The organism is Herminiimonas sp. GW821-FHT09C12, from assembly GCF_059416385.1.
Genome location: NZ_JBWKPC010000002.1, coordinates 1,266,428 through 1,454,819 on the forward strand (window position 1 = coordinate 1,266,428; position 188,392 = coordinate 1,454,819).

Consider the following 188,392-nt stretch of genomic DNA (forward strand, 5'->3'; position numbering starts at 1 on the left):
CCCGCAATATCGATCCCTTTTTTGCCGTCATCAAAAGTAGCAATGACCTTGCCTTCTGCCGGCCACATCCAGGCAACGCTGTCATCATCTACCGCAGCAGGCGCAGCATCTACCGTTTTTTCAGCAGGCGTTGCTGCCTTTGGCGCAGTTGCTGGCGCTGCCGCTACAGCACCTTCTGGTTTCTGCAATTCTGCCAAAGTGCTATCGGAGTAAGGACGCTTCTCTCCACGAGGGGTGTTTTTATTGCTTGCTGTGCTAGCGGCGAGTGCTGACAGCGGCCGGCTTTCTACGCCGGAGGACACAGCCACAGCACCGGTTTGCGCACCACCGCTACGGGCGGAAGCTGCATCAGGTGGAGCTACACGCAAGACTTGCCCTACCTTGATATCGTTTGGGTTGGCAAGATTATTCCAGGCAACAATTTCACTGTAACTTTGACCGAAATCCAGCGCGATACGATATAGCGTATCGCCCTTCTTCACTGTGTAAGTCGTACGATCTTCAGCAACTGCTTTGGAAGAAGTAGCACCACCTATCCTGCGTTCGCTGACAGGAGCGGAATTGTGTGTTGTGCTGCAGGCGGTGAGCAAACCGACCAGCGATATCAAAAATATCTGTCGAATTTTTTTCATTCTCATTACGTTCAATTGTTCTTTAGCGATGTTCGTGAGTTGGAGATTAAGTTACGGTACCTGGACGGAGCGGCACAAAATGGCAATCCTCCAGCGTCGAACTCTTCCATTCAAATTTGCTGACGCGTTCTATCAGTTGCAAAACCTGATGACGCTCGCCAACCGGGGCGACCAAACGCCCACCTATAGTCATTTGTTCCAATAAAGCCTGCGGCACTTCGAGTCCAGCCGCAGCCAAAATGATGCCATCAAACGGTGCTGCTTGGGGCAGACCAAGCATACCATCTCCGTAATGCAAGCGGATATTTGCCACACGCATAGGCCGCAAGTTGGATTTCGCCAACTCATGCAAACCCTTGATGCGTTCGATTGAATACACTTCCTTGGCAACCAAGGACAGCACGGCAGCCTGATAACCGCAACCGGTACCGATTTCCAGCACGTGATTGAGTACGCCACCGTTACTATTGTTCCGCATCACTTCAATCATTCTCGCGACAATATAGGGCTGCGAAATCGTCTGATGATAACCAATTGGCAACGAAGCATCGATATAAGCCTGACTTGCCAGCGCCGGTTCCATGAATAAATGTCGTTGCACAGCCTCCATCGCCGCCAGCACTTTACTGTCCTTCACACCCTGCTTCGCTACGCGTGCCACCATCGCCTTGCGCACAGCTTCCGATGCCAGTGGCGTTGGCCTGTCCGCTGGAACTGGCGTAGTGCCAGCCTTGCGCGGCGCATCAACGGCCCGCGTAGGTGTCACCGGACGTTTGCCATGTTGCGAGGCATTCAGTGTTGCCGTTTGCGGTGTTGCGACTCTGCCTGAAGTAGTGCTGGCAGTACGACTTACCTCGCTTCGTGTACCGTTACGAGGTGACTTCTCTGCAATGGAGGAGAGTGAAAGCGGGAAGCGCTTGCTTTTATCGGTCATGCCAAAACCTTCTTCAAGGCTTCCAATTGTGCGGTATGCGTCAAATCGATCTGCAATGGCGTAATCGATACATGACCTAGTGCTGTCGCGTGAAAATCAGTTCCTTCGCCCGCATCCTTTTGTCCGCCACATGGGCCTATCCAGAATATCTCGCGTCCGTGTGGATCTTGTGTCTTGATCACGGCTTCCGATTGGTGGCGCTTGCCAAGCCGGGTCGCCACCGGCGGCTTCAGTTGCTCGTAAGGCAAGTTGGGAATATTGACGTTGAGCAGAAAATGCTTGGAAAACGACTCCAAACGTCGTTCAACAATATCGCGTGCGACACGCGCCGCAGCATCGATCTCTGCCCAGCCTTTATTGACTTGGGAAAACGCAATCGACGGGATACCGAACAAAAAGCCTTCAGTCGCCGCTGCCACCGTACCGGAATACAGTGTGTCGTCGCCCATGTTTTGTCCCTGATTAATACCAGAAACAATCAAGTCAGGTGGCGATGACATGATCCCGGTCAATGCGATGTGCACGCAGTCGGATGGCGTGCCGTTGATGAAATAAAACCCGTTCGATGCCTGATAGACAGAAAGCGGGCGATCAAGTGTGAGGGAATTGGAACTGCCGGAACGATTGCTGTCTGGTGCCACGACAACGATGTCGGCGATAGCTGCCATCGCATCGGCGAGGGCAATCAACCCAGGTGCCAGGTAGCCGTCATCGTTACTGATAAGGATTTTCATGGATGAATTTTACCTGAAGCAAGACCGCCTGCTGAATAAGCTTGCATGCTACGCAAGATAAATATCTGTCCCAGCAACATGCTCGACTTCTCATCTTTTGAGAGGTAAGACGCTGCGGAATTTCTATTTTTCTGCGCTAGCCTCGGCGTCAATCGACGCAAAAAACTCTTGCACCACATTGAGTTCGCGCGTTCTCTTGAATGGCGGCAGACTTTGCCAAATCCGTTTGCCATAAGGCTTGGAAATCAGGCGTGGATCACAAATCATCAACACGCCCTTATCTCTTTCATCTCGAATCAGGCGTCCTGCACCCTGCTTCAGATTGATGATTGCCGCCGGTAATTGATGATGCATAAAACCGTTCATGCCCTTGCGTTCCAGCGCCTCGATACGCGCGGCTAACACCGGATCGTCCGGTGGTGAAAATGGCAATTTGTCGATAATCACGACAGAAAGCGCATCGCCACGTACGTCGACACCTTCCCAGAAGCTCTGGCTACCAATCAGTACGGCATTACCGGCGGCACGGAAGCGATCCAGCAATTCAGTACGCCCGGCTTCGCCTTGCACCATGAGCGGAAACGGCAATTTGCGACGTTCGAATTCTTCACGCAAACGCTCAGCGGCACGATTCACCGCACGTATCGTTGTACACAACAAGAACGCACCACCGCCAGCAGCTTCAATCACGGGCAAGGCGGCATCGATCACGGCATCGGTGTAGTCGGGTGAGTTCGGTTGCGGCAAGCTGGTCGGCACATACAGCAAACCTTGTTCGCCATATTCAAACGGACTCGGCCACGAATGAGCAGGTTCGTTCCACAAACCCATTTGTGCACTGTAATGATTGAAGTCGTTTTTCACCGCCAATGTGGCTGAAGTGAAAATCCAGGTACGCGGTACGCCTTCGCGCTGCTTGTTGAAGATCGGCGCAATCGAGAGTGGTGTTTGATGTAATTGCAGAGAAGAAGAGAAAGCTTCAACCCACAGCACACTCTCCTGTCCAATGATCACTTCCGCGGTTGTCGGTTTATTCCATGCATCCAGCCGCGTCGCCAGCTCAATGGCACGTACACGGCATTGTTCGATAGTCTCGGCACGCTCGGCTTGCTTTTGCAAAACCGAAATCATGCTGTCTAACTCTTCCTTCAAGGTTTCCAATGCTGGGAAGAACGCGCTGGAAGGTGCGATCTGACTTACCGACAGACGTACGATATCTTGCGGGAAAGTCAGGCGTAAATCACGCGCTGCGCGTTCCACCGGCGTCACCGTGCCAGCCCAGTCCGCACCATCGCGCGCATGCGACAAACCTTCTGCCAGCACATCACGGCACAGTTCCAGCACTTGCGAGGTCGAAATCGTCTCGCCAAAAAACAGCGTTGCGGTCTCCGGCAGCTGATGCGCCTCATCGAAAATAATCGTATTGGCAGAAGGCAGCAACTCGGCTACGCCGGTATCCTTCAATGCCACGTCGGCAAAGAACAGATGATGATTGACGACGACGACATCGGCCTGCTGCGCTTCCTTACGCGCCTTCATCACAAAGCAATCTTGGTAATACTGACACTCTGCGCCCATACAGGTATCGCGGGTCGAGGTAACCAGATTCCACACCAAAGCAGTTTCCGGGACTTTCGATAGTTCAGCCTTGTCGCCTGAACTTGTGGTTTTCATGAAGCGTGAAATTTCACGCAAATAACCTACATCATCACGCGACGTTAGACGACCATTTTGCAGCGTACGCTCAAGATGAAAGTGGCAAACGTAATTCGCGCGCCCTTTCAGCAAGGCGACAGAAACCGGTGCGTTCAAGGCTTTACGTACACTAGGGATATCGCGCAAGTAAAGCTGATCCTGCAAGTTTTTGGTACCGGTCGAAACAATCACCTTGCCGCCCCATAGCAACGCTGGCACCAGATAGGCAAAGGTTTTGCCGGTGCCGGTGCCGGCTTCTGCGATCAGGGTATTTTGATTAACGATGGCATTGGCAATCGCCTTCGCCATCTCGGTCTGCGATTGCCGCGGACGAAAACCACCCACCGCATGACCTAAGGGGCTATTAACACCAAACAGCTGATCGATCTCGGCATCGTGTGTGGCGGGTACAGGCAATGCAGAAGGTTCGTCGATCAAAATAACTATCTTGGAGTAGGCGTTAGGGTAGAGAAATCTATGCAGAACAAGGTCTGCATAGTGAGGGAATGCGTTTATGCAGGGATATCCGGAATTAATTGCATTTTAAGCAAGGTGATATTGTCCTTCAGCTGCAATTTCCGTTTTTTCAAACGGCGCAATTGTAACTCCTCATGACGTCCATCATGAATCAAGGTTTCGATCACGGCATCCAGATCCCGATGCTCGACTTCCAGTTCGACAATACGTTGGTAAAGAATATCGTGCTGAGAGTTCATAGTCATATTGTCATCTTTATCGATGGAGTAAGCCAATTACATAGCGAGATAAAGCAAAGTATTCACAAAAAATGCTGATCGCCCTTCAGCACAAAGACACCATCGAATTTATTGAGTTAATGCCACTTATTCTGCCGAAACCCAATTGTAAAAAATTCTTACAATTTTAAAGGTTCTCATTTAACTTCCTGCGGACTGTGCATGCAATAATCAAACGCAACGATTCCTACCCGCAAGTTTAATCCACTAAGACGCATGCGCCAATACGAGATACAAGCAGGAACAGGTCAGCATATCGGTGACCGCGAAGAACAACAAGATAGAACCGCATTGTTCGGCGCACCCAAAGCACCTGGCTATATGTTAGCCGTCATTGCCGACGGCATGGGCGGTTTATCCGGTGGTGCGTTAGCGGCAGAGCAAGTTGTGCGTAGCGCGCAACAGATTTTCGAGCGTTTTTCCCCGCTCACCGATACCGTAGAAGGCATACTGCAGACTATCGCGCAAGAAGCCGATACCGTCATCAAGCTGTCAGCGATGTCGTCCGACAAGAAGCCGCATAGTACAGTCGTCCTGCTCATCATCACGCCACAAAACAGTGCAATCTGGGCCCATGCGGGCGATTCTCGCCTCTATTACTTCGATGGACCAAACTGCGGCAAGCGCACCATAGACCATACATACCGCGAACAATTAAAGACTGAAAACAAGCTGGACGAAGAAAAGGCGAAAGATCCTTTGCTGGCCAATCTCTTAGTCAACGTTTTGGGCAGCAGCACGAATGAATTCAAGCTCAGTATGAACAGACGTGACGGCTTGAAAGTTGGTGATTCCTTCCTCCTCTGTACCGACGGACTGTGGCAATACTTCAGCGATGCGGAATTAGGTGCTGCCATTGCGATGAACACCCCTCGCAAGGCATCTGAAATGTTGATCGCCAACGCACGTAAACGTGCAGCCGGCAGCAAGGCAGACAATTGCACGCTGGCCATCGTCAAACTCGTCAAGCCGACCAAGGAAGTCAAAGACTATACGATCAAGAAGATGCGAAGCGCAGTCTGAGAAATTGAAACCCGACGGATTCAAAATATGCATGACCCGCTTGACGGAAGCTACTACTAGCCGTTACGGTCTGATTAATTGGGAAACACAATCAGCAGACCTTGCATCGCCACGCATCAAGCGGCAGCTGAAAAACATCATCAGCCAGTATTTTTTCAGCGCCACTCGCATTTCGTCGCCATTTGAAAAGATCATGCATTGAAAAAAATATTTCCTTCCCAGTTCAACTTCGACAGCTTGCGTGTGCGCTTGCTGGTCTTGGTATTGCTCGCCATTGTGCCGCCCGTCATCTTGACCGTATATGGCGCATGGAAGGAACGCCAGCAAGCCGTTCGCATGGCAGAAGACAACCTCCAGCAATTGACACAATTAGCAGCTACCAGCGAAGCTCGCTCAATTGAAGGTGCCCGACAATTACTCACCGTGCTGTCCGTCGTGCCTGAGCTGCGTGGCAGCTCCAAGGCTTGCAGCCAGTTTCTCGAAACCATCCTTAAAAAGAATGAGGGCTACGTCAATTTCGGCCTGATTCAATTGAATGGCGACGTTAGCTGCAGCGCCCTGCCACTCACCGAAAAAATCAATCTGGGCGATCGTCCGCATTTCCAACGCGCAGTTCGTAATCGCACATTCTCCGCCGGTGATTACGTCCTCGGTCGTACGGCTCGCAAGCACACCATCAATCTGACTTATCCAATTTTTAATAACGCTGGCGAAGTGCAATCCGTCATCTTTGCCGCCCTCGATTTGAGTGTGCTGGATCGATTTGTCAGCGATATCGAATTGCCAGCCGGCGCCGTGTTGGTCACTGCCGACAGCAATGGCACCATCATCGCAAGACGGCCTAATCCCGAACAATGGATAGGAACGCGCACACCACAAACGTTATTCGACGTGATGATCAAAGTTGGTTTCGGCACCTCTGCCCTCACCGACTCTGACGGCATTACGCGACTACATGCCTTCGCTCCCGTTGGCACCAACAATATTTCCAACTTCAAGGTCAGCATAGGTATACCTATCGACGATATCGTCGCACCTGCGAACCATTTGCAGATGATGGAACTGATTACGTTGGCCATCATTGCACTACTCGCACTATTGGCTGCCTGGTTTGTCGGTGACGTCATCATCTTGCGTCGAGTTAAAGCTCTAGTCCGCACCGCAGATCAGATCGCAGCAGGCAATCTGCAGGCACGCACCGGCATCAAATACGGCAAGGAAGAGATCAGCCAATTAGCGCAAGCATTCGACAGCATGGTGATATCGCTGCAACAGCATGAAACAGAACGTGAGCAATCAAAAGCCATTCTGTTTGCAGAGAAAGAACGTGCGCAAGTCACATTGGAATCGATTGCCGATGCGGTTATCACCACCGACAATTTAGGCAATATCGAATACATGAATCCGGTCGCCGAATCACTGACCGGCTGGACCAAAGCTGAGGCAGAAGGCTTGCCATCCACACGCGTCTTCAAGATCATCAACGGCCACACGCGCGAACCAGTGCCGAATCCAGTGGAACTGGTATTCGAACAGCAAAGCAATGTGGAATTGATTAAAGACACTGTTCTACTCAGCCGCAACGGTATTGAATATGCAGTTGAAGATTCTGCCGCACCGATACGCAATCGCGAAGGCGAAATCATAGGCGTCGTCCTGGTTTTCCACGATGTCAGCGATTCGCGCAAGCTTGCTATCCAGCTATCGCACCAAGCTGCACACGATCCTTTGACCGGCCTGTTTAATCGCCGTGAATTCGAACGGCGTTTGGAAGTAGCGATTGATACTCTGGGGCGTCAAACCAAACAACATGCGCTGCTGTATATGGATCTGGATCAATTCAAGATCGTCAACGATACCTGCGGCCATAGTTCCGGCGATGAATTGCTGCGACAAATCACCGCATTGTTGCAACCACTAGTACGTGACAGCGATACGCTAGCGCGTCTGGGTGGCGATGAGTTCGGCGCCTTCCTTGAGAATTGCACGCCCGAATCAGCAGTCCGTATTGCCGAAAAATTGCGTCAAACAATTTGTGATTTCCATTTTGTCTGGCAAGACAAAATCTTCCCTATTGGCGTCAGCATCGGCTTGGTCAATTTCAACAGCAATGCACTATCCTTGCCTGACTTGCTCAGTGCTGCTGATACGGCATGTTATGTCGCAAAAGATACCGGCCGTAATCGCGTCCATATCTACCGCGCAGAAGATCATCAGCCAGCAGTCAAGCAAGGCGAAATAAAATGGAATGAGCGTATTCAAAAAGCATTTGAAAACGACAGCTTCCGCCTGTTCTCACACGAGATCGTCAACATCCGTCCTGGCAAGAAAGATTTCTTCTTTGACGAATTGCGTCTCTATATGGCTGACGATTCCGGCAAGTTGATTCCAACTTCGGCTTTCATTCCAGCGGCGGAACGCTATCACTTCATGCCGACCATCGATCGCTGGGTGATACGCACCGTGTTTGCACGACAAGCGGCTGCAGTATTGAAATCAGACGGCACTAGCCTGCATGTTCTTCTGATCAAAATATCCGGCACCTCACTCGACGATGAGAGCTTCGTCGACTTTGTACGCGAACAATTCATACATTTCGCTCTGCCTTATGACTCGATTTGTTTTGCGATGGCAGAAACAACGGCCATCACCAATCTAACCCGTGCGTTGAGTTTTATCGATACATTGAAACCGCTTGGTTGCCGCTTTGCATTGGATGATTTCGGTAGCGGCATGTCCTCATTCGCCTATCTCAAACATCTCGATGTGGACTTCCTGAAGATTGATGGCAGCTACATCAAAGGTATGGAAAGTGACCCGGTCGATTTTGCCAAGATAGAAGCGATACAACACATTAGTAATGTGATGGGTATCAAAACCATCGCACCCAACGTTGATGATGAAGCGACTCTGAACAAGCTGAAAAGCGTAGGCATAGGCTACGTGCAAAGCAGTACAGTCAATACCAAGAAATCGTTTTACCCACCTGCAGCCGACTAGAAAAACCAGCGCCCATAAAAAATCCTGTACGAAGGCAGCGTAATCGCATGCTTCTGTACAGGATGATCGTTACATCGAACCAGATTCGGACGATTCACGCGTCCATTTATTTTCTGGAAAACAAAAAACCCAAGACTAGACCAAGACCAGCCGATATGGTCACAGCACGCCATGGATTTTGATTTACAAAATCGTCAGTCGTGACAGCGACTTCCTTGGTCTTTTTCGCTGCAACGGAAGGCATCTCTTTTGCCTTGGTCAATGCAGAGTCAAGAAATTCGACGTATTTCTTACTCATCTCACCCGATTTATGAAGCGCTAGTTCCTTAGCCTCATGTGCCAATTCCTTTGCGTCCTTGGACAAGGTTTTCAAGTCATGATTAACACTATCTACTTTCGACTCCATGTTCGGCTCCTAAAAATTGAATTGAATTCGATCTGAGTATTCCCTGCGATAACACCTCGCCTCACCTACACAAGACGATTACGTCACTGTTACGTGTATGCGATCACGCAAATTTTTCATCACTTCATGATTTTGAATAACACCTTGATACTGACGCTCGACCACAGTGCGTACATCAAGCGGCAAATCCTTCTCCAGCGCGCGGCGATAACTCTTGAGAGCCACATCTTCGCCACGTTCGCATTCATTCATAATGGTTTCATCGTCTTTACCCATCAACGATGATTTGATATCTATCCAGCGGCGATGCAAAGTACCGCCTAGATTGCTTTTTGTTTCAAGATTGCCACCGCGCGCAGTCACCAATGTCTTCAGTTCCTGGCCAGCGGCACTACAACCAGCTGCAAGCGTTAGAAATGACTGCTTCAATTGACTGTCACCAATATCTTCCGCGCAGGTTTTAAAGCCCTCTTCACCGTCTTTACATGTCTCGATTAGATCGTTGAGAGTTGAAATTACATCATCTTTCATCATCATTCCTTTCAGAAAACATCACGCCCAACCCTCATGTTTTCTTCACAAGAGCCGTAGAAGGTTCTGTCCAGCCTTATTTCGACAGCAAATTGACGTCACCAATCCATCCAGTTGTAGAAATATTTTCTTCATCGGGAACACCGAAATATTCGGTATGAGGCAGGTGCGAATTTGAGAATATGAAGGAAAGCCGCGCATGACTCTGTTCGGCAACGCACATTAACGCCGATGTATTCAAGCCATGTCAGTTATTCTCAGCTTCATATCAATTTCATTCAGGACAATGAAGTTTTGACACCTGAAAATTCAGGTTTCTGTTCGGCAAGGTACAATGCTGCCAAGCATTGTGTAGTCTGGGCAATTGATTAAGAAGCATTGCCAGCACCAATATTCTTGCCTTCAAGACGACAAGAATGATCGAAATACCAATTCAAGATTCATTAGCCAAATGAACATAGTGCGGTGACTGTTGAGCTCCTCAGCAAAGAGTCATGCTGAATGACACATTAAGAAACCTTGCAAATATCGCATCAAAACAGTCTGCCTGATTAAATAAATAAAGCCTTTTTATGCTGACCGCACATTACGATTCATTACTAGTCTCGATTTCGATACTGGTCGCCATCCTCGCCTCATATACCGCACTGGATATGGCAGGAAGAATCAATTCTACGTCCGAAAAAAGTGCCACCTGGTGGCTCGCCGGCGGTGCGACTGCGATGGGCATAGGCATTTGGTCCATGCATTTCATCGGCATGCTGTCGTTCAATCTTCCCATCCCGCTTGGATACGATCTCGGCATCACCTTTCTGTCGCTGCTGATTGCCATCGTTGCTTCTGGATTTGCCTTATGGCGCATCAGCCAACCCCAACTCCCAATAACGCAATTGGCGGGCAGCGCCATATTGATGGGTATTGCCATTGCATCCATGCACTACACCGGCATGGCTGCGATGCAGATGGAACCTGGCATCGAATACGACCCGCTGCTTTTTACTTTGTCAGTCGTCATCGCCATTACTGCTTCTGGTGCTGCCTTGTGGATTGCATTCCTGCTGCGCCGAAATACACCGCACGTCAAACGTTCACGTGCAATGGCTGCAATTGTCATGGGTATTGCCATCATCGGCATGCACTACACCGGCATGGCTGCAGCAAACTTCCCTATCGGCAGCATTTGTAGCGCAGCTAGAGAAGGCGTCGGCCCTGGCTGGCTGGCAATAGTCGTGATAGTCGTGACGCTGGCGGTACTGGCGATTGCTTTGCTGACCTCTGTCCTCGATGCTCGACTGGAATCGCAAACAGGAAAATTGGTCAAGTCACTGGCTCTGGCCAATCAGGAATTGACCAAGCAGGCATTGCAAGACAATCTGACCAAATTACCGAACCGCACTCTGCTGGAAGACCGACTGGATCAAATGTTGCACAAAGCCGTGCGCGAGCAAGGTCGCTTTGCCGTGATGTTTATCGATCTCGATGGATTCAAGGCTATCAATGATTCGCTTGGGCATCACATAGGCGATCTGTTACTGGTTGACGTCGCACAACGCATACGCAATAGCATCAGAGCGCAAGATACGGCTGCTCGTTTAGGTGGCGATGAGTTCGTCATGCTGATTGAAGTGAGCGAGCCAGAAGATGCTGCTTCAGTCGCAGACAAATTGTGCGGCATGCTCAACCAGCCTTTCCAGATCTCTCAATACAATCTGGGCATATCAGCCAGCATCGGCATTGCGGTTTATCCGGAAGATGGCAAGACGCGCCACGATCTGCTCATACACGCAGATGCGGCCATGTACCACACTAAAAGCACGGGACGAAACGGCTATCATTTTTTTGAAACGTCGATGAATACCAATGCGCATAATCAACTGCAATTGATACAGGATTTGCGCGCAGCATTGGAGCACAAGGAATTCTGTCTGCACTACCAACCCAAGTTCAATACGTCTGACGGTCTGGTCATTGGTGCAGAAGCACTGCTGCGTTGGCAGCATCCGGTGCGCGGCATGATTGCGCCCGGCGACTTTATCAGTCTGGCTGAAAAAACCGGATTGATTGTGCCGATCGGCGAATGGGTGCTGGATGAAGCTTGTCGCCAAATGCGCACATGGTATGACCAAGGCTATAAGCACTGGAAGATCGCAGTTAATTTATCGTCCGTGCAGTTCAGCAACGACAATTTGATTGAGCTCGTACAGACGACCTTGAAGCGCAACAACTTGCCCGCCACTTGCCTGATGCTGGAAGTAACAGAATCAACAGCCATGCACAATGTAGAAGCCAGTCTGACGATTCTGGAGAAGCTGGTTAGCTTGGGTGTCGAAATTTCCATCGACGATTTCGGCACTGGTTATTCCAGCCTGCTGTACCTGAAGCGTTTGCCGGCAACCGAGTTGAAGATTGATCGCGGTTTCATCAGTGATCTCGCACATGGAACAGATGATGCCTCCATCGTTTCTGCCATCGTTGCATTAGGCCGATCACTCAATCTGCGCATCGTTGCGGAAGGTGTAGAGACTGGGAAGCAGCAGGAATATCTGACCACACTGGGATGTGACACCCTGCAAGGCTATTTCATGGGACGTCCTGTAGGCTCAGAACAGTTCATGGCCGCCATCCATGCAGCCGAAGTTCTGCAAGCAAATCCTGGCTCAATACCAAATCCCAATATCCATGGCATGCAAGCTATCTGATTCTCATTTTACGCAGTAGGCAAGAGCGAGCTGATCTGGCAATCGCGCACTGTAATGCCATGACTCATGCAAGAACATGTATTGCGATAAATCCTGGCTCCGCCCGATATCGGCGGCAATCGCTTCAGGCAGAACAGGAATCCAGGCCACAATGGCTACCGCTGCCATTGTGGTAAATAGAACGAGCATAACGGCCGCCAGGAGAAGATGGAAGATATGCGAATTATTTGCATGACTCATATAGCCTCCATTTACAAATCCAGCCCGGATTGATTACGCTTATTGCGATAAGAAGGGCTGACTATATGGGTGCCTTTAGCTTGCAGTCTGTACGCTTTCTCACTTAATCAACCAACTTATTCTCCTGCACCAATACTGGTTAACGAGCACACAAACAAAAAGGCCTTGCTTCTCAGCAAGGCCTTTTTAACTTGAAACGAATCGCAGCAATTACAACTGAGGATTCAATTTCTCGATTTTCGAGTGCAGTTTATTCAATGCAGAAATATAGGCTTTAGCCGATGCAACCACGATATCCAGATCCGCACCAACGCCATTCACGATACGTCCAGCTTTAGACAAACGCATCGTTACTTCACCTTGTGACTCGGTGCCCGTAGTAATGGCATTGACTGAAAACAAGAGCAATTCAGCACCGCTGGCGACTTTGGATTCAATCGCGTTCACGATAGCATCGACAGGACCATTGCCCTCGCCTTTGCAGCTCTCTTCTTTACCATCTACTGTAAAGACGACATTCGCCGCAGGCTTAACGCCGGTTGCTGATTGCTGCGACAAGGATACGAAGCTGTAGTATTCCTTTTCATGCGAATGCTGTTCATCGGACACCAAGGCCATGATGTCTTCATCGAAAATATCTGATTTGCGATCAGCCAATTCCTTGAAGCGCACAAAAGCGGCATCCATGTCTGCACCGGAATCCAAGGTGATACCCAGCTCGTCCAGACGTTGCTTGAATGCATTACGACCGGACAATTTGCCCAACACTATCTTGTTGGTCGCCCAGCCCACATCTTCCGCACGCATGATTTCATAGGTATCACGCGCTTTCAGCACGCCATCCTGATGAATGCCGGAAGCATGTGCAAATGCATTCGCACCAACCACCGATTTATTCGGCTGTACTGCAAAACCTGTGATCTGCGATACCAGTTTGGATGTCGGCACGATCTGCGTGGTATCGATACCAACTTCCAGATTGAAGTGATCCTTGCGGGTGCGTACGGCCATGACGATTTCTTCCAGCGCGGTGTTACCCGCACGTTCGCCCAAACCGTTGATCGTGCATTCGACCTGACGTGCACCACCTATCATCACACCAGCCAGTGAATTCGCTACCGCCATGCCGAGATCGTTGTGGCAGTGCACGGACCATACGGCCTTGTCCGAGTTCGGAATGCGTTCACGCAAGGTCTTCAACATATTGCCGTACAAACCAGGCACGCCATAACCGACCGTATCGGCAAAGTTGATCGTGGTTGCGCCTTCCTTGATGACCGCTTCAATCACGCGGCACAGGAAGTCTATATCCGAACGGCTGCCGTCTTCCGGGCTGAATTCAACATCGTCCGTAAAGTTACGCGCGTAACGCACCGCCATCTTGGCTTGTTCAAAAACCTGATCCGGCGTCATGCGCAATTTCTTCTCCATGTGCAAAGGAGAAGTCGCGAGGAAAGTATGAATACGCTTTCTTTCAGCCGGTGCCAGCGCTTCCGCCGCACGTGCAATATCCTTGTCATTGGCGCGCGACAGAGAACAAATCGTCGCGTCCTTGATGATGCCGGAAATCGCATGTATGGATTCGAAATCGCCTTGCGAAGCCGCCGCAAAACCAGCTTCGATAATATCGACCTTCAAACGCTCGAGCTGTCTGGCAATACGGATTTTTTCATCCTTCGTCATCGATGCGCCGGGCGATTGTTCACCGTCACGCAAAGTCGTGTCGAAAATGATGAGTTTGTTTGATGGATTAGCAGACATGTTTTATTCCTTGGGAATTGCTCTGTTTAAATCGTTTTACTAATCTTCCGCGGCAGCAAAAACACGGAAGAGATACAACGTAATCAATGATCGTCGTGCGGCTCAATTTCTGTTTGCACGATGCTGCTCACCGGCTTGCCTTTAGCCATGCGCCAGAAGTAGACACAGTAGCCTGACAAGCCATACAACACGAACAAACCGAACAGCACTTTAGGCGGATCGCTCGATATCGCCACGAAAGCCAGAACAATCAGGAAGATACCTATGAACGGTACCGACTTACGGAAATTGATGTCCTTGAAGCTGTAGAAGGGAACATTCGTCACCATCGTCAAGCCAGCATACAAGGTGATACCCCATGCGATCCAGCTCAGATCAGGACCGGCAAAACCAAGATCCTGCATCAACCAGATGAAACCGGCAACCAGAGCTGCTGCTGCCGGGCTAGGCAAACCCTGAAAGTAACGTTTATCGACGACAGCAATATTGGTATTGAAACGCGCCAGTCGCAAGGCGCCGCCAGCGCAATAAACAAATGCAGCTAACCAGCCCAACTTGCCCATGTCTTGCAAGGCCCAGACATACACCACCAAGGCCGGTGCAGCGCCGAAGGAAACCATGTCAGCCAGGCTATCGTATTGCGCACCGAATTCGCTCTGTGTATTCGTCAGGCGTGCTACACGGCCATCCACTGCATCCAGCACCATCGCGGCAAAAATCGCGATCGCTGCATAGTCAAATTTTTGGCTCATCGCCATCACGATGGCATAGAACCCGCAAAACAATCCGGCGGTCGTAAATGCATTCGGTAACAGATAGATACCGCGCCGACGCAAGGTTGGTCTCGGCATGGTGGTATCACCTAAATCCTGCTGCAGGATTTGGTTGCTGCGCGCAAGCCTTCCCAGCGGACGGACCTTGGTAAAAGGGGCTTTGCTATTTTTCGCTTTTCGACGATTGAAACTTGACATGCGAATCCCGTTTTCAGGTAGCTGTGTGGGTGGAAGATCAGGAGTCGTAGTGTATCAGACGGGCAATGCAACCGGCAGGCAGTGCTTGCAAACATGTCGTAAATCTTGCCTAAAACAGAGGCGGAAATGACAACGCCGCTGCATGAGCAAGCGGCGTATGAACAGATTTTATGTTGCGGCACACCATCGGTGCCGTATTGAAGCAAATACGCCTCAATACGACATCAGACTTTTAACGGAATTTGACTTTTCCCACGACGCGCATGGTCAAGGTTGTTTCGCCCGGTTCAAAGCTAGGTTCTTCAACTGGAGCCGCATCTGCCGCCATCGCTGAACGCATCATCATTTTTGGTGCAGCAGCTTCCTGCGCATAATTGCCGGAACCTTCGAAATCAACCGTATCCAGCACCGCATCTGAAGGATTGCGGCCCATTGCACGTGCAATCGACGCGATACGCTCAGTCAGGTTTTTATACGTTGCATCGATACGTTGTGCATCCAGTTTTTTGGCAGTGGCATCGGTCAGACCGAATTGCAGACCGCTCAATGCCAATACGCCTTGTGCAGTGGCGACCGTTTTTGGCAGGGCGCTCAGATTAGTGGTCTTTACTTCCAGATACTGGCCGACGCGCCAGCTGGTAGGTTGACGTACCTTGTTGCTTTGACGTGGCTGATCTTCCGGATAAACGGCATAGGTGTAATAGCCACGTGTCGTCAGAACTGCTTGCGGATCTGCTTTTCTGACGATGTCCATGCCCTGCTTCATTTTTTGATTCACGCGCGAAGCTGCGGCTGATTTGTCCTTGTCCTGCTCCTCAACGAGCAAGGTCAGTTGCGCTTGGTCATTCGGATGTTTGACTTCACCGTAAGCGGGAACGACCACCAAGGTGCCGCTGGTTTGCAAAGGTGTTTGTGCAAAAGATGTCGCGCTCGCGGCAACACAGCTTAAAGCGAGGAAAAGATTTTTGAATCGTGACATTGGATATCTCCCAAAAACGTAAAAGAAAGGCAAGCTGGCAGTTCGACAGCAAGCTTATTTGCTAAGTTCTTTCTGAATGGCAATCGTCACACTTTATTACAACATCTATAAACGAAAAAAGCCACGCTAGTGCGTGGCTTTTAATTCGAGCGCGACATGTGCTTGCAAGCACATGTCGCGCTCAGCTTAGGCTTTACAAACCTTAGTTCTTGGTTTGGTCGACCAATTTGTTTTTTGCGATCCAAGGCATCATAGCGCGCAGTTTTGCGCCAACTTGTTCGATTTGATGCTCGGAATTCAAACGACGACGGGAGATCAACGTAGGTGCGCCAGCCTTGTTTTCAAGGATGAAGCTCTTCGCGTATTCGCCGGTTTGAATGTCTTTCAGGCATTGGCGCATTGCATTTTTGGTGTCTTCGGTCACGATGCGTGGGCCGGTGACGTATTCGCCGTATTCTGCATTGTTCGAGATCGAGTAGTTCATGTTGGCGATGCCGCCTTCATAGATCAGATCGACGATCAATTTCAGTTCGTGCAAGCATTCGAAGTAAGCCATTTCCGGAGCGTAACCAGCTTCGGTCAATGTTTCGAAACCAGCTTTGATCAGTTCAACCGCGCCACCGCACAGAACAGCTTGTTCGCCGAACAAGTCGGTTTCTGTTTCTTCACGGAAGTTGGTTTCGATGATGCCGGCACGGCCACCGCCGTTAGCCATTGAGTACGACAAAGCGATGTCGCGTGCGACGCCGGATTTGTCCTGGTACACAGCGATCAGGTGAGGAACGCCGCCGCCTTGTGCGTAAGTACCGCGCACTGTGTGGCCTGGCGCTTTAGGAGCAACCATGATCACGTCCAAGTCAGCGCGTGGCACGACTTGACCGTAATGCACGTTGAAGCCGTGGGCGAATGCCAACACTGCACCTTGTTTTGCGTGTGGAGCGATGTTTTCGTTGTAAACCTGCGCGATGTTTTCATCAGGCAGCAAGATCATGATGACGTCAGCTGCTTTAACTGCATCGTTGACTTCAGCAACGTTCAGACCGGCTTTCGCTACTTTGTCCCATGAAGCGCCACCTTTACGCAGACCGACTGTCACTTTGACGCCAGAATCGTTCAAGTTTTGCGCGTGTGCGTGACCTTGCGAACCGTAACCGATGATGGCAACGTTTTTACCTTTGATCAGCGACAGATCACAATCTTTATCGTAGAAAACTTTCATGATGTTCCTAAATTGATGTTGTTGGTGTGAATGAACTACTTAAACTTTGAGTATGCGTTCGCCGCGACCGATACCGGAGCCGCCCGTACGGACAGTTTCCAGAATCGCCGTGCGATCGATCGAATCGATAAACGCGTCGAGCTTGGTTTTGTTACCGGTCAACTCGATGGTGTAAGTCTTGTCCGTGACGTCAATGATGCGACCGCGGAAGATATCCGCAGTACGTTTCATCTCTTCACGTTCCTTGCCGACTGCACGTATCTTGATGAGCATGAGCTCACGTTCGATAAACGCACCTTCGGTCAGATCGACTACTTTCACCACTTCGATCAAACGGTTCAAATGCTTGGTGATTTGCTCAATCACATCGTCCGAGCCGCTGGTGACAATCGTCATCCGCGACAAGGTTGCATCTTCGGTTGGGGCCACGGTCAACGTTTCAATGTTGTAACCACGCGCGGAGAACAGACCAACTACGCGCGACAAGGCACCCGCTTCATTTTCCAGTAAAACAGAAACGATATGGCGCATCACAGATCCTCCGAACCCAACAGCATATCAGTCAAACCCTTGCCCGCCTTGACCATAGGCCAGACGTTTTCGGTTTGATCCGTAATGAAATTCATGAATACCAAACGGTCTTTCATGTCGAACGCTTCTTTCAATGCGCCATCGACATCAGCCGGATTTTCGATCTTCATACCGACGTGACCGTAAGACTCAACCAGCTTGTTAAAGTCTGGCAAGGAATCCATATACGACTCGGAGTAACGTGAACCATATTCCAGCTGCTGCCACTGACGAACCATACCGAGGAAGCGATTGTTCAGCAGAATGATTTTCGGTGTCAGGTGATATTGCTTGCAAGTCGCCAGTTCTTGAATACACATCTGGATTGATGCTTCGCCAGTGATACAGGCAACGGTCGCATCCGGATTGGCCATCTGCACGCCCATGGCGTACGGCAAGCCAACGCCCATGGTGCCCAAGCCACCGGAATTGATCCAGCGACGTGGTTTATCGAATGGATAGTATTGTGCCGCCCACATTTGATGCTGACCGACGTCCGAGGTAATGAAGGCATCGCCTTTGGTGATGTCCCAGACTTTCTGGATCACTGATTGCGGCTTGATCACTTCAGTCGAATCGGCAAACTTCAGGCAATCGCGCGCACGCCATTCATTGATCTGCTTCCACCATGCGGACAGCGCAACGCTGTTCGGCTTGGCTTCGGCAGCATCCAGTTGTGCCAGCAATTCAACCAGCACTTCCTTGACGTTGCCAACGATAGGAATATCAACCTTGACGCGTTTCGAAATCGACGATGGATCGATATCGATATGAATAATTTTGCGTGGATTCGACGAAAAATGTTTTGGATTGCCGATCACACGGTCATCGAAGCGCGCACCGATCGCGATCATCACGTCGGAGTGCTGCATAGCCATATTGGCTTCGTAAGTGCCGTGCATACCAGGCATACCGACAAACTTGTCGCTCGATGCTTTATATGCGCCCAAACCCATCAAGGTGTTGGTGCATGGGTAACCGAGTTTGTCGACCAGACGATTCAGCTCTTCGGATGCATTGGCCAAAATCACGCCGCCGCCGGTATAAATCATCGGACGTTCGGCTTGCAGCAACAATTGCACCGCTTTGCGGATTTGACCGGAATGGCCTTTGTCGACAGGTTTGTACGAGCGCATTTCGACTTCTTTTGGATATTCGAAAACGCACTTGTGCATCGTGATGTCTTTAGGGATGTCGATCAACACCGGACCTGGACGACCAGTGGTAGCGATGTAGAAAGCCTTCTTCATCGTCGCCGCAAGATCTTTGACATCCTTGACGAGGAAATTGTGTTTGACACACGGACGGGTAATCCCGACCGTATCGCATTCCTGGAACGCATCCAGACCAATCGCGTGCGAAGGCACTTGACCGGAAATGATGATCATAGGAATGGAGTCCATATACGCAGTAGCCAAACCAGTGACAGCATTGGTTACACCTGGACCTGAGGTCACAAGGCAAACGCCGACTTTATTGGAGCTACGAGAATATGCGTCAGCAGCATGCACGGCAGCCTGTTCGTGGCGTACCAGGATGTGCTGGAATTTGCTGTGGCTGAAGATCGCGTCGTAGATATACAGCACTGCGCCACCAGGATAGCCGAACACATGTTCAACACCTTCTTCGGCCAGGCAACGTACGACGATTTCTGCGCCGGTGATTTCTTCACCGATTTTATTACTGTTAACTGCGGTAGTACTTGCGTCTGAGGTCATGCTAACGTCCTTTCAAGGTCCATTGGAAATTGATCGGATGCTCTCTCCTGATAAAACCGCTCAATGCGACAGTGCTTAGGCATTCCTTTTTTGTGCGGTCACGCCAATTCGTCACACATCTGTGAATGTGTTTCAAAAAGACGCTTAACGCGACTCGTTCAGCCAGAGGTTCTGCAGCAATATGCGAATTTCTCGCGCTTGTGGCGCGGGTTAGAGCAAACAGCTTTCAAATTTTTGAAGCGCGTCTCTTAACAAAGCTGCATCATGCGCAACATGCTAAAAGACCATGGGTACCCTTTGAGATGGTAAGGGGAACGATACGTTACTGCGTTGCACAATTCTGGTCAAGCTAAATTCCAGAAAAGCTGTTTGGAATCAAGGATTTTGCGCAAAAAGTACCCGCAAACGAGGCTTTTTTGCTAGCATGCCTGCTGTTTACAAACGTGATCGTCGAATAATTGTTGAGACATCTCATCCCGAAACATCTTCGGCAGCGTTCTCTCGAATGCGCTGCATCCAATGGCAACTGATAAAGAACTTTCGGATTTTCTTGAAGATGTAGAACGCCGCGCTTTCAAGCAGGCGGTGTACGCAGTTCGCAAAGAAGAATCGGCGCTGGATATAGTCCAGGATGCCATGATCAAACTCGCTGAAAAATACGGTGACAAGCCGGCAGCTGAGTTGCCCATGCTATTTCAGCGCATCTTGCAAAACACCATCCGCGATTATTTCCGCCGCGAAAAGGTCCGCTCCTCATGGATCAGCCTGTTCTCCAGCTTCGGCAACAAGCAGGAAGACCAGGAAAATTTCGATGCGATGGACATGATAGAGGCGGAAGAAGGCAGCTACGGTGCCGAGACCGGTTTGGGCAAGCTGGAGCGCAAGCAAGTACTCGAATTTATCGAGCATGAAGTACAAAATCTCCCCTCACGTCAACGAGAAGCCTTCCTGATGCGTTATTGGCAGGATCTGAACGTGGCAGAAACCGCCGCCATCATGGGATGCTCCGAAGGAAGTGTGAAAACACACTGCTCTCGCGCGACGCACGCTCTGGCCCAGGCGCTGAAAGCCAAAGGAATCTACTTATGAACACCAAAGACCTGAATCTCGCTTACAAATTGAGCCATGCGCTGGACGAAAGCTCGAACAATGTATCGGCAAAAACCGCCGAACGTCTGGCATCTGCGCGCAAGATAGCGTTATCACATAAAAAACAAGAGTCCAAGGCGACCGTATTCGTGCCGCAGGCTGCGCTCGCTGGCCATAGCAGCACGTCCTCACATAACAACCTCTGGGCCTGGTTAGGCCGCATGGGCTTGGCCGTACCGCTGGCCGCCCTGGTGTTTGGTTTGATAGGTATCTATCAATTTGAACAACATCAACAAATCATCGATTCCGCTTCCATCGATGCCGAAGTATTAACTGATGATTTGCCGCTGTCCGCCTATCTGGACCATGGTTTTGATGCATTTCTAGCAAAAGGGGATAAATAGGCATGAAGGTATGGACTTTTCCCCTGGATATACCTCATCTCGGGAAAATCGCTACATCCCTAGCAGTCTTGTCTCTTGCATTCAGTGGTGCAATACAGGCAATGCCGGCTGACGCACCTGCGCCACCAGTGCACACACCGGCACTGGCTGTCGCTGTGCCTCCAGCCAAACCGACTGCCAAACCCATCCCGGCAACCAAAACCAGCGGCAATAAATCCGATTGGAACAAGTTAAGCCCTGCGCAAAAAACCGCTCTGGCACCACTGGCTGGCGATTGGAACAAGCTCGATTCCTTCCGCCGAGAAAAATGGCTGGAACTGGCCAATAGATTCACCACCATGTCGCCTAGCGACCAGGAACGCATGCAAGAACGCATGCGTGAATGGGTCAAGCTGACGCCTGACCAACGGCGTCTTGCCCGCGAAAACTATAACCGGGCAAAAAAACTCAACGCCGAGCAAAGAACCAAGCAATGGGAAGAGTACCAACAACTCTCTGACGAAAAGAAAAAACAGTTGGCAGAAACTTCGCCACCTAAAAAACGCATAGTGAATCCACCACGCCCGCCTATCGGCAAGAATTCTGCGCAAGCGCAAGTAAAAGCACCATCAAAACCGATACCGACAAAACAACCGTTACCGCGCGCAGAAGCGATTCAGCCGTCTTTGCCTATACCAACGCCCATACAAGCACCTGCTCCGACTCCTTCTCCTGCGCCTTGATTCTGACTCCATGCAATGCAATTGAATAATTCAGATACGCCTACAATCAAACGCCGTTTGACCACCATGATTTACGAAGGTGTGCTGTTATTTGGCGTCGTGGCGATTGCCGGCTTATTGTTCTCAACGATTTTTCAACAACGCAATGCCCTCTATCTGCGGCATGCCTTGCAGTACTGGCTGTTTTTTGTAGTAGGTGCTTATTTCGTCTGGTTCTGGATACACAGTGGCCAAACCTTACCAATGAAAACCTGGCGTATCCGCCTCGTTACGATAGATGGCTATCCATTGGGCTTTAAACACGCTGTGGCACGTTATTTCCTTGCTTGGCTATGGTTCTTGCCAGGGCTGGCAATCGCATGGGCACTGGACGCCAAAATGTGGACCGCGGTTGCCATTGTTCTTGCCAATGTCGCCGCCTGGTCCCTCGCCGCGTACATCCATCCAAGTCGACAGTTTTTACATGATCGGATCGCAGGTACCAAACTGATCCAAGTCAGCAAGACTCCATAAGAAATGCCATCAACGCCAGCTATATTGCTGGCGTGCTTTCATCACACCGCTCCGCGCTTCGCCTTCATCTCCATCCCCTCGTCATAAATAAAAATGTGAATCTTGTCCATTCACTGTAGTCCAAGTGGTATGTTGATTATTACAACTATAATTGCTTGTAATTTCAGTATTCATCTTGATCGACGGGCCATGCCTGACATGGCATTTTTGTTTAACCAAAAAGCGGAGAAGTCACATGGTAAAGAAACTGAAAAAAACAACTAAATCAGGCAGCAAACAATTGACTGACGGCGTACACGCATCAGCCCAGCAAATCTGGCAAGCCGGTCTGGAAGCATTTGCCAAGACGCAGCAAGAAGGCGAAAAAGTACTCGCCAAGCTGGCAAAGAAAGGTAGCAGCCTGCACAAGCGCACGCGGAAAATGGCTGAAAACAAAGTGGCTGATGTCTCAGATGGTTTGCTCAAACTCAGCAATAACGTAGGCAAACAGGCGTCCAGCTCATGGGACAAACTGGAGCAGCTGATCGAAAACACAGTTGCCAACTCCCTCAATCATTTTGGTGTCTCAACAAAAAAAGAACTGGAAGCACTGCATAAGCGCATCGATACACTGACCAAAAAAGGTGCTGCAGCCGTCGGAGCAAAAAAACCGACAACGAAAAAGACAGCAGGCAAAAAAGTGGCAGCCAAGAAAACGGTGGCAAAGAAAGCCGTCGCGAAAAAGGTAGCGGCCAAACCAGCAGCAAAAAAAGCGCCAGCTAAGAAAGCACCGGCCAAGAAAGCCGCAGCGAAAAAACCTACTGCACGCAAAGCTGCAGTAAAAACCGCTTAACGTTTAATCCTGGCTCATCTCTCGTACCGCAGGGTTTGCGCCTGGCGCAAACCCGCTCCCCACAGCATCAACATACTCATTCCTTACTCCTTGCTTCGAAAATGAAATCTCTTTGTGTTTATTGTGGCTCTTCCTATGGAGCCAAACCGGTGTACGCCGAAGCTGCGCGCGCGCTGGCAAAAGAAATGGTCGATCGTCAAATCACGTTGGTGTACGGCGGCGGCAATGTCGGCTTGATGGGCACCATCGCTAATGAAATACTTCGTTTGGGCGGTGAAGCAACCGGTGTGATCCCGCAAGCCTTGATGGACAAGGAAGTCGGACACACGCAATTAACCCATTTGCACGTTGTTAAAGACATGCATGAGCGTAAAGCCATGATGGCGGAACTGTCGGATGGATTTGTTGCGATGCCCGGCGGGATAGGTACGCTGGAAGAACTATTCGAAATTCTCACCTGGTCACAACTCGGCTTTCATGAAAAACCGATAGGTGTCTTGAACGTAGATGGTTTCTACGATGGTCTGATCGCCTTCTTACAAAACCAGGTCGCACAAGGTTTTGTCAAAGCCAATCAAGCCGAATTGATGATGCATGAGAAGAATGCATCGGAACTGCTATATCGCTTGCAGAATTTTGTGCCGCAACCAAGTACCAAAGTACTGGATGCGCTCGCTGCCAAGACTTTATTGCCTTAACAACGAGCGTAGATTAACGTCAAGCGACGTCCAACGCTTGACGGAAATCTTCTACCAAATCGACTGTATCTTCGATACCTATCGAGACCCGAATCAGCGATTCTGCAATCCCCATGCTGGCACGACGTTCCGCACCCATTTCATAAAAAATGGTGTGCGCGACCGGAATCACCAGCGTGCGGGTATCACCCAGATTGCTGGCAGACACGCCCAGTTGCAGACGGTTCAGATAATCAAAGCAATCGATGCCATCCTTCAATTCGAAGCTGAACAAGCTGCCGTAGGCACGGAACAATTCCGTCGAAATTGCGTGTTGTGGATGCGATTTCAAGCCGGGATAATACACCGCTGCAACACGCTCATCAGCTTCCAGCATTTGCGCTACTGCCAGTGCATTTGCGCATTCCCTATCGAGACGCAAGGCCATCGTCTCTGAACCGACTGCCAGATGATGCGCTGCTTCCGGTCCTAATGAAGCACCAAAATCGCGCAAGGCTTTAGCACGTATTTGCGCCATGCCCCATTGTGCTGTTGGATAGCGTTTGTAGGTATCCAGAATATTCGGGAAACGCGACCAGTCGTACAAACCGGTATCAGTCAGACTGCCGCCCAACGCATTGCCGTGACCGCCTATCGATTTGGTCAGCGCATTGATGACGATGCTGGCACCAACTGCTTTAGGGCGGAACAAATACGGCGAAGTCATCGTGTTATCGACGATATAGACGATGCCGCGTTCCGCGCATAACTTGCCGATGCGCGCCAGATCCGCAACCTGCGTACGCGGATTGGCGATGGTTTCAACGAAGACGATGCGTGTATTTGGCTGGATGGCCGCTTCTACGTGCTTGACGTCAGTCGCATCGACCATCGCAATCTGTACGCCCTGCCCGTCTACGGTTTGCCACAAGCTATTGGTATTGCCGAACAGAAAGGCCGACGAAACAACGTGATCGCCTTCGCGCAACAGAGCCTGCACTACAGCACCAATCGCGGCCATGCCTGTAGCAAAGCAGATCGTCGACAAGCCATCTTCCATCTTGTTGACTTTGTCTTCCAGCGCAGCAACTGTTGGATTGCCTTGTCGACCGTAGCGATAACCCGGCTGCTTGCCCTGGAATACGGTCGCCAGCTCGCGCGCATCGTTATAGCCAAAGGTTACCGAGGTATGGATAGGTTTGTGCAGCGAACCATGCTCAATCGCCTTCTGGCGATCGCTGTGCAAAGTAGTCGTGGTAAAGCCGTATTTTTTGGAGTCAGTCATGGTGGCCAAGAAAAAATGCCTGAACGCCCACTCGCGTGTGCAGATCAGGCATGGCTACAACGTCGATTAAATTTAAATTAATCTACCTGTGCCAGATTCAAATTCAATTGCGAACGCACAGCGTCGTCCACTTCCGGTTTCGGATTATTACGAGCAAATTCAATACGATCCAGGTAATCGCGCGAAATATCGCCAGTCACATAGATACCGTCAAAGCAGGAAGCTTCCAGGCTCTTCAAAGCTGGATTAATATCAGAGATAGAGCTCTTCAATGCTTCGATGTCTTGATAGATCAAGGCATCAGCGGTGATTTCGCGGCAGACTTCTTCCGTAGTACGACCGTAAGCGATCAATTCAGCACGTGTAGGCATATCGATACCGTACACGTTAGGGAATTTAACCGGTGGTGCTGCAGAAGCGAAAATGACTTTCTTCGCGCCAGCTTCACGCGCCATTTGCACGATTTCACGGCTGGTAGTACCGCGCACGATAGAGTCATCGACCAGCAATACGTTTTTGCCTTTGAACTCGGAGCCAATGGCATTGAGTTTTTGACGTACTGACTTGCTGCGAATTGCTTGTCCTGGCATCAAGAAGGTACGACCGATATAACGGTTCTTGATGAAGCCTTCGCGGTATTCGATATTGAGTTTGTGCGCCAATTCCATCGCCGCTGGACGCGATGAATCCGGAATCGGCATCACTACGTCGATGTCGCCCAATGGCATTTCACGTTTGATTTTATCGGCGAGGTACTCGCCCATTTTCAGGCGCGTTGCATAAACGGAAGCACCATCGATGATGGAATCAGGGCGTGCGAAATAAACGAACTCAAACGCGCATGGATTCAGCGTTGGATTTTCTGCGCATTGCTGGTTGTAGAGCTTGCCATCGATATCGATGAAAATCGCTTCGCCCGGCAATACATCGCGCAGGAAACGGAAGCCCAGACCTTCGAGCGCTACCGATTCGCTGGCAACCAGATATTCCGTACCTTTGTCGGTTTCATTGAAGCCGATACACAAAGGACGAATGCCGAACGGATCACGGAATGCCAGCAAACCGTAACCGGCGATTTGTGCCGTCACTGCATACGAACCGCGTACGCGTTTGTGCACCATTGCTACCGCTTTAAAAATCGCAGCAGGATCGAGCGAATACCCGGTGGTCGCTTGCTGGATTTCATGTGCCAGCACGTTCAACAGAACTTCCGAATCGGAAGTGGTGTTGATGTGACGACGATCATTCTTGAACATCTCTATTTTGAGTTGTTCCCAGTTCGTCAGATTACCGTTGTGCGCCATGATGATGCCGAACGGTGCATTGACGTAAAACGGTTGCGCTTCGTCTGCGCTGGATGAACCAGCAGTCGGATAGCGGACTTGGCCTACGCCTGAATTGCCGAACAGCGAACGCATATTGCGAGTGCGGAAGACATCCCGTACCAGACCGTTTGCTTTGTGCATACTGAATGTATTGCCGTTATCGGTTGCGATACCGGCTGCATCCTGACCGCGATGCTGCAAGAGCAGCAGCGCGTCATAAATCAATTGATTTACAGGGGTGTGAGAAACAACGCCAACAATGCCACACATGGTGGACTCCTCAACTAGAACAAATTAAAACTGCGAGTTCATCCAATACGAATCGGATGAATCAAAACTGTATATGCCGAACAAAGTCGCCCGGCAGGAAAGGAATGACAGTACGCGCGGCAGTTTCTGCCAACGGACTGAACAATGCTTCTTTCCAAAAATTCTGTTCGGGTATCGCCGTCATGCCGCATAAAAGCACAGCTGCCAGCACAATCACCAAACCACGCGCCAAACCGAACAAACCACCCAAGCCACGATCCACCAGGGTTAATCCAGTCGCCTTGACTACTTCATTCAACGCCATTGTCAGCAAGCCCATCAGGATGCGCACACCGATGAACAAGGCAATAAATCCTACTATCAAGCGTGTCGTGTTGCCTGGCAGCATATCCGGCAATAATGCCGCCAGCGCCTCGCCGTATGCATTGGCAACCACAAACGCCACTATCCAGCTCAACAGGGACAGAATTTCTTTTACCAATCCCCGCAAGGTACTGATCACGATAGAGCAAATCAGTACAAATAAAACCAGATAATCAAAAATCGTCACAGGCGATCTGCCTTAACACCTGACTGCACGTCAGGCCGGGAACGATTTGCCGCTCAAACCGAGCTTGATCAGTTTGGCACGTGTTTTCTCGGCTTCTGCTTCGTTCGCGAATGGACCTATGCGTACACGAATGCGCTCACCTGACGCAGTTGCCACTTTCTGCGTATATGACTTCAAACCTGCTGCGTGCAGCTTTTTCTGCAATTCATTGACCTTGTCCTGCGATGCCAGTGCTGCGACCTGCAAAACCACCTTGCCGGAAGCATGAGGAGCGGCTGAAGCAACTGGTTTACCTTCCAAAATCGCACGGGCACGCGCCGCATCATCGGATTTACTAACCGTTGGAGCATGCGTAGTTGCTTTTGGTTCGGAAGACTCCGGTTTTGCCACAGCAACCTGCGGTTTTTTCTCTGGTTCAGCTACTTTGACATCTGCTTTCGGCGTCTCGCCTTTAGCCACTTCGGCTGGTGTCGCCGACGTAGGCTCGATAATCTCTTCTTCCGCGCTCAGCGCATTGCTTGCTGCTGCTTCGCTGCTTGCTTTCGGCACCAAGCCCGATTTGGCTTGCGCAGCCGGTGCCGGCGTATCTTTGGATGGAATTTGAATATTGATATCGTCAGCCAAAGGCTTGGGCTCGGAATCCAGAATCATCGGCAAACCGATGATGGCCGCCAATACCAAGGCAACGGCACCAACCAAACGTCGGCGCGCACGTTTCTTTTCTGGCAAGACCGGATCGACCGGCGCTTCGCGTTTGTTGCCCTGTCCACGCTTGCTGCGCGCACTTGGTTTTTCCTCGTCAGCCTGCGAATAAAAATCGCTCTTGCCGACCGATGATTCCTGCTGATTTTTACGAAAAAACGAGAACAAGCCCATACGATGTAGTGTGAAGTTCGTCAGTGATGTTCGGAGTTACGGAATTCCATGACGCCAGCAACTGTCAGGAAGGATCCGAAAACCGCAATTCTATCATTCTCCCCCGCTCGGCTGAGTGCATTTGCAAAAGCTTCTGCAGGCGAAGTGAATGTTTGGATGCTGCGTTCGGTATCTGTTGCGCTTGGCTCTTCACCATAAGCATGCAATAGCTTTTCCTTGATATCAGCTGCCGTTGCTGCACGTGGCAGCGGCAAATCAGTAACGCACCAGTGATCGATACGTCCTTTCAGATGAGCAATCACACCATCGATATCCTTGTCCTGCATCGCGCCAAAAACCGCGTAGGTATAGGGATGAAAACTCATATTATCGAGATTCTGCGCCAGCGTCGCGGCGGCATGCGGATTATGCGCCACATCCAGAATGATCACAGGACGACCCGGCAAGACCTGGAAACGGCCCGGCAGATCGACCACGGCCAAGCCTGTACGCACTTCTTGCGCACCGACAGGCAGACGCAAGCGCAAGGCTTCCAATGCCGCCAAAACGGATGAGGCGTTCAGCAACTGGTTCGCGCCACGCAAGCTTGGATAACCCAGCGAATTGCGACGATGGCCGCGTCCGCTGAAGTTCCACTGCTGCTTGTCGCCCGAATAATTGAAATCACGGTTGAACAGCCATAAATCGGCACCGATTTTCTCCGCGTGTTCGACTAACGATGCCGGCGGTACCGGATCGCCGCAAATCGCAGTTTTACCTGCGCGGAAAATACCTGCCTTCTCGAAACCGATTTTTTCGCGTGTATCGCCAAGATATTCGGTGTGATCGATATCGACGCTGGTCACGATAGACACATCCGCATCCAGCACATTGACCGCATCCAGACGTCCACCCAGACCCACTTCAAAAATCACTGCATCCAGCTTGCTATCGGCAAACAACTGCATCGCTGCCAGCGTAGTAAATTCAAAATACGATAAAGACACATCTGCACGTACCGCATCAAGCTTATCGAAAGCGGCAATTAACTCTGCATCGCCAACTGACTGACCGTTGATGCGCATGCGCTCATTGAAGTGCAACAAATGCGGCGAAGTATATAAACCGACACGATAACCGGCACGCAACAGTATCGATTCCAGCATGGCGCAAGTCGAGCCCTTGCCATTGGTGCCACCGACAATAATCACCGGGCACGCGAACTGGATCGCCATCGCGTCTTTAACCTGCCGTACGCGATCCAAACCCATATCGATGGCTTTCGGATGCATTGTTTCCAGGCGGGCAAGCCAATCAGCTAAGGTTGTTGGATGGTTTTCCATGCAAATTGATCGTATTGAATATCTGTAGAGAAACAGTATATGACGGCGAAACCGCAAATAAAAAGCCCGAACCACACAAGGTTCGGGCTTCTGTACCGATGCCGGATAATCAGGCTAGAACTTCAGCCGCCTGATTTTGCAACAATGCCAACAGACGTGCGATTTCTTCACGCATTTTGCGACGATCAACAATCATGTCGACTGCACCTTTGGTCACGAGGAACTCAGCGCGCTGGAAGCCTTCTGGCAATTTTTCACGCACGGTGTTCTCGATCACGCGCGGACCGGCAAAACCGATCAGGGCTTTTGGTTCTGCAATCACGACGTCGCCCATGAAGGCGAAGGAAGCAGATACACCACCCATGGTCGGATCGGTCAGCACCGAAATAAACGGCAGTTTCTTTTCCGATAACTTGGTCAGCATGGAAGTTGTTTTTGCCATTTGCATCAATGACAACAAGCCTTCTTGCATACGCGCACCACCGGTAGCGGTAATGCAGATGAACGGTACTTTTTGCTCCAGCGCAGTTTGCGCGCCACGGGCAAAACGCTCACCAACGACCGAACCCATGGAGCCGCCCATAAATTCAAACTCAAAGCAGGCTACAACGACCGGCAAGCTCATGATCGAGCCGCCAAGTACGATCAGCGCATCGGTTTCGCCAGTGGCTTCCAGCGCCGATTTCAGGCGATCTGGGTACTTTTTGCTGTCTTTGAATTTCAGTGTATCGACTGGCAACACTTCCTGACCGATGTCGTAACGACCACCTGCATCCAGCAGAGCGTCGAGGCGATCACGTGCGCGGATGCGCATGTGGTGATCACATTTAGGACAAACGTGGATATTTGATTCCAGATCCGTGCGGTACAAGACCGACTCACAGGATGGACATTTGACCCACAAACCTTCAGGTATCGATTTGCGTTGTGCAGCGTCGGAACGCTGAATACGTGGGGGAAGTAACTTTTCTAGCCAACTCATCGTGACCTCTTTCAATTTTGTACTGGCCGAATTGTACCGTTTGCACGGCAATTCGCCACAATTACGTGTTCGGCAGTATTTTACTTGCCTAACAGGACATTTTCACCTTATTCGTCTAAAGCCTTGCGGATGCCGGCAATAAACGTTTGCACTCTTTCAACAGCTTGTTCACGCGGGCTGTTTTCCAATTCCTGAATAATCCGGCTGCCGATGACAACTGCATCGGACACCGCTGCCACTGCCTTGGCCGTTGCTGCATCGCGAATGCCGAAGCCTACGCCGATAGGCAATTTCACATATTTACGGATCGCAGCGATACGCTCCGCCACTTCTTTCGTATCGATATTACCCGCGCCAGTGACACCTTTGAGCGAGACGTAGTAGCTAAAGCCACTACCAAATTGTGCGACCTGCTGGATACGTTCTTCGGTCGAAGTCGGCGACAGCAGGAAGATAGGATCCATGTCGTTTGCCTTCAGGGTAGCAGCGAACTCTTCGCATTCTTCCGGCGGGTAATCTACGACGATAGTGCCATCCACACCCGCGGCCTTAGCGGCTAGAACAAATTTGGTTTGCCCCATGCGTTCGATCGGATTGGCATAACCCATCAAGACAACTGGCGTCGTTGTATTGGTCTTGCGGAACTCACTGACAAAGCCAAGCACGTCATGCATGCTGACATTGAACTTGAGCGCACGCTCGCAAGCACGTTGAATCACAGGGCCTTCTGCCATCGGATCAGAAAAAGGCACGCCTAATTCAAGAATATCGGCGCCGCCTGCAACCAGCGCATGCATCAAAGGCACGGTCAACTCCGGTGCCGGATCGCCTGCGGTGATGAAAGGAATGAGACCTTTTTTGTTCTTTACCGCCAATGCGGCCAAAGTGGATTGAATTCTGGACATGAAGATACTTTATAAATTTTCTAAGCTACGTTTAGCTGAGTACATTTCAATCTACTGCAAATCGCTTCAATGCCATTCAGCACAGGAAGCGATTTTCTCGTCGCGCAAGATCAGTCGAATTTCAAACCCATGCGCTGCGCTACCGTATGCATATCCTTGTCGCCGCGACCGGAGAGATTAGCCAGCACGACTTTGTCTTTCGGCAAGGTCGCTGCCAATTTGGCCGCATAGCTCAAAGCATGGCTGGACTCCAACGCCGGAATGATGCCTTCGATATGGCAGCAATCGTGGAAAGCCTGCAGCGCTTCGTCGTCGGTAATCGATACATACTGCGCGCGGCCCGAATCTTTCAGCCATGCGTGTTCCGGTCCGACACCAGGATAATCAAGGCCGGCAGAAATCGAATGTGTCTCGATGATTTGACCGTTTTCATCTTGCAGTAAATAGGTACGATTACCGTGCAACACACCAGGTGAACCAGCGGTCAATGATGCCGAATGCTTACCAGTTTCCAGTCCTTCGCCAGCGGCTTCTACACCTACCAATTGCACATTCTTGTGCTCGATATACGGGTAGAAAATACCCATTGCATTCGAACCGCCACCGATGCAAGCCACCACGTAGTCCGGCTGACGGCTGGTCATTTCCGGCATTTGTTCTATGCACTCGTTACCGATTACCGATTGGAAGTCGCGCACCATCATCGGGTAAGGATGCGGGCCTGCCACCGTACCGATGATGTAGAACGTGTTTTCGATATTGGTTACCCAGTCGCGCATCGCTTCGTTCAACGCATCCTTCAACGTCTTGGAACCGGATTCAACAGGTACAACGGTCGCACCGAGCAACTTCATGCGGTAGACGTTTTGCGCCTGGCGCTTGACGTCTTCACTGCCCATGTAGACCACGCATTCCAGGCCGAAACGTGCACAGATCGTCGCCGTCGCCACACCATGCTGGCCAGCACCGGTTTCCGCGATGATGCGCTTCTTGCCCATGCGACGAGCCAGCAATGCCTGGCCGATCACGTTGTTGATCTTGTGCGCGCCAGTGTGATTCAAATCTTCACGCTTGAAGTAAATCTGTGCGCCGCCCATTTGTTCAGACCAGCGTTTGGCGTGATAAATCGGGCTTGGACGACCGACAAAATGCTTCAGGTCGTAATGGAATTCTGCGAGGAAGGCTGGGTCTTTGCTGTAATGCGCGTACGCATCTTTCAACTCGGCCAGCGCCTGACTCAGGGTTTCTGCAACAAAACTGCCGCCGTATTGGCCGAAGTGACCTTTGGCATCCGGCAAATTGTATGGCGCAGTCTGATGCAAAGCGCTTTCTGCAATTGCTTGTCGCTCGGCAAAACTGCCCAGCACGTCTAATTCTTTCATGGCTTTTCTCTTTGCTATTTTGTCTGATCCGGGGCAGCAGCATCTGCTGCTCGCACCGCGGCGATGAAGGCGCGTATTTTTGCTGCGTCCTTGATGCCCTTGTCTTGCTCGACACCACTGCTGATGTCGACAGCGTAGGGACGTACGCGTAGAACCGCGTCAGTCGCGTTTTGTGCGCTCAAGCCACCACTTAAAACGACCCGAGGCGCGATGTTTTCGGGAATGAGAGACCAATCGAAGACCTTTCCGCTGCCGCCATAGCTGTCTACAAAGGTATCCAGCAACAAGCCGGTGAACAATGTACTCGCGGCGCGATAATCAGACTCGTATTTTAGCAAATCGGCTGCCTGCATATCTGCTTTTACGCGAATTGCACGTATGAAGGGGCGATTCACTGCACTGGCGATGGCCGCACACTCAACCGCTGTTTCATCACCATGAAATTGCAACAGGGAAATAGGCGCTTGCGCTACTACCGCCCGCACCTCTTCTACCGTCGCATTCACGAACAAACCGACCGCACTGACAAAGGGTGGAATCTGCGCAATCAAGCGTCCCGCCGCGACCGCGTCTATGAAGCGCGGGCTCTTCGGATAGAACACAAAACCGACCGCATCTGCGCCGGCCTCAACCGCGCGATGCACGTCTTGAGGACGCGTAAGGCCGCATATTTTGATTCGTGTGCGATGTGTCATTGTTGATGTGTCATTGTTCAATTAGAAATTGGTTGGCATAGCCGCATCAGTGCAGTTGTCACGACCACAAGAAATTCTGCACATCCAGCTGCGGCAACGCCCATTTTGGATCGTAATCGATTTTGGCCAAATACAAACCGTCCGGCATAAAAGTCGGCGCCGCGTACTTACGCTCACGACCATCCAGTAATTCCTTCAGCCATTCCGGCTGTTGCGAACCATTGCCGACATAAATGAGGGAACCGACAATATTGCGCACCATATGATGCAGGAAGGCATTCGCATGCAGGGTAAACATGATCAAGTCGCCACGTTGTTCTATCTTGATCGAGTACATGCTTTTAACCGGCGACTTCGCCTGGCACTGCACTGAGCGGAAAGTTGAAAAATCATGCTCGCCCAGCAAGTGCTGCGCCGCCGCGCGCATGCGTTCTACATCCAGCTTGCGAAACACCCAGCCCGCCCTACCCTCCAGCAGCGGCGAACGCACCGGATTGTTGTAGAGCACATATTGGTACATACGCGAACGCGCGCTGAAACGTGCGTGAAAATTATCTTGAGTATCCAGATCATGAGCAACCTCAGTCGCCCAACGTACCACGATCGAAGGCGGTAAAAAGGTATTCACACCTCGTACCCAGGACGACATATCGCGTTCCAGCGTAGTATCGAAATGCACTACTTGCTCGAGCCCATGCACACCAGCATCCGTGCGGCCAGCACAGACGGTAGAGATATTTTGCAGAGTAAATTTATTCAGGGCGAATTCCAGCCTGTCCTGCACGGTCAAGCCGTTCAGCTGTGTCTGCCAGCCCTGCCACGGCGTACCGTCATACTGCACGCCAAGCACGATGCGTTTGGATTCGCCATTCATGGTGAGAATTTACCGGAAAAATCAAAACTGAAATGAAAACGGGCGCAAGCATAGCATTGCGCCCGTCGATCAACCATATTTAGTACGTCAGGAAAGCTTGCTGAGCAGATGCTTCGCTTTCTCTGATTGTTCGCCATTGCCACCTTTAACGACCTCTTCCAGCAGCTCGCGCGCACCTTCTTTGTCGCCGATTTCCTGATAGGCAATCGCCAGATCAAGCTTGGTCGCCATTTCTGCATTGCTGGTATAGCTCTCTTCATCACCCAAGTTATCCAACGCTGGCAAGGCTTCTACTTCATGCGCAGACGATGTCTCTTTCGGATCCAATTCAAGTGCAATGTCGGAGAGATCGAACTCAGGCAATGCAGTCGGCGTTGTAGCACTATGCAGATGAGGTTCATCTTGCTCCGGAAAATCCAGATCAATGTCTTCCGGCAGCAGAATTTCAGGTGCTGGCGTAAAGGCCAACGTGTTCGATTCTTTTTCTTCTTCGAAGAAGGAAAGGCCCGTATCTTCTTTTGCCGCAGGTGTTACAGATTGATCACCCAGGAAGTCGAAATCAATGGCAGCAACATCTTCCGGCAAATCAGTTTGTGCCGAAACATCTGCACCTGATTTTTTGATCGGGCTTTCGATATCCAAACCTTCCAGATCGAAATCCAGATCCTCCACAGTAGCCTTAGGCTCTACTTCTGGCACTGATGTTTCTTGCTGCGACGTTTCTTCAGCCGAAGAATTGCTGCTATCGAAATAAGCCGCGGTTCCCAATGCTGCTGCCGCAGCAGCGACTGGCGCAATCGCATTCAGACCATCATGCTCATTCAGCCGCTGTGTCGGTGCAGTCAATGCGGATGCTTTCGCCGCGACTTCTTCTGGCAGCGCGCCATTCGCATACAGAGGATTGCTTGGATCCAGAATCAGACCCAGCGTAGCCGCCTGCGCCCACTCATCGCCCTCACCTTTGGTCATGCTGTACAACTCGCTGGCCAGGATTTCAAACGAACGAACGTCATTGCGACTGGAGTAGATTTCCAGCAATTTAACGCGTACGGCGTGACGATCCGGCTGATTGCGCAGCGCTTCTTTCAGAATTTCTTCTGCCTGCGCATCACGACCATAAGCGATATAAACATCAGCCTCGGCAATCGGATCAACTTCGTTGGTATCCAACTGGCTCGCAGAAGGAACAAAGTTGGAGTTGAATACGCTGTTATTGGTATCAACACTCTGGCCACCGGTCGAACCAAACAAGGAATTTGTTTTCAGACTGGAATCCGTGATGCTGTCTTCAAACGATTTTGGCGCTTGCTTGCGACGACGGGAGCTATAGATTCCCAAACCGGCGAGTAATGCCAGCAATGCAGCCGCACCCGGCAAGAACATCGCATTATTCGTCAAATCTTCGAAGAAGCTAGGCTGCGGTGGTGGTGGCGGGACAACGACAGGTTTTGGCTTAACTGCAGCAACTGGAGGAACAACGGCCGGCTCGACTGCTGCTGGCGCTTCAGGCTTCACTTCCACTGCCGGTGGCGTCACAGCCGCTGTATCAGGCGTCGCTGCTATCACCGGTTCAGCTGGAGTAACTGCTGCAGGCGCAGCTTTCGTTGCCGCTTCTGCTTGTTTCTGTTGTGCTGCTAAATCCTTGTTTTTGATTTCAAGAATTTGCTGCAATTCATTGACGTTCTTTTCAAGCTCTTTGACACGTGCGTTGGCATCAGCTATCGCTTTGTCTTTCGCGATCAGCTCTTCCGCACCGGCCTGATTGACCAGCTTGTCGGAAGCTGCAGTCGATGCGGCACCTGATTTCGACAGTTTCAGCTTGTCTTTGGATTCTGCTGCTGCGGCTGAATCTTCTTGAATACGCGTAGAAATTTTGCCGCCAGCGGTTTGCTTGACGTCATCCGATTTTTTCGCAGCGGCGGTGGCGACTTGTCCTGCCAGCTTGTTGCGATAAGCATTAAAGTCAGCAGCTTGCGCAACGACTACACCTTTTGCTTCGGATTGCTTGATCCCTTGCGCAGTATCTGCCTCTGGCACAGACAGAATATGCCCGGCACGCAGGCGATTCATATTCTTGTCGATAAAGGCTTCAGGATTGGCGCGATACAGCGCAACCAGCATTTGATCGAGCGATACGCCACTTGGTCGATACTGACTCGCAATTTTTGCCAGCGTATCGCCTTTTTTTACAACGTATTCGTCTGTCGGCGCTGCCTCTGGTTTAGGTGCTGCAGCGGCGCGCTGTGGCTTGGCCGCTGCACGCGGCGCCGGATTCTCGCGGATCGGCGCTGCTACAGGCTCAGGCTTACTTTCTGGCTGCTGCCTTGCAACTGGCGGCAATGGTTGAGCAATAACGATGGGCGCGACCTGTGCTGGCTGCGCAGAGCGCATTTCCGGCGGATCCAGCAAGAAAGTGTATTCGCGTACCAGACGGCCATTATTGCCGCCCAACTCCAGCAGCATATCGACGAATGGCTCGTTGATTGGCTGCGTCGAAGTGACACGCACAACCGGCTGACCACCACGTTGCTCAACTGCAAAACGCAGCGAGAACAGGCTAGGATTGAATTCAATATTGGCTTGGCGGAAAGCATCGGCCGAAGCGAGTTTGGGAGCCAGAGAAGCGAGCTCGTCAGGCGATACCGAGGTTAGCTCAATCTCAGCCCGCAGTGGCTGGCCCAGTGACGACATGACAGTCAGTTTCCCCAAACCTGCTGCATACGTATTCGATAACACGACAGCGGAGATGACCGCAGCACTCAGTGTTTTCAGTTTGAACAAGGGAAATCTAGAGCTGGGATTTGACCGCATTTTGAGTGGCATGGAGAGTATTCCGTTGGCGTACGTTGAGGACCACAAGCAACGCTTATCTATCGTTTTTCTGAGAACTTTCACCATAGCATCATGGACTTACGTGCGCAAGCGCAACCATCTTGGCAACTAATTTAAAACCCGCCAATCACCCATTTAACAAGGTGATTTGGCGGGTTTATGTTGCGATCTGACAACGATAATGGCGTATTACTTACCCAAAATGATGCGCAGCATACGACGCAATGGTTCTGCCGCGCCCCACAACAATTGATCGCCGATCACAAAGGCCGAGATATATTCAGGACCTTGATTCAGTTTACGTACACGACCAACGCCAATTTCCAGACCACCAGTGATGGCAGCCGGGGTCAATTCCTTAACCGTTACAGCACGCTCATTCGGCACCCATTTGACCCATGGATTAGCGGAACGGATGATGGATTCGATTTCAGCCAAAGGCACATCGCGCTTGAGTTTGATCGTCAATGCGAGGCTGTGGCAACGCATTGCACCGATACGCACGCACAAGCCGTCAACCGGAATGATTTGGGTATTGCCAAGTATCTTGTTAACTTCTGCCTGGCCTTTCCACTCTTCTTTCGACTGACCATTTTCCAGCTGCGCATCGATCCATGGGATCAAACCGCCAGCCAGTGGCGCGCCGAAGAATTCGGTCGGCACGTCTTTGCGTATCGACTCCGCCACTTTGCGATCGATATCGAGAATCGCTGACGAAGGAGTTGCCAACTCATTAGCGACTGCACCGTGCACGACGCCCATACCGCTCAGCAGTTCGCGCATGTGGTTCGCACCACCGCCCGAAGCCGCTTGATAAGTCATGGAACTGACCCACTCAACCAGACCTTCTTTGAACAAACCACCGACACCCATCAACAAGATGGAGTTGGTGCAATTGCCGCCGATGTAGTTTTTCACGCCACGACCCATTGCATCCTGGATCACGTTTTGATTGACTGGATCAAGCACGATAACCGCATCGTCCTTCATACGCAGCGTCGATGCTGCATCGATCCAGTAACCATCCCAGCCCGCTGCACGCAGTTTCGGGAAAATCTCGGTGGTGTAGTCACCGCCTTGGCAGGTAATGATGATGTCGCACTTCTTCAACGCGTCGATATCGTTGGCATCTTGCAGTGTCGTTTCTTTCTTGGCCATCGCAGGCGCTTTACCGCCTTTGTTCGATGTCGTAAAGAAAATAGGTTCGATATGATCGAAATCGCTCTCTTCTTGCATGCGTTGCATCAAGACCGATCCGACCATTCCACGCCAACCGACTAAGCCAACAACTTTCATCATCATTTCCTTCGTTCAGGGCACTTGCAGTCGCCCTATTTATCAAATTGATTGCGGCTTATTGACTGCTGCCGCTCTTCTCGCTCTGCTTCTGTATCAAGCCAGTGCCTTGACTACGGCATCGCCCATCTGCGTGGTGCCAACCTTGGTCGTGCCTGCTTCGTAAATATCAGCAGTGCGCAAACCTTGTTTCAACACAGATTTAACAGCCGCTTCGATGCGGTCAGCTTGTTCTGTTTTACCTAACGAGTAACGCAGCATCATGGCCAGTGACAAAATTTGCGCCAATGGATTGGCCATATCCTTACCAGCGATGTCAGGTGCCGAACCGTGTGATGGCTCATACAAGCCTTTGTTGTTTGCATCCAGCGAAGCCGAAGGCAACATGCCGATCGAGCCGGTCAACATCGCAGCTGCATCGGACAGGATGTCACCAAACATATTGCCGGTCACAACGACGTCGAATTCTTTTGGTGCGCGCACCAATTGCATCGCTGCGTTATCGACATACATGTGGTCGAGTTTGACGTCTTTGTATTCCTTGTGCACGTCGGTCACGACATCACGCCAGAACTGGAATGTTTCCAGCACGTTAGCTTTATCGACACTGGTCAAACGCTTGCTACGTTTTTGCGCAGCCTGGAATGCCACGTGTGCGATACGACGAATTTCAGGTTCGCTGTAACGCATGGTATCGAAACCTTCGCGCGAACCTTTGAATGGACCATCTGGCGCTTCGCGCATACCGCGCGGTTGGCCGAAGTAAATGTCGCCGGTCAATTCACGCACGATCATGATGTCGAGACCGGAAACGATTTCCGGTTTCAACGAAGACGCGCCAGCCAGCTCCGGATACAAAATCGCAGGACGGAAATTGGCGAACAAACCCAAATGCTTACGCAGACCGAGAATCGCTTGCTCTGGACGCAGCGAACGCTCCAGCGTGTCGTATTTGAAATCACCTACGGCGCCAAACAAAATAGCATCCGCTTCTTTCGCAACCTTCAAGGTCGACTCTGGCAATGGATGGCCTTGCTCTGCATACGCAGCGCCGCCGACTGCTACTGTTTCGGTTTCAAACTTTTCACCCAAGGCGTTCATCACCTTGACTGCTTGATTCATGATTTCCGGACCAATGCCGTCGCCCGGCAGAATTGCGATTTTCATTTGATGACTTCGAGAAAGATTAAAAAAGGATTACGTTGTACTTGGCTTGCGCTTTAGATCGTGTTCGACAACCACGGTTGCGCAGCCAGATGGCGCTCTTCATAAGCACGGATCTTGTCTGCCTTTTGCAAGGTCAGGCCAATATCGTCAAAGCCGTTCAACAGGCAGTATTTGCGGAAGGCGTCGATTTCAAACGGATAAGTCACGCTGCCGCTGCTGGTACCAATAATTTGTTTTTCCAGATCGATGACCAGATGGAAGCCAGGAAATGCTTTAACTTCATTAAACAGATGATCAACTTGCGCTTCTGTCAGAGCAACTGGCAACAAACCGTTTTTATAGCAGTTGTTGAAGAAGATATCGGCAAAGCTAGGCGCTACCACAGCGCGAAAGCCGTACTGGCTCAAAGCCCAAGGTGCATGCTCACGTGATGAGCCGCAACCGAAATTTTTGCGTGCCAACAAAATCTGCGCACCTTGATAGCGTGGCTGGTTCAACACGAAATCAGGGTTCAATGGACGCCGGGAATTATCCTGCCCAGGTTCACCGTGATCCAGATAACGCCATTCATCGAACAAGTTCGGACCAAAACCGGTGCGCTTGATCGATTTCAAGAATTGTTTTGGAATGATGGCGTCGGTATCGACGTTTGCACGATCCAGCGGTGCAACCAGGCCATCGAGAATAGTAAATTTATCCATGCTATCCAACTATTAAGACGTGTTGCAGAAACGATTTACTGCAATACGATTTACTACTTTATAAAACGTACGTCGGCAAATGAAGTACGAACATTCATGCCATCACTTGGCGGCTTTGTTTTGTATCTTGTCGCCCAAATGTTCGACGTCTTTACCAAAACCATTCATCGTGTTGCAACCTGCCAGCAGATAAACCGATGTAATTAGCAAAAAGAATGAAATAGCTTTCTTCATAATGTCCTCAATGTTTCAAAGCACGAACGTCGACGAAGTGACCTTCAATACCAGCAGCGGCAGCCATCGCTGGACTGACCAGATGGGTACGCCCACCTGCGCCCTGACGACCTTCGAAGTTGCGGTTTGAAGTCGAAGCACAACGCTCACCCGGCTCCAGACGATCTGCATTCATCGCCAGACACATCGAGCAACCTGGTTCACGCCATTCAAAGCCAGCAGCTTTGAAAATCTTGTCCAGACCTTCGCGTTCGGCTTGTTCTTTCACCAAACCGGAACCAGGCACGACCATCGCCAATTTCACGTTCGACGCACGGAACTTGCCGCGTACAACGGCAGCAGCAGCACGCAAATCTTCGATACGCGAGTTGGTGCAGGAACCGATGAAGACTTTATCAATACGGATATCGGTGATCAGCGTATTTGGCTTGAGTGCCATGTACACCAATGCTTTTTCCATACCGTCACGTTTGGTTGGATCTTTTTCTTTGTCTGGATCAGGTACACGGCCATCAACTGACACAACCATCTCAGGCGAGGTGCCCCAGCTGACTTGCGGCTTGATTTCAGCAGCATTCAATGTCACGACCATATCGAACTTGGCACCGACATCGGAATGCAGGGTACGCCAGTACTCGACCGCGCGATCCCAGTGCGGACCGACTGGTGACAGTGGACGGCCTTTGACGTAATTGATAGTGACATCGTCGACTGCAACCATACCTGCGCGTGCGCCTGCTTCGATCGCCATATTGCAGACCGTCATGCGACCTTCCATCGACAGGGAACGTATTGCAGAACCTGCGAATTCGATTGCATAACCGGTGCCACCTGCAGTGCCGATCTTGCCGATAATCGCCAATACGATATCTTTTGCTGTCACGCCATCCGGCAATGCGCCGTCGACCTGTACCAGCATTGCTTTTGATTTTTGTGCCAACAGAGTTTGCGTCGCCAACACGTGCTCGACTTCCGAGGTACCGATGCCATGTGCCAATGCGCCAAACGCACCGTGTGTAGACGTATGAGAATCACCGCACACAACCGTCATACCCGGTAAGGTTGCACCTTGCTCAGGCCCGATGACGTGCACGATGCCTTGGCGCTTGTCACGCATGCTGAAATAGGTCAAACCGTATTCATGCGCATTGCCATCCAGCGTTTCCACTTGCAGACGCGATGTCGGATCTGCGATGCCTTGCGAGCGGTCCGTGGTTGGCACATTGTGATCAGCCACCATCAGGTTGGCCGAGACGCGCCATGGGCGACGACCAGCCAGCTTCAAGCCTTCAAATGCTTGCGGGCTAGTGACTTCATGCAGCAAATGACGATCAATGTAGAGCACAGTGGTGCCATCGTCGCCGGTTTCGACGACGTGCGATTGCCAAAGTTTATCGTAGAGCGTTTGGGCCATGTTTCGTGTGTAAAAGTAAGTCAGTAATGACTGATGAGGTAGCTCTCGATTATGCCATATTTGTGCCGTTTCATTGCACGAAGCGGCATTCGATGACCTCCAGAAAGCTGGCTACCTGACTAAAAAGATGAGGGCGACGGCCTTGAATACAACATCTTGCCGTCTTGTCACTTATTTCTTTGCCTGTAGATAAAGTGGCATGACACGTTCAGAATATGCCGTCAAATCGCTGCTGCGATCCGAACTGGACGGATGAGTAGACAGGAATGTAGGCGTTGAACTGGTAGAAACCTTGCCCATTTTTTGCCATAAAGTGACAGCGGCACGCGGGTCATAACCGGCACGTGCAGCCAATTCAACGCCCATCCTGTCCGCTTCGGTTTCGTGACTGCGCGAATTAGGCAAGCCCACAAGGCCCATATAAGCATATTGCGCGCCCTGCTGCCCCAGATCGCCCATGCCCAACAAAATTGAACCGATTGAAATCACACTGCCAGCCACTCTTTGTTCCGATGCGCGCTCGCGGGCGTGTTCCCGTAATGCGTGGGCAATCTCATGCCCCAAAACGGCAGCCAGCTCGTCGTCAGTGACATTCAGCTTTTCAATCAAGCCGGTGTAGACGGCAATTTTTCCGCCGGGCATGCACCAGGCATTCACTTCCGGCGAGGTCAGTACATTGACTTCCCACTGCCAACGCTGTGCGTCTGGACGGAAAACCGATGTTTGTGCAATCAATCGATTGGAAATGGTACGTACGCGTGCCACCTGCGCTGGATTGCGATTCAGATTGTTTTTTTGCTTTTGCTCTGCAATCAAGGTGCCATATTGCTTGGTTGCAGACTGATCCAGCTCTTGGGCTGAAATCATCATTCTTTGCTGCCTATCGATGCCCACGACTCCGCTCTGCGTGGTCTGCACAGTTTCACACGCTGATAGCAGGAACATGGTCGACATAAGCGCTGCCGACGACAAAAAAGGATACCGGCGAACTGGCTTCATTTTGTCTCCATCAAAAATGATCACTGCACAGAGCGTGCAGCGATGGCAGATTAACGACTTGCAGGAATCGGCGGCGGCGTTACCGACACATCGCCACATTGCGCGCGATTACGTAAAGCATGATCCATCAGCACCAGTGCCAGCATGGACTCGGCAATTGGAGTCGCACGGATGCCGACGCAAGGATCATGGCGACCCAGGGTTTCCACCATGACTGGATTGCCGGCTTTATCGATTGAATGACGTGCAGTACGTATACTCGAAGTCGGCTTGATCGCAATCGATGCGGTGATGTTCTGGCCAGTGGAGATACCACCCAGAATGCCGCCGGAGTGATTAGTAGCAAAACCTTCCGGCGTCAGCTCATCACCATGCTCAGTACCTTTTTGCGCCACTGACTTGAAGCCGGCGCCGATTTCTACGCCCTTCACTGCATTAATACCCATCAGAGCAAATGCAATTTCCGCATCCAATTTGTCGTAAATCGGCTCGCCCAAACCAATCGGGACGTTCTCAGCCACGACATCAATACGTGCACCGCAGGAATCGCCGTTTTTACGCAAGTCATCCATATACGCTTCCAGCTGCGGCAGGATGCTCGCATTGGCGGAAAAGAATGGATTCTCGGTGACATGACGCCAGTCTTCGAATGGGATCTCGATATCGCCCAATTGGCTCATACAGCCCTTGAAGGTCGTACCGTATTTTTCGAACAACCATTTCTTGGCAATCGCACCGGCGCCAACCACAGGCGCAGTCAGGCGCGCTGAAGAACGTCCGCCACCACGTGGATCGCGGATGCCGTATTTATGCCAATAAGTGTAGTCAGCATGGCCGGGACGGAAGGTTTCAGTGATATTGCCGTAGTCCTTGCTGCGCTGGTCTTCATTACGGATCAGCAGGGCTATCGGCGTACCTGTGGTCTTGCCTTGGTACACGCCGGACAGGATTTCTACCGTATCGGACTCTTGTCGCTGGGTTACATGGCGCGATGTACCCGGTTTGCGGCGGTCCAATTCCGGCTGAATGTCGGCTTCTGACAACACCATACCGGGTGGGCAACCGTCGATCACGCAGCCGATTGCCGGGCCATGGGATTCCCCAAAAGTGGTGACAGTAAAGAGTGCTCCAAAAGTATTACCGGACATGATTTGATGGTTATAAGCTAAATAAAGTAGTCATTCTACCAGTGCACAGAAAACAAATAGTTCAAGAAAAATCATTGCCTGATGACAAATCGGTGTGCAATATACGGTTTCCAAATCAGAATAACCAATCTCGGAGAAGGCACCATATGGGCAAGTTGGTCAGCCATAGCGAGGATGACCTTGTATTTCTGGACGAAACGGTGCGCGTGTCCGGTGACGGTAAGTTAGGTGCAAGCAGCGACGTATGGCAGGTCATGATCATCGATGATGATGCTGACGTCCATTCGGCGACTACTTTTGCACTCAGCAACGTTGAAATACAAAATCGACCTCTGGCATTTTTGCATGCCTACTCTGCAGAGCAAGCCAGAGAAATTCTGGCAAAAGAACCGCATATTGCGGTGATTTTGCTTGATGTCGTTATGGAACAGCAGGATGAAGGCCTGCAATTGGTGCATTACATACGTGATGTATTACACCGTGCAGAAGTCCGCATTATCCTCCGCACCGGCCAACCTGGTTACGCCCCTGAAATCGACGCTATTCAACAGTTCGATATCAACGATTACAAAACCAAATCCGAACTGACCCGCATCAAGCTGTATACCGTTGTCACAGCAGCAATCCGCTCCTACGAACAAATCTGCACCATCAACTCAAGCAGCAGCGGCCTGGACATGATCCTACGCGCCAGTACAGAGCTGATGGCATTGCAAACGTTTGAAGAATTCACCACTGGTGTAATAACCCAAATTGCTCGCCTGCTTAGCCTGCCGCCGGACGGTTTGTTTTGCATACAAGAGCAACTCCATAATCAGGAAAACGCCTTATTCATCGTCGCCGCCGCAGGGAAATACAGTGACTTGATCAATCACCCACTCTCCTCTATCGAGGATGTGAGTATCGACAAGACCTTAACCCGCGCTCTGCACGAAAAACGCAATATCTATGGACGCGAATTTACCGCCCTGCACTTCACCGGCAATGCATACAGAAATTTTGCAGCCTTCTTCAGAACCGAGCGACCGTTAAACGATATCGAACTACGCTTGCTGGAGGTTTTCTGTAGCAATATTTCAGTCGGCCTTGCCAATATTTCGCTAGTTACACGTCTACACAATTCCGCTTTCTACGATTCGCTGACCAAACTGCCGAATCGCACACGCCTCAAAGAAATCATCGACGAAAATTTAATCTCGACCAAAAACCAGCCAACCACACTGGCACTGATCGATATTGATCACTTCGCAGAAACCAATGACACGCTCGGCCATCAATTCGGCGATCTGCTATTGCTTGCCGTAGCAACGCGTTTGCAATCGCGTCTGGGCGATAGACTGATTGTGGCGCGCGTCGGTGGCGATACCTTCGGCGTATTGGGCGACGATATACAAGTCAATCCTGCAGCTGTCCTTGCACAGTTTGAGCGTCCATTCAGCATCGATGGGCAAGATGTACAACTCTCCGCAACCGTCGGACTGGTTCGTCTGTCCGAGCATAAAGGCCGCGGCGTAGAGGCATTGAAAAATGCGCACATCGCGCTCAAGCGTGCCAAGCATCAGCAACGCACCGGACATCTGTATTTCTCCCGCAACATGGGTATCGATATCCGTGAACGCGTCAATATGATGCACGCTTTACGCGCCGCGTTTGAAGAGCGACATTTGTCCGTCGTCTATCAACCGCAAGTCGATATGGCCACGCGTATGCCGGTCGGTGCTGAGGCGCTCTTACGCTGGACGACTGAAGATGGTTCTTCGATTCCACCTAGCCGCTTTATTCCGATTGCCGAATACTCAGGCTTGATCATCGAACTGGGTGAATGGGTACTGCGCCAAGCTTGTCAGGAACTCGTGCGCGTTCAACGCCTGGGCTTTACCGACTTCATGGTCTCGGTCAACGTATCCCAGGTACAGTTCCGTCATCCACACTTCCTCAGCATGCTGCGTAATGCATTGCACGACACCAATGCTCCGCCGCACTGCATCGAACTTGAAATTACAGAATCGATGGCGATGGAAGAACCCGATGCCTTGATCAAATTGCTGGATCAAATTACGGCGACCGGTGTCAGCATTGCCATTGATGATTTCGGCACTGGCTTCTCCTCGCTCAGCCACTTACAAAAACTAAGCGTAGACAGACTCAAGATTGATCGCGCCTTCGTCACCGAAATCACTGATTCGTCGCGCGGAAGCAGCATCGCCGAAATGATTATTCAGCTGGGCCGTAATCTGGAACTGGATATCATTGCTGAAGGCGTAGAAGATGAACGCCAGGCAGAGATTCTGACCGCGCTCGGCTGTCCCATGGGGCAAGGTTATCTATTCGCAAAACCCATGACTTCCGACGCACTGCATAGCTGGTTAGGCAATCACAAACAACACTAGAACGCAAAAAAACACTCCATCTCGCGCACAAGGCCGGCTGTTTTCTGTCATCGCCGACCAGCCCAACTCTCCGCCGGACGATATGAAAAAAAGCGTACTCACGTTGCGTCGTTCAATCGTACTAACGGTAGTAATCGGTTTGCTCATACCGGCAATTCTGATCAATGGCTATAGCTGGTTCAAGCTCTACGATACAGAAATAAAAAATAAAACCATCAAGCTCGCTGAAGAAAATGCGGCCATGATCGCCGACAGCATCAGCGCAGCCTTGTGGAATCTTGATTATCAGGACGTCAGCGCAGCCATCGATACTGCGCTGTCCAAAAACAATAACATCGTGCGCATCGAAGCACGCGACAACAAACGCACACTTTTTGCCATCGCTGCTCATCACGATAGGCGCGTAGGTTTTACCGCCAGCTCGAATATCAATGTCTATCATCGTGGTCAAGCCGCAGGATCGCTAACCGTCGAAGTCAACAGCCTGCATTTACAGCAAGTCATGACGGAAGGTCTGGCGTACCAAGCTCTGCTCTTGGCCGTACAAACCGGCTTGTCTATCCTACTCATTCTGATCCTGCTGGAACGACGCTTGATACGTCCCCTGCTGCGTTTAAATACGAGCGCCAAACAATTAGCCGAACGTAAACTCGATGAGCCATTCACATGGAAGCATCAAGATGAAATCGGTTTGCTTGCACAAGGCCTTGAAAATACACGTATTCATCTGCGCACTCTGTTTTCCGATCTGGACCGCAAGAATCAAGAGCTGTTGGACGATATCGAGAAGCGTATTCGTATAGAAAAAGTACTGCACGAGCGCGAAACACATTTGCGCTTATTACTAGAACAAAGTCCTCTAGCCATCATTGAATGGAGCAAGAATCATCAGATCATTGAATGGAATAAAGCCGCCGAACAGATATTCGGCTATCGCCGTGAAGAAGTCCTTGGACGAGATGCACGCTTTCTGAATCCTTACGCGCAAGCCAATTTCATCGATGCATTAATCCAACAACCCGATACCAAAAATACACACAACATTCACGACCATCTGACTGCAGATGACCGTACGATTACTTGCGCATGGCGTTACATAACGATAGATGAAAGCGACGGTAACAAGGGAAGATTGCTTACCTTGGTGGAAGACATTACAGAAAAACGTCATGCATCAAGCGTGCAGAAATTGCTGGAAGAACAAAAAGCGGAAGCCGATCATGCACTTTTGCGACTTGCACAAGGTACGCATGGCATAACAGGTAAGTCCTTCTTTGAATCTCTTGTCCATGATCTGGCATCCGCATTGCGTGCCGACTGCACCTTCATAGGCTTGTTGCAAAAACCAGATCATCCAACGCGCATACACACACTGTCAGCGTACTTACATGGCAGTACTGTCGACAACTTCGAATATACAATTGCCGGAACGCCTTGTGAGCGCACGCTAAGAGGCCAGATCTGCGTCTTTGCCATCGATGTTCAATCCATATTCCCGCAATACAAGGTCTTGAATACACAAGGCTGGGATAGTTATGCCGGCGCGCCTATCCATGATGCAAACGGGCATACGATAGGCGTATTAGCCGTCATGCACTCTACCGCGCTACGCAATCCCGACCTAACCCGTTCATTGCTGCAAGTATTCAGCGAACGCGCTTCAGCCGAACTGGAACGCAAACATGCCGAAGAAGAATTACGTCTGAGCGAGCAACGCTTTGCCACGATTTTTCATTCGACACCCGTACCGATGTTTGTCACACAAGTCAAACATAACAATGTGATCAAAGACATCAACAGTGCGTTCGAACGATTGTTCCTACGCTCACGCTCGTCAGTCATTGGAAAAAATACGCAAGATCTGGCGATGTACTGCAACCCTGCCGATCGCGACGCTCTTTTGGAAAAATTAAAAAATACCGGCGAGACCGCGTCACATGGCGAAATATGGATGTATAGGGGTGATGGCACCAAAGTATTGATTCAACTTTCCGGGCATATTTTCTTGCTTGAAGGTGAGCAGTTTGGCATTCTCGCCTGTCAGGATGTGACGGAAAAACGTTTGATTGAGAATGAAATTCTTGATCTCAACACTACGCTGGAAGATCGCGTCATCGAACGTACCGAAGAGTTACAGCAGGCAAACCAGGAGTTGGAGACCACGCTGGATGCGCTAAATCTCGCACATGAAGAATTGGTTAATAACGAAAAATTGGCGGCGCTGGGCGCGCTGGTTGCAGGTATTTCACATGAATTAAATACACCTATCGGCAACAGTCTGATGGTCGCCAGCACACTCAGTGATCAGACATCGGCACTCGCAGAAAATTATCGCGACAACCACGGCATCAAACGTTCAACGCTGGAGAGTTACATCACTGACGTTGGCAAGGCCGGCGATATTCTGGTCAGGAATTTGCATCGTGCAGCAGACATGGTCAACAGCTTCAAGCAAGTTGCGATCGATCAAACCAGCTCGCAAAGGCGTCCATTTTCTCTGGCCGAAGTCACTAGTGAAATCTTGCTAACCTTATGGCCGGTGATACGCAAGAATGGCATCGTGGTTGAACAGGACATTCCGGACGATATTAGTTTCGATAGCTATCCTGGTCCCTTGGGTCAAGTATTGACCAATCTGGTCAATAACGCGCTGTTACACGGTTTCGATGGAAAAACACAAGGTGTCGTGGTGATTTCCGCCCGCAACACTATCGATGGCTGGATAGAACTCAGCATCAAGGATGATGGCGTCGGCATCCCTACACAGAATTTGAATCGAATTTTCGATCCCTTCTTCACCACTAAACTGGGAGCAGGCGGATCAGGTCTGGGCTTGAATATCGTTCACAACATTGTCAGCGGCGTACTTGGCGGCCGTGTCCGCGTGCAAAGTGCGATTGGTATCGGTACCGCCTTCACACTGACTCTGCCGCTCATTGCGCCGCAAAGAAGCAATGATGACGATGCCTTGCATCCACAAACCTAATACTTTTCCGCCTGCAATACATCCTCACTCAATCGCGGCAATATCAGCAATTTAAACTGCACGTATTAAGCTACACGTATCACTTCATCTCGCCGCGCAGATTCTGCACCTGAGCACGCAGAATTTCCGGCGTGACTTCTTCCACTGACATCGGCAAACCCACTACCAGCTCCAATCTGGAAAACGGCCCGCTACGGAAAGAGCGTTGGAAAGGATTATCAGCGCTGCGCGTCAATAAACTCCCCCACAAACCGCGCAGTGCCATCGGAATAACAGGGACTGGCGTACGTTCCATGATCTTCATGATGCCGCCCTTGAACTCATTCAATTCACCGTTATTCGTCAGCTTCCCTTCAGGGAAAATGCAGACCAGTTCCCCGCGCTCCAATGCATGCGCAATCGTTTCATAAGCAGCGTCCATCACTTCGACATCCTCACTGGCAGGAGCAATCGGAATCGCTCTTACAGCCTTGAATAATGCGGATAACAAAGGAATTTTAAAAATGCGATGATCCATCACAAAGCGCAAGGGACGTGGGCTCGTAGCCAGGATAACAATCGCATCCATATAACTGACATGGTTACAAACCAGAATTGCCGCCCCATCCTGCGGAATACGTTCGGCGTTGATGGCACGCACGCGGTGCGTGGTGTGCAGCATCAACCATGCAAGGAAGCGAAGCAGGAATTCCGGCACAACGGTAAAAATATAGGCAGCAACCAACGCATTCAAAATCGCAGTGACGAGAAACAGTTGCGGAATACTCAAACCCAGATTCAGCAAAACCATAGCGACCAATGCAGCCACAACCATGAACAGCGCATTCAAGATGTTCATGCCCGCTATCGTGCGCGACATGTGCGCGGGATCGCAGCGCGTTTGAATCAAGGCAAACAGTGGCACAATATACAAACCGCCGAACATGCCTATCATCAAACAATCAAACAAAATTCGCAGACTGCCTTGCTGCTGCAAGAAGCCGCCAATATCGACTAGTGATGTATTCGTGTACGCGATGCTGGACAGAAATAAATCAAAGCCGAATACCGACAATCCGATAGCGCCAAACGGTACCAGACCTATCTCCACCTTATGCCCAGACAGTCGTTCGCACAACAAGGAGCCGGCTCCGATACCCAGTGAGAATATTGTCAGCAACAAGACAAAAATACTGTGATCGCCATGCAAATAATCTTTTGCATATAAGGGGAATTGCGCCAGCAGAATTGCGCCATAAAACCAAAACCATGAATTGGCCAGCATCGACAAAAACACTGGACGATTCTGCCGGGAGAACCGGATATTGCGGGCCGTTTCCGTTGCTATATTCCAGTTGATTTTCAGCTCTGGTTCTGGCGCTGGTGACAGCGGAATCGCACGACTCGCCAACCAACCCAGCAAGGCAATCGCAATTGTGCCGCCAGCGACAAGTTCAATGCCCCACGGCTTATGCAATACCAGCACCGCACCCAATACTTCGCCCAGCAAGATGCCGATGAATGTTCCCATTTCCACCAAGCCATTGCCGCCGACCAGCTCACCAGGCCCGAGTTTTTGCGGAAGGTAAGAGTATTTAACCGGACCAAACAAAGTTGAGTGCAAACCCATGCCGGCCACCGCTGCAATCAATAGCCATAAATCGTGTCGCATCCACCCAATTGCTGCGGCGAGCATGATGGCGATTTCCAGCAGCTTGATGTAACGCACCAGACCGGATTTTTCAAACTTGTCAGCCAATTGCCCAGCAATCGCAGAAAACAAGACAAATGGCAGAATGAACAAACCGGGAATCAGATTATTCAGCAATCCCCTGTCTATCGTGGTCCAATTCAAGGCTTCGAAAGTCAGTATCGTCAACAAGGCCGTTTTAAAAACATTGTCGTTAAACGCGCCCAGGAATTGCGTCCAGAAAAAAGGCGCAAAGCGGCGTTGTGCGAGCAAGCTGAACTGACTAGGTTTGCGCATGAAAGGAAAAAGTAGGTTCAAGAAATCCGTGCGTATTCATATACGCCTCAGATACAAAAGATTACAGATCAAGGGATTGTAAGGTATCAGGATGACAAAAAGCCGTTCGCATACCATCAGATATGCGAACGGCTTTTGATTTTCTTCTATACGGCTTAACCGTCTTGTTCGTTGGCGACCGCCGGCCAATCCTGAATATACGACTTCAGCATTTTGTTTTCAAAGCTTTGCGCTTCGAGAACTGCTTTCGCAACGTCGTAGAAAGAGATGACACCGACCAGAATTTTTCCATCGAGAACCGGCACATAACGTGCATGTTTTTCCAGCATCAAACGACGGATGTCATTGACCTCTGTATCGGATGTGATCGTGATCGGCTTGTTGTTCATGTGACGACGCACAGTATCGTTACCTACTGCACCGCCATTCGCATGTATGGTTGCCATCACCTCGCGGAAGGTCAGCATGCCAATCAGATTGCCCGCCTCCATCACAACCAGAGAACCGATGTCTTTTTCCGCCATTGCATTGATTGCATCCAGCATCGGACTATCTGGTGTCACCGTGAAGAGAATGTTTCCTTTTACTTTGAGTATTTCGGATACTTTCATGGGACCGTCCTCAAGAAGTTGTGGTTATGCTTCGGACACTTTCAATGTAGCGCAAGCGCGGCGAAAAATCCACTATCGCTTCGCAAGCCTGAATAAATAGATGAAACCACCACAATACCCTACGACGCTCGTTGTAACCACCCGTATCAAGGCGTACGCCCTCGTTTTATGCTCCCTGCCAATAGAACTTGCATCCCCGCCCAACGAGGACTAATCTGAAGTAGCAAAAACAACCAGCGGAGGCCGTCATGAGTGTGATTGCACAAAAGACGTATCAATCGTTTTCCGAGTTTTATGCTGCTTATCTGACGGAGCATTCTGACCGTACATCCCGCCAGTTACATTTTCTCGGCTCGTCACTTTCCCTCATTTTCCTGACCATACTGGTCCTCACCGGCAATGCGTGGTGGCTACTTGCAGCCATTGTGTCGTTCTACGGTCTAGCCTGGATAGGTCATTTCAAGTTTGAGCAAAACCGTCCTAGATCGTTCAAGCAACCGTTTTATTCTTTTATCGGCTCATGGCTGATGTACTGGCAAATGCTGACAGGACAGATTTCGTTCTAGTTCGATGATTTGAAATAGGAGGCGAGCGACTGATCCAGACCTTGTTCGACTGCGGATTCGACTTTTTTCGCCAAGGTCTCGTTGCCTGAGGCATCGAATACGAATAAGCGGTACACATCGGCCAAGGTCAAATACTCAGGGTTCGCCAGCAAGACCCAGCGATCCAGGCCATCGGTGATGCGTTTTCCCCACTGCATGCGCTTCGGCCCTTCCGACTTGAGGCGCGCGACCCAGCCCGCGTCCAGCATTTTTTCCAGGAGTGCTTCCGATTCATCGAATCCCAGCAGCGTCTTGTCGCGCAACAACTTGGTATCAACCACGGAAGAGTCGGCCGACGCCCGCGCGTCATATAACACAGCCAACAAAGCCATTGCATCGACAAAGGCGCTACCCGGTTGCGGTATATGCCACCAGCGTTCGTATTTAACGATAGGCAACGCCGCTGTGACAACAGCTCCAGCCAGCGTAATCATCCATCCCAGATAGATCCACACCAAAAAGATAGGGAAAGCCGCTACGGCGCCATACACCACGGTATAGGTAGGAGCTTTCACCACAAAGGCGGCAAATAAACGCTTTACGATTTCAAATGCAATCGCCGCCAACAAACCACCGTACGCAGCATCGCGCCACTCGACCAGACGATTCGGCACGACGATATACAGCGATGTAAATGCCACCATACTCAGCAAGATGGAAACCGATGTATAAAACATGCCGCCCACAAATGGCACACCTTTCACCACGCCATCCGTCGCCGTAAACAAATACGATGTCAGCGACATCGACGCGCCTATCAGCAATGGCCCCAGCGTGACAATCGCCCAATACACCAGAATGCGCTGCATGATGGGACGCTTGGTTTTGACGCGCCAAATTTGATTGAACACGCGATCTATCATCAGCATCATCGCCACTGCGGTCACTATCAATGCCACCGCGCCAAAAGCAGACAAACGGGTCGCCTTGCTGGAGAACTGCGTCAGATAACCGAGGATGGTATTGGCGATGCCTTTGGGCATCAGGTTATGTACAAAGTACGCTTCCAGCGAGGTGCGAAAGGTATTAAATAAAGGAAAGGTCGTGAAGATCGCCAGCGCAATTGTCAAGATCGGCACCAAGGCCAACACCGTTGTAAATGTAAGGCTACCGGCAACTTGCGGTAAACGCTCTTCGTTCAGACGACGCGCAGCAAAATGGAACAGATTCCGCACTTGCGGCCAGGTTAATTCGCGAAAAAAAGGAAAGGTAGGTAGCTTCATGCAACGTGTGTAGGTGTATTCATCTTCTGGATAGGCATACGCAGATTTGCGCAAGACAGGCACTATCAAGCATTTAGATGCTTATAAAGCATCCTATAATACCAAGCATGAACTCAGCCAAGCTCCCTATTCTCGTTTTGTACTACTCGCGCCACGGCTCGACACGCAAATTAGCCGAACTCATCGGCCAAGGCATAGACAGTGTCGCCGGTTGCGAGGCGCGCCTGCGTACCGTTCCTGCCGTCTCTACCGTTACGGAAGCAACCGAGCCAGAAGTACCGAACGAAGGCGCACCGTACGTCGAATTACTGGATCTGGAAGAATGCGCAGGTTTGGCCTTGGGCTCGCCTACCCGCTTCGGCAATATGGCTGCCCCCATGAAGTACTTTTGGGATGGCACAACATCACAATGGCTATCTGGTGCACTGACAAGCAAACCGGCTTGCGTCTTCACGTCCACCGGTAGTTTGCATGGTGGCCAGGAGTCAACGCTGCTATCCATGATGCTGCCCTTGCTGCATCACGGCATGCTGCTACTCGGCGTCCCTTACACACAACCTGAATTAATGACCACCAGCACCGGCGGCACGCCTTACGGCGCATCGCACTGGTCAGGCGTCAGCGGCAATCAAGCGATCTCCGCCGATACGCGCGCACTGGCAATTGCATTAGGCCAGCGACTGGCGCAAACCGCCATCAAATTGCGAGGTGTCTGATGCAAACGCAAGAACAAAAAATCCTGCATATCGGTGTAGTCGGCAGCTTGATTGCACTGATCATTCTCTGCATTGCATGGGAAATGATACTCGCGCCTATACGTCCAAACGGCTCATGGCTGGTATTGAAAGTCATTCCCTTGCTCATCCCTTTGCACGGCGTCTGGAAACGTAACCTCTATACGATGCAATGGTCGTCGATGTTGATCCTGCTCTACTTCGCGGAAGGCATCGTGCGCGGCATGAGTGATACTGGCTTGTCCGCCATTCTGGGATGGATAGAAGTTGGATTCGTATTAGTCTTCTTCACGTGCGCCATCATGTATCTGCGTCCTTACAAAAAAGCCGCAAAAGCACTGACGAAACAGGCGCTGCAGAAAGCAGCCAAATAATGGACGCCTTCCTCGATACCTGCCGTCGTGCCATCGGTGCACAGCATGTATTGACCGCTGCACAGGATACTGCGCCCTATCTAACCGACTGGCGCCGCCGCTTTACCGGTAAAGCTCTCGCAGTACTCAAACCAGACTCCGCACAAGAAGTCGCAGCCATCGTCAAACTCTGCAATGAATACAAAGTACCTGTAGTCCCGCAAGGCGGTAATACAGGCTTGGTACTCGGCAGCATTCCCGATGACAGCGGCTCAGCCATCGTCCTGTCGCTCACACGCCTTAATCGAATCCGTGATGTCGATACCGTCAACAATACGATGACGGTAGAAGCCGGCTGCATACTGCAGCATATTCAACATGCAGCAAGCGATGCCGAACGGCTGTTTCCGCTTTCGCTGGCAGCTGAAGGTAGTTGCACCATAGGTGGCAATCTCTCATCCAATGCCGGTGGCACGGCTGTTTTACGTTACGGCAATACCCGTGAATTGTGCTTGGGGCTGGAAGTTGTAACGCCACAAGGTGAGGTATGGAATGGCCTGCGCGGCTTGCGCAAGGACAATACAGGTTACGATTTACGCGATCTATATATCGGCGCGGAAGGTACGCTGGGCATCATCACCGCTGCCGTACTCAAGCTATATCCGCAACCCAAAGCACAGCTCACCGCGCTCGCTGCACTGCGCACGCCTAACGATGCCTTGCACCTGCTCACACTAACGCAAGCGCACTGTGGATCGGCATTGACCGGATTCGAACTGATGTCCGGTTTTTGCATCTCTCTGGTCACTAAACATTTCCCGACCATGCGTCTGCCGTTTGCAGAGCCACATACGCAATATGCATTGCTGGAATTATCCGATAACGAATCGGAAGAGCACATGCAAGCCATGCTGGAACATGTGATCGGCGCTGCTTTGCAACAAGATGTGATTCAAGATGCGATCGTCGCCAGATCCATCGCGCAGTCCAAATCCATCTGGGATTTCCGCGAACACATCCCATTGGCACAAGCGCTAGAAGGTAAAAATATCAAACACGATGTATCGCTACCGATCTCGCGCATAGGTGACTTCATCAATACAACGGATCAGTTGCTGCAGCAGGCATTTCCCGGTGCTCGCATGGTGACGTTTGGTCATCTGGGTGACGGCAATCTGCATTACAACGTTGCACATCCAGAGCAAGAATCCGACACGACTTTTCTGGAAAAACAATCCGCAGTCAATCGCGTCGTCCACGATAGCGTGCATCAACATGGCGGCTCTATTTCAGCCGAACATGGTTTAGGTGCATTGAAACGTGCAGAAATCTTGCGCTACAAGTCAGATGTTGAAATGAATCTGATGCGCACCATCAAGCAAGCACTGGATCCGCTCAACTTGATGAATCCGGGCAAAGTCATTTAAAACAAAAATATTCCTATTCAACTACGAGATTGCCATGCCATCTACGCTGTTGCTTCTTATCCTCCTCTCCTTCTCTGCTCCAGCATTAGCGATTTACAAGTGCGAATCCGGTGGAAAAACCACCTACAGTGATACGCCTTGCCACAACGCCACCGGCAACATGAAAGAACTCGCCGTTACCGCGCCCTCTTCCGATACTAAAGCCGCGCAACAAAAGCTGGCACAAGACAAGAAGGAATTACAACGACTGGAAGCACGTCGTCACAAGGAAGAAGAAGCTACAGAAAGAGAACGGCAAAGCAGATACAAGGCGCACGAGGCAAAGAAAAAGAAATGCGAAAATCTGGCTCTGCGCAGCAAATGGGCAAAAGAAGATGCGGCCCATGCTCCGATAAAGAAAGAAGCACGTGCAAAACGCAAAGCACTGCGCGCCGCAGAGAAACAGCATTTAGAGTGTGGGCACTAAACGATTACACATCATTGCGAAAGCCATCGCATCGAATTTGATCCATGTCAAACTCCGGTCACATACCCTTGCTACGATACGGTCTTGCTTAGTAAGTGAGCAAACCTTAGGGCTATCATTGATGGTCGCTACTACCGGCGCTGGCGGTCGGGAAATATACCAGCACCAATCTCAAAAGCCTGCATATTTGCAGGCTTTTTTCATTATGTCCGCCCTTGTTTTTGCAACGCAGCAAGAATGCATAGCGATAAAACACGTGGTATAAAGATCACGTAACACTTCTTCAGTTAGCCGATGAATACAGGCTGTCATTGAATCGCTACTCACCCCACCTTATCAGGAGGTTTCATGAAAAGCATTGAAGAGTTCAACGTCAAAAGCAAATCAGGCAATGTCGTCATTCTGCAAAATATCGTCAAAGGCACCACTTACCTGGATTATGGCAGCACGAAGTTGCCGCATGACTTTGTAGGGTATCGCGTCAAATATACCGATAGAACCGCCGAGCCACAAAAGGACGGCACATTCAAATTAAGCGGTACTGGCGACATCTATAGTCGCGCCTAGATCAATAAATCATGCTACTTGGGTAACGCCTATGTGTTACCCGCTCATCATCATTACATTTGACGAAGTGTGATCCGGCATATGGTGCCAGCGTGACGAAGGCGCTCGGCCTTGAATTGATTTGCCGGGCAACGTGTTTGTTGCCCGGCATTCTGTGAAACGCTATACGTGTGTAGCTATAGCCTAGACGACTTTCAGCGTGATATTTGGCAAGCGATCAATATGACCTTCCATGATGTCGCCTCGTACAACAGGTCCAACATTCTCCGGCGTACCAGAGTAAATAATGTCGCCCGGCATCAGTTCAAACGCTTTCGACAGATTGCTGATCTGTTCTGCAACTGACCAAATCATTTGCTTCAAATCTGCGCTCTGCTTCACCTGCCCATTGACCTTCAACCAGATTTTTCCTTCGGTGAAGTTACCAATGCTCGCAACTGGATGCAAAGGTCCAATTGGTGCAGATTTGTCGAAGCTCTTACCGATTTCCCAAGGCTTCTCTTCCTTCTTCATCGCCGCTTGCAAATCGCGACGCGTCATATCCAGTCCGATTGCATAACCGAAGACGTGTTGCAGCGCATTTTCAACCGAGATGTTTTTACCACCCTTGTTGATTGCTGCAACCAGTTCGATTTCGTAGTGATAATTTTTCGTCAGTGATGGATACGGATGATCCACTACCTGGCCCGGTGCAACGTACTGAATCGCATCGCTAGGCTTTTGAAAAAAGAATGGTGGTTCACGTGTTGGATCTGAGCCCATTTCACGTGCATGCGCAGCGTAGTTACGACCTATGCAATAAATACGGCGCACTGGAAACTGTTCGCTGCTACCCACAATAGGAATCGTTGGCTGTGCAACGGTAAAAGTGGTGCTACCTGCTTTACTACTTGTATTACCTGGTGCTGCACAACCTGTCACTGCACCGATCGTCATCAAACCTGCTGCTTGAAGCATTCCACGTCTATTTATTTTAGTCATGCTGTCTCCTCAATCTACTCGGGTTATATCGCAATATGGCAAGTAATAGACGATCAGCAAAGCCAATCATCCTAGCTCTCCATATATCAAATATATACAAGTTACTGCCCGAAAGATATCCGGACAGTACAAAAATATTCTCCCTCATGGAAGAAGTCTAATAAGGCCGTGAGAATCGGCTTCACTTTAGCGACCACTCTTCATTCGCTGCTCAATAACGATCGCACATCCAAATAAAAAAGCCCCAACTTCTTGCGAATGCGAGGCTTTAAATATCTTCAACGACGTATTGCATCTATCAGTGCGTCTGCAGTAATTATCGTGAAGCGATGCGTCGATCACTCTTTCTGCGACAAGGAAACTCCAATACGCTTGCCCCACCTTCCGATCGCACTCTGCGCGTGTTGGAAAGAATCTGCCCGACGTATTGCATATCCCTCTCGATACTAGTCGCTCGATCCACTCTCTCTTCTGAAAGTGCCAACGCAACCAAGGATTGCAAAGCCTTGGTATACAGCTGCTCGTCATGTTGCTTAAGCAAACAAAACGCACTAGCCAACTCACTGATTGCCTGATCGATGCGATTCATGATGTAACTCCTAATAGTCCAGAGTTGCTAATAAGTTATCATTTTAGACAAGCGGCTTCTGTGTGTTATCGCACTTAGCAGCCTATATGGCACCTCTGCTAGAAAGCGAAATCCACAGCTATTAGATGCCCAACTTGCAGATAGATTCCCTCGCTTCAAATTTCCTTGCTGCAAGTCGTTCAATCGACGCAATTACACCGTGATATGCAGCAGAATGAAATCGACTTACTCAAAAACAATCACTCTCGCAGCTGTTAAATAACGCTGATAAGATTTTTTGAAATGAGAGAACTTGCATGAGATGGTCTGCCCAGCAGGAATCGAACCTGCGACCCTCAGCTTAGAAGGCTGATGCTCTATCCAACTGAGCTATGGGCAGAATATGGCGGGATTAAACCGTAGTGCGGGGTCACACATGTAAATTGCTTTGATGTGTGTCGCAAAGGTGCTGCATTATGCCTTTTTTACGGTGCTCTTTCAATGTCAGAGCCACGAATAACACTGCGCGTAGTCCGTAATATTGAGGCAGGCTGAAAGCAATGCTCTCGAATAGCAGAAATTAACGCTTACTAACAGGGATTTATTACTGTCTGATTTGATCCACCAAGGCGTAGCCTTTGGCAAATCCTGCGGCCAAGGCCTCACTCTGCGAGACATAATCAGCATCATCACCCGACTCTGCTGCCAGTTCGCTCTCGGCCGTTGCATCGACGCCTGGCTCACATACACGCACCGTATAGTCCCATTGATGCTTTGCATCGTCTTTTTGCAAAGCAGTAACGTGCACTTCCATGCCGTGATATAGCTCAGTACTCCAGTTCTGCTGTTTATCCATTAAAGGCCTTCCAATATTTTTCATTTAATTTAGATGGGGCTTATTGTGGATCGAAGCAGCAATCAGTCTGTTCGATGGTTTGAAATCGTCTACTTCGGGATTGGGCGATGGGACCGGCTCATCTTGTGGCACAGGATGTTCTCCTGGCAAAGGATCTTCCGTTGGTTCTGGCACTGGCGCTTTATGCACATGAACAAACGAAGGCTGTTCTCGCGTTAAAAACAATAGTGAGCATTTTTGGGTAGCACTAACGGATAAGGTAATTCCATGCATGATTTCCGCTCCAGAAGATCAAAACCGATGCGATCCCACTATCGATTTACACACGAAAAAAACAAGCGAACAATTGCATCCGTTTGTCAGAACACACTAAGAGAGATTAACTTAAACAAGAAAAGTTGCAACGGTAAAATTGAAGCAGACCAATGATGCAACTAGAGAAAAAACAGCTCAGAAATTTCACCGAACAGTGAAAAAATAATAGGCGAAAAAAAGGACTAGCGATTAGGCTAGTCCTTTAAATTCTGGTCGGAGTACAAGGATTCGAACCTTGGACCCCCTGGTCCCAAACCAGGTGCGCTACCGGGCTGCGCTACACTCCGAAGACAAAGATAATACTGTTAATTCAAACATCGGTCAATAGGTAAAACGCACTAACTGTAATAATTTCTATAAATTTAAGCAGTCAATTTTGCAGCTATCCGTTTAGCCATTTTATCAGCAGTTTCTGCACTACTCGCCTCGACCATCACCCGGACTAAAGGCTCAGTACCTGATGCACGAATCAAGACACGACCGGCATCACCAAGCTCGGCTTCCACCTTATCTTTTTCAGCCAGCAAATCTTTATTTTTTGTCCAATCGAAACCCGGCGCGACTTTCACATTAATCAATGTTTGTGGAAACATCGCAATATCTTCCATCAATTGTGCCAAGGTTTTACCACTACGTTTCAATGCTGACAGAATTTGTAAAGCGGAAACAATGCCATCGCCTGTCGTATGTTTATCCAGACACAACATGTGGCCCGAACCTTCTCCGCCAACAATCCAGCCGCGTTCCTTCAAGGCCTCAAGCACATAACGATCACCTACATTCGCACGTGCAAAACCGATACCCATTTCCTTGAATGCGACTTCCAGCGCCATATTCGTCATCAGGGTGCCCACAGCACCGTCGATAGGACGAACACTCATACGATCCTTGACCATGATGTACAACAGCTCATCGCCGTTATAAATGCGCCCGGAAGCATCAACCACAATCAAACGATCCGCATCGCCATCCAGTGCAATACCTAAATCGGCTTTATTTGCGCGTACTGCATCGACCAATGCGGCTGGTGCAGTCGCACCTACCTTGTCATTGATATTGAAACCATTCGGCTGATTACCGATTGCAATCACCTCTGCCCCCAACTCATGGAAAACATCCGGCGCAATATGGTAAGCCGCACCATGCGCACAATCGACGACCAATTTCATGCCATGCAAATCAAGCTCGTTCGGGAAGGTGCTTTTGCAAAATTCAATATAGCGTCCACGCGCATCATCCAGGCGTTTTGCTCTTCCCAATTTTTCTGATGAAACGCATGTCATCGGCTCATCCAGCGCAGCTTCAATTTCGAACTCAATCGCATCCGGCAATTTATTACCCGATGCTGAAAAAAACTTGATGCCGTTATCGTCGTACGGATTATGCGAAGCAGAGATAACAACGCCTGCAGAAAGACGCAATGCTCGCGTTAGATAAGCAATCGCTGGCGTTGGCATCGGCCCCGCCAACATCACATCCACTCCTGCAGCGGAGAAGCCTGCTTCAAGCGCAGCTTCCAACATATAGCCGGAAATACGCGTGTCCTTACCTATCAACACTACCGGTCTGCTGCTCGACGATTTTGATTTGGTCAGTACAGTACCGGCTGCATAGCCGAGTCGCATCACGAAGTCAGGTGTAATTGGAGAAGTCCCGACCTTGCCGCGCACACCATCAGTGCCGAAATATTTACGTGTCATTTTTATTTTAAGTTTTTGTTTTGTAATCAGGATACTGCCTGCCAAACCCGTAGTGCGTCCACCGTTTCCGCAACATCATGTACGCGTACTATGCGCGCACCATGTGCCACAGCTGCCAGCGCACCAGCCAAACTGCCAGCCATGCGCTGCTCCACCGGCTTGTCCGTCAACGCACCTATCATCGTCTTACGCGACAAGCCAATTAACACAGGCGAATTCAGCGCCATTTGCAATTGATTCGTATTTTTCAACAAGGCAATATTGTGCGCAAGATTTTTTCCGAAACCCAAACCTGGGTCTACACATATACGGTCACGAGCAATACCCACCTGTTCCATCAGACTGATACGTTCGCGTAAAAATTCCCTAACTTCAGCAACAACATCCTGGTACTCCGGCTGCACCTGCATGCTTTGCGGATCGTTTTGCATATGCATGACGCACAAAGCACAGTCAGAATTTGCTACAGCCTGCAAGGCACCATCTGCACGAAAGCCATTAATATCATTGATCATGTCGGCGCCAGCAGCTATCGTTTCGCGCATCACTTCCGGCTTGTAAGTATCGATAGAAAGCGGCTTGCCGCAATCGCGCAAGGCGTATACTAGCGGCATGACGCGATCTAGCTCATCCTTCAAGGACACAGCCAATGAGCCTGGGCGACTGGACTCACCACCGATATCGATAATATCAACACCTGCAGCAATCATTTCTTCCGCATGCGACAGCGCTGTATCCAGCATATGGTATTTGCCACCATCCGAAAAAGAGTCAGGTGTGATGTTCAACACTCCCATGACCAAGGGACGCGATGCGGGATCTACTGAGAGGCGGTAACGACCGCATTGCAAATGAGTCTGCATAAATTTCACTGAAAATAAAAAGGGTGAGGATTGCTCCTCACCCTACATTAGACCATTACGACTTCAAGCAAATACGCCGACTATTTATTGCGCTGGTGCTGCTGGCGCATCCGGTGCAGTTGCACTTGGCGGAACGTCACTCGAAGGAGTATCAGATGTTGCGCGTCTGACTGGAATGCCATATTTCGGCTGACGTGGCTCGCGCCCTTCCATGATGTCGTTGATTTGATCGGAATCAATGGTTTCCCATTCCAGCAAGGTTTGCGCCATTAGCTCAACCTTGTCGCGATTGTCTTCAATCAATTTGCGTGACAACGCATATTGCGTATCCAAAATCGTACGGATTTCATTGTCGACTTTTTGCTGTGTCGCTTCAGAAACCGTTTTCGCCGACGAACGACCAAAGTAGGCATCTTGCTCGGTATCTTCGTACACCATGGTGCCCAGGCTTTCCGACATACCGTAACGCGTCACCATGGCACGTGCCAGTTTGGTAGCGCGCTCAAAGTCGTTCGAAGCGCCAGTCGACATCTGGTGCATGAAGACCTCTTCCGCAATACGTCCACCAAACAAGATCGAGATTTCTTCCAGCATCTTGTCTTTGTACATATTGACGCGATCATGCTCAGGCAACTGCCACGTCAAACCGAGTGCAAAACCACGCGGCATGATGGTGACCTTATGCACTGGATCTGCTTTAGGCAAGAGCTTGGCAACTACTGCGTGACCAGATTCATGGTAAGCAGTATTGCGACGCTCTTCTTCACGCATAACAGCCGACTTGCGTTCTGGCCCCATGACGATCTTGTCTTTTGCATCTTCGAAATCCTGCATTTCGACCAGACGTTTGTTACGACGTGCAGCAAACAACGCAGCTTCATTGACCAGATTGGCCAGATCAGCGCCGGAGAAGCCAGGCGTACCACGTGCCAGGATATCGGCCTTAACATCACTGCTGATAGGTACCTTGCGCATGTGCACCAGCAAAATTTGCTCGCGACCACGAATGTCTGGCAAGCCAACGATCACTTGTCGATCGAAACGACCTGGACGCAGCAACGCTTTATCCAATACATCAGCACGGTTGGTTGCAGCGATAACAATCACGCCAGCATTCGGCTCAAAGCCATCCATCTCAACCAGCATCTGATTCAAGGTTTGTTCACGTTCATCATTACCGCCGCCCATACCGGCACCGCGATGACGACCAACCGCATCAATTTCATCGATGAAAATAATACAAGGAGCATGTTTTTTCGCGTTCTCAAACATGTCGCGTACGCGAGATGCGCCAACGCCGACAAACATTTCAACGAAATCAGAACCTGAAATAGTAAAGAACGGTACCTTCGCTTCGCCTGCAATCGCACGCGCCAGCAAGGTTTTACCTGTACCTGGAGGACCAACCATCAAGACGCCACGTGGAATACGGCCACCCAGTTTCTGGAAACGAGTCGGATCGCGCAAGAACTCAACCAGTTCGGTCACTTCTTCTTTAGCTTCATCGCAACCAGCGACGTCGGCGAAAGTGATTGGATTAGTAGTGTCATCCAGCATGCGTGCCTTGGACTTGCCGAACGAGAACGCCCCGCCCTTGCCGCCGCCTTGCATCTGACGCATGAAGAATATCCAGACACCGATCAACAACAGCATCGGGAACCAAGAAATGAATACTTGGGAAAGGAAAGATTGCTCTTCTGGCTGTTTAACGTCGAATTTCACGCCGTTATTAACCAGATCACCAACCAGACCGCGATCCAAATAGGTGATCGCGGATTTGATTTTTTTGCCATCCGTCGTCGTCGCAACAATGGTGCGGTCTTCGATCGTCGCGTCTTTAATGCGTTTGCTTCTTACTTCGTCAAGGAAATCTGAATAGGCAATCGCCGTAGCCGAACCGGACGTAGTACGTCCATCGAACTGTTTGAACACGGTGAAAAGAACCATCCCGATGACCACCCATATGGCGGCCTTGGAAAACATATTGTTCACTAAGACTCCTTGGACGCGTAAAGCGCCTTTTTTCTAAAATGTAGATCGATTCTACTCGTAATCATCAAGGCTTGCAGTATCTGATATCGGGTTAATACAGGTATAAACAAGGGTAAATCTGTATTTAAAGTGGATTTTTCAGACCTTTTCCAAGCAAAAAGATTTCAGATGATTTGTCGCGACTCGCTTTTGGCTTCTTTTGCGTCACTGTTTTGAATTCCAGTCTGAATTTCTGAACAATTTCATTGAAACCAGTGCCGTTGAAGCACTTTACCAGCAAGGAACCGCTAGGCTTCAGGTGATGCTTGGAGAAATCGATGGCCAAATCAATAATATCCATCATGCGCGCAGCATCTGCCACCGCAATACCGGACAGATTGGGCGCCATATCCGATAACACAAGATCAACTTTCCGTCCGCCTACTACCTGCTCCAGTTGATCCAGCACTTCCTGCTCACGGAAATCACCTTGTATAAAATGCACGTCGGCAATCGGCTCCATCGGCAGCATATCCAGCCCAATGATAGTGCCGTTAATCCCGCCGCCTACACTTCCTGACAACTTATTACGTACATATTGCGACCAGCTCCCCGGCGTCGCGCCCAAATCGACAATAACCTGACCAGGTTTGATCAATTTTTCGGTTTCGTCGATTTCTTTCAGCTTGTAGACCGCGCGCGCGCGATAGCCTTCTTTCTGCGCCAGTTTCACATACGGGTCGTTAATATGGTCATGCAGCCAGTTTTTGTTTAATTTGTTCTTTGCCATTCGCGTAGAATACTAGTTTTAAATACTGTGGGACAAAGTTTGTCAGGTTCGCGCTGCGCACCGAAGCAATATTGCCTCCAATACCATCACAATTTATGTTGAAACTTACACCGGCCGAGCGCAGCTCCTTACGCGCTGAAGCGCATGCTCTCAGCCCTGTCGTCATTATCGGGGAAGCCGGCTTGACGCCGGGCGTACTCAAAGAAATCGACGCCAGCCTCGATTCCCATGGCTTGATCAAAGTACGTGTCTTCGGCGACGACCGCGAAGCACGCGTTACCATTTACGATACCATCTGCGAAAAACTCGATGCTGCACCGATACAGCACATCGGCAAATTACTCGTTGTTTATCGCGAGAAAAAAGAAGCAACCAAAGCACCGAGTGAAACACGCGGCCGCGGCATGCGCGAAGTCACTATCGTCAAACCAAGTCCAAGCGGCACCAAACGTCCGTCGGTGACTAAAGTGATGGTCAAGGGAAATGAGCGCGTTACTCAAGGCGGCTCGATCAAACGTGCCAAACCGCGTCAAACCAGCAAGAAGAAATCGTCACTCGGACGATAAGTCCTTCCTGCTCAACGCAGCTTGAGTATCAGTGCAGCGCCTAGCAGGCTCTGCACGACATAAAATCCAGTTGAAACAGCATGCAAGATGCCGAACTGCTTACGCACGTCGGCCATTGCTGCTGTGTCGGCCACGCTGTGCAAAGCAAGACGCAGCTCTGCCATATACGGCTGCAAAACAAAATAACCTAAGACCGTACACGCCACCATACCTGCTATCAGGTAATAATTCGCTTTTGAAGGTTTGCTCTGCTCACTACGCCCTGCCTGAAACAACAAGGCCAATAAAGCTGCAGCACAGAAAATCGATAACCACGCGACGATATTGAACAAGCTGCCGGCAATTGTTCCTGCCAGCGCACGATCACTTAATGTCGAGAACAAAGTCGGTGCAACAACAAAGCCCACCGCCCATAAGGTCCCTACCCAGAAGGTTGCAATCAGCAATCGTGCGCGCGTCAGCATATTAGATGTAACGCACTTGCAAGACTTCGTACTCACGAATGCCCGCTGGTGCTTCCACCGCAACCACATCGCCTTCCGATTTACCTATCATCGCGCGCGCAATCGGCGAGGTGATCGATACTTTCTTTTCTTTCAAATCTGCTTCGTCGATACCAACGATTTGATAGGTCACTTTTTCGCCTGATTCCAGATCTTCCAGATCAACGGTAGCAGCGAAAACAATACGACCATCAGCGTCCACGGTTGTTGGATCAATGATTTGCGATGTACCTAACTTGCCTTCCAGATCGGCAATACGGCCTTCGATAAAACTTTGTCTTTCCTTGGCAGCATCGTAATCTGCGTTCTCGGACAGATCGCCTTGTGCGCGTGCTTCAGCAATGGCATTAATAACCCATGGGCGATCTTTTGTTTTCAGGCGATGCAATTCCTCTTTCATGAGGTTTGCGCCATGTGGGGTAATTGGTGTAGTCATAGCTTCTATCTGTAAAAGTGGAAAACCACAGAGGCCGCAAATGGCACCGGAATCCGGCACCGCCTGTGACCTCTGTGGTTAAATTTTTAACTCTGTGTGGGCTTAGTGTAAAGTTTTATGCAGGCCTTGTAAATCATAGACGTGTAACTCGTCCAGATGGGCCATGCCTTCCACTGCAGCTTCCGCACCGGCAATCGTCGTGTAAGTCGTAACGCGTGCAGCCAAGGCTGACGTACGTATCGTGCGGGAATCAACGATAGCGCTACGTTTCTCTTCCACGGTGTTGATGACCAGTGCGATCTCGTTGTTCTTGATCATATCAACAATGTGTGGACGACCTTCGGCCACTTTGTTGACTGATTGAACTTCGATACCGGCTGCGCTGATTGCCGCGGCCGTGCCTTTGGTTGCCACCACCGAGAAACCGATCTCGACCAAATCTTTTGCCACTTGAACGGCGCGCGGCTTGTCGCTGGCTTTTACGCTCAGGAAAACCTTGCCCGAACGCGGCAATTTGATGCTGGCACCGAGTTGCGATTTAACGAAGGCTTCACCAAAAGTTTTGCCTACGCCCATCACTTCACCAGTCGATTTCATTTCCGGTCCGAGGATCGTATCGACGCCTGGGAATTTAACGAATGGGAAAACCGCTTCCTTCACGCTGAAATATTCCGGCACGACTTCGTGGAAGATACCTTGGCTGTCAAGCGTTTGGCCAACCATGCAACGCGCTGCAATTTTTGCAAGTTGCAAACCAGTTGCCTTGGAAACATACGGCACGGTACGTGATGCACGTGGATTAACTTCCAGCACAAACACGACGTCTTGCAATTTGCCATCGATTTCTTGTTGCTGAATCGCAAACTGCACGTTCATCAAGCCGATTACGTTCAGGCCTTTAGCCATCAACGAAGTTTGGCGTTTCAGTTCATCGATGGTTTCTTGCGGCAGTGAGTACGGTGGCAACGAACATGCGGAGTCACCGGAGTGCACACCAGCTTGTTCGATATGTTCCATCACGCCACCGATAAAGGTGCGCTCGCCATCGGACAAGCAATCGACGTCAACTTCAATCGCATCATTCAGGAAACGATCCAGCAAGACAGGAGAATCGTGTGAGACCTTGACCGCTTCACGCATATAGCGCTCGAGGTCACGTTGCTCGTGCACGATTTCCATCGCGCGGCCACCCAACACGTACGATGGGCGAACCACCAGCGGGTAACCGATTTCCTGTGCCAAACGCAATGCATCTTCTTCAGTACGAGCAGTACGGTTAGGCGGCTGACGCAACTTCAGGTCGTGCAACATTTTTTGGAAACGTTCGCGATCTTCTGCTGCATCAATCATGTCTGGCGAAGTACCGACGATAGGTACGCCGTTAGCTTCCAAATCGAGTGCCAATTTCAAAGGTGTTTGACCACCGTATTGAACGATCACGCCATATGGTTTTTCCAGCGCGACGATTTCCAGCACGTCTTCCAACGTCAGCGGTTCAAAGTACAAACGATCTGATGTGTCGTAATCGGTGGAAACAGTTTCCGGATTACAGTTGACCATGATGGTTTCGTAACCGTCTTCGCGCATAGCCAGTGCAGCATGCACACAGCAATAATCGAATTCGATACCTTGGCCGATACGGTTAGGACCGCCGCCGAGCACCATGATTTTTTTCTTGTTGGTCGGTTTCGATTCACACTCTTCTTCATACGTTGAATACATGTATGCAGTGTTGGTTGCGAACTCACCAGCGCAAGTATCGACGCGCTTGTAGACCGGACGAATATTCATCGCATGGCGCTGTTCGCGCACTGCCTTGTCGGTCGTTTTCAACAACTTGGCCAAACGACGATCCGCAAAACCTTTTTGCTTCAGCTTGAACAGTGTGTCTTTATCGATAGCGGTCAAGGATTGCGTTTCCAGCCACAATTCGATATCAACGATTTCCTTGATTTGCGCAAGGAACCATGGATCGATATGTGTCAGGCCGTGCACTTCTTCCAGCGAGAAACCTTGAGCGAATGCATCGCCGACGTACCAGATACGTTCTGGACCTGGTTCGCCGAGTTCTTCTTCTATCGTTTCGCGGTCGGTGGTTTTTTCATTCATGCCATCGACGCCGACTTCCAAACCGCGCAGGGCTTTCTGGAAGGATTCCTGGAAGGTGCGGCCAATTGCCATCACTTCACCGACCGATTTCATCTGAGTTGTCAGATGGCTGTCGGCTTGCGGGAATTTTTCGAATGCAAAACGTGGAATCTTGGTAACGACGTAATCGATAGAAGGTTCGAACGATGCCGGAGTTGCACCGCCAGTAATTTCGTTACGCAGTTCGTCGAGTGTGAAGCCGACTGCCAGCTTGGCAGCAATCTTCGCGATCGGGAAACCAGTTGCTTTCGAAGCTAATGCGGATGAACGCGATACACGCGGATTCATCTCGATGACGATCATACGGCCGTCTTCTGGATTGATCGAAAACTGAACGTTGGAACCGCCTGTATCAACACCGATTTCACGCAGAACCGCGATCGATGCGTTACGCATGATCTGGTATTCCTTGTCGGTCAGCGTTTGCGCTGGTGCTACGGTGATCGAGTCACCGGTATGCACGCCCATAGGATCCAGATTTTCGATCGAGCAGACAATGATGCAGTTGTCGGCTTTATCGCGCACGACTTCCATCTCGAATTCTTTCCAACCGATCAGCGATTCTTCAATCAGCAATTCGCTGGTTGGCGATGCTTCCAGACCGCGCTTGCAGATGGCTTCGAATTCTTCTGCGTTATAGGCGATACCACCACCGCTACCACCCATCGTGAACGATGGACGGATGATGACTGGGAAGCCGAGTTCTTTCTGTACTGCCCACGATTCTTCCAGCGTGTGCGACACACCGGAACGCGCTGAACCGAGACCAATTTTGGTCATGGCATCTTTAAATTTCGAACGATCTTCTGCCTTGTCGATTGCTTCCGGCGAAGCACCGATCAATTCGCAACCGTATTTGGTCAGGATGCCGTTGTGATGCAGATCAAGCGCGCAGTTCAGCGCAGTCTGGCCACCCATCGTCGGCAGGATTGCGTCAGGACGTTCTTTGTCGATGATGCGTTCGACGGCTTGCCAGGTAATCGGCTCGATGTAAGTCACATCAGCCATTTCTGGATCAGTCATGATGGTCGCAGGATTGCTGTTGACCAGAATGACGCGGTAACCTTCTTCGCGCAAAGCTTTACAGGCTTGCGCGCCGGAATAGTCGAACTCACAGGCCTGACCGATGACGATCGGGCCAGCACCAATAATCAGGATGCTTTTAATGTCGCTGCGTTTAGGCATTTTTATTCTTCTCCATCATCGCCACAAAGCGATCAAACAAGGGGGCGATGTCATGCGGGCCTGGCGATGCCTCCGGGTGACCCTGGAAGCAAAATGCCGGCTTGTCAGTACGTTCAAAACCTTGCAGTGAGCCATCAAACAGTGAGACGTGCGTCACACGGCAGTTGGCCGGCAAGGTTGCTGCATCAACTGCGAAACCATGGTTCTGCGATGTGATCAGCACTTTTTTGCTGTCCAGATCTTGTACCGGATGGTTGGCGCCGTGATGGCCGAATTTCATCTTGAGTGTTTTTGCGCCGGATGCCAGCGCCATGATTTGGTGACCCAGGCAAATACCGAAAGTCGGGATGCCACGGTCGATCAATTCTTTGGATGCAGCAATTGCATAATCGCAAGGTTCTGGATCGCCAGGACCATTCGACAGGAAAATCCCGTCTGGATTGAGCGCCAGCGCATCAGCAGCCGAAGCTTGCGCCGGCAACACAGTCACTTTGCAGCCGCGTTGTGCGAGCATGCGCAGGATGTTGAATTTGACGCCGTAATCGAAAGCAACGACATGGTATTGCGGTGCAGTCTGCTGGCCGTAACCTTCGCCCAGCTTCCATTCTGTTTCTGTCCATGGGTACGATTGCTTGGTCGAAACGACTTTAGCCAGATCCAGTCCAGCCAGGCCGCCAAAGGACTTCGCCAGTTCCAGCGCTTTTTCAGCTGTTGCATCTTCACCAGCCAGAATCGCACCACTTTGCGCACCTTTTTCACGCAGTATGCGTGTCAGTTTGCGTGTGTCGATACCCGCGATGCCGACAACATTCTCGGACTTCAGGTAGTCGGACAGCGTTTGCGTCGAGCGGAAATTGGAGACCATGATCGGCAAATCCTTGATGATCAAGCCGGCCGCATGAATCTTGGTCGACTCGACATCTTCGGCGTTGACGCCGGTATTGCCGATATGTGGATAGGTCAGCGTAACAATTTGATTGCTATAGCTTGGGTCGGTGAGGATTTCCTGATAACCGGTCATCGAGGTGTTGAATACAACTTCACCGATCGTCTGACCCGGTGCACCAATCGAAAAACCTTTGAAAATCGACCCGTCCGCTAGCGCTAGGATGGCCGGAACTGTAGGGCCAGAAAAGAATGGCGGCAAGGGGTAACTCCTGATGTGTGTTACCGCCGCTGCGCTGCGCCAGAATGACCGTCGAAACCCGCGCGCAACTTTGCGCGCTTCTTGTTGGAGTTCTCACTCGAACAAGGCGTCGTACAGGTCTTATTTAGACGATGGGAAAATGGGTATGCGCTACGGCGGAGTAAAATTAGCTAAACCGCCGAATTATAGCGCAAAGCACCCCCGACTGGCAACCGAATCCGGTGCGTCGAAGGTGTTTAATAGATGTCAGTCTGTTAAATTGATGCAGCGCAGCTTAACCACCGATGGCAGTGATACCAGCCTTGGCAATTTGTACATCTTCCGTCGATTTCACGCCGGACACGCCTACTGCGCCCAAGCATTGACCGTTGATGACGATAGGTACGCCACCTTCCAGCATACCTTCCAGCGTTGGTGCTGTGATAAACGAGAAACGACCATTGTTGATGATGTCTTCATAGACTTTGGATTCGCGACGGCCGAGCGCAGCGGTTTTGGCTTTCGCTGGTGCAATGTGCGACGAAATCGGCGCTGCGCCATCCAGACGCTGCAACCACAGCAAATGACCGCCATCATCCACGATCGCGATCGTGACGCACCACTTGTTCAGAATTGCTTCGGTTTCAGCCGCTGCAGCGATTTTTTTTACATCTTCCAGCGTCAGTACTTGTTTTGTTTGCATGGTGCCTCCTGTCAAAAGAAGAATGAATTGTACGACATCACAGTCGCGTTGAAATCAATGCAAGCTTCTTATTCTGTTTATATTGTCCAGCTATTCTGTTCTGCGCGTTTATACTCTTTGCTGTTTCAGCAGCAAATCAACCAAAGGCTGCAGCTCTATCGACAACTTGTCTATATGTGCAAGCACTTGATCTTCCTTGCCCTCTTTAATCCAGCGCAGCAAAGTAGCCAGATCAATCGATAAGTCGCTCGTCTTTTCCTGCCTTACCGCATCGCTGACAGCGATACCAGGCAAACTCTCGCCCTGCTGCAATAGCGTCGCTTCTTCCGCGCCGATCACGCCTGTGATCCCATTCTGCAAACCGAGCAAGGCTCGGCTTTTTGCCACATTACGCATGTCATCCAAGGCATTTACACCGGCAGCCCCACACTCGGCAACGGACACTACACCACAACTAGCGATCAGCACCATCTGGCCATCTTTGACCAAATTGGCATTTGCAATGGCACGGCAGACGCGCTCTGCAAAATTACGCGCGGAATCGAAATGGATACTACCGGTCGCAATCGTGAATTCGATCTCACCAGTACGCGCTACGCAGTCGGTTTGTCGTACCGTACGATGCAGAAGTTGGCCGATTGCATTAATTACACTCGTTGGCGGCGATGCCGGATAACCCTCAAGTGCTATATGCTTGAGTCCTATACATGCGTTCAAGACAACAAAGTTTCTATTCTGACGAACTGCGCTGATGCGCATCCCTTCCGCACGCGCTTCCCATTCTTCCTGCGATAACAATTCAACCTGATCGTCCGCGTCACCTCGATGTACCAATGCCTCCAGACCACGTTCGAATTCGTTTTGCGTACTGACCAGTTTTGAAAGAATATCCAGCCGTGACAACAATTGCCCTGTGGCTATACCCTTGGTAATCAAATCGGTCGCGCCTGCGGCCTTGGCACGATCACGTTCGGCTTGCTCGTCACTGCCGGACACCACGACCACCGGCATATTGCGAATACGGCTGATTTTTGAAGAGCGTATGCGCTGCAACAAGCCGTAGCCATCCAGCTTGGGCATCGTCAAATCGGAAATCACGACACGTATGCTGGGATCGATCAGCAAAGCTTCCCACGCCTGCTCACCATCGAGCGCTTCGCGGAATTCAAACATGCCTTCGATGTGTTTGATCAAGGTAGCTCGCACGATGCGCGAGTCATCGGCGATCAAAATGCGGGGCTTCAAGGAGAGGGCGTTAGGTGAATCAGTCAACATGCAAATCTAGCCTTTTCAATGTTGGTAACAGCATAACGCCAGCGAATAAATTTTGACAGCACTTACAGATTGACATACATTCCGTCAGTTACATTGAAGGAAATCGCATCCGATGACATTTTTGCAACCTCACTTTCGCACTGGCCAACTGGCACGCTCAGCCGTATTAGCGTTCAGCCTGCTGGCGACTTCTGCGTGGAGCGCAGATGCGCCGCCGCCAGAACCCAATGCGCCTATGAGCAAGTTGCAAACCTTATCGCATCGCGCATCGGATTTGGCGATGGAGGCGATGGGAATGCTCGGTATTCAATATAAATACGGTGGCGACACTCCAGAAAGTGGCCTTGATTGCAGCGGCTTGGTCCGGCTTATTTTCAAGGAAACCTGGGGACTGATTCTTCCTCGGACTTCGAAGGAAATCAGCAAGGTTGGCCAGCATATCGATAAAGACAAGTTGCAACCCGGTGATCTGGTTTTCTTCAATACGCTGAGAAGAGGCTTCTCTCACGTTGGCATTTACCTAGGTGACCGCAAATTTATCCACTCACCATCAGCTGGCGGTGAAGTACGCATAGAAAGCATGGATATCGGTTACTGGAAAAAACGCTTCAATGGCGGTCGACGTATCAGCGAACCAGAGATAGACACACCACAATAATTCAAAAAAAAACCGCACTGGCATGTGCGGTTTTTTTTCGTCTATTGCTCCCGTTTGCTGGCGAGTTTTCGTTTAATTTCCGGCATGGCCGCCATCGCGGCTTGCTCACCGGCCAGCACGGCACGATTACGCCCATTGAAGTCATTGCCCTTCATCGTTCCCAACTCAGGACGAATCACGATATCTGCATCTTTTAACTCATAGCGGTTGATGCTCTGCCCCATGATTGCAAAAGTCTGCAGCAATACATCAAGTGAACTCGATGCCAACTGCGCCTCAGGCTGCACAGAAATATTCACCGCAATAATAAAGTCCGCACCCATCTCTTTGGCAAAGTGCACAGGCACAGGCGCGACCAAACCACCATCGACATACATCTTGTCGCCAATTTTTACAGGCTGAAAAAGTCCAGGAACAGCGGATGACGCACGTACCGCAAGCCCCGTATTCCCACGTTGGAACAGAATCGGAAGGCCACTATTCAAATCCGTTGCCACTGCGGCGAATGGAATTTTCATCTTCTCGATCGGTAAATTGTGTACCGATTTATTGACGTAATTTTGCAGTGCATCGCCCTTCAACACACCACTCGATTTGGCAAAGAACGGCACCGACCAATCCGAAATCGCTGCTTCATCCATTGCCAAAGCCATTTGCTGAAGAGCAAAACCATTATTGCCGGCAGCATACAAGGCACCTACCAAGCTACCAGCACTGGTGCCTACAACCATATCTGGCACGATGCCTTGCGATTCCAAGGCCTTGATCACACCAATATGCGCAAACCCACGCGCAGCACCGCCGCCCAGCACTAAGGCAATTTTTACCGGCGTCGCAGATTTAACTGGCGCAATAACTGGCGTCGTCGGCCCAGATTTAGATGGGGAAAGGAATGAGCAACCGGCCTGCATCAGCAACATGCCGAGGAGCAAAATTCGAGGGAAACGTTTTATCGACACCATGATGAATCACTTTTTTGCAAAGTACGAAGGTTACCCGTTTTCCGCTCTTCAAGTTGTTACGCAAAGTAAGCAAGAGATAAGCCCAAATTAGCGATTGAGAATCATTTCCATCTTAACGAAATCCTAATATACTTCCTGCAGCAAAGATCCCAACTACTGACCAACAAAAGGATACACATGAGACAAGTAAGTACCCTACTCGCTGCAATTTCCCTGATGGCTACGGTTTCGGTCACACAAGCACAGGAAAAAGTGCTGAACCTGTATTCGGCACGCCATTATCAGACGGATGAACTGCTCTACTCCAACTTCACCAAACAAACCGGCATCAAAATCAATCGCATTGAAGCCGACGACAATGCATTGTTTGAACGCCTGAAGAATGAAGGCAAGAACAGCCCGGCTGACGTGATCGTCATGGTCGATGCAGCACGCATCTGGCGCGCCGAGATTGAAGGCTTCTTCCAACCAGTTAAGTCCACCGTCCTGAACACCCGCATTCCTGCCAATCTGCGCGGCAAGGATGATGGTCAAGGTCCTGAATGGTTTGGTTTCTCTACCCGTGCACGCCTGATTGTCTACAACAAGGCCACGGTCAATCCTGCCGATGTCGCCACATATGAATCCTTGGCTGATCCTAAAAACAAAGGCAAGGTATGTACGCGCTCAGGTTCGCATCCTTACAATCTGTCGCTGATCGGCTCCATGATCGAACGCGATGGCGAGAAGGCGACTGAACAATGGGCCAAAGGCATGGTCGCCAACTTTGCGCGACCACCACGCGGCGGCGATACTGATCAAATCAAAGGTGTCGCTTCCGGTGAATGTGGCGTCGCGATTGCCAACTCTTACTATTACGTGCGCATGCTGCGCTCAACCAAACCTGAAGATGTCGCGGCTATGAAAAACGTAGGCTTCGTCTGGCCGAATGCAAAGACAAGCGGTACTCACTTCAATATCGCTGGTGGCGGCGTCGCAAAGAATGCACCGCATCGTGAAGCTGCTGTGAAATTTCTGGAATATTTAGCTAGCGATGAAGCGCAAGCTTATTTTGCAGACGGCAATAATGAATGGCCTGCAGTCGCCAAAGTACACGTGAAAAATGAAACACTGGAATCGTTAGGAAAATTCAAGATGGAGAATGTATCTGTCGCATCCATAGGCAAGAATCAAATTGCTGCACAACGTATATTGGACAGAGTCGGCTATAAATAAATACGAATGAGTTGATCGCGTCTATCTCGTGCGATCAAAAAAAGCTGCCCGGGAATCGCCATTCTTAGCGACTACCGGGCAGCTTTTTTATGTCTCATCAGATTATTATCTGAGAACTACATCCCGTCCTGGCAAAGTTTCAGCGCATCATCCCATGCGGGCAAACCGCAAAATGTTTGCATAAAGCGTTCGCAAGACAATAAGGAATTATGTGGACGTTTGGCCGGCAGCAGATAATCTTGCGTTGTAATTGGTGTGACTAGCGGCTTCTTGAGCATGGACGCGTGTGCAACAATCGCCTGCGTAAAACCATGCCAACTTGTCCTCCCCTGTGCCGTCAAGTGATAAAGCCCTCCGCGACTAAACCAGACATCCTGATCCAAATCCGCATCTTTCTGTGTGCCGGAATACCTCTGCATTTGTATCAGTGCATGAGCGGTCGCTTCCGCTATCGTACGGCACCATGTCGGAGCACCAAACTGATCAGCGACAATACGTAGTTCATCCCGTTCTTGTGCCAGACGACGTACCGTCAATAGAAAATTCTTACCTCTCGCACCGTAGATCCAACTGGTACGCAAAATCAAATGGGGAATACCGGAAGCCTGAATTGCCAGTTCACCCGCCAGCTTGCTGCGGCCATAAGCGCTTTGTGGATTCGGTACATCTTCTTCCGTATAGCTTTCTGCTTTATCACCATCAAAGACATAATCAGTCGAATAATGGATCATTGCCGCACCCAATTTCTTCGCTTCGATTGCCATTACTTCTGGTGCTTCTGCATTGATGCGCATCGCAAGCTCGACTTCGCGCTCAGCCAAATCCACTGCGGTATATGCTGCGGGATTGACGATTAGTTGCGGCTTAATCGTACGGATGACATCACGGACCTGATCCAGATTACTCAAATCCATTTGACTACGATCAAGCGTAACAATCTCGCCCAATCCCTGCAGCGTACGCTCCAGTTCATAGCCAACCTGTCCCGTTCCACCGGTAAGCAATATCTTCAAGCAAACACCTCTGCTTCAGCCAGTCGCAGTCCTTTTTGATCTTTGCCCGACAAAACTGGCGACGCATCAATCGGCCATTGAATGCCGATAGCGGGGTCATCCCATGCAATACAACGCTCGTATTCCGGCGCCCAGTAATCTGTCGTCTTGTACAAGAACTCTGCCGACTCGCTGGTCACAACGAAGCCGTGCGCAAACCCTTCTGGGACCCACATCTGCCGCTTATTCTCTGCGGATAAAACTGCGCCCACCCACTGGCCGAAAGTTGGGGAGCTTTTACGGATATCGACAGCAACATCGAATACTTCGCCCGACACTACACGAACCAGTTTTCCTTGCGCTTGTTGTATCTGGTAGTGCAAACCACGCAATACGCCACGCGCTGATTTGGAATGATTGTCTTGTACAAATTGGACTGTTTTGCCGATGGCCTCTGCAAAATGCTTTTCGTTAAAGCTCTCGAAGAAAAAACCTCTGTCATCGCCAAACACGGTTGGCTCAATCAATAACACTTCTGGAATTTTTGTATTGACGATATTCATATTCAAAATACTTTATCGTCGAGGATGCGCAATAGATAACGGCCGTAACCATTTTTCTTTAATGGCTCAGCCAGTTTCTCCAACTGTGTTGCATCGATATAGCCTTTACGGAAGGCGATTTCTTCAGGACAGGCGACTTTCAAGCCTTGACGATTTTCAATCGTGGCGATGAATTGGCCCGCCTCCAGCAATGATTCGTGCGTCCCTGTATCAAGCCATGCCATGCCGCGCCCCATTAACTCAACATTGAGTTCGTTGCGCTCCAGATAATATTTATTCACATCGGTAATCTCAAGCTCACCACGCTTCGATGGCTTGATTGATGCCGCAATATCGCACACTTGATTATCGTAAAAATACAAACCCGTCACGGCATAATTTGATTTCGGCACTAACGGTTTTTCTTCAATGCTGACTGCGCGACGCTCTACATCGAACTCAACCACACCGTAACGTTCAGGGTCTTGCACATGATAAGCAAAGACCGTCGAACCACTAGTACGATCGGACGCTTGTTTTAGCTGTTGATCAAAAGCATGGCCATAGTAAATGTTATCGCCCAAAATCAAAGCAGATGGGCCGTTACCAACAAACTGGCGACCAATGATGAAAGCTTGCGCCAAGCCATCCGGCGAGGGTTGCACTGCATAAGTCAGATTAATTCCCCATTGACTACCATCACCCAATAACTCTTGAAAACGCGGCGTATCCTGCGGTGTAGAAATCAACAAGATATCGCGTATCCCTGCCAACATTAGGGTCGTTAGCGGATAATAAATCATCGGCTTGTCGTACACCGGCAGCAACTGTTTGGAGACTGAAATCGTGACCGGATACAGACGCGTGCCTGAGCCTCCGGCCAGTATGATGCCCTTGCGTGATGCTGGATTAGCCTGCGGTATTGTCATGTCGCTTCCTGCTAAATTTTTTCTTGTACTTTGTTGTGTAACTCACTAGCAGCATTGCGTTGCTGGTAATTTTTCTCCAGCCACTTCATGTAATCGCCAGACTGCACATCCTCCACCCACGCCTGATTATCCAGATACCACTGCACGGTTTTCCTGATACCGCTGTCGAAGGTCTCGGCAGGTTTCCAGCCAAGTTCGCGTTCTATCTTGCGCGCATCAATCGCATAACGGCGATCATGGCCTGGTCTATCAGTGACATAAGTAATCTGCTCCCGATAACTGATGCTCGCAGCATTCGGTTGTAATGCATCCAGCATATCGCACAAGGTATGGACTACATCCAGATTGGCTTTTTCGTTCCAGCCGCCAATATTGTAGGTTTCTCCCGACTTGCCGGCTTGCAGCACCCGACGTATCGCGGTACAGTGATCGCCGACATACAGCCAGTCGCGAATTTGCTGTCCATCCCCATAAATAGGCAGTGATTTTCCTGCAAGCGCATTGGCGATGATCAGTGGAATCAGTTTTTCCGGAAAATGATATGGGCCGTAATTGTTCGAGCAATTCGTGGTCAGTGTCGGCAAACCGTATGTGTGATGATAGGAACGCACCAGATGGTCTGACGCTGCTTTCGATGCAGAATAAGGGCTGTTCGGTGCATACGCAGTCGTCTCGGAAAACGGGGCATCGTCAGGGCCCAGCGTGCCATACACTTCATCGGTGGAAACGTGCAGGAAGCGAAATTTTTCTTTCTCTGTGCCCGCCAGTTGCGACCAGTAAGTGCGCGCTGCTTCCAGCAGGCTGAAAGCGCCATTGATATTGGTACGCACGAATTCTGCCGGGCCGTGGATAGAACGATCCACATGGCTTTCTGCAGCAAAATGCACGATAGCAGTCGGCTTGTATCTGCTGAGCAATTCCAGCATTTTGTCGCTGTCGCAAATATCCGCATGCACAAATATATGTCGCGTGTCGTCACGCAGCGAAGCCAGATTATTCAGATTGCCGGCATAGGTCAGCTTGTCGACATTCACCACCGGCTCATCGCTCTGCGCCAACCAGTCGAGCACAAAATTCGAACCGATAAAACCGGCGCCGCCCGTCACTAAAATCATGCCATTTTCCTATTTACAAGTAACCATACAGAGCACTACGGACTCACCTGCCGCAATCCAGGCTTGACTAGAGGCGTATCAGATTCCAATTGCTGTGACAGATCATCACCTGAAGCACCATTCTTTTCCAGCCAAAGCAAATCTTCTATTCCGCATTGCGGCGCGTATTCGCTGACGATCCGCTGCAACATGGCGCGTACTTGCGCATAATCGAATTGATCACAAGCCCACTGCAGTTCCAACAGCAATGTCTGCAACTCAAGCCATGGAATTTCGTTTTCCTGCGCGCGCATGATCAAGGGATGTTGCGTACCTTCAACGTTAGAACCGATCAACAACTCTTCATACAATTTTTCGCCTGGACGAAGACCGACATGCCTGATCTCGATCGCATCGCTGGACTCATTGGATGCGCTACGCACTTCCAGCCCGCTGAAATGCACCATGCGCGTGGCGAGATCAAGAATCTTGACCGGCTCGCCCATATCCAGCACGAAGACATCGCCGCCCTCGCCCATTGCACCCGCCTGCAATACCAGCTGCGCTGCTTCCGGAATCGTCATGAAGTAACGGGTAATTTCAGGATGCGTCAAGGTAATCGGCCCGCCTGCCATGATTTGCTTGCGAAACAATGGAACAACGGAACCGGAAGAACCCAACACATTCCCGAAACGCACCATGCAAAACCGCGTCTGGCTCTGTGCACGCGACAGTCCCTGCAAAATCAGCTCCGACAAACGTTTGGTCGTTCCCATTACATTGGTTGGACGTACCGCCTTGTCGGTAGAAATAAGAACAAAGCAGGCAACTTTCGCAGCAATCGCAGCTTGCGCCAACGTCATGGTGCCAAATGCATTATTGCGTATGCCTTGAATCGGATTGTGTTCAACCAGCGGAACATGTTTGTACGCCGCCGCGTGATAGATGGTATCAACTGCAAAGGTGCGCAAAATACGCTCGCACTTGTCCGCATCCAGCACCGAGCCGAGAAAAGGCAATAACTCTATATTTTCATGCTGCGTTTGTTCGATCTCGCGCAAATTCTGCTCGATCGAATAAAGCGCAAATTCCGATATATCCAGCAACAACAAACGTTTGGGTTTCAAACGAATGATCTGGCGGCATAATTCAGAACCTATCGAGCCGCCGGCTCCGCTTACCAACACGGTTTTCCCGGTGATACAGGTAGTCAGCAATTGCGCATTCGGTTCTACCGTATCGCGGCCCAATAAATCCTCAATTTCGATATCGCGTATATCCTGCACTCGCAATTCACCATTGACCAGACTGGCAATCGGCGGCGTCACCTTGATCTTGACCTTGAGCGGCTCCAGTCTTTCAAGAATAATTTTTTGTTCTGCCTTCCGCAAGGATGGCATCGCCAGCAAGATTTCCTGCACCTGTTTATCCGCGACCAATTTGGGCAAGCAATCCGGCGCCCACACTTTTACGCCGGCAATCGTTGCTCCCTGCAATTCCTTTTTGTCGTCCAGCAAAGCCACAGGAAGATACGCAGTCCCTGCACGCAGCGCGCTGGCCAACTGCATCCCCGAATGCCCCGCGCCATAAATCGCGACGCGTATCGCACCGCTTTTATCATTTGTCCGCAGCAGGTAACCACGCGCGAGAAAACGACTGGCAACAACGTACAGTATGGCGCTGACCCAATAGATACCAAAAACACCTCGCGACAAGGTGACAGTATGTGTAAAGGTCGCCAGGGCTGCCAGGCAAACAACTGACAGCGTTACCCCCAACACAACCACATATACAATTTTTTGATCGATAAAGCGGATCACCGCACGGTAAAGACCCAGCCTTAGAAAAATCGGAATGGAAATCAACGGCGCTGCGACTATCATCCAGAAATACATCTGGAATAACTGCGGCGTACTGCTGTCGTAACGCAGCAGTACCGACAGATAAAAAGTGAGCGGCAGTAAAAGTAGATCAGCCGTAGCGGCGATCAGCTGTTTTTGAAAACGCGGTAATTCAAGAAAGGGCTTCATCTTGGCTCAGTGGGTAATACCGTCTTTTTTTAGCACTTTAAGAAACGTAAGGAATATGATTTTCAGATCGAACCAGAAGGATTGTCGCTGCATGTATTCCACATCCAACTGTACCTTCTCCGGGATCGGCAGCTCATCACGCCCATTAATCTGCGCCCACCCTGTCAAGCCTGGCGTCATCTGATCGACGCCACAGCGGGTGCGTAGTGCTATCAGATCGTCCTGATTAAACAAGGCCGGACGCGGACCGACGAAACTCATATCCCCACGCAGAATACTCCATAACTGGGGCAATTCATCCAAGCTTGAACGTCGTAGAAAAGAGCCTATCGGCGTCAAGAACTGTTCTGGATTCGAAAGCAAATGCGTTGCCACTGCTGGCGTATCTATTCGCATCGTTCGGAATTTCGGCATTTTAAAGATTTCATTATGCCGACCCACACGATCAGACCAATACACTGCTGGCCCTGCCGATGTTATTCGCACCATTAATGCAACGACAATAACCGGTACGGCCAACAAAAAAGCAGCAATGATGGACAGCAGTAAATCAAACGAGCGTTTCAACATAAGTATTCAAAAACTAAATAGCTGTAGCCTGCAAACCTTGCAGTAATGAATATGGAGGTATCCAACCCAATTCACGGCGAATTTTACCGCTGTCTACACGCAAGGAGCCGAGCAAACGCTCTATCTGATCAGATTTCCCCAATAAACGTCCTCCCAACCTCAATAAAATGGGGGAGCAAGGCAATAAACGCGCTTGCCCCCCCATTGCCTTACCTAGTTCACGCAACAAATCTGAAGTTGAAACATCTTCATCATCGCTCACAAGGTAGATTTTTCCAGCTGCAGCTGAATGCATTGCACAAAGAATCAAGACATCCACCAGATTGCCGACATAAATCAGACTGCGCAAATTATCAACTGCTGCCAATGGCAATGGTATTCCCTTACGTACTACCTTCAGCATTTGAGAAAAATTCCCTTTTACCTTAGGGCCATAAACAAGAGGGGGTCTTATAATCACAATCTCCAACCCAGTTTCTTTTGCTACTCGATGCAAAGCCTGTTCAGCTTCCCATTTCGAAATTCCATAGGGGTCTTGGGGGCAAACCCTATCAGACTCAACAAACATCTCATCTCTTCTCGTCGACTCACCGTTTACTTTGATGGAACTGACATAAACGAATCGCTTGATACCATTTGCCGCAGCTGCACGTGCCAGGCGCTCAGTTCCCTCCACATTTATTTTGCGAAATTCACCCAGCGGGTTGCCTGCATTTTCGTGCATCACATGCACACGAGCAGCCAAATGAATCACTACATCCACACAATCAAATGCATTTCCCCAAGGAGTTTCAGCATCTATTGCATGAATAAGCACGGGCTCAATATTTTCTGGCAGAGACAGGCTATTTCGAACTGCCCCTCGCACTATATATTCCCGTCTATTTAATTCATCACATAAGGCTGAACCGACAAATCCATTTGCCCCTGTCACCAAAACTCGTTTTGGGATACTTATTGGCGGTGATACGGCCATCTCTTAGCCCCGACTCTCAGATTGCCGATCGTACATTGCAAGCATCTGAGATGTTATTTTCTCGGACGAGAATAATGTCGACGCACGCATATGCGCTACCTCACCCATCTGACAGCACAAGTCATCGTTCAAGATAAGTGTCAATAATTTTTCAGTCAATGCGTGGACATCTCCTGCAGGAAAAAGCAAGCCGGTTTTCCCTTCCTCCACCGCATCAACAATGCCATATATGCGAGAAGCGACCGCAGGCAAACCGCAAGCGGCAGCTTCAATTAAAGTCAACCCAAAGCCTTCCCTATAACTTGGAAGGCAAAAAATATCCGCTGCCTTCATATAGGATTCAGGGTGCGAGGTAAAATTAACGTAGCGAATACTCTCTCCTCCCTCCCCACACATCAACAAAAGTTGCTGAACAGAGACATCCTCCTCGGAGCCGACCAGTAACAGAACTACATTTGAATATTTTTGAGAAATCGCGGTAAATGCCATCGCTAAATCAAGAACCCCCTTGTCGTGATTGAGGCGCCCGACAAAAAGAATCACTTTGGCATCCTGTGCGATTTTCAGATCGTCACGAACTTTATTTCTAGTTTCAGCGTTAGAAAAAAAACGTTTTGAATCAACGCCGCAGATAGATCCTGCCCCAATTACTGATATTTTCCCTGAGGAAATTACTCGCTCCTGGATCAAAAAATCTCTTTGCGATCCACTATCGGCAAGTACTATAGAAGCGCAATATCCAATCAAACGATCAAAGCCCTTTAATACACTACGCTTCCACCCTTGTTTGTTCGTCCAAACCTGCCCGGTAAATGTGTGCATCCGTGTCGGAACGTTAGTCAGCCAAGCGGCAAACATAGCCAACATCCCCGTTTTGGGCATAATGGAATGCACGATATCAAATCGCTCTTTCCGAAAAAGCACAAATAATTGAAGCAAAGTTAAAGCATCATGCCAAGGAGAAGGCTTTCGCCGGATAGGCAGGAAAATAAAACGAGCGTTAATATCTGCCAGTAAATGTTTATCAAGCGAATTACAAACGACAGTTACCTCATATTTTGTTGCAGCAGTGCTAATGTGTGCGCGCAAAAAAGCATGAACGACAGCAGGAATCGTCGCGATGTAACAAAGCTTCTTCAAGATATTCTCAATCCCTTCAATAATACTATTGCCACAATTCAACACGACCTGCACTGTTTTAATTTAACGGAATTTCCCTCTGTAATTCATGCCCTTGCACGTTACTCTCTCCGCATTTCTCGTACGCCGATGAACGAAGGTGCGACAGTGAGCCGGTTTTCTTTTATTTAAAAATTATTTGCAAAGACTTTGACTGTGTCACAAATAGGCGTCTCAAAAATTTAGCGAAAGAAAAAGCAATAGCAACCACGCAAAGAAATAAATTGATTTTTTTTGCTTTATATAAATAAATAAAATTACCCAATTCTCCACTTTCCATTGCCCATAGTTGTGCGCTTAGCCCCCCGGTGCCATAAAACGGCTTATGGACATAAGCCAATGGGCTTTCTATTCGCACTACCAACGAACCAGAAAATGCAATCTGCTGCCACAGCAAAACATCTTCTGCACAACGCTTTCCCTCTTGAAAGCGGAATCCGATATCGCGTTTCAACATCACAGTCGGTGTGGAAAATGCATTTTTGAAAAGTAAGCTACGCGCACTAATTGCAGTCACTTGAAATGTTGATGGCAATATCGGTTGGACACTGTCGTGCACCCAGATACACTGGTGCCCACATAAAACTGCGTTTGGGTTACACCGCATGTATTCGTATTGGAGTTGCAGTTTATCAAAATGCCAAGAATCATCTGCATCAAGAAAAGCAATATAGGGTTGGGTTGCTACTTTCCATCCAGCATTACGAGCAGATGCTGCTCCTTGATTTCTCTCTAATTGAATTACTCTTAAACGCCCAATATACTTATGTTCCAGCGTCTTTAGTATCTGAAGCGTCCCATCTTCACTGAAGTCATCAATAAGAATGACCTCTACAGGAGCCGTTCTTTGAGAAAACACAGAGTCCACTGCTCGGCCAATAGTAGATTGGCAGCGATAGCAGGGAATAACCACACTAATGGGCGCGACAGAAGAAACTACACTCATTTAATGACCTTCTTTATTAATATATCTTCAGGGAGCAAATTATATTTTTGTCCAATAGGATTTCCCTCCTTTGAGGCGTCTATAAATATCAAACATTTTTTTTGATGCCCCCTCTCCTAGAAAACGCCAGAGTACATACCTTACATACACCCTTCCCACCGCCATTAACCATAACAATCTCAGGTTTTTTTGTCCGTGCATTTGCTGCGCACGTCTTACCTCTCTCAAGGCCATCAATGTATTTTCAGGATTGCTGCTAATACCACCTTGGCGCATCCCAACCAGAATCAAATCTGGAATAAACTTTGCATCACCAGTTTTCAACTCTCGTAGTAACAACTCATAATCCCCAGCTATACGAAAGGATTCATCAAATGTTCCCTTTTGATCAAACAAATTTTGTCGATGCATCGTGCCTGGGTGTGGGATAGACATTAAACTTTTAAAACGTTCTTTTATTTTCAACCAAGGCTCACCAACTGAATATAACGTCTCTTCGCTTTCATTAATAAGCATAATTTGACTGTAAACGATTCCGATATCAGGCGGCGTCACAATCAATTCAATAGCCATTTTCTCCAGTACTTGCTTATCCCAGAAATAATCATCTGCGCCAAGAAAACAAATCCAATCTCCTGATGCTTGTGTCAAACCTTTATTCCAAGCGTTATATATTCCCTGATCCGGTTCTGAAACCCAGTAGTTTATCTGCTCGCCATTTTTCTTCAATAAATCGACTGTCCCGTCTTGAGAACCACCATCGATAATGATTAACTCTTTATTTTCGTACATTTGTTGAGCAACACTATCGATACATTGCTGTAGCGTCTTTACACCGTTAAAAACAGCGATAATCACCGTTATCAAAGGCTTGGATTCTATTTGCGCCATAAGCCCATTCTTCATTGCATTATTGGTTTTTCTATGATTTTTTGCTGGCAAAGCCAAGGTCATATTTTTCACATCTACTTGGTCTTAAACGAATTTACTGCGTCAATAACTGTAGCCACATCTCTATCAGTCATGTGCGGATGGCAAGGCAAGGATATGCAAGTATTCGCATGATGTTCACTACGGCACAAGCCAAGCGGATCACGAGCAATAGTCAAGCATGGCTTTTGATGATGAATAGGAACAGGATAGTGAATGAGTGCCTGCACGCCGTTTGCTTGCAAATGGGCCTGTAATTGATCACGTGCATCACAGGTCACAACAAACAAGTGATAAACATGTGCCGTTCTTTCCTGCGGGGCACTCAACATCTTTATCTGTGAATTTTTAATCCCTGCTCGATACGCTTCCGCGATTTCGTGCCTGCGCTCCGTGTACCCCGCCAACCATTTGAGCCGCTCAGAAAGCATGGCCGCCTGGATTTCATCCAGACGGCTATTCATCCCCAACTCTGGATGCTGATACCGCACGCTCTGTCCATAATTACGCAAACGCCCTGCTTTTTTTGCAATTGCTTCATCATGCGTAACCAGCATGCCGCCATCGCCTGGCGCACCAAGATTTTTAGTTGGATAAAAACTATAGGCGCCAGCACGGCCCAATGCACCTGCGACATGACCGTTCAAGCTCGCTAGATGTGCTTGCGCACAATCCTCAATCAAACTAATACCTTGCTCGTTGCACAATGACACCCAAGACGTCATGTCACGGATTTGCCCATATAGATGGACCAATATCACGGCTTTCGTTCTCTCTGACACACAACGACGAACACTATCAATGGATAGCAATGCTGTATTCGACTCAATATCAGCCAAAACCGGGGTCGCACCTGCACGCAATATTGCCAAGACGGTAGCGAAGGCTGTCATTGATGTGGTAATCACCTCATCACCCGGCCCTATATCCAAAGTGCGCAGGGCAATTTCAATAGCATCCATGCCATTACCAACACCAACACCATGAGCGACACCACAAATAGCGGCCCATTCCTGCTCAAAACTCTCGACTTCTTTGCCCAGCACATACCATCCGGAATCGAGTACGCGTTTGGCAGCGCCCAGCATGGCGTCGCGGATATCATCCGACTCGGCCTTGAAGTCATTCATTAAAATCATTTTTCTGCGTCCCAATAATGCTGATGATATTTTTTATAGTATTCCATGGTCCGCTGCAGACCTTCCCGTAAATCAATCTTGGGGGTCCACCCGAGCTCGTTCGATATCAGAGAAAAATCGCTGTAATAATCGCCGATATCAATCGCCTTGCGATCGGATGGGAATGGCACCAGTTCATGCATTCCACCATATCCCAGATTCACCATCAATTCAGCCAAATCACCTAGATTGATCACTTCCCGACTTCCAAGGTTATAAACCTTGCCGTTTGCCGCATCACTAGCACCCGCTAACAACAGAGCATCTACGCAATCGTCTACATAATTGAAATCACGCAGTTGCTTACCGTCGCCAAACACCTTTATAGGCTTGCCTTCGATAAGCAATTTCACCCAGATACCAAGGAAGGTCTGCCGCGCATCCTTTACTCGCATTGCCGGACCGTAGGTATTCGTCAGCCGAAGCGCACAAGCACGAATGCCATAGACGTTGTTATACAAAAGGTGATACCACTCGCCTGCCAACTTGTTAATGCCATTTACATCGACTGGCCGAATCGGATGCGCTTCATCTACAGGCAAATAATCAGGCTTTCCATAAAGTTGCCGGGTACTCGCAAAAACAAGTTTGATACCCGTATTCGCCTTTCTGCACGCTTCAAGAATAGTCAACTGTGCAGTCGCATTGATATCCAGATCCGTTTGCGGATCCATCATGGAATCAAGATGACTGGTTTGTCCTGCCAGATTAAACAAGAAATCCTGATCCTGGACAAGATAAGCCATCGCATGTGGATCACGTACATCACTAATATTGTAAGTAAGCTGCGGCCGAATATCGGCGATGTTGAAAAGATTCCCGCCATAAGCCGGAATCAAACTATCGACCACTGTTACATACGCACCCAATTCAACTAGGCGCCGCGCCAGATTCGAGCCAATAAAACCGATACCGCCGGTGATCAGTACGCGCTTGCCATTATATGAATTGATATTCATTAAACTCCCCCTTGAGCCGTCGGCGCAGATTGCGCAATGGCGTACTCCAGGACAAAGACCGCATTGAATGCCCGCGATCAAAATCAGGCGCAACCGTCATGATCTCCTGCTTTGCTTCCTGCAAGGATTGCACATAAGGTCGGTAAAGTAGGTTCATCGCCGCCGTCGTAAACCTATATCCGCCCAGATCGTGCGTGTTGTCCGTGTACTGTTTATATCCGTGATAATGATAAAAAATTACCGGCCATTCATCCGCATAAATCGTCTCTCCCTCACTACTCAAGCTGTACTGCTGAACATTCCAAGGTGCTACGCCGCCACCAACATGCTGCAAAACATGCACACTCTCAAACTGCTGCGGCCAGTTATCGAGGTATTTTTGGTCTCCAAACTTACCGTCCTCAACTCGGTTGTAACACCATTCCAGGCAGCGATCTTGCCACCATTGGAGGATATTCAAGCCATGTACATTTGCTTTGAACGTCATAAATTGAACGCAATAAATTCCCGAAGCAATCGATTGATCGTAACGTGGCGTATAACGATGAGGAGTAATTAATACTGATGCCCCACTTTGCTCGAACTCATTAAATAAAATAGAGGGCTTCTCATAAAAATAAAGATCGGCATCCAGATAAGTCACATCCGGCAAATGGTATGTTTCTAGGACATAGCGAATAACATGGGGAGTGCAAGTCCAGCAATATTCTCCCGCCGTCCGTTGCGGCTTAACAGCGAGTAATGAAGATGTCTCAAATTCATCTAAAGAAATCGCGATTAGATCAGGCAAACCAAGTTTAGATAACACTTTGTATGCTAAATCATCGAAACACACCGCATAAAGAAGAAATGGCTCCCCTGTATTCTTCAAAGAGTGATACAGCGCCAAAGCACGGGTCAAATAATTAGAGTCAAACAAGGTGCAAAATTTATGCATGAGCAGCGTCAATCTTCTTTGCCAAGACGATATTATCCAGGTATAGATCTACGTTACGTGGAGTAATAAAAGACAAGAATTCCCCCAGGATATTGAAAGGCGCCATTAGCCCCACCGTTAACAGCATATTCAGCAAACCACTTTTCGTTATAGTCTTCTTAAAAATATAAGCATTGAGTAGCTGGAAAATTACCCGAATATCGCCTATTGATTTGCGTTGTTCAATAATGGTGAAGCCCTGCTTCTCTAAAATAGCGCGTATACCAAACGAAGAATATCGAGCGAAATCATAAGGTTGCTCATGCTCGTCCCAAACAAACGGAACAGTAAGCAAAAGAATACCGCCCGGCTTCATGATCCTATAGATTTCCCCCATGAATTCGTTTGGATTAAAGACATGCTCAAACACTTGATTACATACCAAGCTGTCAAAATGAGAATCCAGAAATGGAAACTGAGTGCCATCGTAAAAATACTCTGCATTTTTACTCCGTCTATTTGCAGGGGTATCGTATTCCAGACCAACATAACTCTTAGCATTTATAAAAAGCTTCTGATATGGCTTTGATCCGCAACCCACGTCCAGAACATCACCCTCCAAATATGGCGCAAGAATACTAGTTGCCTGAAAAAGCCCCTTCCTAGCAAAATAAAACGGATTTAAAAGCATTCCCCAAAAATAACTTGGATTGAATTGCTGTGCGAAATAGAAATTCTTATATTTTTTATATATTGATTTATACATTTTTTCGCAAACCAAATTTCCGCAAAATTTTCCCTCCCACACGCCGAGCCAGCGTTATTAAAAATTCTTTTTTAAAATAGCCTCGCAGAATTACATAGCGCATTTGACTCGGGCTCATTAAATAATTTTCACCTAGCTCTTCATTACAACTCTGTTCGTTTAACGTCATCAAAAAATCTTGATCGAATTTTTTGGAGTCAGAAATATATCTCTCAGATAAGTGAGGGTTTCCCCAATTATCTATACTCGACGTTATCAAAACTTGATGCGGAAGCAAACCCAAGTTCAATGAGAACAATACTCCGCTTCCAAGATCGCTAAAAATACAATATTTTTTACCACTTATGTTTTCTACAAACCGCTCTATAAAAGAGTCATCTGACAACTCACCGTTTGTAACGATATCGAAACCATATTTTTGATAAGTATCGACAACCTCTGGGGTCATATCAAGGTAATACAGCATCACTCGGATTGGCTTGTATTCATCTGGGAGACTATTTAAATATCTCGCAAAATTTTCAGACGAATACAGAGTTTTGGCATGATGAGAAGAGTGCGGCGGTATGCATATACTACCGGCCTTGTTGGCATTACATTTTATGTCGTCCTTAAAAGACTGGGTGTGATAGCAAAAGAATGAGCCCACAACCCTGATTTTTTCCGGAGGATAAAATTGAGCTAAGTTGTCGGCTATACGCGCAGACCACACCCAGATCTCAGGCGGCCTAGACTCTGCCTCAAAATTATGCCCCAATCTCTGCCATCCATGCTGCACAGCAAACGGAAATGGCAAAAATTCCGGCAATTTGGCGTGGTTAAATAGAATTTTTTTTATGCCATAGAAACCAGAGCCTGGATACATTTGAAGATTCTTTAAATAAACTATGCACTAAAGAAGGAGAGCTCAGCCTTACAAAGTAGAATTTGTGGACGTACACTCCCCCAACGCTTTCATACGACATCACTTAATGGGCCTTGTATTCAACCCTTGAAAGTAACCCTCATCCCTTGGCTTAATAAGTAAGTTAGGGTAAGCGCCGAAAACAATTGAATTGTCAGGGATATCGGTATCTTTTACGTAAGCGCCGACAGACAAAATCACATTATTTCCAATATTCCCCCCTCCCAAAATGGTTGCTCCAGCTGCCATCGTGACGTTCTCTCCAATCGTAGGATAACGTCCGTGGTTATTTCCGACTGTGCAATTTTGTGCAAATGAAAATCGATCACCATAAGATGCTCGCCCCATCACACTTCCAATAGGATGATCGGCAAAAAATACCTTCGGCAGTTGAACCTCATAAAATAATTCTACAGAATTCAATACCTTGTTCAGATAATATACTTTGCTCGCCAATTGAAAATCATCTGGATCCCTGCGAAAAATACTGTTCGACAAAAAATACAGAAAAATTGCATACTGGCCACTATGAAACGGATTAAAGTAGGTCTCTCCGTTTTTTTGATAATACTTATTCGTTGAGAACGAAAAACAGTACTCTGCTCTAGCTAACGCCTCTGGAATAACTTCATTCACCGTAGCTTTCTCAAGCTCGGAGATCAACAAAAAATTATCTATTTGCTTAACAACAAGTTTCTGCAAATCTAACGGAGATAGTTCTAACAACATAAATTTTCTTTTTACTAGTTATTTATTTATGCAATTAAGAATTACATAAATAAATTTTTTGAGCGAAACGATAAAAATTAATGGGGGGAAATTATTTCAAACAGTCCCTACAATCAAACGTGCTAGCCCATTTACACGATCAAATCCCAGCTTAAGGGAGTCCCCTTCTTTACATCCTTCTTAACAGTTCGTCCCAACAACATATCCCTATGCTTTACCGGAAGACCCAAGCCTGGTCTAATTGCTCGCAAATTAGCATGGGTGAAAACATCTCCCGTTTTCATATCGCTCGCAATATACAGCGATCGTCTATAGCGCAATGATTTTTCTTCTGCCTCGCTGGCACCATAGCTTACATGGCCAAGAGCCTGCCAAGCGCGGTCACACTCACTCACTAACAATCTCATTTCTTCTGGTTCCATTGAGAATGTGGAATCTACACCGCCATCGGCACGACTTAAAGTAAAGTGCTTCTCAATCACCGTAGCTCCTAATGCGACACTAGCCACCGCAACTCCGATACCCATCGTGTGGTCAGACAAGCCAACCTCACATCCAAAAAGCTGACGTAAATGTGGAATTGTCGAAATATTAGAGTACTGTGCGGTGGCAGGATATGTACTAGTACATTTGAGAAGGACAAAATTTTGATTCCCCATTTCGCGGATGGCTCTCACGGCGTCATCAAGCTCTGCAACGGTCGCCATTCCTGTCGACAGAATTATAGGCTTGCCTGTAGCCGCAACCCGACGAATTAATGGCAGGTCGGTATTTTCAAATGACGCAATTTTGTAGCATGGAACATTCAGCTCTTCTAAAAAATCAACCGACGTATCATCAAACGGCGTGCTAAAACAAATCAGCCCCAGTTCTTGGCAACGGTCAAAAATCGGCTTATGCCACTCCCAAGGAGTATGAGCATTTTCATATAATTGATACAGCGTAGTTCCGTGCCACAAATTTTCTGGATCTGTCACAAAGAATTCTCCAACATCGAGATTCAATGTCATTGTTGCCGCAGTATATGTTTGTATTTTTAAAGCGTGAGCTCCAGTTTTTGCGACCTCCTCAACAATTTCCAAAGCCCTTTCAAGAGACTGATTGTGATTACCCGACATTTCAGCAATTATAAAAGGCGGATGACCCTGCCCTATATCTCTATCTCCAATGTGAAATTCCACCTGACTTCTCCTACAAATAAAATTATGCTGCCCTGTCAACTGCAATCTTCATACAATCCCAAGATCTCCAATTAATTGTACCCTGAGAAATAATATGCGCAGTTTCGACAGGCCCTATATTAAATAGCGAATCTAAAACAGAGAGGTATGCAACAAATCCTGCTGACGAGCCAATTTGACGATAAGTCTTGCATTGAAAATCCTGAAAAAATATTTCAATATTCTCTCTCGGAAATAACCCATCTTCTCTCATATACGAAAATGAACCGGCTGCTGAGAAATATTGATCAGCTTGACACCATTCAAGCAACTCCAAAACTCGCCACGAACGCTTCAAATCCGAAGGGTGCTCAGAGCTAAATCGAATATCTTTTCGCCATTGGAAGATATCAAGAATATATCGAATAATCTGAACATTAAGATCTGCTAATGATTCGACTTTTGACGATAAAATTTGCTCAATACCGGGGAAAACTTGCTCAAAAAATGGAGACCTCGCATAGTTATGACGAAGGCGCTGAATCATTTTTTTTCGCCAGAAGGCAGCTTCATCGACATGGCATTCGTTGAGAGGAGCACCGTAAGAAAATGCCTTCAATACTGGTACGGTATACCAATCGACTTGATTATGATTTACGAAAAGTTGATTCCGTTGATGAAAGCTCTGTAATGAAAACTGAAAATCATCAAGAATCACAAATGTATCGGCCTGAAAAACCAATTCAAAAAAGCCTTGCCACGGGAAAAATGTAGGCTGCATCATTGCAACCCTCACAGAAAACTCCTATCCACCTTCATACACACAACCTCCGCTTTCCGAGCGAGCCATTCCTGAGAAAACATATCAATTTCTACAAAACCGTTCTTTTTGTATATATGGCGTGCCATGTCATTTGTCTTTGCAACATGCAAAAATACCGTATTCACATACGAGTATTTAAAAGCTTCCGACAATAACAAGTTCGTTGCTAAATTACCGACACCACTCCCTCTGATTTGAGCTGCACCGATATATATCCACATTTCGGCACTCTCTCGCTCACGACTAATATGCTTCAAGCCGCAATTCCCCACATGCTCACGTCCTCGCATGATTGCAAACAAATGCTGCGACCTATCACTTAAGACTTTGTCAAAGTATACTTGATGCAAATCCCAATCCGGTTCCGTTTTCAGAAAAAAAAGAGCTCGCAAAACAGGATCGTGCAGCCAAGAAAAAGTTAAAGTCTCGTGGCTCTTGCTCAATGGCACTAGTCGAATGGAATCACTTAGCGGATTACTCATGTTGTATTATTGCACCATTACTAAATCAATCAGAAAACCATGAAAATCGTTAATTTTGGAGGCGCAACAGCGCTCATAGAGCACAAAGGAAAACGAATCTTATTCGATCCTTGGCTAGATGATGGAATATTTCACGGCTCCTGGTATCACTACCCTCCTCTTAACATAGGTATAGAGGCACTTGGTCGCTTGGATTATGTCTATATCTCACATATTCATGAAGATCATTGTTCAGCTGGAACCATTAAACATATTAATGCAGATGCTGAAATTATTTTAATGGATCGAGAACCCAATTTTGTTGCTCGGTTTTTGCAAACTCATGGATTTCATTTCAAAAAAATTCACTTAGTAAAACCTAGGACGCCAACTGAGCTGGAACCGGGTCTTATTGTAGATATTGTAGAACCAGATCCATCAAATGAAATGGCGAGAGTCATAGACTCAGCCCTATTATTGCGCTGGGATAATTTTATTGTATACAACGCAAACGATTGCCAACCATATGTTGCTGGGATTCAATATATTCTTCAAAATTATGGCCAAGTAGATCTTGCCTTGCTTCCATATTCCGGAGGATCTGGCTACCCATCTTGCTACGTTAATCTTTCAAACGAAGAGAAATTGTCTGAAAAAATGCGGATTTTAAATTCTCGCATCAATTCATTCGTAGACAACGTTCGTACCTTGAATCCTAAATATGTACTTCCTTTCGCAGATCAATATGTAATTGGAGGAAGTCGAGCAAATCTAAATGAATTCATTTCCCACCCACCAGCACCAGGGATTGTACAAACTCCGTTATTAGAAAATGGTTTAGTGGACAAGTTGTTATTACTCAATTCAGGGCAAGCATTCGATTTTGGGCAACAAAGAAAAATTCCTGAGACGCCTTATCAACACAAAACCGAAATTGATCGTGATACTTACGTAAACTCATCATTAAAAAATGTGAAATATGATCACGAAAAATTTGAGTTTAGTCCTAGCGTGTCTTTAGAACGAATCCTAAAATGCGCTCGTATACGTTTATGGCAAGCTCAAGAAAGACAGAAATATTTCCCCGATTTCTCTTTTTATTTTGATGCAAAAGATAAAAAGGAACGTTTCCTTGTCAATCTTAAATCCTCAGAGATCCAAAAAATCTCACCAACCGCTGAATTGAAACAACCATATCTCAGGATTGCAGCGCCAAACTCTTTATTAATAATGCTATTAGTAGGCCACATGTCTTGGAATATTGCCGATGCGGCTCTATTTTTAGATTACGACCGCACCCCCAATAACTATGATTCCGAGATATATGCGCTGCTAAATTATCTGCGGATTTAATTCACGCATGCATGCAGTACTTAATACTGCATGCCGTTTACATACAATTACTTACCTTACCAGTCACATTATTTACGAGGTGTTGCAAAAACCAAGGATTGACGACCCAGATCTAACTTACCCAACGCTTGATAAAATTGACCTAATTTTTCTTCTTTTCCGTGCTTTCGTAAAACTTCCTCGAACTTAACTCTCTTGTTGTGGCATTGCCTTCCTAATGAGGGGTCTCCCACATACACATCGCCCATCAATAAAAACAACTCCATTGGAAATGATCCCTCGCTATGAACAACATCATAGCCACATAAATTAAGCAATTTTATGAGCGAAGAATTAGAAAAATAATTTAAATGTGCTGGAGGGCAAACCCACCACTCAGGTAAACCATGCTCCTTAACTGCCGTTTTTTGAAAATCATTAAATTCATTTGGCACTTCAATAACCAAGAGACCATCATTTTTCAGTAATTTTTCTTTAATGTTTTTCAAAGTTATGGGCGGTTCTCTTAAATGTTCCAAAACATTTAAGAGCATAACGACATCAAAACGGCGATCGCCGACGCATGAGAAATCCTCAATCCCTGCTTGATAAACATCCAACCCTAAGCCGCGCGCATATTCAAGTCCCTGTGGCGCAGGATCAAGTCCACTGACAGCTACACCCTTATTCTTAAAATATAAAAGTGCTTGCGCATAGCCGTAACCGATATCGAACAAAGAAAAAGTTCGATCTCCGAAAAAATTTTTGCAATGTTTATAAATTCCTTCCCAGCGGCTATCATAAAAATCTTTGCCCTCTCGTTGAACATCAAGAGACGAATCATTGAAACGTTTTCCCGTATAAAACTCTTCGCGATAAAACCGTTCCACTTCATCAAGACTTGGAACTGGATCAGCCCGTAGATAACCGAATTCAGGATCTACGATAATTTGGTATTTTTTTTCACTCAATTAATATCTCCATACTGAAATAATGCTGACACACATCGGCTAGCACCAACCCCATCTACAAGTGCCCTGCCTTTCATACTCATTTCATCCAATATATCCGGGGTTGAGATAATATCTCGCAAAAATTGGCTGATATTTTCACTGGAAATATCCGATGCTTGCCCAATATATTTAATAACCCCAGCGCGATCTAAATATTCGCAAGGTTTTATCTGGTTATTGGCAACAGCCATCACAATCCCTGGCAGACCCACGCAGCAACGTTCCCATGTCGTAATGCCAGCAGAGCCAACATATAAATCTGCTTCCAACATAAGAGCGCTCATACGATCAACGTAATCGTGACACGACACTTGCGGAAACTTCAAAGCGAAATCACGAATTGATTGCTTGAACGGATGGTTTCCCCCCACTACAACATCAACCATTAGCTCAGGCTTATTAAGCAAGCAAACAGCTCGTAGCGCTTTTAACGTTTCGTTGTGGATATCTGATGCACCAAAAAAAATCAAGATGCGCCTAACGTTTCCTTTTCTTCTTCGAATTTTATCTTCAGAGACAATAAATTCCGATCTCAACAATACAAAAGCTGTACCAATTAATTTGACGCAAGAAGCCGGAACCAACTGATCGTACGGATCTGCTATTCCCCCATAAAAATTTTGATCCAACAACAAATCACAGTCATGAACACGCGAAGCTAAATCATCAATTACCATCAACTTTTTGACATTTCGTCTTAGTTGTCGCTCCCAAGATACTCCAAGACTATAGTGATCAACTATTAACCAATCGAATATTGGATACTCAGCAAAAATTTGCTTCATTTGCTGAACGTCATTAGAAAAATCAACGCCTCCAACTTCCGTGCTCCCATCATCGTGGGTGCGACGTCCCTTACCTTCATTTAATGGCAAGCGGAAAATCTTATGGCCACGCTCGACGATATAATCACACAGATGGCCGGGCGATTCTTTTGAGACAAAATATACATCCGCGCTCTTCTCTACAAGTAGGTCAGCCAAAGTCAAACAACGCATCACGTGTCCCGAGCCAATACTTAAGGATGCGTCGACACGAATCAACACTCTCACAGACTCTTCCCTAATGCCATCGCTTGATACATCAATTCAGCACGTACCCAGTCCTCGACTGTGTCAATATCTACAACCATATGGGGAGGAATCGAGACAATCGCCGAACGCTCTCCAAAGACCGGCACTTGCTTAACAAAGGCTTCCGCCCGACCAAAGCAAAACTGCCCAGCATCATGATAGGCCGGTGTCAAATCCTGCGATCGTACAAACATGTATTCTGGCTGAAACGGATTCACTGCTCCATTTTCATTAACTTTAAGCGCCCTTTGAATTGGGAAAACAAAATTAGTAGCAGCAAAGACATAAAGCCAATCTGCCTCAGACAACAATTGAAATGCGCTACGCAAGTAAGTTGGTTCTAAAAATGGAGCCGTTGCATAGATGCAGCAGGCGTACTCAACTTGTTCACCTTTTTCAGCAAACCAATTTATCGCATGCGTAACGACGTCACTTGTTCCAGTATGATCGTCTGACAATTCAGATGGACGAATAAATGGGGTTTCTGCCCCCCATAACCTGGCTATACTCCCAATTTCTTCATCATCCGTAGAGACAATAATCCGATCAAACAACCCACTTTGTTTAGCGGCTTGAATTGAATAAGCAATAATGGGCTTCCCGGAAAACAGACGAATATTTTTTCGTAAAATTCTCTTGCTTCCACCGCGTGCAGGAATAACTGCAATTTTCATAAAATAGAAATTTAAGATTGATATTAACGCCCAACTTAAAAAAGCGTTTGATGGCCAATAGAGGTCGTCAAACGCCGAACAATTTCTACCTGCTGCTCTAACGTTAATGTTGGATACATAGGCAAACTAATGGCTTCAGCGTAATAGCGCTCAGCTTCAGGAAACTCGCTTGAACACAATCCTTGAGTTGCATAATAAGGTTGGCGATAAACAGGAATGTAATGTAAGTTCACCCCGATACCAGCAACTTGTAAGCGCTCAAAAACTTCTCGATGACTAGCCTTAACAGCATCAAGATCAAGTCGAATTACATATAAATGAAAAGCCGAATAGCTATCAGGATGCTGCCAAGGTGTCATTATCGGACATCCTTTGAAAAAATCATGATAATTTCTTGCGACTTCATGTCGTTTAGAGACGAATTCATCTAAACGCTGAAACTGACTCAGGCCTAAAGCAGCCTGAATATCTGTCATTCGGTAGTTAAAACCAAGTTCGATTTGTTGGTAGTACCAAGGACCATCCGGAATTTGCGTCATCTCAGCAGCAGCACGAGTGATGCCGTGACTGCGCAGCAATTGCATTTGTTTGGCAAGGCAGGAATCATTTGTAACAGCCATCCCGCCCTCACCCGTAGTAATAATCTTTACTGGATGAAAACTAAAAACAGTAATATCACTAAATCCACAGTTCCCGATTGGCTCATCTCTGTACCTGCCGCCAATCGCGTGTGATGCATCTTCGATGATTTTAAAACCGTATTTTTTACTTAGTTCGTTAATCCCCCTCATATCACAGGATTGTCCACAGAGGTGGACAGGGATTACTACCTTTGGCAGCCGACCTATTTTTTCTGCTGCGGCCAACTTGGCAGCCAAACAACTAACACTCAGGTTATAAGTTGATGGATCAATATCAACGAAATCAACTTCTGCACCGCAATACAAAGCACAATTTGCACTCGCAACAAATGTTATTGGAGTGGTCCAGACAACATCCCCCCGCCCTACGCCAAGCGCGAGGCACGCTATATGAAGAGCGCTCGTGGCACTGTTAACAGCCACCGCGTGTTTGGCTCCACAATAATTGGCAACCGCACTTTCAAAAGCCGGAACAGCAGGGCCCTGCGTTAAAAAATCTGATCGCAGAACATCAACGACTGCCTGAATATCGTCCTCTGAAATATCTTGTCTGCCGTAGGGAATCATCTGATTAAAACTTACCGACCAAGTTACCGTTTTCTTTTATCCATGTACGCAAGGAATCAATCTCCATCCATTCAGTATTGTTATCCGAAGAATAGTTAAAGTCCGGCGCCACTTTTTCTCCACCATTAATACGTATTGGGTCTTCGCTCCATTTGTGAATTGCGGGCAGTATCTTGAAATGCTCTGCATATTCGTACGTATGCAGAGCATCTTCTGGTCCTATCATCTGTTCGTGCAATTTTTCACCTGGGCGCACACCTATGATTTCATGCTTGGCTTCAGGCGCAACAGCCTTAGCGACATCCGTCACCCTCATGGATGGAATTTTTTTAACATAAATCTCTCCTCCGACCATATCTTCAAATGCATGCCATACTAGATCAACCCCCTGTTCTAGGGTGATCATGAAGCGCGTCATACGCTCGTCAGTAATAGGGAGCACGCCTTTTTCCATAAGCGACATAAAAAATGGAATCACAGAACCTCGTGAACCCATCACGTTGCCGTACCTCACGACTGAAAATCTGGTACTTCCTGTGCCGGAATAAGAATTACCAGCGACAAACAATTTATCCGAAGCCAATTTGGTTGCACCATACAAATTTGCCGGGCTACTGGCTTTGTCCGTAGAAAGGGCAACCACTCGCTTAACACCTTGATCGATACATGCATCAATCAGATTCATGGCGCCAATAATATTGGTTTTCACACATTCAAAAGGATTGTATTCGGCAGTTGGAACAATTTTGGTCGCAGCTGCATGCACAACATAGTCGATGCCTTGCAGTGCGCGTTCAAGTCGATCCTTGTCGCGCACGTCACCAATAAAGAAACGCACCCTTTCATCATTGCCATATAGCTTCGCCATTTCCCATTGCTTCATCTCGTCACGAGAGAAAATTACCAAGCGCCGAGGATTGTATTTGGCAAGCGTCATCGGCACAAATTTGTGACCAAAGGAGCCAGTACCGCCAGTAATTAAGATTGAGGCGTTATTCAGCATGTTTGTTAATCCAATTTTGTATCATATTAAGTTAAGACCTATTACAAATGCCTACCTATAAGCATTTCAGCAGGTGTTCCCATTTGGCTAAGCTTACCTGCGTCAAATTGATATAACCGATCACATTGCTCAACTGTTGATAATCTGTGAGCAACGATAATGATGGTTTTCGTTCCTTGCAGCGCCCTAATGGCTTGCATTACATCGGTCTCTGTATCCGTATCCAACGCACTGGTCGCCTCATCCAGAACAAGTACAGATGGATCATGATACAAAGATCGTGCAATACCTATGCGTTGACGTTGCCCTCCAGATAGGCGCACACCTCGTTCACCAACTATCGTTTCAGCCCCATCTGGCAAATTCGCTACCATTGCCTCCAACTGCGCATCCTGAATTGCACGTTTAACCGCAACATCATTAATTAATTCATCTGGAATACCAAAAGCAATGTTGCGCCGTAGTGTATCGTCAGTCAGATAAATGGTTTGAGGAACATAACCAATTTTATTCTGCCAACTGCGCATATTTGTCTTAATGCAGCGTCCATCCACCTTGACTTCACCGTGATCTGGCGGCAACAACCCCAAGATCACATCTATCAATGTGCTCTTCCCTGATCCACTAGCTCCTATAAAACCTATGCACTCCCCGCGTCGAAAACTTAGATTCAAGCAATTGAGGGCTGCTATCTGTGTTCCAGGATAGGTATAACTGATATTAGATAGACAAATATCCTGCTGAAATTCTAAAGGTGGATACTCATCTTCATGTTTAACTTCGTCAGAAATTGGACTTACCAACTTCAATTCTGCATGTAAGGTTTCTATGGCAGGAAGCGTGTAACGCACAGATTGCATTGCATTCAACACACGATTTAACGAGGGCATCAGGCGAAAGGCAGCAGCAGCGAATAAACCCAAGGTCGGAACAATACTTTCCATACTTTTACCTTGGGCCAACATACTTACAACTAAAAGTGCCAACCCTGAAACAGCCAACAACTCCAACCAAAGACGTGGCAATTGTTGTTGCAAGGATTGCATTTGCCCTACCCTAGCGCTTTGAAGATTATGCACTTGGTATTGCGCCAAGAAATCAAGCTCGCGGCCAAGTAATTTTACGTCTTTCACCCCGCCCAAACCCTGCTGCAAGTGCTGAGTTCGCAAACCATCATGATGTTGACGAGCTCGCCCCCACCGCACAATGCGTGTACGTGTGAAACGATATATACAAAAAAAAGCCCCCCCCAACACGCCAACTACAATCATCGTACCTATGGGTTCAATCAAGAGAAGCAGCGCACATAAGCCGACCAAAACAATGGATTCAGATAACAACAACATCCCGGGAACCATACCGCTATTGGCAAATAAGCTGACCTCATTAATGACATTACGAACCAACTGCGCCGAATTTCTCTGCAAATGAAAGGTATAAGACTGTTGAAGATAAACTGCAAATAATCGTTGAGATAAATGCGCCTGTACACTAAAAGAAAATCGTGTTTGCTCCCATGCTAAATACGCAAGAAACATGGTTTTGATAATATAAATACCAACCAAAGCCAACATCCCGCCAACAACCAAAGCTCGTTGATCAGGGTTTCCTAGCGCTCGAAACATAGGCTGCAGCAAGGGAAAATTTTGGACCTGCTCACCTTGCGTAAGTAAAGCGATTGCCGGAATTACCATCCCCACACTAAGTGTCTCTAATAACATCCCAATGAACATCAATCCAAGCAGCAATAATGCATTGCGCCGCTCAGCCAATGTAAGCATGTCCCAGATTTTATAAATAATTGACAATTTTTTTTGTGGTTATTTGAATGCAGAATTGCATCGTTGATTATTTACCAGTGAATAATCTTGATAAGCCATAGCAAGACCATCCCTTAAACTTATATTTGCTTGCCAACCAAGGTTATTTAACTTTTGCACATCCATCAACTTGCGCATCGTGCCATCTTGCTTGGTAACATCTTGAAGAAAGCCACCTTTAAAGCCAATTACTTGAGCAATCAATTCAGCCAACTCTCTAATTGTCAAATCCATCCCTGTCCCAATATTAATCAATGGCGGCCTTCCAGCTTCTTTGTTCAATAATGTATTAAATTTTTCGTCGGATAAATTCATCAGGAAAACACAAGCATCTGCCATTTCATCACTGTAGAGAAATTCTCGCTTAGGATTCCCTGTTCCCCAAAGAGTCACATTGGCACTATTTTGTACTTTAGCTTCATGAATTTTACCAATCAAAGCAGGAATCACATGGCTATTTTCCGGATGATAGTTATCACCAGGGCCATAAAGATTAGTCGGCATTGCTGCCAGATACTGCGTGCCATATTGCCGGTTATAACTCGAGCACATTTCTACGCCAGCGATTTTGGCGAGTGCGTAAGGGCTATTAGTAGGTTCAAGTTCACCTGTCAGCAAATATTCCTCCTTGATCGGCTGAGGGCAGTCTTTTGGATAAATGCAGGATGAGCCCAAAAACAATAGGCGTTTGGCCTTGCTCCGCCAAGCCTCATGAATCACATTCGTCTGGATTGCCAGATTCTGATGAATAAACTCGGCGGGATAAGTATTGTTTGCATGAATACCACCGACCTTGGCGGCAGCTAAGAACACGTACTCTGGCTTTTCATTAGCAAAGAAAGCCTGCACCGCCGACTGGTTCGTCAAATCCAGCTCTGCATGCGTACAAGTAAGCAGATTACTATAGCCGCGTGTCTCAAGCTGCCGCATCAAGGCTGAGCCAACCAGCCCACGATGGCCTGCAATGTAAATTTTGCTATCAAGATTCATGTGTATGCCTGACTATTCGCGATAATCCATAGTTTGGTAACCATGTTTTTTGACCAATTCGTCTTTTTCCGCGCTCTTCAAATCTTCGCGCACCATCTCCGCGACCAACTCATCAAACGTGGTTTTTGGTGTCCAGCCCAGCAAAGCTTTAGCTTTGGAAGCATCACCCAAAAGGCTTTCAACTTCGGTCGGGCGGAAATAGCGCGGATCGACAGCGACGATGCAACGACCATTTTGGTCATAGCCTTTTTCATCGACGCCCTGGCCTTGCCAAGTAATCGTGATACCAAGTTCTTTCGCGGCCGTGTCTACAAAGTCTCGTACACTGTACTGCACACCGGTAGCTATCACAAAATCTTCTGGTTGTTCTTGTTGCAGCATCAGCCATTGCATTTCAACATAGTCACGCGCATGTCCCCAGTCACGCTTGGCATCCATATTACCGAGGAAGAGGCAATCCTGCAGACCAAGCTTAATGCGCGCCAATGCGCGGGTAATTTTGCGTGTGACGAAGGTTTCGCCGCGATTCGGCGATTCATGGTTGAACAGTATGCCGTTGCAGGCGTACATACCGTACGCTTCACGGTAATTGACCGTAATCCAGTAGGCATACAATTTGGCAACCGCATACGGGCTGCGCGGATAAAACGGTGTGGTTTCTTTTTGTGGGGTTTCCTGCACCAGGCCGTACAGCTCGGAAGTCGACGCCTGGTAAAAGCGTGACTTCTTCTCCAGGCCCAGAATACGGATTGCTTCCAGCACGCGCAATGTACCCAGCGCGTCAGAATTGGCCGTGTATTCAGGCTCTTCAAAACTGACCGCAACATGGCTTTGCGCCGCGAGGTTATAAATTTCATCCGGCTGCGTTTGCTTGATGATGCGTATCAGGCTGGACGAATCCGTCATGTCGCCGTGATGCAAGATGAAACGCCTGTCTTTTTCATGCGGATCCTGATACAGGTGATCAATCCGATCCGTATTGAACAGGGAGGTACGGCGCTTGATGCCATGCACCTCATAGCCCTTGTTCAGCAAAAATTCGGCCAGATAAGCGCCATCTTGCCCTGTAACGCCTGTAATCAATGCAACTTTACGCATGGTTATTTTCTACTATTGGTTAAACACGACCATAACGGTCTTCCAGGCGGACAATATCATCCTCACCCAGATAATCTCCGGTTTGTACTTCTATCATGACGCAATCCACGACACCGGGATTAGTAAGGCGGTGTGCAGTACCGGCAGGAATATACGTGGATTCATTACGCTGGACAAGAATTTCACGTTCGCCGTTAATGACCTTGGCCGTGCCAGATACAACCACCCAATGTTCACTGCGGTGATGGTGCATTTGCAGTGACAGGCTGGCTCCCGGTTTAACCACGATACGCTTGAGTTTGAAGCCTTCGCCCTCTTCCAAAATGGTATACGTACCCCAGGGACGATGCGTTTTACGGTGATGATGCACCGTCGCATGGGACAGCAGTTTTAGCTGGGCAACGACCGACTTTACATCTTGCGCACGAGAATTATGGGCAATCAGCAAGGCGTCCGGCGTATCTACTACTAGGAGGTCATCGACACCGATCGCGGCAACCATACGCGTATCACTCTGGATAAAACAGTTATCAGAGTCCAGTAATACGGTATCGCAACTGGCGCGATTGCCGCGCTCGTCCGGCGCCACCAACTCGGCCAAGGCTGACCATGAACCTATATCGCTCCAGTCGAAACTGACGGGCACGACGGCGACCTTATCGGCTCGTTCCATCACGGCATAGTCTATAGAAATATCCGGCACAGCAGCGAAAGTCGCCGCATCCAGCACAATTGGATCCTTGTCCAAGACAGTAGCGGCAAAGGTTTGCTCAACCGCGGCCAGCACTTCAGGCGCGCAGGCGCGCAGTGCGGCCAGCATGGCGCCTGCCGTGAAGCAAAACATGCCAGAATTCCAGGTGAAGCGCCCGGAAGCAAGGTAGTCCTTAGCTGTCGCCAAATCCGGCTTTTCGACAAAACGGGCAACTTTATTGCCAGCCGGCCCTGCCAGTGCTACTCCACTCTCTATATAGCCATAACCGGTTTCAGGCGCTGTCGGCTGGATACCAAAAGTCACTAGATGACCTTGTATAGCCAGTGTCTGCGCATGTGCCACGGCTTGCGCAAAAGACTCTTGATCCTTGATCAAATGGTCAGCGGGTAATACCAGCAAAACCACGTCATCGCCGTATTTGCGCGCAGCATGCAAAGCTGCTGCGGCAATCGCCGGCGCTGTATTGCGGCCCATTGGCTCAAGCAGATAGTCATGAACGATACCCTCCCCATCAGCGGCATCTGCATGGGACTCATACTCGTCGCGTGTCAGGAAGTAATAGTCGCGGTTAGTAACCGTCAGGACGTGCTCCACCCCCGGCAGTGCAATTGCACGCTTGAGTGTCTTCTGCAGCAGAGTCTCGCCGTCCGGCAAGGCGATAAACGGCTTGGGCAAGGCTTCGCGGGAAACCGGCCACAAACGTGAACCGGCACCACCGGACAGAATGATGGGAAGAAGCATCTAAATAACTTTCAGTCATACTAAAATACGCTTGCCGTATTTTAGTCGATTGATAAGCCATTTTTACTGCATTGCAAAAGAATTAATCAAATGCAATCTAGAGGAAAAAGTAAAGTTCAGGGACCGAGATTAAGTTTTTTGAACAATTGGCCTAGCTTGCTAACGCCTTGGTCATTTCGCTATCAATCACGTTCTTATCGAATTTCACAATAAATGTACTGCCCATCTCTGGTTGCGACTCAATCGCCAACACCGCGCCATGCCGTAGCAGCACGTGCTTAACAATGGCCAGTCCCAAACCTGTACCTTGAGTCTCACGTGAACGGCTCTTGTCCACACGGTAGAAACGTTCAGTCAGACGAACAATATGCTCGGCGCGTATGCCTATACCGCTATCTTTAACCGAAAACTGTGGCCAGCTAGCCGTAACTTGCCATTTGATGTCAATACGACCACCTTCTGGTGTATAACGCACCGCATTCGAGACGAGATTGCCAAATGCGCTACGCAACTCATCAGTACTGCCCTGAATGTCCGGGCCATCTACTGTTAGTGAAATAACATGACGCCCGCCAGATAAGGCTTCTGCCTCCTGCAAAATTTGACGCAACAGATTAGGAATATTGACGTGCTCAGGGCGTAACGGATAGTCGATCGATTCCAGACGAGTCAACGTCAGCATGTCTTCGACCAAATTCTGCATACGCTTGCCCTGCTCTATCATCAGGTTCAGATGCGACATGCGAACACCGGGATCGAGGTCAGGCTGACCCTGAGCAATTTCTAGGAAGCCGTTGATCACAGTCAGTGGTGTGCGCAATTCATGCGAAGCATTGGCGATAAAGTCGCGGCGCATCATTTCGATACGATCTGATTCCGTTGCATCGTGCGTGACCAGAATTTGGCGACGATTCTCAAACGGGATGATCTGCACGATCAGCTTACGATCCTTAACGCTGAGTGTAAGCGGTTGTTCGTAGCGGCCGAGAATGATGTAATCGATAAAATCAGGGTTACGAATCAGATTGGTGACGCGCATGCCCTTGTCGCGGCCATTATTCAGGCCAAGATGTTTTTCTGCAGCCGGATTGCACCATTCAAGGAAGAGCACGTCATCCATGATGACGACACCATCCGGCAACAAGCTCATCGCCTGCCGGAAGCGCGCCAGCCATTCAGTCAATTCGGCACGATTACGTTCATCGTCGCGACGCAAACGATATAGACGCGAGAAGATATCCGTCCATGCGCCCCAACCATCCGGCAGCTTTTCGCTATCTGGATGATCGAGCCAACCGCTCAGAAGATACAAATAATTGAGTTGAATAACGATCAGCGTGATCACTAAAACCAGCGCCGTTACAAGACCTGTGATCGGGCCGAAAAAATACCCGGCCACGGCGGAGAATATCAAGATGATGGATAAACGCAGGGTTGCGGGTACCCAGAACAACAACTGAGGATTCATAGACGGGTTGGCTAGGCTTATTTTTCTGAGAGCATATAGCCTACACTACGCACCGTTTTGATCAAGTGTTCTGCATCTTTCAAGGCTTTGCGCAAACGCAGCACATGAACATCGACGGTACGCTCTTCGATCACAACATGATCGCCCCAGACCTTGTCGAGCAATTGACTACGGGAGAACACGCGATCCGGATGCGCAAGGAAAAACTTCAGCAATTTGAATTCTGCATGGCCGATGTCGATTTTTTCATCGTTCATGCTGACGCTGAAATTAACCGGGTCCAGGCTGATATTCCCTGCTGTCATCAAGGTTTGCGAATGTTCTGGTGTCTTCCGACGCAACAAAGCATTGATACGTGCCGTCAGTTCGCGTGGTGAGAATGGTTTGGTAACGTAGTCATCTGCACCGTTATCGAGACCAGCAATCTTGTCCTCTTCCATGCTTTTTGCCGTCAGCATGATGATAGGCAGTTCATTGAACTGTCTATCCGCACGAATACGCGACAACAGGCGCAAGCCACTTTGGTCCGGCAACATCCAGTCGAGCAGAATCAATTGTGGCAAGCGATGCTGAATGTAGTCCCACGCTTCGCCAGCAGTCTGAACGGCGGCGACATTCCAGCCGGCGCCTTTCAGAGTAAATGTCACCAGTTCGATAATCGGCGGTTCATCTTCAACAATCAAAATGGTAGGTTTTTCGGCAGCCATGGTCTTCAGTTAGTGGTGCGTTCGTCTAATTGCGTAGCAGCGTAATCAGTATGGCGAATATCCTTGCCTTCGACAATGTAGATCACGTATTCAGCAATGTTTTTTGCATGGTCGCCGATGCGTTCAATCGCCTTGGCAACCCACAATGTATCCAGTGCGCCGGAAATGGTGCGCGGATCTTCCATCATGAAGGTAATCAGAGTGCGCATGATGGAGCGGAATTCGTGATCAACTATTTCGTCCTGCGCAATCAATTTGATCGCTTGCTTGCCATCGAGACGGGCAAACGCATCCAAGGCATCGTGCAGCATATTGCCTGCGCTAACTGCCATGACACGGATGGTTTCGTAATGATTGATGGTCGTCACGCCACGCTCAGTAATGTTCTTTGCCGCGCGTGCAATTTTGGTCGCTTCGTCACCGACGCGTTCCAGATCGGTAATCACCTTGATCGTTGCCATCACTGTGCGCAAATCGTTGGCAGCAGGTTGGCGCTTGACGATCAAATGGCTGCAAGTATCGTCCAAGGACACTTCCAGACTATTGACGTTTTCATCCGCTTTAATGACTTGCTCAGCTTGCGCAATATTGCCTGTTCTAAAACACGAGATAGCGTCTTGAAACTGGCTTTCAACAAGACCGCCCATGAGCAATACTTTTGAACGGATGGTCTCCAAGTCCATATCGTATTGCTTGGAAGAGTGTTCGCCTGGCATCAGGTTTCTCCTAAATGAATTCTGTTAAAGGTTGTATACGGTGCTTACGCAATAATTATTTTTATCAAATCAACCGAAACGACCAGTGATGTAATCTTGTGTATCTTTCTTGTTCGGGTTCATGAATATCTGATCGGTTTCACCGAATTCGACCAATTCACCCAGATACATGTAAGCGGTGTAATCAGAGCAACGCGCTGCTTGTTGCATGTTGTGCGTCACGATGGCGATGGTGTAATCGCCTTTCAATTCGCTGATCAATTCTTCAATCTTGGCTGTCGAGATTGGATCCAGCGCCGAGGTTGGTTCATCCAGCAGCAGCACATCAGGTTTGACCGCAACACCGCGGGCGATACACAAACGCTGTTGCTGACCACCGGACAGGCTGAGACCGCTCTTGTTGAGTTTGTCCTTAACTTCAGTCCACAGCGCTGCCTTGTTCAAAGCCCATTCGACGCGCTCATCCATCTCGCCTTTAGGCAGGTTTTCATACAGACGCACGCCGAAGGCGATGTTGTCGTAGACCGACATTGGGAACGGTGTTGGCTTCTGGAACACCATACCGACCTTGGCGCGCAACATGTTCACGTCTTGCCCTGGTTCCAGGATGTTCTTGCCGTGGTACATGATCTTGCCTTCCGCACGTTGACCTGGATACAAGTCGTACATACGGTTGAAGGTACGCAGCAAGGTTGATTTACCGCAGCCGGATGGGCCGATAAATGCTGTTACCTTTTTATCGTGAATATCCAGATTGATATTCTTCAGGCCTTGAAAGGAACCGTAGAAGAAATTCAGATTGGCGATTTCGAGTGTTTTTTTATTTGTCATGTCCACAGACGTTTGAGTAGTCATAGCGTTCGCTTGGATAAAGTCAATTATGGATTTTTTGGTTGAACATCGAGCGCGACAAGATGTTCAGTGCCAGTACGCTGAAGGTAATCAGCAATGCACCACCCCATGCCAGCGAGCGCCAGTTGTCATACGGGCTCATCGCGAACTGATAGATCACCACCGGCAAGTTGGCCATAGGCGCGTTCATGTTGGAGCTGTAGAACTGATTGTTCAAGGCAGTGAACAGCAATGGCGCCGTTTCACCAGAGATACGTGCTACTGCCAGCAAGACACCGGTGATCACACCAGCCTTGACTGCGCGCAAACGCACAAAGGTCGCGACACGCCAGCGCGGTGCACCAAGTGCGAACGCTGCTTCACGCAAGCTGGTTGGTACCAGGTTAAGCATATTGTCAGTCGTACGCACCACAACAGGAATCGCAATCAATGAAATCGCAAAGCTACCTGCCCAACCGGAAAAATGTTTAACGTTCGCCACATAGATTGCGTAGATGAACAAGCCAATCACGATCGATGGTGCCGATAGCATGATGTCGGTAACAAAGCGTGTGATCTTGGCGAACCAGCTCACTTCACCGTATTCAGCCAGATAGATACCGGCGAGGATGCCGATAGGTGTGCTGATGAAGACTGCCGCACCAACCATCAGCAAGCTGCCGACGATCGCGTTCATCAAACCACCGCCTTCGCTACCAGGTGCCGGTGTGGTTTGCGTAAAGATCGCCAGATTGATCGCGCCTACACCCTTGCTCACCAGCGTGAACAAAATCCACATCAGGAAGAAGAGGCCCAGCATCATCGCCAGGAAAGATAATGCGATACCGACGCGATGGATAAACAGGCGTTTTCTATAAACAGGGTTCATTGCTTCGGTTTTCATTTAGCGCCTTCCTTGCGGGACATACCCATCAACATGATCTTCGCAGCAGACAGAACGAGGAAAGTGATCGCGAACAGAATTAAGCCGAGAGCAAACAGTGACGATACGTGCAGAGTCGTTTCGGCTTCTGCGAACTCATTCGCCAGCGTCGACGCGATACTGTTACCCGCGGAGAACAAGGACCACGATAATTTGTGCGCATTACCGATCACGAAGGTAATCGCCATCGTCTCACCCAGTGCGCGCCCCAAACCAAGCATCACGCCGCCAACCACGCCAATGCGCGTGTAAGGCAAAACCACCTTGCGTACCACTTCCCATTTGGTGCAACCAAGTGCATACGCCGATTCTTTCAGAACCGGCGGTACGATTTCAAACACATCACGCATCACAGAAGCAATGAACGGGATGATCATGATCGCCAGAATGATGCCGGCAGCCAAAATACCAATGCCCATCATCGGGCCTTTGAACAATTGGCCGATGACTGGGATGTGGCCCAAGGTATTGGCCAATGCAGGCTGTATGTAATCCGAAAACAAAGGTGCAAATACGAACAAACCCCACATACCGTAGATGATACTAGGCACACCGGCCAGCAATTCAACTGCCGTGCCCAGTGGTCGTTTCAACCATGCCGGGCAAATTTCAGTGAGGAATAAAGCGATGCCGAAGCTGATCGGGAAAGCGATCAACAAGGCGATGAAAGAGGTAACCAAAGTACCAACGATGGCAATTGCCGCACCGTATTTATCGTTGACTGGATCCCACTCAACGCTGGTGATAAAGGGCAAACCGAATTCTTTAAATGCAGGCCAGGCACCGATCATCAGTGATGCAATGATGCCGAGCAAAACGAACAAAACGCTCAACGCGAAGATGAACGTAATTTTATGAAATAGAAAGTCCTGTAGCCGTTGCTTACGCATCGTGGCCATCAGCGCTTTGCTGAATATACCGCCGTCACTATTGTCTTTATCAAGATTCATTGCGTGGGCAGGGATAGTGTTAAAACTTGCGCTCATAATTATTTGGTTTTAAGCAGGACTGCCTCAGCGCATCTCGCGATGTGACTGAGACAGCCCTTAGTTAAATAGCGACTGAATCTACGATTAAATCAGCTCTTACCAAATAGCCTTGCCGGAAGCATCTTTAACATTTGCTTTCCAAGCGTCCTGAACCAATTTCACAACTGGTGCAGGCATTGCAACGTAGTCCAGATCAGCAGCCATTGCGCCGCCGTTTTTGTAGGACCAGTCAAAGAATTTCAAGACTTCTTTAGCGCGCTCAGCCGATGCTTGCGATTTGTGCAAGAGGATGAACGATGCGCCAGTGATAGGCCAGCTAGCTTTACCAACTTGGTTAGTCAGGATGACAGCCATGCCTGGGGTTTTTGCCCAGTCAGCGCCGGCAGCTGCTGCCTTGAAGGTTTCATCGTCAGGTTGCACGAATTGGCCGTCACGGTTTTTCAACTGTGTGTGCGACATTTTGTTCTTTTTAGCGTATGCATATTCAACATAGCCGATCGAACCTTTGATACGTTGTACGTTAGCTGCAACGCCTTCGTTACCTTTGCCGCCTACGCCTGCTGGCCATTTAACTGCTGTACCTGCGCCCACTTCTTTTTGGAAGTCAGCATTGGTTTTCGACAGGAAGTCGGTCCACAGGAAAGTGGTGCCCGATCCATCCGAACGGTGAACAACGGTGATGTCGGAATCTGTCAGTTTTGCACCTGGGTTCAACGCAACAATACGTGCATCGTTCCATTTGGTGATTTTGCCGAGGTAAATGTTCGCCAATACTTCTGACGTCATTTTCAATTGACCTGGTGTGATGCCGTCCAGATTCACGATAGGCACTACGCCGCCCATGATCGCTGGGAACTGGATCAAGCCTTCAGCTTCCAACTCTTCTTCTTTCAGCGGCATGTCGGATGCGCCGAAATCAACAGTTTTTGCCTTGATTTGCTTGATGCCGCCGCCGGAGCCGATGGATTGATAGTTCAAGCCATTGCCGGTTGCTGCTTTATAGGACTCAGCCCATTTCGAATAGATTGGGTAAGGGAATGTTGCACCAGCACCTGTAATATCAGCTGCTACTGCGGAAAACGCCATGACTGCACTTGCAGCTACTACGGCGGTTTTTACAAATTGATTCAATCGCATATCTGCTCCTTAGGGTTAACTAAATAAGACAGTGCGAACTCTAGCGAACAATTATGACAGCTTTATGACTTCTAAAAAATCATGTCATAAACTTGATTTTGAGCAAAAATCCCTGTCATTAAGTTGTCATAATGGGCCACTACACTCGGCGAGGTTACCAATGGCCAAAGTAAAGAAAATGCATAAGAGAGTCGCGCCAGACATCATCACAGCACCTATTCCGTCACAAAGTGCCATTTATTTGAATCGTGAATTGTCACAGTTGGCATTTAATCGCCGTGTACTGGCGCAGGCAGAGAACCCGGCCGTGCCTTTGCTGGAACGTCTTAAATACTTATGTATAGTCAGCAACAATCTGGATGAGCTGTTTGAAGTACGTATCGCCAGCTTGCTTGCCAACAACCATTTAGATGGCGAATTCATCGAACCGCCTGCACTTTCCGCTGCCTTGGCCATCGCCGGCGCAGAATGTCATCAAATCGTCGAACGTCAGTATCGTGTCTTAAATGAGAGTGTTTTGCCCCAATTGGCAGAACAAGGCATCCATTTATTACGCGACCAGGATCGCAATGAAGCACAGCGTGCCTGGGTCAAAGCCTATTTCGACCGTGAGGTACGCCCTCTGCTGACGCCTATCGGGCTGGATCCGGCACATCCCTTCCCTCAAGTAGTTAACAAGAGTTTGAACTTCATCGTCGAACTGTCCGGCAAGGATGCATTTGGCCGCGGCACTGCGATTGCCATATTGAAAGCGCCGCGTGTCTTACCGCGCGTGATTCAATTACCGCCGGAATTATCGAAGAATGGCGTTTCCTTCTGCCTCTTGTCTTCCATCATCCATGCGCATATCAGCGATCTATTCACCGGGCGCGAAGTGCTGGCCTACTCGCAATTCCGTGTGACACGTAATAGTGACCTGTGGGTAGATGAAGAAGAGGTCAAAAATCTGCGGCAAGCATTGCAAGGCGAATTGCAAAGCCGCAACTTCGGCGTCGCCGTCCGTCTGGAAGTGGCCAAAAACTGCCCGCCGCATCTGTCGCAATTCCTGCTTGAACAGTTTTCCATCGATAAAAACCGTCTGTATGCAGTAGACGGTCCAGTCAACATGGTGCGCCTGTCCGAGTTGATCGATCTCGTGACCAAGCCGGAACTACGCTTCCCGCCCTATTCGCCGATGTATCCGGCCAAACTGTCGAATGCTGATCTGTTTGCCGTCATCAGCAAGCACGACGTCTTGTTGCATCATCCATTTCAATCATTCCAGCCTGTGCTCGACTTCATACGCAGCGCGGCGCAGGATCCGGATGTAGTCGCGATCAAGCAAACGATTTACCGCACCGGCATGAACTCCGACTTGATGGAATCGCTGATCACCGCGGCACAGCGCGGCAAGGAAGTGACCGTCATCGTAGAACTCATGGCACGCTTTGACGAAGAAGCCAATATCAACTGGGCTGACAGGCTGGAACGCGCAGGCGCACAAGTCGTCTACGGCGTCGTTGGCTTGAAGACCCATGCCAAACTGGCACTCGTGATTCGCCGCGAAGGTGGCGCATTGCGCTATTACGCGCATCTGGGCACCGGCAATTATCATCCGAGCACGACCAAGTTCTATACCGACTTTGGCTTGCTGACAGCTAATCCGGCCATCGCTACGGAAGTCAATGAAGTCTTCATACATCTGACCAGTCTGACCAAACCAAAAACACTGAACCATCTGTGGCTGGCACCTTTCGCCTTGCAGAAGGAATTCATCCGCGCCATCCGCAACGAAGCAAAGATTGCCAAAGCCGGTCGCCCCGGCCGCATCATCGCCAAGATGAATGCCCTGCTGGATGAATCAGTCATACGTGCCTTGTACGCTGCCTCTGCCGACGGTGTAAAAATCGACCTGATCGTACGTGGTGCCTGCGCATTGCGCCCTGGCGTTCCCGGTTTGTCGGACAACATACGCGTACGCTCCATCGTCGGACGCTTTCTGGAACACAGCCGCATCTATTATTTCCGTAACGACCTGGCACACGATGTTTATCTATCGAGCGCGGACTGGATGAACCGTAATCTGTTCCGACGCATAGAAGTTGCCTTTCCGATAATCGATCCAGCATTGAAAAAACGTGTGATCGAAGAAGGCTTGAATCCTTACCTCAAAGATAACCTCAACTCTTGGGAACTAGATTCCAACGGCATCTATCAAAAACGTAAGCCCCGCGGAAAATCTGGCGCATTCAGCGCGCAGCAACATTTGATGCAAGTCCTGGGTAGTCCTGTGGAGTAAAAAAATGGAATTGATCTTGTGGCGTCATGCAGAAGCGGAGATGGGTGAACCCGACGAGGGCCGCGCATTGACGGCAAAAGGCCATAAGCAAGCCTGGAAGATGGCTGAATGGCTGGATCACAATCTGCCTAACAGCTGCAAAATCCTCGTCAGCCCTGCTACACGCACGGTCCAAACGGCCGAAGCATTGGGACGAAAATTCAAGATCGTTGAAGACCTGGCACCAGAATCAAACGTAGAAAGAATTCTGGCCGCAGCACACTGGCCAGATAGCCGCGAACCCGTTCTGATCATCGGCCATCAGCCAACGCTGGGACAAGTTGCTTCCACTTTACTTACTGGCACAGCGCAAGATTGGACGATACGCAAAGGGAATGTCTGGTGGATAGTGCAACGTGAGCGCAGCGAGATCGCCGGCAATTATGTGCGCGCGGTGATGGCACCGGATTTATTGGCTAAGTAAAGAATTGGGTGCCGACAATGCTCGGCACGCGCATCAGGTATCTGATTTCGTTACAGCTCACACCGACGATACAGCGTTTAGTCTTGCCCAAACAAGCCGTAGGTATCCAGGATGGCGTAGGTAATTTCAGGATTCTTTTCGAGACATTTACGAATAGCCGCCGGAATTGATTGTTTAGTCTTCCGACAAAGTCCCGGACGTTCTACCAGCTCGATCTGCAAACCGCGCACCGTCTTGACTTCATTCAAACCCGGCGTAATGTTCAGCACGATACCTAGCTGCGCGTACATACGCTCTTCCATATGCTTCAAATCTGCATAGCTGGAAATAGCTTCAATCCGCTCGATGAGTTTCTTCTCTTGCAACTTCGTCAGTTGCAGTATGCGCAGATCGCCGGCAGGATCATTCAACAAGTCATCCCGCGCACAGCTGCAAGCACCGGGCGGACATTCTTCTCGAATAACAAATGAAGGCGATTGCATATCAGGGATCACGCTATAAGTGAATTATCGTAAGGCGACACAATCAGGCATCGCTGCTGCAAGATCAGACCTTTTTGACGAATTCCGACTTCAAACTCATCGCACCGAAGCCATCGATTTTGCAGTCTATGTCATGATCGCTATCCACTAGACGGATATTCTTGACCTTGGTTCCCACCTTAACAACTCCAGCGGAACCCTTCAATTTCAAATCCTTGATCACTGTGACGGTATCGCCATCCTGCAATACATTCCCTGCAGCATCACGATAGACCTTGCTTCCCTCTTCAACGGTTTCTGCAGCGGCATGCGCAGACCATTCATGCGCGCACTCCGGGCAAATATAAAGACCGCTGTCTTCATACGTGAATTCGGAGTTGCATTGTGGGCATGGAGGTAAAGCACTCATGAGTAATCTTTCTGGTAAGGCAAGGACTGAAAAGAGCACAGTATACTGCGTGCCACCGCATACCTGCTTCTTTTTGAGGGAAGACGAAAGCAGCCAAGTGCTGCAGCAACGCGAACACAAGGCAGTGACTACGAAAAAATATTACCGGCTTAAGCTGACTCGGAAAATGAGTTGAACGAAAAGAGAATTCCGTTCTGAAGGAGTCGCTGGACAGGAAACTTCCCCATCCAGCTTGGTTTATTGTCGTTGAGGCTCCGCAGCCACTCAAACAATCATCACATAATAAGAAAACAACCCACTAAACGCATACGCAATGTTTCACGCCAATGACGAGCGTGCCATAGGAATATGGTCTGTTTTGCGCACAGGATGCAAATGCATCAAGAACTGCTGCGTCGCGGCACTCCACGAGTAAGCGAGCGCATGTTCACGCACCACCGAACGCTTGAGATTCAATGCGTCAAAACACGCGCGCGTCAAATCTTCATTCAACATGCCTGACTTGCCATGCACAACCACGTCTATCGGGCCTTCGACCGGATAGGCAGCGACTGGTACGCCGCAAGCCATGGCTTCGATCAAGACCAAACCAAACGTATCGGTACGGCTAGGGAAAACAAATACATCCGCGCAACTGTAATAGGCGGGTAACGCTTCATGCGGTTTGGCACCAAGAAAATGTACGTCCGGATATTTTTTCTCCAGCTCTTCGCGCATAGGTCCATCGCCTATCACCCATTTCGCGCCGGGCAATTCCATCTGCAAGAATGCTTCAATATTTTTTTCAACTGAAAGACGTCCGACATACAGATACAGCGGACGCTCCAGTGTCATTTCTTCACGCTGGCCGGGTTTAAAGTAATCTGTATCAACACCGCGACTCCACTGCACCACGTTCTTGAAACCGCTTTTCTCCAAAGCATCCTGCATGCGTGGTGTGGGCACCATCACAGCCTTCGCAGGACGATGAAACCACTTCAACCAGCGATACGTCAGTGCCAGCGGCAGATGAAAACGTGCGCGCAAATATTCCGGGAAGCGAGTGTGATAAGCGGTCGTGAAATCCAGCCCGTGATTGATACAGTAACGTCGTGCCGCCAGACCCATCGGCCCTTCTGTCGCGATATGAATACAGTCTGCATCGAAGTCATCCAACGCGGCAGCGACCTTGGCATACGGTTTGTAGGCCAGGCGGATTTCCGGATAGGTAGGGCAGGAATAACTGCGCATGTTCTCTGGCGTGATCATCAGTACTGCATGACCATTCGCGCGCAACTGTTTGCGCGTTGCCTTAAGCGTGTTGACGACACCATTGACTTGCGGCTCCCAGGCATCCGTTACGATGGCGATACGCATAATTCGTCTACCTTTTCATGTTTCGCTGATTGCTGTGGCATGACGATCTCTTGCCAGGTCACCAGACGTAATGCACCGGACATGTCCTCTACCAATGCGGACAGACTTTCTACCCAGTCACCATCGTTGCAATATGTGATGCCGTCAATTTCGCGGATTTCCGGTTTATGAATGTGACCGCAGATCACCCCATCCAGACCGCGCCGTTTGGCTTCTGCTGCCAAGGCATTTTCAAATGAAGAGATGTAACTGACGGCGTTTTTCACTTTTAGCTTCAAGTACTGCGACAGCGACCAGTACGGCAAACCGGCACGGGCGCGCCAGGTGTTGAACCATTGATTGAATTTGAGGATGACCGTGTAGAGGTTGTCGCCCACATAGGCCAGCCATTTGGCACAAGCGATCACTCCATCGAAGCGATCGCCATGCAATACCAGCATGCGTTTTCCTTGTGCCGTTGTATGCACCAGCTCATCGCGTATGCGTATGCCACCAAAATCAAGGTCGATGAATTGACGCACTGCCTCGTCATGATTGCCAGGAACGAAGATGACTTCCGTTCCCTTCTTGGCTTTTTTCAGGACGGTTTGCACCACATCGTTATGTGACTGCTCCCAATACCAACGACGTTTGAGTTGCCAGCCATCAATGATGTCACCGACCAGATACAAGGTTTCCGATTCCGTTTTACGCAAAAACTCCAGCAGTCTCTGCGCCTGACAACCGGTTGTTCCCAGATGAACATCTGAAATCCAGATAGCGCGAAACTTGTTCGATTCACGAACAGGCTCGCGCTTCGCACCAACTCCCGAGCCGATAAAATCAGTCGTCAAAAATTGGTCGCGTGGTTTCATGCTGTCTTTCCCTCTTTCAGGTAGTGACGTGCATAACGGCTGTCGAGCTTGGACAGTGGCAACAACATGAATAAATCGGCGCTATGGAAATCAGGATCCCAGGCCGGATTGCCGCAAACCCATGCACCGCTGCGCAGATAACCCTTGATCAGCGGTGGTACCACGGCGACATGGCCGGGTTCACGTTCAGCGATAGGGAAAGGCAAATGTGGCGTGACGCGATATTCGGCCGGTGCCAGATTGTTTTCAGCCAGCGAGTGATACAGCGCCGCTGCATTGTGGCCACCATCGGCCAGACTGACGCTGGCGCAACCGATCAGGTATTCGCACTTCTCTTTTTTCATGAAAGCGGCCAGACCGGCCCACAACATCATGATGACGCCGCCGCTGCGGTAGTCCGGATGGATGCAAGCACGTCCGGCTTCAGCGATGCTGTTGCGCAGATTGTTCAGACGGCTCAGGTCAAACTCTTGTTCGGAATAGAACTGGCCCATCTTGCGTGCAGCTTGCGGGCTCATGACGCGGTAGGTGCCTACCACTTTCAGTGTTTCTGCATCGCGCACGATCAAGTGATCGCAATATGCATCAAATTCATCCTTATCGAGTCTCTCTTCGTTCTTCAGTGAAGACAGTCCCATAGACTCGATAAAAACCTTGTAACGCAAACGCTGTACTTCACGTACTTCTTTCTGTGTGCTGGCAACGCTCAGCGTCAGCTTGGGAGAAGCAAGATTGGTATCGGCAGAAGCATTCAGTAATCGCATGTGTCGTCCTTTGTATTATGACGAACGAAGCGTAACTGTTGATTACTTCAACAAAATGACAGGAGCATGTCATTTTCATGACACGACAACACTATGAAAAACCGGCGCATTGCGCCGGTTTGGACTTGCCATGAAACAACAGGCAATCAGATTTCTGCGTGGAGCAGAAAGTCTTACTTGGATTTCTTAGGACGACCGGCCTTGAGTGGCGACAAGCCCGAGATCACGGCATTGAGTTTTTTCATGTCCAGGTCTTTGATCAGCGCAACACCGGCACGCAGCAATTCGCTTTTCTTGACGGCCACGCCGGCTTTCAGGAAAGTTTTTTTCACATCGCTTAAGACCTGATATTCGATTTCCGGCATCGTGAAGCTGTCGCGTATCAGTTTGGCTTTTTTGCCTTTTAATTCTGGCGCAGGTTTCGCTACTGCTTGCACAACTGGTTTTGCCACTGGCTTGACTGCCTTGACGACAGGCTTGGTTGCTGCCGGTTTGGTTACCGCTGGTTTCGCTGTAACTTTTTTCGCTGGCGCTTTGGACTTTACTGCTGGCTTAGTAGCTGCAGTTTTCTTAGCTGCAGGCTTCTTGGCTGCTGCAAGCGGTTTCTTCACAGTTTTAGTAGCTGCAGTCTTAGGCTTGGCAGCGCTTGCTGTTGTTTTTTTAGCCGATGTTTTAACTGGTGTTTTTTTTGCTGCTGCTTTTTTTGCTGGTGCAGCTACGGTAGCGGCTGGCTTCACTTCCACCTTTACTTCTGTTTCGTTCGACACAGGCTTCTCCTTAATAATAAATAGTATAAATAATATATATAGTTTATCTATTTTTTGCAATAAAAATGGCAAAACCTCAATGTAATACCCGCAAACAGAACTTTCAATATGTTGCACTGCCGCGATAAAAATTCATCAAGAGGTCACAATCCAATAACAAAATTACGGTCAAATACGATAACTACATTCCACTCATGACCCTCCTCCGGCTCTTCTCGATCGCCTCCACTGCTTTTCTGATGTCAACTTCTGTCTACGCGGCAGATGATGCCAACACGATCGTGATCGGACAGGCGATAGACTTATCCAGTCCGAATGCCTCTATCGGTCGTGACTATGTGGCCGGCATCAAAACCTATTTTGATGCGTTGAATGCGGCTGGCGGCATCAATGGCAAGCGGATTCGTTACGTTGTACGAGATGATCAAGCCGTGCCTGCGGTCGCCGTCAAGGTAGTCAACGAATTGATTGAGCGCGACCAAATCGATTATTTGCTGGGTGGTGTCGGCGATAACGTCGCACAAGCCGTGCTGAATGCGCCATCCTTCAAGCGCAGCAATCTGGTTTTATTTGCACCATTGGTCGATGCCATCGAGTTGAACAGCAACCGCGTGCTGTTCTGGCGACCAAGTTATCTGCAGGAAGTGCGTCACATCTTTTCCCACTTCAGCCAGCTCGGCATGACGGATGTCGGCATCGTTTATCAGGATGCACCATCAGCTCAGCAGGCATTTCGCAACCTGTCGACGGAGTTGCGCGGGCGTGGATTGAAATTGACCGGTTCCGCAAAAATAGGAAATAACGAGAAGCAGAACGCACAGGAAGCCAGCCAGCTCGCGGCAACCAAGCCAGGCTTCGTTATTGTGATTGCCGATACAATCAGCACGGCATTGTTTTTGAAGGAATTCCGCAAATACGCGGCACAGACTTTTGTAGCTGGCACTTCGCTGATCAATCTGGAGACATTGCGTGAATTGGCAGGTCCACGTGCAGTGGAATGGACGGTTTTTTCACAAGTCGTCCCCAATCCGAACACAGGCAAGTCATCTATTCAACTGGAACATTTGAACATGATGAAGAAATATCGCGACGAGCCGCCGTCATCATTGACACTGGAAGGATTTACCGTCGCCAAGGCCCTGGCAAAGGCCATACAACGATCCAAACGCTCTTCGCGCACAGCCTTGCAGGAATTGATGAGCCAGGATACCAATATCGATCTGGGCGGTTTATCGATCTATGCATCGCCTAGCAGCAATCATTTGTCGAATTATGTCGATATTGCACTCTTCAAAAAGAGCGGTCTGGTCTTCTAACTACGAGTACGCTTTGATCTTGATAAAGTAATGGGCACAACGTTGTGCCCATCATGGATCTGTCTACAGCCGCGTTGACCAGTTTATTCAGCCAGTCAGTTTGATAGAAAAATCAATGCCGACCTCACTCCAGCATTCTTTCTCTTTATTCATCCAGTAAGAAACCGTCGGGTGATCAGTCACCCACTCCTTACGGATTTCCAGCTCTATCCGGTTTTTCATTTTCAGGCGTACCTCGTCAATACCGATATTAAGACGCGCATGCATGAACATCACCGCCAAACGCAAAGACAATACCGCCTTGGCGAAATTGGCATCAGACAAACTGTCAGCCACTTTACGTAAATTGCCTTTTTGCGCCAATACCAGACGACTCATCACGCGTTGCTCACGTGTAGTAAAGCCCGGCAAATCGGCATTCTCTATCATGTAGGCCGCGTGCTTATGGTAACCGCTATGCGACACCATCAAGCCGACTTCATGCAGCAATGCGCCCCAGTACAGCAGTTTGGCGTAACTCTCATCGCTAGGCTTGAGCAAGGTCAAAATTGCACTCGCTACTTGCGCAGCACGTTCTGCACGCGCTTCATCCACTTTAAAGCGCTGCAGAAAATCGCGCGCTGACTCGTCGCGGCGATCGCGCTTGGTCGCACGTAAATGCAAATCCCACAGTACACCCATACGCAGACCTGCTTCGATCGGCTTGACCTCTTTGATACCGAATTCCTGCATCAGCGCAATCAGTATGGCCAGGCCACTGGTAATGCTTCCAGCACGATCACTCTTCATCCCGATCAAATCGATCTTGCTGGCGTGACCGAACTGAATCAAACGGCGTTTGAGTGCCTCCAGGCTTTTAAGCGTGAGCAAGCCATCGCCCAAACCATTCTTGCCAACTGCGTCGGCAATTGCACGCATGGTGCCGGACGAGCCATACGCATTTGACCAGAGATCGGATTTGTATAAAGGCACAGCATCTTCAAAACGCGAACGGGCAGAAAGAATCGCTGCGTCAAACGCGGCGGCATCAATTTCACCATTGGGGAAAAACGTCAGGCTTTGTGGCACGGTACCGATGCTGAACGACTCCACCTGTTCTATCTTCGGTCCCTTGCCCAGAATCAGCTCAGTCGAGCCGCCACCGATATCCAGCACCAGACGACGCTCATTTTGCGAGAGCGTACTGGCCACGCCCATATAAATCAGGCGGCCTTCTTCTTCACCGGAAATGATTTCGATTGGATAACCAATCGCAGCTTCAGCGGCAGGCAGAAAGATCGCCGCATTCTTCGCAATACGTATCGTATTGGTCGCTACCACACGCACGGCGTTCAGCGGATAAGTGCTTAAAATTGAATTGAAGCGCCCGAGCGACTCGATCGCGCTTTCCATTGCTGCTGCAGTAAGATTGCCTTTGCTATCCAGGCCGGCACCAAGGCGTATCGGGTCGCGCGCGCTCTTGATGATGCGCATGGTGCCACCATCATGGCGCCCGATATGCAGGCGAAAACTATTGGAGCCAAGATCTACTGCTGCAAACATTCCATCCTCTCGATCACGCACCAGTTTCGTAGCTTGAACTGTGCAATGGCATCATGCGATTTCGCGTGAAAAGCTCGTGACGATAAGCCCGCATTATTACCGCGTCATGACAATTCTCACCTGCAAGATTGCCATCGCCATTCGCATTTCAACGCATATAAAAAAATTGCGCATCATAAATGCGCAAATTGTTTATACCATTTCCAAATACTGATCGACAAGAAAGATTTGAAGGTAGGAATGAATCTCCGGTTTTAACCGAATTTTCTGACTGCATCGAGCGCAAGTCCTGCACCTATGCTGCCAAATAAATCGCCTTCCACGCGCCGTGCTTCCGGCAACAGGGAACTGATTTTTTCACGCAATAGATGCACACCGCTGGAACCACCAGTGAACACGACGGTATCCACATCACTGGCCGCTATACCCGCGTCGTTAAGCAGACTGGCTACCGTACCTTCAACCGTCGAAACCATCTTGCCGATCGCGCCGTCGAACTCATCACGGCGCAAGGTCAGGGTCTGACGTGGTGACAAACGATCCAGCAACAGTTCTGTTTCCAGCTCTGATGACAGTGCGATCTTGCCCTCTTCTGCCTTCAATGCCAGCCAGTGGCCTGAGCGATTCTCAATCAAATCCAGCAGACTATCGAGCTTGTCCTTTTCACGGGCATCCCGATAAATGTCCTTGATCTGCAACCAGGTCTTCTGCGTATAAGCCAGATTAATCGTGTGCCAGGTTGCCAGATTGAAGTAATAGCTGGATGGCACTTCGGCATTGTTATTCAAGCGACTGCCAAGGCCGAGCAAAGGCATGATGCTGGTCAGGCTCAAATATTTATCGAAATCAGTACCACCGATATGCACACCGCCGGTCGCCAGAATATCGTCGCGTCTATCGACTTTTTTCGCACGCTCAGGTGACAGTCGTACCAGCGAGAAATCCGAAGTACCGCCGCCGATATCGGCGATCAATACCAGCTCTTCTTTCGTTATCTGCGATTCATAATCAAAAGCTGCTGCAATCGGTTCAAATTGAAAATCGATGTCCTTGAAACCAACGGATTGCGCGATTTCATACAAGGTATCTTCCGCGAGAATATCGGCTTCTTCATTACCATCGACAAAAAACACCGGACGGCCAAGGACGACACTGCTGAATTCGCGCCCTGCTGCTTTTTCTGCGCGATGCTTCAACTCGCCGATGAATTGTGTCAGCAAGGTACGGAACGGCAAGGCCTTGCCCATCACTTCAGTCTGATCATCGATCAAGCTGGTGCCGAGCATGCTCTTCAAGGAGCGCATCAAGCGACCCTCATAACCCTGTAGATAATTGGCTAATGCGGCACGGCCGTAATAGACCTGCTCTTCATCCGCATTGAAGAAAACAACGGATGGCAATGTAACTTTGCCATCTTCCAGTTGCAATAATGCCGAGGTGCCGGGACGGCTCCAGCCGACTGTCGAATTCGACGTCCCAAAATCGACGCCGCACGCGTTTGCCATGGAAAAACCTCTGAAAATGAAATGGGCCACGATGATAAGTCATAGACCGCGAGATGTGTTTATTTTCTCGCCTGCCAGCAGGAATGCAGCGTTGTCATACACTTATCAATGAATCGATACACTAATGGACAAGCTGCTGAGAAACCGCATTCTGGCACCGAATGTTCATGAATCAACAATGAGGATTACAATCAATCGTCGTTCTCTACAACGCTGTCTGCACCACATGGGTACTCAATCGCCAACGATAAAGGAGACACATCATGGTTAACGTCGGATTGCAAGTCCGCCTGGAAGCAAAGCCAGGCAAGGAAAAAGAGCTGGAAGAATTTCTGCGTGCACAGCTACCTTATGCACTGGGTGAACCGGCAACAGTTGCCTGGTTTGCAATCAAATTGAATGCCAATACCTTCGGCATCTTCGACGCCTTCGTCAACGAATCTGGTCAGCAAGCACATCTCGATGGCGCAATTGCCAAGGCATTGGGCGAAGTCGCTGCGGATTTGCTGGCAAAACCGCTAGTCATTGAAAAACTCACCGTGCTGGTCGCCAAATTACCCGGCAGCGGCGAAGTCCCTGATTCTCTTGGTTGATGCTAGCCCTTTGCGTGGCTGCATCGTAAAATACCGGCTTACGGAGGATTTATGAATACGAGTTGGGGTAGCGAAGAGGATATGGAAATCGATGACGAGCTGATGCCCGATATCGAACATCTGATCCCATCCAGACAGCGCAATAGCGGCGATATCGGCACGCTGGATTTCTACGACAGACAAGATCGCATGGCGCGAGAAATCGCCGACAAACCACGCTGATGCACAAGGCAGACTGTGGCACGCAATGTAATGCGCGCCGCAGTCCCTGCCAATTCCACATTGATGTTGACGACATTAAACCTTCATCGATGATGCAAGCTTGCTCTTGTCATGCGAACGTTGCCTACTTGCGGCACCCCGTATCGTTGCATCCATCCCGTCACGCATAAGCTTAATCAAGGAATCGCCCATGTCACCTATCGTGCAATCGTTCTTTGATGCAGAAACAGGAACCGTCAGCTACGTGGTGTACGAAGCACGCGGATCAGCCTGCGCCATCATCGATTCGGTACTCGATTACGATCCCAAGTCAGGTCACACCAGCACTACCTCCGCCGACAAGCTCATCAACTTCATTCAAGAACAGAAACTGATAGTCGAATGGATATTGGAGACGCATGCACATGCAGACCATCTATCCGCCGCGCCTTATATCAAAAATCATTTAGGTGGCAAGATCGCCATCGGCCAGATGATCACCAAGGTACAGCGCGTCTTTGATGACATTTTCAATCTGGAAGATTCATTCAAATTTGATGGCTCGCAATTCGATTATTTGTTTCATGAAGACGAAGAATTCCATATTGGCAATCTGACTGCCAAGACACTGTATGTGCCGGGACATACGCCCGCCGATATGGCGTATCACATAGGCGACACCATTTTTGTCGGCGATACCTTGTTCATGCCGGATGCAGGCACCGCACGCTGCGACTTCCCTGGTGGCGATGCACACACGATGTATCAGTCCGTACAAAAAATCCTCAGCTTTCCCGACACAACACGCTTGTTCATGTGTCATGACTATCCGCCAAATGGCCGTGCGCCCGCATGGGAAAGCACAGTCGCCAAACAGCGCACCACAAACATCCATATACGCAAAGACATAGACGAAGACGATTTCGTCGCGATGCGCACCGCGCGCGATAAAACCCTAGGCATGCCCACCCTCATATTGCCGGCAATTCAAATCAATATCCGCGCCGGCAATATGCCTCCAGCCGATGACAACGGCGTGCGATATCTGAAAATCCCCCTCAACACACTGCCAAGCTGACAACCTTTCCCTCATAGGAGAGCGCACCATTTAAGTGCGAAAAATAAGCGATTCAGATGGCATCGTTATTGCTTCATGGAAAGTAGGCATTTGCCTGAGCGATACGCTTGCACCACCCAGATGCTGGGAAAACTGGGGGACGTTCGTGACTTAAAATACCGCATCCAATCATGTTGCTCTCCATGCCATCCCATCCTGCTGATCCAACCTTGCAAGCGCGCTTGCTGGGCACCCTACTTGCCAATTTAGAAGGCATGGTCTACCGCTGCCGCCTGGATGAACACTGGACCATGGAATTCGTCAGCGAAGGATGCTTCGCACTGACCGGCTATACCGAAGAAGATATTCTGTTCAACAGCCGCATCTCCTACGACCAGATCACACACCCGGATGACCGTCAGCATGTGCACGAGACCGTTCTGGAGGCAGTCAGAAACAACCAGCGCTTCGACATCGAATACCGCATAGTGCGTGCCGATGGCACGGTTCGCCATGTATGGGAACGTGGCACCAACATCACTCACGATAGTGAATCACGTGACATTCTCGAAGGTTTTATCCAGGACATCACCGAACGCAAGCAAGCCGACGAAGCCTTGCGCGAAGCAGAACGACGCTATCGCAGCATCTTTGAAAACGCGATCGAAGGGATATACCAATCAACGCCCAATGACGGCTATCTTGCGGTCAATCCTGCGCTAGCCCGCATGTATGGCTACGATACGCCGCAGGAATTGATCTCCACCTTGCGCGACATCGATCATCAGGTTTATGTCGATCCGCAACGCCGCATTGAATTCATGCGCCTGATGGCCAAGCATGGCGTTGTGACCAATTTTGAATCTCGCGTGCATAGACGCAACGGCGATGTGATCTGGATTTCTGAAAATGCCCGCGCAGTTCATAACAGTGTAGGCACCCTGCTCTTCTTCGAAGGCACGGTAGAAGCCATCACCGAACGAAAACTGCATGAAGCAGAAATCCAGTTTCAGGCTACGCACGATGCGCTCACTGGCTTACCGAACAGAACTCTGCTGTACGATCGTATGCAGCAAGCGGTCTTGCATTCCGCACGCTACGGCAATCTGACTGCGATTGCCTTCCTCGATCTGGATCAATTCAAATTCATCAATGACAGCCTAGGCCATCAGGTTGGCGATGAATTATTAAGAATTACCGCACACCGCCTGACTTCCTGCCTGCGCGAGAGCGATACCGTGGCACGCCAGGGCGGTGATGAATTCGTCCTCTTGCTTACTGATCAACCGAGTGAAGAGGCGATTTCACACACCATGCAACGTGTGTTGCACGAGGTTGCACAACCGTGGAAAGCCAACGATCTGGAATTCCAGATTACATGCAGTATCGGCGTCACACTCTGCCCCGACGATGGTCGCGATGTAGAAACATTGTTGAAGAATGCCGATTCCGCGATGTACAAGGCGAAGGAACTGGGACGCAACAACTTCCAGTACTTCTCTGCAGAGATGAACAATTCCGTGACTGACAGGCTGGAATTGCTGAACCACTTGCGTCAGGCCATTTCCAACGAAAATTTTGTGCTGCACTACCAATCTAAAGTCAGCCTCGCGTCTCACAAGATCATCGGCGTAGAGGCTTTGATACGCTGGAACAGCGCACACGCGGGTATGATTTCACCCGCCAGTTTTATTCCTCTGGCGGAAGAAACAGGCTTGATCATTCCGCTCGGTGAATGGGTATTACGCACAGCCTGCCGACAAAATCGCGCATGGCAAAAGGCCGGCTATCCGCCAATTCCGATTTCGGTCAATCTTTCGCCGCGCCAACTAGCGCGAGGCGATATCGTTGAAATGGTGGAGCGCATCCTGACCGAAACCGATCTGGAGCCGCAATATCTGGAATTGGAAATTACGGAAAGCGTGATGACCACAGATGTGGAGAAATCGTTTGCCATGCTGACGCAACTACGTGCACTCGGCGTGAAAATTTCGCTGGATGATTTCGGTACCGGATATTCCAGCCTGAGTTATCTGAAACGCTTCCCGGTCGATACCTTGAAGATAGATCAATCCTTCGTGCGCGATATCGCCACCGATCAAGACAGCGCTGCCATCGTCAAAGCCATTATTTCACTGGGGCGGAATTTGAATCTGACTGTGCTGGCAGAAGGTATAGAAACTGAAGATCAATTCCAGTTTCTACTGGAAAACGGCTGTAACGAAGGTCAGGGATATTTGATGAGCAAACCTATCCCGAACAAAAACTTTTTGGATTTGTTGAAGAAATAAGCTGCTCTATTTGAATAAGCTGTTGTTGCTGCGATCAGAAGCTCAAGCGTTTCACGCCATCTGCAGTTCCCAGCAAGCCGACATTCGCACCGCGTCTTGCAAACAAGCCAACTGTCACTACGCCGACGATATCGTTGATCTGCGCTTCCAGCTCTGCAGGATTTTGAATCTGCATACCCAGCACGTCGATAATGTAGCAACCGTTATCAGTCACCACTGGTTTGCCATCTTTCACGCGCAGGCGCGGCTCACCACCGAGCGCAGCCAATTTACGCGCAACAACTGCTTGCGCCATCGGGATCACTTCTACCGGCAACGGGAAATTACCTAATTTATCCACCAGCTTGGAACCGTCAGCGATACAAACGAATTGTTTGGCCACAGAAGCAACAATCTTTTCGCGCGTCAATGCTGCACCGCCGCCCTTGATCATCGCGCCATCTGATGTAATTTCATCCGCGCCATCGATATATACCGACATCGAGTCGATATTGTTCAAATCAAAAATGGTAATGCCATGCGCACGCAAACGCTCTGCAGTCGCTTCGGAAGAAGCCACCGCGCCCTTGATGCGATCCTTGATCTTGCCCAACTCGTCTATGAAGAAATTGGCTGTGGAACCAGTGCCTACGCCGATGATTTCACCTGTCACTACATAATCGATGGCAGCGCGGGCTACTGCTTGCTTCATTTCGTCTTGGGTCATGGCTATACACAGAAAAAGGAATTTGGAAGTCCGCTATTTTAACGGATGCCCGCATCAGCATCCCGACTACGCGGTAAAAATGACCTTATCGTTGCCTTCATATCAAGCTTTTTCGTCCACATGCTCTTCCAAGGTCTCGAAAAGCGCGATTTGCAAGCTGGAGTGCCAGCGTACAAAGGTCTTCCACAGCACAGCCGTCAATATCGCGGCTGCAACCAGCAATACGATCAGCACATTGGTCGGTGGCAGTATGCTCGCGCTCAATAAACCAATCAAAAGAAGAATCCCGACTATCGACAACGCTGGAATCACCTCGGCAATCACGCGACGCAAGCCATGTACAAACTTGCCGCCATCGCCAATGATGAGCTCCGCCAGTAACAAGCTCAATGCATTCAGTTTTCGATAAGTTGCAATCAAGAACGGCAAGGAAACAGCCAACGCTCCGCCAAATACAATGGCTTTTTGAATATGCTCATCCGCAATCGATGAAGCCAGACTTTTTTCAATCGCACCAAAAATATAAATCCCTGCCAGGAAGACCGCCGCCGTCATCGCGCAATTGACGATCACCTGCGCCACTATGCGCATCACGATCTTCGCCAGCATTGCGCGATCACCTTCAAGCTGATTGCTTTGCAGCCACGCGGTATAACGATTGGCGAAGCGGCTAATGTTGCTCGGCATGGCCGACGCTGCACGCTGCGACAAAGGGTCCGCCAGCTTGATTAAATACGGCGTCAACAACGTCGTCACAGCCGAGACCGCCACTACTATCGGATACAGAAAATCGCTGGTGACCTGCAAGGTCAAACCAAGCGAAGCAATGATGAAAGAGAACTCACCGATCTGCGACAGCCCCATACCAACGCGCAGTGAAGTCTTGCCGTCGTTACCCGCAACAAAGGTACCAAGCCCGCAGGCAAAAACCTTACCGAGCACAACTGCGACCGTGATCAAGGCAATCGGCAATGCATACGTCACCAATACAGTAGGATTGAACAGCAAGCCCACACCAACGAAGAACAAGGCGCTGAACATATCGCGGATAGGCGCAATCAAGCGCTCAATCAAATGCAACTGCCGCGCCTCTGCCATGATCGCACCTATCATGAAGGCACCCAGAGCAATGCTGTATTCCAATTGCAAAACCAGCAGACAGAAACCGAAACACAAGCCCAACACAGTGATCAAGAACACTTCATTACTCTTGAACTTCGCCACATAAGCCAGCAAACGCGGCACCATCAGCAAACCCAGCACCAATGCCACGATCATGAAAAGCGAGAGCTTGCCAACAGTAGCGAACACATCTCCAGCATCAACCGAACCATTCATTGCGATACCGGACAACAGTGCGATCATGCCGATGGCCAGAATGTCTTCCACGATCAGGATGCCGAAAATAAGCTGAGCAAAGCGCTCATTTTTCATCCCCAGTTCATCCAGCGCCTTGACGATAATCGTCGTCGAAGAAATCGCCAGCATCGCACCGAGGAACAACGAATCCATCGTATTCCATTTGAAGTACTGCCCGATTTCATAACCTATCCAGGTCATCAAAACGATTTCCCCAAATGCCGCGATGAAAGCAGTCACACCGACGCTACTCAGTTTTTTCAGATTGAATTCGAGGCCAAGAGAAAACATCAAGAACACAACGCCAAGCTCAGCCACGATCTTGATCGTTCTATCGTCGTGTATCAGTTCGAAAGGTGGCGTATGCGGCCCGATGATCACGCCGGCGAGAATGTAGCCAAGGACAACAGGCTGTTTGAAATGATGGAACAAAATCGTGACTATGCCGGCGATCAGCATGATCACTGCCAGATCCTGAATGAATTCAGCTCCATGCATAGGGTGGCCCCGGATTGTTTTTATTGACGTACGGATGGGCGTGGAACGTGCTGCTGATGGTTAAACCTTACACATAGATGAAAGATGTGTCTATGCTGGATTTTAGGTAGGTTTTGTTTTTATATGGTCGGGGCGTATTGATTCTGTTCTCTCTCCGTAGAGAGTTGGTATGCCGGGGGCGGCCCGGCAGCCGCTCACTTTTCTTGCTTCGCCAAGAAAAGTAAGCAAAAGAAGGCGACGCAAAAGCCGTTGCCCGCTAAAGCGGGTACCCAAGACAAGCAATCGCCAGTCGGGGTCGCAAACCAACTCGCTACGCTCAGACATGTTTGCGCCCTTTATCCGCCTGACGATTGCTTGTCTCGGCAACGTCACATGCGGGAAAGTCAAAAACAACGACAACGACCACAGCCTTACTTATTCACGTAATGTGCGTGACTTCCGTCAAGCAACAAGGCTGTGGCTGTTGATTTTCCCCCGCTTTGACGCAGCCGTTTGTGCGGGGCAGAAAATGGATAAAGAAGTGAACGTTGTCTGAGCCGAAGGCGAGTTTCGTTCGCTTCCCATTTTTTGTCCTGCACAAACGGGAACCCGAAGGGCTGCGGCTCCGCGGTCGCCTTTCTTTGCTTACTTTCTTTGGCGAAGCAAAGAAAGTAAGTGGCTGCCGGGCCACCCCCGGCATACTGAGCCACCTAGAACAAAGAACAGCATCAACAAACAAAACCCAAAACCACAATAAAAAAGCCGCTTCAAAAGCGGCTCCTTCTTTATCAAAACAAAGCAAACCTCACCTCAACCCCGAAGCCGCCTTAGCCAAAGCAGTAATCCTAACCCAATCACCAGCCGCTACCGCATCCTTGGGTGTCAGCCAAGACCCGCCCACACAAGCTACATTCTTGCAGGCCAAAAACTCTGCCGCCGTCTCCTGCGAAATCCCGCCCGTCGGACAAAACAGCACATCCGGCAACGGTCCCGCAATCGCATTCAACATCCCAACACCGCCAGCCGGCACAGCAGGAAACAACTTCAATTGATGAAACCCTGCTTCGCGCGCCGACATCACTTCTGACGGTGTCATCACACCTGGTAGCAAAGGTAAACCACTGGCACGCGAACCTTCGATCAATTCCATCGTCAATCCTGGCGACACACCAAAGACCGCACCAGCATCACGTGCTGCCACAAAATCTTCGCGTCGCGTCAAGGTTCCAACGCCAAGAATGGCTTCCGGCACTTGCTCGGCAATCGCACGAATAGCAGCCAAACCGTGTTGCGTACGCAAGGTTACTTCCAGCACGCGTATGCCGCCCGCGACCAATGCCCGTGCCAGCGGCACCGCGTAGTTCAAATCGTCGATAGCAATAACCGGAATAACCGGCGACGCGCGCATTATTTCCAGCAGATTCATGTCAGTTTCCTATTGGACGCTCAATCAAACTATCTTCATCGACAAACGGCTCATCATCCGGCACTGCAAGCGTATTGCTCGTTTTGTCTTCGTCAGTTTCCAGTAAAGGCGGCGGCAAACCGAAGGTGGTAGCGCCCTCTTCCGCCTCACTCACCGAGTGACGGAACATCGCAAACAACTCACGCCCCATGCCGATTTCGTTTTGCGACAAGTCGGCTGGTTCTGCACCGCGCGCAGCCCATTCCGCTTCTGGCACCAGCGCTTGCAACACGCCAGTTTCCGCATTTAATTGAATGATGTCGCCGGTGCGCACACGCCCCAAAGGACCGCCCGCCAGCACTTCCGGCGAGACGTGAATGGCTGCCGGCACCTTGCCCGAAGCACCTGACATACGACCATCAGTCACCAAGGCAACATGACGCCCCGCATCCTGCAAGCTACCCAACGCTGGTGTCAGCGCATGCAATTCCGGCATACCGTTCGCGCGTGGGCCTTGATGACGCAATACGGCAATGAAGTCTCGATTCAATTCACCTGCCTGATAAGCATGCATGAAGGCTTCTTGCGAATCGAACACGATGGCTGGTGCCTCCACGATGCGATGCTGCACCTTGACTGCCGATACCTTCACCACTGCACGTCCAAGATTGCCTGACATCAGCTTCATGCCGCCATCAGTCGAAAATGGTTCAGTTGCAGTACGCAAGACATCTGTATTGCCACTTACCGCTGCGGCTGCTTTCCAGACAACTTTGTCATCCTGCAAGAATGGCTCGGTCGCATGCGCACGCAAACCACGCCCGAGAATAGTCAGCACATCGTCATGCAATAAACCCGCATCCAATAATTCACGGATTACGAAACCGGTGCCACCAGCAGCATGGAAGTGATTTACATCGGCGTCACCATTCGGATAAATGCGTGCAACCAAAGGTGCGATACTCGACAAGGCATCGAAGTCATCCCAATCGATCACTATCCCAGCCGCCTTCGCCATCGCGACCAGATGCAAGGTGTGATTGGTAGAGCCGCCGGTCGCGAGCAAGGCCACGACGGCGTTGACGATAGTCTTTTCATCGACCAGACGACCAATAGGTGTGTAAGTTTTACCTTGTGCACTGATTTCAACTGCGCGTTGTGCTGCGCTTGCAGTCAAGGCATCGCGCAAAGGTGTGTTCGGTGTAATGAAAGCAGCGCCCGGCAGATGCAGACCCATCACTTCCATCAACATTTGATTACTGTTAGCTGTACCGTAGAAAGTACAAGTGCCAGCATCGTGATACGACTGTCCTTCCGCTTCCAGCAAGGCATCGCGTCCGATTTTTCCCTGCGCATACAGTTGGCGTATCCGTGCTTTTTCCGGATTGGACATGCCGCTCGTCATCGGCCCAGCTGGCACAAATACCGCAGGCAAATGTCCGAAGTGCAATGCGCCGATGATCAGCCCTGGCACGATCTTGTCGCATACGCCGAGATACAAGGCTGCATCGAACATATTGTGCGACAAGGCAATCGCCGTAGACATGGCGATCGTATCGCGTGAAAACAGCGACAACTCCATGCCCGGCTGACCTTGCGTAATGCCATCGCACATCGCAGGCACGCCACCGGCAAATTGTGCGACGCCGCCCGCTTTGCGCACTGCGTCCTTGATGATCTGTGGAAAACGCTCGAATGGCTGATGCGCCGACAACATATCGTTATAGGCAGAAATGATGGCAATAGACGGATTCGTTTGCTGCTTCAGCACCAATTTGTCGTTCTGCGGGAAGGCAGCAAAACCGTGGGCAAGATTGGTGCAGGAAAGCGTACTACGCTGCACACCCTTTTGACGCGCATGTTCCAAACGCTGAAGGTAGGCAGTGCGATAAGGCCGGCTACGCTCTACGATCCTTGCGGTTACGGCAGTCACAACAGGATGGAGCGACATATAAATTCCTTGAAAAACAGTTTTGAAATTTTACTACAACAAATTGTATCGAACTACCATCATCTTTTACTTTCTTGCGAAAACGTAGGACTCCTTATCGCGCAAGAAATTCACTCCATGACCGTTTCATTACAAACCATCGAAATGTGGCATTCGATTGAACTTTCCATCGGAACAAGTATCCGTTACAGGCGTGCTACAAATAATCGGCCATGCACATTCGTTGTTTGCATTGCCCACAGTAAATTTATTTGTAGTGAAATTACCATAAATTGATGTATAGTTTCAACCAACCTTAGATCGCGTCTACCGCCCATGCGCATACCGCTTACTGCCACCACCGCCTTCCAGGCGCTGCAACAGCATCACACCGAGACAAAAGACCGACAAGTCCGCGACTTGTTTGCACAGGACCCTGCTCGCTTCGCCAAATTATCCACTGAAGGCGCAGGTCTATTCCTTGATTACTCCAAAAATATTGTCGATGACAAGACGATGACATTGCTGTACGCGCTTGCCCGCGATATGCGGGTAGAAGCGCAACGTGATGACATGTTTGCCGGCAAAGAAGTTAATCGCACAGAACATCGCGCAGTCCTGCATACAGCCTTGCGTAAACCGCGTAACGAAAAGCTGATGCTGGACAACAAAGATATTGTTCCAGATATACAAGTTGTACTGGATCAGATGGGCGCATTTAGCGAACGCGTGCGTTCCGGCGAATGGCGCGGCTTCGATGGACGCGAAATTACCGACATCGTCAACATCGGCATAGGTGGCTCCTACCTCGGCCCGAAGATGACATGCCAGGCACTACGCTCTTTCGCACACCCTCGCCTGATCACGCATTTTGTCTCCAATGTAGATGGTCATGATCTGGATGCCATCCTGTCGCGCGTCAACCCCGCCACGACCTTATTCATCATTGCTTCCAAAAGTTTCCATACCGAAGAAACCATGATGAATGCGCAATCAGCACGCACATGGTTCTTGAAGCACGCGAGTGAGGCCGATCTCGCCAAACACTTCGTCGCCGTTTCTACCCATTTGGATGCAGTAAAAGCCTTCGGCATTGCGCCAGAGAATATGTTCCCATTCTGGGATTGGGTGGGTGGTCGCTATTCGGTGTGGTCCGCTATCGGCCTGGCACTGGTACTCTCGATAGGCATCGAACAATTCAAGGAATTTCTTGCCGGTGCGCATGCAATGGATCAGCACTTCCAGGATGCGCCACTGGAAAAAAATCTGCCTGTCATCCTCGCTTTGATCGGCATCTGGAATCGCAACTTTATCGGCAGCACCTCCATTTCAATTGCGCCTTATCACCAGGATTTGCGTCTGTTTCCCGGTTATCTGCAACAACTGGAAATGGAAAGCAATGGCAAGAGTACTCAGGTTGACGGTACAAAAGTAGAAGTCGCAACCTGCCCGGTTATCTGGGGCGATGTCGGCACCAATGGCCAGCATGCCTATTTCCAGTTGCTGCATCAAGGCACAGACATCATGGCAGTCGACTTCATCGCTGCGCTGACACCATCGCATGCGATGAAAGAACACCAGGTCTTGTTATTGGCCAATTGCTTCGCGCAATCTGAAGCCTTTATGCGCGGCAAAAATGCCGATGAAGTACGCGCCGATATGCAGGCACAAGGATTACCAGCGGCAGAAATTGAAAAACTGCTGCCGCATCGTATCTTCCGCGGCAATCGTCCAAGCAACACTATTTTGATGGATGCGTTAACCCCGAGCACACTGGGTGCGTTAATTGCGTTGTATGAACACAAGGTGTTTGTACAAGGCACAATCTGGGGCATCAATAGCTTCGATCAATGGGGTGTTGAACTAGGCAAGATACTGGCAAAAAACATCCAGGCGGAATTGAGCAATCAAACAAAACCCGAGACACACGATAGCTCGACCAATGGTTTGATTGCACGCGCCAAGACTGCACTACACAACAAACAATAACGTTCTAACGAACACTTACTCATACAACTTTCTTCATTACCATGGCTCTCACCGATTTTGATCTTGTCTTGTTTGGCGGCGGCGGCGACCTGTCGATGCGCAAACTCATTCCTGCGCTGTACGCTCGTGACCGCGCCGGAGATTTGCCTCCTGCGGCACAGATCATTTGCGTCGGTCGCCATAGCTGGAGCCAGGAAGAGTTTGTTAATACGCTGAATGAAAATGCCAAGCCGCATATCAACGAGAAGACCTTAACGCCAGCGGTATGGGACAAATTCTGCGCACGTATCAAATACGTTTCGCTGGATGCGAGCAATGTTGATACTTATCAAACACTGAATGATGCCTTGCGCGATAACCCTGCGCTCACCCGCGTCTTTTATCTTGCAACGCCACCTACCCTGTTCGCCAAGATTTGCCACAATCTATCCGCACGCGGATTGGCAACCGAGAATTCCCGCGTCGTTCTGGAAAAACCGCTAGGCCGCGATCTCGCCAGCGCCAAACAGATCAATCAGGAAGTCAGCCTAGTCTTCAAAGAATCACAGATTTACCGGATCGATCACTACCTCGGTAAAGAAGCCGTACAAAATCTGCTCGCACTGCGCTTCGGCAATGTGCTGTTCGAACCACTGTGGCGCCGCGAATGGATTTCCGATGTACAGATCACGATCGCGGAAGAAATCGGCGTTGGCAATCGCATGGGCTATTACGAAACATCCGGCGCCTTACGCGACATGCTGCAAAATCATTTGCTGCAATTGCTGTGTATCGTCGCAATGGAACCACCACTGTCTGTGACACCCGACGCAGTCCGTGACGAAAAGCTGAAGGTATTACGCTCGCTGAAACCATTCACGCAAAATGCACTGGCAAAGAACATCATCCGTGGCCAATACCGCTCCGGCCATGTCGATGGCAAGGCTGTTCCCGGTTACAGACAAGAAAAAAATTCCGACCCGGATTCGAATACTGAAACCTTCGTTGCCGTCAAAGCCGAGATCGATACATGGCGCTGGGCCGGTGTACCCTTCTATTTGCGTACCGGCAAACGCATGGCCGATCAATTGGCAGAAATCGTTGTGCGCTTCAAACCGATCCCGCACTCTATCTTTGCGCAATCAACCAACAGCTTCCAGCCGAACTGCCTGGTCATTCGTCTGCAACCAGATGACGGCCTGCAGTTGAACCTGATGGCAAAAACACCGGGCGATGGCATGCGCCTGAAACCGGTCGAACTCGAGCTCGACTTTGCTGAAACCTTCAAAGCACCACGCATGGATGCCTACGAGCGCTTGTTGCTAGACGTATTGCGTGGTCAATTGACACTGTTCATGCGCAGCGATGAACTGGAAGCAGCCTGGGAATGGGTTGAGCCTGTACTGCGCCATTGGGAACAAGACGGCAACGAACCACTACCGTATGCAGCCGGCACCTGGGGGCCAGCTGCATCGAGCGCGCTGATTGGCCGCGACGGCCTGCAATGGCGCGAAGAAGCCTTACCGGAATAAGCGGAGCACACCCGCATGCTGCTGGACTCAATACGCACACAGTACGACTCACTTTCCAAATCGGAAAAAAGAGTCGCACTCGCCGTATTGGAACAACCTGAACTCGCCATTGCAGAAAACATCACTGCACTGGCAAAAAAAGCCGAGGTATCAGAACCAACTGTCGTGCGCTTTTGCCGCGCCATAGGCTTTGATGGCTGGCAGGCATTCAAGCTGAAGCTGGCGCAAGGTCTGGCGCTCTCGCCCGGCACTGGCGAATCACCCATGTTGGAAGACATGGCTACAGATATCGTCGACAAGGTGTGTAATCGCTCGATCAACACCTTGCTCGACCTGCGTAACAGTCTGGATGCCAATGCCATCGAAAAAGCGCTACAGGTTTTAGGCAACGCCAACACGATAGAATTTTATGGGCAGGGCACGTCCGGTATCATCGCTGCCGATGCACAGCACAAATTCTTTCGTTCCGGCGTACCGACAGTCGCCTACTCCGATCCGCACATACATAGCATCGCCGCATCCTTGTTGAAAAAAGGCGATGTCGTGGTCGCCATCTCGCAGCGCGGTAGCAGTCTCTCTCTACTACGCAGCGTACAACTGGCACGTAGCTCGGGAGCTGCCATCATCGTACTCGCACCCAGCGGCACACCATTGGCGGAGTTGGCGACAATACTGATTCCTATCGACCTGCACTTCCATACCGATCCCTATACGCCGATATCGGCACGCCTCGCCCATCTGGTCGTAATCGACATACTTGCAGTCGGGTTGGCACTACGCTTGAGTCCTGAGCGTCGCAAAAAAATGGTCAACGCTCAGAAAGCGCTACAAAAATTCGACCTGCAATTCGATTCCTTCCTGCAAGTGCCGCTGAAAAATTAGCTTTATCCAGTGTCTGCAAAGATGCAGGAACATTGCGTACAATAAGAGTGTCAATACCGATCATTCCTAGACAACTCACTATTGCGCCATGAACCAACTCGAACAACTGAAGCAATACACCACTATCGTTGCCGACACGGGCGACTTTCAATCGATCAAAGCATTTGCACCGCAAGATGCAACAACCAATCCATCACTGATCCTGAAGGCGGTGCAAAAGGATGAGTACAAGCCGATCATGGAAAAGGTCGCACGCGACCATGCTGGTAAAAGCACCAACGAAATCATTGATCATCTGCTAGTCGCGTTTGGACAAGAAATTCTCAAAGTCATCCCTGGTCGTGTCTCAACTGAAACCGATGCGCGCTTGTCCTTCGATACCGAAGGCTCGATTGAAAAAGGCCGCACGCTGATTCGCCTGTACGAAGAAGCAGGCATCTCGCGCGATCGCATACTGATCAAAATCGCCTCCACATGGGAAGGCATACGCGCCGCACAGGTATTGGAAAAAGAAGGCATACATTGCAATCTGACGTTGCTGTTCTCTTTACCTCAAGCCATTGCCTGCGCCGATGCACGTGTACAACTGATTTCGCCATTCGTCGGCCGCATCTATGACTGGTACAAGAAATCTACCGGCACCGACTACACCGGCGCGGATGATCCTGGCGTGCAATCGGTCAAACGCATCTATACCTACTATCGCAAGTTCGGTTATGCCACTGAAGTGATGGGCGCCAGCTTCCGCAATACTTCGCAAATCATCGAACTGGCCGGCTGCGATCTGCTGACCATCAGCCCTGAACTGCTGCAGAAGTTGGCCGAGTCGGATGCGCCGCTGACACGCAAGCTCGTGCCGGCAGAAGCAAAAACTGCAGATCTCCAGAAACTCACGCTGGATGAAAAAACCTTCCGCAGCATGTTGAACGACGATGCGATGGCAACCGAGAAACTGGCTGAAGGCATACGCGCATTCTGTGTGGATGCAGTAAAGCTGGATAAATTGCTTGAAGCGTTGAAATAGTCCAAGCGACGGAAGACGCTACGCTCTTCCGTCTTACTTGCTGGCAGTTTTTACAAAAGGTCATTTCCCTTAAAAACGTGAGGCAAGTATGGGCAAGGGTCGGGTCGAAGCATTCAGCGATGGCGTCATCGCTATACTCATCACCATCATGGTACTGGAGTTGAAAGTGCCTCACGGAGAAAACCTCGAAGCACTCAAGCCGCTGATTCCCGTATTTCTGAGTTATGTGTTGAGCTTCGTCTATCTCGGCATTTACTGGAACAATCACCACCACATGCTGCACACCGCTGAAAAGGTCAGCGGCGCAATGCTGTGGGCCAATCTGCATCTGCTTTTCTGGTTATCGCTCATTCCCTTCGTCACTGGCTGGATGGGAGAAAACCATTTCGGCGCCATGCCTTCAGCAATTTATGGCGTGATATTGCTCATGTCTTCCCTTGCCTACTGGATACTCGAACGCTTGCTCATCTCCGCCCAAGGCAAGAACTCTCTCTTGCAGCGTGCGATAGGCAAGGACTGGAAAGGCAAGATATCACCCGTTCTGTATGCCATCGCCATTCCAGCTGCCTTCTGGTTTGAATGGATTTCCATCAGCATCTATGTGCTGGTTGCTATCTTGTGGCTGGTACCTGACAAACGCATAGAACGCGTATTTGAAAGAACAGAATAAGTTCTTTATGCAGAAGAGACGAATCATTTCCGTCTACCTTGAATGAAAAATGCGGATCGTATTTCACTTCATCAGTGAAACACGATCCGCATTTTTTATAAAACCGAAGCTATCAGTGCTTCAATGCATCCGGCACCTTGCCACCGTTTTCGGACACCTTGATCATCACTTGCTTGTGTAACCAGATATTCATCGCTGCCGAATCATTGGTATCGCCGGTGTAATTCAGCTCTTGTGCCAATGTTTTACGAGCAGTCAGGCTGCTATCCATATCCAGCAACTTCATCAAATCGACGATAGAAGTGCTCCAGTTCAGCTTCTGTGGATTTTTCTGTGCCAAGCCATTCAGAATGGCTTCCACATCGACTTGTTGAGCCGGTGCGGATGGTGCGGCAGGCGCTGCTGATGTAGTTGCCGCAGGTGTAGATGGAGCCGGGGCGGCGTGTGAAGATGGAAATATCTTGCTGAAAATAGTACTAAGAATACCCATGGTGTACCTCCTTTGAAAAAATCGGAAAGTCGATGGAAATCTATACTGCAAACAGCCTTGCTACGATAAAACCAATACGGCGAAGTTCCCTTGCTTATTCATCGCTATTACGATGACACCACAAAAATCACCCTGTTTCAACAAGGCAGAAACACATAGCGTGCTCTGCCATTGAAGAAATCAGTTAAAAATCAAACCGTTAAACGTCCAGTAGCCAAGTAGGAAAAGCACCAAGGCAATGGCAAACTGCTTCAAGAAATTTTTATTCATGTCGTCCTCTGTTCGCGGCGTTTTTAGACTACGCCGTCGCGTCTCAACTCTGCAATGCCCGCATCATCATAACCCAGTGTTCGCAATACATCATCCGTATGCTCGCCCAAAGTTGGACCCAGCCATTTTGTTGCACCCGGCGTTTCAGACAATTTAGGCGTGATTGCAGGCAGTTTGATAGGTGTACCGTCTGCAAATGCATGCTGCTCAAACATCTTGCGCGCAAGAAATTGTGGATCGCTCATCATGTCGCGTATCGAATAGATTTTACCCACAGGCACATCGGCCGCCTGCAAAATCTCCAAGGCGCTTGCTATAGTCTGCGTCGCGCACCATGCCTGTATCGCTGCATCTATCTCTGCAGTACGTGGAACACGTCCATCGTTGCGTGATAACTGAGTATCGTTGGCCAGATCGTCACGTCCCATCGCCAGCATCAAACGCTTGAAGATGGCATCGCCGTTACCTGCAATCACGATGTTTTCACCATCACCAGTCGTATAGGTATTCGACGGCACGATGCCGGGCAAGGCGCCACCGGTACGTTCGCGCACCACACCTGCGTAATCATATTCCGGCACCAGCGATTCCATCATATTGAATACCGCTTCGTACAAGGCGACATCTATCATCTGCCCTTGTCCGGCGACCGATGCCTCGCCGCTCTTGCCATTCCAGCGGCCACCAGTTGCATCACGATGACGCAGCGCCATCATTGCACCTATCACGCCATGCAAGGCCGCGACCGAATCGCCTATCGAAATACCGACGCGTAATGGCGGCCGATCCGGGAAGCCGGATACATAACGTAATCCGCCCATCGATTCGCCTATCGCGCCAAAACCTGGCTGATCCTTCAACGGCCCAGTCTGACCGAAGCCGGACAGACGCACCATGATGGTTGCTGGATTTTCCACTTTCAATTGTTCGTAGCCTAGCGACCATTTTTCCAGCACGCCAGGTCTGTAATTCTCGATGATGATGTCTGCTTCCAACGCCAGTTTCTTTGCAATTTCCTGCCCGCGTGGATCCTTCAGATTCAAGGTCAGACTTTTCTTGTTGCGCGACTGTACCGACCACCACAGCGAAGTGCCATCCTTCAATACGCGCCATTGGCGAATGGGATCGCCACCGTCTGGTGATTCGATCTTGATAACGTCTGCGCCAAACTCTGCCAGCATACGCGAGCAGAATGGACCTGCGATCAATGTACCTAACTCCAGAACCTTGATTCCGGCTAAAGGACCGGATGATGCTGTTTTCTTCATGTATTTTTTTAGATATATGCGAGTTCACGTAATTCGAATTCGAGATTCAAGCGCGCCTGATGTTCAAGCGTAGCTGCCATGGTCGGCGTAAAAAACAACGATGGTCTTTCCAGAAAGCGCTGCAAAAATTTACCACGCGCTATCCGATATTCTTCTATCGGCACCCAACTGTATTCCGCACGGATAACTTCGCTGTATTCCTTATAGACAGCTTCTCTTGCACCAAGAATGGTGAGATCCATATCGAGGAACAAGGGAAGATCAACAATGCGCGGCGAAGTAATTTCGTGCCGCTCGGTGGCGATGATGCATTCCATGACTGGCGGAATATGGTGCTCATCGATTTGCATCGCGATCATGGCCCGGCGCGCCCATTCCGCGCTACGTCGTTCATTATCTTTCAAATGCGTATCGTAGATCACGTCGTGGAACCAAATGGCGAATTCCACTATTTCTGGTCGATTGATTTGATGGCGATGTGTTTCTGCATAGCGCAGCAACACCATGACATGCGATAGATTGTGATAAGTGCGATGTGGCTCGGAATAATGTCGGATCAATTCATCCCATACCGCATCGGATGCTGCACGATCGGCAGCAACTGAAGTCACCAGTGCTTGCCATTTTGCGCGCAGCCAACTTTGATTTTCAGGAGAGTGGGTAAACATTGCGATCACCTTTATGAAAGATGAAACATCAAGTTGTAGTACCGTTTGCAAGCTATGCTATCGACGCCTCATGACGACGATATTACAGGTATTACGTAGTACGTCTATCCAGCATCGCACGTGCGATCGTGCCTGCATCTACATATTCCAGCTCGCCGCCAACAGGAACGCCACGCGCCAGACGGCTGACTTTCAAGCCGCGCGCTTTCAGCGTCTCGCTGATGTAGTGCGCAGTTGCCTCACCTTCATTGGTGAAATTGGTCGCCAGCACGACTTCCTGCACGATACCGTCAGTGGCACGGCCGATCAATTTTTCCAGATGAATATCTTTGGGACCTATCCCATCGAGCGGCGATAAACGTCCCATCAACACGAAGTACAAACCCTTGAAGGTCAACGTCTGTTCGATCATCAATTGATCGCCCGGCGTTTCCACCACGCACAACAATGCTGGATTGCGCTCTGCATCAAGACAGGTTTCGCATACAGCATGTTCGGTGAAGGTATTGCACATCGCACAGTGCTGTACCTTGTCCACCGCTTGTGACAAGGCACGACCGAGCATGGCAGCACCATCTCTGTCGTGCTGCATCAAGTGATACGCCATGCGTTGCGCAGACTTCGGGCCTACACCCGGCAGGCGGCGCAATGCTTCGGTCAAAAAATCGAGACTGGATGGCGTTTTCAAAAAGCGGTTTCTTTCAACAGGCTACGAAAAGTAAATCTTAGAAAGGCATTTTGAAGCCAGGAGGCAAAGGCATGCCAGCAGTTGCGCCAGACATTTTCTCTTGCGATGTTGCTTCTGCCTTGCGCACTGCATCGTTGAATGCAGCAGCAACCAAATCTTCCAGCATGTCTTTGTCATCGGCCAGCAAAGATGGATCGATGGACACACGCTTCACATCGTTCTTGCACGACATGACAATCTTGACCAAGCCGGCGCCAGATTGGCCTTCAACTTCAATCAATGCCAACTGCTCTTGCATCTTTTTCATGTTGTCTTGCATTGCTTGCGCCTGCTTCATCAGGCCAGCCAATTGGTTTTTCATCATGATGTTGCTCCTTTAAATAATTCGGATTGAAGAAATGGATAGTTCTGCGTGATCAAACCGGCTTGACCGATCCCGGCACGATGGTCGCACCAAATTCACGCATCAGTTTTTGTACGAAGGGATCTTCCTGCATCGATTGTTCTGCATCACGTTGCCGCTCGGCACGATCTGCCATCGCAGCTGCACTGGCGGTGTGTTCTACTGCACCTATCGTGGTTTGCACGCGTATGGTTTGTCCAAAATGTTCGGACAATACAGTCGTCAATTTTTCTGCACTGCCATTCGCCAGCAAGACATCTACTGCCACCAGCAAGTCGAAGGTAATCTGGGCGCTCTCCGGAGTTGGCCCGCATTTGAGCAATTCGCTCTGCAAGGCCAACTGTTGCGCGACGCCACGCACCGGCAAGATGGCAGCCAACGCAGGCCAGTTGCCATCCCATTTCAGGCTCTCTACCGGATGTAATGCGAACGGACGTGCAACACGCGGTGCTTCCACAGCAGGTGCTGGTATTACTACGGGTTCTGCTACTGCTGCAGATTCCGGTTCAGTTTTTTTTTGAGCCACAGGGCTGGAAAACTCTTCAACTCCATTGCTGCCGGCAAACGGCGGCTCATCATCCCACGGCGGTGCCGGTGCCATATCGATGGACGGCGATCTGTCTACCACTGCAGCTACCGGAGCAGCTGGAGTGGCAGGAACTGGAGGCGTAACTGGTCGTACTGCAGGTGCAGATGGTACTGCACCTTTGACGCCAGCACGCGCTGCTTCCAGCGCAGCGCGCGCCGGGCTCATCGCGCCTGTCGGACGTGCAACCGGTGCACTGATGCTGGCTGCTTGCGGTGCTGCACTCAGGCGTGCTGCCGGCGCGGCAGCAGTTGGTGCAGTTGGTGCAGGCGCTGCTGGTGCTGCAACCGGACGTGCTGCAGGAGCGGCAGCGACGGCAGGTTTGGCTTCGGCCGGGCCAAAGCCGGGACGGAAAGCCAGCATACGCAACAAGGTCATCGAGAAGCCGGCATATTCATCCGGTGCCAAGCCCAACTCGTTACGGCCATGTACGGCAATTTGGTAAAACAGTTGTATTTCTTCCGCATCGAACAACGCAGCCAGTCGCAGCACGTCATCATATTCCGGCAGATCGTCAGGTACTGCAGCCGGCACCGTCTTGGCCAAGGCTATGCGATGCAACAAGGAACCCAGATCCTGCAAGGCTGCGTTATATGACAAGCTGCGTGTTGCCATCTCATCGGCAACTGCCAGCAAGCCCGCGCCATCTTTCTCGGCCAATGCATCGAGCAAGCGTATCAGGAAGGATTGATCGAGCGCTCCCAACATGCCCTGCACTGCATCCAGCGTAACTTTACCGGCGGCGTAGGCAATCGCTTGATCGGTCAATGACAATGCATCGCGCATGGAACCGTGCGCACCTTGCGCCAGCAAACGCAAAGCTGGTGTTTCGAATTCGATATTTTCCTGCCCGAGGATATTGTCCAGATGCGAGACGATATGGCCGGGCGGCATTTGTTTCAGATTGAATTGCAGACAGCGTGACAACACCGTGACCGGGATTTTTTGCGGATCGGTTGTTGCCAGTATGAATTTGACGTGTTCCGGCGGCTCTTCCAGCGTTTTCAACATCGAATTGAACGCGTGGTTGGTGAGCATGTGCACCTCATCGATCATATAGACCTTGAAGCGCGCATTCGACGGGGCGTAGACCGCCTGCTCCAGCAACTGCGCCATTTCATCGACACCACGATTCGACGCGGCATCCATCTCTATATAGTCGACAAAGCGGCCGGCATCGATCGCTACGCATGCATCGCACACACCGCAAGGCGTTGACGTAATGCCACCATTGCCGTCCGGACCTATGCAATTGAAGGATTTAGCCAAAATCCGCGAGAGCGTGGTCTTGCCAACGCCGCGCGTGCCTGTGAACAGATAGGCATGATGCAGGCGTTGATTATCCAGCGCATGCGTCAAGGCTCGCACGACGTGCTCTTGCCCGACTAGTGTGTCGAAGCTTTTCGGACGATATTTACGGGCAAGAACTTGATATGACATAGGGCCGTTCGTGAATAAGGGCAAACCGCATTTTACCTGACACCGGCACCGGATTTACAGTGTTCATTCTTTCTCGCGGCAGAGCGAGGCTATCCGTCGAAAAATACCTGCCCAGACTAGTCATAAATGACCATTTATGACCTACACCATTAAAAATTGGCATCCGACAGCACCTGGTTATAGACTGAACCATCTTGCATCTGTATGCAGCGTCAGCAGGCAAAGGAGCTTTCCATGCAATGGCCTACCCATGAAGTCAGCAATCAAGCACCCGATCTGCACGATTACAACCTGTACACGAGTGATCAAGCCTTGGTCACTGGCGTACAACGCGAACAAGCGGCCTGGTATGAGCAGGATTTGATTCGCCTGGGCGCAGAACTAGGCACACAGGAAACATTGCAGCTCGGTCAACTTGCCAATCACCATTTACCAGAACTGCAAACTCACGATCGCTTCGGTAATCGCATAGACGTCGTCGAATTTCATCCCAGCTGGCATCAATTGCTCGCCATGCAACGTCGCGAGAATATGCACGCGATGCCGTGGTCGCAGCCGCGTGCTGGCGCGCACATCGCACGTACTGCTGCTTATTACTTGCAGGCACAAGTCGAATCCGGCTCCTTGTGCCCGATCACAATGACCTTTGCAGCCATTCCCTTGCTGCAAAAAGAAACCAAACTGTTTACCACATTGAAAGAAAAACTATTTTCTCGCGAACATGACACGCGTGACTTGCCACTGGAGCAAAAGAATTCCATGCTGATCGGCATGGGCATGACGGAAAAACAAGGTGGTTCAGATGTACGCAGCAACACGACCATCGCCCGTCCGCTGAATGGCAATGGACGCGGTGCAGAATACGCGTTGACCGGACACAAATGGTTTTTCTCCGCCCCCATGTGCGACGCGCATCTGGTACTGGCACGCACCGATGCGGGTCTGTCCTGCTTCTTCGTACCGCGCTGGCGTCCCGATGGCCGCAAGAATGCAATCTTGATACAACGACTGAAAGACAAACTGGGCAATCGCTCCAACTCCAGCAGCGAAGTGGAATTCCAGGATGCCTATGGCGTAATGGTCGGCGAAGAGGGCCGCGGCATACCCACCATTATAGAAATGGCCAATCACACGCGGCTTGATTGCGTGATCGGTAGCGCCGGCTTGATGCGCAATGCCTTGGTACAAGCGATACATCATGCACGACACCGCAGCGCATTCGGCCTGCCTTTGGCAGAACAGCCTTTGATGCAAAACGTCTTGTCTGATCTAGCACTGGAAAGCGAAGCCGCAACCTTGTTGATGCTGCGTCTGGCACGCGCAGTTGAATCGCCGGACGACCTTCTGGAGCGCGCATGGCGTCGCATCGTCACACCTGCTGCAAAATTCTGGATTTGCAAACGCGCGCTGGAATTTACCGGTGAATGCATGGAAGTCTGGGGCGGCAACGGCTACGTCGAAAACGCGCCTATGGCGCGCATGTACCGCGAAGCGCCAGTCAATTCGATTTGGGAAGGTTCCGGCAATGTGATGTGTCTGGATGTGTTGCGTGCGATTGCCAAAGAACCAGAGAACTTCAATCTGCTACTGGAATCTCTACTCGATACAGCTGTTGAGCATGCCGGTTTGCGTGAACGGATAGCGGAACTGCGCAGCGATTTAAAAGCGTCACCATCACAGCAAGAGATGCTGGCACGCCGTTTTGCACAACGCTTGGTGCTGACGACACAAGCTTGCCTGATGTTGCAAACTGCACCGCCTGCGATTGCCGAAGCATTTATCGACAGCAGACTGGATGCTGAGTGTGGCCGCGTATTTGGTACACTCAGCGATGCACTTGCGCCATCGGTGTTGCAACAGGAAATTCTTGCGCGTGCCTGGCCAGTCTGATTTTAGCGACTGGCTAGTTCCTGTTCCGGCGTAATTTGCAAAGGACCGTCACCGCTGAATTTATCGAAGAACAGATAAATCACAGGCGTGATAAACAGTGTGATCACTTGCGACACCATCAAACCACCAACCACAGCGAGACCCAACGGTTGTCGCAATTCAGCGCCAGCACCCAAACCCAATGCAATCGGCAATGCACCCACTGCCGCTGCCATCGTCGTCATCATGATAGGACGGAAGCGCAGGATACACGCCGAGCGTATCGCTTCCGCTGGTGTCATACCTTGATTGCGTTGCGCTTCCAACGCGAAGTCAATCATCATGATCGCGTTCTTCTTAACCAAGCCGACCAGTAGCAGAATACCGATGGTCGCAATCATCGTCAGTTCAAAACCAAAGATACGCAGCGTCAGCAAGGCACCGACTGCCGCAGACGGCAAACCAGCCAGAATTGTGATCGGATGGATGTAACTTTCATACAGCACACCGAGCAGAATATATATCACGACAATCGCCAGTAGCAGCAAAGCGACCTGGCTGCCTTGCGACGACTGGAAGACCGCCGCATCACCGGCATATGAAGTAATGATGCTCGATGGCAGTTCAATCTGACTTCTGATCTGGTCGATTTTGCCGGTGGCTTCACCGAGCGGCACGCCGGGAGCCAGATTGAAGGAAATGGTAACCGCCTGCAATTGTCCCTGATGGTTGACTGAAATCGGACCAGCGGTACGCTCTACTGTTGCCAGACTGAGCAAAGGCACCAACACACCGGTCTTGCTGCGCAGATAAATTTTGTTCAGATCAGCTTCGTCTTGCTGCCCAACATTCATGTCTTGCATGATGACGAAGTAACTGTTGTTGCTGGTGTATATCGTCGATATCTGGCGGTCTCCATACGCGCTGTATAAAGCGGTACGTATATCCTGAATGGTTACGCCGGCTTCATTTGCGCGATCGCGATTGATATTCACCACCGCTTGCAAACCCTTGAGCTGAGAATCGCTGGTGACGTCGATAAAAGCACGATCAGCACGCATGCGTGCCTGCATTTTCTCCGCCCAGTCATTCAACTCATCAGCACGCACGCTTTGCAATACATATTGATACTGACTCTTGCTGCTACGGCCGCCGAGGCGCAAGTTTTGCACCGGCGTCATATACACAGACAAGCCAGGAATGCCACTCACCTTGCGCCGCAAATCACGCAAGACCTTGTCCATGGATTCACGCTCGCTGCGCGGCTTGAGGCCGATAAACATATTGCCGACATTGCTGTCGCGCGTACGCGAAGTCGTGGTCGCCACATTCGGATCGTTTTGCACTATCTCTGCCGCTGCCGACACCAGCTTCACCATGGTCGGATAGGACGCATCTTCCGGCCCTTCTATCGTGACGCTGATCTGACCGATATCTTCAGTCGGGAAGAAGCCTTTCGGTATCGTGATGAAGAGCACTGCAGTCAAGAGGAATGTGCCAACTGCGACCATCAAGATGATCTTGCGATGTGCGAGCGACCAGTCCAGACCATTCGTATAAGCCTGCAAAACACGATTAAAGAGTTTTTCAAACGAGCGGCTCAGCCAGTTTTCCTGTTCATGCTCGGCCTGCGTCTCATGCTTGAGGAAGCGGCTGCACAACATAGGTACCAATGTCAGCGACATCACAGCCGATACCATCACCGCCAATGACACCACGGCAGCGAATTCATAGAACAGCAAACCGATCACGCCCGGCATGAAAAAGATAGGAATGAAAACCGCGACCAGCGAAATTGAAATCGAAATAATCGTAAAGCTGACTTCGCGCGAACCCTTGAGCGCCGCAGCCAGTGGTTCCATGCCGTCTTCGATATGCCGCACAATATTCTCCAGCATGACGATCGCATCATCGACCACCAAACCCACTGCAATCGTAATGCCGAGCAGCGAAATATTATCGAGGCTGTAACCCAGCCAATACATCAAAGCGAAACAACCGATCAATGAAATCGGCAACGACAACACCGGAATCACGGTCGCTGACAAACGTTTGAGGAAAAGGAAAATCACCAACACCACCAAGGCGATGGTCAGCAGCAAAGTGAGCTTCACATCGTGGATCGCTTCGCGTATGGAAACGGAACGATCATTCAGAACCTGCACATTGATGGAGGCCGGCATTTGATTCTTGAACTGCGGCAAAGTCTTCTTCACCGCATCGACCACCGCCACCGTATTTGCATTCGGCTGACGCTGTACAGCCAGCACGATAGACGGTTCGCCATTCACCCAGCTGCCGCTCTTGGTCGACTCGACACTGTCTTCTACTACCGCCACATCCTTCAGGCGCGTGGTCTGGCCGTTACGACTGCTGATAACCAGATTGCTGAATGCTTCTGCATTACGCAATTGCTTGTTGGCTTGCAGTGTCAAAGTCTGGCGCGTACCATCCAGCACGCCGACTGGCGAGTTCGCATTCGATGCGCGCAAGGACAATGCAACTTCATCCAGCGTCATATTGCGCGCCGCCAATTCATCCGGCTTGATCTTGACGCGTACCGCATAGCGACGCTGACCATAGACTTGTACTTGTGCCACGCCATTGATGGTCGACAGCGAAGGCGAAATCAGATTTTCCGCATAGTCATTCAACTCCGACAAGGACAGCGAAGGCGACGTCAGCGCCAGCAACAAGATCGCGGCATCAGCCGGATTGACCTTGCGGTAAGCCGGCAAGGCCGTCATCTCGATCGGCAGACTGCGTTGCGCACGCAAGAGCGCAGCTTGTACGTCGACCGCTGCAGCATCGATGTCACGGTTCTGGTCAAACTCCAGCGTGATCGAAGTATTGCCCAGCGTACTACTGGAACTGATGGTCGAGAGACCGGCAATGGTCGAGAATTGTTTTTCCAGCGTGGTAGCGACCGAAGCCGCCATCACTTCAGGGCTGGCCCCGGGCAAGGTACCGGTGACATTAATGACTGGTGTGTCGTAACTAGGGAGTGCCGCAATCGGCAATTTGAAATAACAAAAAGCGCCGAGCACGACCACTGCGATCGAGAGCAACACAGTCATGACTGGCCGGCGTATGCAAAGTTCGGAAATATTCACTATGTATTTTGCCCAGGCAAGGTCATGGGAAGAATGTGTTGCACTATGTGCTTAATAAAATGCCTGACCATAGGTCAGGCATGAATTCAAGTTGGTGCTACTGGCGTCGGCAGCACTTCTTTCTTTACTTCGCGGATTTTGGTGCCGGGTCTGAGGTTCTTGGTCCCCTCCACCACCACGCGACTACCGGCTTTCACGCCGGAGACTGCAGCCTGACCATCTTCTATCGCCAGCACACTTATCTTTTGTTCCTGCACGGTGTCATCCGGCTGCACCACATACACCAATTTATCTACCGGCCCGGTCACCACTGCCTGCGCCGGCACCAACACCGCGTCCGGTACTTCGCGCGACACCAGACTCACATTGATATAAGCGCCTGGCCACAGCTTCTGGTCGGCATTCGCAAATTCTGCCTTCATGCGTATGGTGCCGCTTTGTGTATCGGCCAGGTTATCTATAAAGGTCAACTTACCGGTCAAGACTTCCTGCCCCGGCAATTGCGCACGTACTGGCGCATTACCCTGCGGATAAGTGGCGCGGATATTCATCAGCTCGCGCTCCGGCAAAGTAAAACTGATCATGATCGGATCGATCTGCACGATGGTAACCATCACGGTACCTGTCGGTTGCGCCAAGCTACCTGGATGCACATTGATGACGCCGATACGACCAGAAATACCCGCTTTGATCTGATTGTCACTCAAGGCCACCGCACTCGACTGGATTGCAGCCTGATTCGCCCGCGTCGTATTGCGCAACGCTTCGACCTTGTTGCGCGCACTATCCACCACCGCCTGCGAAACGAAATTCTTCGCCAGCAAATCCTGATTGCGTTTCAAAATCTGCTCAGCATCGGCCAGCTCAGCCTGCCCCGCCGCCAGTTGCGCCGAGGTCCTGGCCACATTGGATTGGTCACTGCGTTCATCCAGCGTAAACAAGAGTTGTCCGGCTTTGACGAACTGGCCTTCCTTGACATGGATGGTACGAACGATATTTTGTACCTTCGGGCGTACATCGACGGTACTGACCGCAGTCACGTAACCATTCGCAGTCACCGTAATCGGTATCGTCTTTTGCGTGGCGATCACGGTTTTCACCGATTGCGTGCCATCACCGGACTTGCCTTTTTCCGCTTTACTGCCCAATCCCAGATAGGCAGCGCCTGCTACCACCACGATGCCAACACCTATCCACAGATATTTTTTTCTTGCTTGCATAGAGACTGCTTATCCTGAGCCAGCCGTTTCCGGCGGCAAGTTAAAAGTAAATGCGAAAAGTGCATGCGGGAGTTTAACGTTACCAAGCATCAATTCGTTAGCTATACTAACCAGTAAGCTTAACATGCCGCCCCACAAATGAATCCCGACCAGCCTTACGATTTATCCGATTATCAGCTCGAATTGGGACAGACCATAGGCGACATCTCGCGCGCGTGGCGCTACCAGATGAATAAACGGTTGAAGCCATTCGGCCTGAATCTATCGACCCGGCAGGTTCTTCTCCAATTACAAAGGCATCCAGCCGGCCTGATCCAACGCGAACTGGCACGCAAACTCGGGATTGAAAGCCCTACCCTGGTACGTCTGCTTGATTTGCTGGAACAGAAGGAATGGATACAGCGCATCACCTCGGCAAGCGATAAGCGACACAAATACGCCGTATTGACACCCAAAGCCAACGAGCAACTTCAGATTATAGAAAAGTTATCGAAGCAATTGCGTGCGGAGATGATGCAGGGATTGTCGATTGAGGATATTAAAAGCAGTACGCAAGTGATGCGTCAGATGAAAAGCAATCTGCAGGCTGATTAAGCGCAGTCTTGGAATAAGGTGGATTGCAGTGCCGGTGGGGAAATACTTAACAACAGATGCTGTTATATATAGAGACAGAAAGAGGCGAGCCTTGTCTACGGCACTTGCAGGAAATGGCTGTGGCTGCTTCGTTCCCGACCTGACCAGGTTGGCCATGCCACAATGCGCAGGGGCCCGCCGACACGAATTTTAACAGCAAAGGCGATGCCTGTCCTCTGAGAATGCATGGATTTATAAATTTTCCATGCGGCACACAGAACAAGATCAGCACGACAACTCAAAAAATAATGGCACTTCCATATCTATATAGAAGCGCCATTTTTCACTGCCCAACGCAAGCTGCAATCTTTGCTGTCAGATACCCAACTCTTGCCAGATTTGATCGACGCGTTTCTTCACGTCATCGCTCATCGTAATCGTGCGACCCCATTCGCGGTCGGTTTCGCCTGGCCACTTGTTCGTCGCATCGATGCCCATCTTGCTTCCCAAACCACTGACCGGTGAGGCGAAGTCCAGATAATCAATAGGCGTGTTATCGACCAGCGTCGTATCCCTTGTTGGATCGACACGGGTGGTAATCGCCCAGATCACTTCCTTCCAGTCGCGAATATTGACGTCTTCATCCACCACCACAATGAACTTGGTATACATAAACTGACGCAAAAAGCTCCAGACACCAAACATCACACGCTTGGCATGGCCCGGATACGCCTTCTTCATTTGCACTACTGCCATCCGGTAGCTGCAACCTTCTGGCGGCAAATAGAAATCGAGGATTTCGGAAAACTGCTTTTGCAGCAAAGGAATGAAGACTTCATTCAAGGCCACACCCAAGACCGCCGGCTCATCCGGTGGTTTGCCTGTATACGTAGAGTGATAAATAGGGTCGCGTCGCATCGTGATGCGATCTATCGTGAAGACAGGGAAGGAATCCTGCTCATTGTAGTAACCGGTATGGTCGCCATAAGGACCTTCCAGCGCATGTTCGTAACCGGACGGATGGGACTCATCTGGATAGATATGCCCTTCCAGTACGATCTCGGCCGAAGCCGGAACCCGCAACTCACTACCCAGCGCCTTGACCAACTCAGTCCGACTGCCGCGCAGCAAGCCGGCGAACTGGTATTCGGACAAGCTATCCGGCACCGGCGTCACTGCTCCTAATATAGTAGCGGGGTCGGCACCGAGAGCGACCGCGATCGGATATGGCTTGCCCTTGTTAACAATACTGTGCTCACGAAAGTCCAGCGCCCCGCCGCGTTGTGCCAGCCAACGCATGATGACTTTATTGCGGCCAATAACTTGCTGTCTATATATACCCAGATTCTGCCGCTTCTTGTGCGGACCCTTGGTAATGACCAAACCCCATGTAATAAGAGGTGCAATATCGCCCGGCCAGCAATGTTGAATCGGCAGGCGCGCCAGATCTACGTCATTGCCTTCCCACACGATATCGTGGCAAGGTGCACCGCGCAGTTCTTTAGGCGCCATGTCCCACAGAGACTTCACCAGCGAACCCAAGCCCAACATATCCTTGAAACCCTTAGGCGGTTCCGGCTCCTTCAGCATCGCCAATACATGGCCGATCTTGCGCAACTCACTAACGTCCGTGGCGCCCATACCAAGCGCAACACGATGCGGTGTTCCAAAGAGATTACCGAGCACAGGGATGTTGTGCCCCGTCGGTTTCTCGAACAACAGCGCAGGTCCTTCTGCACGCAAAGTGCGATCACAGATCTCCGTCATCTCTAAAAAAGGCGAAACCGGCACGTTTATGCGCTTAAGTTCGCCCATTTGTTGCAATTGAGAAATGAAGTCGCGTAAATCAGAATATTTCATATTTTTTTCGTCTTTTTGCACATTGGACTTGATTATTCAAAGAAAACACCCAAGTACTTGATTCTGTTGGCTTTTACTTGTTCAGAGGCAAAAACGTTATACTTATAAGTTATAGAAATCTATTTTTATAGTATTGACTTGATATAAACCGCCTCCTACAATCCGCACAACTTGAAGAGCAGGCCCCGTATTGGAACACCAAACCGGGCAGAAAAGAAACACTCTTCATTTCACGGGATCGGGGTCCCACATGACATTTTAGGAGTGTTTTCAAAAGGCCACGCGCCTTCTCCCCGAAAAAGTTGTTTGCCAAGGGCACCGCTGCATAGTGCGCGACCCTGAAAGTAATCAACTCCGACGTTTGCCGTACGCCAAGCGACTGCAAACGATTTCTCTGATTCACGGCATGTGCAGGGTTCTACAGAATAATTTTTTTGTTTTGTAGTGGAGCCTTCTATCTGCCGCGTCAATCCTGGAGTTTTTAATGTTAAATCGAATCAACACGGCGATGCGTAAAGCCGCCAAGCAATCAGCACGACAGGTGATCGCGCATTCGAACGCAATGCGCACCACCAACAATAAAGTCATCACTACCGCACGCCACGCATTGATGGCACTGGGCCTGACAGCAATCGCAACACTGGCCTTGATGTTCTTCAAACCGGAAGTCGCGGAAAAAATCCAGGCCATCTCGCCATTCTCGGACGCCGTAGCTGCGACGCCATCGGATGAAGACATGCCGCCTATGGCCAACTTGATGGACGATCCTGCCTCGGCAGCCGTCGAATCGGATATACCAGTCGCCAATACCGCGATGCTGGGCACTGACGTTCAGCAGCAACGTGTGACGCAATGGATCTCCAAGCGCTACCGCGTGGCTAATGATGCAACCAATATGCTGGTATCTGCCGCGTATTTGACCGCCAAGGAAATCAACCTCGATCCGCTGCTGATCCTGGCTGTGATGGCAATCGAATCGCGCTTTAACCCGTTTGCGGAAAGCCCGGTCGGCGCACAAGGCTTGATGCAAGTCATGTCTAAAGTGCACCACGACAAGTTTGCTGAAATGGGCGGCACACAAGCTGCCTTGAATCCGGTTGCCAACATCCGTGTCGGCTCCCTGATCCTGAAAGAGTACGTCGCTCGCGGCGGCTCGGTTGAAGCAGGCTTGAAACGCTATGTAGGCGCAGCTGCCATGGATAACGACGCTGGTTACGGCGCCAAAGTCCTGGGCGAATACGACCGCCTGAAAGCTGTTGCTGCCGGCAAACGTGTATCGGCCTTTGCTACTATGGCAAGCCGCGCTACGCCAAAAGCTCAGCCAACAGTACCGCAAGAAAAATCTGCTGCATTGGAAGTTCGCAGCGGACAGGATGGCGAAAAATTCACTTCACTGTGAAGCAAACCACCCTCGTAAAAAAGGAGCCTTACGGCTCCTTTTTTTATGCCTGCGCCTTTAGCTTCGCGCGTCCGTCAAAGAACGTCCGCAACCTCGCCACCGCTTCCTGCAGGTTTTCCATCGATGTCGCATACGACACACGCACATATTGATGCGCAGTAGACGGGCCGAAATCCAGCCCAGGCACGATCACCACGCCCGCCTCATTCAATATATCTACCGTCATGCGATCCGCATCATCCGACAAGGCGCTGCAATCGGCGTAAACATAGAAAGCACCGTCCGGCATCACCGGCACCTTGAAGCCCAAGCCTTCCAGCGCCGGCACTATATAGTCACGCCGACGCTTGAACTCTGCCTTGCGCGCCTCATAAATCGCTAGCGCTTCCAGCTCGAAGCAAGCCAGTCCTGCATGCTGCGCCAGGCTGGACGCGCAAATGAACAGGTTTTGCGCCAGTTTTTCTATCGGTTGTACCAAAGCCTCTGGTACCACCAGCCAGCCGAGCCGCCAGCCCGTCATATTGAAATACTTGGAAAAGCTGTTGATCACAATCACGTCTTCACCCAAGGACAAGGCAGAAAACGGCACCGCATCGTAGCGCAAGCCGTTATAAATCTCGTCAACGATGGTGAAGCCCTGCTTCTCCCGTACGGTCGCAACGATCTTGCGCAATTCATCTTCAGTAATTGAAGTACCGGTAGGATTCGATGGCGATGCCAGCAAGACACCACGCGTCTGCTCACACCAGTTCTGCGCCACCATCTCGGCAGATAACTGAAAACGGTGCTCAGGACCGCTGGCAATCATTTTTGCCTGGCCATCAAAAGCCGCGACAAAATGACGATTGCACGGATAAGACGGATCGGACATCAGCACTTGCGCGCCTTTTTCCACCAAAGCAGCGCAGGCCAGCAACAAAGCTGCAGATGCCCCAGCCGTGACGATGATGCGCGATGGCGCAACTTCCACGCCGTAAACCGCACGGTAATGTTCAGCGATGGCAGCGCGCAATTCCGGCAAACCAGTCGCCGACGTATATTGCAGCTTGCCCTCGGCCATCGCGCGCGTCGCCGCCTCTATCACTGGCTGCGCTGCAGTAAAGTCCGGTTCGCCTATACCCATATGAATAATGTGGCGCCCTTGCCGCTCTAGGTCGGCAGCCATTTTCGCCAGCTCCATGACATGGAAAGGCGCGATGTTATCGAGACGGGAAGCGAGTTGTGTGAGATGCGAAGACAAGCGAATTCCTCAATGAAAACCGCCACCTGCATCCGTCTCAAGCTGGGCTTGATGAAACCGGAGATCAGGTGGCGGCAGGTCTTTCAGACTACGTAAGAACAGATTATCGAATCAGGATCTGCGTCCGGCATTGATTTCAACTTCACGTACGCCGATGGCAAATTTATCCAGCACGCCGTTTACATACTTGTGTCCGTCTATGCCGCCAAACGATTTGGTCAATTCGACCGCTTCGTTGATGACGACTTTGTATGGGATCTCGATGTGGTTCTTCAATTCAAAAGCGCCGATCAGCAAAGCCGCATGCTCGACTGGCGACAATTGCGAGATTTCGCGATCGATCAACGGTGCCAGGCCAGCGCGCAACTCGGTCACTTGCTTGACGGTGCCGTACAACAAAGCATCGAAGTGCTCTGCATCCGCCTTGTCGAAGCCGTGTGCTTGGCGGATATGCGTTTCAATCACGCGTACATCTTCATTATTCAGCAGCCATTGGTACAGGCCTTGCAAGGCAAATTCACGTGCGCGGTGGCGCGGCGTGCGATTTTTGCTCGGATTAGCGTGATCGGTTTTTTGGGTCATGGCTCACAAACAGCGCGCCTTCTATATATAGAAGCAAAACGCGCATAAAGGGTTAATAACAATACATACGCTGCAGTTACACAGCAGCTAAAAATTATTCCTGGTTATCAGCTGCGTCAGCCAAGTCTTCCAGCGCGATCGTCAGATTCGCCATCTCGACCGCTACGCGTGCTGCATCGGCGCCTTTTTCTTCCATGCGCGCTTCTGCCTGCTCATCGGTATCGGTGGTCAATACGGCATTGGCAATCGGCAAACCGAAATCGAGGCCCACGCGCGTGATGCCTGCGCCGGATTCGTTCGATACCAGTTCAAAGTGATAAGTCTCACCGCGGATGACGGCACCGATGGCGATCAACGCATCGAACTGCAACGTTTCTGCCATTTTGCGCAAGGCTAACGGGATTTCCAGCGCGCCAGGCACCGTGACATGCAAGACGTCTTCGTCTTCAACGCCCAGATGTTTCAACTCGGCCAGGCATGATGCCAGCAAGCCGTGACAAACATCTTGATTGAAACGTGCTTGCACAATACCTATGCGCAAACCTTGTCCTGCCAAATTCATATCGTAGGCGCCAACTGTCATGGTGTTCCCCTTCTTGCGCGACTGCGCTTTTAATTCAAATGATTCTTTTTGACTTTACTGCAACTACCAACAACATACTGAACTGATTACTCATTCAAATACGCGTCATTCAATAAAAACTGAGCGAACGCTCAATTCTCTGGTGTTGCCTGATAACCGGTTACTTCCAGATCAAAGCCTGCCATCGACGGCATCTTGCGCGGATTAGCGAGCAGCTTCATCTTGCCGACAGACAAATCCTTCAAGATCTGTGCGCCTATGCCGTAGGTACGCAAGTCCATGTGTGCCGCGCGTTGCTGCGGACGTACATCGGGATTAGCCAGCGCCTCAAATTGCGCAAACAACTCATCAGCGGATTCTTCGCAATTGAGCAAAACCATCACGCCGCGCTCGGCTTGCTTGATGGCAGCCATCGCCGAAGCCAGATTCCACGAATGCGTCGTTGCCTTGGTTTCCAGCCAATCCAGGATGGAAACCGGCTGATGCACACGCACCAAGGTTTCTTTATCTGTTGCAATATCGCCATGTACCAGCGCCAAGTGTGCACCGCCGCTAGGCGTGTCGCGATACAAAACAGTACGGAAGCTACCGTAGACCGTCTCCATCGTGCGCTCACCGACGCGATCAACGATGCATTCGTTCTGGCTGCGATAGTGAATCAGATCGGCAATCGTGCCTATCTTCAAATCATGTTCTTTTGCAAACTCGATCAAATCCGGCAGACGCGCCATCGTGCCGTCGTCTTTCATGATTTCGCAAATCACCGCAGCGGGCGTCAGGCCAGCCAATTCGGCAAAGTCGCAACCTGCTTCGGTATGACCGGCACGCATCAGCACGCCGCCCTTTTGCGCTTTCAACGGGAAGATATGACCCGGCTGCACGATATCGGCAGGTTTGGCATTTTTGGCAACGGCGACTTGAATAGTCTTGGCGCGGTCAGCGGCAGAAATACCCGTCGTCACGCCTTCAGCCGCTTCGATCGATACGGTGAAATTGGTACCGTAGGACGTGCCGTTACGTGTCGTCATCATCGTCAGCTCGAGCTGATCGCAACGCTCTTCCGTCAATGTCAGACACACCAGGCCGCGGCCGAATTTGGCCATGAAATTGATCGCTTCCGGCGTGACAAACTCGGCGGCAAGCACCAGGTCGCCTTCGTTTTCGCGGTCTTCTTCATCGACCAGAATCACCATGCGACCTGCACGCAATTCTGTAACGATTTCTTGGGTAGTTGAAATGGACATAGGTAATCTCGGAGTAGGCCGCTATTTTAAAGGATTTGACGCCCTTCAGACCGGCAAATTGTGTGATTAGCGGCAAACTAGCCCTACGTTTGCGCCGTTATGGCAAAAAGCCCTACCAGGGATCGCCCTGTTCGCCGATACGAGATTGAAAACGCTCACTGATGAAATTAACAAAGGCCGTGACCTTGGCAGAGAGATTAAGGCGCTCCGGATAAACCGCGTAGATATCCGATGGCGGCAGCAACCAATCATCCAGCACTTCGACCAGACGCCCGGATCGCAGATAAGCTGCCACATCCCATTGCGAACGCATCAGGATGCCATGACCGGCCAGCGCCCAGGCCAAGGTCGTTTCACCATCATTGCTGCTGACAACACCGCGCACTTTGACTGTTTCCTGCCGTTTGCCGCGGTGCAGATGCCAAGTGCCGTAGGCGGCATCGTTCTCCCGCAAGACTATGCATTGATGCTTTTGCAAATCCTTGGGTGCGGCAGGGACTCCATTGCGCTTCAAATAAGAAGGCGCGGCACATAACATGCGTCGGTTGGAGGCAATCTTGCGCGCAATGATGCGGGCATCCGGCATCTCACCGATACGGATGCCGACATCGAAAGCTTGATCGGCCAGATTCAGAGGTCTGTCGGACAACTGCAGCTGGACTTCGATTTCAGGGTATTTCTCTATAAAGTCAGAAACCGCTGGCGCGATGTGCTTGCGGCCAAAGCCCAGCGTCGCATTGATGCGCAACAAACCCTTGGGCACCGCGCGGCTGCGGCTGACGGTCCGCTCCAATTCTTCTATCTCGGACAATATGCGCGCCCCTTCCGCCAGATAAATCTCGCCTTCATGCGTCACGCTCATAGTGCGCGTAGTGCGATTCAGTAGGCGTACGCCCAGCCTTTTCTCCAGATTGGCCAAGCGCTTGGTGACTGCTGGCGGTGTCACGCCCAGCTCTCTGGCCACAGCGGCAAGGCTGCCCTGCTTTACCAGGATAGAGAAAAATGCCAAATCGGAAAGATCATTCATTATTCAATTTAAAGAAATAATAGACTCAATAAAGATGAATTATATGCTCGTTTAACAGTTATACAATTCAGACCAAGATAGAAGTGGGCCAATAAAGGAGCAATACATGTTTCCAGGATTCGAACGACAAACAGCAGAAGTGAACGGCGTCAAGATCGCCTATGTAAAAGGCGGCAGCGGCCCTGCTCTGCTTTTGCTGCACGGCCATCCGCAAACGCACGTCATCTGGCACAAGGTTGCGGAAACACTCGCCAAACATTTCACCGTTATTGCCACCGATTTGCGCGGTTACGGCGATAGCGACAAACCTGTCGGCTTGCCGGATCACAGTAATTACTCCAAACGCGTGATGGGTCAAGATCAGATTGCGCTGATGGCAAAGCTCGGTTTCGATCAGTTCCTGCTGATGGGACATGATAGAGGCGGCCGCGTTGCGTATCGCATGGCACTCGATCATCCTGAAGTCATCACCAAGCTGGTCGTGCTCGACGTTGCACCGACGCTGGCGATGTATGAAAAAGCCAATCGCGCCTTCGCCACCGCTTATTACCACTGGTTCTTCCTGACACGCCCAACTCCGTTCCCGGAAACGCTGGTCAATTCGCACCCAGAGGAATACCTGAAGCACACCATCGCTGGCCGTAGCGCCGGCATGAAGCCATTCACGCCAGAAGCCTATGCTGAATATCTGCGCTGTCTGCGCGACCCGGCGACCATACACGGCATTTGCGAAGACTACCGCGCCAGCGCCACCATCGATCTGGACCATGAACGCAAGGATCTGGCTGATGGCAACAAGATTCAATGTCCTATGCTCGCCTTGTGGGGCGCACATGGCGTGATCGAACAATGCTTCAAACCGCTGGAAGAATGGCAGCTGCTGGCAAGCGACGTGCGCGGTCATGCACTCGATTGCGGTCACTACATACCGGAAGACGAACCACAGCTCTTGCTGGACGAAGTCCTGCCCTTCCTCGCCACCTGATTGCCACTGGAAATACTCTCATGTCATCGCGCACGCTTTATCAAAAACTGGTGGACTCGCACACGGTCAGCAAACTGGATGAGCAACATGTCCTGCTCTATGTCGACCTGCACATCATGAATGAATACACCAGTCCGCAAGCATTCGCCGGGCTGCGTGAAAAAGGTCGTACCGTACTGCGGCCGCATCAGCAATTGGCTGTTGTCTCGCACATCATTCCTACGCATCCAGTGAATATGGGACAGCGTGTGATCTTCGATCCACCTTCTGCCCTGCAAGCCACCAACCTCAAAAAGAATTGCACCGAATTCGGCATCACCTTGCTGGATACGAATGATGCAGAACAAGGCATCGAACACATCATCGCACCTGAACATGGTTGGGTACGTCCGGGCATGGTAGTACTATGCGGCGACAGCCACACGACAACTTACGGTGCACTCGGTGCATTGGGTTTCGGCATCGGCACTTCCGAAGTCGAACATATCCTCGCGACGCAAACTTTGGTATATCGACTCGCCGACAATATGCGCATCCGCGTTGATGGCCAGTTACCTGTCGGCACATCAGTCAAGGATTTGGTCTTGCTCATCATCAGCCGCATAGGCGCGCAAGGTGCGCGTGGCTACGCTGTTGAATTCTGCGGGACGACGATAGAAGCGCTGTCGGCAGAAGCACGCATGACCTTGTGCAATATGGCAGTCGAAGCCGGTGCACGCGCGGCGCTGATACAACCGGATACAACAACCTTCGCTTACATCAAGGCACATGCGCCTGAACTCAGCGAAGCTGACTTCTCCAAAGCGATGACAGATTGGGCTGAACTTCATTCTGACGCTGCAGCATCGTTTGAGACTGAACATCACTTCCTTGCTGACGAAGTCGCACCTTATGTGACTTGGGGCACCAGCCCTGACCAAGCGATCCCAATCAACGGCGCGATTCCGCACACACAGGAAGATCAATCCACACGCAACGCGCTGCAATACATGGCGCTATCCGCTGGCGCATCGCTTATCGGCCTGCCGATAGACCGCGTCTTCATCGGTTCATGCACCAATGGACGCATCGAAGATTTGCGTGTCGCTGCAACAATCGTCAAAGGCAAGCATGTTGCATCCAGCGTGCGGGCGATGATCGTGCCAGGCTCCGGCGCAGTGCGTCGTCAGGCAGAACAGGAAGGCTTGGCGGATATCTTCATCAATGCCGGTTTTGAATGGCGACAACCAGGCTGCTCGATGTGCCTGGCGATGAACGATGATGTACTCAGCCCAGGTGAACGTTGTGCATCAACGACCAACCGTAATTTTGAAGGACGTCAGGGACGCGATGGCAGAACCCATCTGATGAGCCCGGCGATGGCTGCTGCTGCTGCCATTACGGGCTGTATCTCAGACGTACGCGAATTGGGAAATACGTTGAAAAATGCGTTGGAGAATAACAATGTCTGATAAAACCTTGATTGAAGGCGTTGCCGCTCCCTTGTTGATCGACAATCTAGATACCGATCAAATCATGCCCAAGCAATTTTTGCGCATCATTGATAAAGCTGGTTTGGCAAAAGGTGTTTTATACGATTTACGCTTTCATCCTGATGGCAGTCTGAAGGAAGATTTCATACTGAATCAGCCGGCTTTCAGCAAAAGCACATTTTTGATCGGCGGCCCCAACTTCGGCTGCGGTTCCAGCCGTGAACATGCGGTATGGGGTTTGCAGCAACTCGGCATAGAAGCCATCGTCGCACCAAGTTACGGCGAAATATTCTTCGGCAATGCGCTCAACAATCGTCTGCTGCTGATCGTGCTGGAACAGGAAAAAATCGCAGCGCTCTTATCGGATATCGAACAAGGCAAAACTCATCTGAAGATCGATCTGCAGGCGATGACGCTCAGCAGCGCCACGCACATCTTCCCGTTCACTCTGGCCGCGCGTCACAAGAAGATGATTATCGAAGGTTTGGATATGGTCGGTGCGACCATGCAATTGTTACCGGAGATAGAACAGTTCGAGAAGCGTCATGATGTCGCCGCCCCATGGGCGAAAGTCATGCCGGCTGCACACTCACGATAAAGCAGGTACAGACCAGCCTGGCTTCAAGGCAAATCACGCACGATTTGATAATCCTGATCGCTAACCGGTACAAAACGCGTTACGCTCAGGCCTTGCATCAGGCTGGTATTGGCATTGCCGCCATGGTCTAAAAATACGCCTATGATTTTTTTTCTGGTATCGGCGCACAGCCGACTGCGCAAGACAAATGGATTGCGCGGTATCGCCTGAGATTGCCACAGCGTGCGGAAATCCTCACGTTTGAAACTGCCATTCTCGACAGCCACGGCAAGACTCACACTTGAGATAAATATCGCATCTATCCGTCCCTTGGTCAGATTCGACATGGATAGATCATGTGCACCGCTATACACCACTTGTCCGAAGTACTTCTCCAGTGGCGCCTTGATCACACGTGAAAAAACGTGTCGCGGTATCAATGCTCCGGAAGTACTGTCCGGATCTACCAATGCCACTTTTTTCCCACGCAAAGACACCAGCGTTTTATAAGGACTATCGTTGCGTACCAGCAGAATCGAACGATAGGAAGTATCTTCTCCGCCCTGTCCGGGCAGCTTGCGCGCCACAGTGGCAAAAGCAGTGATGCCCGCATCCTGCTTCTTCGCCGAGACATAGGCAGCAGGGCCAAGACGCGCCAGATCTACCGAACCAGCCAGCAAGCCTTCCACCACAGCACCGTAAGAAGATGGCATCACTACTTCCACCGGCATACCGAGCGAAGTTTGCAAGCTATCAAACAAGGGCTGCAACAAGGCCAGATCTTTTTGCACATCATTTTGCGGCACTAATGAAAATCGTAATCGAGTCAATTTTTCGCATTCAGCTGCCTGCGACGATGCGGTAGCAAGCAACAACACCATCAACAGCACGGAAAAACAATGACGTACGGTGTACAGAAACAATTTTTTCATGATGGCGTAAACCTTCCTCGTTTTAATAGCGCAGGAATATCAACAGCAACCGTCGGACGTTGGAAATAGAAACCCTGCACCTGATCGCAACCTGCGGTTTTCAGATGAACCAACTGCTCTTTGCTCTCCACCCCTTCGGCCACTACCTGCAGCCCAAGGTTGTGCGCCAGCGAAATCGTCGAAGAAACAATGACTGCATCACTATTGTCATTACGAATGTCGCGGATGAAAGAACGATCTATCTTGATCGCATAGATAGGCAACTTCTTCAAATTCTTCAAACCGGAAAAACCTGTACCGTAATCATCCAGCGCGATCTTCAGCCCATTTTTCGTCAACTGTTCCAACACATGATTGGCAGTATCGAAGTCTTCGATGAAGCAGCTCTCTGTCACTTCAATCTCCAGCAGCTCTGGTGGGAGCTGATAATGCGCAAGCGTGCTCATCACCGTTTCCAGCAAAGACTCGTCTTTCAACTGTTTAGGAGAAACGTTGATGGCAATCGGCACCAGCGGCAAGCCTTCTGCCCGCCACCCTGCAATCTGTCTGCACGCTGCATTGATCACCCAACGCCCCAGTGGCACGATCAATTCGTTTTCTTCTGCCAGTGAAATGAAGTCATTGGGATAAATCAAACCATGCTCCGGATGTCGCCAGCGCACCAGCGCTTCCAAACCAACCAGCTTGAACTCCTGTAACTCGACGCGTGGCTGATAGTGCAGACAAAACTCATCATCCCGAATCGCACGCTTGAATCGCGTGAGCAACTCCACATCGCGCACAGAGGAAGCATTCAATGAAGTATCAAAGAATCGATAGGTAGCCGCGCCGGCAGCTTTCGCGCTGTACATGGCAAAGTCAGCATGTGTCAGCAGTGTTTCCACGTTCTGGCCATCGCGTGGATAGAGTGCGATGCCGATGCTGGGACTGACCTCGATGTCGTTGCCATCCAGATCGAGAAAAGGTGTGCGTATTACCTCAACGAGCTTGTCTGCAATCTTGGCGATATCGCTCTCCGATGTCATCTCGGAAATCAACATCACAAACTCATCGCCACCCAAACGCGCCAGCAAATCATATTCACGCAGCGACTCGCGCAATCGTGCAGCCACACCTTGCAACAACAGGTCACCAACCGCATGACCTAGCGTGTCATTGATCAACTTGAATTTATCGAGATCGAGGAAAAACAGCGCATATAACTTCCGACTACGCTTGGCACGCGCCAATTCCGCTGTCGCCATCTCGTAGAACAACATGCGATTGGGAATGCCTGTCAGATAATCATGCGAGGCTTGCAGCAATGCGCGCCCTTTTTCCTGTTCCAGTTGCCCGATCAAATTACGCTTTTCCTGCTCGGACATCGCCAGCACGTTATATAAACGCCGCTGTCTGTATGCGATAACAAACAAACCAAACATCAGCAAGACCACTGCAATCGAAACCAAGATGGCGCGTTGCAGATAATCACTGTGACGCACAGTCAATCGGCCCATCAAATAGCTTTGATCACGCGTCACAATGACGGCAAACGGGTAGCGCTCCAGCACACTGAATACACCGATATCCTGCCCTGACGTGCCAGGACGCGTAGTAGCAAGCACGCCATCCGCATCTGGTTCACTCAAAAACCTGGCGTAGTCGGAGCCGCCATAATCAACACCGGCAGACAGACTGGCATCACTCAGTTCTGCCAATTGATAGCCATCACGCGTGAGTATCTCGATCCGTCCGCCACTTCCCAACTGAACATCCTTGTACAGACGAAGAAAATAGCCCATATCAATGACGGCAGTAAAAAATCCACGTCCTTGATTGGAAGAAGAAAAAGGAATCAGAATCGGCACACGCCATGCAGAGCTATCTGTCGTCGATGGTCGATCAACGATCAATTGATCATCGGCAGGTGCGGCATGTGCAGTCCCTTGTGCCGCCAGCACCAATTGCATCAGCTCCGGTTCCGATTTGCGGTTCGCGGAAGATTGCAGCAAATTCCCTTTGCCATCAAATACAGCCGCACGCAAATAGGCTGGATCACCACTGAGCATGGGATTCAGATACAGCATGGCGGATTGATCGCCTTCCATCATCGAGCGGCCGATTTTTGCGTATTGTGACGCCCGATCCAATACTTCATTCAAATTGGAGGCGACGATGGAAGCAATGTTTTTTTCATCCGCAATCGAGCTTTCTATCACCAGCGTTTTTTCATGCGCCATGCGCGATAACGTCCCCCACCAGATGATGGACAACATCGCGAGCGCCAGCAAAAAGGTGCCGCCGATCAGCCCTCTTTCATCAAGGATGAGATTTTTGCCACATTTTTTCAGGAATTGGAGTACGGATTGCAAAGTGGCGATATGTAAATGAAAGACATGCTGGGCGCAGAAATGCCACGATTGAATGGTATTAGAGAAACATTTCAACTTGATGACAATGGGCAAAACTCATATATGAACAATATTTAATGCTGAGGCCAAGCGACTATTGCCAGCATCAAGGCATAATCACGCCTGAGATAACAAGACGTCATCCCTTTTGACTGACGTCGGCTATTCATAGTGATCGCCGGCAACAACAATGACAGCATCATTTCATTGACGCCTGCACTTCATCTGCTTGCCCGTAAAGAACATGGCTCGCTTCAAGCTTAATTAAAGTTTATAGAAAATAGATATGCAAACAATCATCGATCTGGCACTTAACTGGTTTCTCCACCTGGATGCTCATCTTGCTGAACTGGTGACACTGCACGGCGCATGGATCTATCTGATTTTGTTCCTGGTCATCTTTGTAGAGACCGGCGTGATTGTCATGCCTTTCCTGCCAGGAGATTCCTTGCTGTTTGTCGCAGGCGCATTGGCAGCAAAAGGTTTATTCGATCCGTGGCTTTTGTTTGTGTTGCTGAGCAGCGCCGCCATCATCGGCGATGCACTCAACTTTACGATCGGCACTATCGTCAGGGAAAAGGCGATCGATACGCATCGCATTCCCTTCGTCAAGGAAGAACACATCGCACGTACGCACGCCTTCTTTGAAAAGCACGGTGGCAAGACCATCATACTGGCGCGCTTCGTTCCTATCGTGCGCACGCTGGCACCATTCGTCGCTGCGCTCGGCGCAATGCCGCCGCGTATATTCTTCTTCTACAATGTTACCGGTGCAATTATTTGGGTCGGTTTGCTGGTCGCAGCAGGACATATCTTTGGCACGATTCCCTGGGTCAACCAGAATCTGACCTTGATCGTGATCGGCATCGTCATACTGTCCATCATGCCTGCCGTATTTAGCTGGCTACATTCACGCAAGCAAGCGAAATAAATATTCAGAAAAAATCCTGCTTGCCAAGGTAAGCAGGATTGAAGTGATCACGCCACCACCTTCGCGACCAAGCTCCAGCAAGAAAAATTACCAAGCAATAGTGCATCACTCGAAACACCATCAAGTGCTCCCTGCGCACTGAAATCATAGAGCCATCTTCTATTGATCGGCTCGATCGACCGTCCCTCCCAAAGTATGCTTTCAAGCTTTCTGCCTGATTAAAAAATCAGGCGGCGGCATAAACCTCACCTTGAAAATATGTACATAGCTCTGTGTGCACAAGGAAACATTAATTATCGTTAATGAACTGCCAATCCGGAGTTAATCCACCATTGTGCAAAGTACGACTGCGCCTTCTCACAGCAATGTGAACTGCAGCATTCCTACTTTTTATGGAGTACATCGTGATACGGCAACTGAACGGGAACAATAAAGTGAGCGTCATGTATGAGCACATGACACATCTGGGCTGTGCCAGTCTCGCTACCGCACTGGCCGTCTTCATACTTACGGGCTGTAGCCCCTCAAAGCAAGTGAATACCAAGCTATCCATTCCGGAAGTCACCGTAGTGACCGTTAAACGAGAAAGCATTCCGGTTAGTACAGATCTCCCTGGTCGCACCTCCGCCTATCTAGTTGCACAGGTTCGCGCACGCGTTGACGGCATAGTGCAAAAACGCAGCTTCCAGGAAGGTGTTGACGTAAAAGTAGATCAGGCCTTGTACCAAATCGATCCAGCACCATATCGCGCTGCCTTGGATAGCGCGGAAGCAAGTCTGCAAAAGGCGCAGGCCAACCTCGCGGCGACAACTGTGCAGTCCGAGCGTTACAAAATACTCGTCGATGGCAATGCCATCAGCAAACAAGCTTACGATAATGCGATCGCAGCACAACGTCAGGCCGCAGCCGATGTTGCTACCGGCAAAGCTGCTGTTGCAGTGGCAAAAATAAACCTTGGCTACACCAATGTGGTATCGCCGATTAGTGGCCGCAGCGGCATTTCACAAGTCACGCAAGGTGCGTATGTGCAAGCAAGCGCAGCGACGTTGCTCACCACCGTACAACAAATTGATCCCATCTACGTTGACCTCAATCAGTCCAGCATCACCGGTCTGCAGTTGCGTCGCGATGCGGCTGATGGTCAATTAAAACTGAATGGTGCAACACAAGCCAAAGTAACACTCACGCTGGAAGATGGCTCGCAGTACCCACTGGCTGGCACTCTCCAATTCAGCGGCATTACGGTTGATCCAGCCACGGGCTCAGTGACGGTGCGCGCGCTATTCCCTAATCCAGACCATGCGCTGCTTCCAGGCATGTTCGTGCGAGCACGCCTGGAACAGGGCGTGAATGACAACGCACTGCTCGTTCCCATCCCCGGCGTCAATCACAACCAACAAGGACAGGCTACTGTTCTTGTCGCCGGCTCTGATAACAAAGTTGTGCAACGGACGATACAGACGGCGAACACGCTCGGCGACAAATGGGTGGTGACTGGCGGCTTGAACGAAGGTGAACGCGTGATTGTGGCTGGTCTGCAGAAAATACAACCCGGAATATTAGTACGAGCAGTCGAGTCACCAAGCGAAGCTACGGCGACCGTGGCAAAGCCAAATACTGATGGCGGGCTTCCAGCAGCACAAACGCCTGTGCTTGCACAAGCTAAATAAGGGCGAGCTCCACAATGGCAAAATTCTTCATCAACCGGCCCATCTTTGCGATTGTCATCGCCATCCTCATTATGTTGGCCGGAGGATTATCAATCTGGTCGCTACCTATCGAACAATTCCCGCCGGTCGCGCCGCCTACAGTCCAGATCAGCACGACTTATCCCGGTGCTTCGGCCACGACTGTGCAGAATACGGTCGTTCAGGTAATCGAACAGCAAATGAGCGGGATCGATAACCTGCTGTATATATCTTCGACCAGCGACGATACCGGTCAGTCAACCACTACGTTGACGTTCGCCAGCGGAACGGATCCGAACATCGCACAAGTACAAGTACAAAACAAATTGCAACTAGCCGTGCCCTTGCTACCGGCACAGGTGCAGCAATCAGGCGTACGTGTCACCAAATCGACCAACTCTTTCCTGATGGTGATTGGCTTTGTATCGACCGACAACAGCATGAACAAATTCGACATTGCCAACTATGTCGTCTCCAATGTGCAGGATCCGCTCAGCAGGATCAATGGCGTCGGCAATATGAACGTGTTCGGCACACAGTACGCGATGCGTATCTGGCTCGATCCTGTCAAACTCAACAGCTATGCGCTGACCCCAATTGATGTCAATGCAGCCTTGCAGAGTCAAAACGTGCAAATCTCCGGCGGCCAGCTCGGCGGTACGCCTTCTGTGCAGGGACAGCAACTGAATGCAACGATTACGGAATCAACGTTGTTACGCACGCCAGAGGATTTTGGCAAGGTACTACTAAAGGTCTTGCCGGATGGCTCGCAAGTACGCTTGCGTGATGTCGCACGTATCAATCTAGGTGCGGAAAGCTTTAACGTCGATAACAAGTACAACGGCCGTCCGGCTACCGGTATCGGCATCCAACTCGCGCCAGGCGGCAACGCACTAGCTACAGCCGACGCGATACGGGCACGCATCACGGAATTGGAGCCATATTTTCCGCATGGATTGAAGGTCGTTTACCCGAACGATGTAACGCCTTTTGTCAAAATATCTATTGAGGAAGTAGTCAAGACTCTGCTGGAAGGTATCGTGCTGGTCTTTTTGGTGATGTATTTATTCCTGCAAAACTTTCGCGCCACACTGATCCCATCGATCACGGTACCTGTAGTCTTGCTGGGAACCTTCGGCGTGATGTCGGCGCTCGGTTTTACGATCAATACGCTATCGATGTTTGGTCTGGTACTGGCGATCGGCTTGCTGGTAGACGATGCGATTGTTGTGGTTGAAAACGTCGAACGCGTCATGCACGAGGATGGACTGTCACCTCTTGAAGCGACGCGCAAAGCGATGAGTCAGATTAGCAGCGCGTTGATCGGCGTAGCGCTGGTATTGTGCGCAGTGTTCGTACCTGTCGCATTCTCCAGTGGCACGGTGGGCGGAATTTATCGCCAGTTCTCGCTGACTATTGTTGCATCGATGTTGCTATCCGTGTTCGTCGCCCTCTCGCTCACTCCCGCACTGTGCGCCACCATACTAAAACCGCCACACGAGGATCATGCAGAGAAAAAAGGATTCTTTGGATGGTTCAACCGCAACTTCGACAAAGGACGAGACAAGTATAGCGGTGGCGTGAAAAGCATCATCGCTCGCTCCGGTCGCTGGCTGTTGATCTATGCAGCGCTGATCGTTGTCGTTGGCGTGCTGTTTGTCCGTCTTCCCACATCATTTCTGCCGAACGAGGATCAGGGCTTTCTGTTCGTCCAAGTACAGACGCCGACAGGTACTACTCAGGCGCGTACAGGCTCGGTACTTGATGAGGTCAGCAATTATCTTTTGAAAGATGAAGCGGCCATGGTCGATGCCACCTTCATCGTCAACGGCAACAATAATGCCGGGCGCGGACAGAATCAGGGGCAACTGTTCGTCCGGCTCAAGGACTGGAGTCAACGAACCAAAGCCGATCTGACTGCCAAGGCACTATCCGACCGTATCACCAAACATTTTTCTACAAACAAGGATGCGGTCATTGTTCCGATCAGCCCGCCACCGATTCGCGGTCTGGGTACGGCATCCGGCTTCGACTTCATGCTGGAGGATCGTGGCGGACTCGGTCATGATGCGCTTTCCAAAGCGCGAGATCAACTTCTCGATCTGGCAAAGCAGGATCAAAGTCTGGCACAAGTACGCTTTAGCGGACAGGTTGATAATCCTGCGTTCAAGCTCGATATCGACCGCGAAAAAGCTGCAGCCCTCGGTGTCAATATTGCTGACATCGATCAGACTTTTTCAATCGCATGGGGCTCGCGCTACGTTAATAATTTCCTTGATACCGATGGCCGTATCAAGAAAGTGTATGTGCAAGCCGATGCCCAGTACCGGATGAATCCTGACGACATCAATCAACTATATGTGCGCAACAATATAGGCAGCATGGTTCCGTTTTCCGCTTTCGCTACAACCAAATGGACCTACGGCCCACCACAACTGACACGCTATAACGGCGTCGAAGCGATGGAAATACAAGGTCAGGCAGCGCCGGGCCAAAGCTCCGGTCAAGCCATGATCGCCATGGAACGACTGGCAAAACAACTGCCAACTGGCATCGGTTTCGAATGGACCGGCGTCTCTTTGCAGCAACAGCAGTCGAGTTCGCAAGCACCCTTGCTATATGGCTTGTCGATCCTGGTGGTGTTCTTGAGTCTGGCGGCTTTATACGAAAGCTGGACTGTTCCTCTCTCGGTCATCATGGTGGTACCAATTGGTGTTTTGGGCGCGCTTGGTGCGACTTCATTATTCGGTTTGTCCAATGACGTGTACTTCCAGGTGGGCTTGCTCACCACCATAGGTTTGTCGGCAAAGAATGCGATTCTGATTGTTGAATTTGCCCGTGAGCTTCAATCCACCGGGCGTACAGCACTGCAGGCAGCAATCGAAGCATCCCACATGCGCTTGCGGCCTATCGTCATGACCTCGATGGCCTTTGTACTGGGCGTACTGCCGCTTGCATTGGCGAATGGTGCTGGTTCAGCCAGCCAGAATGCAATCGGTACTGGAGTGATAGGCGGTACGCTGACTGCGACCTTTCTCGCAACGTTCATGATCCCCATGTTTTACGTAGTGATCGTCAACAAGCTCAGCAAAAAGAAGCCATCGAACGCGTCGGCACAGCCATTGACGATCACAGCAGAGCCAGGCACAGGAGAGCATTGAAATGAAACCAAGCAGATACGCCGCCAGTGCGTTCGCCATGATCCTTGTCGCAGGCTGTTCGCTCCAGCCCATATACAAACAACCAACAGCGCCAGTCTCTACGGCCTTCCCCACAGGAGACGCCTACAGGACTTTGCCAAACAGCACAGGCAGCACTACATTGCCCGCTGCAGAGATCGGCTGGCGCAACTTCCTCCCTGACCCGCGCTTGCAACGGCTGGTCGAACTGGCACTGCAAAACAATCGGGACTTGCGCATCGCCGTGCTGAACGTCGAGAAAGTGCAGGCGCAATACCGCATTCAGCGTGCCGCACTGTTTCCGAAGGTGAACGCTGGTGTCAGCACATCAAATTCACGAACACCGGGAAGTCTGACGACCAGTGGTAACCCTTCAATATCCCATGACTATTCGGCAGATATTTCCGCCTCATGGGAAGCCGATTTCTTCGGTCGCCTGCGCAGCCTGTCGGATGCCGCGCTCGAACAGTATCTGGCAAGCGCACGCGCACGCCAGGCTGCAGAGATATTGCTGGTGTCACAAATCGCCAACCAGTACCTCACTACCCTCGCATACGACGAGCAGCTTGCGGTAACGCAAAGTACCTTGAAGGTTGCGCAATCGGCATACACCATCGTGAAGCTGCAATTTGATACTGGCACTGCTTCGGAACTGGATCTGCGTCTATCGCAAACCGTGGTCGAACAAGCGCAAGTCAATTACGCCACCCAGACCCGTTTGCGTGCACAAGCAGAAAATGCGCTGGTACTGCTAGTCGGTCAGCCCTTACCGCTAGACTTGCCGCCTGCCGTCAAACTCGGCGCGCAACCTATCCTCGCCGACATCCCTGCCGGATTGCCGTCCGATCTGCTGCAACGCCGTCCGGACATTCTGCAGGCTGAAGCACTCCTGCGTTCGGAAAATGCAAACATCGGTGCAGCACGCGCAGCATTTTTCCCGCAGATTTCGTTGACGGGTTCTCTCGGTTCGGCCAGCGCAACACTCGGTGGATTGTTCGCAGCCGGGTCGAGTGCGTGGTCGTTCGCACCGTCATTGCTTGCACCTATCTTCAACGCCGGTGCCAACCAGGCCAATCTGGATGTAGCGAAGATCCAAAAGGATATCGGTATCGCACAATACGAGAAAGCCATCCAGACTGCGTTCCGCGAAGTATCCGACGGACTGGCTGCGCGCGGTACCTATGACGATCAGCTAGCAGCGCAGCAACGCTATACGGACGCCCAGCAACGCCGACTGGAACTGGCAAATATGCTCTACAGCAGCGGAACCGATAGCTATCTTGGTGTACTGACTGCCCAAACCGACTTGTACAGCGCACAGCAAGCACTGATCACCGCACGTTTGAATCGCTTGACCAGCTTGGTTGATTTGTACCGCGCACTTGGTGGTGGCTGGATACAACACAATGGTGATACACCACGACTGGATACCTCAACAGCGGGTGTAACAACAAACTCACCACCCTCAATTACTCAATAAAACAAGAATGAAGTTGGTATTTCTGACAAAATCAGTTCGCTACGCCTGCTACATTATCTGTGTCGAACAATTGCAACAGGATCAACTGATGATTAGTATCTCACCCAAAAAACCTGGGCATTAGATACTAGGCAAGAGGATTTTTCGCACTCCGCACTCAATTATCAAACTAGGTATGTCATGAAATTATTGATCGTTGAAGACAACGAGCGTGTCGCCCACTTCCTCAAGAAGGGTTTGAGCGAAGCTGGCCATACGACCGATCATGCGGACAATGGCCGCGATGGCATGTTTCTCGCTGTAAGCGAATCCTATGATGCGATCATCATGGATCGCATGCTACCGGGCAATATCGATGGCTTGTCCATCATCGAGACCTTGCGCAAGGATGGAAACAAGACCCCTATCCTGATCCTGAGCGCCCTTTCCGATGTTGATGATCGCATACGTGGCCTCAAGAGCGGTGGTGACGACTATTTGGTAAAGCCATTTGCTTTCGGTGAACTTCTTGCACGCCTTGACGCACTCCTTCGGCGTACACAAGACACCCGGGCCGAGACGACACTTGTATTCGACGATCTGTCGATGGATCTGCTTTCCCATAAAGTTACCCGTGCAGGTAAGGCGATCGCGCTACAACCGCGTGAATTTAAATTACTCGAATACCTGATGCGTCATGCCAATCAGGTAGTGACGCGCACCATGTTGCTTGAGAACGTGTGGGACTACAATTTTGACCCGCAAACGAATGTCATCGATGTCCATGTCAGTAAATTGCGCCAAAAGATCGATGCAAATTCCGAGCGGTCGCTGCTGAAGACCATACGCAACTCGGGTTACATGCTCACTACCGATGATTAAATCTTTACGTTTTTCAGCACTGAATATCGCGCTCATCTATATCTCGGCGAGCTTGATTGCACTTGCCTTGTTCGCCATTCCTCTCGGATATTCATGGCACAACACAATTGAACAAAGCAGAGCCGAGGTACTGCAAGCTGATGCACAAAAGTTGATTGATATTTTTCTCGCTAAAGGTGGTGCTGCCCTTTCTTCCGCAATAGAAACACAAGTTGGAGGACAACTTGAAAATGTAGAGAACACGATCATCCTGTTCACTGACCCCACCTTTAGAAAACTCGCGGGCAATCTGGCAGCATGGCCGAAGGAGTTTAATCAATCAGCGCAGAAAGACACCGTCTCGATAGATGTAGAAGGTCGCACGGTGAGCGCCACCTTGTTACACAAGGCACTGCCCGGTGGATATCACCTATTGGTAGGACGGGACACGGGTCGCTTTGAAAAACTCGAAATGCTCTTTTTTTATGGGCTAATAGGTGCGGCCAGTATCGTCTTGTTACTTGGTATAGCTGGTGGTTTTTTGGTACGACGCACTCTACTTTCGCGAGTACATGACATCAATCAAGCTGCTTCCGCGATCATGCAGGGCAATCTCTCGCACCGACTTCCAGCCCATAAAGGTGAAGATGAGTTTAACGTTCTCGTAGAGACAGAGAATCGCATGCTGGATCAGATTGAACATCTGATTGATGGCGTCCGAAACGTATCGAATTCGATTGCGCATGACTTGCGTACGCCACTGGCGGAACTCCGATTCCGTCTTGAGGAGCTATCGTTGACTCGTCCCGATCCAGAACAAACTTTTGCAGGAATCGATAGTGCAATCGCCGACGTAGACCGCGTCATCAGCATCTTCAACGCCTTGTTACGCCTGACGGAGATTGATGCCGGCACGCGGCGTGCCGGATTCATAGAAATGGATACCGCTAAAGTAGCAAGTGAGGTTGCAGAATTTTACCAACCCGTTGCAGAGCTACAGGGCGTCACGCTTTCATTCATATCATCGAAGCCGCTCACACTTGCCGGTGACCCACTGCTTCTGGCACAGGCAATCGGAAACCTGGTCGACAATGCACTTAAGTATGCACAAAAAAACGGAAAAATTACGATCCAGGCATCCCGTCGTCAAGATGGAACAATTGCGATCGCTGTGATGGACAATGGCCCCGGCATCCCCGATGAAGAAAAACCAAAAGTGATAGGCCGCTTTTATCGCAGTGATACAAGTCGCGGCACGCCGGGAGTAGGACTCGGCCTCAGTCTGGTCGCAGCAGTTGCAAAACTACACGGTGGCAGTCTTGAATTGAGCGACAATCACCCTGGATTGATCGCAACCTTGATCCTCTCTGTTTCTGGTAACTAGACACTTGATTTACATTCAAAACTGGCGCACGTTTAGAACATCTCTGAGTATCAAAGTAAGTACGCGATTGCAATGATCAGCATTGAATTCAATGGGAGTTGAGTCTAGCGACAAAGCAGCTGACTTCCCTATGTTGGGCCTGCCGCGGGTTTACACTATTGCGACTTCATCTTCTACGAAGGACATTATGAACTTACAGTCAAACTGGGTTGCGTTCGCACTAGGATCCGCTTTTTTCGCAGCGCTCACCGCAATCTTCGGCAAGTTGGGTGTAACCGGACTGAATTCTGACCTCGCCACATTCATCCGTACCGTCGTCATTCTCGGCGTGTGCTGCCTCATCATCTCGCTACGCGGTGAATGGCAATCCCCAGATTCGATCAGCGCTCGTAGTTGGCTGTTCCTGATCCTGTCCGGCATCGCCACCGGTTTGTCATGGCTTTGTTATTACCGTGCGTTGCAACTAGGTCCCGTCAGCAAAGTCGCACCTATAGATAAATTAAGTGTCGCACTTGCAATCTTGCTGGCGGTGATTTTTCTTGGTGAGAAACTGAGCTGGGCTACCGCACTGGGCGCTGGCTTAATCGTTGCCGGTTCTATCGTTCTGGTTTTATTCTAAAAACATCACCAGCAATACTTGTTAATTAATGTAATGCAACGTCGAGAAAAATCGTTTTTCTTTAATGCATTTAACCTGGAGACAAAGATCATGAAGTTTCTAAAAAATATGGCTTCTCTATCGGCATTGTTAGTCATGACAGCATGTAGCAACACTCCCGCCAAGCAAGGCACATCAGAACCATCCCCAACTCCGAATACAACAATGTGCACGATGGACATCAAGCAATGTCCTAGCGGGAAATCGGTTGGTCGTAGTGGCCCACATTGCCAGTTTGTTTGCGACTAATTCATACCGTTTGCAGATAATCTCGTGCGCGGCACCTCTCATATTTATGGGAGGTGCATTAAATTATTTTTTCTGAAAAATGCATACACACAACACATGCCCGCTGACACTAAAAGACATGTCATAAATTTGTTAATTTTATTGACGAGAATCAACAGTAAATATAAGGTGATTTAACAAATTCACGTTTTCGGCTGATTGCTAGCCGGATGACTGGAGAAATACTGCCACCGTGTAATTGCGCAATGTTCTGCCTTATTGAATGAGGTACGTCATGCTAAGTGCAAGTTATAACTCGTCATTGGTATTTCTCTCTTTTCTGGTCGCCGTTCTGGCGTCTTACACGGCACTGAATCTGGCCGGCAGAATCAACTCTCTCCGCGGAAAAAATATCTTTGGGTGGCTGACCGTCGGGGCGGTCGCGATGGGAGTCGGGATCTGGTCCATGCATTTCATAGGCATGCTGGCGTTTCAACTGCCTATACCACTGAGCTACGATTTTCAGATTTCGGCCTTGTCTTTAATCATTGCTGTGCTCGCATCTGGATTTGCGCTTTGGCAAATTAATCGGCCGCAGCTTCCGCTCACTCATCTGGTTGTTAGCGCCGTTATTATGGGTTTCGCTATCGCCGCCATGCACTACACAGGCATGGCTGCATTACGCATGAGCCCCGCTATCGAATATGACATCTTGCTATTTACCGCTTCTATTGCGATCGCAATCCTTGCATCGGGTGTAGCACTGTGGATCGCATTCAAGCTGCGCAAAGACACACGCCATACGAAAAACTTCAGAGCTCTGGCTTCCATCATTCTGGGCGGTGCCATTGTTGGCATGCATTACACAGGGATGGCTGCAGCCAATTTCCCTATCGGTAGTATTTGTACGGCAGCAGCCGATGGCATCGAGCCTAGTCGCCTAACTATCTTTGTCACTGCCGCTACGTTGGCCATTCTGATACTTGCATTATTAACGTCCGTTCTGGATGCAAGATTAGAGTCGCACACAGCCAAACTCGCACGCTCACTAGCTGATGCGAACTCAAAATTGACGCAACAAACGCTACATGACAATTTAACGAAACTGGCAAATCGTGGTTTTCTGGAAGATAGGCTGAAGCAAATGCTAGCGGATGCCACCCGTGAAAAAAGCCGATTCGCCATCATGTTCATTGATCTGGATGACTTTAAAACCATCAATGATTCGCTCGGCCACCACACGGGGGATTTGTTACTGATCGAAGTCGCAGCGCGTATCCGTAACAGCCTGCGCGAGCAAGATACGGTCGCTCGTTTGGGCGGTGATGAGTTTGTGGTTTTGATCGACATCATTGATCCGGAAGATGCGGCACCCGTCGCCAATAAACTGGTCAATATCATCAATCAACCATTTCAAATAAACGGCTATGATTTTTGTATCTCAAGCAGTATCGGTGTTGCCATCTTTCCTGAGGATGGCGTCACTGATCATGACTTGTTAGTCAATGCCGATGCAGCGATGTACCACGCCAAAAATACCGGCCGTGCGAGCTATCGCTTCTTCGAAACCTCGATGAATACCAACGCACACAACCAACTCCAATTCATACAAGATCTACGTAATGCATTGAGGCGTGGCGAATTCTATTTGGATTACCAGGCAAAGTTTCACGCAGTTGGTGGCGCTGTTGCGGGAGCTGAAGCCTTGTTGCGCTGGAAGCATCCAACGCGCGGGATCATTGAACCTGATGACTTTATCCCCACTGCGGAAAAAACGGGATTGATAGTCCCCATCGGAGAATGGGTGCTGAATGAAGCATGCAGGCAAATGCGTGTATGGCATGACGCTGGTTACTCAACATGGAAGATTGCGGTTAATGTATCAGCGATCCAGTTCCGTCAAGATAGCCTGGTCGAATTAGTCGCGGCAACACTCACGAGAAATCGCCTGCCTGCGAACTGCCTGATTCTGGAAGTAACGGAATCAACTGCGATGTATAACGTAGAGACTAGTTTGCTTGTATTAAAAAGACTGGCTCAATTAGGCGTGGAAATTTCGATCGATGATTTTGGCTCTGGTTACTCCAGCCTGCTCTATTTAAAACGCATGCCGGCCAGTGAGCTGAAAATTGATCGCGGCTTCATACGCGAACTTTCACATGGAACTAACGATGCGGCTATTGTTGCTGCGATCATCGCCTTGGGACATGCGCTGAACTTACGTATAGTTGCGGAGGGAATTGAAACCGATATGCAACAAGATTTCCTCACATCTTTGGGTTGCGACACGCTGCAAGGCTATTTGATGGGACGACCTGTATCACCTCAGCAATTCATGAATGAGGTTCATGCAATGTCTGCCTCAAAAATCGCATCGCATTAATACAGTTGAATTGAAACCGACTTGCATCCCAAAAGAATTCGCGCTTAGAACACGGTCCTACTTACTCATGTAAGTAGGATGTTGGTATATGTGTTCTTGATCAGACCAAGGTCAAGGTGACGTCGATATTGCCGCGCGTTGCATTTGAGTATGGGCAAACAACGTGAGCTTTTTCAATCAGTGCTTCAGCTACTTTTCGGTCAAGTCCAGGCAGTGATATCTCCAGCTCGACTTCAATACCAAAGCCGGTTGGAATTTGACCGATGCCGACATTTCCTTGCACGGTTGCATCTTGCGGGAATGCGATTTTTTCACGTGCAGAGACAAATTTCATTGCCCCGAGAAAACAGGCAGAATAACCAGCGGCGAATAGTTGCTCCGGATTGGTAACCGCACCGCCTGCACCACCGAGTTCTTTCGGTGTACCCAGCTTGACATCCAGCACGCCATCGGATGAGACGGCACGACCATCACGACCGCCAGTTGCGGTTGCATGAGCACGGTAAAGGACTTTATCGATCGACATCGTTATTCTCCTGAAATTGATTCATTCAAAAAATTCAGCGATTTGTTTTGACCGGCTCACTGCTTACCGGAGCGAACATGACGACTATTCAATCACACATCAACTATCCATAAATTCTATCGCTACATTGATGCCTCATTAACTCACTTAGTACGTGTTGAGAAATTTGATACGCAAGGCATAGACACATGCTGGCGATATAAATTCAAAGCACAGTATGCAGCAATTCTGCCAAACGTTTTTGCACCCACTGTGTTGTGGTGTCGGGTTGATGTCCTTGCAACCAAAGCATGCGGACCGACAGTACCGGCAGCGTAAATTCTTCACAAGGAAGCTCCTGCAACTGCAATCGGTATTCTTCGTACTCGGCAATATTCAGAGGAAGTATGGCCCAACCGATCCTATCAGCCGCCATGGCGGCAATACTGTAAAAACTATCTGAGCGCCAAACGGAAGGACTGAGTGCCGGATCGGAAAAATCATCCATGTGCATCAACAATTGACGATGCTTGGCGAGATCTCTTTGCGTGATTTTTTTGATTTTTGTGAGTGGATGCCCTCGCCCGACAAAGATTCCCTGCGGCACGCTGCCAATATGCTTTTGCGCAAACGATAGCGAACTTGGCCCGCGGTCGAAATGAAAGGCCACGCTTGCTCGCTGCTTTTCGACATACTCGGCGACCTCGGTTGCGGTTCCGTTAAGCAGGGTTAATTCTAGTGAGGGGAAATGTTCGGATACTTCTTTCACCAAAGCACCTACGGCCAGATACGGCAATGCTTCATCCAATGCCAATGACAGCTTGGCCTGCTGCCCTCCCGCAAACGATAACGCGCGCTGATCCAATCCTTCGGCCTGGCGTAATAATTCCCGCGCTTCCAGCAGCATCACTTCGCCGGCTGGTGTCAGTTGCACATTGCGTCGGGAGCGATCAAACAACTCGAAGCCAAGATCCGCTTCCAGCAAGCCTATCGCCGTACTGACAGCGGATTGCGCTTTACCCAAACGACGTGCAGCCGCAGAGATCGATCCTGCCTCTGCGGTCGCGACAAATTGCTTCATGCGATCTATAGTCCATTCCATCCATCTATTTTATAGATAGTACTTAACTTTGTCTAAATCTAATATTGATAGATGATAGATAACGTTACACAACAAATCGGCTCTTTTTAGAGTCAAATTAGTCATGAATCAAAAATCCATTTCTCCAAAAACTGTCACCATAAGCTGGTGTACAGACACCGCACAGACCGAAGCGCTTACCCAGCTCTTCGTGATGAATGCGCGCGCAGAATACATCTCACACTCGGAGCTGCAAGGTCCGCGTGCAGAAACGCCTACCCGCTGGCGTGGCGATCTTGCTGCAACACTACGTGCAGAGTTTCAGGCTAGCCTCGCACAAGATCCATCGAGCGCAGACAGCTTGATCGCAGTTGCAAACATCGACGGTGTCATCGCCGGAATGGCGCTTGTCTCGATCGGTAGCCAAGATGCGTCTACTCCTTATGCATCGCTGGACGATCTGATCGTGCACCCGGATTATCGCGGTGCAGGTTTAGGTCATCAGTTGATCGTATGGGTAGAACAGCAAATGCTGATGCGTGGTATCACACGCCTGTTCCTTGAAAGCGGTGTAGAGAATCATGCTGCCCATCGTTTTTTCAAGACGCATGGTTTTCAAGCCGTATCCGTCGTGATGATGAAGGAGCTTAGTAATGAATAAGCATATCCTCACACAAAATCCTGCCAAGCCTTCTTCCAGTCGTTGGCTGGTATTGGGCATCGTCTCCATCGCTCTACTGCTCATCGTCGTAGATATGACGGTGCTGTATACGGCATTGCCACGTCTGACAGCCGATCTGTCGGCATCGGCTTCTGCCAAGCTCTGGATCGTCAACATTTATGCCTTGATCGTTTCCGGACTGTTGTTGGGAATGGGCACGCTAGGCGACAGGCTGGGACACAAATCTCTGTTTATTGCCGGGCTTGTGATCTTCTGCATCGCCTCTTTGTGCGCTGCATATTCACCAACATCCGGTGCATTGATTGCATCGCGCGCGCTGCTGGCTGTTGGCGCAGCAATGATGATGCCGGCAACGTTATCCATCATTCGCCTAACCTTTACCGATGAAAACGAACGCTCTGTCGCGATTGGTATCTGGGCAGCAGTCGCATTTGGCGGTGCTGCGCTGGGACCTGTCGTCGGTGGACTTTTGCTTGAGTATTTCTGGTGGGGTTCCGTCTTTCTCATCAACGTACCTATCGTGCTGGCAGCAATACCGTTGGCATGGATGTATATACCGAAAGGACAAGCGAACAAGACACGTCCCTGGGATTTTGTCGGCTCATTGCAGATCATGGCTGGTCTGGTTGGCCTAACGTATGCCCTCAAGGAAGTCGGCAAGCGCGATCCTTCCTGGGGAATCGCTGTTGTTGCGCTGCTGATAGGCATCGTATTTCTCGCTATTTTCGTGAGACGCCAGCAACGTAGTCTGCATCCGCTCATCGATTTTTCTCTTTTCAGAAATACGATGTTTTCATCCTCTGTAGGTGCAGCGATCATCGCCGGTGCAGCGCTCCTCGGTATGGAGCTGGTATTTACCCAGCGTTTGCAATTAGTACTCGACATGTCACCGCTGGAGGCGGGTATTTTCATACTCCCGCTCTCGCTTGCTGCCTTCGCGGCCGGCCCACTGACGGGACGTATATTGCCGCGTCTGGGTAGTGCTTTTGTCTTGTCGCTCTCATTGTTGATAGCTGGACTGGGCATGGGTGCATATTTGTTTCTGCATGATGCAGCGACTGGCATACAGGTCGCTTGTTTGATCGTGCTCGGAGCTGGCATCGGTGCGGCCATGACCGCTGCATCCAGCACAATCATGCAAAGCGCTCCCACTGACCGTGCCGGCATGGCAGCTTCCATCGAGGAAGTTTCCTACGAATTGGGTAGCGTCGTCGGCGTCACCTTGATGGGAAGCATCTTGTCCCTGGTGTATGCAAGCCGACTGGTATTACCCGATAGCATGGCCTTGCCAGACATTACCTGGGACAGTCTGGATGAAGCGCTCATCGTGAGTAAAGATTTGACGCCGGATATGGCGCAGATGGTCAATGCTGCGGCTCGCACTTCATTCGATGGTGCATTCGTAGCCGTCATGGCGACAGCCACATTGTTGTTGCTTGTCACTGCAACAGTCGTTTGGTGGAGTAATCGTAAAGCCGCTTCCAATCGGCTTTAAATAACGAACTGCGCTTAGCAACACGCCCCTATTTACTTTCGTAAGTAGGGGCGTTGTTGTTATAACCGTGGCTAAGAGAGGTATTCAGCTGCCTCGGTAAGTCGAATATGACCAAGGCGATACCACCAAAGGTACGTGATAATTCTGCGTTGCATCTGCAATACCGAAGGCCAGCACCACTTCATCAACAAACCTCGGCGATGGCAAATCCACACCCTGCCCGGCAAAATAATCGCCGGCGGAAAATACCAGTTCATAGCGCCCTGCCTGCATTTCCTCGCCTTGCAACAAGGGTGCATCGCAGCGACCATCCTGGTTGGTAATCGCGTTCTTGAGCAATTTCTTGCCAGTATTGTTGATCGCATACAACGCCACTTTGACGCCTGCGCCTGGTTTTCCCTGCGTAATATCCAACACATGTGTACTCAGTTTTCCCATCATTTCCCCCTATAGTTCAGCGCCGCATTACTCTTGGTCTCTGGCGCAGATCATATACCGCTAACCTTTGATCTATATACGATTCACCTTATATCAATCATCACTTCAGAAGACATAATTCAATGCAAATAAACATAAAGCCGCATCACGAGTCATCACGACAAAGGCTGGAGACATGAGCAAGCAATCTTACCCCCGCGATCTGATCGGTTACGGCCGCAAGCCGCCGCATGCACTATGGCCAGGACAGTCCCGCATCGCCTTGCAATTTGTCCTGAATTACGAAGAAGGTGCAGAAAGTTCTGTCCTCGACGGCGATGCCGGTTCAGAGACTTTTCTCTCCGAAATCATAGGTGCGCAAAGTTTCCCGGCGCGCCACATGAGTATGGAGTCACTCTATGAATACGGCTCCCGTGCCGGTCTGTGGCGCCTGCTCCGCATGTTTGAAGAACGCAAGATACCGCTGACGATATTCGGCGTGGCTCGCGCCTTGCAACGCAATCCCGAAGCCGTCGCCGCCTTCCGCGAACTCGGTCATGAAATCGCTGCGCATGGTCTGCGCTGGATCAGCTATCAAAACGTCGACGAAGCAACCGAGCGCAAACATATAGCCGAAGCTGTTTCCATCATTCGCGAGCTGACCGGCAGTGCACCGCTGGGTTGGTACACCGGACGAGATTCTCCCAACACTCGCAGGCTGGTCATGGAACACGGTGGCTTTTCCTATGATGCCGACAGCTATGCCGACGACCTGCCGTACTGGGAACAAGTTGCCCATAACGATGCAAACGGCAAACCAGTCACAGCGCCACAACTAATCGTTCCTTACACGCTAGATACCAACGACATGCGCTTCGCAGCACTGCAAGGCTTCAACTCTGGTGCGCAATTTTTCGACTATTTGAAAGATGCGTTCGACGTCTTGTACCGCGAAGGTGATCCGCAAGGATTGAACCAGCCGAAGATGCTGTCGGTCGGTCTGCATTGCCGCCTAGTCGGTCGACCTGGACGCGCAGCAGCTCTGGCGCGCTTCCTGGATTACGTGCAAGCCCATGATCAGGTTTGGATCACGCGTCGGATTGATATCGCCAATCACTGGCGCGCTACTCATCCGTTTTCTACTTAATTTCTCAAGTTTTTTTACCGGCGTGGCGGTTCCACGGATAGCTGTTCAGACACAGACGTGTGTTTCTTCAGATGAAGGTGACCCAGAAGTATATTTTTCTATATATAAAAAATCAGGAGACAGGGATGTACCCAGCTAAAAACAAGTTCAAAAAACTGCAACTCGTCATTGCTATCAGCGCAGCGGTCGCGCTGCCTGCAATGGCACAATCATCAGTCGAAGTAACAGGTCTGGTCGATAACTATGTCGGCTCGATGAAATACAGTGGAGACACAGGACGTACCAACAGCGTCAACAGCGGCGGCTTGACCACATCATGGTTCGGCTTCAAAGGCACCGAAGATCTCGGTGGCGGACTCAAAGCCAAATTCAATCTGACCTCTTTCTTCCGTGCTGACACCGGCGCTTCCGGCCGCTTCAACGGCAATGAAACATTCTTCTCGCGCGATGCCAACGTAGGTCTGGTCGGAAACTTTGGTGCGATTTCGCTCGGTCGCGATTTGGCGCCTAACTTCCTGCCATCGATTTTGTTCAATCCGTTCGGTGATTCATTTCAACTTTCACCGCTAATCCTGCACATGGATGTGCCTTGGTTCAATGCCTCCGGCTGGACCAACACGATAGCTGGCGACACTGGCTGGAGTAATGAAATCATCTACACCACGCCAGATATCGGCGGCCTGAAAGCCAACTTCCATTACCAGTTCGGCGAAGTAGCAGGCAAGTCAGGTAAAAACAACGTCGGCGCCAACGTCTTGTACTTTAATGGCCCATTGGCACTGACTGCGTTCTACCAAAAGGTGAAGGTTAACAATCCGCTGGATCTGTCACCTAACAATGTTCAGCCAGCCACCAATATTCCACTGTTAAGCGGGATGACAGCAGCACGCCAAACAGCATGGTTTGTCGGCGGTAGCTACGACTTTGCCGTGGCCAAGCTGTTTGCCACCTACAACCAGACTGCACATGATATTGACTTCAAGGACAAGACTCTGCAACTGGGTACCAGCATCCCGCTGGGCCAAGGCGCGATTCTCGCTTCCTGGGCCAATACCAAGCGTGATGGCCTGGCAATCGGCTCTGGACTCAAGCGCAATACTGCATCAGTTGGTTACGACTACAACCTGTCGAAACGCACTGATCTGTACGCGATCTATATGTACGACAAGATTACCGAGCAGTCTGTAGGTAACAGTTTGGCCTTGGGTCTGCGCCATCGCTTCTGATGGTCAGATAGCTTGATACAAGCAAGCTAATCCCATTTCAAACGCGCAGATTGTTTATGCAATCTGCGCGTTTTTTATTTGGCTTTTTACGGGGAAAAACTATATTTTGTTTTAATCAGGAGTTAACTCATTTATTAAACGAACAAAAGAAAGGCCATTTTCGATGCTGTAGACATGGCCGGTTTCTCCTTTAAATACTTGGAACGTCGTTGGTGCGTTATTAGCGGAAAAGTGTTTCCCATCAGGGCGTTCGAACTGCATAGAAAGGTTAGCCCCGCACGTTAATGAGCCAATCTTAGGATCGGCGTTGATGACGTGATAGGTGTTTGCAGTAACTGTGAGACCTTTATCCAAGATAGCCTTGAACTCTGCAGCACTCAACCCACGAAGATTTTCGCCCTTGCTTTGAATCGTTAAAGCCTGCAACACACCGTTCCTAGCCAGAGCAAGGAAACTAGTTTTTGTGTCTGCAGACCAGCATCCCGTGGCATCTATTTTCTCTTCCATGCATCCACTAACGAGGAGCACCAGTGCAGTCGCTAAAGCACACTTGGTAAAAGTATTATTTTTCATTTCAACGTCTCCCTTTTATTTTAATAACCTACTTGGCTTAGTAGATTAAGCCAAATTTTTGACATAACACGCAAGCATACATAGATTATGACTGATGGTGATGACGAGACTTTGGTCAACTGCTACTCAATACCGATCCCAATAAAAAAGAGCCACGATAACGTGGCTCTTTTTTATATTCAGCGATAAGGAAAACGATCAATGTGATCGCATCATCCCTGCCTAGCAACGATCAGACAAATTCGCCGATTTGCTTGACCACCGCCTCACGCACCGACCCGCTGGTCACAAAGGAATGCGCCATCTGAATATCGTTGTGGAACCAGCGATCGCCATCCAGACAAGCCGGAATCTGCTTGCGGATCTCGTCATACGCGGCCTGTGTACCCTGACCCAGCACAAAGCCCGGCAGTAAATCTTCCGTCATCGTCAAAGCCTGTGCTGCCAGCAGCATCTCCACACCAATGATGTATTGCGTGTTGTTCACTACCGTTGCTGCCTTGCGGGCACACCAGGTCGAGTTCGAGACGTGATCTTCGCTATTACCTTTGGCTGGAATGCTGTCGACGCTGCCCGGCATGCACAGGGTGCGGTTTTCCATCACGAGGGAGCTGAGTGAACATTGCACTACCGGATAGCCGGTGTTGACACCGCGCACACCACTCATCAGGTTACGTGGCAAACCCCACGACAAGGTTGGATCGATCAGACGTGCTACACGGCGTTCGCAGATGCT

At 49.9% G+C, this 188,392-nt stretch carries 171 protein-coding genes, 2 tRNA genes and 1 other RNA gene (1 of these 174 only partly in view); 53 read left to right on the plus strand and 121 right to left on the minus strand.

All coding sequences use genetic code 11. From position 1 onward, the window contains the following. The 5 genes from AC07N2_RS15765 to AC07N2_RS15785 form a co-directional block, all read right to left on the minus strand. A protein-coding gene (locus tag AC07N2_RS15765) for a peptidoglycan DD-metalloendopeptidase family protein (RefSeq protein ID WP_494779091.1) crosses the window boundary here: on the minus strand, window positions 1–632 show its 5' portion. 283 nt of this gene lie to the left of the window's left edge; the window shows 632 of its 915 coding nt (coding positions 1–632); the start codon lies at window positions 630–632; its stop codon lies beyond the left edge, outside the window. 46 nt (window positions 633–678) lie between these two features. After that, a complete protein-coding gene (locus AC07N2_RS15770) occupies window positions 679–1,566 on the minus strand; it encodes a protein-L-isoaspartate(D-aspartate) O-methyltransferase (protein WP_494779092.1) in 888 nt (295 codons plus the stop codon). Next, window positions 1,563–2,300 carry a 5'/3'-nucleotidase SurE gene (surE, locus tag AC07N2_RS15775; RefSeq protein ID WP_494779093.1) on the minus strand — a complete coding sequence of 246 codons (738 nt, stop codon included), beginning with the start codon at window positions 2,298–2,300 and terminating at the stop codon, window positions 1,563–1,565. The genes AC07N2_RS15770 and surE overlap by 4 nt, the downstream gene beginning before the upstream one ends. Window positions 2,301–2,423: 123 nt before the next feature. Next, complete coding sequence (gene yoaA, locus AC07N2_RS15780; protein WP_494779094.1) at window positions 2,424–4,433, minus strand: DNA repair helicase YoaA; 2,010 nt, start codon at window positions 4,431–4,433, stop codon at window positions 2,424–2,426. A gap of 74 nt (window positions 4,434–4,507) precedes the next feature. After that, window positions 4,508–4,711 carry a YdcH family protein gene (locus AC07N2_RS15785; protein WP_076593877.1) on the minus strand — a complete coding sequence of 68 codons (204 nt, stop codon included), beginning with the start codon at window positions 4,709–4,711 and terminating at the stop codon, window positions 4,508–4,510. A 255-nt stretch (window positions 4,712–4,966) separates the two neighbouring features. On the opposite strand from AC07N2_RS15785, the gene AC07N2_RS15790 reads away from it, so the two are divergent. Beyond that, window positions 4,967–5,773 carry a PP2C family protein-serine/threonine phosphatase gene (locus AC07N2_RS15790; protein ID WP_494779095.1) on the plus strand — a complete coding sequence of 269 codons (807 nt, stop codon included), beginning with the start codon at window positions 4,967–4,969 and terminating at the stop codon, window positions 5,771–5,773. Between the two features lie 198 nt (window positions 5,774–5,971). Further along, complete coding sequence (locus AC07N2_RS15795; RefSeq protein WP_494779096.1) at window positions 5,972–8,773, plus strand: EAL domain-containing protein; 2,802 nt, start codon at window positions 5,972–5,974, stop codon at window positions 8,771–8,773. A 106-nt stretch (window positions 8,774–8,879) separates the two neighbouring features. Here AC07N2_RS15795 and AC07N2_RS15800 read toward each other — a convergent pair whose 3' ends face one another. Both AC07N2_RS15800 and AC07N2_RS15805 read right to left on the minus strand, forming a co-directional pair. Further along, a complete protein-coding gene (locus AC07N2_RS15800) occupies window positions 8,880–9,179 on the minus strand; it encodes an ElaB/YgaM/YqjD family protein (RefSeq protein WP_494779097.1) in 300 nt (99 codons plus the stop codon). 78 nt (window positions 9,180–9,257) lie between these two features. Then, window positions 9,258–9,710, minus strand: a complete 453-nt coding sequence (locus tag AC07N2_RS15805; protein ID WP_494779098.1) for a PA2169 family four-helix-bundle protein — start codon at window positions 9,708–9,710, stop codon at window positions 9,258–9,260. A 572-nt stretch (window positions 9,711–10,282) separates the two neighbouring features. Here AC07N2_RS15805 and AC07N2_RS15810 point away from each other — a divergent pair. Continuing rightward, window positions 10,283–12,409: a putative bifunctional diguanylate cyclase/phosphodiesterase gene (locus tag AC07N2_RS15810; RefSeq protein ID WP_494779099.1), complete on the plus strand. Its 2,127-nt coding sequence runs from the start codon at window positions 10,283–10,285 to the stop codon at window positions 12,407–12,409. Between the two features lie 3 nt (window positions 12,410–12,412). Here the strand turns inward: AC07N2_RS15810 and AC07N2_RS15815 are convergent, their stop codons facing one another. The 7 genes from AC07N2_RS15815 to AC07N2_RS15845 all read right to left on the minus strand — a co-directional run bounded on the left by AC07N2_RS15815 (window position 12,413) and on the right by AC07N2_RS15845 (window position 19,867). Further along, on the minus strand, window positions 12,413–12,649 hold the full coding sequence (locus AC07N2_RS15815) for a hypothetical protein (RefSeq protein WP_494779100.1): 237 nt from the start codon (window positions 12,647–12,649) through the stop codon (window positions 12,413–12,415). 210 nt (window positions 12,650–12,859) lie between these two features. Continuing rightward, window positions 12,860–14,410, minus strand: coding sequence for a 2-isopropylmalate synthase (locus tag AC07N2_RS15820; protein WP_494779101.1), 1,551 nt, complete (start codon window positions 14,408–14,410; stop codon window positions 12,860–12,862). 83 nt (window positions 14,411–14,493) lie between these two features. Continuing rightward, window positions 14,494–15,261 carry a CDP-diacylglycerol--serine O-phosphatidyltransferase gene (gene pssA, locus AC07N2_RS15825; protein WP_494779102.1) on the minus strand — a complete coding sequence of 256 codons (768 nt, stop codon included), beginning with the start codon at window positions 15,259–15,261 and terminating at the stop codon, window positions 14,494–14,496. A gap of 352 nt (window positions 15,262–15,613) precedes the next feature. Then, window positions 15,614–16,360, minus strand: coding sequence for an SIMPL domain-containing protein (locus AC07N2_RS15830; protein ID WP_494779103.1), 747 nt, complete (start codon window positions 16,358–16,360; stop codon window positions 15,614–15,616). A gap of 202 nt (window positions 16,361–16,562) precedes the next feature. Then, window positions 16,563–17,579: a ketol-acid reductoisomerase gene (gene ilvC, locus AC07N2_RS15835; RefSeq protein WP_076590974.1), complete on the minus strand. Its 1,017-nt coding sequence runs from the start codon at window positions 17,577–17,579 to the stop codon at window positions 16,563–16,565. A gap of 39 nt (window positions 17,580–17,618) precedes the next feature. Continuing rightward, window positions 17,619–18,110: an acetolactate synthase small subunit gene (ilvN, locus tag AC07N2_RS15840; protein WP_012080002.1), complete on the minus strand. Its 492-nt coding sequence runs from the start codon at window positions 18,108–18,110 to the stop codon at window positions 17,619–17,621. Then, window positions 18,110–19,867 carry an acetolactate synthase 3 catalytic subunit gene (locus AC07N2_RS15845; RefSeq protein ID WP_494779104.1) on the minus strand — a complete coding sequence of 586 codons (1,758 nt, stop codon included), beginning with the start codon at window positions 19,865–19,867 and terminating at the stop codon, window positions 18,110–18,112. The genes ilvN and AC07N2_RS15845 overlap by 1 nt, the downstream gene beginning before the upstream one ends. A 519-nt stretch (window positions 19,868–20,386) precedes the next feature. Here AC07N2_RS15845 and AC07N2_RS15850 point away from each other — a divergent pair. The 6 genes from AC07N2_RS15850 to AC07N2_RS15875 all read left to right on the plus strand — a co-directional run bounded on the left by AC07N2_RS15850 (window position 20,387) and on the right by AC07N2_RS15875 (window position 24,125). Next, window positions 20,387–20,956, plus strand: a complete 570-nt coding sequence (locus tag AC07N2_RS15850) for an RNA polymerase sigma factor (protein ID WP_494779105.1) — start codon at window positions 20,387–20,389, stop codon at window positions 20,954–20,956. Continuing rightward, a complete protein-coding gene (locus AC07N2_RS15855) occupies window positions 20,953–21,360 on the plus strand; it encodes a DUF3619 family protein (protein ID WP_494779106.1) in 408 nt (135 codons plus the stop codon). Before AC07N2_RS15850 ends, AC07N2_RS15855 begins: the two co-directional genes overlap by 4 nt. Before the next feature lie 68 nt (window positions 21,361–21,428). Continuing rightward, the gene (locus AC07N2_RS15860; protein WP_494779107.1) at window positions 21,429–22,082 is read left to right on the plus strand and encodes a DUF3106 domain-containing protein; all 654 of its coding nucleotides are present in this window, start codon (window positions 21,429–21,431) and stop codon (window positions 22,080–22,082) included. 15 nt (window positions 22,083–22,097) lie between these two features. Then, window positions 22,098–22,595 (plus strand): RDD family protein, encoded by a 498-nt coding sequence (locus AC07N2_RS15865; protein WP_494779108.1) that lies wholly within the window; start codon window positions 22,098–22,100, stop codon window positions 22,593–22,595. Window positions 22,596–22,830: 235 nt separating this feature from the next. After that, window positions 22,831–23,427 carry a phasin family protein gene (locus tag AC07N2_RS15870; protein ID WP_494779109.1) on the plus strand — a complete coding sequence of 199 codons (597 nt, stop codon included), beginning with the start codon at window positions 22,831–22,833 and terminating at the stop codon, window positions 23,425–23,427. Between the two features lie 101 nt (window positions 23,428–23,528). Further along, the gene (locus AC07N2_RS15875; protein ID WP_494779110.1) at window positions 23,529–24,125 is read left to right on the plus strand and encodes an LOG family protein; all 597 of its coding nucleotides are present in this window, start codon (window positions 23,529–23,531) and stop codon (window positions 24,123–24,125) included. A gap of 19 nt (window positions 24,126–24,144) precedes the next feature. Here AC07N2_RS15875 and AC07N2_RS15880 read toward each other — a convergent pair whose 3' ends face one another. From AC07N2_RS15880 to aroC, 18 genes are all read right to left on the minus strand, one after another. After that, window positions 24,145–25,389 carry a cystathionine gamma-synthase family protein gene (locus tag AC07N2_RS15880; RefSeq protein ID WP_494779111.1) on the minus strand — a complete coding sequence of 415 codons (1,245 nt, stop codon included), beginning with the start codon at window positions 25,387–25,389 and terminating at the stop codon, window positions 24,145–24,147. Window positions 25,390–25,466: 77 nt separating this feature from the next. After that, entirely contained in the window at window positions 25,467–26,984 is a 1,518-nt protein-coding gene (gene purF / locus AC07N2_RS15885; protein WP_076590965.1) for an amidophosphoribosyltransferase, read from the minus strand. A 61-nt stretch (window positions 26,985–27,045) separates the two neighbouring features. Beyond that, window positions 27,046–27,534: a CvpA family protein gene (locus tag AC07N2_RS15890; RefSeq protein ID WP_494779112.1), complete on the minus strand. Its 489-nt coding sequence runs from the start codon at window positions 27,532–27,534 to the stop codon at window positions 27,046–27,048. Window positions 27,535–27,564: 30 nt separating this feature from the next. After that, window positions 27,565–28,410, minus strand: a complete 846-nt coding sequence (locus AC07N2_RS15895) for an SPOR domain-containing protein (protein ID WP_494779113.1) — start codon at window positions 28,408–28,410, stop codon at window positions 27,565–27,567. A gap of 20 nt (window positions 28,411–28,430) precedes the next feature. Next, window positions 28,431–29,732 (minus strand): bifunctional tetrahydrofolate synthase/dihydrofolate synthase, encoded by a 1,302-nt coding sequence (gene folC / locus AC07N2_RS15900; protein WP_494779114.1) that lies wholly within the window; start codon window positions 29,730–29,732, stop codon window positions 28,431–28,433. Window positions 29,733–29,841: 109 nt separating this feature from the next. Continuing rightward, a complete protein-coding gene (accD, locus tag AC07N2_RS15905; protein WP_076590961.1) occupies window positions 29,842–30,714 on the minus strand; it encodes an acetyl-CoA carboxylase, carboxyltransferase subunit beta in 873 nt (290 codons plus the stop codon). Between the two features lie 107 nt (window positions 30,715–30,821). Continuing rightward, window positions 30,822–31,619: a tryptophan synthase subunit alpha gene (gene trpA / locus AC07N2_RS15910; protein WP_494779115.1), complete on the minus strand. Its 798-nt coding sequence runs from the start codon at window positions 31,617–31,619 to the stop codon at window positions 30,822–30,824. A gap of 110 nt (window positions 31,620–31,729) precedes the next feature. Beyond that, window positions 31,730–33,001, minus strand: coding sequence for a tryptophan synthase subunit beta (gene trpB, locus AC07N2_RS15915; RefSeq protein WP_076590959.1), 1,272 nt, complete (start codon window positions 32,999–33,001; stop codon window positions 31,730–31,732). A gap of 14 nt (window positions 33,002–33,015) precedes the next feature. Further along, on the minus strand, window positions 33,016–33,696 hold the full coding sequence (locus tag AC07N2_RS15920) for a phosphoribosylanthranilate isomerase (RefSeq protein WP_494779116.1): 681 nt from the start codon (window positions 33,694–33,696) through the stop codon (window positions 33,016–33,018). Between the two features lie 58 nt (window positions 33,697–33,754). Then, on the minus strand, window positions 33,755–34,570 hold the full coding sequence (gene truA, locus AC07N2_RS15925; protein WP_494779117.1) for a tRNA pseudouridine(38-40) synthase TruA: 816 nt from the start codon (window positions 34,568–34,570) through the stop codon (window positions 33,755–33,757). An 87-nt stretch (window positions 34,571–34,657) separates the two neighbouring features. Continuing rightward, the gene (locus AC07N2_RS15930) at window positions 34,658–37,351 is read right to left on the minus strand and encodes a motility hub landmark protein FimV (protein ID WP_494779118.1); all 2,694 of its coding nucleotides are present in this window, start codon (window positions 37,349–37,351) and stop codon (window positions 34,658–34,660) included. A gap of 240 nt (window positions 37,352–37,591) precedes the next feature. Next, window positions 37,592–38,704: an aspartate-semialdehyde dehydrogenase gene (gene asd, locus AC07N2_RS15935; RefSeq protein WP_407928001.1), complete on the minus strand. Its 1,113-nt coding sequence runs from the start codon at window positions 38,702–38,704 to the stop codon at window positions 37,592–37,594. Between the two features lie 90 nt (window positions 38,705–38,794). Continuing rightward, window positions 38,795–39,865: a 3-isopropylmalate dehydrogenase gene (leuB, locus tag AC07N2_RS15940; protein ID WP_494779119.1), complete on the minus strand. Its 1,071-nt coding sequence runs from the start codon at window positions 39,863–39,865 to the stop codon at window positions 38,795–38,797. A 53-nt stretch (window positions 39,866–39,918) separates the two neighbouring features. After that, window positions 39,919–40,566, minus strand: a complete 648-nt coding sequence (leuD, locus tag AC07N2_RS15945; RefSeq protein WP_494779120.1) for a 3-isopropylmalate dehydratase small subunit — start codon at window positions 40,564–40,566, stop codon at window positions 39,919–39,921. Window positions 40,567–40,668: 102 nt separating this feature from the next. Further along, entirely contained in the window at window positions 40,669–40,800 is a 132-nt protein-coding gene (locus AC07N2_RS15950; protein ID WP_076590952.1) for an entericidin A/B family lipoprotein, read from the minus strand. Window positions 40,801–40,807: 7 nt separating this feature from the next. Beyond that, entirely contained in the window at window positions 40,808–42,214 is a 1,407-nt protein-coding gene (leuC, locus tag AC07N2_RS15955; protein ID WP_494779121.1) for a 3-isopropylmalate dehydratase large subunit, read from the minus strand. Window positions 42,215–42,385: 171 nt separating this feature from the next. Then, window positions 42,386–43,168 (minus strand): M48 family metallopeptidase, encoded by a 783-nt coding sequence (locus AC07N2_RS15960; RefSeq protein ID WP_494779265.1) that lies wholly within the window; start codon window positions 43,166–43,168, stop codon window positions 42,386–42,388. A 95-nt stretch (window positions 43,169–43,263) separates the two neighbouring features. After that, window positions 43,264–44,361, minus strand: a complete 1,098-nt coding sequence (gene aroC / locus AC07N2_RS15965) for a chorismate synthase (RefSeq protein ID WP_494779122.1) — start codon at window positions 44,359–44,361, stop codon at window positions 43,264–43,266. Window positions 44,362–44,507: 146 nt separating this feature from the next. Between aroC and AC07N2_RS15970 the strand changes: the two genes are divergently transcribed. Both AC07N2_RS15970 and AC07N2_RS15975 read left to right on the plus strand, forming a co-directional pair. Then, window positions 44,508–46,751: a putative bifunctional diguanylate cyclase/phosphodiesterase gene (locus tag AC07N2_RS15970; RefSeq protein ID WP_494779123.1), complete on the plus strand. Its 2,244-nt coding sequence runs from the start codon at window positions 44,508–44,510 to the stop codon at window positions 46,749–46,751. Window positions 46,752–46,833: 82 nt separating this feature from the next. After that, window positions 46,834–49,737: a PAS domain S-box protein gene (locus AC07N2_RS15975; protein ID WP_494779124.1), complete on the plus strand. Its 2,904-nt coding sequence runs from the start codon at window positions 46,834–46,836 to the stop codon at window positions 49,735–49,737. 79 nt (window positions 49,738–49,816) lie between these two features. On the opposite strand, the gene AC07N2_RS15980 is transcribed toward AC07N2_RS15975, so the two are convergent. After that, window positions 49,817–51,703 (minus strand): MFS transporter, encoded by a 1,887-nt coding sequence (locus AC07N2_RS15980; protein ID WP_494779125.1) that lies wholly within the window; start codon window positions 51,701–51,703, stop codon window positions 49,817–49,819. Window positions 51,704–51,858: 155 nt separating this feature from the next. Further along, complete coding sequence (locus AC07N2_RS15985) at window positions 51,859–52,314, minus strand: CBS domain-containing protein (RefSeq protein ID WP_494779126.1); 456 nt, start codon at window positions 52,312–52,314, stop codon at window positions 51,859–51,861. Window positions 52,315–52,562: 248 nt separating this feature from the next. Here AC07N2_RS15985 and AC07N2_RS15990 point away from each other — a divergent pair, with 248 nt between their 5' ends. Continuing rightward, a complete protein-coding gene (locus AC07N2_RS15990; RefSeq protein ID WP_494779127.1) occupies window positions 52,563–52,880 on the plus strand; it encodes an Mpo1-like protein in 318 nt (105 codons plus the stop codon). On the opposite strand, the gene AC07N2_RS15995 is transcribed toward AC07N2_RS15990, so the two are convergent. After that, on the minus strand, window positions 52,877–54,142 hold the full coding sequence (locus AC07N2_RS15995) for a YihY family inner membrane protein (RefSeq protein ID WP_494779128.1): 1,266 nt from the start codon (window positions 54,140–54,142) through the stop codon (window positions 52,877–52,879). The genes AC07N2_RS15990 and AC07N2_RS15995 overlap by 4 nt on opposite strands. Before the next feature lie 107 nt (window positions 54,143–54,249). Here AC07N2_RS15995 and wrbA point away from each other — a divergent pair, with 107 nt between their 5' ends. From wrbA to AC07N2_RS16020, 5 genes are all read left to right on the plus strand, one after another. Then, on the plus strand, window positions 54,250–54,858 hold the full coding sequence (gene wrbA, locus AC07N2_RS16000) for an NAD(P)H:quinone oxidoreductase (protein WP_494779129.1): 609 nt from the start codon (window positions 54,250–54,252) through the stop codon (window positions 54,856–54,858). Further along, the gene (locus AC07N2_RS16005; protein ID WP_494779130.1) at window positions 54,858–55,250 is read left to right on the plus strand and encodes a DUF2069 domain-containing protein; all 393 of its coding nucleotides are present in this window, start codon (window positions 54,858–54,860) and stop codon (window positions 55,248–55,250) included. The genes wrbA and AC07N2_RS16005 overlap by 1 nt, the downstream gene beginning before the upstream one ends. Continuing rightward, complete coding sequence (locus AC07N2_RS16010; protein ID WP_494779131.1) at window positions 55,250–56,656, plus strand: FAD-binding oxidoreductase; 1,407 nt, start codon at window positions 55,250–55,252, stop codon at window positions 56,654–56,656. Before AC07N2_RS16005 ends, AC07N2_RS16010 begins: the two co-directional genes overlap by 1 nt. 34 nt (window positions 56,657–56,690) lie before the next feature. Beyond that, complete coding sequence (locus AC07N2_RS16015) at window positions 56,691–57,122, plus strand: DUF4124 domain-containing protein (RefSeq protein WP_494779132.1); 432 nt, start codon at window positions 56,691–56,693, stop codon at window positions 57,120–57,122. 348 nt (window positions 57,123–57,470) lie between these two features. After that, window positions 57,471–57,689 carry a hypothetical protein gene (locus tag AC07N2_RS16020; RefSeq protein WP_494779133.1) on the plus strand — a complete coding sequence of 73 codons (219 nt, stop codon included), beginning with the start codon at window positions 57,471–57,473 and terminating at the stop codon, window positions 57,687–57,689. A 183-nt stretch (window positions 57,690–57,872) separates the two neighbouring features. Here the strand turns inward: AC07N2_RS16020 and AC07N2_RS16025 are convergent, their stop codons facing one another. From AC07N2_RS16025 to AC07N2_RS16070, 10 genes are all read right to left on the minus strand, one after another. Continuing rightward, window positions 57,873–58,670 (minus strand): fumarylacetoacetate hydrolase family protein, encoded by a 798-nt coding sequence (locus tag AC07N2_RS16025; RefSeq protein WP_076590938.1) that lies wholly within the window; start codon window positions 58,668–58,670, stop codon window positions 57,873–57,875. A 316-nt stretch (window positions 58,671–58,986) separates the two neighbouring features. Then, entirely contained in the window at window positions 58,987–59,259 is a 273-nt protein-coding gene (locus tag AC07N2_RS16030) for a hypothetical protein (protein ID WP_494779134.1), read from the minus strand. Window positions 59,260–59,561: 302 nt separating this feature from the next. Beyond that, window positions 59,562–59,638, minus strand: a tRNA-Arg gene (locus tag AC07N2_RS16035). 204 nt (window positions 59,639–59,842) lie between these two features. After that, window positions 59,843–60,094: a hypothetical protein gene (locus tag AC07N2_RS16040; RefSeq protein ID WP_494779135.1), complete on the minus strand. Its 252-nt coding sequence runs from the start codon at window positions 60,092–60,094 to the stop codon at window positions 59,843–59,845. Between the two features lie 24 nt (window positions 60,095–60,118). Then, complete coding sequence (locus AC07N2_RS16045; RefSeq protein WP_494779136.1) at window positions 60,119–60,367, minus strand: hypothetical protein; 249 nt, start codon at window positions 60,365–60,367, stop codon at window positions 60,119–60,121. Between the two features lie 252 nt (window positions 60,368–60,619). Then, window positions 60,620–60,696: transfer RNA gene (locus tag AC07N2_RS16050), tRNA-Pro, on the minus strand. 75 nt (window positions 60,697–60,771) lie between these two features. Beyond that, the gene (glmM, locus tag AC07N2_RS16055) at window positions 60,772–62,109 is read right to left on the minus strand and encodes a phosphoglucosamine mutase (RefSeq protein ID WP_494779137.1); all 1,338 of its coding nucleotides are present in this window, start codon (window positions 62,107–62,109) and stop codon (window positions 60,772–60,774) included. 26 nt (window positions 62,110–62,135) lie between these two features. Beyond that, window positions 62,136–62,972: a dihydropteroate synthase gene (gene folP, locus AC07N2_RS16060; protein WP_494779138.1), complete on the minus strand. Its 837-nt coding sequence runs from the start codon at window positions 62,970–62,972 to the stop codon at window positions 62,136–62,138. An 84-nt stretch (window positions 62,973–63,056) separates the two neighbouring features. Then, the gene (ftsH, locus tag AC07N2_RS16065; RefSeq protein WP_494779139.1) at window positions 63,057–64,964 is read right to left on the minus strand and encodes an ATP-dependent zinc metalloprotease FtsH; all 1,908 of its coding nucleotides are present in this window, start codon (window positions 64,962–64,964) and stop codon (window positions 63,057–63,059) included. 124 nt (window positions 64,965–65,088) lie between these two features. Further along, the gene (locus AC07N2_RS16070) at window positions 65,089–65,733 is read right to left on the minus strand and encodes an RlmE family RNA methyltransferase (RefSeq protein ID WP_494779140.1); all 645 of its coding nucleotides are present in this window, start codon (window positions 65,731–65,733) and stop codon (window positions 65,089–65,091) included. A gap of 95 nt (window positions 65,734–65,828) precedes the next feature. Here AC07N2_RS16070 and AC07N2_RS16075 point away from each other — a divergent pair, with 95 nt between their 5' ends. Next, a complete protein-coding gene (locus AC07N2_RS16075) occupies window positions 65,829–66,299 on the plus strand; it encodes a YhbY family RNA-binding protein (RefSeq protein WP_494779141.1) in 471 nt (156 codons plus the stop codon). 11 nt (window positions 66,300–66,310) lie between these two features. On the opposite strand, the gene AC07N2_RS16080 is transcribed toward AC07N2_RS16075, so the two are convergent. The 6 genes from AC07N2_RS16080 to AC07N2_RS16105 all read right to left on the minus strand — a co-directional run bounded on the left by AC07N2_RS16080 (window position 66,311) and on the right by AC07N2_RS16105 (window position 73,675). Then, window positions 66,311–66,763 carry a DUF4149 domain-containing protein gene (locus AC07N2_RS16080; protein WP_494779142.1) on the minus strand — a complete coding sequence of 151 codons (453 nt, stop codon included), beginning with the start codon at window positions 66,761–66,763 and terminating at the stop codon, window positions 66,311–66,313. Window position 66,764: 1 nt separating this feature from the next. After that, on the minus strand, window positions 66,765–67,238 hold the full coding sequence (gene greA, locus AC07N2_RS16085) for a transcription elongation factor GreA (RefSeq protein WP_076590929.1): 474 nt from the start codon (window positions 67,236–67,238) through the stop codon (window positions 66,765–66,767). Window positions 67,239–67,340: 102 nt separating this feature from the next. Then, complete coding sequence (carB, locus tag AC07N2_RS16090) at window positions 67,341–70,571, minus strand: carbamoyl-phosphate synthase large subunit (protein WP_494779143.1); 3,231 nt, start codon at window positions 70,569–70,571, stop codon at window positions 67,341–67,343. Continuing rightward, window positions 70,564–71,718: a glutamine-hydrolyzing carbamoyl-phosphate synthase small subunit gene (gene carA / locus AC07N2_RS16095; protein WP_494779144.1), complete on the minus strand. Its 1,155-nt coding sequence runs from the start codon at window positions 71,716–71,718 to the stop codon at window positions 70,564–70,566. Before carA ends, carB begins: the two co-directional genes overlap by 8 nt. A 274-nt stretch (window positions 71,719–71,992) precedes the next feature. Continuing rightward, window positions 71,993–72,400: a GlcG/HbpS family heme-binding protein gene (locus AC07N2_RS16100; protein ID WP_076590926.1), complete on the minus strand. Its 408-nt coding sequence runs from the start codon at window positions 72,398–72,400 to the stop codon at window positions 71,993–71,995. 108 nt (window positions 72,401–72,508) lie between these two features. After that, entirely contained in the window at window positions 72,509–73,675 is a 1,167-nt protein-coding gene (locus AC07N2_RS16105) for a response regulator (protein ID WP_494779145.1), read from the minus strand. Window positions 73,676–73,787: 112 nt separating this feature from the next. Between AC07N2_RS16105 and AC07N2_RS16110 the strand changes: the two genes are divergently transcribed. Continuing rightward, on the plus strand, window positions 73,788–74,333 hold the full coding sequence (locus AC07N2_RS16110; RefSeq protein ID WP_494779146.1) for a C40 family peptidase: 546 nt from the start codon (window positions 73,788–73,790) through the stop codon (window positions 74,331–74,333). 41 nt (window positions 74,334–74,374) lie between these two features. Here the strand turns inward: AC07N2_RS16110 and AC07N2_RS16115 are convergent, their stop codons facing one another. Then, complete coding sequence (locus AC07N2_RS16115; protein ID WP_494779147.1) at window positions 74,375–75,295, minus strand: patatin-like phospholipase family protein; 921 nt, start codon at window positions 75,293–75,295, stop codon at window positions 74,375–74,377. 177 nt (window positions 75,296–75,472) lie between these two features. Between AC07N2_RS16115 and AC07N2_RS16120 the strand changes: the two genes are divergently transcribed. After that, the gene (locus AC07N2_RS16120; protein ID WP_494779148.1) at window positions 75,473–76,510 is read left to right on the plus strand and encodes a Fe(3+) ABC transporter substrate-binding protein; all 1,038 of its coding nucleotides are present in this window, start codon (window positions 75,473–75,475) and stop codon (window positions 76,508–76,510) included. Window positions 76,511–76,626: 116 nt separating this feature from the next. Here the strand turns inward: AC07N2_RS16120 and rfbD are convergent, their stop codons facing one another. From rfbD to AC07N2_RS16215, 19 genes are all read right to left on the minus strand, one after another. Next, window positions 76,627–77,523 (minus strand): dTDP-4-dehydrorhamnose reductase, encoded by an 897-nt coding sequence (rfbD, locus tag AC07N2_RS16125; RefSeq protein WP_494779149.1) that lies wholly within the window; start codon window positions 77,521–77,523, stop codon window positions 76,627–76,629. Further along, the gene (rfbC, locus tag AC07N2_RS16130) at window positions 77,520–78,065 is read right to left on the minus strand and encodes a dTDP-4-dehydrorhamnose 3,5-epimerase (protein WP_494779150.1); all 546 of its coding nucleotides are present in this window, start codon (window positions 78,063–78,065) and stop codon (window positions 77,520–77,522) included. The genes rfbD and rfbC overlap by 4 nt, the downstream gene beginning before the upstream one ends. Before the next feature lie 2 nt (window positions 78,066–78,067). Then, window positions 78,068–78,973, minus strand: coding sequence for a glucose-1-phosphate thymidylyltransferase RfbA (rfbA, locus tag AC07N2_RS16135; RefSeq protein ID WP_494779151.1), 906 nt, complete (start codon window positions 78,971–78,973; stop codon window positions 78,068–78,070). A gap of 11 nt (window positions 78,974–78,984) precedes the next feature. Then, the gene (rfbB, locus tag AC07N2_RS16140) at window positions 78,985–80,088 is read right to left on the minus strand and encodes a dTDP-glucose 4,6-dehydratase (RefSeq protein ID WP_494779152.1); all 1,104 of its coding nucleotides are present in this window, start codon (window positions 80,086–80,088) and stop codon (window positions 78,985–78,987) included. A 35-nt stretch (window positions 80,089–80,123) separates the two neighbouring features. After that, window positions 80,124–82,097 (minus strand): polysaccharide biosynthesis protein, encoded by a 1,974-nt coding sequence (locus tag AC07N2_RS16145; RefSeq protein WP_494779153.1) that lies wholly within the window; start codon window positions 82,095–82,097, stop codon window positions 80,124–80,126. 6 nt (window positions 82,098–82,103) lie between these two features. Further along, window positions 82,104–82,664 (minus strand): sugar transferase, encoded by a 561-nt coding sequence (locus AC07N2_RS16150; protein ID WP_494779266.1) that lies wholly within the window; start codon window positions 82,662–82,664, stop codon window positions 82,104–82,106. Between the two features lie 16 nt (window positions 82,665–82,680). Then, window positions 82,681–83,643 (minus strand): UDP-glucose 4-epimerase family protein, encoded by a 963-nt coding sequence (locus AC07N2_RS16155; RefSeq protein WP_494779154.1) that lies wholly within the window; start codon window positions 83,641–83,643, stop codon window positions 82,681–82,683. Window positions 83,644–83,646: 3 nt separating this feature from the next. Beyond that, window positions 83,647–84,783 carry a glycosyltransferase family 4 protein gene (locus AC07N2_RS16160; protein ID WP_494779155.1) on the minus strand — a complete coding sequence of 379 codons (1,137 nt, stop codon included), beginning with the start codon at window positions 84,781–84,783 and terminating at the stop codon, window positions 83,647–83,649. Between the two features lie 163 nt (window positions 84,784–84,946). Continuing rightward, window positions 84,947–85,768, minus strand: a complete 822-nt coding sequence (locus tag AC07N2_RS16165) for a glycosyltransferase family 2 protein (RefSeq protein ID WP_494779156.1) — start codon at window positions 85,766–85,768, stop codon at window positions 84,947–84,949. A 39-nt stretch (window positions 85,769–85,807) separates the two neighbouring features. Next, window positions 85,808–86,722, minus strand: a complete 915-nt coding sequence (locus tag AC07N2_RS16170; RefSeq protein ID WP_494779267.1) for a glycosyltransferase family 2 protein — start codon at window positions 86,720–86,722, stop codon at window positions 85,808–85,810. A gap of 11 nt (window positions 86,723–86,733) precedes the next feature. Further along, window positions 86,734–87,837: a DegT/DnrJ/EryC1/StrS family aminotransferase gene (locus AC07N2_RS16175; protein ID WP_494779157.1), complete on the minus strand. Its 1,104-nt coding sequence runs from the start codon at window positions 87,835–87,837 to the stop codon at window positions 86,734–86,736. Next, window positions 87,834–88,835: an NAD-dependent epimerase/dehydratase family protein gene (locus AC07N2_RS16180; protein WP_494779158.1), complete on the minus strand. Its 1,002-nt coding sequence runs from the start codon at window positions 88,833–88,835 to the stop codon at window positions 87,834–87,836. The genes AC07N2_RS16175 and AC07N2_RS16180 overlap by 4 nt, the downstream gene beginning before the upstream one ends. Continuing rightward, window positions 88,816–89,754: a hypothetical protein gene (locus AC07N2_RS16185; RefSeq protein WP_494779159.1), complete on the minus strand. Its 939-nt coding sequence runs from the start codon at window positions 89,752–89,754 to the stop codon at window positions 88,816–88,818. The genes AC07N2_RS16180 and AC07N2_RS16185 overlap by 20 nt, the downstream gene beginning before the upstream one ends. 10 nt (window positions 89,755–89,764) lie before the next feature. Next, complete coding sequence (locus AC07N2_RS16190; RefSeq protein WP_494779160.1) at window positions 89,765–90,517, minus strand: class I SAM-dependent methyltransferase; 753 nt, start codon at window positions 90,515–90,517, stop codon at window positions 89,765–89,767. Next, complete coding sequence (locus tag AC07N2_RS16195; protein ID WP_494779161.1) at window positions 90,510–91,382, minus strand: hypothetical protein; 873 nt, start codon at window positions 91,380–91,382, stop codon at window positions 90,510–90,512. Before AC07N2_RS16195 ends, AC07N2_RS16190 begins: the two co-directional genes overlap by 8 nt. 99 nt (window positions 91,383–91,481) lie before the next feature. After that, the gene (locus tag AC07N2_RS16200; protein WP_494779162.1) at window positions 91,482–92,150 is read right to left on the minus strand and encodes an LbetaH domain-containing protein; all 669 of its coding nucleotides are present in this window, start codon (window positions 92,148–92,150) and stop codon (window positions 91,482–91,484) included. A 131-nt stretch (window positions 92,151–92,281) separates the two neighbouring features. Next, a complete protein-coding gene (pseI, locus tag AC07N2_RS16205) occupies window positions 92,282–93,331 on the minus strand; it encodes a pseudaminic acid synthase (RefSeq protein WP_494779163.1) in 1,050 nt (349 codons plus the stop codon). A 22-nt stretch (window positions 93,332–93,353) separates the two neighbouring features. Next, a complete protein-coding gene (locus AC07N2_RS16210; protein WP_494779164.1) occupies window positions 93,354–94,094 on the minus strand; it encodes a WbqC family protein in 741 nt (246 codons plus the stop codon). An 8-nt stretch (window positions 94,095–94,102) separates the two neighbouring features. Further along, window positions 94,103–94,615, minus strand: a complete 513-nt coding sequence (locus AC07N2_RS16215) for a GNAT family N-acetyltransferase (RefSeq protein WP_494779165.1) — start codon at window positions 94,613–94,615, stop codon at window positions 94,103–94,105. Between the two features lie 39 nt (window positions 94,616–94,654). On the opposite strand from AC07N2_RS16215, the gene AC07N2_RS16220 reads away from it, so the two are divergent. Then, window positions 94,655–95,947 (plus strand): MBL fold metallo-hydrolase, encoded by a 1,293-nt coding sequence (locus AC07N2_RS16220; RefSeq protein ID WP_494779166.1) that lies wholly within the window; start codon window positions 94,655–94,657, stop codon window positions 95,945–95,947. 68 nt (window positions 95,948–96,015) lie between these two features. Here the strand turns inward: AC07N2_RS16220 and AC07N2_RS16225 are convergent, their stop codons facing one another. The 16 genes from AC07N2_RS16225 to pstS all read right to left on the minus strand — a co-directional run bounded on the left by AC07N2_RS16225 (window position 96,016) and on the right by pstS (window position 113,049). After that, window positions 96,016–96,897 carry a class I SAM-dependent methyltransferase gene (locus AC07N2_RS16225; RefSeq protein ID WP_494779167.1) on the minus strand — a complete coding sequence of 294 codons (882 nt, stop codon included), beginning with the start codon at window positions 96,895–96,897 and terminating at the stop codon, window positions 96,016–96,018. Further along, window positions 96,894–97,991 (minus strand): UDP-2,4-diacetamido-2,4,6-trideoxy-beta-L-altropyranose hydrolase, encoded by a 1,098-nt coding sequence (gene pseG / locus AC07N2_RS16230; RefSeq protein ID WP_494779168.1) that lies wholly within the window; start codon window positions 97,989–97,991, stop codon window positions 96,894–96,896. Before pseG ends, AC07N2_RS16225 begins: the two co-directional genes overlap by 4 nt. Further along, window positions 97,988–98,686, minus strand: coding sequence for a pseudaminic acid cytidylyltransferase (gene pseF, locus AC07N2_RS16235; RefSeq protein WP_494779169.1), 699 nt, complete (start codon window positions 98,684–98,686; stop codon window positions 97,988–97,990). Before pseF ends, pseG begins: the two co-directional genes overlap by 4 nt. A 35-nt stretch (window positions 98,687–98,721) precedes the next feature. Continuing rightward, window positions 98,722–99,894: a UDP-4-amino-4,6-dideoxy-N-acetyl-beta-L-altrosamine transaminase gene (pseC, locus tag AC07N2_RS16240; protein ID WP_494779170.1), complete on the minus strand. Its 1,173-nt coding sequence runs from the start codon at window positions 99,892–99,894 to the stop codon at window positions 98,722–98,724. Window positions 99,895–99,898: 4 nt separating this feature from the next. Then, window positions 99,899–100,897: a UDP-N-acetylglucosamine 4,6-dehydratase (inverting) gene (gene pseB, locus AC07N2_RS16245; RefSeq protein WP_494779171.1), complete on the minus strand. Its 999-nt coding sequence runs from the start codon at window positions 100,895–100,897 to the stop codon at window positions 99,899–99,901. A gap of 41 nt (window positions 100,898–100,938) precedes the next feature. Then, the gene (locus tag AC07N2_RS16250; protein WP_494779172.1) at window positions 100,939–102,705 is read right to left on the minus strand and encodes an ABC transporter ATP-binding protein; all 1,767 of its coding nucleotides are present in this window, start codon (window positions 102,703–102,705) and stop codon (window positions 100,939–100,941) included. A 12-nt stretch (window positions 102,706–102,717) separates the two neighbouring features. Beyond that, a complete protein-coding gene (locus AC07N2_RS16255; RefSeq protein ID WP_494779173.1) occupies window positions 102,718–103,707 on the minus strand; it encodes a GDP-L-fucose synthase family protein in 990 nt (329 codons plus the stop codon). A gap of 12 nt (window positions 103,708–103,719) precedes the next feature. Beyond that, window positions 103,720–104,805 (minus strand): GDP-mannose 4,6-dehydratase, encoded by a 1,086-nt coding sequence (gene gmd / locus AC07N2_RS16260; protein WP_494779174.1) that lies wholly within the window; start codon window positions 104,803–104,805, stop codon window positions 103,720–103,722. A gap of 19 nt (window positions 104,806–104,824) precedes the next feature. Continuing rightward, window positions 104,825–106,258, minus strand: a complete 1,434-nt coding sequence (locus tag AC07N2_RS16265; protein ID WP_494779175.1) for a mannose-1-phosphate guanylyltransferase/mannose-6-phosphate isomerase — start codon at window positions 106,256–106,258, stop codon at window positions 104,825–104,827. A gap of 151 nt (window positions 106,259–106,409) precedes the next feature. Then, the gene (gene phoR / locus AC07N2_RS16270) at window positions 106,410–107,726 is read right to left on the minus strand and encodes a phosphate regulon sensor histidine kinase PhoR (RefSeq protein ID WP_494779176.1); all 1,317 of its coding nucleotides are present in this window, start codon (window positions 107,724–107,726) and stop codon (window positions 106,410–106,412) included. A 17-nt stretch (window positions 107,727–107,743) separates the two neighbouring features. Then, window positions 107,744–108,433, minus strand: coding sequence for a phosphate regulon transcriptional regulator PhoB (gene phoB, locus AC07N2_RS16275; protein ID WP_076590881.1), 690 nt, complete (start codon window positions 108,431–108,433; stop codon window positions 107,744–107,746). 5 nt (window positions 108,434–108,438) lie between these two features. Continuing rightward, complete coding sequence (phoU, locus tag AC07N2_RS16280; RefSeq protein ID WP_076590880.1) at window positions 108,439–109,149, minus strand: phosphate signaling complex protein PhoU; 711 nt, start codon at window positions 109,147–109,149, stop codon at window positions 108,439–108,441. 69 nt (window positions 109,150–109,218) lie between these two features. Beyond that, entirely contained in the window at window positions 109,219–110,004 is a 786-nt protein-coding gene (pstB, locus tag AC07N2_RS16285; protein ID WP_076590879.1) for a phosphate ABC transporter ATP-binding protein PstB, read from the minus strand. A gap of 19 nt (window positions 110,005–110,023) precedes the next feature. After that, window positions 110,024–110,884, minus strand: a complete 861-nt coding sequence (gene pstA / locus AC07N2_RS16290; RefSeq protein ID WP_494779177.1) for a phosphate ABC transporter permease PstA — start codon at window positions 110,882–110,884, stop codon at window positions 110,024–110,026. Then, the gene (gene pstC, locus AC07N2_RS16295) at window positions 110,881–111,873 is read right to left on the minus strand and encodes a phosphate ABC transporter permease subunit PstC (RefSeq protein ID WP_173830610.1); all 993 of its coding nucleotides are present in this window, start codon (window positions 111,871–111,873) and stop codon (window positions 110,881–110,883) included. The genes pstA and pstC overlap by 4 nt, the downstream gene beginning before the upstream one ends. Window positions 111,874–112,008: 135 nt before the next feature. Next, the gene (gene pstS, locus AC07N2_RS16300; protein WP_494779178.1) at window positions 112,009–113,049 is read right to left on the minus strand and encodes a phosphate ABC transporter substrate-binding protein PstS; all 1,041 of its coding nucleotides are present in this window, start codon (window positions 113,047–113,049) and stop codon (window positions 112,009–112,011) included. 178 nt (window positions 113,050–113,227) lie between these two features. On the opposite strand from pstS, the gene ppk1 reads away from it, so the two are divergent. Together ppk1 and sixA are read left to right on the plus strand one after the other, a co-directional pair. Next, window positions 113,228–115,327, plus strand: coding sequence for a polyphosphate kinase 1 (gene ppk1, locus AC07N2_RS16305; protein WP_494779179.1), 2,100 nt, complete (start codon window positions 113,228–113,230; stop codon window positions 115,325–115,327). A gap of 4 nt (window positions 115,328–115,331) precedes the next feature. Continuing rightward, a complete protein-coding gene (gene sixA, locus AC07N2_RS16310) occupies window positions 115,332–115,790 on the plus strand; it encodes a phosphohistidine phosphatase SixA (protein ID WP_494779180.1) in 459 nt (152 codons plus the stop codon). Between the two features lie 77 nt (window positions 115,791–115,867). On the opposite strand, the gene AC07N2_RS16315 is transcribed toward sixA, so the two are convergent. From AC07N2_RS16315 to AC07N2_RS16340, 6 genes are all read right to left on the minus strand, one after another. After that, entirely contained in the window at window positions 115,868–116,272 is a 405-nt protein-coding gene (locus AC07N2_RS16315; RefSeq protein WP_494779181.1) for a hypothetical protein, read from the minus strand. Window positions 116,273–116,336: 64 nt separating this feature from the next. After that, the gene (locus AC07N2_RS16320) at window positions 116,337–116,681 is read right to left on the minus strand and encodes a zinc ribbon domain-containing protein YjdM (RefSeq protein WP_494779182.1); all 345 of its coding nucleotides are present in this window, start codon (window positions 116,679–116,681) and stop codon (window positions 116,337–116,339) included. Window positions 116,682–116,999: 318 nt separating this feature from the next. Beyond that, window positions 117,000–118,037, minus strand: a complete 1,038-nt coding sequence (locus tag AC07N2_RS16325; RefSeq protein WP_494779183.1) for a glycosyltransferase family 4 protein — start codon at window positions 118,035–118,037, stop codon at window positions 117,000–117,002. After that, window positions 118,019–118,891, minus strand: coding sequence for a UDP-2,3-diacylglucosamine diphosphatase (locus AC07N2_RS16330; RefSeq protein WP_494779184.1), 873 nt, complete (start codon window positions 118,889–118,891; stop codon window positions 118,019–118,021). Before AC07N2_RS16330 ends, AC07N2_RS16325 begins: the two co-directional genes overlap by 19 nt. After that, on the minus strand, window positions 118,888–119,655 hold the full coding sequence (locus AC07N2_RS16335) for a GNAT family N-acetyltransferase (protein WP_494779185.1): 768 nt from the start codon (window positions 119,653–119,655) through the stop codon (window positions 118,888–118,890). The genes AC07N2_RS16330 and AC07N2_RS16335 overlap by 4 nt, the downstream gene beginning before the upstream one ends. Before the next feature lie 173 nt (window positions 119,656–119,828). After that, a complete protein-coding gene (locus AC07N2_RS16340) occupies window positions 119,829–120,422 on the minus strand; it encodes a hypothetical protein (RefSeq protein WP_494779186.1) in 594 nt (197 codons plus the stop codon). A gap of 239 nt (window positions 120,423–120,661) precedes the next feature. Between AC07N2_RS16340 and AC07N2_RS16345 the strand changes: the two genes are divergently transcribed. Then, entirely contained in the window at window positions 120,662–121,738 is a 1,077-nt protein-coding gene (locus AC07N2_RS16345; RefSeq protein ID WP_494779187.1) for an ABC transporter substrate-binding protein, read from the plus strand. 87 nt (window positions 121,739–121,825) lie between these two features. Here the strand turns inward: AC07N2_RS16345 and AC07N2_RS16350 are convergent, their stop codons facing one another. Both AC07N2_RS16350 and AC07N2_RS16355 read right to left on the minus strand, forming a co-directional pair. Then, window positions 121,826–123,280: a Ppx/GppA phosphatase family protein gene (locus AC07N2_RS16350; RefSeq protein ID WP_494779188.1), complete on the minus strand. Its 1,455-nt coding sequence runs from the start codon at window positions 123,278–123,280 to the stop codon at window positions 121,826–121,828. 254 nt (window positions 123,281–123,534) lie between these two features. Then, the gene (locus AC07N2_RS16355) at window positions 123,535–124,785 is read right to left on the minus strand and encodes an Hsp70 family protein (RefSeq protein WP_494779189.1); all 1,251 of its coding nucleotides are present in this window, start codon (window positions 124,783–124,785) and stop codon (window positions 123,535–123,537) included. A 263-nt stretch (window positions 124,786–125,048) separates the two neighbouring features. On the opposite strand from AC07N2_RS16355, the gene AC07N2_RS16360 reads away from it, so the two are divergent. The 4 genes from AC07N2_RS16360 (at window position 125,049) to AC07N2_RS16375 (ending at window position 128,927) form a co-directional block, all read left to right on the plus strand. After that, the gene (locus AC07N2_RS16360; protein WP_494779190.1) at window positions 125,049–125,378 is read left to right on the plus strand and encodes a putative quinol monooxygenase; all 330 of its coding nucleotides are present in this window, start codon (window positions 125,049–125,051) and stop codon (window positions 125,376–125,378) included. A 51-nt stretch (window positions 125,379–125,429) separates the two neighbouring features. Further along, window positions 125,430–125,600 carry a hypothetical protein gene (locus AC07N2_RS16365; protein ID WP_157889190.1) on the plus strand — a complete coding sequence of 57 codons (171 nt, stop codon included), beginning with the start codon at window positions 125,430–125,432 and terminating at the stop codon, window positions 125,598–125,600. Window positions 125,601–125,790: 190 nt separating this feature from the next. Next, entirely contained in the window at window positions 125,791–126,657 is an 867-nt protein-coding gene (locus AC07N2_RS16370) for an MBL fold metallo-hydrolase (RefSeq protein WP_494779191.1), read from the plus strand. Between the two features lie 170 nt (window positions 126,658–126,827). After that, complete coding sequence (locus AC07N2_RS16375) at window positions 126,828–128,927, plus strand: sensor domain-containing protein (RefSeq protein WP_494779192.1); 2,100 nt, start codon at window positions 126,828–126,830, stop codon at window positions 128,925–128,927. 34 nt (window positions 128,928–128,961) lie between these two features. On the opposite strand, the gene rpiA is transcribed toward AC07N2_RS16375, so the two are convergent. Both rpiA and AC07N2_RS16385 read right to left on the minus strand, forming a co-directional pair. Then, window positions 128,962–129,633 (minus strand): ribose-5-phosphate isomerase RpiA, encoded by a 672-nt coding sequence (gene rpiA / locus AC07N2_RS16380; RefSeq protein WP_494779193.1) that lies wholly within the window; start codon window positions 129,631–129,633, stop codon window positions 128,962–128,964. A 102-nt stretch (window positions 129,634–129,735) separates the two neighbouring features. Then, window positions 129,736–131,490, minus strand: a complete 1,755-nt coding sequence (locus AC07N2_RS16385; RefSeq protein WP_494779194.1) for a cation:proton antiporter — start codon at window positions 131,488–131,490, stop codon at window positions 129,736–129,738. A 322-nt stretch (window positions 131,491–131,812) separates the two neighbouring features. Between AC07N2_RS16385 and AC07N2_RS16390 the strand changes: the two genes are divergently transcribed. Continuing rightward, window positions 131,813–132,025: a hypothetical protein gene (locus AC07N2_RS16390; RefSeq protein ID WP_494779195.1), complete on the plus strand. Its 213-nt coding sequence runs from the start codon at window positions 131,813–131,815 to the stop codon at window positions 132,023–132,025. A 249-nt stretch (window positions 132,026–132,274) separates the two neighbouring features. Here AC07N2_RS16390 and eda read toward each other — a convergent pair whose 3' ends face one another. Together eda and edd are read right to left on the minus strand one after the other, a co-directional pair. Beyond that, window positions 132,275–132,895, minus strand: a complete 621-nt coding sequence (eda, locus tag AC07N2_RS16395; protein ID WP_494779196.1) for a bifunctional 4-hydroxy-2-oxoglutarate aldolase/2-dehydro-3-deoxy-phosphogluconate aldolase — start codon at window positions 132,893–132,895, stop codon at window positions 132,275–132,277. A 1-nt stretch (window position 132,896) separates the two neighbouring features. Next, window positions 132,897–134,825: a phosphogluconate dehydratase gene (gene edd, locus AC07N2_RS16400; protein ID WP_494779197.1), complete on the minus strand. Its 1,929-nt coding sequence runs from the start codon at window positions 134,823–134,825 to the stop codon at window positions 132,897–132,899. Window positions 134,826–135,140: 315 nt separating this feature from the next. On the opposite strand from edd, the gene pgi reads away from it, so the two are divergent. From pgi to AC07N2_RS16425, 5 genes are all read left to right on the plus strand, one after another. Beyond that, a complete protein-coding gene (gene pgi / locus AC07N2_RS16405; protein WP_494779198.1) occupies window positions 135,141–136,793 on the plus strand; it encodes a glucose-6-phosphate isomerase in 1,653 nt (550 codons plus the stop codon). A 41-nt stretch (window positions 136,794–136,834) separates the two neighbouring features. After that, window positions 136,835–138,304 (plus strand): glucose-6-phosphate dehydrogenase, encoded by a 1,470-nt coding sequence (gene zwf, locus AC07N2_RS16410; RefSeq protein ID WP_494779199.1) that lies wholly within the window; start codon window positions 136,835–136,837, stop codon window positions 138,302–138,304. A 15-nt stretch (window positions 138,305–138,319) separates the two neighbouring features. Further along, a complete protein-coding gene (locus AC07N2_RS16415) occupies window positions 138,320–139,186 on the plus strand; it encodes a MurR/RpiR family transcriptional regulator (protein ID WP_494779200.1) in 867 nt (288 codons plus the stop codon). A gap of 88 nt (window positions 139,187–139,274) precedes the next feature. Continuing rightward, the gene (gene tal, locus AC07N2_RS16420; RefSeq protein ID WP_494779201.1) at window positions 139,275–140,210 is read left to right on the plus strand and encodes a transaldolase; all 936 of its coding nucleotides are present in this window, start codon (window positions 139,275–139,277) and stop codon (window positions 140,208–140,210) included. A gap of 88 nt (window positions 140,211–140,298) precedes the next feature. Continuing rightward, window positions 140,299–140,880 (plus strand): TMEM175 family protein, encoded by a 582-nt coding sequence (locus AC07N2_RS16425; RefSeq protein WP_494779202.1) that lies wholly within the window; start codon window positions 140,299–140,301, stop codon window positions 140,878–140,880. A 112-nt stretch (window positions 140,881–140,992) separates the two neighbouring features. On the opposite strand, the gene AC07N2_RS16430 is transcribed toward AC07N2_RS16425, so the two are convergent. The 6 genes from AC07N2_RS16430 to AC07N2_RS16455 all read right to left on the minus strand — a co-directional run bounded on the left by AC07N2_RS16430 (window position 140,993) and on the right by AC07N2_RS16455 (window position 146,693). Beyond that, the gene (locus AC07N2_RS16430; RefSeq protein WP_494779203.1) at window positions 140,993–141,370 is read right to left on the minus strand and encodes a DUF3597 domain-containing protein; all 378 of its coding nucleotides are present in this window, start codon (window positions 141,368–141,370) and stop codon (window positions 140,993–140,995) included. Window positions 141,371–141,663: 293 nt separating this feature from the next. Further along, the gene (locus AC07N2_RS16435) at window positions 141,664–142,908 is read right to left on the minus strand and encodes a CaiB/BaiF CoA transferase family protein (protein WP_494779204.1); all 1,245 of its coding nucleotides are present in this window, start codon (window positions 142,906–142,908) and stop codon (window positions 141,664–141,666) included. Between the two features lie 8 nt (window positions 142,909–142,916). Next, complete coding sequence (locus tag AC07N2_RS16440) at window positions 142,917–143,576, minus strand: HD domain-containing protein (RefSeq protein ID WP_494779205.1); 660 nt, start codon at window positions 143,574–143,576, stop codon at window positions 142,917–142,919. Between the two features lie 91 nt (window positions 143,577–143,667). Beyond that, complete coding sequence (recR, locus tag AC07N2_RS16445) at window positions 143,668–144,264, minus strand: recombination mediator RecR (protein WP_494779206.1); 597 nt, start codon at window positions 144,262–144,264, stop codon at window positions 143,668–143,670. 37 nt (window positions 144,265–144,301) lie between these two features. Continuing rightward, window positions 144,302–144,628 carry a YbaB/EbfC family nucleoid-associated protein gene (locus AC07N2_RS16450; protein WP_076593802.1) on the minus strand — a complete coding sequence of 109 codons (327 nt, stop codon included), beginning with the start codon at window positions 144,626–144,628 and terminating at the stop codon, window positions 144,302–144,304. A 52-nt stretch (window positions 144,629–144,680) separates the two neighbouring features. Further along, a complete protein-coding gene (locus AC07N2_RS16455; protein ID WP_494779207.1) occupies window positions 144,681–146,693 on the minus strand; it encodes a DNA polymerase III subunit gamma/tau in 2,013 nt (670 codons plus the stop codon). 234 nt (window positions 146,694–146,927) lie between these two features. On the opposite strand from AC07N2_RS16455, the gene AC07N2_RS16460 reads away from it, so the two are divergent. After that, a complete protein-coding gene (locus AC07N2_RS16460) occupies window positions 146,928–148,583 on the plus strand; it encodes an isovaleryl-CoA dehydrogenase (RefSeq protein ID WP_494779208.1) in 1,656 nt (551 codons plus the stop codon). A 2-nt stretch (window positions 148,584–148,585) separates the two neighbouring features. Here AC07N2_RS16460 and AC07N2_RS16465 read toward each other — a convergent pair whose 3' ends face one another. Next, window positions 148,586–151,675, minus strand: coding sequence for an efflux RND transporter permease subunit (locus tag AC07N2_RS16465; protein WP_494779209.1), 3,090 nt, complete (start codon window positions 151,673–151,675; stop codon window positions 148,586–148,588). Between the two features lie 86 nt (window positions 151,676–151,761). Then, the gene (locus tag AC07N2_RS16470; protein ID WP_494779210.1) at window positions 151,762–152,895 is read right to left on the minus strand and encodes an efflux RND transporter periplasmic adaptor subunit; all 1,134 of its coding nucleotides are present in this window, start codon (window positions 152,893–152,895) and stop codon (window positions 151,762–151,764) included. 138 nt (window positions 152,896–153,033) lie between these two features. Here AC07N2_RS16470 and AC07N2_RS16475 point away from each other — a divergent pair, with 138 nt between their 5' ends. After that, window positions 153,034–153,489, plus strand: a complete 456-nt coding sequence (locus AC07N2_RS16475) for a MarR family winged helix-turn-helix transcriptional regulator (RefSeq protein ID WP_494779211.1) — start codon at window positions 153,034–153,036, stop codon at window positions 153,487–153,489. Between the two features lie 80 nt (window positions 153,490–153,569). Here the strand turns inward: AC07N2_RS16475 and ffs are convergent. Together ffs and ubiD are read right to left on the minus strand one after the other, a co-directional pair. Beyond that, window positions 153,570–153,668, minus strand: an RNA gene (gene ffs, locus AC07N2_RS16480) — signal recognition particle sRNA small type. A gap of 175 nt (window positions 153,669–153,843) precedes the next feature. Further along, window positions 153,844–155,328 carry a 4-hydroxy-3-polyprenylbenzoate decarboxylase gene (gene ubiD, locus AC07N2_RS16485; protein ID WP_494779212.1) on the minus strand — a complete coding sequence of 495 codons (1,485 nt, stop codon included), beginning with the start codon at window positions 155,326–155,328 and terminating at the stop codon, window positions 153,844–153,846. A 484-nt stretch (window positions 155,329–155,812) separates the two neighbouring features. Between ubiD and AC07N2_RS16490 the strand changes: the two genes are divergently transcribed. Beyond that, on the plus strand, window positions 155,813–156,727 hold the full coding sequence (locus AC07N2_RS16490) for a transglycosylase SLT domain-containing protein (RefSeq protein ID WP_494779213.1): 915 nt from the start codon (window positions 155,813–155,815) through the stop codon (window positions 156,725–156,727). A gap of 43 nt (window positions 156,728–156,770) precedes the next feature. Here AC07N2_RS16490 and AC07N2_RS16495 read toward each other — a convergent pair whose 3' ends face one another. The 5 genes from AC07N2_RS16495 to AC07N2_RS16515 form a co-directional block, all read right to left on the minus strand. Further along, entirely contained in the window at window positions 156,771–157,967 is a 1,197-nt protein-coding gene (locus AC07N2_RS16495; protein WP_494779214.1) for a pyridoxal phosphate-dependent aminotransferase, read from the minus strand. Between the two features lie 111 nt (window positions 157,968–158,078). After that, window positions 158,079–158,549: a transcription antitermination factor NusB gene (gene nusB, locus AC07N2_RS16500; RefSeq protein ID WP_076593794.1), complete on the minus strand. Its 471-nt coding sequence runs from the start codon at window positions 158,547–158,549 to the stop codon at window positions 158,079–158,081. A 94-nt stretch (window positions 158,550–158,643) separates the two neighbouring features. After that, window positions 158,644–159,132 carry a 6,7-dimethyl-8-ribityllumazine synthase gene (ribH, locus tag AC07N2_RS16505; protein ID WP_076593793.1) on the minus strand — a complete coding sequence of 163 codons (489 nt, stop codon included), beginning with the start codon at window positions 159,130–159,132 and terminating at the stop codon, window positions 158,644–158,646. A 131-nt stretch (window positions 159,133–159,263) separates the two neighbouring features. Further along, the gene (ribBA, locus tag AC07N2_RS16510) at window positions 159,264–160,376 is read right to left on the minus strand and encodes a bifunctional 3,4-dihydroxy-2-butanone-4-phosphate synthase/GTP cyclohydrolase II (RefSeq protein WP_494779215.1); all 1,113 of its coding nucleotides are present in this window, start codon (window positions 160,374–160,376) and stop codon (window positions 159,264–159,266) included. A 112-nt stretch (window positions 160,377–160,488) separates the two neighbouring features. Continuing rightward, the gene (locus AC07N2_RS16515; RefSeq protein ID WP_494779216.1) at window positions 160,489–161,403 is read right to left on the minus strand and encodes a LysR family transcriptional regulator; all 915 of its coding nucleotides are present in this window, start codon (window positions 161,401–161,403) and stop codon (window positions 160,489–160,491) included. A 106-nt stretch (window positions 161,404–161,509) separates the two neighbouring features. Here AC07N2_RS16515 and AC07N2_RS16520 point away from each other — a divergent pair, with 106 nt between their 5' ends. Genes AC07N2_RS16520 through leuD (AC07N2_RS16530) form a run of 3 tightly spaced genes read left to right on the plus strand, consistent with a single transcriptional unit; the run spans window position 161,510 to window position 164,458 of the window. Then, window positions 161,510–162,388: an alpha/beta fold hydrolase gene (locus AC07N2_RS16520; RefSeq protein WP_494779217.1), complete on the plus strand. Its 879-nt coding sequence runs from the start codon at window positions 161,510–161,512 to the stop codon at window positions 162,386–162,388. Between the two features lie 20 nt (window positions 162,389–162,408). Beyond that, window positions 162,409–163,839: a 3-isopropylmalate dehydratase large subunit gene (leuC, locus tag AC07N2_RS16525; protein WP_494779218.1), complete on the plus strand. Its 1,431-nt coding sequence runs from the start codon at window positions 162,409–162,411 to the stop codon at window positions 163,837–163,839. After that, window positions 163,832–164,458 (plus strand): 3-isopropylmalate dehydratase small subunit, encoded by a 627-nt coding sequence (gene leuD / locus AC07N2_RS16530; protein ID WP_494779219.1) that lies wholly within the window; start codon window positions 163,832–163,834, stop codon window positions 164,456–164,458. Before leuC (AC07N2_RS16525) ends, leuD (AC07N2_RS16530) begins: the two co-directional genes overlap by 8 nt. 23 nt (window positions 164,459–164,481) lie before the next feature. Here leuD (AC07N2_RS16530) and AC07N2_RS16535 read toward each other — a convergent pair whose 3' ends face one another. Beyond that, complete coding sequence (locus AC07N2_RS16535) at window positions 164,482–165,369, minus strand: phosphate/phosphite/phosphonate ABC transporter substrate-binding protein (RefSeq protein ID WP_494779220.1); 888 nt, start codon at window positions 165,367–165,369, stop codon at window positions 164,482–164,484. Continuing rightward, the gene (locus AC07N2_RS16540) at window positions 165,366–167,720 is read right to left on the minus strand and encodes a putative bifunctional diguanylate cyclase/phosphodiesterase (protein ID WP_494779221.1); all 2,355 of its coding nucleotides are present in this window, start codon (window positions 167,718–167,720) and stop codon (window positions 165,366–165,368) included. The genes AC07N2_RS16535 and AC07N2_RS16540 overlap by 4 nt, the downstream gene beginning before the upstream one ends. 325 nt (window positions 167,721–168,045) lie before the next feature. On the opposite strand from AC07N2_RS16540, the gene AC07N2_RS16545 reads away from it, so the two are divergent. From AC07N2_RS16545 to AC07N2_RS16585, 9 genes are all read left to right on the plus strand, one after another. Continuing rightward, the gene (locus tag AC07N2_RS16545) at window positions 168,046–168,690 is read left to right on the plus strand and encodes a DedA family protein (RefSeq protein WP_494779222.1); all 645 of its coding nucleotides are present in this window, start codon (window positions 168,046–168,048) and stop codon (window positions 168,688–168,690) included. 443 nt (window positions 168,691–169,133) lie between these two features. Then, window positions 169,134–170,360 carry an efflux RND transporter periplasmic adaptor subunit gene (locus tag AC07N2_RS16550; RefSeq protein ID WP_494779268.1) on the plus strand — a complete coding sequence of 409 codons (1,227 nt, stop codon included), beginning with the start codon at window positions 169,134–169,136 and terminating at the stop codon, window positions 170,358–170,360. Between the two features lie 14 nt (window positions 170,361–170,374). After that, window positions 170,375–173,539 (plus strand): efflux RND transporter permease subunit, encoded by a 3,165-nt coding sequence (locus tag AC07N2_RS16555; protein WP_494779223.1) that lies wholly within the window; start codon window positions 170,375–170,377, stop codon window positions 173,537–173,539. A gap of 1 nt (window position 173,540) precedes the next feature. Beyond that, window positions 173,541–175,037 carry an efflux transporter outer membrane subunit gene (locus tag AC07N2_RS16560; protein WP_494779224.1) on the plus strand — a complete coding sequence of 499 codons (1,497 nt, stop codon included), beginning with the start codon at window positions 173,541–173,543 and terminating at the stop codon, window positions 175,035–175,037. A gap of 180 nt (window positions 175,038–175,217) precedes the next feature. Beyond that, window positions 175,218–175,898: a winged helix-turn-helix domain-containing protein gene (locus AC07N2_RS16565; protein ID WP_494779225.1), complete on the plus strand. Its 681-nt coding sequence runs from the start codon at window positions 175,218–175,220 to the stop codon at window positions 175,896–175,898. Next, the gene (locus AC07N2_RS16570) at window positions 175,891–177,261 is read left to right on the plus strand and encodes a sensor histidine kinase (protein ID WP_494779226.1); all 1,371 of its coding nucleotides are present in this window, start codon (window positions 175,891–175,893) and stop codon (window positions 177,259–177,261) included. Before AC07N2_RS16565 ends, AC07N2_RS16570 begins: the two co-directional genes overlap by 8 nt. Window positions 177,262–177,448: 187 nt before the next feature. Continuing rightward, window positions 177,449–177,880 (plus strand): EamA family transporter, encoded by a 432-nt coding sequence (locus tag AC07N2_RS16575; RefSeq protein ID WP_494779227.1) that lies wholly within the window; start codon window positions 177,449–177,451, stop codon window positions 177,878–177,880. A 90-nt stretch (window positions 177,881–177,970) separates the two neighbouring features. After that, the gene (locus AC07N2_RS16580; protein WP_494779228.1) at window positions 177,971–178,168 is read left to right on the plus strand and encodes a hypothetical protein; all 198 of its coding nucleotides are present in this window, start codon (window positions 177,971–177,973) and stop codon (window positions 178,166–178,168) included. 274 nt (window positions 178,169–178,442) lie between these two features. After that, entirely contained in the window at window positions 178,443–180,530 is a 2,088-nt protein-coding gene (locus tag AC07N2_RS16585) for a putative bifunctional diguanylate cyclase/phosphodiesterase (RefSeq protein WP_494779229.1), read from the plus strand. Window positions 180,531–180,630: 100 nt separating this feature from the next. On the opposite strand, the gene AC07N2_RS16590 is transcribed toward AC07N2_RS16585, so the two are convergent. Further along, window positions 180,631–181,056, minus strand: a complete 426-nt coding sequence (locus AC07N2_RS16590) for an organic hydroperoxide resistance protein (RefSeq protein WP_494779230.1) — start codon at window positions 181,054–181,056, stop codon at window positions 180,631–180,633. 205 nt (window positions 181,057–181,261) lie between these two features. Next, the gene (locus tag AC07N2_RS16595; RefSeq protein WP_494779231.1) at window positions 181,262–182,137 is read right to left on the minus strand and encodes a LysR family transcriptional regulator; all 876 of its coding nucleotides are present in this window, start codon (window positions 182,135–182,137) and stop codon (window positions 181,262–181,264) included. A 103-nt stretch (window positions 182,138–182,240) separates the two neighbouring features. Here AC07N2_RS16595 and AC07N2_RS16600 point away from each other — a divergent pair, with 103 nt between their 5' ends. Further along, entirely contained in the window at window positions 182,241–182,777 is a 537-nt protein-coding gene (locus tag AC07N2_RS16600) for a GNAT family N-acetyltransferase (RefSeq protein ID WP_494779232.1), read from the plus strand. Beyond that, window positions 182,770–184,293, plus strand: coding sequence for an MFS transporter (locus AC07N2_RS16605; protein WP_494779233.1), 1,524 nt, complete (start codon window positions 182,770–182,772; stop codon window positions 184,291–184,293). The genes AC07N2_RS16600 and AC07N2_RS16605 overlap by 8 nt, the downstream gene beginning before the upstream one ends. 84 nt (window positions 184,294–184,377) lie before the next feature. Here the strand turns inward: AC07N2_RS16605 and uraH are convergent, their stop codons facing one another. Further along, entirely contained in the window at window positions 184,378–184,731 is a 354-nt protein-coding gene (gene uraH, locus AC07N2_RS16610; RefSeq protein WP_494779269.1) for a hydroxyisourate hydrolase, read from the minus strand. Window positions 184,732–184,906: 175 nt separating this feature from the next. Between uraH and puuE the strand changes: the two genes are divergently transcribed. Continuing rightward, window positions 184,907–185,857, plus strand: a complete 951-nt coding sequence (gene puuE / locus AC07N2_RS16615) for an allantoinase PuuE (protein ID WP_494779234.1) — start codon at window positions 184,907–184,909, stop codon at window positions 185,855–185,857. 125 nt (window positions 185,858–185,982) lie between these two features. Beyond that, window positions 185,983–187,083, plus strand: a complete 1,101-nt coding sequence (locus tag AC07N2_RS16620) for a porin (protein ID WP_494779235.1) — start codon at window positions 185,983–185,985, stop codon at window positions 187,081–187,083. 111 nt (window positions 187,084–187,194) lie between these two features. Here the strand turns inward: AC07N2_RS16620 and AC07N2_RS16625 are convergent, their stop codons facing one another. Together AC07N2_RS16625 and AC07N2_RS16630 are read right to left on the minus strand one after the other, a co-directional pair. Next, the gene (locus tag AC07N2_RS16625) at window positions 187,195–187,656 is read right to left on the minus strand and encodes a hypothetical protein (protein WP_494779236.1); all 462 of its coding nucleotides are present in this window, start codon (window positions 187,654–187,656) and stop codon (window positions 187,195–187,197) included. Window positions 187,657–187,888: 232 nt separating this feature from the next. Continuing rightward, on the minus strand, window positions 187,889–188,392 hold a 504-nt coding region (locus AC07N2_RS16630; protein ID WP_494779237.1), incomplete at its 5' end, for an aromatic amino acid lyase.

Bases quoted from the DNA above. Each gene is read 5' to 3' on its own strand.
- AC07N2_RS15770 (WP_494779092.1), bottom strand. From the start codon at position 1,566: ATGACCGATAAAAGCAAGCGCTTCCCGCTTTCACTCTCCTCCATTGCA.
- surE (WP_494779093.1), bottom strand. From the start codon at position 2,300: ATGAAAATCCTTATCAGTAACGATGACGGCTACCTGGCACCTGGGTTG.
- AC07N2_RS15785 (WP_076593877.1), bottom strand. From the start codon at position 4,711: ATGAACTCTCAGCACGATATTCTTTACCAACGTATTGTCGAACTGGAA.
- AC07N2_RS15790 (WP_494779095.1), top strand. From the start codon at position 4,967: ATGCGCCAATACGAGATACAAGCAGGAACAGGTCAGCATATCGGTGAC.
- AC07N2_RS15800 (WP_494779097.1), bottom strand. From the start codon at position 9,179: ATGGAGTCGAAAGTAGATAGTGTTAATCATGACTTGAAAACCTTGTCC.
- AC07N2_RS15805 (WP_494779098.1), bottom strand. From the start codon at position 9,710: ATGAAAGATGATGTAATTTCAACTCTCAACGATCTAATCGAGACATGT.
- AC07N2_RS15810 (WP_494779099.1), top strand. From the start codon at position 10,283: ATGCTGACCGCACATTACGATTCATTACTAGTCTCGATTTCGATACTG.
- AC07N2_RS15815 (WP_494779100.1), bottom strand. From the start codon at position 12,649: ATGAGTCATGCAAATAATTCGCATATCTTCCATCTTCTCCTGGCGGCC.
- AC07N2_RS15820 (WP_494779101.1), bottom strand. From the start codon at position 14,410: ATGTCTGCTAATCCATCAAACAAACTCATCATTTTCGACACGACTTTG.
- pssA (WP_494779102.1), bottom strand. From the start codon at position 15,261: ATGCCGAGACCAACCTTGCGTCGGCGCGGTATCTATCTGTTACCGAAT.
- AC07N2_RS15830 (WP_494779103.1), bottom strand. From the start codon at position 16,360: ATGTCACGATTCAAAAATCTTTTCCTCGCTTTAAGCTGTGTTGCCGCG.
- ilvC (WP_076590974.1), bottom strand. From the start codon at position 17,579: ATGAAAGTTTTCTACGATAAAGATTGTGATCTGTCGCTGATCAAAGGT.
- ilvN (WP_012080002.1), bottom strand. From the start codon at position 18,110: ATGCGCCATATCGTTTCTGTTTTACTGGAAAATGAAGCGGGTGCCTTG.
- AC07N2_RS15845 (WP_494779104.1), bottom strand. From the start codon at position 19,867: ATGACCTCAGACGCAAGTACTACCGCAGTTAACAGTAATAAAATCGGT.
- AC07N2_RS15850 (WP_494779105.1), top strand. From the start codon at position 20,387: ATGGCAACTGATAAAGAACTTTCGGATTTTCTTGAAGATGTAGAACGC.
- AC07N2_RS15855 (WP_494779106.1), top strand. From the start codon at position 20,953: ATGAACACCAAAGACCTGAATCTCGCTTACAAATTGAGCCATGCGCTG.
- AC07N2_RS15865 (WP_494779108.1), top strand. From the start codon at position 22,098: ATGCAATTGAATAATTCAGATACGCCTACAATCAAACGCCGTTTGACC.
- AC07N2_RS15870 (WP_494779109.1), top strand. From the start codon at position 22,831: ATGGTAAAGAAACTGAAAAAAACAACTAAATCAGGCAGCAAACAATTG.
- AC07N2_RS15875 (WP_494779110.1), top strand. From the start codon at position 23,529: ATGAAATCTCTTTGTGTTTATTGTGGCTCTTCCTATGGAGCCAAACCG.
- AC07N2_RS15880 (WP_494779111.1), bottom strand. From the start codon at position 25,389: ATGACTGACTCCAAAAAATACGGCTTTACCACGACTACTTTGCACAGC.
- purF (WP_076590965.1), bottom strand. From the start codon at position 26,984: ATGTGTGGCATTGTTGGCGTTGTTTCTCACACCCCTGTAAATCAATTG.
- AC07N2_RS15895 (WP_494779113.1), bottom strand. From the start codon at position 28,410: ATGGGCTTGTTCTCGTTTTTTCGTAAAAATCAGCAGGAATCATCGGTC.
- folC (WP_494779114.1), bottom strand. From the start codon at position 29,732: ATGGAAAACCATCCAACAACCTTAGCTGATTGGCTTGCCCGCCTGGAA.
- accD (WP_076590961.1), bottom strand. From the start codon at position 30,714: ATGAGTTGGCTAGAAAAGTTACTTCCCCCACGTATTCAGCGTTCCGAC.
- trpA (WP_494779115.1), bottom strand. From the start codon at position 31,619: ATGTCCAGAATTCAATCCACTTTGGCCGCATTGGCGGTAAAGAACAAA.
- trpB (WP_076590959.1), bottom strand. From the start codon at position 33,001: ATGAAAGAATTAGACGTGCTGGGCAGTTTTGCCGAGCGACAAGCAATT.
- AC07N2_RS15920 (WP_494779116.1), bottom strand. From the start codon at position 33,696: ATGACACATCGCACACGAATCAAAATATGCGGCCTTACGCGTCCTCAA.
- truA (WP_494779117.1), bottom strand. From the start codon at position 34,570: ATGAATGGCGAATCCAAACGCATCGTGCTTGGCGTGCAGTATGACGGT.
- asd (WP_407928001.1), bottom strand. From the start codon at position 38,704: ATGATGATGAAAGTTGTTGGCTTAGTCGGTTGGCGTGGAATGGTCGGA.
- leuB (WP_494779119.1), bottom strand. From the start codon at position 39,865: ATGAAAATCGCAATTCTGCCGGGCGACGGCATTGGTCCGGAAATCATG.
- leuD (WP_494779120.1), bottom strand. From the start codon at position 40,566: ATGGATAAATTTACTATTCTCGATGGCCTGGTTGCACCGCTGGATCGT.
- AC07N2_RS15950 (WP_076590952.1), bottom strand. From the start codon at position 40,800: ATGAAGAAAGCTATTTCATTCTTTTTGCTAATTACATCGGTTTATCTG.
- leuC (WP_494779121.1), bottom strand. From the start codon at position 42,214: ATGGCCCAAACGCTCTACGATAAACTTTGGCAATCGCACGTCGTCGAA.
- AC07N2_RS15960 (WP_494779265.1), bottom strand. From the start codon at position 43,168: ATGTCGACCATGTTCCTGCTATCAGCGTGTGAAACTGTGCAGACCACG.
- aroC (WP_494779122.1), bottom strand. From the start codon at position 44,361: ATGTCCGGTAATACTTTTGGAGCACTCTTTACTGTCACCACTTTTGGG.
- AC07N2_RS15970 (WP_494779123.1), top strand. From the start codon at position 44,508: ATGGGCAAGTTGGTCAGCCATAGCGAGGATGACCTTGTATTTCTGGAC.
- AC07N2_RS15975 (WP_494779124.1), top strand. From the start codon at position 46,834: ATGAAAAAAAGCGTACTCACGTTGCGTCGTTCAATCGTACTAACGGTA.
- AC07N2_RS15980 (WP_494779125.1), bottom strand. From the start codon at position 51,703: ATGCGCAAACCTAGTCAGTTCAGCTTGCTCGCACAACGCCGCTTTGCG.
- AC07N2_RS15985 (WP_494779126.1), bottom strand. From the start codon at position 52,314: ATGAAAGTATCCGAAATACTCAAAGTAAAAGGAAACATTCTCTTCACG.
- AC07N2_RS15990 (WP_494779127.1), top strand. From the start codon at position 52,563: ATGAGTGTGATTGCACAAAAGACGTATCAATCGTTTTCCGAGTTTTAT.
- AC07N2_RS15995 (WP_494779128.1), bottom strand. From the start codon at position 54,142: ATGAAGCTACCTACCTTTCCTTTTTTTCGCGAATTAACCTGGCCGCAA.
- wrbA (WP_494779129.1), top strand. From the start codon at position 54,250: ATGAACTCAGCCAAGCTCCCTATTCTCGTTTTGTACTACTCGCGCCAC.
- AC07N2_RS16005 (WP_494779130.1), top strand. From the start codon at position 54,858: ATGCAAACGCAAGAACAAAAAATCCTGCATATCGGTGTAGTCGGCAGC.
- AC07N2_RS16010 (WP_494779131.1), top strand. From the start codon at position 55,250: ATGGACGCCTTCCTCGATACCTGCCGTCGTGCCATCGGTGCACAGCAT.
- AC07N2_RS16015 (WP_494779132.1), top strand. From the start codon at position 56,691: ATGCCATCTACGCTGTTGCTTCTTATCCTCCTCTCCTTCTCTGCTCCA.
- AC07N2_RS16020 (WP_494779133.1), top strand. From the start codon at position 57,471: ATGAAAAGCATTGAAGAGTTCAACGTCAAAAGCAAATCAGGCAATGTC.
- AC07N2_RS16025 (WP_076590938.1), bottom strand. From the start codon at position 58,670: ATGACTAAAATAAATAGACGTGGAATGCTTCAAGCAGCAGGTTTGATG.
- AC07N2_RS16030 (WP_494779134.1), bottom strand. From the start codon at position 59,259: ATGAATCGCATCGATCAGGCAATCAGTGAGTTGGCTAGTGCGTTTTGT.
- AC07N2_RS16040 (WP_494779135.1), bottom strand. From the start codon at position 60,094: ATGGATAAACAGCAGAACTGGAGTACTGAGCTATATCACGGCATGGAA.
- AC07N2_RS16045 (WP_494779136.1), bottom strand. From the start codon at position 60,367: ATGCATGGAATTACCTTATCCGTTAGTGCTACCCAAAAATGCTCACTA.
- glmM (WP_494779137.1), bottom strand. From the start codon at position 62,109: ATGACACGTAAATATTTCGGCACTGATGGTGTGCGCGGCAAGGTCGGG.
- folP (WP_494779138.1), bottom strand. From the start codon at position 62,972: ATGCAGACTCATTTGCAATGCGGTCGTTACCGCCTCTCAGTAGATCCC.
- AC07N2_RS16070 (WP_494779140.1), bottom strand. From the start codon at position 65,733: ATGGCAAAGAACAAATTAAACAAAAACTGGCTGCATGACCATATTAAC.
- AC07N2_RS16075 (WP_494779141.1), top strand. From the start codon at position 65,829: ATGTTGAAACTTACACCGGCCGAGCGCAGCTCCTTACGCGCTGAAGCG.
- AC07N2_RS16080 (WP_494779142.1), bottom strand. From the start codon at position 66,763: ATGCTGACGCGCGCACGATTGCTGATTGCAACCTTCTGGGTAGGGACC.
- greA (WP_076590929.1), bottom strand. From the start codon at position 67,238: ATGACTACACCAATTACCCCACATGGCGCAAACCTCATGAAAGAGGAA.
- carB (WP_494779143.1), bottom strand. From the start codon at position 70,571: ATGCCTAAACGCAGCGACATTAAAAGCATCCTGATTATTGGTGCTGGC.
- AC07N2_RS16100 (WP_076590926.1), bottom strand. From the start codon at position 72,400: ATGCAAACAAAACAAGTACTGACGCTGGAAGATGTAAAAAAAATCGCT.
- AC07N2_RS16105 (WP_494779145.1), bottom strand. From the start codon at position 73,675: ATGTTGACTGATTCACCTAACGCCCTCTCCTTGAAGCCCCGCATTTTG.
- AC07N2_RS16110 (WP_494779146.1), top strand. From the start codon at position 73,788: ATGACATTTTTGCAACCTCACTTTCGCACTGGCCAACTGGCACGCTCA.
- AC07N2_RS16115 (WP_494779147.1), bottom strand. From the start codon at position 75,295: ATGGTGTCGATAAAACGTTTCCCTCGAATTTTGCTCCTCGGCATGTTG.
- AC07N2_RS16120 (WP_494779148.1), top strand. From the start codon at position 75,473: ATGAGACAAGTAAGTACCCTACTCGCTGCAATTTCCCTGATGGCTACG.
- rfbC (WP_494779150.1), bottom strand. From the start codon at position 78,065: ATGAATATCGTCAATACAAAAATTCCAGAAGTGTTATTGATTGAGCCA.
- rfbA (WP_494779151.1), bottom strand. From the start codon at position 78,973: ATGACAATACCGCAGGCTAATCCAGCATCACGCAAGGGCATCATACTG.
- rfbB (WP_494779152.1), bottom strand. From the start codon at position 80,088: ATGATTTTAGTGACGGGCGGCGCCGGTTTTATCGGTTCGAATTTTGTG.
- AC07N2_RS16145 (WP_494779153.1), bottom strand. From the start codon at position 82,097: ATGAAGCCCTTTCTTGAATTACCGCGTTTTCAAAAACAGCTGATCGCC.
- AC07N2_RS16155 (WP_494779154.1), bottom strand. From the start codon at position 83,643: ATGGCCGTATCACCGCCAATAAGTATCCCAAAACGAGTTTTGGTGACA.
- AC07N2_RS16165 (WP_494779156.1), bottom strand. From the start codon at position 85,768: ATGAGTGTAGTTTCTTCTGTCGCGCCCATTAGTGTGGTTATTCCCTGC.
- AC07N2_RS16170 (WP_494779267.1), bottom strand. From the start codon at position 86,722: ATGACCTTGGCTTTGCCAGCAAAAAATCATAGAAAAACCAATAATGCA.
- AC07N2_RS16175 (WP_494779157.1), bottom strand. From the start codon at position 87,837: ATGATTTTAATGAATGACTTCAAGGCCGAGTCGGATGATATCCGCGAC.
- AC07N2_RS16180 (WP_494779158.1), bottom strand. From the start codon at position 88,835: ATGAATATCAATTCATATAATGGCAAGCGCGTACTGATCACCGGCGGT.
- AC07N2_RS16190 (WP_494779160.1), bottom strand. From the start codon at position 90,517: ATGTATAAATCAATATATAAAAAATATAAGAATTTCTATTTCGCACAG.
- AC07N2_RS16195 (WP_494779161.1), bottom strand. From the start codon at position 91,382: ATGTATCCAGGCTCTGGTTTCTATGGCATAAAAAAAATTCTATTTAAC.
- AC07N2_RS16200 (WP_494779162.1), bottom strand. From the start codon at position 92,150: ATGTTGTTAGAACTATCTCCGTTAGATTTGCAGAAACTTGTTGTTAAG.
- AC07N2_RS16210 (WP_494779164.1), bottom strand. From the start codon at position 94,094: ATGATGCAGCCTACATTTTTCCCGTGGCAAGGCTTTTTTGAATTGGTT.
- AC07N2_RS16215 (WP_494779165.1), bottom strand. From the start codon at position 94,615: ATGAGTAATCCGCTAAGTGATTCCATTCGACTAGTGCCATTGAGCAAG.
- AC07N2_RS16220 (WP_494779166.1), top strand. From the start codon at position 94,655: ATGAAAATCGTTAATTTTGGAGGCGCAACAGCGCTCATAGAGCACAAA.
- pseF (WP_494779169.1), bottom strand. From the start codon at position 98,686: ATGAAAATTGCAGTTATTCCTGCACGCGGTGGAAGCAAGAGAATTTTA.
- pseC (WP_494779170.1), bottom strand. From the start codon at position 99,894: ATGATTCCCTACGGCAGACAAGATATTTCAGAGGACGATATTCAGGCA.
- pseB (WP_494779171.1), bottom strand. From the start codon at position 100,897: ATGCTGAATAACGCCTCAATCTTAATTACTGGCGGTACTGGCTCCTTT.
- AC07N2_RS16255 (WP_494779173.1), bottom strand. From the start codon at position 103,707: ATGAATCTTGATAGCAAAATTTACATTGCAGGCCATCGTGGGCTGGTT.
- gmd (WP_494779174.1), bottom strand. From the start codon at position 104,805: ATGCGTAAAGTTGCATTGATTACAGGCGTTACAGGGCAAGATGGCGCT.
- AC07N2_RS16265 (WP_494779175.1), bottom strand. From the start codon at position 106,258: ATGCTTCTTCCCATCATTCTGTCCGGTGGTGCCGGTTCACGTTTGTGG.
- phoR (WP_494779176.1), bottom strand. From the start codon at position 107,726: ATGAATCCTCAGTTGTTGTTCTGGGTACCCGCAACCCTGCGTTTATCC.
- phoB (WP_076590881.1), bottom strand. From the start codon at position 108,433: ATGGCTGCCGAAAAACCTACCATTTTGATTGTTGAAGATGAACCGCCG.
- phoU (WP_076590880.1), bottom strand. From the start codon at position 109,149: ATGCCAGGCGAACACTCTTCCAAGCAATACGATATGGACTTGGAGACC.
- pstB (WP_076590879.1), bottom strand. From the start codon at position 110,004: ATGACTACTCAAACGTCTGTGGACATGACAAATAAAAAAACACTCGAA.
- pstA (WP_494779177.1), bottom strand. From the start codon at position 110,884: ATGAAAACCGAAGCAATGAACCCTGTTTATAGAAAACGCCTGTTTATC.
- pstC (WP_173830610.1), bottom strand. From the start codon at position 111,873: ATGAATCTTGATAAAGACAATAGTGACGGCGGTATATTCAGCAAAGCG.
- pstS (WP_494779178.1), bottom strand. From the start codon at position 113,049: ATGCGATTGAATCAATTTGTAAAAACCGCCGTAGTAGCTGCAAGTGCA.
- ppk1 (WP_494779179.1), top strand. From the start codon at position 113,228: ATGCATAAGAGAGTCGCGCCAGACATCATCACAGCACCTATTCCGTCA.
- sixA (WP_494779180.1), top strand. From the start codon at position 115,332: ATGGAATTGATCTTGTGGCGTCATGCAGAAGCGGAGATGGGTGAACCC.
- AC07N2_RS16315 (WP_494779181.1), bottom strand. From the start codon at position 116,272: ATGCAATCGCCTTCATTTGTTATTCGAGAAGAATGTCCGCCCGGTGCT.
- AC07N2_RS16320 (WP_494779182.1), bottom strand. From the start codon at position 116,681: ATGAGTGCTTTACCTCCATGCCCACAATGCAACTCCGAATTCACGTAT.
- AC07N2_RS16325 (WP_494779183.1), bottom strand. From the start codon at position 118,037: ATGCGTATCGCCATCGTAACGGATGCCTGGGAGCCGCAAGTCAATGGT.
- AC07N2_RS16330 (WP_494779184.1), bottom strand. From the start codon at position 118,891: ATGAAACCACGCGACCAATTTTTGACGACTGATTTTATCGGCTCGGGA.
- AC07N2_RS16335 (WP_494779185.1), bottom strand. From the start codon at position 119,655: ATGCGATTACTGAATGCTTCTGCCGATACCAATCTTGCTTCTCCCAAG.
- AC07N2_RS16345 (WP_494779187.1), top strand. From the start codon at position 120,662: ATGTCAACTTCTGTCTACGCGGCAGATGATGCCAACACGATCGTGATC.
- AC07N2_RS16350 (WP_494779188.1), bottom strand. From the start codon at position 123,280: ATGTTTGCAGCAGTAGATCTTGGCTCCAATAGTTTTCGCCTGCATATC.
- AC07N2_RS16355 (WP_494779189.1), bottom strand. From the start codon at position 124,785: ATGGCAAACGCGTGCGGCGTCGATTTTGGGACGTCGAATTCGACAGTC.
- AC07N2_RS16360 (WP_494779190.1), top strand. From the start codon at position 125,049: ATGGTTAACGTCGGATTGCAAGTCCGCCTGGAAGCAAAGCCAGGCAAG.
- AC07N2_RS16365 (WP_157889190.1), top strand. From the start codon at position 125,430: ATGAATACGAGTTGGGGTAGCGAAGAGGATATGGAAATCGATGACGAG.
- AC07N2_RS16370 (WP_494779191.1), top strand. From the start codon at position 125,791: ATGTCACCTATCGTGCAATCGTTCTTTGATGCAGAAACAGGAACCGTC.
- AC07N2_RS16375 (WP_494779192.1), top strand. From the start codon at position 126,828: ATGTTGCTCTCCATGCCATCCCATCCTGCTGATCCAACCTTGCAAGCG.
- rpiA (WP_494779193.1), bottom strand. From the start codon at position 129,633: ATGACCCAAGACGAAATGAAGCAAGCAGTAGCCCGCGCTGCCATCGAT.
- AC07N2_RS16385 (WP_494779194.1), bottom strand. From the start codon at position 131,490: ATGCATGGAGCTGAATTCATTCAGGATCTGGCAGTGATCATGCTGATC.
- AC07N2_RS16390 (WP_494779195.1), top strand. From the start codon at position 131,813: ATGTTTGCGCCCTTTATCCGCCTGACGATTGCTTGTCTCGGCAACGTC.
- eda (WP_494779196.1), bottom strand. From the start codon at position 132,895: ATGAATCTGCTGGAAATAATGCGCGCGTCGCCGGTTATTCCGGTTATT.
- edd (WP_494779197.1), bottom strand. From the start codon at position 134,825: ATGTCGCTCCATCCTGTTGTGACTGCCGTAACCGCAAGGATCGTAGAG.
- pgi (WP_494779198.1), top strand. From the start codon at position 135,141: ATGCGCATACCGCTTACTGCCACCACCGCCTTCCAGGCGCTGCAACAG.
- zwf (WP_494779199.1), top strand. From the start codon at position 136,835: ATGGCTCTCACCGATTTTGATCTTGTCTTGTTTGGCGGCGGCGGCGAC.
- AC07N2_RS16415 (WP_494779200.1), top strand. From the start codon at position 138,320: ATGCTGCTGGACTCAATACGCACACAGTACGACTCACTTTCCAAATCG.
- tal (WP_494779201.1), top strand. From the start codon at position 139,275: ATGAACCAACTCGAACAACTGAAGCAATACACCACTATCGTTGCCGAC.
- AC07N2_RS16425 (WP_494779202.1), top strand. From the start codon at position 140,299: ATGGGCAAGGGTCGGGTCGAAGCATTCAGCGATGGCGTCATCGCTATA.
- AC07N2_RS16430 (WP_494779203.1), bottom strand. From the start codon at position 141,370: ATGGGTATTCTTAGTACTATTTTCAGCAAGATATTTCCATCTTCACAC.
- AC07N2_RS16435 (WP_494779204.1), bottom strand. From the start codon at position 142,908: ATGAAGAAAACAGCATCATCCGGTCCTTTAGCCGGAATCAAGGTTCTG.
- AC07N2_RS16440 (WP_494779205.1), bottom strand. From the start codon at position 143,576: ATGTTTACCCACTCTCCTGAAAATCAAAGTTGGCTGCGCGCAAAATGG.
- AC07N2_RS16450 (WP_076593802.1), bottom strand. From the start codon at position 144,628: ATGATGAAAAACCAATTGGCTGGCCTGATGAAGCAGGCGCAAGCAATG.
- AC07N2_RS16455 (WP_494779207.1), bottom strand. From the start codon at position 146,693: ATGTCATATCAAGTTCTTGCCCGTAAATATCGTCCGAAAAGCTTCGAC.
- AC07N2_RS16460 (WP_494779208.1), top strand. From the start codon at position 146,928: ATGCAATGGCCTACCCATGAAGTCAGCAATCAAGCACCCGATCTGCAC.
- AC07N2_RS16470 (WP_494779210.1), bottom strand. From the start codon at position 152,895: ATGCAAGCAAGAAAAAAATATCTGTGGATAGGTGTTGGCATCGTGGTG.
- AC07N2_RS16475 (WP_494779211.1), top strand. From the start codon at position 153,034: ATGAATCCCGACCAGCCTTACGATTTATCCGATTATCAGCTCGAATTG.
- ubiD (WP_494779212.1), bottom strand. From the start codon at position 155,328: ATGAAATATTCTGATTTACGCGACTTCATTTCTCAATTGCAACAAATG.
- AC07N2_RS16490 (WP_494779213.1), top strand. From the start codon at position 155,813: ATGTTAAATCGAATCAACACGGCGATGCGTAAAGCCGCCAAGCAATCA.
- nusB (WP_076593794.1), bottom strand. From the start codon at position 158,549: ATGACCCAAAAAACCGATCACGCTAATCCGAGCAAAAATCGCACGCCG.
- ribH (WP_076593793.1), bottom strand. From the start codon at position 159,132: ATGACAGTTGGCGCCTACGATATGAATTTGGCAGGACAAGGTTTGCGC.
- ribBA (WP_494779215.1), bottom strand. From the start codon at position 160,376: ATGTCCATTTCAACTACCCAAGAAATCGTTACAGAATTGCGTGCAGGT.
- AC07N2_RS16515 (WP_494779216.1), bottom strand. From the start codon at position 161,403: ATGAATGATCTTTCCGATTTGGCATTTTTCTCTATCCTGGTAAAGCAG.
- AC07N2_RS16520 (WP_494779217.1), top strand. From the start codon at position 161,510: ATGTTTCCAGGATTCGAACGACAAACAGCAGAAGTGAACGGCGTCAAG.
- leuC (WP_494779218.1), top strand. From the start codon at position 162,409: ATGTCATCGCGCACGCTTTATCAAAAACTGGTGGACTCGCACACGGTC.
- leuD (WP_494779219.1), top strand. From the start codon at position 163,832: ATGTCTGATAAAACCTTGATTGAAGGCGTTGCCGCTCCCTTGTTGATC.
- AC07N2_RS16535 (WP_494779220.1), bottom strand. From the start codon at position 165,369: ATGAAAAAATTGTTTCTGTACACCGTACGTCATTGTTTTTCCGTGCTG.
- AC07N2_RS16545 (WP_494779222.1), top strand. From the start codon at position 168,046: ATGCAAACAATCATCGATCTGGCACTTAACTGGTTTCTCCACCTGGAT.
- AC07N2_RS16550 (WP_494779268.1), top strand. From the start codon at position 169,134: ATGTATGAGCACATGACACATCTGGGCTGTGCCAGTCTCGCTACCGCA.
- AC07N2_RS16555 (WP_494779223.1), top strand. From the start codon at position 170,375: ATGGCAAAATTCTTCATCAACCGGCCCATCTTTGCGATTGTCATCGCC.
- AC07N2_RS16560 (WP_494779224.1), top strand. From the start codon at position 173,541: ATGAAACCAAGCAGATACGCCGCCAGTGCGTTCGCCATGATCCTTGTC.
- AC07N2_RS16565 (WP_494779225.1), top strand. From the start codon at position 175,218: ATGAAATTATTGATCGTTGAAGACAACGAGCGTGTCGCCCACTTCCTC.
- AC07N2_RS16570 (WP_494779226.1), top strand. From the start codon at position 175,891: ATGATTAAATCTTTACGTTTTTCAGCACTGAATATCGCGCTCATCTAT.
- AC07N2_RS16575 (WP_494779227.1), top strand. From the start codon at position 177,449: ATGAACTTACAGTCAAACTGGGTTGCGTTCGCACTAGGATCCGCTTTT.
- AC07N2_RS16580 (WP_494779228.1), top strand. From the start codon at position 177,971: ATGAAGTTTCTAAAAAATATGGCTTCTCTATCGGCATTGTTAGTCATG.
- AC07N2_RS16585 (WP_494779229.1), top strand. From the start codon at position 178,443: ATGCTAAGTGCAAGTTATAACTCGTCATTGGTATTTCTCTCTTTTCTG.
- AC07N2_RS16590 (WP_494779230.1), bottom strand. From the start codon at position 181,056: ATGTCGATCGATAAAGTCCTTTACCGTGCTCATGCAACCGCAACTGGC.
- AC07N2_RS16595 (WP_494779231.1), bottom strand. From the start codon at position 182,137: ATGGAATGGACTATAGATCGCATGAAGCAATTTGTCGCGACCGCAGAG.
- AC07N2_RS16600 (WP_494779232.1), top strand. From the start codon at position 182,241: ATGAATCAAAAATCCATTTCTCCAAAAACTGTCACCATAAGCTGGTGT.
- AC07N2_RS16605 (WP_494779233.1), top strand. From the start codon at position 182,770: ATGAATAAGCATATCCTCACACAAAATCCTGCCAAGCCTTCTTCCAGT.
- uraH (WP_494779269.1), bottom strand. From the start codon at position 184,731: ATGGGAAAACTGAGTACACATGTGTTGGATATTACGCAGGGAAAACCA.
- puuE (WP_494779234.1), top strand. From the start codon at position 184,907: ATGAGCAAGCAATCTTACCCCCGCGATCTGATCGGTTACGGCCGCAAG.
- AC07N2_RS16620 (WP_494779235.1), top strand. From the start codon at position 185,983: ATGTACCCAGCTAAAAACAAGTTCAAAAAACTGCAACTCGTCATTGCT.
- AC07N2_RS16625 (WP_494779236.1), bottom strand. From the start codon at position 187,656: ATGAAAAATAATACTTTTACCAAGTGTGCTTTAGCGACTGCACTGGTG.